Here is a 230686-nt window from a genome sequence, read left to right on the forward strand (position 1 = left end):
AGAGCTCTCTGGGCAGAATTTGCCAGAAACGGAAAAATATCTGATACTTCTGAAAGGCCGGAAATTCTTGAACTCCGGAAAGTGTACTGATTTATATGTATTTAATTCATTGATTTATGATGAATTTTTATTCATAATTGTGATTTTTAATGTATATTTAATAACTAAACCATAAAAAATAATAATTATGAAAACAAGCAAAGATTTCAAAGTAAGAAAACTGAACCGTAAGGAATTAAAGAGTTTAAAAGCCGGAGATATCAACAGAGGCAGAGTGTGCTGTACTTCCAACGAAGACGGAGAATGCTGTGAATGGGCTAAAGATGTTTGGTACTGTCAATATATCTATTGCTAAAATATACCCTTGTCAAGGTTTGGAGCCTTGACAAGGGTTTCTGGTAAATTAGTATCACTCAGGAATCCAAACACTCACATTTCCCGCCGGAACAGGAAAATCTCCCCATCCGTTCTCATCAATGGTTACTTTTTCTTTAAACCGTTTCAGGAGGTCTTTGAATTTTTTTCCGACATAAAGCTTCCCGACTTCCATCGGTTTATTATACGCATCTTTATTGCTCAGAACTACCGCACAGCCTTTATGTGCATCATCTCCGGTACGGACCCATCCAAGACAGTTGGCGTCTTCAAAGTAATCATGCTGCTCACCGTATGCATGATCTTTTCTTGCTTTTAATAATTCTTCGATACCGTCTACTTTCGGCATAAATATCTCCTGGTCATGACCACCCGAGTCTTTATCGATATAATGGGCACCATACAAATCAGGATAAAATACACATGGATAACCGTCTTTTCTTAATAATATCAAAGCATAGGCAAGAGGTTTAAACCATGAGTCTACAGGGGCTTCAAGGTCCTGCAGAGGCTGGGTATCATGATTGGCTACCAAGCTTACAGAATGCATGGGATCTGCCTGAGTAAGAGTTCCGTCAAAAATTTTTCTCAGGTCATAAGAGCTTCCTTCTTTCGAAGCATTATGGAAATTATTCTGAAGTGAACTGTCAAAAAGACTCATGCAGCCTTCGGTCACTTCAATATATTTCTGGAGCAGATGTAGATAGCCGGGAGCCCAGTATTCTCCGACAGCGAAAATATTTTTTCCGGAATTGGAGCGGAGCAAAGTAAGCCACTCTTTATAGAAATCGAAAGAAATATGCTTTAATGCATCCAGTCTTACCCCGTCAAAATCTGTCTGGTCAAAATACCATTTTGCCCAATTGTTGAGTTCTTCCCGTACAAAAGGATTCCGGTGTTCGATGTCATTATACATCAGATAATCGTAATTTCCTTTTTCATCATGTATCATTTCCTCCCAGTCATCTCCGTATTCAGACTGTATTTTATAAATATGGGATTCCATACCTTCAGCATAATCTACACCACTGAAACAGGTGAAATTCCATTCAAAATCAGAATATTTTTTTCTTCTCCCCGGAAAGGTAAACTTGGTATAAGACTCAATTTCGATAACATCAGAAATCACTTTTTCTCTGTTTTCTTCATCTACTTTTACCACTTTGAATTTTTCCAGTTCGTCACCGCCTGCCTTATGCCCAAGAACAATGTCTACGATGACTTGTATGTTATTCTTTTTTAAGGCTTTAATAGCTTTGGTGTAATCGTTTTTGGTTCCGTATTTTGTAGGAATACTTCCTTTTTGGTCGAATTCTCCAAGATCATACAGGTCATAGGCATCATATCCGATAGAGTATCCTCCATTTGTGCCTTTATATGCTGGGGGAAGCCATACTGATGTAATTCCCAGTTTTGCTAAATATCCGGCCTGTGTTTCGGCTTCTTTCCACAACTTTCCGTCTCCTTCAGAATACCAGTGGAAAAACTGAATCATGGTTGGGTTCATAAATTTGCTGATTTGATTGATACAAGTTAGCAAAAAAATATGACCTGCCTCTATTCGAATTCTTCAAACGGGATTTTTAGTTGAACGGAAACCTGCTTTTTTTCTTCTGTATTGAGGTGGGAGAGGGAGAGTCCTAATAAGCGTACAGCCTTATCAAAAGGACGAAGTTCCCATAGTCTTTTCCCGGTATTAAAATACTGTTCCGGAGATGAAAAATAGTCTTCCTTTGTGATACTTCTTGTGAAAAGAGAGAAGTCTTTGTACTTTATTTTTAAGGTTAAAGTCCTTCCAAGAATATTATTTTTCTGTAATCTCTGATGGAGTTCCTGCCCGAGACTTTCCAGTTTTTCATTGATTTGCTGTTCATCCAGCAGGTCTTCAAAAAATGTTCTTTCCACAGCCACACTTTTCTGAATCCTGTGAGGTTTTACTTCGGAAGTATGAATTCCCCGTACTACATTATAATAATGTTTCCCTGATTTTCCGAAAATTTTCACCAGCTCTTCCAGCGATCTTTTTTTTAAATCTTTTCCTTTATAAATCCCTAAACTAAACATTTTGTTGGCGGTAACCTTTCCAACCCCGTAAAATTTTTCCACAGGCAACTCCTCCAGAAAATGCTCCATTTTATCCGGGTGGATTGTTTTCTGCCCATTGGGTTTATTGATATCAGAAGCTACTTTAGCCAGAAACTTATTGACCGAAATTCCTGCAGAAGCTGTGAGTCCGGTCTGTTCAAAAATTTTCTGACGGATTTCTTTGGCGATGAGGTTGGCAGACTCCATTCCCTTTTTATTTTCGGTGACATCCAGATAAGCCTCATCCAGTGACAGGGGTTCTACAAGATCGGTATATTCATAGAAAATTTCCCGGATCTTTTTGGAGATTTCTTTATATCTGGCAAAACGGGGAGGAACAAAGATAAGCTGTGGGCATTTTTCTTTGGCTGTCTTACTGGGCATGGCAGAACGGACACCATATTTTCTTGCTTCATAGCTTGCGGCAGCGACAACACCACGATGCTGTCCTCCTACGGCTATAGGCTTGCCTTTCAATGTAGGATTATCATGCTGCTCTACAGAAGCATAGAATGCATCCATATCCACATGAATAATTTTACGAAGAGGCAAAGAAAAATCCATATACAAAGATATGGATTCCTTTATTGACGGTAAATTTTTTATAGTGTTGAAGTTTGAAGCCGGGAGAGAGACGTTAATGAGCATGAAAATTAATTAAAAAAGCATAGATTATTTCCAGGGCATAAACTACTTCCATCTCCCGTCTTTCTGCTTCCAGCTTTTACGGTTTCAGTCTCATGGTAAGAAGGTGAGGTTTAAAACCTGATTTTTCATAAGCTTTTACAGCAGATTCATTCTGAGCATACACATCCAGCCTTACTTCATTCATTCCTCTGGATTTTGACCAGGAAATAAGTTCATCGGTAATCACTTTATTGATTCCTTTTCCTCGGTATTCCGGCTTTACATACATAAAACCTAAATAGGCATATTCTTTAAACTGATAGTAGTCTTTCTCCGCTTTTTTAATCAGAGCATATCCTGATGCAATGATCTCATTATTTTCTTCGGCAACAATTACTGTTGCGTCCTGAGACTGTATCAGATGTTTTAAATCATAATAATGGATTTCTCCTTCAATCAATGTACTGTTAAAAGGCCTTTCAGCAGTAACAATTCCCTGTTCGAATTCTAAAAGAATTTTTAAATCCTGTTCTGTAGCTTCTCTTGTGATCATGGTGTATATATAAATAAAATTTAAAACCCATTGAAAGTTGATCATTTTCAATGAGTTTTTATGTTTTTGAAGTTAATGATAACTATTTTAAAAGCTTGTCGATGGTTTGTTGAAGTTCAGGATCTTCAGGTGATATGGCATAATATTTTGCAATAGAAGATTTCTGATCAATGACCATATATCTTGGGATCCAGTTAAGATCCACATCATTATTAAAATCATTTTTCCATCCTGAAGCGAACCAGTAATTTTCTTTGTGTTTCATATCAAACTTTTCAAGGCTTTTTTCAAATCCTTCTTTTGAACGGTCCAATGACAGAAAAACAAAATCAATATTCTTATTACGCTCTTCCAGTTCTTTAGCTTTTGGGAGCGCATTTAAACAATCTCTGCACCATCCTGCCCAGAAATCAATGACTAAAACTTTCCCTTTATGCTGATCAAGAATCTGCTGAATAGTCACGCTTTTTCCCTCTTCATCTTCCAGTTTCTGCTGTAAGGCTTTTTTTGAAAATCCTGTTTTAAGAACAGCAGGGACTTTTTGAGAATAGCTTATCCCAAAAATCCCAATCATAAAAATTAATATCAACTTTTTCATCTCGTACAATTTCATTTGTACAAATCTAAACAATGAATGGCAATCTGAGATTGATTTCTTTGAAATTAGGAAAAATTTATAATATTGATGGACTCTATGAGGGAGGATGGGAGTATTGGCAGATTTTTACTGATAGTTTTTAATCAAACCTTTGACAACGGTAATTACATTCGGCATTGCTTTGTCAGCAGCATTCAACACCTCTTCGTGGGAAACGGCAAAGGCAATATCCGGTCCGCCAAGGTCTGTGATCACCGAAATGCAGAATACATCCATTCCCATATGCCTGGCCACAATAACTTCAGGAACAGTGCTCATTCCTACCATATCCCCGCCAATGGCTTTGATCATTCCATATTCGGCAGGAGTTTCAAAGGTTGGGCCCTGGAGAGCAACGTAAACCCCCTGATGGACTTTGATATGATGATCTATTGCAGCCTGTTCTGCTGTGGCAATCATTTTTTTGTTATACGGTTCGCTCATATCCACAAAACGTGGTCCTAGCTCATCGGTATTTTTTCCACGAAGCGGATGTTCGGGCATCATATTGATGTGGTCTTTCAGAATCACGATATCGGCGACACCGTACGCAGGGTTTACACCGCCACAGGCATTGGAAAGAATAAGATTTTGGATTCCCAGTAAATGAAAAACTCTTACAGGGAAGGTCACAGTGTCCATTGAATGCCCTTCATAATAATGGAAACGGCCACTCATCATCAGAACTTTTTTTCCTTCCAGTTTTCCGTAAACCAGCTTTCCGGTATGCCCTGCTACTGTAGTTTGCGGAAAATGAGGGATGTCTTTGTACTCTAAAACATGGATCGGCTCTATTTCATGCTGTAATTTTCCCAGCCCGGATCCTAAAACAACCGCAAAATCAGGCGTTTCCTGAATAATATTTTTAATAAAATCTGCAGTTTCTTTAATTTTTTCTAACATAATCCAAGATGATTTGATTGAATTCTTCTTTCTTATCAATGAGTACATTGATAGGCCAGTAGTAAACAATTTCTCTAAGATAGTCAAAAGTTTTCAGACGTACATAATCTTTCTCGGTGGTTAATATCAGCTTGTATTCCCCTAATTTTTTATATTCCGCAAGGATTTTTTTAATATCATCATCCGTGAAATTGTGATGATCTCTGAATTTTAGATGTTTTACCCTTTTTGAGAATTTTGCCAGATGCTCCAGAAGCGGTTTTGGGTTGGCAATTCCGGTGATCAGTAAAATATCATAATAATTCAGGTTGTTGTCAGGAAGTACTTTATCTTTTCCATATACATTTTCGTCATAACCGATGGATGAAAAGAAGACTTTCTGCCCGTATGAAGGTCTTATTCGTGAGATATAATACCTTTTTGTTTCCTCGGTAAGCTCATCGGGACACTTGCTGACCATAATAATGTCTGCCCGTTTATAGCCGGATCTCGATTCTCTCAGGTCGCCTGCGGGAAGCAGATAATCTTTGAAGAACGGATCATTGAAATCAGTCATCAGAATATTGAAACCTGCTTTGATGGCTCTGTGCTGCATGGCATCATCCAACACCAGAACTTCCAGATCCATATCGCTGATCACTTTTTTGGCACCGGGAACGCGATCTTCTGAAACAGCGATAACAAAACGGTTTTTAAAGCGCTCAAAAAGCTGCATCGCTTCATCACCTACCATTTTGTAGTTGCTGTCATAATTGGTTACTTCATAGCCTTTTGTCAGCCTTCCATAGCCTCGTGAAAGCACACCGGTTCTGTAATGCTTGGATAAAAACTGGGCAAGATACATCACCATGGGTGACTTTCCACTTCCGCCCACAGAAAGATTCCCGACATTGATTATCGGTGTCTTGAATTTTGTCGACTTAAAAATTCCCAGATCATACATTGTGTTTCGGATACCCGTTACCAAATGATAACCAAGGGAAAAAGGATAAAGGTACCATCTTTTCATACGTTTGCAAAAATAGGAATTTTCATAAGCATTTGGTGCAATATTCTCAAAGACTTTTCAACAAATATTTCGTTAAATTAAAGTATTTTTGTGGAGTTATTAGAATACATTGAGATACTTTATTGAATTTTCTTACAACGGAAAGAACTATTTCGGCTATCAGATACAGCCGGATGCTATTTCTGTACAGGAAGAACTGGAAAAGGCGCTGTCCACCATTTTGCGCGAAGAAATTAAAACTACAGGGGCAGGGAGAACAGATACAGGAGTTCATGCCAAAAAAATATTTGCCCATTTTGATACGGAAAAAGAATTGGATGATCAGCTTCCGCGAAGGCTGAACAGTTTTCTGCCTCCTGATATTTCCATTAAAAGAATTTTTCCTGTACAAGATGATTTCCATGCCCGTTTTGATGCAACGTACAGAACCTATGAATACTATATCTCATTGGAAAAAAATCCATTCACGCAGGAATCTGCCTGGCAGCACTGGAAAAGACCTCTGGATGTGGTCGCCATGAATGAAGCATGCAAGATTCTTTTCGAATATGAGGATTTTACCAGTTTTGCAAAATTAAAAACCGACAACAAAACCAATATCTGCAAAATCTACAAAGCAGAATGGGAGCAAAACGGAACAGAACTGAAATTTACCGTTTCAGCCAACCGTTTTCTAAGAAATATGGTTCGTGCTATTGTCGGAACTATGGTAGAAATAGGAACGGGTAAACTGAAACCGGAAGATCTCCGTAAGGTGATTGAAGACAAAAACCGGAACGCTGCAGGAACTTCAGCTCCGGGGCACGGATTGTATCTGGTGGATGTAGGCTACGATTTTAAATAAAAACTAAAACAAAATAATAATCATATTATCAATTTTTATTCTTATCTGTGCCTATAGATATTACACACAGTTAGTCGAAAGGTCTGGATAAACAAAATGGTATTACCATGTTCTGGCAATTGGTATTTATCCGGGAACTCAGATCGTTTTAGGTCTTTGCTATGGTGTTTATTTAAGCTTAACAGATCCTGAATCTTTAGATAATGTAAATTACACAGGGTTTTTCCGGAGTGAATATTTTAGGCTCGTTCATCTCTATTGCATCAGTTTGGGGAATTGATAGGCTCCTTGAAAACAAATTCATAAAAGAAAGACCGGCAAAAACCATCGAAATTGAAGTGATAGGGAAGACCTTTGATCAATAAGATTTCTCTTTTTAGTATCGGAAATTAAGATTATTTTTAGATAATATAAGGGTACTAAAAAAATAACCATGACAGAAATTGATAAACTAGCCTTTGCCTTACATCATTTTGCCGGACTTTCAGAAGAAGATTTCAGACTGTCTGAAAATTTCTGGCTGCCAAAAGAATATAGAAAAGGAGATTTTTATAATCTTCAGGGAAATGTATGTTCCTATTTAGGATTTATTGTCGATGGAGTTTTTCGTTCTTATGTCATCAATGGAGATACGGGTGAAGAAAAGAATGTTTTTCTTTATTCTGCCAATGGATTTGTAGTTCCTTTTAAAAGTTTTCTCAATCAGATCCCATGTGATTATTTTACTCAGGCCCTTACGGATGCTTGTATTATTTTTATCCGGCACGCAGATCTTATTTCTCTCTACCAGCAGTCGCATCAATGGGAAAAATTTGGGAGACTTTTGGCGCAGGCAGCATTTAACGTGACCATGACAAGGGTAGAAGGGTTTTTATTAAAGTCTCCGGAAGAACGTTATCTGGATCTGATGAAAGAGCATCCTGATATTTTCAGTAATGTTCCGCTGTATCATATTTCTTCTTATCTGGGAATTCAGGGACCTTCTCTGAGCAGGATAAGAAAAAGAATTTCAGGTAAATAGTACGATTTTAACCTGGGTTAAAGTTTTCGTCATTTTATCTGCAGAAATTTGTTTCATCAATTTAACAAAACAAAAAGTGAAAATTATGAAAACAAAAACGATCGTATTCATTCATGGGTTATTTGTGAATAATACAAGCTGGAAAGAATGGAAAACTTATTTTGAAGCTCAGGGATATACCGTACATACTCCCTCAAATCCAGGACATGAAGGGGATCCTGTACACTTGAAAAATAACATTCCCGGCGAATTAAGACATGTCGGCTTTGACGATACTGTGGACAATCTTGTGAAACTGATTGACAGTCTTCCTGAAAAGCCTATTGTTATCGGACATTCTTTTGGAGGACTTATGGTCCAAAAGCTGATCGATATGGGGAAGGCAGCAGCTGGCATAAGTATTGACGGTGCTCCTCCGAAAAATATTATGGCGCCTTTTTCTACCGTTAAAATCGTTTGGCCAGTGGTGAATTTCTTCAAAGGAAACAGTCCATATATGGGAACAAAAGAATGGTATCACAAGGCCTTTTTCAATAATTATTCAAAAGAAGAAAGTGACAGGCTTTACACGACGGTAGCAGTTCCTGAAAGCAGAAAATTGGCAAAAGATCCTTTGTTTAAAGCTTCTGCAAAATTAGATTTAAAGAAACCCCATCAACCGCTGCTGTTCATAGCGGGATCTAATGATCATATTTTTCCGGCAGCATTTTCAAAGAAAATAGCGGGGGCTTATAAAGATACTGGCAGCATTGTGGATTTTAAAGAGTTTGCAGGCAGGAGTCATTTTATATGTGGAGAAAAAAACTGGGAAGAGGTAGCAGAATATGTTTTGAGCTGGATACAAAAGAATGCTTAATATATTCATTCTGTAAATGGTAGATATCTTAAATTTTCTATGACGATTTGCAAAAGTTGTAAAGGCAGTCCGGTTATAAAGTCTTATTTTTGCATAGAATTTTATTTTAATTCTTTCTTTCGATTCGTACAATGAAAAAACAAGATACCTGGGGAATTATAAAAAGGCTGTTCTTTATCGGAATGAAATTTCGTTCTTGGTTCATCCTTACCCTTATCATTTCCATATTCCTTTCGATTGTTTCCACTTACAGGCCTTATCTTACCATGCAGGTGGTGGATAATGATATTACAAAACTTCATGATAAGGCTTTAATGATGAAGCATATCTATATCCTTGTTGGATTGGTGTTTGCTGAAACGATTTTGAACTTTTTCCTGGTTTATTTTTCCAATTTTATCTCGCAGAATGTGATCAGAGATATCAGAGAGCGTTTATATGCGAAACTGATTTATTTCAAGACTGCATTTTTTGATAAAACCCCAATTGGGCAGCTGGTGACCCGTGCGGTAGGCGATGTGGAAACAATTGCTACTGTTTATACAGATGGATTCCTGATGGTGTTTGGAGATATCCTGAGAATTCTGTTTGTATTGGTCATGATGTTCAATACCAATGTTCACCTGAGTTATATTACACTGGCCATTTTACCTTTGATGGTAGTCATTACAAGATTCTTCCAGAAAAGACTGAAAAAAGCTTTTGGAGATGAGAGAAACTGGACTGCCAATCAGAATTCTTTTGTTCAGGAAAGGCTTGCCGGGATGCCGATTATCCAGGTATTCAACAGACAGGAAGCTGAATTTAAGAAATTTGATGATATCAATATTACCCTTAAGGGAGCATTGCTGAGAACTGTATTTATTTTCTCTCTTTTCTTCCCGGTAGTGGAACTGATTTCTTCATTATTTATAGGATTTATTCTTTTCTATGGGGGATATATTACCATCAGCGCCGGGGTAGTGATTGCATTTATCCAGTATATTTCCATGCTGATCCGTCCTTTGAGACAGATTGCAGACCGTTTCAATAATATCCAGCGAGGAATTGTAGGAGCAGAAAGAGTGCTGGGGTTAATGGATGAAGAAAACGCAATGCCAAATACCGGAACGGTGAAGAAAGATCACTTTGCCGGAAAAATTGAATTCCAGAAAGTACACTTTGCATATGATGAAAAGCAGGAAGTACTTAAGGGAATTGATTTTAAAGTAAACCCGGGAGAAACCGTAGCAATTGTGGGTGCAACAGGTGCCGGAAAATCTACCATTATCAGTCTGATCACCAGATTGTATGATATCAATTCAGGAAATATCCTGATCGATGATGTGGATTTAAAAGATTATGAATTGTATAATCTGAGAAGCCATATCGGCGTAGTGCTGCAGGATGTGTTCCTTTTCCACGGAAGTATCTTTGAAAATCTTGCTTTTGGTGATGACAGGATAACATTGGATAAAATTAAAGCCGGAGCCAGAGAAATTGAAGTGGATCAGTTTATTGAACAGCTTCCTGGGGGATATGATTATGTAGTGAGCGAGAGAGGTTCATCCATTTCTTTGGGGCAGAGGCAGCTGCTGTCTTTCCTGAGAGCTTATTTATCAGATCCGAAAATTTTGATCCTGGATGAAGCAACTTCTTCCATTGATCATGAGAGTGAAAAGCTGATTCAGAGAGCAACAGAAAAAATTACTAAAAACAGGACATCCATTATTATTGCCCACAGACTTTCAACCATTGAAAAGGCGGATAAGATCATTGTGATGGAGCATGGTAAAATTGTGGAAGAAGGCAAGCATCTTGAGCTTCTGGATAAGAACGGTTATTATGCTACTCTTTACAAAGCCCAGCTTCGTCATGAAGTGGAAATGGAGGAAGAAAAAGAATCGTAATCCATCAGAAATTATAATAAACAAAAAAGAGAGTCATTATGATTCTCTTTTTTCGGTCTAACCTTTTGCGACTTGTAAATTTATACAGTTTTTTATTTAAAATATCAGCTTTGATCTATCAATGCTTTTTAAAACTGCAGAATACAAAATTCTGAACTGTTTCAAAAGGAGTAATATGATCTTCTGTAATACACTTTATTTTTGTAAAACCAGCTTTGAATTTTTCAGCTAATGACTCTTCATCATACTGTTGAATATCCAGTCCGCTGCATTTGGTGGGACCGTTTTTAGAAAAAGTTCCGATAATCATAAAGTTATTTACATTCTTTTCTGCAATATCAATATATTTTGAAACCTGTTCCGGTTTTGTAAGAAAATGAAAGGCAGCTCTGTCATGCCAGATGTCATAGGTCTCTGCAGGTTCGAAAGCTGTAATATCTGTTGCAATCCATTTTACTTTGTTAGCAGCATCTCCCAATCTTTCCTTTGCTTTTTCCAATGCTTTGGCAGAAATATCCAGTACTGTAATGTTTTTGTAGCCTTCTTCAAGAAGAAAATCAACAAGGTTGCTGTCGCCGCCTCCGATATCGATAATGCTGGCATCTTTCCCCAGTCCCGAAGATGTAATAAAATCAAGTGATGTCTGAGGTTTTTTCTGTGTCCAGCTTACCTGATCCGGATTTTTGGTTTCATATACGTTTTCCCAGTGGCTTTTGTTGTCGGAAGATATCATGATTCTTTTAATTGATTATTGATCTCTTCAAATTTATTAATTAATTCGTCAATTTTTCCCTGCTGTTTTTTGATGGTTCGCGGTCTCAGATAAAACCAGTTGAAAGCAATCCAGGCTGAGGTTACGGTATAGGTCAGAATTCCGGCGCCAAGAGTCATTCTTGATGTGTATTCATACATATAAAAGCATATTCCGAGAAACAGCATGATAAAATATATGTTGAGGATGGTGGTCTGCATAAACTTCTGCTTATTTTTTACCACATACAAACTTTGGAGATATTCGTTATTTGATTGAGTCTGATCAATTTTGTAGAATACCATAAACATTTTGTTGTAGGCAAGCAGGAAAATAACCATTCCCAAGACTACAAGTACAATTCCGATTTTTGTTGTGATCATTTCAGGCTGGTAACGGTACCAGATGAAAAGAATCAATAAGGAAGTAGCAATTAATCCAATGTTAGCAAAGACCAGTCTGCGCAGGTTCTGATTTCTGAATTTTTTCAGTTTTCCGAGAAGCTCTTCCATATTGGGTTTGTTGGAAGTCTGCTGCTTCCATATATTTTTGAAATCGATATTAGTATCCATTTTCTTTAAACTTTTGTGTTAATTTTTCTTTTATTCTGTGAATCTTTACCCGGATATTGGATTCTGAAAGTCCTACGATATGGGCTATTTCAGCCTGTTTTACCTCTTCCAGTTCCAGTGAAATGATGATCCTGTCCGTTTCCGGCAACTCAGAAATATACTGGTAGAGCATCTGTATCTGAGGCTCTATGGATTCCTGCTTTTTCTCTTCCAGATTTACCGGTAAATCTGCTTTGGCAAATTTCTTTTCCTTTTCAATCTGTCGCAGGCAATTATTGGAAGCAATTCTAAAGATCCATGTTCCTACGCTGGATTCATTCCTGAATTTAGGAAGCTGCTGCCATACAATGATAAAGGTTTCCTGTGCAAGATCCTGTGCAAGTTCGGTGTCATTCACATATCCCATGCATAAACGGAATATCCTTTGCCAGTAGAGTTCGTATATCTCTTCAAAAACCATTATTTCGAAGATAAAAAGTTAGTAAGCTGGTTAAGATACCAATCCTTGTCATCATACATGATGAAATGCAATCCTTTTGAAGCATATTGCATATTGGCATTTTTTAGATCCTTGTACTGGCTTTCAATAGTCGGTTTAAGATTAACAAAAAAGGACTCCAGAAGAATAAGAGAAGGGCATTGAATGTTTTTTATTTTCTCTCTGAGATCGGTATTGTAAAAATCACAGTACATTTTTGCAAATGTCTTCCGATCAGATTTCATGCTCCATCCGATTACGGTTTCCTGCATAGAAGTATCCGCCAGTAGGCGTGGCATTGCCTGAGTCTGCATTTTTCGGAACTGTTCATCATTCATAGCTGTTAATTGGGTAATAGTAGAGGTGCAGTCATTATTTTCTTTTGAACTGAAATTGGGATCATACATTGCTGCCAGACAGGGAAGAGTATCTACAATAACGATTTTACCTGCAAGTTCCGGATAGTCGGCTGCAATAGCCAACGCAAGGCCACCTCCCATACTGTGCCCGATAAGAATCGGTTTATCAATTTTATTATTTATGATATAAGCTGCGATTCCTTTTTCCCAGTCTTTAAAACTGGCCTCTGTCTGTGGTTTTGTTCCGGCAAAGCCGGCCATTGTCAAAGTATAACAAGTGAAGTTTTTTTCAAATTTTGCAGCTGTCTCATTCCAAACCTCTCCTGAAGAGGCAAACCCTGGAATAAAAATTAGAGACTGATTTCCTTTTCCGGTTTTCTTTACTTCAAAAGGATAAGATGTTTGCTGTCCAAATATATTGCACACCGCCAAAAAAAATAAGAGGATGATAGGAAGGAACGTGAATTTTTTCATGATTTCTAAAGTTTTAAGGTTTATTTGTCTTTTAGAGACAAACCTTCAGAAAATGTTACACTAAAATTTATTTTTTATGAAAAAAAATATTTTTTCTCCTCCAAAACCTTGTGTTCAGGACAAAATCACATGAAATTTATTGTATAAAAATGAAGGCTGTTAATCTAATATTCTTCCATAGAATCTACTGATATTAAAGTAGAACCCTGGGATTTTATATTTGCCTTTTTCAAACTCCTGATAATCACATTTTCCTTCCAGGCTTTGTGATTGAGTTTCCATTTGAAACCTGTTCAGCAGCACGTATTCATCAGTCACAGAAATAACATGAAAGCCCGTCTCACATGTAAGCCCATCACCGGATGTAAGAATAGCGCTTAATAATCCATGAAAGTTTCCTGCAATCTTTTTCGCAGTGTTATCATCATTGTTGAGATGATACAAATAGGCCAGATAATTCATGGCACGAAGGTCCAGCGGATTTTCATCCAGTACATCACGGAAAAGCTGAATTCCCTTGGAAAGATCCTTTTGTGAAATACCTTCCCCACGATAATATTTGGCTGCTTCTTCAGCTTTCTTCCCCGTTTTATAAGGCTGATATTCTTTTTGAAAGGTATACCCGAAGTACAGATGCCGGTATTGATTGCCCGTAAGAAGCGTATCACTCTGTTTTAATCTTTTTAAAAGTTTAGGGTAATAGAATTCTGAATTTTTATCTTCAATATTTTTTTGAATGGCCGCATAATCCGGAGCCTTAAATTCCATTTTCTGAGCATGCAGGAAAGTAATCAATAGTAAAAAAAATAAAGAGAAAAAAGCTTTGGTATTCATAGGTTGTATGGCATTTTTACGATTTTTCACAAGGTTAAAAATACGGAATATGTATCAATCGTATAATATTAAGTCACTATTTATAAAAAAAACAATAAAATATTGTCAAAGTGTTATTTTGTATCGATAAAATTACTAACTTTATTCAGAATTTGAGAGGTTACCCCTGATATTCAAAGGGGTAAAAGGAATTTTTAACTAAAAAACCAAAAATATTAATGAGCAGTAGTATCCAAGATGAATTTAAAGTCTTCAAAGACGAATTAAGAAAGTTGAATATCGAAGTACAGAAAGTTGTAAAAGTAGGAAACGGCAGTATGGATTTTCATGAGGTTTTCTACAAATCGCCGAGGTATCAGGAGGTAAAAAGTATATACGTTCAGCGCCATAATCTGGACAGTATGATTGAAAAATTTAAACAGGCCTATCATTAAAATAGAAGTGCGCCGCAGAGAATCTGCGGCGTAAATTTTTTATAAAATCTAAAAATTCAGTCTCTATCCAATGTAGACTTCTTTTTAGTATCTTTCATTCCTATATAAACAACCAGAGAGAAAAGAATACATCCGGTAATGTACCAGTAAAAGTATTCTTCAGAACCAATCTTTTTGAACCAGAGCGCAATATATTCTGCTGTCCCTCCAAATACGGCAACCGTAATGGCATAAGGTAAGCCGACACCAAGCGCCCTGATCTCAGAAGGAAAAAGCTCGGCTTTTACCACGGCGTTGATAGAAGTATATCCGCTAACAATAATCAATGCAGTCATAATCAGGGAAAATGCTCCCCACATTGAAGTAGTATTGCTGAGTGCTGTAAGAAGCGGAACAGTACATAAAGTTCCCAGAATACCAAAACCCAAAAGAAGAGGTCTTCTTCCAATTTTATCAGATAATGCTCCGAATACCGGCTGAAGGCAGGCAAATATAAAGAGGGAAATAAATGAGATCAATGTAGATTCTTCCTTGGTAAGATGTACGGTATTGACCAGAAATTTCTGCATATAGGTTGTATAGGTATAAAATGCAAGTGTTCCTCCTAATGTAAGACCTATTACAGTAAGAAGGGCTTTGGGATGTTTCAGGAGTTCTTTTACGGTCCCTTTTTTCTTTTCGCTCACTTCTTTTTTATTTTCGAAGGCTTCCGTTTCATGAAGATTAGCCCGAAGGTATAATGCAATAATGGAAAGCAGAGCCCCAATAGCAAAAGGAATTCGCCAGCCCCAATCTTCCAGCTGTGTTTCTGTAAGTACTAATTTTTGTAAAATAAGCTGTATCCCTAATGCGATAAGCTGTCCGCCGATCAGGGTGACATATTGAAAACTCGAGTAAAATCCTCTTCTGTCCTGTGTTGCCATTTCACTGAGATAGGTAGCCGAAACCCCGTATTCTCCACCTACACTCAGGCCCTGAAGCAATCTGGCCAGTAAAAGTATTAAAGGAGCCAAAATACCTATCGATTTATAGGTAGGGGTGAGAGCAATCAGCAAAGACCCAAAGGACATTAGCAATACAGAAAAAGTCATTGCTTTTTTTCTTCCAATCTTATCAGCAATACTTCCGAACAGCCATCCACCGATAGGACGCATAAGAAAACCTACAGCAAATATCCCTGCAGTATTCATCAGTTGTGCATTAAGATCAGAATCCGGGAAAAAAGAATGTGAAAAATAGATGGCAAAGGCTGCATACGCATACCAGTCATACCATTCGACAAGATTTCCGATAGATCCGCCTATGATAGCCTTGATTCTTTGGCCGGTGGTAACAGAGGTTGATTTCATAGATAGTATAAATTCCAGAAAGTTCTTATAATGGGATCCAAGATACAAATTTCAGAAAAAAATAACCGTACTGATAAAGAACGGTTTAGATGTTAGTGTTGAATATGTTAAAACCTATATCCTATCGAAAGTCCGCTTCTGAACCCCGCCCAGGGGCCGTCTACTTTTATTCTCGCTCCGTTGGCATTGGTTTCTACAGTATATTTTACAAATGGAATATCGAGGTTTTCGATCTCCTTTTTTAATTGAGCCTGCATATCGGGAGTCAGTACATAATCTGAAGTCATTGTAAAATCCCCTTTTCCGCTTCCATAATGGGCGCCGGCAATCCAGAAGTCAAGCACAAGGTTCTGGCTTCTTGTTAAAAAGAACTGTACGCCTACCATCAGACCACCACTGTTTCCTTTGGTGTCTCCAAAACCTTTAAGAGGTATCTGATAGGTGATTCCATTAGGGCCATTATAGTCATAATAAAAATCGAAAGTATTGGAAGTAACGCTTGAATAACGGTAATAAGGTGCAAAATAGAATCCTTTACCGTAACCTTTTCCTACATAAAATCTGGGTTCTATAGTAAAGTTCGTGGCTTTTACCCTGAGGTTCTGGAACCTTTTTTCGTCCTCGTCTTTCAGAAAGGAATTGATGAAAGGTACTTTTCCTTCAGGCATTGTTCCAAAACCTACATTCACTGAAAACCATTGGTTGATAGCCCGCTCATAAGACAGATTGATGTTTCTGAATGCATAGGCTGTAACATTGGTCTTGATGATATTCATTTTCTCTGCCGGGCTGTTTTGAATTTCCTGAGCTCCTAATGCGGAAAAAAAAGAGCATGGAATTAATATGAATAACTTTTTCATGACGCTATATTTTGTGATGTTAAAAAGTAATCAGCAAAAAACGGGCTGAATTTATCATAATAATTGGAATTTAAATGAAAATTTATGAAAAATTTTAAATATGTTGTATCTGTAAATGTAATAAACATCATGGATGTGTTGTCCTAATGGTATAATTCATCTTCAGAAATGAAAAAAACTATATATACCATTTTCTTTCTTTGCGGAGCTTTTATATTTTCTCAGGAGAAGAAAAATGATACGGCTGGTGTAGTGGCTAAAGAGATTCAGGAAGTTATTTTAAAATCACAACTTAAAAAGCAGTTTGCTGATAAAGCAGTTTATACTTTTGATAAGGAGGCTCTGGAAAGAGCACGCTATGCAAAAGACCTGCTTCGCACCCTTCCGGAACTGCAGCTTGATCCGGTATCCAATACCATTACCAGCACAAAAGGAGGAACTACATTATTTCTTATCAACGGAATTGAGGCTACAGACATGCAGATCCGGAGTGTTGCTCCCAATGAGGTTCTGAAGGTGGAATATTATGATATTCCGCCGGCAAGATGGGCAACAAGAGCTGATACTGTCGTTAATATTCTGACAAAATCTGCAGAAACAGGATATGTTTTCGGGGCTGATGTTTCTGCTGCTTTGAATACGGGATTTGTGAATGGTTCTGCCTATGCCAGTTATACAAAAGGTAAAAATAATTTTGGTTTGGAGTATTCACTGAATCTGAGAGATTATAATGACAGAAGAGTAAACAGTGTTTATGATTATCAGCTCAATGAAAAACATTACCGTTCTGACGAAAACAGAACCGATCATTTCGGATATACTTTTCAGAATATTGCTTTGCGTTTCACCAGACTTGTTCCTGATGAATATGCATTTCAGGCCAAATTCAATATGGATATTTTCAGCAGGTTTTCAAAAGGAACAGGGCAGAGTGTCTTTACGGAAGATAACCTGAAAGAAGAACATGCTATGTTTAAAAATAATGGTTCAGATTATGTGATTCCTAAACTGGATCTTTATTATTCTAAAAAAATCAGTGAAAAAGATGAACTGAGTATCAATGCTGTTGGATCTCACTATACTACCCATACTTCGGAAACAGCGAGGGAATGGGTAACAGGGTCGGGATTTTCAGTATATGATAATGATATGGTTCTGGTGGCAAAGCAAACCAGCCTGGTGGGGGAGCTTGCCCATACTCATGATTTCAAGGCAGGAAAACTTTCATCGGGATATCGCATCTCACGGTCTTCTATTTCGAATGACCTGAATAATCTTGCCGGATATTCCCGATACAGTGTCACTTATCTGGAACAGTATTTTTACACTGAATTTGCAGGAAAGACAGATAAATTCAGCTACCGTATTGGAGCCGGGCTTACCAATATTCACAACAAAAGTGCAGAGAATACTTTTGATGAATGGACTTTTACTCCAAAAGTTATCCTGGCGTATCAGCTTAAAAACAGTCAGAATCTTCGTTTTACAACAAGTTATAACCCGGTAAGTCCCTGGAGCAATGCTTTGAGCAGTAATGTAGTGCAGCTGGCTCCAAATATTGTTCAGAGAGGAAATCCTTTTTTAGAATCTCAGCAGGTTTTTTCAAATAACCTTACGTATTCCTTTAATAATAAATATTTTGACTTTAACGCAGGTTTGTTTTACCGGTATACCAACAGGGTGATCAACCAGTATTACGTTCAGGATGAGATACTGGGAGGCTATGCGCTGACGTATGAAAATGGAAAAAACGGACAACGGTACGGAGTACAGCTTACAGGATCTTACAAACCATTCGGAAATAATCTGCTTGTCGTAAAAGCTGTGATCACGCCTACTTCTGAAACGGTACGGACAAGTACCGGTGCTTTGATTAAAAATGATTATTTGGGAAATTATTTTTCACTTTCTTCAGAGTATCAATCTTTTTCTGTTCAATATCAGTTTAATATTCCGGTATACAGCCTTAGCGGCGCTTTTCTGAATACCAATGAAAATCAGAATAATGTTTTTGTAAGCTATAAGCTTAAAAACTGGACATTTTCCACAGGAATGTACTGGATAGGAATGCCTTCGGAATATAAAACAAAAAGTTTACCTGAAAGTCTGGTAGATTATAAAGTTCATACTCAGATTATGAATAATAAATCCATGTTTGTATTGGGGCTGAGCTATGATTTCTCAAAAGGGAAAAAGACAGAAATCCAGCGAAAGCTTAATAATGAAACGGCTCCAGCCGCTACTTTTTAGATGCCAATTTGAATGTTAATAAGAAATCCCCGCTCATTTGTAGGAGCGGGGATTTCGTTTTTTATTTTTTGATGAATTTTGTATTCTTTGTATCTGTATTATTTTTTCCACTGATCTCAATAAAATAAGACGCTGGCGGAAGATCAGAGATCTGTACGTTTCCGGATTTTATATCTGAAGTTTTAACCAGTTTTCCATCCAGACTGTAAATATTTGCTTTGGAATAGTTATCCGTATTTCCTTTGAAACCTATAAAGTCCTGTGCAGGATTAGGATAAACTATCAGGTTTTCTTTTTTTACCGCATTGCTGGTTGCCAGAAATGTTTCGTTTAAGGCTAATGCGGTGGCTACTGTCTGGTTGATGCTCAACAATGGAATACTGATATTTCCACTTGTAGAGTTTAGCAGTGCATATCTGTGAGAAGCATCATAATAAGAATAGGCTGTATTGGTGACTGTTCCGATAGGGTTGGAGTAAGTCACATCAAAAGACGGATACAGATTGAAGTTTTGCGTGTACTTTACTCTAAGAACGTTGCTGTACGTTTGATTCCCTATAATCAGGGTTCCATAGGCATCAGCAATGGCATTCATTGTTCCGCTGAACAAGCCGTTAGCAGAAGAGGAAGAGAAAGTTCCTTTGGCTGTATCACTCTGCGCCGGTCCGTAAGTCAGCGGGTAGCTAATATAAGTACCATTATCCACACTAAAGTTTAAAGTAGCCTGTGTATTTACAATTCCTGTGATTTCAAGCTTAGTAGAGGATGCTTTATAATAAATGGTTGTGGCTCCGTCTATCATTTTAATCGTGGAACCTGGAAAAGTCGCTATTTCAGTAGAAGTAGGAACTGAATAGGTTGTTTGTGACGAAGTTCCCATGGTAAGGGCTCCGTTTGAAAATGTAACATTAGCTCCTGTTGCAGAGTTGTTAACGGTTCCGGTTACATGATTGTAATTCACAACATTCCCGGCAATAGGGTCATTGGCCGCTTTTGTAAGCGTGATCTGCGCAGAAAACATGGCAGACGCTCCTAATAAAAGGAGTAAAGATTTTTTCATAGTCAGAAATTTTTGTTAAAAATAATTAAAAAATAGTATTCAAATGTTAAATTATATCGTTTTTAATTAAATTTTTGAAAAAACCGCCTGTTGATCATATCAACAGGCGGCTCTGTGCGTTAAAAATGTGTAAGTCTAATTGCTCATTACCATTTTACGATATGCATAAATATCTTCTATAGTGACGACGCTCATTCCTTTTTTGATAGCAAAGTCTACAATTTCAGGAAGCCTTGCCATAGAGCCGTCTTCATTGGTCAGCTCACAAAGTACAGCATCATCACCCAGATTGGCCATTTTTACAAGATCTACACTGCCCTCGGTATGCCCACGTCTTTCAAAAACGCCTCCTTTTCTGGCGATCAGAGGAAAAACGTGACCGGGGCTTGCAATATGCTCTGCCTGAGCATCTGCTGCCACTGCTGTTCTGATTGTTGTGACGCGGTCTTTGGCTGAAACGCCTGATTCTACACCTTCCCTGGCTTCAATGGAAATGGTGAATGCTGTTTGATTTTTTGAACTGTTGTTGTCCACCATCGGACGGAGGTTGAGGTGTCGGCTTTTTTCTTCGGAAATGCATAAGCAGACGATACCGCTGCATTCGCGGATCAGAAGTGCCATGTCCTGTTCTGTAATGGTGGAAGCGGGAAAGATGATATCGCCTTCGTTTTCACGGTTTTCATCATCTACTAATAGAATGCCTTTTCCCTGTTGTAATGTCTGAAGTGCTTTTTCTACACGTTCTCTGGAGGTTTCTCCGAATTGTTCTAATAATTTTTCCATGTTATTTTACTTTTAAAAGTTAAAATAGTCTTCGGTACATGGAAATGAAATACGGCACAACAAGAGTCCATAAGGAATCTTATTGGCCATCTCATTTTCTTCTCCCATCCAGACTTTAACTGTCGGTTCCGGAATTTCACCAGATCAGTCCTTTCAGAAGAAAGGAGTCGCGGACTGTAACCGCCGGTAGGGAATTGCACCCTGCCCCGAAGAAAACTTATCCTAAGTTTTGCTGTATGTTGTAATTTAAATTTTTATTTCATTGAATAGTATTTAACGCACAGACTGCTAATTTCGGGAAGTTTTTTGAATTGGAGAAAAGAATTGTTTAATTTTTGTCCGTTAAAAAGGATAGCTGAAATTCTTATATTGTCTGTCAAAGGAGTGTAGATCATGGTCATCGTTTTTTCTATTGAAGGTTCCTGTAGATAGATTAATCTCTCCCAGTCCGAAATAATACTTTTCGCTTTCATAAAGCCTTATATGATAATGTTTCACAATATCCATCATCCTGTCAGACTGATAAGACCTTGTTATCTTTTTTTTGTTTGACCAGAAGAAAGAATGATCTGAGTTTATTCCTCCTGTCTTTATCTGAGCATGTTCAAAATCAAGCTGGCTTAATATTTCTTCAAATTCACGAATAAAGTTTTGTAATTCCCTTGTATCGTCGATAAGCCATCTTTCTGTTCTTCCAAAAGAAATAAGAATATTGTCATAATAATAAGCTGGTTCCTGGGTGGCCTGAGAGAAAATTTCCGGATGAAAATAAAAATATTTCTAATCCCGCATTTTATTGTTAATGAAGTTTAGAAAACCGGTATAGTCCTCATCCAGCATGATAGCTCCGTAAAAATAATTCCATTCGTACATTGAAATTTAATTTTTTAATTTTTTCTTTTAATTTTTTCCATCTTCTTTCCCTTTGCCAGCTCATCGATCAATTTATCCAGATACCGTATATTTCTCATGAGTTCATCTTTAATTTCTTCCACACGATATCCACAAATAAGGCCTTTAATTAATGAAACATTAGGATGTATCTGTGGGGCCTGATCAAAAAAAGTGATAAAATCGTTTCTTCTATCAATTTGTTCCTGCAGTCCTTTTTCATCGTAGCCTGTAAGCCAGCAGATAATTTCATTAACTTCTGATTTTGTACGTCCTTTTTTTTCTGCTTTTTGAACGTAATGCGGATAGACGCTGGCAAAAGCAGTTGTGAAAATTTTGGTGTTCTTCATGGGCATTGAGGTCATGAGGGTTTACGATCTTAACTTTTGAACAACGGAAGTAATTATTCGTATTCTTTTAAATAGTTTACTGTTTTTTTCTCCACAAAATCATACCATGAAGAGCTTATTTTAATCATTTTAGGGATATTTTCATGAGCAAAAATATAGACATTCCGATTTTCAGGATTATAAAACAGCTGGTCTCCATCTCCATACAGCCAGAATTCTCCGATGAGCAGATATGGCTGGTCCTCTATCATTTCATAACTTAATTCTTCAAAATTTATTTCTAAACCTTCAAATTTTAATGTTGAAATATTTTGATAGAAGATGGACAGCTCCTCAGGAAATTGTAGAGAGAGTTCTTTTTCTTTGTTGTGTATTGCCTCAATTTTCACCCCATTTTTAATGCAATCAGTATCACTGTAAGATTTTGTCAGCTGCTTCAAAAACTTAGGGTAAATGGTTTTTAGATGCCCAAACTTATTTTCAACTGTTTTTCGAAGGTGCTCTTCTTTTTGTTTTTCCTGTTTACAGAAGTCGCTGAATTCTTTTTCCCATCCCTTTTTATAACGGTCAGACCATTGGGGATCTGCTTTTTGAGAGATAAGCCAGTCGTAAGCGCCCAGCTGTCCAATATATAAATTACGGACTCCGCTAAAGCTGTCTTTAGGCTTTATACTGAGAAAAGTTCTTCTGCCACATATTTTTTCAATGTCTTCTGTATAGACTTTGAACCATTCCATCCATTCCTCAGCGTTGAGTTTTCCTTCCGAGAGATCAGAGAATATATGGATAATTTCCTGTCTTGATATCATACTTTTTAAACCAGTTTTTTCAGTTCATTTTCTAAAATTTTATTGAATTCTTCAGGTTTTTCCAGCATAGGATAATGCCCAACGCCTTTAATGGTTACATAATCATAGCTTTTCAAATATTTCCGGTTGTTTTCCAAATGGGTAGGGGAAGCATCAGAGTTGATCGCTATGACAGGCACTTGAATCTGTTTCGCCAATAAGTTGAAATCTGTTTTATATAAAGGACGGAGTGCATTGATTGCCAGTTCAGGTTCATTTTGAAGAAATTCACGCTGTATCCTTTCTTTTACAGCAGGTGGTGTTCCTTCTGCAAACAAAAATTGCGGCAGAAGGTTTTCCACAGTGTATTTGAAATTTTTTCTGTACTGGGAAAGTACTTCTTCAGTTTGTTCTTGAGTAAATGATTCGTCCAGGTTTTTCAATGTATCTATCAGAAGTAAAGCTTTTACTTTTGGAATTTTTAAAGAAGCTTCCAAAACATAAGCTCCTGACATTGAATGTCCCACAAGAACTATTTCCTGAGGATCAACCGCTTCAGCGACTGCTTTAATGTCATCAGCATATCCGGCGCTTGTCCATTCCTGTCTGGAAGAATCTGATTTTCCATGTCCGGCAAGATCCATCAAAACAATATGATATTGGTTTTTGAAATATTCTTTCTGCTCTTCCCACCATTCGGTATTGCCTAGCCATCCATGGATGAAGATAAGAGTAGGAGTTCCATTTCCGGATTCTTTATAATAAATTTTTTGACCGTCTGACGAGAGTGCATATTTTTCCATTTCAACAGAAGTAAATTGGTGTGTTATATTTTAAGCCCAATTTACAAAAAGACTGTTAAACATCTAATGATCTGAGTTGAAAAACAAGATTGTCTCAAAAAACAAAAAATCTGACTTTTGATGTTGGCTGCATCGAATCTTCGATTTCTGATGTTGAAAGTACTTTTAAGACGCTCTCGCTAAATTTATTTTTTATCTTTTGACCTCAGATTTACGATAATAATAGCATAAGGTGTTCCCAGGAGATCTTTTATTTCACATTTAAAGAAAATAAGGTCTTTTAAAAACCGTTGATGAGAAATCTCAATCCGGTATTCTATTCCTGTAGGCATGGCCTTGGTAGCAAAACCTTCCAGGTTGTCTATTTCATATGGGCCGGTGTTTCCCATGAAATTGAAAATCTCTCTTAATGTACAGTTCATAATAAAAACAGAAGGTACAATAGGATAATTTTCAAAATGACCTTTGCACTGATTAGGCGTAAAAGGACTGAGTAAAACAGTAAACTGATGTTCATTTTCTATTACAATAAGTCCCTCCGGAAGATTTTCATCATAGTTTTCTATTGGCGTATTATTGTAATAATCTTTATAAAAAAGTTTAAATATATCTTTGGCGATAATATGATAATCAAGCTCGAAAGAGTAGAGTGCTTCTCCTGAATGATTATCTCTCATCAGAAGTGATGATTTGCCTTTTCTTTTGGATTCTAAAAAACTCTCACAGGTGATAGAGGCAGAATCAGATTTTTTATAAGAAAGCTGTCTTATTCTTACTTTTTCACCCATAAAATAAATCGGGTCTTTGGAGGTGGTATTTAAAAGTCTGTATAAATTACAGCTTCCTAATGATGATAATATTTTTATCAGTTTTGAAAAGTTTTCATTGCTGAAATTATAATTTGAAATTTGGGTCTCTATTCTGTTTCCATTGAAAACAGTGTTTTCAGGAATGGAAATATAAGGGTGGGTTTCTCCAAGATATGGAATGATGTTTTCTTTGATGTCGGTTGTTGTCATTTGAATGAGGGATTATTGGGTTAAATCTATTTTTCATTTGTGGATAACTTTTCATCGTTTTGCTCACTGTGTTTATGTATAATATGTTTAAATAATGTGTTTATTTTTATTGTTAAATCAGCACAGATCATTGTTAATCACTATCAATCCTATATTATTTTTCTGTAAGTAATCTTTTAAATTATTGAATATAATGATGTTGTGTTATTTATTTCTTTAGTTGGTGATTTGTTTTTTACTGCAATTTATAAAAAATATTCATAATCAATTATGAATATTTGTTTACCATATTGTAAATTTTATATGGATAAGATCCCCGTCGGAATTAAAAAATGGATTAAGTTATCCACAGTATTTTATCCACATATTTTTCTATCGTGAAATGTTCTATGGAAAACTATTTTCTTATTAAATAAATGGATTATAGATGATTATGGCTTTTGGTTTAGTGTCTTAAAAAACTTATCCATAGTTTATCCACAGCGAAGAATGAGGTGAGGAAAAGTTATCCACAATTTGTTATATTGTTATTTCATGAAAAAAGATGATTACAAAATCTTATTTTTCTGATAGAAGTTTTTCCAGTATTATTTTCCCATCAGCATTATCTGGATTTAATTGAAGTGACTTTTTATAATTTTTGATAGCCGATTTTTTATCTCCTTTTTTAAGGTATGCTTCCCCTAGGCTGTCATAAGCATTCCATGAATCTGGATGATTTTTTACATTTTGTTGAAATAAGTCAACTGCAATATTGATATTTCCTGCACGAAGTTGTTTGTATGCACGATTATTAACGAAATCTTCTGTTGGAAGAATTGTATATCCAAATTCTTTTGAAAGAGCATCAAAACGTAGCTGGATTTCTTTTGGAGTCATTAATACTGTACTATAATTATCAAAAAACCAATTCTTATAAATAAATTTTAAACCGTCAAAAATGCTTTTATATGTTACTGAGAAATGATTTTCTTCTTTATAGTACTTAAAATCCCAATCAAAAGTTGTGGAAGAAAATTGTTTAAGTTGTTCTGTAATCAGATTAACCTTTTGGAGATCTTCATCTCCGATGGTGACAAACATTTTGCCTTTTAGATTTTTTTGTTGCAAGATTCTATTAAAATCAGCCATTATCAGAATATTTTCATCATGAATGGCTGGACTTATCAGAATCGTAGATTGGAATAAATCTGGTAGCGTATTTTTGGCATACAAAGCAAATTCACCCGCCAGCGAATGGCCCATCAAAATTCTATAAGGTTGAGTTTTAAAACGTAAATTTATTTGGGGAATCACTTCCTGATCAAGAAATTTCAAAAACCTTCCAGCACCATCAGTGACTGATATACTGGAAGGGTCTTCTTTTCCATTGACTGCATTATGACGGATATTTAAATCTTTTCCTCTGTTGACATTGACTATGGCTACAACGATTATTTTAGGAATTCTGTTCCGATCATAATCTGATAGATAGTCAGCCATTTGAGACACATATTTAAAATGAGCATCACCATCCAGTAAATATAGGACAGGATAAGTTTGTGAAGAGGAATATCCCTCTGGTAAATGAACCCATATACTTCTCGGTTGATTAAGGATTTTTGATTCGATCAGAAAGGCTGTATCTTGAAAAGCTGGAATTTTTTCAAGCTGGGAAAATGCGAAAAAGAAGCATAGAGAAAAAAATAAAAGAAAAGTTTTTTTCCACATAAGAGGATAAGTTATTAAAATTATAGATATTGTATCGTTCTTTCTGATATATTGCTTTCTCAAAATGTTTTTCCTATTTATGATCTTTATAAATGTTCCAGAAGTTAAAATCGGTCATGGGAGCATCTGTTATCCCGATATTTCTTCCCATCGTTACAATCTGTCCTCTGTGGTAAGTTCCATGAAGAATAGCATGCTGGATATACTCATATTTGGAAAAGTCACACTGGAACCATTGAGATTCTATTTTTACATTTTTAGACAGATCATCTTCGGATAGACTTTCCACGTAATCGACCAGTTTTTGGGAGTTGTTTTTGATGGCATTGAAAATATCTTCTTTGGTATGTACTGCAGCCGTTTTTTCAAAATCAAATTCATTGTTTTCAGCAATGTGGCTCCACCAGTATTCCTGGGTCTGCCAGATATGATGCAACGTTTTTAAAATTGTAGGGAAGCTGGAAATAGTTTCCTGATTCAGCTGTTCATCGGACTTTGTGGACAACCAGTCAATGTATTTGTTGACTACCCAATTGTTGTACTGGGCACTTTTACTGACTAATGTTTTTAAGCTCATATTATTGATATTTAGTTGGTTTGAATGAGATGCTATAATCCAAAATGCCGGTCTTTATCGGTATTTTCAGGATGAATGAGTGCTTTGTTACTGTATGTTGCCGTTTCAAAATCACTGATGTTGACAGAAAGAAAAGAAATATCGGCAAGGAGTTCAGAAAGCCGGATGCAGATCTGTCTGGAAAGGTTAGCTTTTTGTTCTTTAGAGCGCCCTTCCATAATATACCCGAATACGTGCAGAAAACTTCTCTTATCGGTGCCCAGCCTGTAATACTGATACGGCTGAAGCCTTACTTTAATATCATTGGGGGCAAAAAGACCTGTTTCATCAGCCGCTTTATAAACGGTATCCATTAATTCGTCAGGGGATCTCTGCTGAAGAATATCCTGTGAACAATCTATAATAAAATGAGGCATCGATTATATTTTGTGGTTTGATTTTGTGTGAGATAAAAATAATAAAAATATCGATGGATATTCCAAATAAAAAACCGTTCTGAAAACAAAACGGTTTGAAAATGTGTATTTTTCGCTGTTAAATGCCGGTTTATAGATCCAATTTTTTGATGCTGTATTGCGGCTTTACGATATTGGACATATCCAGAACAATATCATAACTTCCATCTTCAGCGATAAGGAAATCATAGGCATCCAGAGCCATACTTTTACCATCATTATTAAGTCCCCAGTTATAGCTCCAGTCATTATTATATCTGAATTTAAAACGACCTTTACTCAGTTTATAATTTTTCAGGAAATAAATATCCGGATTTTTGGGATCTGCCTGTAACGGGATATCTTTTCCGTCCCAGCCATTAGGGGTGGCGTCACCAACGATACCCCATGAAGAAATATTGGTGGTTCTTTTAACTGTTTTCTCGGTTCCGTCCCGGAAACGAATGACGGCAGTATCCAATTTTTCATTCTGATCCGGTTTATATGTAAAGGAAAATTTTTCATCCAGTTGAAATGTTGTATTGCTTACAGGCAGCAAAGAGCATCTTGAATAGCCGTCTTCTCTGAAAATGATCTGCCCGTCAACAACAGATACATAGTAATTTGTGTTCCCGGAAGAATAGGTTCCCTCCATTTTTTTTAATGCCGTAAGGTTTACTTTTGCGGGAGTAGGAATGCTGTAAGGCTTATTATATAATATTTTTTCAATCTTAGGGATGATGAGATCTGTGTGTGACAATGCTGAATTGGATATCACGATGAGACAGATGTCATCTTCTAGAACCCTGTAATATCTGCTTCTGTAACCTGGTCCGCCACCATCGTGTCCTACTGTTTTTTTATCAAAAACAGATGAAACCTGAAACCCCAGCCCATACTGATCATTAAGATAAGGGGTAAAAGCTTTTTCTATGGTCTCTTTTTTCAGGATAGTGTAGTTTTTGAGCGCCTCATTGAATTTAAAAAGATCTTCCACCGTAGAATACATAGCTCCGGCACCAAAAGGATGGTCGGTTTTGAACCGTAATGCCTCATTTGATCTGTTATCAGACAGAAATTCATAACCAAATGCTTTGTTTTGATCTGTTACGTTATTGAAATTGAAACCTGTATGGTTCATATTCAGAGGTTTCAGGATATTATTTTCTATAACCTGATCATAATTCAGACCGGTAACTTTTTTAATAATATAACTCAGAATATAGTATCCGGAATTGGAGTAATCCCATTTTTTACCCGGCGAAAAATTGAAAGGCTTAGCAGAAATATATTGTATAAATGTTTTTTCATCAACAGTGTTTTCTGAACCTGTTTCATTCGGGATACCTGAAGTGTGGGAAAGCAGATTTGCGAGTGTGATACTGTCTCCTTTGGGAAAATCAGGATAATACTTTGAGAGTCTGTCATTCAAAGATAATTTTCCCTGTTCTTCCAGCTGAAGAAGAATGGTGGCAGTGAACATTTTTGTAGTGGAGAAAATCCGGTAGAGGCTGTTATTGGTATTTTTCTCTTTTTTAGGAGCATTTCTGTAGCCATAGCTTTTTTCGAAAATGATTTTACCTTTTTCAGCAACCAGGACAGAACCGCTGAACAGACCAGCCTTGTCGTAAGTCATGAATAATTGTTCCAATTTTTTTGCTTTCTGTGAGAAAAGAGGAGTTGCCGCAAGTAATAAAAAGAGGCAGGTTATAATGGGTTTCATTTAATTTTTTTAAATAAGACACTTTTAAGTGTGATAATATTACATGTGTTTCAAAAAATATTGTATTGATGGAAGGTTGGTGATGATTTATTTAATTTGAATTAATGTCTTAATACCTTGAATCATAATCATAGATGCTTTTCCTGTTTCGATAAAATATTTTACAATTTTTCCATGTTCCAGAATGATTTTTCCAAAAGTGAGTTTCTCCTCTCCGTACCCCTTAAAGTTTCCATACAATCCATTTTCGGCATGTATAATTAGACCGGATTCTAAAATTCCGTTTTCGGATGTGATCAGTTTCTGAGTTGTTAAAATGCTGTAATTTTCAGAGTTAATAATAGTAGAGCAGATCAACAATTCTTCTTCATTTAATTGGATTGGGATGTCAGAATATTCATCGAAAAAAGAGGAGTTGTTTTCATAAAACTTTGTCCATTGAAAAGCATCGTAGGGTTTAATAGTAGCTCTTTTTATTTTTGAGATACAGATACGGTGTTTTGATTGATCTTTTTTTTTCATTTAATCCGAATTTTTATTTCATCTGCTATTTCACATGCTTTGGCTTCGGTGATCCAATCTACAATTCTAGTTTCAACGCCTTTCTGTATAAGAACAACAGAATAGGTTGAGCCACTCAGAGAAATGTGATAACGGACTCCAAATTTATATTTGTCTACTTGAAAATCTTTCACCTGAACCCGATCAATTTCTTCTTTCAGATAAGTTTTTTGTTTTGTAAACAGCTTGTTTTTATATTGGACTGTTATTTTTTCAGGGTCAATAGTGAGTATTGTTTTTCCAAAGGTATTCCATAACCAGATATACAGAAATACTATAAAAAATGCTGCAAAGGGAGTGGCAAATGAAATATAGTTTAAAATGAAAAAGAAACCTTCCGCCCGGATGCTTACAACAGGAATAATAACCAGAATTAGACAGGAAAGTACGAGTAAACCTATACCTAATATAATGGTCAATATCCAATTAGTTTTATTTTTTATTTTAATGATAACTGGCATAATCGGATCTCTTTATGGAAGGTTTCTTTCATATAATTTTGTCTTAAAAAGTCCGAAATTGTTCATCCTAACCATTGATGAATCCAGTTCCCAGCTGGGAAGATTAGTAGAAAGCTGATCGGCTAACTTTATAATTCCTGGGGTTGCTTCATAATCGAATTCATAGGCTTTTTCATCGGTAATAATTTCCAGTCCGGATTGTCTGTCATTAAATGGTGAGGGAATACTGAATGAATATACTGATACAATTTGATCCCACATTATGAACTCTGTACTATGATTTTGTTGAATGTAAAACCCATCAGTTGTGTATTGGAAAATGCCGTCATATTCATGTTGTTTATCCATTTGCTTTTCAAATGAGTCATAGTCTTTTTCTTCGGGAGAATAGAGCTTAGCTGTTGAAAATGCAAGAACAATAAGACAAATAAAAATAATGGCAAACGTAATTTTTTTATCGTCAAAAACAGGGTAGTTGTAAAAGGTCAGCACCAATACAATACAGGTAAATGCAATAATCTTTTTCATGCTTATATTTTTTCAAAGTATTTACCTTTGAACTGATAACGGATTTTTTTATCTGTAATTTTATAGTTATCAAGAATCAGCGGAATACTGATGACTTTCTTTTTAGGGTCGTATTGAATATCCAGGTTTTCCAGTTTTTTGGTACTGATTGAATTATTTGTATTAGAGGATGCTGAAAAATCCAATTCATAACTGAGCTCATTCTGGATTCCGGAAGTGGTTTTTATAAGTTTAGCATTACTGTTAAGTTTACCGTTTTCAATGGAAAAAACTTTTATTCTATAATAATACAATGCTGAACTGTATACAGAAATGTTTTGAGCAAGATAATATTTTTTATGCTGCGATATGATATCATTAATCTGGTAATAATTGGACTCTGCATCTTTTTCCATATCACTTTTTAAAATTTCACTCTGTACTTTTTGTCCGGATTCGTACTGAAAAACACTTCTGTAGAAACGCATCGTTCCTCCGGTTAGGGTATTCCATGAATAAATCCTGAATTTTCCGTCTTCTGAGGAACTTACAGATAACCCATTTTTTGTAAGTAATTTGAAATCATAATTCAAAGTCTGAGGATAGGATGATGTATAATGATGTAATAGTTTTTCAAATTTTTTATTGGCAGCGTAAAGAGAGTCATACGTGAGAAAATTTTTGCGGCTTGTATCATACCAGTATTGAATCCTCCGGAAAGAACGGTCCAGCTTTTTTTCAATTGTGGAAATGCTTTGACCGAATACCATACCAGAAGTTATTATAAAGAAAAAGATTCCTGATCGTTTTTTCATGGTAAAAAGAGGCTTAGTTTTATTTTTTACTTCTCAGTTGAAACACATTCCCTTCAGGATCAGTTCCGTCGCACAGCCAGAATGGATAATTGTCAAACGTTTTGATCTCCCTCATCTGAACATTTTTTGAAATCAGTTGATTTCTGGCGGACTCAATATCGGTATCAATGTCAAAAACGATCTTGGTATTGTTGTCAAAGAGATGTCCTGCTTCTATGTTCCCCAGGTACTGATCTCCGATTTTATGCAATCCAATCTGAGCACCTCCTGCATCAAGCAATACCCAGATCGGGTCTTGTTCGATTACTTTCAGATTAAAGCTTTCCACATAGAAATTTCTAAGCAGCTGGACGTTTTGTACATACAGAATGATAGCAGTAAGTCTGGCTTTCATGATCTTATCAATTTTAGTCTAGACTTCATAAATCAGCTGTACTACACCTGATCTGAAGACATTAGTTTTAACCAGTTTTAAATTTAATCTTTCTTTCAGATCTTCAAAAAGTGGTTTTCCCTGTCCCAAAGCAACGGGATGAACAGATATTCTGTAAGTATCAATAAGATTTTCCTGAATGAATGTTTTAATAAGACTTGCGCCACCATAGAGCCAGATGTCTTTCCCGCCCTGATTTTTTATTTCTGAAACTTTTTCAGCAATATCAGAATTGATAAAAACTGCATTTTCGTTTTCTCTGCTCTGACGGGAAAACACAAATTTATTTTTTGAATGCACTGCTTTCCAAAGTTTTTGTTCTTCTGCTCCTGCATTTTCTTCCGGCTGATAATTTCCCCATGCATCATAGCTTACTCTCCCGTAAAAAATGGTATCTATCCCTGAAAGAAATCCATCAAAATCCATATCATCATCCATAATGCACCAATTGATTTCTCCATTGGGTCCTTCAATGAATCCGTCTAAGGTCGTGGCAAGGTCTAATATTACTTTTTTCATTTTAATAATAAGTGATTAGTTAGATACTGAATATTCTGAAATGACATGAAAGATAGGGATATTTTATTTTTTTCATGACGGAGCTGGCAGGTATTTTTATTCTGATGGTTCTGTCACTCCTATCATAACCCCAAAATTACCATCTTTCTGAATCCAGTTTTTCTTTGGTAAATAAGTTCTTGAAACATATCCGTCGAGATAGAGAGCCTCCTTACAACCTAGGTTTTTGAAGTATTCTGCCAGATGATAAAAACTGATTTCTTTCTTAGACATTGCAAAAACGAGTTTTCCATTTTCCAGAATGCCTACGCCATTCCGGATATTGAGATTTTTAGAATTTTTTTGAAAGATCGGATTGATTTTCCTGTTTATTATCAGCATGGGACCCGATTGTGTAGCAAACCTGATGTTTTTATTATGTTGGTATTGTCTAGTTTCTATAATACAGGCGCTATTGTTTTGGGTTAAATACAATACCCCATTGGGTTCCAAATAGAAATTGCCGGTACCTTGTAAGGTGTCTAAAGGTTTTAAGATTTTAAAATCTTCGATATAAAGGCCTTTAGGAGAGTTATCCGGTTCAAACATTCCACCGTTCATAGCAAATACTAATTTCTTATGCTGGGTTTCAACATTATTTCTCAGCACATCTATACTTTTCATGATTTCTCCCTTATTATTTTTCCAGTACAGCTGTATATCTTGCTTTTCAGGATCTATCCGGAAGGTCACAAAACGATCGTCTTCCTTTATGTTTTCTTTACAGCCAAAGCAGAAGAGAAACAGGAGTGAGATAAAATAAAAGGTATTATGCTTTTTGATGTTGGAAAATGAAATACTGTTTTTAATCATGGCCTGTTTTTCAGAACAAATATATTGCTTTCTCCTTATCTATTTGAATGTTGTTTTTTTTGTTTTATAATGCTTGTTAAAGCAATCAACAACATGATGACCACAAAAACAGAAATATAAATAATGGTTCTGTACTTATTATTTAGCTGATGGAGTGTTGCAATTTCAAGTTTCTGTTCATTGATTTTTCTGTCTGATGGATTAAAATCCTCAACAATCAGATTGGTATAGGCTGAAGAGCCAGAGTTTTCAGATAATTTTTTATATTGAGTACTTAAAGATTCCAGTTCTTTCAATTCTTTGGAGGAAAGCTGGTCCAGCCTTTTTTGAATAAAGCATTGGTCTGAGTAAAGGAATCCGGTGTCTTTTTCATCAAAGGCAAAAATTAAATACTTCCCTTTCTGTGTAAAGAGAACGTCGCAGGAGTGCAGGGGAGATCCGAAGAGAGTTGCATTCTGCTGATAATATCCTGCATCGTTGTTTGATTTGTATATCTTGCTGATGCTGATCTTGCTGAGAACATTTTGTACAGTTTTGAACCCTGAAGGAACTTCTGTCACATCATATACTTCTCCAATAAAAACAAGATCAGCATTTTTAAACGACGATTGTAAAGACAGTTCACCATTGCATTTGCAGGCTGCTATTTTTACAGAAAATAATAAAAGAGAAAGTAAGAAAACCCTGAATTTCATGAGATAATATATTTTTTAACAAAAAGAATAAATTAATCTTTACTCTCGAAATATTTATCATCGATGCTTCCATCAAATTCATTCGAAAGAATATTTCCCAATCTGTATCTGAATTTTGTTTTAAAATTACCACTTAATCGAGGCTCAAACACTGTTGCTATTTCTTTTGGTTTTAAAACGAAAAACTTAATACCTGTTCCACATGTGTATTTTCTGAAACCGTATATTTTTTTCCATTGGTGATTTTGATCCAATCCTTCAAGTTCTAATATCACATTATTACCAAAACCGATTAAGCGTTCTTTTTCCTCCATATTGAAAATGGTAACGGGAAATCCATCGTAGTACCTTATAATGATTGGGATTTCTTTTGACAGCTTTAAATCAGCATTTAAACTGTCTATTTTGGCAACATACTCTGCATATGATATTTTTGTACTATCAATATCAGTTTTAAATAATGGCGTTTTTTGAGATGTATCTACAAAAATACGGACATCTTTATATTGTCGCTTTTTAAATTCATCATTGAGAGTGTCAAAATTTTCAGATCTATAGTTATGATCCAATAATTTATTGTATCGATCATTTTCAACATACTCAAGTGAAATATTTTTAACAATTGGACCAATGTATTGTACTTCTTTAAGATAGAAAAAATAGACGTCATTTGTTTTTATAGTATTGATGCTGTTTATATCTTTTTTGTAAGTGTATTTGGGATATATTATTTCCTGAGACCATACCATGCAGGAAAAAAGAAAGAAGCAAATAATGATATAATTTTTCATCAGTTAAGAGTTTTTTGTAAGTAGTAAAAACCGTTCTTACAACGGACCGGGTTTAAATATATTATAAACATGAGTAGAATTAAAGCCTCTCAATTAATTTTTTTTGCAGGCTCAATTGCTGCGTTTTTTTGTAAAGCGTAGTGTCTGAATTGCTTTTAAAAGTTCTGTCTGGCTTTCTTTCTTCAGATTTGTTCCATATAAATTGAATCGGATTTTCCCTAAAGATCCAGTCTTTAAGCTATCGATATAAATACCTGTTATCCCTTTGCCAGCCTGTTTGGGCTCCAGAATTTTTGCCTTATACCCATCAATTTTTTTATAGGTTACTTTACTTTGGATAAAATCCTCCTGAGTCTCATTTGCATTGATGATAATAAATTCTGTAGTATCAATATCCGGATTTACTTTTAATAGCTCGTTCATGTCTTTTCTTGTGATAATAGGAGCCGAAAGCTGTTCCAGTGAATTGGAATAAGGTCCGTAGTCATAATAAATAGAGTCATGATTTTTTGTAACAATAATTCCGGCATTGCTGTCATAAGCATCCAGTCTCAATTGATGCCAGTCTTTTGGAGCCTGAAATGTAAAACTGTGAAAATCCATTGATTTTGTTGTTTGAGAACTCTCGGTACAGTTCAGTAGTATACAAGAAACGAAAATGAATAAGAATCTGTTTTTCATGGGTGTTTTTTTATTTAAACTGAACGTAGCTTTCTGATAAAAAATAATATTCATAAAAATTACAGTTCAGTTGTAAGAGAGCTGCAGGTTCTAAAAAAATTATTCATAATTTGATCATCATGTAAAATCTATGACTTTTTTAAAATAAAGGTTCACCGTTCAAATCCGTGGTCAGCACTTCACTCATATAATCAAAAAAGGGACGCATGGCAAGCAGGGTAAGAAGTACCTCTTTCTGAAAAGTATCTGATAAAACTTCTCTATCAGTAAATTTCCGCATCACCAGGAATTGCTTTTTCCTGATCAGGTCTATGGCCGGGTGATTTTTATCAAAACCGCGTGGTGCTGTTTTTACAGAATCACCTTTTAGTTCTCCAAAATATTTTATGAAAGTTTTACCGGAGGTGATTTTTTCAATTTCTGTACTGCTGATTTCGAATTCTTTGCGGATACGAAGTAAATCTTTGGCATCAGGTCCCCAAAAACCACCTCCTACAAAACTGTTGCCCGGTTCCAGCTGAATGTAATATCCGCCTCTCAGCATGGGCTTTGAACGGGAATATCCAGCGCCAAAATTGGTTTTATAGGGTGTTTTGTTTTTGGAAAAACGTACGTCATTATAAATCCTGAAAATATGAATTCCTTTGAGCTGATCATACTCCTGAAGTTCATTATAAATCTTAGTAAATAAAACTTTATTTTCTTTTACAATGGCATCGTATTCAGATTTATGTCTGGCAAACCATTCACGATTGTTGTTTTCTTTTAGCTGGGTGAGAAATTCAAATGCTTTTTTCATATCTTTTATTAAGTGAGGATTATGTTTTTATCCATTGCAATTCAATGTATTTTGTACAGTCATTTTTCATCTCATCATACCCATCGAGTAAAATGGCTGAACCTCCTTTTTTTACTATTTCTTTAACTATTTTATAAGTTTCTTTTGCTCCACTCAAGTCTTGCCCTACTAAATCAAAAATAATATTATTTGTTTTTGAAAGAGTTGCATATAAAGTTAATAAACGCCTTGGATTACCTGGAAGGGTATTGACTTTTATTTTTTTATTGATCCATTCTGTCTCATAAATTTTTGTGGCATAAGGACTTTCAGGATCTGCGTTCTTTCTTAAATATTCTCCTACAGTTACAGGAAAAAAAATGTCTCTGAACTTTGATTCTCTGAAATGCTCTGCAAAAGTCATGTTATTGTGGATGATAACATTTTCATGGCTTGTCTTACCACAGAATATATCTTTGAGAAACATTTCCGTTTCGTAGAAATGATATCCGTTGTAGAGATGCAATACTATAATTTCTCCAGAGTTTAGAGTGAACGGTGGAATATAAAAAGTATCAGTTTTTATTCCTTTATTTTCGATGATTATTTGTGTATTTCTTGTCCAGCCAAGCTGGTTAAATATGAGTTTTTCATATTCTTTGTTCCCATTTATGGCTTTTATAAGATCTTCAGTGTTGTCCGGAATATTACTTGCGTGTTTTAGCTTATTTTTATAACGTAGCTTATAGTGATATAGTTCTACTAAATTAGATGTGTTATTAGCTTTTTCTAAAATTGTATGATGTAATTGGTCTGCTTCACCATTTTCTTGTGGATGCAGCCAATATATCAAATTCGAAATTCCTATACGTTCTATGATGTCTCCTTTGTTGAATTGATCAACAAGATAATCGGCAACAGCTTTAGTGCCAAACGTTCTCAGACAAGGTCTCAGAAATATTCTGTTGAAACTGGGATCTTTATGATTTATGGCTGTTTTGAGTAAAGATTTAAATAGGTCTTTGCTAAAATTGTCATATAAATACAGTAAACTGGCTACAAAATACTTGTCTGATATTTCAGAATTATTTTGGAGAATATTTATTAATTCGGCTGTTTGTTGTTCTGATAAATTTTGATTATTTGTTTTGAATTCAGATAGTGCTTTATTCTCCTGCTCATAATCATGAGCCAATAGGTTACCTATGGTTTTATACTTTTCTAGAGTGGCTTTAATTTCCATATGTAATAATTGGACTGTATAAAGTACTTAATTTGTTGGCTTAAATAGAAAATCTTATTTCATAGAAGAAAAAACTCTTTTAGCAGTACTAAACTTAAATTCATTTTAACCATCATATTTTATAGTTTATGATATTATTAAATATTATTTTTATTATCTTCTAATCTTTCTTTCAATCCTTTAGAGATCAGGTTATTTTCTATCAGATAATTACTCATCATTTTAAGAAAATATCTGCATTCTTTTAAATAATCTTTGTCAGGTAGAGGATTACCCTTATTTTTGAGATAAGTGTTTGCTTGGTTGACGAGTACTCCAGCACTTTCGAATTCTTTGCTGATGAACAGGGTTCCAATTAAGGATATGTATGAAACAAATTCGTATTCACCTTGATTTTCTCTTAGATATTGAGAAGGCATCTTTCTGTTCATCTCCTGAAAATAGGAGGTAATTTCAATGTCTTTCAGATATTTTTCCTTTTCTATCACAAAGCAGTCGTCCACTATTTCGCCATCAAAATCTATTTCAAGATCATAATACCCGATGGGTTCTAGGTTTTTAAGATATATTTCGTTTTCCACATACAGGCCTATTCTTGCCCGGATAACAGGCTCGCTGTATCGCTGTTCAATCAGGCATTGATATCCATCAAAAAGAAAGGTGATTTCCCCAGGCTCAAAGCCCCCTATAAGCTCTTCAGGATCTTCTGAAAGTATTTTATGAAGAGTATCAAATGCAATCCTTTTTAGATCAAATGTTTTAACTCTTTCGATGAGTAATGTTTTAAGTTCCTGAGCAGCCATATTATGGTTATTAGCTTTCAAAGCTACACATAAATATTATAATAAATTGATGATATGATGATATCAGATTCAAAAAATTAAACCGCTCGGAAAGCAGGGCGGTTAGAATGGAATCTATTTTTCAGACATTATTTTATCTTTCTCCTTTTGGAACTCATCTTCAGACAGTACGCCTGAATCTTTAAGTTCTTTAATTTTTTTCAGCCTGTCATATTTCGTTTCCTGATTAAGACGTTGGGATTTATCTTTGGGCAGAAATTCATCAGGAACAATAAGCTCACCTGATCTGATTGCATTTTCAATGTCAATTTCATAGTTCATGAGACCACTTCCAATTTTAGCATAGTAGACAAAACCATTTTTCTTGCTGCCTCTCGGCATAATTTTTTTTACTTTGAATATCAGTCCGGAGTTACTTCTTCTGAAAGAATTGGCTTGATTAGCTAATCCCTGATATCCCGTCGTTGAATAATAGTTGAATAATGAAGAAGCATTGGTTCTGATGAATTTAAAATCTCCGTCATTCATAGAACCTGTCCCTATTTTTAGATCTAAATTTTCATATATTTTAAAACCAGTTGACGTTGTGAGGGTATCATTTTGAAATTTTGGTGCATTCTGAGTGTAGTACACTCCGAAAATTAGGAGTGTAAATAATACGGCTGATTTTTTCATTGTTTTATTTTAATAATCAAAATTGAAAGCCAAAAATAAAACGGATGAAAGGGATTGCCTTACGGGAATCCTTATCTATAAGAGGAAATACATCAATATAAAATATCGGAGTCAGAAATGATAAGAAGGATCGCTTCAGTAAAAGTCTCTGCAATTAACTCATAGTTTTCATTAAAATTTTTGAATACTCCTTTTTTTCCTTTTACAAAACCCATATGATGTGAATTGATCAGATAATCCGCAAATACAATGAAACTTTTATTATTTTCATTATGATATTCTTTCAGAATTCTTTCTAGTGGCCAGATAGAATACATATTTTGTGTCCAGTCCCAATCTGCAAATCCATCCAGTCTTAAATAAAATTGTTTACAATCATCCGGAAACTGAAACCCGAGAATTTCTTCAGCTTCTTTAATGGACTCAGGTGTTGCAGGTGGACTAAGTTTTATGTTTTCACTGGTCCATTTCTCTTTAATTTTATCGATCCGCAAATGTATCATCAAAGTTATTAATGAAATTATAGTACAATTTTAATCTGCTGCAAAACCCCTTTCTCATCTTTAAAACTAAAAATATAAGTTCCTCTTTGTACTTTTGATAAATCTATATTTCTGTTATAATAGGCAAAGCCCCTGCTGATTACCTCTCCATCTGTAGAATAAACGGTAAATTCGAATTGATTACTGTTATTTTTATTGCTGATGATAAAACCGTCTCTGGATGCATTGGTATAGACTCTTGTTTTAGTCTCACGGTCTTCCCCAGCTGTATTTGAAGAGAGTGCATTCTCAGAAATATCAGCTGCCTGTAAGCTTTTAATAGCTGATTTGGTTACAGAAGTTGTACTTCCGCCGATGATGTATAATTTATCATTGTATACTTCCGCAGCAGCGTGCCTTCTGGGAATCATATTGGATGTTAGCTGATGGAATTTATTGGTTGTAGTATCGAAATAGGCCAGAAAAGTCTGATTATTATAACCTCCTGCAATAAAAATCTTATTACCGGATACGGCTAATGAATGTCCTGATATGCCAGCTGGCATTGTAATCTGATCGGTCCAGCGATTGGTGTTGAGATCGAAAATATTGATCAGGCGGGATGAAGTACCGTTAAAGCCACCAATGACATACAGCTTATCATTTACAATCTTGCCCTTTGCTTCTCTGGCAGTAGGCATATCCGGTAATGGATGCCATGTATTGGAAGAAATATCATAATATTGGAACCTGTTGGAAAAGGAAGTAGTGGCAGCGCCGTTAAGTCCGCTGCCGCCAAACACATATATTTTTCCGTTATGGATGGCAGAACCTGCATTTCCTGTATAGGAATGGTTCACAGCTCCCTTCGTTACTTTCTGGGTTGCAAGATCTACAATTTCAAGATGGCTGTTTCCCCAACCGTTAAAAATATAGATTTTATTATCATACGTCTCCGAATTAGCAAATTTTTTAGGACTGATAGTAACATTGAGAAGACTCCATTTGTTGTCTGTAATATTGTATTTTTCAATATAATTGGCCATACCTCCGCTTTCCTGATAGCCGTTGCTCACATAGATATTATCATCCACGATAACACTGGTTATAGCCCCTCTGCCTACAGACATATTCGCCAGATTTTTAAATTGAAGCGTTTGTGCATGGGTTAGCAATGAACCAAAAAATGAAAAGAGTAATAATTTTGCTTTCATATGCTGAAATTTAGTTTTTGGTTTTGAAATTAATATAAATTTGATTGTTAGAGTTATAATCCTTCGTAAAAGAATATTTTTAATAATGTTAGGTTATCCATATATTAATTCTTTGGACAATTTCCCAGGCTCCATTATTTTTCTGAAGTATATAACCCGTTCCATCCCCATAAATTCCTGCATAATAATTTACTTCAATATAAGCAGTTTGTCTGTCATGAGAGAAAAAGACCTTTGAGAATTCTAAATATTCATAAATAGCATATTTTTCTTGGTCATGTTTAATTTCAGATAATTTTAAATTTCGATATTTTTTCTTTATGGTTTTACTTATTTCGGTAGCCTTGTTTTCGTTGTATTGTGATACAAAATCTTTATGGTCTTCTTTAAACAGGAATTTTTTTGCAGTAGAATCACGTTTTCCCTCTGCTCCTATGGGTAAAAAATATTTTTCAAAATCATTTTCATCCATAAAATTGAAATTTGTTTCAACTTTTATTAAAGTGCTGGAAATTTTATTCCGGGTTGGATCTGTTTTTTTTGCTTTAAAATGATTGGAATCAATAATCTTTTCAATAATCAGATCGTTATCTGAGTATTTATTTCCCACTTTTTCAACGGAACAGTTTAATATTATTATACAGGAAAATAATAACAGGAAAGGTTTCATATATTTTTTGTATTAATTTATCTGCGGTCTTTTATATGTATATGGAGTCTTCCTGTTTAGCATTATTTATTGTAATGGTAAAAATGCGGAGACTTGGTAGAGCTGAAGAAAAATAGTAAACTTTAACTGTTAAATATTTTTTTATTTCTTAAATTCTTCAAGTAACATTTCAATTTCCTTTAAAATTTCTGTTGGGTCAATTTTCTGATCCCTATTCATTGAAATAATTGATCACAAACTTTAACAAGTCTGCCTAAAAGGGTGTTGTCATTAGGCGACCAGGTTTCACCGTTCTTTATTTGCCCGGTTGTGTCAGTTGTTGCAAAATAAAAAATTGTTCCGTCAAATCCCCTTTTTTCTTTTTCCGGTTTTTTCGTTTGCTGGGTAATAATTTGAAATAATTTTCCGATTTTAGAATAAAGTATATTGTCAATTTCTGTTGTATTACTGATCAGTTTTACTTTATTACGTCTTTTTGCATACCAGAAGTTTTCTGAAAAATGATTGGATATAATGTAATGTCTGTTATTTACTGTTTCAATTGAAAAAGCATATTCATCAGAAAATGAAGGTATTGAAGTGTAGCGTGCATAAGGCTTCTTTGAAAAGCCCTGATGAAGTTTCGGAAACAGATTATCATAGTATTCCTTTAAAACCCCTTTATATTGTTTAACATCTTCTGTAGGATCTAAGTATTCTTTTTGTCCAAAACATAATGATGTCGTCAATATAAATGTTAATCGTAAAATAGTCTTTTTCATGGCTGTCTTTAGTCTTTGTTTCTACTTTCCCCAAAATCAGTATGCCTTCATATAATTAACAACGGAAATATTAATTAAAGTTTTGTTTCAAAACCTTTTTGTAGGGCTTTTAATTCCGGTTCTGTTAAGTTTCTTTCATTAATTTCTTGCCAAAGTTGCTGCGCTTTGTTAAGATCTTTTATACCCATTTTTTTAACGGCTGCACCCCACATCAATATAGTAAAGTCTTTTTGGTTATAGATAACTCCCTCAAAGTTAATGAAAGCTCCATTGTTTTTTTCTACTGTATTTCTAAAGTCTAATTTTCCTCCTCTGGATTCTGTTTTAATATATTCTTCAATATTGGTATTTTCATTAGTATGGTTTCCAGTGATTTTTTCCTTTATAATATTTTTTTCTATTTTCTCACTATTAAATATTGGATTTCCATTTTTATCAAGCTGTGAGTACAATTTTGAGCTCGTAAGAATAATGAAGAATATAAATAGTAATAATTGTTTTTTCACCGATATTAAAATTTAGTTTTTGCACTAGTTGTCCGTTTCATCTTCAGGCCATTTTATATTTCCAAATTGCAATTAGACTGTGCCTTCACAATACTTGTTTTTAGATGGTTTCCAAACATTGAGTCAAGAGGTTTTGGAAGTGTATTTGTTTTGTTTCAAGACACAAAGTCAGGAGACTTTGCGGAACGGAGACTATTTTTATTTATTTTTTCAGAATGTTTTTTATTGCAGCAGGTAGTCCATCTTTGTTTTTTACCTTCTCATAATATTTTTTAGATTTTTTCATCAGCTTTTCATCAGAATTTTTTATTCCGACCTCTTGCAGGCACAATGCGTAGGACCCATTAAATGTATCATCTTTCTTAAAGTTTGATTCTACTTTTTCAAAATACGGAATAGCCTCTTCATATTTTTCATTGAGAGTTAACAATACCGCTTTGAGGCATTGGGTATCTTTGTTGGGAATGTTATATTTACTTTCAGCAATATTTATATTGTCAAGACCATTTTTATAATCTTCTATAAATAAAGAAGTGAGCCCGATGCCATAATATCCTTCAGGACTTTCAGGAAAATATTCTGTCATTTCCTTGAATTTTCTTCTTGAAAAACTCATTCTCCCTACTTTCATAGCAAGAGAAGCAAGATTTTGCTTAAATTCTATTGATTTGTTTTGGGCAAGACTGTCTGCAGCATGGTAGAAAATTACAGCATCATTTTCCATATTACTTAATCTTAAAGTGTATCCCGCCCAGAAATAGGCATCACAAAAAGAGTTGTCAGTTTCTATTACTTCTGAAAAGATTTTGAAAGCGGCTCCGAGATATAAATTTTGCTGCACAGATTTTATTCCAAGAGGATATATTTTATTAAATCTTTCAGTGTCCGGTTTTTTGCAATAGGTTCTGTTTCCTAAAAAGTAATCTGTTTGATTTTGCTGTGCTGAAATATTGATCAGACATAACATAGCAGATAAAAGCAATAGAATTTGTTTCATGGGTTAAGTTTTATACTGACGAAAAGTATGGGCTATACAGAAGTTCAGGCTGAATTTTATTTAGTTTTTAATAGGCATTGCCAATATTTTTCCTGGACTAAACTAAGAAAAAAATGTGAAAAAGGGGAGAAAGAATATTTAAAATGGAATTGTATTTTACTGTCTCAAAGTTGAGAGGTTTTGAGGAGCTGTGATTTAGTTTTCTATGAATAATTTAAATTTGACAATTTCGGTTGGCGATTCCACAAGGATCCAGTAAAAATTATCTTCTTTGTTTATGATCTGGTACATATACCGATCTCCTTTTTTGCTGAAATTCTTTCTTCCGTTATTATTGCTTTCAATAAACTCTAACTCAAATCTATTTTTATCAATCCACTTGTAAAATAATTTTGAATATGATCCATCAGCAAAACTTTCTTTCCAAAAACTTTTGTCTGTTTGTACAGTTGTTTTTTCACCTCCATACTCAAAGTAGTGGAAAGTGGTATTTTTTTTGAAAAGATTGATTTCATTTTCAGATACTGTAATGGCTGGGTGTTCATTCAGTCTTACCCAATCATCAGTCTTGGGTGGATCGTTTTTCTGTAAATAATCCCTGAAGGACTGACATCTATTTTGTAATCTGAAATATATCTGATCAAATTTATCCTGACGTTCTGAATCCGTAAACTGAGCCAGATATGGGAGAATAAATTTCTGGTTGATACTTTCTATTTTTAATGAATCATTAAGCGATTCATTGTCTTTAAGATCTAAACACATTTTATCGATAAGTTGGTCGGTTGTATCTGAAAGATTTTGGGTGTATAAAAATGCTGAGCAGAATAAAGCGGTTATTGACATTGCGTTTCTCATGAGAATGGTTTTAGTTTTTGTTACCAAATCTACAAATTACCATAATGTTTTTGAATAAAGCTGTGGATTTTTATGTAACTATAAAATCAAAATCACCCCTGTGAGGGTAGTTTTATTTTTACAAATCCTGAGAGTTGCATAGGCCGGAGAGGATAAGATTTTTATATCTGGCACTAAAATTTTTCATCAGCGCCTTTTTTTGTTGAATTGTATTCAACCAATGTTGCAAATGCTTTCTGCAATCTTTCAACCAGGGCCAGGTCTGAACCAAAGTTGAAAGGTGATCATCTGTATTTATTATAATTGGGACCGCTTATTGAAATATAGTCATAATAATTTGCTTCGCCTTCACGGTCATAATCACAGTGGGCAAAAAGTTGTTTATTCCCCGAAACATAAAAATCATAAAAATCAGTTTTCATTCAATAAAGTATTTTAATTACAATAAATTGCCAGCCGTATCTGATTGAATCCACCTTTTCCTCTGAAACGTAATAAATAGGCACTCAAATTTTTACTTTGCCATTTAATATCATCCCTTGCCATTTCTTCTTTAGACTTTTCTAAATCTTCATATACTTCAAGGTAGGGTTTTCCAAGATTTTCAGTTATATATTTTTTTATTTCGTGGAATTTTTCGTTAAACATTTCATTCGAAGTTTCAATTTTTTCATTTTCATTCCATTCATAAGACGTGAATTTGATTTGCCCATCTTTGGTGAAAAAATAATCTACTTTAAGAATGAAGTTGTTTTCGTTTCGTTGATATGATCCCCAATTCCCCAAAAATAGCCGAGGGAGATATCTTTTGATTTTTTATCTATTTCTTCTTTTTTAATTTCAGAGAACTTTTTAAAGGAAAAATCAATTTCATCCCGGACAGGAACATTACTATATTTATTTCCTGAACAACTGTAAAATATTAATATAATAAAGAGAAAAAGAATTCTTGATTTCATTAGAATATATTATCGTGATGTATAGCTGGCAAAAAGAATTGGTGAAGTGTTGAATTTTATTTCTTGTAATCCCCTGCAACAATAGATTTTTCCATGGAGCTTATAATCTCAGAAACGGGAATGGTAAATATCCCGGCATCTCCTTTATCGAATTCTCTTTTCCAGTAAGAATATCCGTCCATTTCAAGGGAATCTGGTTTTTTGCCGGTTTCACTTTTCAGAGTGGTGACACTTTTGTCCAAAGCTTCTTCTGATATAGGAATATGGCTGAAATATTCTGCAAAACCCGTAGGACTGGCAGGGTTTTTAATTTTCAAACTACTGATGGAAATATGAATCACTTTTCCGGTTTCAGGGTATTCCTCAATCTTTAATATGGTAAGGGTAGAACTTTTTTCGGTAGGACGGGTTTTGTAGTTCCATTGCTGGCCAACACTGTATTGGTCTTTTTTTGCACAACTGAAGGACAGCAAGAATAATATTGCTATGAAAGTATAGAGTTTCATGAGGGGTGGTTATTAGTTTTGTTTTTATTTCAAATAACTTTGTTCAAGAAGTTCCACTGATTCTGCTTCAGTTAATGGTGTCTTCTTATCGGTATTATTTGTTAAATTGAATGAGATCAGATTGTTGTTTCTCACGGCATACAGCAAATAGGAAGTACGGTCCTTATTATCATTTTGGGGCATATTTTTTATGATAATTTTCCAGATAATATAATTTTTTTCTTCGTTTCGCTTTACTTCGGAAACTTCGGCTTTCACTCCGGTTGAAGAGGCCCAGTAATCATATTCCCATTTATAAAATGCATTCAGCAATTCTTTTTCGGTTAAACCTTCTTTATAAAATTCAAATTTTTCAGGTTTTCTTACTGAAATCAATAAACTTATTTTTTCGTCTTTATTGCTTAAGCGAAACTGTCCAGATTGTTTCAGTTGATCTTTATATTCCCATTTTCCGGGAACTTCAAATAATTCTCCATTGATTTGGAAAGGAGTCTTCTTTTGTGCAAAAGAAGAGGTTGAAACCAGAAAAAGAATAAAGATGGAAAAAAGTTTAATGTTTAATTTCATTTTGATAACAGTATATTGAGAGTTTAGTAAGGTCCAAATTTACATATTGTACCAATATCAATTATATACTATGATGATAATGTTGTTTGAGCCCGGAATTTTCATTTTATTTATTCTTTCTTCTTTCCAGAAGAAGATACGCTGCATCCAGCATTTTGATCAGATGAATATACGGGTTTATCATATTCCTTTCCGGGAGATTGCTGTATACGCCAAGTGAGAAATAGGCCATCCCGGATATAAAATAATCAAACTCCTGTATGCTGTATTCTTTGAATGCTTTTTTGAAGACCAGCAGAGGGTTTTGGTATTCTTTCTCAGAAAGCAGGCCAAGAACTAATGGGGAGACTTCTTCCAATGGAGTATTGATTAACACTTTCTTTTCCTTCATCGCTATGAAATAACCTGCACGGATGAATGACCGCATCGCCTGATAAAAATGAAGAATGACGGACGGATCTTCTTGTATCCGGCTGTTTCGTTTGAGAGCATAATTCATAATGTTGTTTAGCTGTTCTTTGGATGCTGTAAGGTCATTGATCTGAAAATAGGTTTCCATCAGCTGTAAGCCGTAGTATTTTTTGTGGCCTTTCCCAAGCCGGGACTGAAAGTCTGTTCTGTTTTTTTTCATGAGTTTGTATTTTTTTAGTGATTTTTAAATGATTAATTGGTGTACAATTTTTTGAACCATTAAGAATTTTTAAGGGATTAAGAATCATTAAGATCATAGCTGAAGCTTTGTATTCAGCGGGCTGCTTCATCCATCTTTGATGGATCTTAACTTACCTTATTCTCTTCACTTTTCTTAATGGTTTTAATTTTTTGTTTTATTGTGTGACTTTACTGGCCATAAAGGAAGAAGTTCTGAACTTTCTGCCCATAAAAGCCAATGAATATGATAGAATTTGTGTTTTTCTAAAAGCCTGGAAGCCGCAATGGATTGTACACCCCATTGTACTGTATCATGATACTTTATGTGGTAAAGAAGGCTTAGAAAAAGATGATTGTAGATAAGCAGAACAGCATGAAAATAAAACGGCATGAGACTCTACAATATCCGACTTGAGGTACTGGTATACCTGTACACAGATAAGAGAGCTCACGCCTAGGTCGTGAGCCTTTTACTTATCCTCTCGTGTACTTTTAAATTACCAGTTTTCAAGTCGAGATTCTAAGCAATAGCTTCTATATTTCTTTGAAGTATCGCAAAGCTACACTTATTGTAGCTAATTGTACAAATATAATATAATTTTTGAATTGTGGGTTAATTCAACTACATTTTTTTATTGTAAACTTTCCAAATTGCTTTGATAATGGTATTTAGAATGGATAAAATTGAATTTCGAATAGCTTTTGGAAAAAGGGTTGAAAAATTTAGAAAGAAGATGGGATTAAGCTATCGGGAGTTAGCTCAAAAATGTGACGTAGACCATAGTAATATCAGTAAAATTGAAAAAGGGGAAGTTGATTTAAGGATTTCAACAATACAGGAACTAGCTAAAGGTTTAGAGGTTCATCCTCAAGAATTGTTTGATTTTAAAATAGAATAAAAACCAATCTCCGAAGTCTGAAGGCTTCGGAGCTTAGTTTATTGGGTCAAAGTCGGAAAACTTTGAGCAGCGGAGATTTAGAATTTATTTGTTAAATCTCATTTTGTGAACATTTAACAAATAATTTAGTGTATTTTTATACTTTGTATTATAGGTTATTTTTGGTTTGTGATAGTGTTTTTTACTTGAAATTATTAATTTATTAGCAATCAATTCTTTTTTCGATATTAGAATTTTAGTCTCGGAATTTCTTAGAGCAAAAAAAGTATATGTTAATTCAATAAATCGCATATCACTTAATTTATTAAATTCAAAATTTTGAGCAGCTATTTGATAAAATGAACTATCATCAAATGTTATAATGAACCCTATTTTTCCGAATTTAAAACTCGCTGTTTTAAAAAATGAGTGTGAGTGATAATCATAATTTTCAGTTTCAAAACTTGTTATAAACAAAGACCAAGGTTTTCTATTTTTTAATTCAGTTTCATAGAAAATAGAATGAAGTAAAATAAATAGGGGTAATAATTCTTTAACTTGATCAAATGAAAGTATTTTTTCACCTACTTTTTTAATGTCTTTTTCAAGTGACATTTCTTTCAAAATAGTACCAAGCATTATTTTCAATGTCCATTGGGCAATTATTAATTCTTCTGCTAGCGATAAATTTTTAAAAGAATTATCTAAAATTGAAATGAAAGCTTCCTCAATTTGGCTCAGTATAGAATTATTACAATTCTTACACGCTGGGATTGTAAGTTGCTTATATCTTAAATTTGTATGGTTTCCAAGTTTGATTCCATCATCATTGTGATTAAATTTTTTAAATAACCATTTAGGTATTACATGTTCCTTTGAAGAATTGGATTTGTCTAAAGTACAAAAACATAAAAAACATTTGCTTTTGAGGTTTTGTAAATTATTTAAAATATTGTCAGATAAATTCATAGATAATATTAAAACTTATAGGTAATTTGCTTTCAGAAGTTTATGAAATTGTGGATTATTTATTTTAAATATTTTCTAATATAGATTCCAGCTCTAGAAATACTATATTTTATTTGTGCTTTTTCATAAGTGATTAATCTATTTTTATTACTTTCATTTAATGGATTTTTATATTCCTGATTGATTAATCCAGTATTTAAATAATTTTCAATGTTGGAATTGATATAACTTTCAATAAAAGGTTCTTTAATAAAAAAATTTAAATCAATAATATTAGTTTTATTAATACAATCTACACATCTAATAAAATCTACATAATCAAGTTCCTGTTCTAAAAACCATTTGAACAAAATTCCAATATATTCAGCTTTTTCACAATCATCAGTTTCATTAATAATATATAATAGTTTTTCACCTACTTTAGTTTTATAGTTTTCATTTTCATCTATTTTATTAATTTCTTTTTCTCTATCTTCTGGCTTTGTATCTTCAAGCTGTTTTAAGAATGTTAATAATTTCTTTGTATAAAGTCTTTCTTGAATTGTATTGCCGATATTAATTACCTTAGATACTAATCCCAAAATTGGAATATCTTTTATTATACCACTTTCTAAGAATGAGTCTAAAAAAACTTCATTAATATCAGTCACTAAACCTTTAAGATTCTCGTCTTTAATAATTTTGCTAATTTCAGTTTTCATTTATGGTCTATAGTTAATTAAAAGTTTAAAGGAGTAAATTACCTTTATTTACTCTATGATTTTATATCATTAAATATATTGATAAATTAATAACATTTCTTTACGCAAAACCATAAAGACAAAAAAACGCTCCACAAAAATAGAACGGTTTATATATTAAATTTCTCTTAGCAACATGCTGCTATTACATCATTCCTAGCATTCCACCATCCATTCGCATAGCTGGTTCAGCGCTCTTTACTTCAGTGATTACGCACTCAGTTGTTAAAAGCATTCCAGATACAGAAGCTGAGTTTTCATGGGCAACTCTTGTTACTTTAGTTGGGTCAATGATACCTGCTTCAAGCATGTGAACGTACTCGTCAGTTTTAGCATTGTATCCGAAGTCATCTAATATCTTATAGTTTAGCACCTTTATCGAGTGTGATAATTTTTATTAAAAAAATTAATCTCGTTCCATTATCCGGTACCAATTTTTTTCTAATTTCCAATTATATACAGGTTTTACTTTTATTAGTTCTTCATATTGCTTTTGTGTCTCATTATCATTTGTGAATATAAAATAGGTTTGTGGTGATTCGAAAAAGCCACGAGAAATCCAAAATTTGATAGTTTTTGTGCCTTCTGTTTTATTTTGATAAATCCAAATATCATTTCCGCCATTTGAAATAATGGGGAAGTCAAATGAAAGTTTACAAATGCCATTATTCATTTTTGTATTTGGTTTCAATTTTTCTGTTAAAACATCTTTTACTATTTGATTGCGCTTATTGTAAGAAATACTCCAGTCAATTTTTTCAATAATGGAGTTGGGGATTTTGTTGAAATTGTAAAACGTTAGAACAAATAAACTCAATGTTACTGAAAGATTTATTATTCTGTTTGCCTTTATGTTTTTCTTTTCTTTAATTAATTTTATGACTTGTCTTACTGCTAAAATTAGCAATGTTACACAGACTATAAGCCAGGAAAATGGTTGAACAAAATAAGGGAGATAAAAGTAGTCAGCAAAAACAAAAACTAACCAGGTTATTATCAAAACTACTATTTTTTTTGTCATTCAATTCTTTATTAAATTTTGTATATCATTAGTTTATCGGATTGCCGATAACATTCAAATTTACGTATTACGCCTATATATAATGTGTGCAATTACAAATAAAATTTCAAGTAGAAAGTCCATTGGATTTTCTGTATAAAAAAACCGCCCTACAAAAGTAGAACGGTTTAGTATATTAAATTTGTCTCAGCGACACGCTGTTACATCATTCCTGGCATTCCACCACCCATTGGCATAGCTGGTTCAGCGCTCTTCACTTCAGTGATTACACATTCTGTTGTAAGAAGCATTCCAGATACAGAAGCTGCATTTTCAAGGGCAACTCTTGTTACTTTAGTTGGGTCAATGATTCCTGCTTCAAGCATGTGAACATACTCGTCAGTTTTCGCATTGTATCCGAAGTCTCCGTTTCCTTCTGCTACTTTAGCAACGATTACAGAACCTTCACCTCCTGCGTTGGCAACGATTTGTCTTAATGGCTCCTCGATCGCTCTTTTCACGATTTTGATCCCTGTAGTTTCGTCAGCGTTAGATCCTGAAAGATTGTCAAGTGCAGAGATGGCTCTTACTAAAGCAACACCACCACCGGCAACGATACCTTCTTCTACAGCAGCTCTTGTAGCGTGTAGGGCATCATCTACTCTGTCTTTTTTCTCTTTCATTTCTACTTCAGAAGCAGCACCTACGTAAAGTACAGCAACACCACCAGCTAATTTAGCTAATCTTTCCTGAAGTTTCTCTCTGTCGTAGTCAGACGTTGTAGTTTCCATCTGAGCTTTGATCTGAGCTACTCTTCCTTTGATTTTCGCTTCGTCACCACCACCGTTTACAACTGTAGTGTTGTCTTTGTCGATCGTTACTTTCTCAGCGGTTCCAAGCATATCTAAAGAGATGTTTTCCATTGTGAAACCTTGCTCTTCAGAGATTACCTGTCCACCTGTAAGGATCGCGATATCTTCCAGCATTGCTTTTCTTCTGTCTCCGAATCCTGGAGCTTTTACAGCAGCAATTTTAAGAGAACCTCTTAGTTTGTTTACTACCAAAGTAGCTAAAGCTTCTCCTTCAACTTCTTCAGAGATAATCAATAAAGACTTACCACCTTGTGCAATTGGCTCAAGAACCGGTAACAATTCTTTCATTGAAGAGATTTTCTTCTCTACTAAAAGGATATATGGGTTTTCTAGTTCAGCTAACATTTTCTCAGGGTTCGTCACGAAGTAAGGTGACTGGTATCCTCTGTCGAACTGCATCCCTTCTACAACGTCTACTGTTGTATCAGTACCTTTAGCTTCTTCTACAGTGATTACTCCTTCTTTACCTACTTTTCCGAACGCTTCAGCGATTAGAGAACCGATGGTATCGTCGTTGTTAGCAGAGATAGAAGCAACCTGCTTGATTTTTTCTGAAGAATCTCCAACCTCCTGAGATTGAGATTTAAGGTTTTCAACAACAGCAGTTACCGCTTTGTCGATTCCTCTTTTAAGATCCATTGGGTTAGCACCTGCAGCTACGTTCTTAAGACCTTCTCTTACGATAGCCTGTGCCAATACAGTAGCGGTAGTCGTACCGTCTCCTGCGATATCGTTAGTTTTGGAAGCTACTTCTTTTACCATCTGAGCTCCCATGTTTTCTACTTTATCTTCAAGTTCGATTTCTTTTGCTACAGAAACACCATCCTTAGTTACGTGTGGAGCACCGAAAGATTTTTCGATCACTACGTTTCTTCCTTTAGGACCTAAAGTTACTTTTACTGCATTAGCCAATGCATCTACCCCTCTCTTTAGAGCGTCTCTTGATTCAATATCGAATTTTATTTCTTTTGCCATAATTTTTTATTGTATTAATGTACTTTGTACAATGTATTAATGATTTTGTATTCTGAAAATATCATTTTACATGAATACATTTTACTTTTTACAAATTAACCGATGATTCCCAATAAGTCAGCTTCTCTTACGATTAAGTAATCTTTCCCTTCTAACTTCAATTCAGAACCTGAATATTTACCATAAAGAACTTTGTCACCTACCTGAACTGTTGTAGGCTCGTCTTTTTTACCAGGACCTACTGCTACTACAGTACCTTCTTGCGGCTTTTCCTTTGCAGTATCCGGAATAATAATACCTGAAGCTGTTTTAGTTTCTGCTGCGATTGGCTCTACCAGAACTCTGTCTGCCAATGGTTTAAAGTTTACTGACATAATATATTTAATTTTTTAATTATTTCTGTCTTCTAATTCTCTAAATGTATGCCATGAGACGCTGATGGATGAAATGGCAGATTTTTATTTCCGAATGTGAAAAATTGGCAGAAAAATTATTTTTTGCGGGCTGGAAATCCGAAAAGATAACTGGTCATCACAGGGAGAAGGAACAAAAGGACAGTAACGGTTGAAACCAATATCTCCATAGTATGGCTGCCTAAAAATTGAGCGAATGCCGTGGAAGGGTAGAAGTGCTCATATAGAGATAAGCTTAGTTTAATTCCTAAAACAGCAATCACAATAAAAGCGGCAGTTTCCAGGAAAGGAAATACCTGCATCAAACGGACAAACCACTGCGCAATAAATCTCATTGCTAAAATTCCTATAAAAACTCCTAATGTAATCAGAAGTAAGTTGTCTGAAAAAGCGACTGCCGCAAAAACGTTATCTATGGAAAAAGCAAGATCCATCACTTCTACAATGGCAACCGTAGCCCAGAATGGCCCCAACAGTCCAATTGAATTTTTATACAGCCAGCTGGATTCTTTGTTGGGGCTTTCTTCCGGACTTTCTTCATCACTTGTGTTTTTTATTTTTTTGATAAACCAGTCAATGGAGATGTAGAGCAGGTAAATTCCTCCCAGGGGTTTCAGCCACCATACGGAAATCAGTACTGAAGCAAAGATCAGGGCCAGGCCGCGGAATACATAGGCGCCCAGAATCCCATATTTTAAGGCTTTTTTTCTTTGCTGTTCGGGAAGATCCATTACGATGGTAGCCAGTACTGCAGCATTGTCTACGGACAGAAGGCTTTCAATAAGAATAAGGTTGGCAACGATGGCCATAGATTTCGCAGGGTTTTGAAGAATATCATTAAGAAGATGTGAAAAATCGGAAAGTATCATTTTTTAAGAAGTGGTATTTTGATTAAGTTTTGAAATAATGGCGGCAGAAATAGTAATGCCAATGAAATTGGTAACAGATCTGGCTTCATTCATAAAACGGTCTATGCTGTACAGCAGGGCAAGGTCTGTAACAGGAATTTTTCCGAATCTGCTCAGGGTAAACATAAGGGCGAGGAAACCGGACCCCGGAACACCGGAGGCTGTCTTCGATGCAATGGAAATAATGATGAACAGCCAGCAATAGTCCTGCACAGTAAGGGAAATATTATAAAACTGAACAAGGAAAATGCATGAAATAGAAAGGTAAATACAGGCTCCGGCCAGGTTGAAATTATACCCGAGAGGAATGACAAAACGGAGAATTTTGCGGTCATATCCCTGAGATTCCATTTTATCAAAAATCATCGGAAAGGCTGTCTTGGAGGAAGAGGTGGCTACTACCAGGATGATTTCTTCTTTAATACTGATCAGAAAATCCCAGAGATTAATTTTGAAATAAGCCGTCACCAATCCCAATATTCCGAAAATAAAAAAAAGACAGGCAAGATAAACGGTGGCAACAATCTTACTTAAAGGCAGTAAAGTATTAATTCCGTAAACGGATATTGCATAGGCGATATTACAGAAAATGATTACCGGAAGAAAGATATAAACATATTTGATTAATTTAAAAAACAGATTTTTCCCCTCATCCAGAAAGTGAAGGATTTTATCTTTTCCTTGATACATGCCGATGGCAATTCCTGCAGAAATTGATATCAACAGGAAGATCAGATAATTGCTGATCCGTAAAGGATTCGTTACTCTCGTTAAAAGGCTTTCGGGCAGGCTTTTATTAATGGCAGCCAGATTAATTCCCGTGTTGGCCCCAGGTTTTAAAAGAAGACCGAAAGCAATTCCTAATACAATACTGACAGAGGTGATGATCAAAAAATAAAGAACCATTTGACCCACAATCCGGAACGCATTTTTAATACTGAAGATGTAGCTTATCCCATAAGTGACAGCAATGAAGATAACGGGAACAATCAAGACCTCAAGAAGTACAAAGAAATAATGACTTACACTTTGCAGCTGCCTGCCGGTTTCCGGAAAATAATAGCCGGTTAATGCTCCACAGATAATGGCTGTGAATACATATAAAGTAAGGTTCCTCAGATAGGAATCTGTAAAGGTTTTTTGTTTGAATAGAGGCTTCACCGTATATCTTTTTACAGGATAAGAATACAAAAAATTATAGAAATAATCTTATATAATACCAAGAATCAGTGCTCCTAACAGCATCACAATAGAGGAGCCGATGGCCCATTTTAAAGTGAATTTCAAATGATCCGAGAATTCAACTCCGGCCAGTGATACCAGCAGATATGTTGAAGGAACCAAAGGACTCAATAAATGAGAGGCCTGCCCCACAAGGCTTGCTCGTCCCAGAACATCAGGTGAAATGCCCAGCTGATGGCCGGTAGCGGTAATGACCGGTAATATCCCGAAATAGTAAGCATCATTTGTCAGGAAAAAAGTTAAAGGTACGCTGAATATAGCAGTAATTACATTCAGGTAGCCACCCCAGTTTTTAGGGATAATATCAATGATACTGTTTCCCATTGCATTCATAATGCCGGTACCGTTTAATATTCCTGTGAAAATTCCCGCTCCGAAGATCATTCCTGCTACAGATAAAGCATTTCCTGCATGTTTTGAAATGATTTTCTGCTGGTCTTTCAGTTTAGGATAATTAATTACTGAAGCAATACAGAAAGCAATCATAAAAGCAATTCCTAAAGGAATGATATCGAGAATCATGACACAAAGCAGAATAATAGTCAGGATCAGATTGATAACAATCAGTTTGGGACGTCTTAATGCCGGATCGTTCTCCCCTGCAATGTCCTGTCCGCTGTATTGGGTATATCTTCCGTGTTTACTTATTCTTTTTTTCTCCTTTACCCCCAGAATATAGGCAACAATAATTACCCAGACAATTCCGATCAGCATTACCGGGATCATAGGAACAAAAATTTCTGTATGACCTAGTTTCAGAGAGCTCATAACTCTTGCAGTGGGGCCTCCCCATGGCAGGATATTCATAATACCGCCTGCCAGCATAATAATGCAGGTAAGCACAAGAGGATTCATTCCCTGTTTTTTATACAGAGGTAGCAAGGCTGCTACTACGATAATATAGGTAGAGGAACCGTCCCCGTCCAAAGAGACCAGAGTGGTAAGAATAGCCGTTCCGATGGTAGTTTTTACCGGATTATCACCTACAGCTTTCAATATGGCATTTACTAAAGGTTCAAAAAGTCCGGTATCAATCATCAGGCTGAAATACAGAATGGCAAAAATCAGCATGACTCCTGTAAGGGCTATTTCTTTTACTCCCTCTTTCATCATTTTTCCTAAATCCGGACCGAATCCGGCTATTACGGCTATAAGCACGGGGATAAGAACAAGAGCGGTAAGGGGAGTCATCTTTTTGTTCATGATCAGGATCATGAAGATGAAAATCATTAAAAAACCAAGAAATGTAAGCATAGTGTGTTGTAAATGTTAATGAGATTATTGATTCTTTTTTCTCCAGTCAAATGTGTTTCTGAAACCTATAAATCCGTAATTGCTTGTTTTTTTGGTTTCCAGCTGATTGATGAAGGCAAATTCCAAAGCAGAGTTTTTCCCTGTTTTTATTCCAAGACCTGCTGTAATACGATTGCTGTCGAAAGGTTCCAGTTTATCCACATTCATTCTGATTTCATTTTTCAGAATACCATAGAGTTTTTCTTTCTCTCCTTTTTTATTGAAAGGAATTCTGACGGAAATGAGGTAACGGATTCTTACTTCGAATTCATCCGGATTACTGATAAAACGCTCTTCCACTCTAAGCCTGTTGGATATTGATGTTCTGCCAATATAATAATCAGCAGTTACCTGTTGAAAAGGTCTTTTTTCATATCTTATTTTTTTAGAATCGTCAGCATTATAAGATTCAAGGATCAGAAACATAGCTCCTGCAGCAGGCTTTATATTTTCAGCCACTTCATAATCTACATAGGCATTCACCAGAAAAAGTCTTGTGTCATAGGCAAGGTCAAAGGAACGGTATTGGGTAAGCGCAGTAAGGGTGCTTTTATCAGTGATCTTGGCCGACATCAGATACTGAAACCACATATTGTAATTATCTTTACTCTGGCTGTAAAGTCCGTTGAATAAACATAATGATAAAATAAGGGTTAATTTTATATTAATTTTCATATAATATTGGGTTAATATTGTACTTTTTCAAATATATTTATTAGAAGGAGCGGCTCTGGAATTTTTCAACCAATGACAGTTTTTATCAACAAACTGCATTTTGAGTTAAAAAGATATTATATTTGATGCGCTTCAAAATAGGGTGGTTTTTATGTTTTTAATCATTAATTTTATTGTTATTTTACTGATAATCAGGATTTTGTTTAATGATAAGATTCTAAGAAGCCTTATGGAGTATCGTTGGAAGCTTTTGTTGAGGTTTCAGCATATTTTTTTCTTTTTTATCTTCATTTTGATTACTTATTTTACCGAAAATTACTTCCTGGACTCCATCGAATTGATGGTAAGTATCATTTTGAATACTTTTTTTAACATCGGAATTTACTATCTGGTCTATTATTATCTGGTTCCCCATTTTTACCTTTCAAATAAATATCCGGAGTTTATACTCTACGCTCTGATTTGTTTTTTAACCTCCAGTCTTTTCAGGATTCTGTGGGAGCCTGCCGTTTTTAAGGTAGATTTCAGCAGAGAAGAGTATTATGTGGGATTTCTCTATAATGTTTATATTTCGCAGGGTATTGTGATTCTTGTTGCCTCATTTCTGGGAATTACCAAAGACAAATTTTTAATAGAACAGAATGTGATTGACCTTGGAGAAGAGAAAGAGCAGCTTTATCTTGATCTCATCAGGTCTAAGCTGAATCCGCATTTTTTACTGAATACACTTAATAATATGTATGCCAACAGTTTTACCCATTCAGAGAAAACACCGGATTCTATTCTGCAGCTCAGTAAACTTTTACAGTATATTATTTATGATAGCGGAAAGGAGAGGATAAGCATTTCCCAGGAATTTTCCTCGCTAAAAGCACTTGCTGCTCTATACCAGCTTAAATACAGCAACCGGCTTGATATTGTTTTTGATATTCAGGATCAGGATGAATTTGATATTGTGGAAATTCCGCCTTCCATATTGCTTACCTTATTTGAAAATGCTTTAAAGCATTCTGCAATAGGGGAAGAAGAAAACAGCTTTATAAAATTGTTGTGTATCATTGAAGATTCAGAACTGTTTTTTGAGATCATCAATTCTGTGGCAGAAAGCAGGACCGGGCTTGTAGATACAGGTTATCAGGGATTAGGAAATGAAGCGGTTATCCATATATTGGATAAGTTTTATTCAGACCGGTATGAGTTACATTCCGGGGCGGAAGAAAATAACCGCTATAAGATTACTTTAAAAATTAATATGAATGGCTAATTTGACTATCGTTAATGTAGACGATGAATATCCTGCATTGCAGCTTGTAAAACAATATTGTGACCAGCTTGAAGAAGTAGAGCTGCTGGTTTCATTTCAGAATCCGGAGGAAGCTTTGTCTTTTCTTAAGGAAAATAAAGTGGACCTTGTTGTTTTTGATATCAATATGCCAAGAATGAACGGGGTAGAACTTTTGCAGAAACTTCCTGAGAGGCCACTGTGCATTTTTCTCACCCTGGAATCAAAATATGCGGTGAAGGCATTTGAACTGGATGTGGTGCATTATCTGGTAAAACCGGTAGATTTTGAAACCTTTAGGAAAGCTGTTAACAAAGCAAAAGATTTTCTTCAGTTTAAAAACTCCGCAAATAATGCCCGTCAGGAAGACTATATCATGTTCAAATCCAATTATGTGATGAACAAGGTTTTCCTGAAGGATATCCTTTGGATACAGGGTTTTGGGGAGTATATAGTGCTGATGACGCCGTTAAAGAAATATATGATCCTTGACAGGATGTCAAATTTTGAGGAAAAGTTTCAGAATTTTGGATTTATCAGAATTCATAAATCTTATATTGTATTGTCTGACCGGATCAATTCTTACGACTCAAATAATGTATACCTGAAGAACGGAGAACAGCTTCCCTTGGGAAGAACTTATAAAAAGAATTTAAAAGAACATTTAAGCTGAAAATAAAAAGCCGGAAACTTCCGGCTTTTTCAAAATTGTTATCATGTGATTGAACTATGGACAATATTGTCCCGGTCCGATCCACAGGATGCATTGTCCTTTGTAGTTGTATTCACAGCAAACACGTCCTGCTGCTCCGCCATTGATTGATTTCTGAGCGTCTCTGCTTAATAATTTAGCATTTTTCATAGTTAGAATATTTTGATTTGTACATTCCTGAGCATTTAAAGTCAATCAGGATTTTGACATTTGGTGTAAAAGAAGTGAATCAAAGATACTGTTTTTCCTAATTATGTGATATATTTTAATTGAAATTTTTCCTAATAAAATTTTGATTATCAGCCTATAAATAAGATGTGTGGTAAAAAATAGATAAAGCCGGAAATTTCCGGCTTTATTCAAAATTGTTATCAGATCATCGGACTAAGGACAGTTTTGTCCCGGCCCGATCCATAAAGTACATTTTCCGTTGTCGTCGCGTTCACAGCATACAAGTCTTGCTGCAATTCCGCCATTGACAGTTTTTTGAGCATCTCTGCTTAATAATTTGGCATTTTTCATAAGTTAATATTTTGACGTGTACGTTCCTGAAGATTTAAAGTCAATCAGGTTTTTGACATTTGGTGTTATGGTGATTCAAATATAAAAATTTTTAAGTCAGACTGTTATGTTTTATATCCGGAATACAGCCGTTTGTATTGGCCGTAATTTACTGAACCCTTTCCAGTGACATTTTTCTCCCTGCCATATCCATGTCCTGTCTGATGATCTGTCTTGTTGCAGCATCAATATAATAGGTAGTTGTCGTGGTTTGGCTACTGATATCATCATTGGTTTTTACAACCCAAACCGGCTTCCCTTTATATTCTGCTTTTTGAGTATCCAGAATGTAGGCTTTCATCATTCCCTTTTTTTCAGATTTGGGATTGTAATCAAAAATAGAAATCTCAGCAGTATAGTTTTCCTTTAAAGCCAGGAAGCGTATCAGCATAGGATAGCTGCTGCTGTCAAAATAATTATTGGCAGGAATATCTATGATATCTTTTTTCTGGGACTTTTTATCAAGATAGTATCCGCTGACTTTATCTTTCCCGGATGTAAGTGCCATATCTCTCATCATATTGTAGGATGAATGATATAATGGGCTGAAATTCGAGATTTTGACAAGAGTAGAATCCGCCCATTTGGCATCCGGTACCTGCTTCAGCTTCACGGTTGTTCGGATAAGAAGATCGGTTTTGTTCAGTTTTTTGAGCTCTGTAACAATACTTCCGATTTCTGTTTTTGTACCGGCTGTTTCAGTATACCATACGGCTTCAGAAGTTTCATCTTTGATTAATTTTGAATCAATGTCTGCGTTTTTAGGAGTAAGCAGGGTTTGCGAAAAAAAACGAGCACTACTTAATAGCAAAAGGAAAAGAAATGTTCTCATGATCTTTTTACTAATAAGTAGTGCTGTACAGGTTAAAAGTTACAACCTTTTGATTTTTAGCTTTTTCCTGCTGCCTGCATCGGGTTGACTTTTCCTGTGGAGCCTCCTCTCACCGGTCCGCCATCCTGCTTTTGTTTGAAGAGCTGGAATTTTGAAGTTTCAGTACCGGATCCTGTACTGCTCCAGAAATTATTGGTTGTATCAATATCAGCCGTTTCTCTCATAGGGTCAAGCTGGATTGATTTAAGTTTTTTATCGAAGTAGTAGGTTTTGGAAACTTTTTGTTCATTCAGTCTCCAGATCTGCGCTGCAGATTTATCATATAACTTAGTGCCGTCTTCAAAAGTGAATTCAAGAATGATAGGCATTACCAGTCCGCCTTTGTTTACAAAATCAATCTGATACGCGGTAATATTTTTGAATTTCTCTTTGTCCTTAGCATCTAAAGGAAGGCCGGCTTCTGTTTTAATAGTGTATTCCTTGTTGTTATCTACCTTTTCCTGGCCTCTGTCATATCTGTAGTAAAAATCCTGAGCGTCTTTATCTCCGTCTACATAGAATTTGATATTCTTGTCTTCTCTGTTTCTGATTTTTGAAAGATCTTCAAAACTGTTGACCAATGGTTTGTCAACCTGATATTTTACTTCAGCAGCAGCTTTTGGATTGGTTTCAAGATCAGGAACAGCTACTGTTACTTTATCAATAGCAATATCTACAGGATCTGTACCATAGAACCAGCCTCTCCAGAACCAGTCAAGATCTTCGCCACTGGCATCTTCCATTGTGCGGAATAAATCTGCAGGTTCAGGATGTTTGAATGCCCATCTTTTGGCATAGGTTTTAAATGCTTTGTCGAAAAGTTCTCTTCCCATGATTGTTTCACGAAGGATATTCAATCCGGTTGCAGGCTTGGAATATGCGTTTGGCCCATACTGAACAATGTTTTCAGAGTTGCTCATGATAGGTTCCAGCTGGTCTTTCGGTAGTTTCATATAATCTACGATGGTCCATGCCGGGCCTCTTTTGGATGGGAATTTATTATCCCATTTTTCTTCTGTTAGATATTCTGTAAAGGTATTCAGACCTTCATCCATCCATGCCCATTGTCTTTCGTCAGAATTGATGATCATTGGGAAGAAGTTGTGACCCACTTCGTGGATGATTACCCCGATCATTCCGTTTTTGGTTCCTTCCGAATAAGTTCCGTCTTTTTCAGTTCTTCCGAAATTGAAGCATATCATCGGATATTCCATTCCGTTGGCAGCCTCCACAGATTGTGCTACCGGATATGGATAAGGGATGGTAAATTCTGAATACGTCTTGATTGTATGGGCAACCGCTTTTGTGGAAAACTTTCTGTAAAGACCGTAAGATTCTTTTGGATAGAAACTCATGGCCATCACCTTATTATTGTTTTCAGGAATTGTGACACGCATTCCGTCCCATACAAATTTTCTGGAAGATGTCCACGCAAAATCACGAACATCTTTTGCTTCAAAAACCCATGTTTTTCTCTGTTTTGAATGATTTTTTTCTGCTTTTTTAGCTTCATCCAATGTTACGATTTCAATAGGCTCAGAGGCATTTTCAGCTTTTCTGTATCTTGAGAGCTGATCAGATGTCAATACCTGATCATAATTTTTACATTCCCCTGTTCCCCCTACAATATGATCGGCAGGGACATTCATTGAAACTTTAAAGTCTCCGAAAACAAGCGCAAATTCTCCTCTTCCTGTAAACTGATGATTCTGCCAGCCCTGGAAGTCACTGTATACACACATTCTTGGGTACCATTGTGTCATCGTATACAGATCATTGCCGTCTTCAGGGAAATTTTCATAACCACCACGGCCCCCCATTTTCATTCTGTTGGAAATATTATAGTTCCAGTCTACTTTGAAGACGAATTTTTCCCCTTTTTTCAAAACTTTAGGAAGATCAATACGCATCATGGTTTTATTGACGGTATATTTTAGCGGAGTGCCCGAAGCATCCGTTACTTTTTCAAGAATGACTCCGTAGCCATTATCCTTTACAGGAAGTTCTGTGGCTTTAAGTTGCTGATCAGTTGTTGAAGGGCGAAGAACGGATGATGTATCATATCCGGCATTTCTGATGCTTGAGTGTTCGTTTTCATCAAGCTGCAGCCAGATATAATCGAGGTCATCCGGCGAATTGTTATAATAAGTTACTGTTTCTGAACCTTTCAGATTCCTTTTATCCTCATCCAGATAAGCAGTGATGTTGTAGTCAGCTCTGTTCTGCCAGTATCCATGACCGGGAGCTCCTGAAGCTGTTCTGTAAATGTTGGGTGTTGGCAGGATAGTTCCCAGCTGCTCAAACTTGTTACCGTGATTGCTGCCCGGATTATTCTGAATATTTTGTGCGGTGAAACCTGTATATGCAAATACAGAAAGTGAAAGTATGGCAACTTTTAGTTTCATAACCGAAAATGATTTATTAATGATCAAAGATAATAATAAGCTGTTTAAATATTGAAAATATTTAACTTTTAAAACGGAATTCTTTCCAAAGTCATTTTTAAGGATAAAGCGAATACTCCGGAAGATACAAACAGGATCCAGTCTTTCTTATTTACCTTAAAAAGATTAAGCAGAATAAAAAGAGTGACTAAAATTGCAAAAACAATTACAATTTGTCCGAGTTCCAGACCAATATTGAATCCAAGCAATGGCAGGGCAATGCTCTGGCTTTTTGAGATCATTACTCTTGCTGTATTGGCAAATCCCATTCCGTGAACCAGGCCGAAGATGAGTGCAAGATAATAATTGGCCCGCATCAATGTCTGCTTCTTGTTTTTCATGATAATATTATCCAGAGAAGTCAGAACAATGGTCAGTGGAATTAAGAATTCAACCCAGTCAGAAGGAACCCTGAAAACATCAAGAATACTTAAAGCTAATGTAATAGAATGTCCTATTGTAAATGCGGTGACAAGAATCAGGATTTTTTTCCAGTCACTGTACGAATAAACGGCGATGAGTGCCAGAACAAACAGTTGATGATCAAGAGCGTCCAGAGAGATAATATGTTCCCATCCAAGGTTTAAATAAAAAAGAAAATCCTGCATTTTGATTAAAATATTTTATATTTTGAATATTTTGTTAAAATATTATATTATTTATGTTGATTTGGTTTTTTAGGTGTGTTTTTTATTGATACTATACTTTGTTTCTGTTCTAAATAAAAATTGTATAATTGTATTGTAAAAAATGTAATATGGATATTAAAAAATTATTTTCTACAAAAGTAAACATTTCGCATGGAGGAACGAAGCTTCTGAGAAATGCCGCTGCCGCCTTTTTGGGATTATATTCTTATGCTTTTAATGCACAGGTTCAGAAACTGGATTCCCGGTTTGAGCTTTTATTAAAAAATAAAGAGAATATAGCTAACGGAAGAACTGTCAGGGAATTGGAACGTCCTGATATGAAACTTGACCGGCATTTAGTGGTGACATCAAAGGGAGCCCAGACCATGTATTCATGTATAATTTATACGAAAGAGCCGAAAAAGCTTAAAGCTGACGGTTTACTTGTTCAAAGCAGTTTGCCGGATTTTTCCACAGCTCTGGTCACAATTGAGGATATTGAAAGATTAATGAAACTGCCATATGTTACCTCTGTTATGGGACCCGCATTTGATGAGCTGCATAATGATGTAAGCAGAGCTCAGTCCGGAGCAAGTCTGTTGCAGGATGGAACCTTTAATAATACCGCTTATAATGGTACCGGTGTTTTGATAGGAATTTATGACAGCGGAATAGACTGGAAGCATCCTGATTTCAGAAAAGCTGATGATCAGACAAAAAGCAGAATTGTTTCGATCTGGGATCAGACCTTAACGGCACAGGGAGGGGAGACGTCGCCTGCCGGATTTTCAACAGGTGTAGAGTATACCAGAGCACAGATTGAAGATGAACTGGATGGAACACCAACAGGATTTGTACGTGAAAATGATATCAACGGACATGGAACCCATGTTTCCGGTACTGCTGCAGGAAATGGGTCTGCTTATACAGATAAAAGACATAAAGGATTTTCATCTGATGCAGATATTGTCTTTGTAAAAGGAGGTAACGGATCTTTTCCCACAACAAATACGATCAATGCTTTAACTTATTTTAAAAATGTAGCTACGGCACTTAATAAGCCTATTGTCGTTAATATGAGTATTGGCGGACAGGCAAGTGCACATGACGGAACTTCTTCACACGAAGTGGCTGTTAATAATTTTACCACTTCAGGGCCGGGAAGAGTAGTGGTTATTTCTGCAGGAAATGACTATGGAGCTAATCTGCACAGAAAAGTTGATATAGCAGCCGGAGCTTCACAGACCTATGCTTTTACTGTTGCCAGCAATACTTCTGCAGCAACCGTATTTTCGTTTATTATGTATGCCAATGATAATACGCCTGTCACTGCAAAGCTGACAACTCCTGACGGGCAGCAGTATACCCAGAATATAAGTACGACTACACCTCACAGCATTTTGGGAGGAGGCATTACCGCAACAATGTATAACTATTGGGGGAATGATAACAACAAAAGATATGTTCAGCTGGTTATCACCAGAACTTCCGGATCAGCCAATGTTCAGGGAAACTATACGCTGGAAATTACAAACAACGGGGCGCAGCAGATCACTACTCATGGCTGGCTGTACAGCCAGGGAGTCGCTACAACTTTACAAAATGGCGATAATGAATATATTGTAGGATCTCCGGGGAACGCTTCCAATGCCATTACAGTTGCGTCATATATGGGAAGAGCAAGCTGGTATAGTGGAGCAAGTGGCTATTATACCCTCACTCCACAGGAATCTATATCGTCATTCAGTGCACAGGGGCCCAGGGTAGATGGTTTTCAAAAGCCGGATATCGCAGGTTCCGGTCAGAATGTGATTTCATCGCGATCAGGTGATTCTTCTCCCGGAACTACGGATATTATTGCAGGTACCAGCTATTATGTAAAAAACCAGGGTACGAGTATGTCTTCACCGGGCGTTGCTGGTGCTGTAGGGTTGTTGCTTCAGGCCAATCCGGCGTTGACGGCAGCACAGGTGAAAGCACGTCTTACGGCTAACGCAAGAATGGATGGAGCTACAGGAACTGTTCCAAATTTGAGATGGGGATATGGTAAATTAGATATTTATAAAGCCGTTACCGATGAGTTAGGGTGTGTGAAATCCAATTTCGAAACGGTGGGATATGATGAACCTTATATCATAGCGAATACGGAAGCCAATTATTATTTTGATAATATAGCTCTTGCTGTAAGATATACCCCAACTCTGACAGGGAAACTGGGAGGGTTTTCATTCTTAACAGGAACTTCACTCCCTTCTGATATTCCGGTAGATATTCAGATCAGGAAAGTGGATGCCAATGGGAATCCGGGAGATATTATAGCCACTAAAACAATTACTTCATGGCTTAACAGTACGCAGAGGTTTACCTGGAACTACGTGAGTCTTTCTGATTTAAACGTACAAACGGTGACAGGAAAAGATTTTTATATTGTTGTCAATGGCCTGGGAGGAAGAATTGCAATGAAAGCTGAAAATGCAGTGGTAAATAACAGATCCAAAACATCTACAGATGGCAGCACATGGACTCCCAGAACATTTGACCTTAAAATGAGAGCTGTAGTATATGAAAATGTGGCTGAAGTAAAGAACCTGGCAACTTCCAACCAAACTAAGACCAGTGCAGCAGTTAATGGCTATAACTATTTTACCAGCAGCTGCCAGCTGATCTCAAGGGTTGAAAAACAAACCGGCAGTACGGTGACAGGAAATGTGACCTCAAAAGTATGGGTAGATAACGCGCAGCCTAATTATGTGTCAAGAAGATATGAAATAAATCCTGAAACAAACGCCGCCACCGCTACCGGAAAAGTGACTTTATACTTTAAGCAGAGCGATTTTGATGCCTATAATCTGACCAATGGAGTGAAGCTTCCTACTTCACCTAACGATGTTGCGAACAAAGCAAATCTGATTATTGAAAAATATACAGGAACAAGTACTACAGGTACCGTAGCTTCTTTTGGTGGGCCTGCTTCAAGTATTACTCCTGATATTGCAGATATTATCTGGAATGACACCTATCAGTATTGGGAAGTATCATTCCAGACGACAGGTTTTGGTGGATATTTTGTTAAAACAGGAACCACATTGGGAACTGCAGATACTAAGGTGAACTCAGAAGTAAATATTACTCCGAACCCTGCGAAGGATTTTGTGAATGTAATGCTGGGCAGACATTCCAAAGGATCAGTAACCATTTATGATGCTTCAGGAAAGCTGACTAAGACGGTACAGATTACTGCCAATTCAGGCAAAATTGATGTTTCAGAATTGGTAAGGGGAATCTATCTGTTTACCGTTACGCTGGATGATAACACAAAAATTACGAAAAAAGTAATTAAAGAATAATTCTTTATCAATCAAATCCGATAAAAAGCAGCAGTTTCTATAACTGTTGCTTTTTTTATATTTGCTGTAAAATAAAATAATTCATGCCAGGTAAGTTTTTTTGGAGTTTTCTTTTATTCGCAACAGTCGTTTTTCAGAGCTTTTCGGTTGGTAAAGCTTTTCACCCATATCATGTAGGATCTGTCGAAATTAATTATAACTCAAAGTCCAGAACATTTGAAGTGACTGGAAGATTCTTTTTGGACGACATGGAGAATGGTCTTGGGAAAAAATATGGCGGAGCTTTTCATTTCAATGATGTGAAATATAAGGCAAGATTAAATGAAGCTCTGCAAAAGTACTGTTCAGAATATTTCAAATTAAAAGCTGACAATAAATTTTTAAAGGTCAATTATATCGGGTATGAAGAAGACCAGGAATCTGTAAATATTTTTATGGAATCTGAACCGGTGGCCACTCCTAAAAAAGTGGAGACAGCAGTAAGTTTTCTGTATAACCTTTTTGATGACCAGATCAATATAGTCCATATTATTGTCAGCGGAGAAAGAAAAAGTGAAAAACTATCATATCCCAACCGTTATCTCTATAAACAGTTTTAATTTTCCAGCTGAAGCATTGCGTTGATTCCTTTTGTATGGGCAAGCAGATCAGGAAAAAAATCATGATAACACTCTTGAAGAAAATCTTTGTTTTTTAAAAAAGCTTCAAAGACAGGGATGTCCTTATCCAGATATTTAGCTTTATTCAGTACATTCTGAATGCTGAATTTGATGCCCCAGTCTTCGCGGTAGTTGTAGAGCCAGTCGTCCTGTTCCATTTTGACCAGCATCCTTTTAAAGTTTTCAGGAAGCCATTGCTGATGGGCATTCAAAACACTGTAAACATAAAGGGAATGGGTTTTCCATTCAGCCAGAGAATTCAGGGAGAGGTCTCTGGCTACAAAATGATCCATAGAAACATCTACGAATGCACCTGCATACAGTCTTACCAAAGGAGCAAAAACTTTTTTGGCTTCATGGATTGCCGGGTGGGAATCGGTAAATGTATCAATCGCCCTGTGAAGGGTAATTCCGTCCTGTATATCTTTCGGAAAAGAAAAACGGTCCCTGTTTCTGATGAAGTCTTCCAGAAACTGACCAACAATTTGACCATCAGTGAAAGAGAGAAAGGAATGTGCCAGATAATTCATAACTTAAAGGTATGAATTAAATGTGAATGTCTGATACTGGAGAATAGTGAATCCGCTTAGCTTGTGAATTTTTTTATTCTCATTCAGATGGACTATTGACCTGTGAAGCAAAATTGACCATTCACCTTAGAAAAGCCTCTCGTGAAAATCTTCAATCTTACTCACTTCTTCAATCTTAATTCCAAATTTTCTTTTTGGAATTTTATTGAGATTGGAAACAAATATCTTTTCATAGCCTAGCTTTTCAGCTTCAGTAATTCTTTGTTCAATCTGTGCTACAGGACGTATTTCACCACTTAATCCGATTTCTCCGGCAAAGCAGTAATGTTCAGAAATGGCAATGTCTTCGTTAGAGGAAAGAACAGAAGCAATGACTGCCAGATCCAGTGCAGGATCATCTGTCTTTATTCCCCCGGTAATATTCAGGAAAACGTCTTTTGCTCCCAATTGGAACCCGGCTCTTTTTTCAAGTACGGCCAAAAGCATATTCAGCCTTTTGGAGTCAAAGCCTGTGGAGCTTCTCTGAGGAGTTCCGTAAACGGCTGTGCTTACCAGGGCCTGGATTTCAAGGAGCATCGGCCTGTTTCCTTCGAGAGTTACAGCAACAGAATTTCCTGAAAGTTCCTCAAACTTTTTGGTGATCAGAATTTCGGAAGGATTCTTAATCTCTTTTAATCCCTGCGAAATCATTTCATAAATTCCAATTTCGGAAGTGGAGCCGAAACGGTTTTTATTAGCTCTCAGCAACCTGAAAAGGTGATTCCGGTCTCCGTCAAAATTCAGAACCACATCCACCATATGTTCCAGAACCTTTGGTCCTGCAATTTGTCCGTCTTTGGTGATGTGACCTACAAGGAAAACCGGAGTATTGTTTTCTTTGGCATATTTGATGATCTCATTGGAACATTCCCGGATTTGGGATACGGTTCCCGGAGAACTTTCTATCAGTTGAGACTGCAGTGTCTGAATGGAATCGATGATCATAAAGTCTGGTTCCAGTTTTTTGGCTTCATGAAGAATTTTCTCCAGTGAAGTTTCAGTGAAAAGGAAACAGTTCGGATTTTGGATATCCGTAAGCCTGTCCGCTCTCATTTTAATCTGAGAAGCACTTTCTTCCCCGGAAACATAGAAAATCTTTTTCTTCATCTTCAAAGCGAGTTGCAGCAATAGGGTAGACTTTCCGATTCCCGGTTCACCACCTATCAAAGTCACGGAGCCTAAAACGATTCCACCTCCCAGCACACGGTTCAGCTCTTCAGAAGGTGTTTTTATTCTTGGTTCCTCACTTGTTTCCACTTCAACAATATTAATCACATGCTGTTTGGATTTTGAGAAAGGAGGGGTTTTATGAGAAGTCTTTTCCACCACTTCTTCCACTAATGTATTCCATTGCCCGCAGTTTTTACACTGTCCCATCCATTGGGAGTATTGCGTTCCGCAGTTTTGACAGAAATATGCTGTTTTCAGTTTTGCCATACCGCGAAGTTATAAAAAAAGCCTTTTTCTTACAGAATCTGATTGGATTTTAATATTAAAAACTAATGCATCCACCATAGAAATAACTTTCATATCTTCGTTTTATTCAATTAAAATATTAATGTAAAATATCATTACAATGAAAAAAGTATTTTTATCTTTCGTATTTACGTTTTTAAGTATTGTTGCATTTGCCCAGGGTACGTGGGATGTTGACCCGATGCATTCTTCCGTTAATTTTAATATTAAACATATGGGAATTAGCTTTGTACAGGGAAGGTTTGATAAATTTGAAGGGAAAATAGCCAGCAGTGGAGCTAATCTGGATAATGCCGATTTAAGTTTTGCCATAAGTGTTTCTACCATTAATACAGGGGTGAACATGAGAGACAGACACCTTATCAGTGAAGATTTCTTTGATGTGGCTAAATATCCTGTTATTGAGTTTAAAAGCTCTTCCGTGACTAAAGATAAAAATAACAATTATATCGTCAAAGGAAAGCTTACAATGAAAGGGGTAGAGAAAGAGATCAGTGCTCCGGTTACATTCGGCGGTATTATAAAGAATAAAGACGGAAAAGAAGTAATGGGAATTCAGACCAAGTTTACAGTGAACCGTTTGGATTATGGAATTAAATATGATCCTTCAGGAGCTGGTATTGCGAAGGATGTTGAAGTAATGGCTTACTTTGAACTGGTAAAACAATAATATTTCCAGTGATAAAAATTAATCGGGTTTTCCATTCTGATGGGAAACCTTTTTTATTACAAAAGCTAAATTTTAATCAGATTTTATAATTGTTTGAACGGTATTTTCGTATTTTAAAAACTTAAATAATTGCTTTGTATTTCTTTTTCCCCTAACTTTGCACAAACCTAATCTAATGAGTAAAAAGAATACAAAGTACATCTTTGTGACAGGAGGTGTAACTTCATCTTTGGGAAAGGGAATCGTTTCTGCTTCTCTGGGACTTCTACTAAAATCACGCGGCTTTAATGTAACGATCCAAAAATTAGATCCTTATATCAATATCGACCCGGGAACTTTGAATCCTTATGAGCACGGAGAGTGTTATGTAACTGAAGATGGTGCGGAGACAGATCTGGATTTAGGCCACTATGAGCGTTACCTTGATGCTCCTACATCCCAAAACAACAACGTTACTACAGGAAAAATTTACCAGACTGTAATTGAAAAAGAAAGAAAAGGAGATTTTCTTGGAAAAACAGTTCAGGTAATTCCTCATATTACTAACGAAATCAAACGTAGAATTAAAATCCTTTCAAAACAGAACTACGATATCATTATTACTGAGATCGGGGGAACTGTAGGAGATATTGAATCTTTACCCTACATTGAAACTGTACGTCAGCTGAAATGGGAATTGGGAGAGCGCAATTCTATGGTGATTCACCTGACTTTACTGCCTTATCTGGCTTCAAGTGGAGAATTGAAAACAAAACCATCGCAGCATTCCGTTCGTCAATTGATGGAAAGCGGAATTATGGCAGATGTTTTAGTGTGCAGAACAGAACATAAGATTCCTAAAGATCAGAGAGCAAAACTGGCTCAGTTCTGTAATGTTCCTTTAGATAATGTTATCGAATGCAAAGACCTTGAAACGATCTATGAAGTTCCAATGTATCTTCAGAAACAGAATTTCGATGATGTAGTATTGAAAGAACTGGATCTGAAAAGTGATAAAGATGCTGATCTTAAAGACTGGAAAAGTTTCCTTAAAAAATTCCAAAACCCTAAGAAAACTGTTGAGATTGCCTTGGTTGGAAAATATATTTCCCTTCAGGATTCATATATTTCAATTGCTGAAGCGTTCAAACATGCAGGAGCTGACCTTGAAACGGAAGTTAAGGTAAGATGGGTATACAGTGGAGACATTACTGAAGAGAATATCAAAGATACTCTGAAAGGAGTGAATGGTATCCTTGTCGCTCCAGGTTTCGGAGACAGAGGAATTGAAGGAAAAGTGCTTACGGCAAGATATGCAAGAGAAAACAAAATTCCAATGCTGGGAATCTGTTTAGGAATGCAGATCATGACGATTGAATTTGCAAGAAATGTTTTAGGACATACAAAAGCCAATTCTATGGAGTTTGATACAGCAACTCCGGATCCTGTAATTTCTTTGATGGAAGAACAGAAAAATGTAGTTGATAAAGGTGGAACAATGCGTCTTGGAGCATGGAAATGTGCTTTGAAAAACGGTTCCAAATTATATGATATTTACGGAAGCAAGAATATTTCTGAAAGACACCGTCACCGCTATGAATTCAACAGTGATTATCTTCAGGAGTTTGAAAAAAATGGTTTCCTTGCTACAGGGACCAATCCTGAAACAGGTTTGGTAGAAGCCCTTGAACTTCCTGATCATCCTTTCTATGTGGGAGTTCAGTATCACCCGGAATATAAGAGTACGGTAGCGACGCCGCATCCTTTGTTCAGAGCTTTCATCAAGGCTTGCGAAAAAAAATAAGGTAAAAATTTTATCATCAACGTCTATACATAAACTCAGGCTGATTATTCTCAGCTTGAGTTTATTATATAGTAACAACGTAAAGCATAGAGTTTTGATAAAAAAACAGTATTTTTGTCAGCTCAAATTACGTATACCAGTACGTATATTTTAAATGTAAAATTTTAATATAAAATAAAATGCAACAAAACAACGGAATCGATAAGAAGCAGATGATTAGTTTCGCGGTTTTATGCCTTGTTCTCTTTGGTTTTATGTTCTACTTCCAGAACAAACAGACAAAAGAAGCCGAGCTGAAAGCTCAGGAGCAGAAAACGGAACAGGCAAAAAATGCCGTAAAACAAACTCAGGCCACCAATATCAATCCAAATGTAACTCCTGGCGCAATTCAGACGGCAAGCCTTGGAAATAACGAATTGAAGCTTGAATTTTCAAGCTTAGGAGGACAGGTTTCTAAAGTAGAGCTTTTAAAATATAAAGCTTATAATCACAAAACAGACAAAGCAGATCAGCCACTTTATCTGATCACTAAAAATAATTCAAACTACGGTTTTCAGTTTAAAGATAAAACAGGGAAGGTCGTTAATACTAAAGACTTAGTTTTCTCCCCTGCTGTTAACGGGAATGCTGTAACTCTAACTGCAGATTATAATGGTGCTGTTATTCAGTTTATTTATACCCTGCTTCCTAAATATACTCTTGACTTCAAAGTAAGAACTCAGGGGCTTTCTAAAATTACTTCGGATAATAAGGCAGATTTTATCTGGGATTATAATGTGAGAAACTTAGAAAAAGGTAGAGCCCAGGAGCAGTCTCATTCAGAATTTTCTTATGCTTTCAACAATTATAAAGACTATGATTATGATGGAAGAACGACAATGGAGGAGGAAAAAGAAACCCTTAACTGGCTTGGTGTAAAGCAGCAGTTCTTCTCTTCGGTAATCGAAGCTAGAAACGGATTCACTCAGAGTAAAGGAAACCAGGAAAATGTTGAAGAAGGAGAATATCTGAAGAAATTCAACTATGAAGGTTTTGTTCAGATGACCGGAAGCGAACTGAATCAGGATTTCACTTGGTATTTTATGCCACTGGATTTGCCATTGCTTAAATCTTATGATAAGAACTTTGATGAGATTCTTCCATTAGGCTGGTCATTCATTGGAGCTATGAACCGTTATTTCTTCATGTGGCTGTACAGTATTATTGCTGCCTGGGGATTATCAGCCGGTTGGGTAATTTTTGTAATGACCATCATTGTAAAACTGATTCTTTCGCCAATTATGTACAAGCAGCATAAACTGAGTGCGATGATGAAAGTGATCCGTCCTGAAATTGATGAGGTAAATGCTAAGTTCAAGGATGCGGATCCGATGAAGAAGCAGCAGGCTACAATGGAAGTGTACAGAAAGGCCGGAGTGAATCAGATGGCGGGATGTTTACCTGCGTTGGTTCAGATTCCGATCTTCTATGCATTATTCCGTTTCTTCCCGAACTTTATTGACCTTAGAGGCCAGGGATTCTGGTTTGCCAAGGATTTAACGGCTTATGATGACTTGATCAAGCTTCCGTTTAAAGTTCCTTTCCTTGGAGATCACCTGAGTATTTTTGCATTGGCTTGTACAGTCGTTATTTTGATCTATACCGTAATGACTTCAGGAAACATGCAGCAGCCTCAGCAGGAAGGAATGCCAAATATGAAGGTGTTAATGTATATCTTCCCGATTACATTCCTGTTCTTCCTTAACACATCGGCATCAGGTCTTTCATGGTATTATTTTGTATCGAATGCGATCAATATCCTGATCATTCTTGTTATTAAATACTGGATTCTTGATGAAAAGAAAATTCATGCTCAGATTCAGTCGAACAAGGAAAAGCCTAAAGCAGAAGGTAAATTTCAGAAGAGAATGAGAGAAATGATGGAGAAGGCTCAGGAGCAGCAGAAAGCTCAGGAACAACAGAGAAGTAAGAAAAAATAACTTCTGGTTATATGATAAAAGAGCAGCAATTATTCAATTGCTGCTCTTTTTTTTACCTGTAATCTGTATAAATTTTTTCAGGATGGGTTGTTTTATTTAGAAAGGTTTTAAATTTCCTGTAGAATTGTATGAATTTAATAATTGAAAAAATAATTATTTTCAGTCATATTTCAGTCTGAAAGATTGTCTGTGGTGTATTGTTGGGCCATGCTTTATAAGGGCTTCCTGGTGTTTTTTCGTAGCATAGCCAAAATTGGTGTCCCAGCCGTATTCAGGGTGCTCTTCATGAAGCTGGATCATGAGTGTATCTCTGTAATTTTTGGCAAGAATAGAGGCTGCCGCAATAGATAAAACTTTAGAATCTCCTTTAATAATACACTGATGGGGAATATAATTATAGGGGTGGAATTTGTTCCCATCTACCAGAATAAGCTCCGGAGTTATGGTCAGCCTATCCAAAGCACGATGCATCGCGTGAATGCTGGCATTAAGGATATTATGTTCATCAATAAAGGAGGGAGGAAGCTCTGCGATGGCGTAGTTTTTCACATTATCTTTGATGTAGCTATCCAGCTCCATGCGGGTTTTGAAGGTTAATTTTTTTGAATCGTTAACCAGATTTTGCTGAAAATCATCGTCTAAAATTACCGCTGCAGCTACCACCGGACCACTTAAACATCCTCTTCCTACTTCGTCACATCCGGCTTCGATGTAAAGGTTTGACCAGTTTTTTATTAGCTCCATGTTTGTTTAAATACTGATGACAAAATTAAACAAACAAAAATATTAATCCAATGTTTGTCCTGGTGATTTTATAAAGTGAAGTATTATTAAGATTGTTTTATGTTTGGTTTTGAATATTTTAGATTAGCAATTTCTGTTAAAAAGAAACTTTTTTTTGATAATATTGCTATTGAGTGAGATTGTTTATATTTTTCTTTTCTTTTTTTATGATTGAATAATGTAGTGCGGATTGATGATATGTTGGTGTTGTGTTGTTTTTTTTGAATTTATCTTATTCTTTTATCATTTGTTACGGTGTTTATGATTGTATTGTTGTTTATTTAATGTGATAAATGTTAATTTTTGTTATTGTTATTGTTTTCTAAATAATGTAGTTTAAATATTTGTTAGTATTTGTTAAATAAGGTGTTTTTAACAAATATTAGTATTTCATCTGTTGTGTTTTTTTAGTAATAATTGAAATCGTTGTCTTTTTTAAGAAAAAATTTTGTGATTTTAAGAAAGTTTTACAAATTTGTAGCCTGTAAAAAATAATTGAATTCAATATGAAGAAATTAACTGCAAGTGTATTTGCGGTGGTACTATCATCATCATTTGTGATGGTATCAGCTCAAAACACTAAAGATACTCTAAAGACTAAAAATATAGAGGAGATCGTTGTTACGGGTGCCTTAGGTATTAAGAAAAAAGCTGATGCTGTTACAAATGCACAGCAAATAGTAAATACCAAGGAACTTAATCAAGCTGCAGCTCCTGGTGCTGTTCAAGCATTAACAGGAAAAGTGTCTGGATTACAAATTACTAACACGAACAGTGCTGTAGATCCAAGTTTTAAAATCATTTTGAGAGGGTCAAAGTCTATTACCGGTAACAATCAGGCTTTAGTTGTTATTGATAATGTGATTTCAGACGCGACAGTTTTAAACTCATTACCTCCTGAAATTATTCAGAATGTAAACGTTATAAAAGGTCTGCAGGGAGCTGCTTTATATGGATCGCAAGGGGTAAATGGAGCAATTATTGTTACAACTAAGAGAGGAACAAAATCTGAAAAAATTCAAGTTAATTTGACTTCCGCTGTTGAAGTGACTCAAGGGTTTAAGTATCCGCTTATTCAAAAAAAATATGGAAAAGGGGTTCAGGATGACAGTTATAGTGATGTTGACTATAGTGGTACTAACTATGTGCCTTGGGAAAATATGTCTTGGGGACCAGCATATGACTATCCTGGATTTGGAGGGACGTTAGTTCCAAGTGGTTTACCACAATCTAACGGATCATTTATTTATGAAAGATTTTCTCCGGTAAAAGATCACTTCTCAAAATTCTTTACCAATGGTGTTAGCTTCCAAAATGGTGTAAGTATTAATGCGGGTGGTTCTGATGGCTATGCGTTTATGTCTATCAATAGGCTTGATAATACATTTGTTGTCGATGGGGATAAAATGAGACAAAATAACTTCTTATTCAAAGGAGGGAAAAAGCTTGGGAAGCTAAGAATTGATGGACAGTTCAATTATATAGGCAGGTTAGTCAATAAAACTGATTCTGATTTGTATGATAATATCTTACAGATGCCATCTACTAATGATATCAGAAACTATAGAAATTCTGGAATCGGAGGATATCTTACAGCTTATTCTACGAATCCTTACTGGATTGCCCAGCATGCAAGATATAATACCAACAGAGATTATTTAAATGGAATATTGTCATTACAGTATGAATTTAATAAGCATATTAACATTAGTTATACTGGAAACTTAAACCTTACTAAAACTCAACAGGATAACTGGAATGATGGTTCTACAGGGACAATTCGCTATACTAATACGGGGGTTCCTTTCTTAGATACTCATACTTTAAATGATTTTGGATCTCCAGATGTTACAGCTTACTATTTCAATAGAATTTATAATGATAGAAAATATTACGGAGATTTAATGTTGAATTTTGATTATGATTTAACATCAGATATAAATTTGAAATTTAACTTAGGAAATAATATTCAGGACAGTTATTCTACAGCTAGAACGGTTGGAGGAACTGGATTATTTATTCCAGGATGGTATAATTATAATAACGTATCCAACCCCTCTCAATACGGGAATACTGATGCTCAGGCTGATGGCGGATATATGGATAATTATACTGTTAGAAACAGAGTGTTTGCAGGATTTGCAAATTTAGATTTATCATACAAAGATTATTTATTCTTAAATGGAACATTCAGATATGAAAAGAATTCTGTTTATACTGTAAATAGTAGGGATCCTCTTACAAATGGTAGATTGACTGATAATAAGCCATATTCTTATTATTCAGTTGGGGTGTCCTTTATTCCTACTAAAGCTTTTAATTTTGGAGGAGATGTATTAAATTATATGAAAATTGCTCCGAGTTTCACAAAAGTAGGAAATTCATCAGGTATTAATCCATATAACGTTAATGCTACCGGTATAATCCCTACAGGATATCCTTTCGGACCAATGCCATCTTATATTATGTCTACTTCAATTACGAATCCTAGTATAAGACCAGAATTTGTAAATACTTTTGATTTAAATATTGCTTTAGGATTCTTAAAAGATAGAATTACATTAGAAGGATCTGTTTATCAATCTACTACGCAGGATTTGATCAGTAGTATTACCCCTTCAAATACTTCTGGATTATCTTCTTACAGAGATAATATTGGTAAATCTAGAATGAAAGGTTTTGAAGTTGATTTAGGAGTGACTCCAATTAAAACAAAAGATATTACTTGGAACTTACATGCTGGTTATGCTATGTCTAGAACAAAGTTATTAGAATTAAGCAGTGGAGCAGAGAGAGTTCCTATTTTAACCTACACGACTCCTTCGGTTGGCTTAGCAGCGGTAGTAGGAGAGAATTTCTATTCAATTGTTGGAACAACTTATCAAAGAGATCCAAATGGTAATATTATTGTAAATGCTAACGGAGTACCATTAGTAAATTCTGCAACAAAAGTATTAGGGAGTTTAAATCCTGATTATACAATGACGTTTAATACTTCTTTCAGGTATAAGGCGTTTACATTATCTGCTGTAGCTGATTATCGTAAGGGAGGTAAGTTTGTATCATTTTCAAAAAGATTGTTAGCATTTACAGGAGCGCTTGAAGAAACAGCGAGTCAGGATAGAACTCAGGGATATATTGTGCCTGGTTCAGTGCAGCTTGTTAATGGTTCGTACGTTCCGAATTCAACGCCTGCTTACGGTGCTGATTATAATGGGGCAACAACATATTGGTCAGGTTCAATTTACAGAAACGTTGGGGAGAATCTTGTTGTAGATGCAACCGCATTTAAAGTAAGAGAAATTGCAATATCGTATGATGTGCCAAAATCTGTTTTAAATTCTACTTTTATCAACAGTCTTAGTTTGAGTTTGTATGCAAGAAATCCTATTATTATTTATTCGAAAGATAATAGAAATTTTGCAGATCCGGAAACGGCAAGCAGTAATGATAATGCTGCAGGGATTGCATTAACAACACAATATCCTACGACAAGAACTTTTGGTTTTAAAATTAACGCAACTTTTTAATTAAGAAAATGAAAAATAAATTATATATAATTGCATTGGCAGGTTTGTTACTTGGAACAACTTCATGTAATGATTACTTAGATATCAATGAAAACCCAGATAGAATCTCTGTAAATGATCTAACTCCTAATTTTGTTTTTCCAGGTGCTGTTACAAACAGTTATTATGTACAGGCAAGAAGATTAAATCTTTTTTCAGGAGTTATGATGAACAGTATGGCTGGAAACTCTTATTCCTACGGAACTCCATTTGTGGATGAATATTCTCCAAACATAACAAGTGCTTTTTATGCTGATATTTGGGATCAGTTGTTCAGAAACGTTTCCAACTTTCAGTTTGTTTTAGATTATAGTGATCCAACTGGTGAATATACTCAGTATAAAGCAATGTCTAAAATTATGAAGGCTTATTATGTTCAGATATTGACTGATTTATGGGGAGATATGCCATATTCTGAAGCTTTCAAAAGAGAATTGAATCTGACTCCTAAATATGATAAAGGAGAGGATATTTATAAAGCTTCTATTGCAGATATTGAAAGTGCAATTCAAATGATAGATTCAAATAAAGGAAGTAATCCAGGAACTGCAGATGTTGTTTTTAAAGGATCTATGAGTAGCTGGAAAGCATTTGCAAACACATTAAAGCTTAGGTATCTTATTAGAATGTCTAATGTTACAGGTGACTTAGCAACTTATAGAGATCAAAAACTCGCAAGTTTGCAAGGAGCAGTATTTAATGCTACTGATGTTACTGTTAATCCTGGATATTCTCAAGCTTCTGATGCTCAACAGAATCCTTGGGTGAATTATTTTGTGATTACCAGTTCAAGAGTTCAGCCACAAAACTGGAACTTGGTTGTTCCTTCAGAACATATTGCAATTGCTTTAAATGGTAATGCTGTTCATAGAAATGGACAAGCTACAGTTCCTGACACAAGAAGTGTGTATCAGAAGTTTAGTGGAATAGTTGATGGAAGAAGAGCTAGAATGTTTACATTAGAGAAGACTACTGATAATGTTGGTGTGGAAACTAGTAATGTAGAAGGGGTAAGGCAAGGAGCTACTCCTGGACAGCCTGGAGCACCATCGCCTAGAAAGGTTTCAAGAGCTGGAGATGGTTTAATTGTAGGGTCTTTGCCAATTTTAGCAGCGCCAGATGATGAAGAGGCAAGAAAAACAGAGTTAATGCAAAAAGGATCAGCAAGAGCTGGTGTTTTAATGTCAAAAGCTGAAACAGAGTTTTTATTAGCTGAAGCAGCTCTACGTTATCCTGGTCAGTTTTCTGGTGCACAATCTCATTTTGAAGCTGGTATTACTGCTTCTTATAATTATTTAGGCTCCAATGCTGATGTCGTTATTAGTACAAATCCAACAGTAACTAAGAAAGCTGCTCAAATTTATATAGATCTTGTCAATACAAGGGCAAAACTAGGATGGACTGGAACTGATGCTAATAAGCTTGAAGCAATTATGACACAAAAATGGATTGCTTTAACAGGAATCAACCCTGAACAATCTTATTTTGATTATACCAGAACATCCTATCCAGAGACCCCGTTGCCGACAATTTCTCTTAAAACTGTTAAGCCTAACAGATTGCTATATCCAAACTCTGAATATCAATCTAACGCTAATAATGTTCCAAGTATGGCAGCTGATGATGTTTTTGCTAAAAATAAATTTACTCCATTCTGGGCTAGAAATTAATTTTATAATTACAAATTTCAATATATTTTACCGCCTTCGGGCGGTTTTTTTATTTAAAAAGATTAAATATTTCTACAGTTATAGATATATGCTCAGCATAATACCTATTCAGGATTTTTCGAATTTTCATCCTTTTTGCTTTTAATTATTTGAAAATCAGTTTGTTTTGAAGTTGGTTTGTATTTAAAATATAGATTGTATCAATTTGACTGATTGTTATTATTTCTTAAAAAAAATAAGTTTAAAATGATTTTGTTTTTGTTAAATATTTTTATTTTAACTTATTTTAATAGTTTATTTGTTGTTTTTGTTTATAAATATTGAATAAGTTGTAATTTTTTCACATTTTACTTTGTGGTATTGATAAAGTTTTACAAATTTGTAAAGTCACAAAAATTAATTTGATATGAAGAAACTAACAACCAGTCTTATTGTTTTGGTATTGTCTTCATCTGTTGCTATTGCAAATGCTCAGCAGAAAAAAAGCGATACTGTTACACAGACAAAAGAGATTGAAGGTGTGGTGGTAACTGCACTTGGAATAAAAAGAGAGAAAAGATCTCTCGGATATGCAACCCAAGAAGTAAAAGGGGAAGATGTGAATAAGAACCCTACTACTAACTTCTTAAATAACCTATCTGGTAAAGTTGCAGGTTTGGAGATTAAACAGAGTACAAACTTTGGAGGATCTATCAATGTGGTTACAAGAGGTTTTAAATCGCTATTGGGAGATAATCAGGCCCTCTTTGTTGTAGATGGGGTGCCTATTATGAACAAAAATATCAATACAGCTAGCCAGGCAACAGGTGGTGGTGGTTATGACTATGGAAGTTCAGTGTCAGATATTAACCCTAATGATATTGAAACTTTGAATGTTCTTAAAGGAGCCGCAGCAACAGCACTTTATGGTTCTAGGGCTCAAAATGGGGCAATCATTATTACAACGAAAAGAGGAAAGAGAAATAAAGAAGGTATTGGAATGGAGTTTTCTACTTCTATCACAATGTCTACAATAGATAAGTCTACATTCCCTACCTATCAGACTCAATATGGACAGGGATATACTGGAAACAGTTTTAGCAGTACATTATATCAGGGAAGTCCAAGAGTAGCTTTCGGAAACGATGCTTCATATGGATCTCCTTACGATGGATCAATGGTCTGGCAATATGGTGCATTTATTCCGGGATCACCTACCCAAGGACAGAGAACTCCATGGCAGATGGCAAAAAATGGTCCCATTAAGTTTTTCAACACAGGAACTAATTTCGTAAATAGCTTAGCGTTTAGCGGTGCCGATGACAAATCAAGCTATCGTTTAAGTTATACAAATACAGATGCAACAGATATTATGCCCAACAGTTCGCTGGTAAAAAATAACTTCAGTGGGAATGCATCATATAAGCTGACAGATAAATTGACTGCTAATCTTTATGCAAACTATATTACGCAGAAAACGATTGGCCGTAATACAACTGGTTATAATGATAATATCATGACTAATTTCAGGCAGTGGTGGCCTACAAATGTTGATATAAAAGATCAGGAATATTTATACCGTGCTTTCCAAAAAAATTACACATGGAATATGCGAGGTATTTCTGATTTAACTCCGGCATTTTGGGATAATCCTTATTTCCAGAGATACGAAAATTATCAAAATGACTCCAGAGATAGATTCGCAGGAAATTTTAGCCTAAGTTATGATGTCACGAAGGATATTAATCTATTGGTGAGAATGGGAAGAGATGGATATACCATGATTACTGAAGACCGAAAAGCAGTAGGGTCATATGCCGGAAATAGTTTTGGTTTAAATGGTGCGGTTAATCAGCCCTCAGGTTATGCAACAAGTCTTTATAAATTTTCTGAAACCAATTATGATTTTATAGGAACTTATAAAAAGAATATTACGGATGACTTTAATGTTAATGCATTGTTAGGAGGTAATATTAACGTACAGAAAACATATTCTAATCAGCAGTCAACCTCAGGAGGATTATATATTCCAGGTATTTATACTATTGCAAACTCGGCATCTGCGCCAGTTCGTCCGTTGATTTCTGACTTGACAAAGTACGTGTATGGAGTATTTGCCCAAGTTTCATTGGGGTATAAAAACACTTACTTTTTGGAAGGGACCTACAGAAGGGATCAATCTACAGCACTTCCTGATAATGATGCTGTATACTGGTATCCATCTTTATCTGCAAGTGTGGTGTTTTCAAACTTAGTGAAAGCGAATTGGCTAAGTTTCGGGAAAATTCGGGCTGCTTATGCAAAAGTAGGTTCTGATACTGCTGCTGATCAGCTGTTGAACAGATACTTTGCACAGCCATCCTACGGAGATATCCCTATATATGCTTATAATACCACTTTAAGAAATTTTGAACTTAAATCTCAGGGGCTTAAAAATTTTGAAGTTGGTATTGAAGCAAAAATGTTTAAAAACCGTTTTGGGTTTGATGTAGCTTGGTTCCAAAACAAAGCATATGATCAGATATTACCATTGCCAGTATCTTTTGCCAATGGAGCACTGGCGAAAACCCAAAATGCTGGTGAATTAACCACAAAAGGATTTGAGGTATCCATTAATGCAACCCCAATTAAATCAACTGATTTTTCCTGGGATCTTAGCTTAAACTGGTCTAATCCTTGGACAAAAGTAACAGCATTAGCACCAGGTATTGAAAATATTACAATAGGAAGACTGCAAGGAGGTGTTAGTATTAATGCCCCTCTGAATGGTGATTATGGATCAATCTGGACTTCTGATTATGTTTATGATTCAAATGGAAATCCTATCGTGGGAGCCAACGGAGCCTACTTGGTGACTGATACTCCTACTTATAATCAGGGAAGTTTCCAGGCTAAATGGACTGCAGGATTAAGCAACACAATCTCCTATAAAAATCTGTCATTAAGCTTTTTAATTGATTGGAAAAAAGGAGGTAAGGTATATTCTTTAGATCAATATTATGGATATGGAACAGGTATATATCCTGATTCTGTAGGATTCAATGATTTAGGTAATCCTATTAGAAATACACTAGCCAATGGTGGTGGTGTTATCCTGCCAGGAGTAATGGAAGATCCTAATAACCCTGGACATTTTATTACAAATACGATCAGGTTGGATAAATCTCAGTCCAGTCAGGTTTTGGGAACAGACCTTCCGGGAGCGGCTTATGTTTATGATGCAAGCTTTGTGAAATTAAGAGAAGTGGCTATTACTTACAGGTTTGATAAACATGTGTTTAATTCTAAATTTATACAGGGAATGTCTGTAAGTTTAGTAGGGAACAATCTCTGGATTATTCATAAGAATTTGCCATATTCTGATCCTGAGGCAGGCTTGTCTTCAGGGAATATTCAAGGATATCAATCAGGACCTATGCCGGCTACAAGAAATATCTCCTTTAATGTAAAAGTTAATTTCTAAAGAATATGAAAAAATATATATTAACACCAATATTAGCTCTGTTGTTTGTAGGTTGTACAACGGGTGATGATGTGAATCTAGATCAGCATGCCAACTATAATACAACCCAAGAGTCTTTGCTTACCTATGCGCAAAAAGAGCTCAGTGATTATATGAATACACCTAATGTTAATGAAAATAACTTTAGGCTTACAATGCAATACTGGCAAGAAACGATTTATGTAAATGAAAGTAATTATGATTTTACGAACAGAAACGTGTCAAATAATGTTTGGACGGATAACTATGTAAATGTATTAAAGAATTTAGATCAGGCAGAAAAAATAATCAATGCCTATGTTCCGGCACCTTCAGAACAGTCTGTCTGGCCAGGAAAGAAAAAAAATCAACTGGCTATCGTGGATATAATGAAAATCTTTACTTACCAGATTTTGGTAGATACCTATGGAGATATTCCTTATACCCAGGCATTAAATATTGACCTTTATCCGCTTCCTAAATATGATAAAGCAGCTGATATATACTCTTCATTGATTTCAAAATTAAATACGGATATAAGTAATTTGTCCAATAGTGGTGGAACTTTTGGTAATGGAGATATATTTTACAACGGAGATATTTCAAAATGGAAAAAGTTTGGTAATTCCCTGCTGTTAAAATTAGGAATTGCTCTGGCGGATGTTAATCCAACTTTAGCCCAGTCTACTGTAAACCAGGCAATTTCTGGAGGGGTTATGACATCATCTAATGATAATTGTCAGTTTGCTTATTTGGATGCTTCTCCCAATCAAAATCCGATATTTCAGGAGACAGAATCAAGAGATGATTTTATTGCAGGAAAAACATTGGTAGATTATATGAATGCTACTATGGATAGTAGAATTGCTGAATATTATACCGATGTTGATGGCGTTTATCTCGGACAGGTAATAGGGGCTCCTGGAGAATTTTCAGAATTTTCAAATGCTGGTGATTTTGCTTATACAGCTACGACACCTGGGCTTATTATGACCTATACCGAAGTTGCATTTTACCTTACTGAAGCTGCAGCAAGATGGGGGATAGGAGGAGCGCCGGCTACTCTATATAATACAGCTGTTACATCTTCTTTTACAGATTGGGGATTAGCATCTGATGCTGCTGCCTATATTGCATCACATCCTTATAATGCAGCTAATTGGAAAAAATCAATTGGTGAACAGGCTTGGGTAGCAATGTATAATCAATCAGTGACTTCATGGAACTTCTATAGAAGATTAGATTATCCACAACTTGTAGCTCCTGCTACGGCAATTCCAAATGCAGGAGGGAAAGTTCCTGTGAGACTTCAGTATCCAGCTGCAGAAGCAACAACAAATGGAACGAATTATGCTGCTGCAAGTGCTGCCATTGGAGGAGATAAACTGACTACAAAAATTTTCTGGGATGTAAATTAATATTAATGATTTATTTAACATAACTAAACCGCCTTCAGGCGGTTTTTTATTTAATAATATCGTTTGTTTAATAATTAAATGGTATAATGTGGTTAACTAAATTAAATTATTTTTCTTAATTTTTTTAAATAGTAGTATTTTTTTTATGTATGTGGTTTTTTTAACTTATTTTTTTTGTTAATTATTATGTTTTATTGCTTGTTGGTGATAAATTTTTATTTTTTTTAACATTTTTGTTTGAATTATTGAATATAATCGACAAATTTGTGCGGATATAAAAATAATTGATATGAAGAAACTAACAGCAAGTCTTCTTGTTTTGGTATTGACTTCCCCTGTGGTAATGGTAAGTGCTCAGGAGAAGAAAGATACCATTAAAGCAAAAGAAATTGAAGGAGTAGTAGTAACTGCACTGGGCATTAAAAGAGAAAAAAAATCTTTGGGGTATGCATCACAGGAAATTAAAGGCAGTGCACTTACAGACGGAACAACAAATACCGGGAATATTGCAGCGCAATTATCAGGTAAGGTTGCCGGTCTTAATGTTACTACAAATAACAATTTTGGAGGATCTTCCAACCTCTTAATTAGAGGAATTAAGACATTGGGAGGAGGTAATCCTTTAATTGTTATTGATGGATCACCTGTTAATAATGCCAGTACCCGGGAAAATTCAATTGACTATGGGAATGCTCTTTCTGATATTAATCAGGAAGATATTGAATCCATTAATGTATTAAAAGGAGCAGCAGCCTCTGCCCTTTACGGTGAAAGAGGATTAAATGGAGTAATTGTTATTACCACTAAAAATGGAAAAGGAAAGGATGACGGTTCATGGGGGGTAACGTTCTCCTCTGCAATACAAGTGGGATTCATTGATAAATCTACTTTCCCTGAATACCAGACAAAATATGGAGCCGGTTATTCTCAAAAATTCGGTACACAGGCTTCCGATGGCTTGAATAATGCAAATTTTGGAGCAGATGCTTCTTGGGGCCCGAAATTTGACCCTAATTTATTGGTGTATCAGTGGGATTCATTCAATCCCCTGTCCCCAAATTATCAAAAAGCTACTCCTTGGGTAGCCGCTAAAAATGGGCCGATTAAATTTTTTGAAAATCCAGCCTCATATATTAATAGTGTTACATTAGAAAAAGGACAAAAAGGGAAAAACATTAGCTTTAATTATGAGAATATGATGTCTGATGGGTTAATACCTAACTCACATCTTAATAAAAATAATTTCTCTTTAAAGATTAATTATGATTTAACCCCTAAATTGCATTCTTCCTTTTATTCTACAATGACTTTACAGGAAACTAAAGGTAGAAGTATTACAGGGTATTCAAACAATATAGCTACCGGTTTCAGACAATGGTGGCAAACCAATGTGGATATTAAGGATCTGCAAAACTTATATTTTGCAAATGTAGATCCGCACATAGCCAATGCATCCAATAACTATGGTAATGTCACATGGAACAGAAAGTCTGCTGCAAACGGAGCTCCTGCGTATTGGAACAACCCATATTTCCAGGCCTATCAGAATTATTCTTCAGACAAGAGATACAGAAGTTTTACCTATGGTCAGTTAACATATGATGTGATTGATAACATTTCTGTTACCGGAAAAGTTTCTTATGATAGATCAAATCTTATGGCGGAAACGAGATTGGCTGTTGGATCTTTACCTCAGGCTTTTGGACAGTCAAATAACTCTATTGGTTCCGGATATGGAAGACGTGATATACTACAGACCGAGACCAATTATGACTTAATGGTGAATTATAAATTTGATATCACAGATAATATTAACCTTTCCGGAGTTGTAGGAGGAAATATACGTCGAAATTATTATAATTCAATCTATGCTTCTACAGAGGGAGGATTGATAGTACCTGGAATTTATGCTTTATCCAATTCTAAAAAAGCACCTTTGGCACCAGATGAAAATCAGTTTACAACCCAAACAAACTCAGGGTATGTTACCGCTTCATTTGATTTCTTTAAAAAATTCTATATAGATGGAACCTGGAGAGTAGACCAAAGTTCAACATTACCTGCAGGAAATAATGTGTATAACTATCCTTCTGTAACTGGTTCAGTTATTATGTCCGAAATCTTAAATACTAAGAGCTGGATGAATTTCTGGAAGCTGAGAGCAAATTATGCAGAGGTTGGAGGAACAGCAGATCCTTACCAACTGGCTAATAATTACAGATCTTCGGGGATTTTATCTGGTGTAGGAATATATAATTCAATTTTAAATCAACCAAATCCTAACTTAAAACCTCAGAGATCTAAGGAATTTGAAATAGGAACTGAAGCTCATTTCTTAAAAGACAGAATAACTGTCGATTTTGCCTATTATAAAACCAAAACAATCGATCAGATCATTTCTCTTCCTATTTCTTCAGGAGCTGGATTTACAGCTAAAATAATTAATGCAGGTAGAATTGATAATACCGGTTATGAAGTACAGCTGGGATTGGTACCTGTAAAATTAAAAGATTTCACATGGAATATTGATGTAAACTGGTCAAAAAATAAAAATGAAGTAGTGAGCCTGTACCCGGGAATCACCAACCTTTTATTAAACAGTTTTCAGGGTGGAGTCTCTTTAAATGCAAGAGTAGGAGAGTCTTGGGGAACACTGGTAGGTGCTGATTACACTTATTTAAATGGAGAAAAAGTAATTGATCCGAAGACAGGAAAATATTTGCAAAATCCTAATCAGGTGATAGGTAATACTACTCCAGACTGGATTGGAGGAATTAGAAATAGCTTCAGCTATAAAGGCTTCTCTTTAAGTTTCTTGATTGATATGCGTAAAGGAGGTGATATATTCTCAACAGATATGTATTATGGATTGTCATCTGGTCTGTATAAAGAAACTGCTGAAGGTGACTTTAGAGACAAACCTATTGTTGTACCTGGTGTTCTTCCTGATGGAACTCCAAATACTATTGCAATATCACAGGTTGATAACAGTGGCTCTACCGGATACAAAACCCAGCCTGCACGCGAATTTGTTTATGATGGATCTTTTATTAAGCTAAGAGAGGCAAGTATTGGCTACATGCTTCCAAAGTCTCTGTTGGCAGGTACGAAGATTTATGATGCTAAGATTTCAATTGTAGGTAGAAATCTATGGATTATTCATAAAAATTTACCTTACGCTGATCCGGAAGCTATGGTGGGTGGAGGACTTAACTCTTACGGATGGTCCATTGGTTCAATGCCTACGACAAGAGATCTGGGTATTAATGTTACATTTAAATTCTAAATTACTTTAAAAATGAAAAATATTATAAAAATAAGTTTGGTGTCTGCATGTATTGGGTTGGCTTTAAGTTCATGCCAAAGTGATTTAACTTCTCTTAATGATGATCCTAAACATCCGTCAGTCCTTCCATCTGATAACTTATTAGCTACGGCCTTATATCAGTCATCTTATTATATGGATAACCCTAGTGTAAATTTTAATAATTACAGATTCTTTACACAACAATGGGCGGAAACTCAGTACCCGGACGAAACTCAATATAATTTGGTAACCCGTAATCAGCCTCGTAATCATTTTAACAGAATGTATGTTTACAGTATTAACAACTTGAAACAAGCAAAAGTGAATCTGATGAATGAAGTAGAGACGGATGATATACGTACCAATAAGTTGGCAACCTTAGAAATTGAAGAAATCTTTATTTGGGAAAATATTGTGGATACTTATGGGGATGTTCCTTATTCTGAAGCTTTCAAACCGGATGAGATTTTAACCCCTAAATACGATGATGCTAAGACAATTTATCTTGACTTGATCAAAAGAATCGATGCTGTTACTGCTACTATAAAGCCTGCAGCTACGGGTTACAGTGATTTGGTTTACGGAGGTAATATGACTAAATGGAAGAAATTGGCTAACTCCATTAAATTAAGATTAGGGATGAATTTAGCAGATGTAGATCCTGCACTGTCAAAAACTACCGTTGAATCTGCAATTGCCAGTGGTGTTATTTCTTCTGATGATGATGCTTATAAATTTAAATATGATGGCGGAACTTTTTCGAATCCGGTATTTGATAATTTAGTGGCTTCAAATAGAAATGATTTTTTACCTAGTGAATTAACAATTAATACGATGAGCGCTCTTTCCGATCCAAGAATGGATGTATGGTTTACAAAGATTACAGGAGGAGTATATAAAGGAGGCGTTTTTGGAGAATTAAATGATCCATATACCAACTTCTCTCAATTAAGCGCCTATTTCAGGAGTGCTACTGCAGCATCTAATCTGCTTAGTTATGCGGAAGTGGCCTTCTTAAAAGCTGAGGCTGCTGCAAGAGGATATTCTGCAGGAGGTACTGCAGTAGAGCTTTATGCAGCTGCTGTGAAGGAGTCTATGAGAGAGAATGGAATAAGCAGTACCATTGCAGATGCGTATGTGGTTGCACACCCTTATAATCCGGCAAACTGGAAACAGTCTATAGGTGTACAGGCTTGGATTGCCATGTTTAATAAAGGTTTTGCCAGCTGGAACTTTACAAGACGTTTGGATTACCCTATTCTTGTGAATCCTCCAAAATCTAACTTATCTTCAGTGCCTTACAGAATGCCTTATTCTGATCAGGAATATGTATTGAACGGAGCAAACGTTAAAGCTGCAGGAGATAAAATAGGTGGTGATAAAGCAACAACCAAGCTTTTCTGGGATAAGAATTAACACATATTTTAATAAACATTCATATTATACCGCCTTCGGGCGGTTTTTTTATTTCCGTATATTTGTACTTCAAAATTTTGAAATAAAATGCAGGCTATTACAGGTGGCCTTTGAAAAAATAAGTATGAACCCATGAATATTAAAGATATTATAGAGCAAAAACTTTCGGAAGTCATTTTAAATGTATATCAGTTAAAAGACATTAAGCTGGAAGTTCAGGAAAATAAAACGGAATTTGAGGGCGATTTTACCATCGTTACTTTTCCATTGGTAAAGCAGCTGAAAAAGAATCCTGAAAGCATCGGGGTTGAATTAGGAGAGGCTTTGACAGAGCAGACGGAGCTTTTCGAAAGCTTTAATGTGGTAAAAGGTTTCCTTAATGTTAAGGTGAAAAATCAATTGTTTGTGGATAATTTCAGATCCGTAAGTGAAAATTTCTCTACAATAGAAAAGAAAAACGCTACGGTAATGGTAGAATATTCTTCACCGAATACTAACAAGCCATTACACTTGGGGCATATCAGAAATAATTTATTAGGATTCTCTGTTGCTCAGATTTTAAAAGAGGCTGGATATGATGTAATCAAAACTCAGATTATTAATGATAGAGGAATTCATATCTGTAAATCCATGCTGGCATGGGAGAAATTTGGGAACGGAGAAACGCCTGAAACGACTAATACCAAAGGCGATAAATTTGTTGGAAACTATTATGTAGAATTTGACAAAAACTATAAAAAAGAAATTGCAGAGCTTGTAGAGCAGGGCGTAGGAGAGGAGCAGGCTAAAAAAGAGGCTCCGGTAATGAAAGAAGCTCAGAAAATGCTTTTGGACTGGGAAAATGAAGATGAGAAAGTAAGAGCGCTTTGGGCAGAAATGAATTCATGGGTTTATAAAGGATTCAATGAAACGTATAAAAGATTAGGCGTTGACTTTGATCAGGTTCAGTATGAAAGCAATACTTATATTTTAGGGAAAGATCTTATTCAGGAAGGGCTGGATAAAGGGGTTTTGTATCAGAAAGAAGATGGTTCTGTGTGGTGTGACCTTACCGATGAAGGTCTTGATCAGAAGTTACTGCTTCGTTCAGATGGTACTTCTGTTTACATGACTCAGGATCTTGGAACAGCTGTAGAGCGCTTTAAAGATAACAATATTCAAAAGTTGATTTATACTGTTGGAAATGAACAGGATTATCACTTCCAGGTTTTATTTAAAATTATGAAAAAGCTTGGATATTCATGGGCTGATCAGTTATTCCACCTTTCTTATGGTATGGTTGAACTTCCGGAAGGAAAAATGAAATCCCGTGAAGGAACCGTTGTAGATGCAGACGACCTGATGGCAGAAATGCATGAAACAGCAAAATTAAAAGCTATAGAACAAGGAAAACTTGAAGGTCTCTCAGAAGAAGTAAAAGTAGCTTCTTATGAAATCATTGGAATGGGAGCACTCAAATATTTCATGCTGAAAGTGGATCCTAAGAAAAAGATGTTGTTCAATCCGGCAGAAAGTATTGAATTTAATGGAAATACAGGACCGTTTATTCAATATACCTACGCTCGTACGCAGTCTTTGCTGGCAAAAGCAGATTACCAGTATAAAGAAATCTCGGATGTAACTTTAAACCAGTATGAAAAAGAACTGATCATGCTTTTGGCTAGCTACAAAACAATTGTTGAAAGAGCAGCAGAAGCATTGAGCCCGGCCCTGGTTGCCAATTATGTTTATGATCTGGCTAAATCTTATAATTCGTTCTACCAAAGTAATATTATTCTGAAACTGGAAGATGAAAATTTAAAGCAATTCCGTTTAAACCTTTCAGATCTTACAGCAAAAACAGTTAAAAAATCATTAGCTCTCCTCGGTATCGGAACCGTAAACAGAATGTAAAAATAGAAATCCTCCTGAAATTTCAGGAGGAATTTTTATATCAATTAATGGGTTCTCATGCTAAGCAATTCGAATCGAGCATCTCAAAATCCCGCATTTTATGTCTTATCATCGGGCTCACTATGCATCTGCCTCAAACTATCTGCATACAACTTAGCCGGAGTCCATCGCGCATGTTTGGAAAGCGTGACTTTATATCCCTTTTTATAAGTGTAAACCTTGGTGAATTCAGCACCGAAAAATATCAGCATACAGGAATAGTTGATCCACATCATGATCAGGATAACTGTTCCGGCTGCACCAAAGGCTGAGGTAGGTTTTACCTGGTTAAAATAAAGGCTTAATAAGAATTTTCCGAGGGTAAATAAAACGGTTGTCAGAAATGCGCCTTTCCATACAGGTTTCCAGCTAATCAAAACATCGGGTAACACTTTAAACATCAGAGCAAATAATAGCATCACCAGACCAAAACCCACCGCAAAATTGACAAGCTCTACCAGCATATAGGTTTCAAAACCAAAATATTGAGTAATGATTGTATTGAACAGACTGATCAGAGAAGACAAAATCATAGTGATCATCAAAAGAAATCCCAGGATAAGAATCATGCCTAAAGAATTCGCTCTGTCCAGTAGGAATTTAACCAGTGCTTTTTTGGGAGCAGCTTCTACTTCCCAAAGTGTATTCAATGAATGCTGAAGCTGAAAGAAAAGTGTTGTAGAACCAAAAACCAATGAGCCTACTCCTACCGCTTTCATAAAAATATTTTTTTTGTCAATCAGGGCCCCAGCCAGCATTCCTTCAATACTTTTTGCTACATCCGGTCCCATAATACCGCTGATCTGGGTACTGATCTGTCCGCGGATGGCTTCTTCGCCGAAGAAATTTCCAAGCACCCATATAATAATGATCAATAACCCGGGAATAGAAAAGATAGCATAATAGGCAAGACTCGCTGAATCTTTTGATGCAGAAGAGCTGTTCCATTCTGTAAATGTGTCTTTCAGAACCTCCCAGAAAAATTTGATGGTTTTGATCATACTAAAAAGGATATCCGATGGCAATATTTAAAACAAGATTATCTTTTCTCCAGCTTGGATCTCCGAAGTTAATTTTATCGAAGGCCCATCTGTCTCCTTTCTGATAATAAGGAACTCTCAGTGGCATTGCAAGATCCAGCCTTAAGATCAGGATAGAAAAATCCAGTCTCAGACCTACTCCGGCTCCCACCGCAATTTCATTTAAAAAATCTTTTGAAAACTTTGCTCCCGGTCTTGTGGAATCGTCATGAAGTAGCCAGATATTTCCGGCATCCACAAAAACGGCTGCATTTAAAAACTTATAAAGATTGGCACGGTATTCCGCATTTAACTCCAGTTTAACATCTCCGGACTGATCAAAATAAGAACCTTCCGGTATGGTTCTCGGATCAAAACTTCCCGGTCCCAATGTTCTTGCACGGAAAGCTCTGATACTGTTACTCCCTCCTGAGAAAAATTGCTTGGAGAAAGGTATAAACTCGGAATTTCCGTATGGATAAGCGATTCCTCCAATGAATCTCGTTGCTAATGAAGACTTTTCAGTGAACTTATGATAGAACCTGAAATCATTTTCAATTTTTACATACTGGCTGAAAGGAATCCCAAATAGTTTCTTTTCCTTATCTTTTTTTACATCGGCACCCGTAACCAATCCTGTGATATTTCCTGCCAGATCAAGGGTCCCCTTATAATAAATGGTATTGGTCTTAGGATACATGGTATTGGTGTAGGTGTAAGAATAGGTTGGACCGAAAATAAGCTGTTTTGCAACAACTCGCTGCATAGCAGGATTGTTGGCAGACTTAATCTGGTATTCTTCTGTAACATTTGCCGGAGAAACCAAAGTAATATCAATCACTTTAAGATCATGTTCTTTCCTCGCATTTTCTTTCCATAAATATCCGAATGAACCAGTGAAATTATTAAGCGTGTAATACTGTGTTCTGTTTTGGAATTCATATCCCAATGTGATATTGGTTCTGGGAACAAACTCACTGGAAGAATGAAAACGGAATGGTGCCACAATTCTCGGAATTGAAAGCTGTACATTCGTTCCTGCACGGAAAATATTATTGGCATTCTGAGCGCCTCCCATCTGGAAATCAAAAGCCCCGTAGATCGCAGCTTTAAATTGTTCTGCTCCCCGGAAAAAATTTCGGTGAGTCCAGTTGAGATTCAGTTCACTTCCTGCATAATTCGCTGAGTTTGTTCTTCCCAGTGCTTCCAGACGAAGGGATTGGATTTGTCTCGGGGTTAATAAATAATAGGCATCAAATTTATGGCTTAAAGAATCAGATACGATAAACTCATTCTTTACAAACTTGAAAACACCCAGACTGATCAGCCTGTTCAGGGTAAGGTTATGATTGGAGCGGTTATACAGATCTCCCTGTTTGAAATATAATGCCCTGTCAAAAATCTTTGGTTGGAATTTATGCTGTGGATCAATTACATAAATATCATCGAAAGCATATTTCGAAAGAGAGTCTTTATTCATAGGGATGCTGTACTTACCGTCTTTTACATCCTGAATGTTGTAGTTGGGAAATACAATCACCTTATCAATACTGAATTGCTGAGTTGCTAAATCCGGAGTATTGTCTTTCAGTTTTACGTTAAGTTCAACCTTATGATTTTTGCTTACCGTACTGTCTGCCTGTACAATAATATTATCCGGATGAAAATAATAAAAGCCTCTTTCCTTTAATCTGTTATCAATTCTTTCTCTTTCTGCTTTAATGACATCAAGGTCAAAAGGTCTGCCGTTTTTGAGAAGGGTTTTATCGGCAAAACTCTGAATTTCATGATTGACCAACGTAGAATCTTTCTGAAACTTCACTCCATCAATAAGGTATCGTGAACCTGGTCTCACGGTGTATATAACCTGGGCTTTTTTATTCTTTGAAACCGTATCATAAGTAGCTTTAGCATTAAAATACCCTTTGTTTTCAGAATAATTTTCAATAATATCTTTATTGAATTCTCTGTCTACATCACCTAATAAAACTGGTTTTTCACCCACTTTATATTTCAGCCAGTAATTAAAGCCTTTGTCTTTTTTGGGCTCTTTGGCTATGTTATAGAAATACAGCTTTGGGCGCATTCCTAAAAATGTGGAATTGGGTTTAGGAGTGAGATTCGCTTCCAATGCAGCCTGCAATTCTTTTTTTTCCTTTTTCGAAATCGTATCGTTTTCAATCTTTACTTCAGCTCCTGTGTAGAGCATCTGGCCTTCTTTCAAAAACCTGGTATTGCTGCACGAAATCACCGTTGATGCCATTCCGGAAACCAACAGATACTTACAATATATATGGAACTTATTACTCATTATTTAAATTCTACCACTTGGTTATTTTGATTCTTTTTCGGTTTTTTCTCTTTGGATTTCTGGAAAATCTCCCGGAATTTGTCATAATCCAACGTAATAATGAATCCGACTCCGGTTTCTATGATCTGCCCCTGAAGAGCTACCTGATATTCATCCTTACGATAAGCACGCAGCATATATCTACCGTCTTTGGAAAGACTGTAATCTACAGAAACATTCCCTGCAATATTGGTCATGTTTTCATTCTGACGGGCCTGGCCTTCCAGTCCGAAGTTGCTTCCCACCGTTACTTTCAGTCGGTCATTCAGTAATTTTTTACTGATATCCACATTCAGATCGGTTCTCGTATTTTTCTCCCCGCTGGAATAATCTTCTGAAGAATCAAGACCAAAATTAAGATCGACTCCTTTAATCAGACCTGCCGCGAGGTTATTCAATTGCTGAGAAAGGATTTTACTCACACTCTGTCTTGCCATGGTCTCCGCAGACATTCCTGCTCCGCTTTCAAATGGATTCTCTCCGATGAAACGGTTCAGAAGCAATAAGGCAAAAACCTGCTTATTCAGTTCTGATTCCTGGGTTCTGACCTGAGCGAGTTTCTGGTCAATAATATCTTTTACATTGGTGGACACGGCGTTATTTTTTTCATCCGTGGTAATATCGAAAGTGAGCTGAGGTTTCAATAGTTCACCTTTCATTTTCAATAACGCATTGAAAGGAACCCTTTGTTTAAACTGATTGATTGTGGAGGCACTTTCACCACTGATCTGCTGTTCTACAAGGTCAATAGGCGGAGCTTCTGTTTTGTACACGGCTGTAATATCCATCTGAGCCATTGTAGGTTCACCGGTCCAGGTAATAGTACTTCCTTTCTGGATGTCAAATTTACGTTTCAGGAAGCTTACAGAGAGATCGTAGCTTCCCTTGTCTACTTCATACACTCCTACCAGTGTGGTTTTCCCTGACGGATCTATTCCTCCGGTTAATTCTGCCTCGCCCTGAAGCTGTACAAAATCACCATTGGCTTTATCAATAATTAATGAAAGTTTTGCTTCTTTGCTGACCTCAATATTAACACTTACATCCATTCCTTTGATACGGCTCTGTGCATTAAGTGAGTCTGCTTTAATTGTTTTATTCAAAACTACCTGATCCTGGTCTACAAACTCTACAATGCCGTCTCTTTCCTGTAAAGAGGGGCTGGATTGTGGAAGAACAAAAGTGAAGTCCGTATTGTCAGCTACGCTTAACCTTCCGTCAACTTTTGGAAGATCAAGATTTCCACGGATATGAAGACCTGCATCAATGGCAAGAATACCATACATAATTGCATCGTTGGATTTCTCAGAATTAACTACTTTAAAATCTTTTGCATTTACATTAAGGTTAAAAGCAAAATCCCTATAGGTTTGAGTAAGAACCTGCCCGTCCACCACAAGGGCGTTACCGTCTTTATCTTTTACTTTAAATTTATCAAACTCAATTCCGCGGCTGGTAAAATCTATTTCATCGCTCAGATGTCTGAAATCACTTCCTGTTTTGGCAATTTCCAGTCCGGCATCATTGAATTTTACTTTTCCTAAAATATTCGGTTGATCACTGGTCCCTGTAATCTTTAAGTTTCCTGAAAGATAGCCTTCCGTATTGGTAATCGCGTTCATGGAGAATCCCTGAATACTCTTCATCTGAAGCTGGTTGATCGCCATATTCAGATCGAAAGTACTGGATGAGGTATTGTAATCTCCCAGGATTTTTACATCATTGTTATTTCCGGAAAGAGCGATATCGGCATTTAAAACATTCGGTGAAGCATTGTTCACTTTTACCGCAAGATTTCCGACAGGGCTTCCATAGACAATTAAATCTGAAATATTCAAATCAGAAGTGAAGGTCATTTTTTTAGTCACATCCCGAAGCTGAGCGGTTCCGTTAATGGTTCCTCTTGCCAGAACCGTATCTTTTTTGATAAGTTCTGTAATGGTTTCAATCTTAAAATCTTTCAACGAAATATTTAAAGGACTGCTGGGATTGTTGTTTTCAGACTGAACAGCAATTTCACTGCTCCCGTTAGATAAAATAAAGTTATCCGCCAGAATTCCTTTGCTGCTGATCTGGATTTTATTGTTTTCGGCAACATTCCAGTCAGTGTAATTCAGTTTTAAGCCATTGGGATTAAGTGATATTTCGGTAATGTCATTAAGGGATTTTGCACTTCCTGCAATCAGGAACCGCGTGGCATCCTTTTCATCTTTTGTTGTGACATTGTATCGGATTGTGTTATCCGCAACATCGCCGTCAATGTTGATTTTGTTTAAAGAAAAGCTTGAGCTTTTTAAAGCAGCAACATTCAGGCTGTACTGCAGCGCCTGATTTTCATTAGTGACTTTCAAAGCTCCTTTTTCAATAGAATTTTCACCGTATAATAATCGCGGAATCTGTCCGTCTATTTCAATTTTCTGAGAGTCAGCATCATAGTTTCCTGCTAAATTTATGGTTTCAAAATCTTTCAGATCGGGTACAAACTTCCTGATCAGATCATCATTTTTGATTTTGGCCGTAAAGGTAAAATGCTGTCCCGGATCAATCTTCTGACTTTTATCCGGTTTCTGGAATTGATAATACTGATTCACAGTTTGCGTTAAAGCCCAAAAAATCTGAGTGAGCTTATATTTTCCTTTCAGTTCCACATCAGCAATTTGGGAATTGAAAATAATCTGTGTAGAATCCTGAGTAGATGATGCTTTCAGATTGACTTCCTGTACGGGATACACTTCCTTGGTATCTGAAAAAGCGAAATCTTTAAGGTTGAGATATCCGTTCAGATTATTCGGATCTAAACTGGTGAAATCACCATCAATTTTTCCGGCAATGATCATTGGTTTTTCATAGAAACCAAGCTTGTTGACATCCAGTTTGATGACTTCTCCATTCACTTTTACCGTTGGATTTTTTTCGTCATAAACTCCGGAAGCAGTCAGCTGTAAGCTGGCGTTCGGATCTTTTGAGTCCAAAAGAATATGATATGCTCCTTTATTGATCTTTCCGGTAAGGTTCATATTCTGATAGCGGTATCCCTTGTAGACGGCAGAAGCTACACGCCCCTTTAAATCTGCATTGGCATTTTTAAAATCAAAACTTTCTCCTTTCGCTGCAATCTGCGCAGTGACAGGACCAATATCTTTATTCTGAATGATTTTTCCAACCTGTATCCCCTGAAGGTTAGCTTTTATGTCATACAGTTCGTGATTTTTTCTACGCATGTCTACCTGTGCGATGACAGCCGCATTCCCAAGAGTAGAGTAGAGGTTCAGATCGGTATTCACTACTTTTGTTGTCCCTTTTGCATTTCCTTTGATGCTGAAATGGGAAGGAAGGGAGATATTGGAAGGAATTGTATTTTTAGGGACAAGATTGAATATCGTTTTGGCACTGGAAGACAATTCACCGATTCTCAGATCATAATATAACTGGTTCGGATTCATCGCATTCCTGATTTTTCCGGAGGCCATTACCCTCAGCTGATCCAATCCGGAAACTTTAAGATCCTGAATCAAAAGATCATTGACGCTCCCTTTTACATTGGCATTTATGTTTAAAATGGCATTTGGATATTTGTTGAATGGTACCGTATTTCTTAAAGTCGGAGCCAGATTCAGAATATCTGAGAATCCGATTTTTGAATCTTTGATATTGGCCGAAATTTTTACAGCACCTAAGTTTGAACTCAGCTGATCAATGGAGTTATAGTTTAAAATAACCTCATCACGCAATAGGGTTTTCGGGGTTTGAAGATAAAGATCTTTTAGATAAGCCTCTTTTTCAGCATACACAAAATCCGTATTGAATTTCTGGATATCCAAACCCCTGCCTTCCTGGATTTCCGCAGTATTTACTGTTCCTGCGAAAGTATTATTCTCCATTTTGAAACTTCTCACCTCAACATTCATTTTTGAAAAATTAAGATGATTGAAGTCCATACCCTGCTTGGTAGGAGCAATTGCAGTGTTATTATAGGTCGCTTTTACATCATTCAGAACAAGTTTTCCTAAAAGAAGTTTTATTGCTTTATCCTGATCGGAGACTTTTGAAACCTCCGGCTCTTTTGTTTTTTTCGGATTGGCATTCTGAGCCGGAAGAAAAAGGTTGGCATTAATATCTGCACCCGAAAGGAATACATTGGCAATATTGTACGTATTGTTTTCAAGATCAAGCTTATTGACCTTTGTGCTCAGTTCTTTGAAGATAACTTTTGCAAATGTTTTGGTATTTTCATCACCGTAATCAATATCGAAATGGGTAAGCTTAATGCCTCTCAATCCAATACTCATCGGCTTTTTTTCATTGAGGGAATCTACTTTTTTCTCTACCTTTTTGGCAACTTCTTCTACAAGGTCCTGCTTTAGCTTTAATTTTAATCCGTCAAGATTAATATCATTGACAGCATAGTTGTTTTTGCTAAGATCAAAAGTTTTAACTCTCGTATCGAACGATTTAAAATAGAGCTGAATATCATTCTTCGACTGCTGGTCGTTGAAGGTAACACCAATGTCTTTTAAATTGATTTTATCAAGAGAAATAATAAAAGGTTTGGAAGGACTTTCTTCTTTGTCGTTTGTGGCAAAGGCATCGATGATATAATCAAAATTAAATTTGCCGTCCGGTTTCCGTACAACATGGGCACGGGCTCCTTCCATATTGACTGAAGTGATATCTGCCGTAGAATTGAGAAGTTTCAGCATATGTAAACCTACATCCAGTTTTTTTACCGCCAGAAGAGTATCTACGTCCTGGCCTTTGAGATAAAGGTTTTCCATGACAAGACTGTTGGGAAATCCGATGTAAACTCTTTCAAGGCTTACAGGAGTTTTGATTTTTTTCTCAAGGTAAACAATCAGTTTGTCTTTAATGAAGTTCTGAACGGCAGGAAGCCTTAAGCTTAGTATCAACAGGGTAAGAAGAACCAATATTGAAATAAAGGTTATTGCAATACGCCTTAAGAGTTTTGTGGTGTTGATTTTCAGTTTCAAATGCGATGTGGTTTCTAACAAAGATAATAATACTATTTTATTTGGTCTTTGTTGTGGTACCCTTTTGCATATGCAAAAATCCTGCCTTGACCGTCTTTTTATGGAATTTTCTAGTTTGTAGTTGTCAAGTGAATAGTTGAGTAAGACGAATCAAGGCAAGAATTGGTATTGTAAAAAACGCCCCCTTTTTATCATTTTTTTAATGTTGAAAAGGTTAGTTAGCAAAAATGAAAATTCAAATGTTAGTGTAGTAAAGGGGGCGTGGCATGGTTTATATGATAGATAATAAGTTTTTAGTCGTTTCCATTTTCCCATTTCACTTCTTCTCCCTGAGGTGCTGCTCCGCCTTGTGCAGCTGTTATAGGAGCGGTTTCCTGGTTGATATGGTAAATATAGGCTGCAATTTTTTCAGCATCTCTTCCGGTAATGGTTCCTTCCTTGATGAAAGGTCTCATGGTAGGATTGTTGGGAGAACCGTTTTCGAGCATCCAGAATACATTTTTAAACAAGCTTTTTTCTTTAATATTAATCCAGTGGGTGTCGGTAAGGTTGGGGCCTATGCCTCCTTTTCCTCCATCTCCGTGGCAGGTAACACAGTTTGTTTTGAAGAGCTCCTGTCCTTCTGCAATATTATCAGCACTGTATTTGGCAGATTCCAGATTGATCTGTGGAGCGCTTTTCTCGTATTCTTCGATGGAAGCTAACATGGTTTTTGCCTCTTTGGTATATTCTACATCCGGGTGGGCATAATCTGTGAAAGAGAAGGCTACCAGATATACGGCACAGAAGATACACCCGAACCAGAACAGACCGATCCACCATTTTGGAAGAGAATTGTCAAGCTCTGTGATTCCGTCAAAACCATGGTCGATAAGGATATCTTTTTCTTCTGTAGCGGTTTGTTTTTTGAAGGCAGAATTCCATAATTTCTGATAATAAGGAATCTTTTTTTCTTCCAGGTATTGTTTTTTCTCCTCTTCTGATAATCTGCTGAAACTTTCATTTTCCACCAGATCTCCAATTGAGTTCATAATCAGCAGAAGAATAATGGCAATCAATATCAGCGCCCAGAAAAAAGGAGAAGAAAAATATCCTGAATCTCCGGCGAACATTTCAAAGGCCATGATCGTTAAACCTATCGTTGTTGCGATATATATTGAAATGGGGGTTCTCGTTTTCATTGCATTACAATTTTAATGTTACTCTACGCTTGCGGTTTGTACCTGGGTTGTTTTAATATCGGTACCTAATCTCTGCAGGTATGCAATCATTGCTACGATTTCTCTCTGCTCAAGCGGTATATAGGCTGATCCTTTTGCTGTTTTTTCCCTGGTCATCTGATCTTTTACGTCGGTAGCTTCAGCATAAATACGCTGTACAATTGCTTTTGACTGATTATCTGCCCATTGGTTGGCAGAATCGATCTGTGCTTTTGTATAAGGAACATCGAAAGCATTTTTCATCAGTTTCATTTTATCCACCATTTGTGTTTTATCAAGTTTATTGGTAATTAACCATGGGAAACGTGGCATAATAGAGCCGGCAGATGTAATTCTTGGGTTATACATATGTTTGAAATGCCATGAATCAGGGTTTCTTCCACCTTCTCTGTGAAGATCCGGTCCTGTTCTTTTGGATCCCCATAAGAATGGTCTGTCGTATATAAACTCTCCTGCTTTTGAATATTGTCCGTTTTTCCCTTCAAACCTTACCACTTCATCACGGAATGGTCTGATCATCTGAGAGTGGCATGCATTGCATCCTTCACGGATATATAAGTCTCTACCTTCCAGTTCCAGAGGAGTATAAGGTTTCACGGCTGTAATGGTCGGAACACTTTGCTTTAGGGATAGCGTTGGAACAATTTCCACCAATCCACCAATGGCTACTGTGATGAAGGCTAATACAGAAAGGAGAGTAGGGGTTCTTTCCAGCCAAAGGTGTACGCCTTCACCTTCTTTTCTTGCACTTCCAATATTGGCCAGTGCCGGAGCTTCTGCCGGAACTTCTCTCTGGAATGAACCTGCTTTAATCGTTTTAATAACATTCACCACCATCAGAATGGCTCCTGAAATATAGAATAGTCCTCCTAAGAATCTCATTTTATAGTAAGGAATGACAGCGGTTACGGTATCCAGCCAGTTTTTCCATAACAGAGTTCCGTCCGGATTAAACTGCTTCCACATCAATCCCTGTGTGAACCCGGAAATATACATAGGTACAGCGTAGAAAATAATTCCTAATGTCCCCAGCCAGAAATGCCAGTTGGCTAATTTTTTTGACCATAGCGGTGTTCTCCACATGATCGGGATCAGGTAATAAACAATTCCGAATGCCATAAAACCATTCCATCCGAGTGCACCAATATGCACGTGTCCGATTACCCAGTCGGTGTAGTGGCCAATTTTATTTAATGATTTTGTTGCTAATAAAGGTCCTTCGAAAGTAGCCATTCCATAACAGGTAACAGCAACTACAAAGAATTTAAGAATAGGATTTTCTCTTACTTTGTCCCATGCTCCTCTTAGAGTAAGAAGACCATTCAGCATTCCTCCCCATGATGGTGCAATAAGCATAATGGAGAATCCGGTTCCTACAGCTTGAGCCCATGCCGGCAAAGCTGTATACTGAAGGTGGTGAGGCCCGGCCCAAAGGTATACAAAGATCAGCGACCAGAAGTGAATAATGGATAATTTGTATGAGAATACTGGTCGCTGAGCTGCTTTTGGCATAAAATAATACATCAGACCTAATACAGGAGTAGTTAATACGAATGCTACCGCATTATGTCCGTACCACCATTGTACTAATGCATCTTTTACGCCGGCATATACAGAATACGATTTCCAGCTTGTGAAAGATAACGGAACTTCGAGGTTATTGAAGATATGAAGCATCGCTACAGCGATCCAGGTTGCCATATAGAACCATATTGCTACATATAAATGTCTCACTCTTCTTTTAGCAATAGTTCCGAACATGTTGATTCCGAAAATGATCCATGAGAATGCAATTAAGATGTCAATAGGCCATTCATGTTCGGCATATTCTTTAGAAGTATTGATTCCCATAAGGAATGTAATCACTACACTTACAATCATCAGCTGCCATGACCAGAAGTGAATCCAGGAAAGGGTATCACTGTACATCCTGGTTTTAAGAAGTCTCTGCATACTGTAGTAAGCACCACAGAAAAAGGAGTTACATACGAAGGCAAAAATTACGGCACTCGTATGAAGCATTCTGATTCTTCCGAATCCCATAGCTCCCTGTGTATTGATCAGTCCCTGAATATTACCCGAAGCCAGGCTTTTAATAGTCGTATCATCCGTACCGAATAAAAATTCAGGCAATTCAGGATAAAAAAGCATCAATGCAGCTGTAAGCCCCAGCAGAAATCCTACAAGTCCGAATGCGATAGTCGCATAGAGGAATGCTCTGACAATGGTATTGTCATAATTAAATTTTTGCGTCTCCATAAATTCCAATAGTGTTTACCGAAGTGATATTTTCTCTGAAAAAGGTTTATTTTTTTATCCCTTTTTATAGGTTAAAAGTAAATATCATGTAACGTGTATAATGTTTTGCCAAAGGTATTTATTAACTTTGTTGAAGGCTAATAGATAATCTTCTAAAATATACCGAAAACTACTAAAACAGAAACGATGAAAGTATGTGGACAAAATATCAGAAAAATACGTAGGAGTAAAGATCTTACGCAGGAGTATATGGCCTTTGAAATGGGAATTTCCCAAAAGGCTTATTCCGATATTGAAAATTCCAAAGTGAAGATCAATCTGGAAATACTGACTAAAATATCTGATATTTTAGACATCAAACCGTCAGATATCTGTAGTATTTCGCATAAATGCGGGACTGATGGGTTTGAAGATAAATATCAAAGTCTTTTGGAGTACATGAAAGAGAATAATATATCAATTCCAAAAGAATTTTTGTAATAATTCCTGTTCTATTAAATTTATTATCATAAACAATGATCTCCCCGGACAGAGGGAGATCATATTTTTTTGCGAACAAAAAAGACTGTGTTTCTAGTATGCCTGATGATCATGGCGTTGATGAGGGAACAAATATTGGTTTTTCAAATGTATTATAATCGATGCATTAACAATAAATAATTATGTAGAAAAAAATTCACATAATTGTGGATAAATGTTTACAATAGATTTAATTTTCTATGATATATTTGTCTTAAAATGTAATGCTGTCCCACTGAATGAAGTTTATCTCCTTTATTTCACTTTTATTTTTTCTATGTATCAGCGGGCAAAGTTATACTACCCAATGGTATAATATGGACAATGGACTGCCTCAAAACAGTATCAAAGACATTGTAAAGGATAAATATGGTTTTATCTGGCTGTCTATGGAAGGCAGGATCCTGAGATATGACGGAAGTAACTTCGTACAGTATAATAATTTTAAACTTAAGAATTTAAGCTTTGGAGATTTCTATGGAAATATAAAAAAAGACAGTATTTCCGTTTTTAATATTTCTGAGAAGAAAGTTCTGCTGATTTCCCGAAGACATCCGGAAATTATAGTGGCCAATAATACGTTTGAGTACGGAGGAGCTTTCAAAGGTAAGATCTATAAAAGAATTGTAAGAAATACCATTACTGCAAGATATATTTCTTATTATATCAATTCATACTATGTTCAGCTGGATGAAGGATCATACTATTTTGAAGATGACAATATTATTTACGTTGATAAAAAAAGCAGGAAAAGGACTCTCGTTGCTGCCGGGTTTTCTTGTGACCGTTTAAAAAGAATGTTTGCTTATGGTGAGTATATATTCATCAGTGATCCGGTCAGAAAGAAAATAATCCGATTGTACAGAGGAACATTATCGGAGATAGAAGCTCCTTCTCTCTATACAGATCCTGAAACCAGAATGTACTGGCAGCAAATCTCCGGACAGGTATTTATAATTCGCCAGGGTAAAATATACAGGAGCGAATTCTCAGGAGGTCAGTTAAAACTCTCTTTTCTATTAGAGTATAAGGATATTGATAAAGATCTTTCCGGTGCTATGTTTTATGATGAGACTGTCCGAAAGCTCTATATCGGGAGTTCTATTAATGGACTGAAGATTCTGAGTTTATCGGATTTTTCGGTTTCCAGGAAAAATTTGCCCTACCAGGATGAGGTTTGCTATGCTGCAGTTGCCTATGGAGACAGCTCTGTTTTGACACAGGAGGGAATAAAGTATTCCCGTAATACTTCAGAGAGAGTGTTTGGGGCGCCTCAGTCTTATGATAAGAGGTATATATTTGAAGATAATACAGGAAATCTTGTGTACAGGGAAAATAATTCTATTCATGTAAGATATAAAAATACCGGATTTACAAAATACGATTCTATTTCCTTTAAAGGTAAAGAGATTGATGGAGTTTACAAAAACGGAGGTCTTTATAGTGCATCCATCGTCGATAGGAATCAGTTTTACCTGTATCTGTTTTATCATGATAATTTTAAGCGAATTGAAAAGATTATTCCCTGTGGAGATAATATAGATGTTGTTTTCAGGTATAATAAAGATCTTCTGTATCTGGGAAGCGGCGGAGGAATTTATGTATATTCTTTTTCCCGGAACAAAGTGATAAAGCAGATTGGAAAGGGTCTTCCTGTAAAACAGATGGCCAGAACAAAGGATGGAAATATTTGGTTTACCACTTACAACAGTGGAATTTACTTAATAAAAGATCAGAAAGCAGTCAGAGTTCCCCCTGATAAAAATAATTTTCTGGCGAATGCACATTACCTGCTGGAAGATCAGCATTCCAATATATGGATCTCTTCTGACAACGGATTGTTTAGGATTCATAAAAATGATCTCCTGCAGTATATGACAACACCGCAGGGCGCTATCACTTATTACCGGTATACTAAAAAACATGGCCTTTTAAATAATGAATTCAACGGAAGTGAAAACCCTTGTGCCCATCAACTGAAGGACGGCCAATTTGTATTTCCGTCCATGGAAGGATTTGTGTTCTTTAATCCCGAAAATATCAGAACTTATTATCCGGGCAGGAAAGATATTTATTTGGAAAGAGCAAGGGTAAAAGGGAAAATGACTCAGCTGAAAGATAAGCTCTTTCTGGAATGCGGATACAAAAATGCTGAGCTTTATATAGATATTCCCTACTATTCCGATCTGGAAAATATCTATTTGCAGGCTAAACTTGATAATGAAGATAGTTCGTGGGTCAATATCAGGAGTGATAAAACATTCCGGTTTTCGGGTATAGAACCGGGGAATTACAATCTTATTGTTCGTTTTTTGTCTTCTGAAACCGGGAAATTCGTTTATAAAACCCTTCCGGTAGAAGTTGAGGCTTATTTTTATCAGACGGTGTTCTTTAAAATTCTGATCGTTGGTATTATCATTTTCATCATTCTGGTAATCGTACAGGTAAGGACCAATTTTTTAAGGTTGAAAAATAAAGTGCTGAAAAACACCCTGGATCATAAAGACAAAGAACTGCTGGAAACGAATAATAAACTTAAAAATGAATCCGACTATCAAAAAAAACTGGTAGAAAGCATCAGTCATGATATTACAACACCTGTAAAGTTTATAGCACTCCTTTCACAGGAACTTAATGAGTCTGAAGATCCGAAAACACAGAAAAAATATTTCGACAGTATTTATAAAACCTCAGAGCAGCTCTATAAATTTACATTAAGCCTTAAAGAGTATACGGAATTGTATAAACAGGAAAATACAGAAAGCGAAGAATATTCCATCTATGATCTTATTGAAACTAAAAGATTGTTGTTTGAAGAAATAGCAGCTCAGAAAAATACATTTATATCTAATTTTTGTGATCATCAACTGAAGACCAGGCTCAATAGAAATATTCTCCTTGCAGTTTTTCATAATATTATTGATAATGCAGTGAAAAATACTTCAGACGGAGAAATTATTATCACATCAGCCTCTGCAGAATCCTATATGGAAGTCAGTATTGCGGATACCGGTACCGGAATGTCTAGTGAACAGATGACCTATTATTCCGGACTGTTCAGGAAAAAAGAGAATGAACATATGATTTTTAAAAATTACGGGTTAGGCCTTCATATGGTTGCACAGTTGGTAAGGAAGATAAATTCCGAAATGACTTTTCATAAAAATACTCCACAAGGAACCCTCATTAAAATCCTTATTAAAATATGACAAAAAAAATACTTATTGCCGATGACCATCATGTGGTGCGGATCGGAACTGCTATGATCCTAGAGAAAAACTTTAATCATTTCGAAGTAGATTTTGCCGAAACGTATGACGAGGTAAAACAGAAAATTGAATCTGAAAAATATGATCTGATTATTCTTGATATTGAACTTCCCGGAAGTATTCTGAAATCAATGGTCAAAGAAATTAAAGCCATTTCTCCGGAAACTTTTATTCTGATATTTACTTCCTATAAAGAGAATATTGCACTGCAATATATTGAAGAAGGGGCCAACGGCTTTCTTAATAAACAAAGTGACCCTGAAAATTTTGTCAAAGCTGTTGAAGCAATCTTTAGAGATGGCTATTATTACACTACCGGGATTATAAACGAAATTTTGAAAGGGAACCAAAAGAAAAAGGCAATTGAAAATTTATCAGAAAGAGAACTGCAGGTTTTTAATCTTTTGGCCAAAGGAAACGGTAATCTTGAAATCGCAAATGCCCTTAATATCGAAGAATCTACCGTGGGAACCTACAAAAGAAGAGTCTATCAGAAATTAAAAATTTCCAATCTTGTTGAACTGCTGGAAATCTATAGTGAAATTCATTAAAACAAGCTTCCTGAAGTCATAATATCACTACCGTTTTGTGGAAAAATCCGTACAGAATCTGTTCTTCAAATATTCATTTTTAGCCGTAGGTTAGTGTCTCAATAATTTTTAAAAACAATTTCAATGAAAAAGATTTATGTTATGGTTTTAGGGTTTTTTGTGAACTTTGCCGTTGCACAGGTTGGGGTGAATACTCCAAATCCCCAGGGAATGTTTCATTTGGATGGGAAAAAAAATAATGAAGCATCAGGTCCCGTGAGTCCTGCCAACCAGGCCGATGATGTAGTAATGACTGCTGATGGTCATATAGGTATTGGGAATAACAATCCGGCTGCAAGCTTGGATATCAAGACAGCAGGGACGTTGGCTGCGCCGGTATCAGGAATAAAAATTGCAGATGGAGCACAAAATGAAAATTATGTTCTGACTTCTGATGTGAATGGCAACGGTCTATGGAAACCCGTGAGGCTTACCGTTGTAAGAGGGACCAATGGTCCGGGAGTAGATATTCCTTTTATATTTACTAATGGATTCAGTTATACAGGTTCTTATATCGATTTGCCTCCCGGGAAATGGCTGGTCACTGTTCAGCAACTTATTATTCCTGCAGGAGCTGTATTAATCAGTGATCAGTGGATGTGGCTGAGAACGAGCTTTTCAGATCAGGCCGGTATTGTACCGGGAGATGTAGCTGATATTTCTGGTGATATTTCCCAGGCTCCGGTCCTTGTGAGCGGACTCATTCAGGGACCAACAGCTCCAACACTTACACGATTTTCTATTATTCAGGGAAGTCTGGTGATCAACAATTCATCAGGTGCTGTAAAAAGATACAAATACATAGCAGGAAATAATGTAATCGGAGGTGCACAGACAACGGCTACTTACTTCCAGGGATTTGGAGGAAACTTTTCCGAAAATATCATTTATGCAGTGCCTACAAACTAAATGACAATTATAAGGATTAAGGCTTTATAAAGAAAGATCAATGATTTTATATTAGTGTTCAGATAAACCTTAGCAAATTGCTGAGGTTTTTTCTGGTCTGTTCCATTACCTATTGCCAATTTCCCCGATGGAATATGAATTCCTCTGAAAAGTTTTTATATATTTAGCGACCGAATAATTCATTCAATGAACAACGAAAATAATACAGGACAAAACGAGAATTTAGTTAGAGGATTAACAAATCGACACATACAATTAATTGCCCTTGGAGGTGCCATAGGAACAGGGTTATTCCTGGGAATCGGACCAGCTGCAGTACTGGCTGGACCATCCGTAATTTTAGGCTATGCTTTAGCAGGTATTATCGCCTTTTTTATTATGCGGCAGCTGGGTGAAATGGTAGTTCAGGAACCCGTTTCTGGAAGTTTCAGCTATTTTGCGTATAAATATTGGGGAAATTTCCCCGGATTTGCTTCCGGATGGAACTACTGGATTCTCTATATTCTTGTAAGTATGGCAGAGCTCACGGCAATCGGACATTATATTCACTTCTGGTGGCCGGAAATACCGCTCTGGGTTTCCAGTTTATTTTTCTTTGTGGTAATCAATGCGCTTAATCTTGCTTCTGTAAAGGTATACGGAGAAACAGAATTCTGGTTTTCCATTATTAAAGTAGTGGCTATTATTGCGATGATTATTTTCGGAATATACCTTTTAATAAGCGGTACAGGAGGAGAAAAAGCAAGCATTACCAATCTGTGGAATGACGGAGGATTTTTCCCAAAAGGATTATTTAATAAAACAGAAAGCGGATATTCAGGACTATTTGCAGCAATGGCCATGATCATGTTCTCTTTCGGAGGACTGGAGCTGATTGGTATTACGGCTGCAGAAGCAAAGAATCCGGAAAAAACAATTCCGCAGGCAACCAATCAGGTAATCTACAGAATCCTTATTTTCTACGTAGGTGCTTTGGTGATCCTGTTTTCATTAAGCCCATGGAGAGATATTACAGAAGGATCCAGCCCGTTTGTCATGGTATTTCAAAATCTGAACGGACTTGAATTCAGCCTTTTTGGTAAAGTGATTCAGTTCAATACACTGATTGCCAATGTACTCAACCTGATCGTTCTGACAGCTGCTTTGTCAGTGTATAACAGCAGTGTTTACAGCAACAGCAGAATGCTTTTCGGATTGGCTCAGCAAGGGAATGCTCCGAAATTTTTAAAAAAGCTGAATAAAAATGCAGTTCCGATCAACGCAATCATTGTTTCTTCTTGCTTTGCAGGGATCTGTATCATCATCAATAAACTGGTTCCGGAAAAAGCTTTTGAATATTTAATGGCTTTGGTGGTATCTACATTGATCATCAACTGGCTGATGATATGCTACACTCATTTAAAGTTTAAAAAAACAATAAGCAAAGAAGGAGTTCATTCAAAATTTCCATCTATTTTTTATCCGATCTCTAACTATATCTGCATTGCATTTCTGGTTTTGATTTTAGGGTTAATGAGTATTACAGGAATGGAAATACAGGTGATTCTGATTCCGATATGGATTGGTTTTTTGTTCGCGATGTATAAATTATACAAACCGAGTTAAGTATTTAAAACAAACTTACATATGTTTTAAAAAGGTGAAAATCATTTGATTTTCACCTTTTTTTGATTCCTTTCTTATCTCAAGAAGAATTTCTGTCTGTAAAAACAATTCAGGGATATCTCATATGTTTTCGGTTATTTTTCGTACATTAGTAAGAGGTTATATTTCAAATTCAGGTGAGAATTATAATCTGTTTGAAATTCCTGCGGATAAGCCGAAAACCGTTTCAAAAAGTAGGCAGAACCAAAAAAGACACCTATGGCCAATTTATTTCAAACCCTTACCAACACCGTAAAACATTGGTATATCCCATTAATCTTCGGAATACTGTTTCTGATCTGTGGTTTTTACGTATTCAGTGTACCGCTCGCAACGTATGTTACCCTTTCTGTTCTTTTCAGTGTTTCATTCTTATTTTCAGGGATTACTGAAGTATTCTTTTCCTTACAAAACAGCAAATCCTTACAGGGGTGGGGCTGGTTTCTTGTAAGCGGATTATTAACAACCGCAATAGGAGTTTATCTTATCGCAAATCCGCAGATTTCAATGACGGTGCTCCCTTTTGTGATCGGATTTACTTTACTGTTCCGTTCCTTTCAGTTACTGGGTTTTGCTTTTGACCTGAAAAGCATGAGAATTATGAGCTGGGGAAATGTAGCCCTTGCCAGTGCAGGGGGTATTATATTTTCCCTATTACTGATATTCAATCCGGTTTTTACGGGAATTTCACTAGTGACACTTACCGGCGTTTCTTTTATTTTTATGGGAATCGCTTCCATTATGCTGGCTCTTGATTTAAGAAAAGTCAAAAAGATTCCTGGAAAAGTAAGTCAGGAATTAAGAGACAGGATCAGATCTATACAGGAAGAAATTGATGATCTTAAAAAATAATGTGCTATTGAATATAAATAACAAAGACCTTACTAAGAGGTCTTTTTTTTGCAAAATAAAAATATGTCAAAGCTCCAGAATCCATTTCTGAAGTTCAGTATTTGAGGGGAGTTTGAGTTTTTTCTTAAGTCTGTATCTTTTTGTTTCGATTCCCCGCAAACTGATGTTTTCATACTGGCAGATTTCTTTATTGGTGAGGTTTAATCTGATATAGGCACTGAATTTTATATCATGCTCTGTAAGTTCTGGTGTATGTGTAATTAATTTTTCATAGAATTCAGGATAGACTTCTTTAAAACGTGTCAGAAATAAAGGACTTCTGTTCTCCATCAATTGGATGATCTCTTCAAAAGAGTCGTTTACTTTTAATTTAAGAACATCCGTTTCCATGATCTTTTTCTCAATAATTTTATCTTTTTTGAGTTCCTTTTTGATATAGATTTTTCGTATGAAATAGAATAATATTAAAAATACAGCTATAATAGCCAGAGCTATCACATAAAATGTTTTTCTTTCTTTTTCTTTTTCCTCATGTTTTAACTCAATGAGCTTATTGACAGCAAGATTTATAGCTTCTTTTTCGTTTTTATTGATATTATCATTAAGAACAGTATATTTTCTTAGATATTCATTGGATTTGTCAATTTCATTCAAAGACTTATATACACTTGAAAGCGTATCATATATCGTCAGTAAGGAAGTTGGAGTATTTTCCGTTTTTTGAAAGATATCAAGTGACTGCAGATAATATTCTAATGCTTTTTTTTTATCTCCTTTCACATTATAGAGATCTCCATAGCTGAACAATGCAGTTGCTTTTTCAACATCAGATGCATCATCCGAAAGGTCCATGGCTTTATTCATATAATATTCAGCAGAATCTAAATGAGTTTTTTTCGCAATAAACTGATCTGCTGTTCGTGTATAGGAAGTTATATCAGGCTTTACACCCATTATTTTCTTCTTTATAGCCAGCAAAGAGTCAAGGTTTTTATCTTTAGGCAGGTTCTGCTGTTTCCATGAATAGTTGTAATCCTGAGCAAATTCTCTCTGCTTAAGATCAGAAATTTTCTTTATATAAGTTTTTGCCTGGTCAAAGGCTGCATTAGATTGTTCATAAAGTCCCAGACGTGTATAGGTTCTTCCGTATTCATTATATAAATTGGCATTTAGAAAAGGATCATTACTACGGAGCAGCTCTTTTTTAGCCTTGTCAAGATATTCCAGACTTTCCTTGTTTCTGCCAAGTCCGTTTAATAAACTTGCTATATTGGTATATGCCATAATAATCCCTTTAGTATCATTATTTTCTTCATATTGTTTAATAGCATTAATATTAAATTGTAAAGCTCCTTTTGCGTCTAATTTCTTCCTGTATTCTAATGTTGTTTTTATAGGTTCAGGTTGAAAAGAAAAATCCTGAGCGTTATAAAATATGGAGATAAAAAAGAAAATCAGATAAAGTGTTTTAATTCTAAAATTGGGGAACATATTTTTTAAAATTATTAAGACAAAAATAACTTTTTTATGAATATGTTTAAAAAAATTAAGCGATTACCAATACTTTTTAATTGAGCAATATCATAAATGTATACTTCAAAAATACTTCATGAAAAATATAAAGTATTGTTTTTTAATTCATTGTATTGTGAAGTATGTTTGGTGTAATGATACGGGGATATAATATTGATACATTTACTACGAAATATTTTTTTCATTCTACAGTGTTTGTGTTTATGGGCAGGGGTATTCTTAATCCCTGCCTTTTCAATGGATAGAATCATTGAAGCCTTAGAATACTTATAATTTCCTTCTATATCCTCTGGATTGTGTCCACCAAAAATTAATAATTCACTTTTTTTGCTTACTTCAAAGTTACTTCATTTAATATTTAACTAACTGATATTTAATGTTTTATTAATTGAAGTGTCTTTGATGTAGAATTTTTTTTATTTGCAGACAGTAAGTTTGCATCATCTAATTCGAACGTTGAAAAATTTCAGGGCCGGCCATATTTTTCAGTACGATTCTAAATACACAAGAAAAAAAAAATTAAACATCAAACCTATTTTAAAACGTAAACAAATGAAAAAAATAATCATTTCATCAGGAGTGCTTTTCTCCCATTTAGTTTTCTCTCAGGTGGGTATAAATACTCCAAATCCTCAAGGTTCTTTTCATGTAGACGGAGCAAAAGATAACGTTTCAACAGGAGTGCCAACTATAGCTCAACAGTCTAATGATTTTACAGTGCTCAGTAACGGAAATGTCGGAGTAGGAACAGTAATCCCTACTAATAAGCTTGATATCCGCTCTACAACCAATGGTGCCCTGAAAATTGTTGATGGAACGCAGGGAAATGCCAAAGTTCTGACATCCGATGCGAATGGTGTGGCAACATGGAAAGACCTTCCTGTATCTGCAAATACGAATATTTATAATTCAAACGGAACACTTACAGGAAGCCGTACAGTAGCTCAGGGAACCAACTCTTTAGCCTTTACAAGTACTGCTACTGCAGGGACCAATCACTTTTCAGTGGATGGGAGTACATTTTCAGTAGATGCAGTTACCAATAGAGTGGGTATAGGGACAACAACTCCCAGGAATATGCTGGATTTAGGAACTGGTAACGGAAAGAAACTGGCATTATGGAACAGCACTGCAGGAGATGATTTTTACGGACTAGGAAATGCAGCCAATGTTTTACAATTATTTGCAGGTGCTCCTGAAGCAGGAGATCCATTAATGACTTTAAATAAAAATGGTAGAGTAGGAATTGGTACGACAGCTCCCACAAATGTACTGGATGTTCGTTCTGCAACCAGCGGTGCATTAAAAATTGTAGATGGAACACAGGGAGCCAATAAAATATTAACCTCAGATGCCAACGGTGTGGCAACATGGCAGAGAGCTGCGTCTAATGTTGCAGTAGGAACATTGGGCGGAGGATATGATGTTCCCTTTTCTCAATTTTCTGATTATAGATATACAGGCTCTTCCATTGCTTTACCTCCGGGAAGATGGATGGTTACCATTTCATTATTATTAATACCTCAGGGAACAATTACAGCAAGTGACTGGATGTTTGTAAGAAGTACTTTTTCAGAAGCAAATCTTACAACCATTGGACAAACCGGCACTCAGTCAGCAGATGTCATAAGGCCTACTTTAATGAGTTTTCAATTGGAAGGACCATTTAATGGTGGACAAAAATATAGTGTTGCTACGGGTACAGTACAAATTAATAATACATCCGGGACAACCAAAACATATAGATATATTGTAGGAAATACTCAGGCTAGTGGTACTGTGACGGGGGCCGGATTAGGTAAAGTGGGAGGAGTATGGTCTGAAAATGCGATTTATGCAGTTGCAGTTAATTAATAAAAGAAGAAGTATATCAGATTCAAGATATTTTACTTTTTATTGATCAGAAGGCATACAGTGCAATTATGCCATAGACTACTTTTTTTCAAAAACAGCTTGAAAAAAAGTAGTTTTTATTTGTCGTACTGTTTTTCCTGAGCAGAATAGACAAAAAGAATGTGACCCTATAAAAAAACAGAATATCAGATGAAAAAAAATATAGGATTATCAGATACAATACTTTGTATTAGCACCATCGCAATGCTTATATTTTTAGTTCCCCTGGTAGCGTCAATATTTTTTAATGCCAGTGAATCTTTGCTTTGTATTTCAATTTTTTTAATTCTTATTGAAATAGAATTTCTTTTTCTTGGCTTCATCCCGATTTGGAAACTGATAATTCTATTAATGAGAAATACCACGGATGGGCAGATTAGGTCCTCTTATTTTTTAGTAGCTCTTCCTTTTTTTCTCATAGGAGAGGGTGTGACAATATGGTCTGCATCAAATTTTTGCCAGGAAATAGCTACAGTTTTCTATGATTACAGTATTGGGATATTTACACATTATCATCAAGGAGAAGTCCCGGGTTGGACCACCTATAAGATGACCACTGATCGTGCAGAATTTACAGCCGAGATGATTTTGAGGTGCTTTTTCGCAGGATTATGGGGATTTTTGTTGGAATTTGGAATATTGATGATAGCAGTAGCATTCACTTTTATTATAAGAACAGATTTCCGAAAAATTTGAAAGCAGCATAAATTATAAAATCTTGAGTAGAACAGATAATGGCTGCAATATAGATTATTGAAAAACCAGAACTATGTTGTGAATATTAATTGTATTATATGTTATTTATGATAATTTAATATTACAATCACTTTAAAGGTGTAAATTTGATTAGTATATAAGTTTATTTGAATTAAAAATTTAAAGGCTTATTAAGCAAATACTCAAATTACACCATTTAAATCTTAAAAAATGAAAAAAAACTTAATCACTTTGACAATGGTATTCTTTTCTATCATTGTTTTATCACAGGTAGGGATAAGTACCCCTAATCCTCAAGGTACGTTTCATGTTGATGGAGCCAAAGATAATCCGGCAACAGGTCTTCCAACAGATGCTCAGCAAGCCAATGATCTCACAGTAACCTCCGCCGGAAGAGTAGGTATTGGCAATATCGCACCATCATCGAATCTTCACATAACCAATAGAGGAACAGCTACCGGGATTGGTGGTGGTGAAGCTACCAATACAGGATTACTGATAGAAAATCCTATAGCCAATAGTTCCATATTATCGATCTTGAGAACTACAGGCACTACAGGAATAAAACAGGCGGTAATGGGAATAAACCCCAATTTTAATGGAAATAACGGGGTATTTATTATTTCCCGGGCCCCTGGTGGAAGTGATCTGGCAATAGATTTAACCTTAGGTAATATAGGTGTTGCTACCAATACTCCAACCAATACTTTAGACGTTGCAGGAAGTACCAGAATAAGAACCATGGATGTGGCGGCCGGTGCTACCCTTATAACACCAGTATATTCAGATACAAATGGTGTTCTGAATAAAGCTGTTACTAATGTATACGGAACAGTTATTAACAATACCGTGAATGTAACAGCAGGAGCTACAGCTGCTTTGATTACGGGAATTCCAAATGCAGGAGTATATAAAGCGGCAGTTTCTGTTGGGAATGCCTGCGGAAGAACTACAATTGCCGAATATTATGTAACCAGCAATGCTTTTAATAATGCTTTTTCTATTAAAGGTATAGATGGTCTTCTCAATACAGATACTACTTCTAAAGGTCCTGTGTTTACAGAGGTAAACAGATTTACGACTTCAGTGGTGTGGTCTGGTGTACCCAATTGTGCAGGTGGAACGGGTTCAGCATTGAGTTATACGCTAACAATGCCTTCAGCAGATATAATCAATGTTACCAATAACGGAGATGTATCTTTAGATTACAGAATAATTCTTACAAGACTTTTTTAGTTTGAAAAAATTAATATAAAATAGGCTGCTTCATCATTGAGGCAGTCTTTTTCAAAAGTAAAAGATATGATAAAATTGATGAACAGACTATACGAAAATACTTGGCTATAAAAAATGCTGAGATGTAAATCCTGATTTTCAATATTAGCATCTGGCCTTAAAAAATATAGGCAATTCAAATTCTGGTAAAAAAACAAAAACCACCCTTAAAAAGGATGGTTTGTAGACCCACAGGGATTCGAACCCCAGATGACTGAACCAAAATCAGTAGTGTTACCGCTACACCATGGGTCTCTGTTTGTTTTAGTGGTGCAAATTTACAGCTTTTTTCTTTACTTACAAGAACTTTTTGATTTTTTTTTTAAATTTACTGTAGAATTTATTTACAGAAAACATGCTGATAGACTTCAAGAATCTCAATATTAATAAATTATCATTCCATACGGAATTTGAAAAAAAAGTGAAAACTTTTTTAGAAGAATGGTTTTCAGAAAAAACAGAGGTAAGTGTCCAGACTTCAGGCTCAACGGGAGTTCCCAAAATTTTTGATATTGAGAAACAGAAAATGATTAACTCAGCAGTGATGACCTGTAATTTTTTGGGGTTAAAAGAAGGAGATGTCGGATTGCTTTGTCTTCCTGTAGAATATATCTCAGGAAAAATGATGATCGTCCGTTCAATAGAAAGAAAATTAAAGCTAAGAATTGTTGACCCCTCTTTAAAACCAATGGAACATCTGAAAGAAGAAATAGATTTTTGTGCTATGACCCCGCTTCAGGTAGAAAATTCCCTGGATCAGCTTCATCTGATTAAAAATCTGATTATCGGAGGTGCAGCTGTTTCAGAAAGCCTGAAAAACAAAATTCTGCACATGAATCTTAGCAATTCCAACCGCATTTTTGAAACCTATGGAATGTCTGAAACCCTTTCCCATATTGGATTAAAACAACTGATGCCAAATCAGGAAGATTATTTCACAGTTTTTGAAAATGTAACCATTTCTTTGGACGATAGGGGATGTCTTAAAATTTTTGCCCCTAATGTAAATGCTGAAGAACTGCAGACCAATGATTTAGTCGATATTAAGAATGAAAAGCAATTTAAATTTCTAGGAAGAATTGATAATGTGATCAATTCAGGTGGAGCAAAAATTTTCCCTGAGGCTCTGGAGGCCCTGGTAAAAAAAGTTCTCCCGAACGAAGCGGTATTTATGGGGCTGCCGGATGAGAGTTTGGGTCAGAAATTGATATTGATTATTGAAGGAAAGGAATCTGATGAGATTAAAAGAAAAATTTCAGAAATCCCGTTTGAGAAAAATTTCCACAGACCAAAAGAAATTATTTTCATCAATGAAATCCCACGAACACCTAATGGGAAAATAAACAGGCTGGAACTGTATAAATGTATAAATCCCTAACGTAGGCTATTGGCCATATATCCAAATACTAAAAAAATGAAAGACTTTTCAAAAGAACTCAGTTTCAAAACGTCCCGCAGCAGTGGAGCAGGAGGACAGAATGTCAATAAAGTGGAAACTGCTGTAACTGTACTTTGGAAAGTGGATTCTTCAGATTTTTTTAATGAAGATGAAAAAATATTGATTCAGAATAAACTGAAAAACAGAATGAATGCAGATGGCTTTTTATTCCTGACAGTTTCTGAAAGCAGAACCCAGCTGATGAATAAAAATAAAGCCATTGAAAAAATAACTGAAATCGTAAACAAAGCCCTCATTATTCCTAAAAAGAGAACCGCTACCAAGCCCTCAAAAGCCCAGAAACAAAAAAGGCTGGATAGTAAGAAAAAACTTTCTGATAAAAAGGAAAACAGACGATTCAGGTTTTAAGGTGTTTTTTCCGCGGAAAACCCTATTTTTGCCGGAAACTTTAAAACCATGATAAAAAAACTAATTCTATTGGGAACTATTTCGAGTTCTTTATTTTCTTTTGCACAGGAAAAAATAACCATCATACCAGCCGTAGGATATGCATGGAGAGTCGCTAAAACAGCACCTGAGCTTTCCATTGCAGAAAAAAATTACGTTAAAGGATTGAAAAACGGTATTCATTTTGAAATTGCTGCTTATTATAATGTAAAAAATATCGGAATTGGTGCTAAATTTTCCAATTACAATGCTTCCAGCAGTGGGGTATTGAGTGGATACAATATGAATGGACAGATGGTTACAGCTTCTGTAAGTACCAAAGACAATATTACATTCTTTGGCCCTTCCGTTATGTTCTCCAACTACACCCAATCTACGAAGCATAAAATTGTTGCTGATGTATCTCTAGGAGTGATTACCTATACTACAAAAACAGAAGCCGTAAAAGGGACGGGCTCCAACCTTGGCCTGGAACTGGGGGCAGCATATCAATATGCAGTTTCAAAAAACTTTATGATAGGTCCTAAGTTGGGAATTACTGCAGGAACTTTGAACAAGATAAAAGTGAACGGGCAGACAGTTGATCTTGGAAAGGATCAGAAAGAAGGACTGACAAGAGTTTCTTTGAGCGCAGCTGCTACATTCCGTTTTTAAATGCTATCTTTACGGGAATTATAAACATCTCATTAATAATGGCGGCAACAATTTCTTTATCAGCAGAAAGCAGACAGTCAGGATTGTTGCTGTCATTACTTTATCTTCACACAGGTTCTTTTCTGAAAAGTTCCAAGGACTTTATCAATTAAGCCCTGTCAGGATCCAAGACAGGGAATTATTCCGGATTTTTATGTATAGTTTTTGCGGTTTTCTATAGAAGGGGGCTGTAATATGCCTGGATTCTACATTGGATCATCAAGGGATAACTGCATTTAAATTTTTTAAATTAAAGGAAATGTCCAATCATATTATTGTAACCACAGGAATTTATGATGCCATAAAAGATACACTCAGAAGAAAAAAAGTGAGCATCGAAGAAGAAAAAAGATTGACCGAAGAACTTAGAAAGGCAAAACAGGTGCTGAGAAGAGATCTTCCTCCAGACATTGTAACAGTGGGCAGAAAAGTAACATTAAAAGACCATACCCTGGATTTTGAACATGAATACATTTTCGTAGCCTCCACCAAAGAAAAGCTTAAAAAAAACAAACTTTCCATCCTGTCGGATATTGCACTTGCGGTAGTAGGATATAAAGTAGGAGATGTTATCAACTGGCCTTTCAGAGATGGAGAAAGAAAAATAGAAATCCTGAAAGTGGAAGCCTGGGAAGGATAATCCTTGCTGAATAATATTAAGTTGAATGATAGTGAAAGCGTAGCTTATTTAAGCTGCGCTTTTTTATAGAGTTAATGTCGGAAAACGCAAAGACGCAAGCTTTTTATATACTATGTGCTTAAGGCGCAAAGATTTTATCTCTGATATGAAGCTATATACTTACCCTTGATGAACATCTTTGATTTTCTTGCGCCTGAGATACCCGCAATGTTTGGGAGCTCTTTACATGTTTGAGTTTCCCGATAGAACAGCTTTAGTATTTAACAAATGATAAAAAAAGACTCCTGTATCATACTTTCTTCAAGTGCGTTGACGGCATTCCGTTTTTAAGTTTTATCTTTGCAAAAATTAAAAAAATGAGCAAACCAATTTCTGAATTTATAGAGAAATATTACCTGCACTTCAATGCAGCTGCATTGGTGGATGCATCTAAAGGGTATGTTGCCCATCTTAAAGATGGCGGGAAAATGATGATCACTTTAGCTGGAGCAATGTCTACTGCTGAATTGGGTAAAATTCTTGCAGAAATGATCCGTCAGGGAAAAGTGGATTTTATTTCTTGTACAGGGGCTAACCTTGAAGAAGATTTAATGAACCTTGTAGCTCACTCTCACTATGAAAGAGTTCCTCATTACAGAGATCTGACTGCTCAGGATGAGTGGGATCTTTTGGAAAGAGGTCTGAATAGAGTTACAGATACATGTATTCCTGAAGAAGAAGCATTCAGAAGATTACAGAAACATATTGTGGAGATCTGGAAAGATGCAGAAGCTAAAGGAGAAAGGTATTTCCCACACGAATTCATGTACAAAATGATCCTTTCAGGAGTACTGGAACAGTATTATGAAATCCCAAGAGAAAATTCATGGATGATCGCTGCTGCAGAAGCAAACTTACCAATCGTGGTTCCGGGATGGGAAGATTCTACAATGGGTAACATCTTCGCTTCTTACTGTATCAAAGGAGAGCTTAAACCTACTACAATGAAATCAGGTATTGAATATATGACTTACCTTGCTGACTGGTATACAAAAAACTCAGGCGGAAAAGGAGTTGGATTCTTCCAGATTGGTGGAGGTATTGCCGGAGATTTCCCCATCTGTGTAGTACCCATGTTGTATCAGGATATGGAAATGCATGATATTCCTTTCTGGTCTTATTTCTGCCAGATCTCTGACTCTACAACATCATACGGTTCTTATTCAGGAGCTGTTCCAAATGAGAAAATCACTTGGGGTAAACTGGATATTACGACACCTAAATTTATCGTTGAAAGTGATGCAACGATCTGTGCACCATTGATGTTCTCTTATATCTTAGAAAACGCTTAAGAATATACATCTCAATAGAGATTACCCTATCAGCGCTTCAATTATCTGGAGCGCTTTTTTATTTTAGGATTTGGAAGCAGATTGGTTTTGAAAAAATAAAACTGTTTAAACCATTGAGAGAAATGGAGGCTGTAAGAATAATTAAGTTTCATCTTTGATGAAAATAAGATATGCAGCTAAATAAAAATAACTTAGCGATGCCCCTTAATACTCTTTAAAGCTTAAATAATCTTAACGGGTTAAAAAATGGTCCAATTTTATTGGAGATAAGATCCTTGCGTTCTTCAAAAACATAAAAACATTTATGAAAATCTGCCTGATCTCTGGGTCATAAAAATCAATCCAAAGAATTCACCAGCACAAAATATCTATATGCGAGAATTCCCTTCTCAATCTTAGTCAGATGATTGGGGTCTTTATTACTCAGTTTCGGAAGAACTTGTTTATTGATGGCATTCAGCAGCCTGAAAAATGATTTTTTCATATCTTTATCTTTTAATGAAACATCATTGAGCATAACACAGTTCAAAAATGATGCAAAAAAGAGAGTAAACAGATCATATGGATGAAATTTTCAAACAACAGGTATATGAAATAGCAAGGCTTATCCCCAAAGGAAGAGTGTCTACGTATGGTGCCATAGCAAAAGCTGTCGGCTATCCTAACCATTCCAGACATGTAGGGAAAGCAATGGGAGGATGTCCTGAAGATGTTCCTGCCCACCGCGTGATTTCAAGTTCAGGAGTATTATCTGTGCCGGAATTTCAGCCTAAGCTGGAAGCAGAAGGTATCACTGTGGAAAATCTTAGAATAAAAAATTTCAAAAAGCTGTTCTGGGATCCGCTGACAGAATTATGATTTGGGTGAAAATTTAATAACGAAGATTTTTTTAAGCAAAGTTTTCCTGTGCATCCGGTATATTTTTTAAGGGAGTAAAGCTGGAATCAATTTAATTCTTTCTAAGCGAACATATAATCACAAAGCTTCGTCAACGACAGGTTCGTAGTCCTTGACCTCTTAAAATACACCAATTGAATCCTTAAATGTTTTGCATCTGAAAAACACTCTGATCTGATTATAATAAAAAATGCCACCCTATAAACTAATAGGAGTGACATTAATATCTTTTTACAGTTTGTTTCAAACTGTATTATTTTTCTCTTTTTGGAAGACCTTTCAATTCCTCTTTAAGTCTTTCATTCTCTTCTCTCAATAGAGTAATATAGTTTTGTAGATTTTCTATGATGGCTCCCGGAATATTATCGTAATTATTCTGCGTGGTAATTACTCCTGCAGAATAGGATCTGTCATTAAATACAGGATGATCATTATTGATAACTATTGTAGCTTCCTCATCTTCGTAAATCTCTTCCAATGGGACATCCAGAAAATGAGCAATTTTGTCCCATTCATCTTTTACAATTCTTACATCACCGCTTTCTTTTCTGCTGTAATTAGATACATCTGTTGCGATAAAGTCAGCTACCTGCTGTTGAGTATAGCCTTTCTGTTTTCTGACGAGACGTAATTTTTCTTTTTGCATGACCTACATTTTATACAAAAATGGCAAAAAAGCATAATCTATACAACAGAAAACAGAAAAAATATGCTCATAATACTTAACAATTAAATAGATAAGCAGGAAAACATCATAATATTAATGTTTCTTGTAGTATTGTTGAATATTTTCAATGTTATAGGCTTGCCTAAAAGTTGACCACCAAAATCTATAAAAGCTTTACAATTAAACACTTTAGTGAACATAAGCAAGTTCAAAATAATTTAGTGTAAAAGTGCATATTAATAGAAAATTTTTTAATTCTCAAACGTTTAAATATTTTTCTTACCCATATGATATTACAGGGTAAAACCTTAAATGGACAACATCTTTTATGACTTTTGTGTTAAAAAAAATAAAAAAGACTGCTTCAAAATGAAACAGTCTTTCGTGTATTATTTTTCAAGTTGCTTATAGCTTTTCTGTATAAAATCTGTAAGATCTTTTCCTTTCAGTAAGTTTTGGGAAAGCTTGGCAAGATCCAGAGCATATTTGATCAAATTCTCTTTCTCTTCAGCATTCTCAGTTTTTAAGATCTGATTAGAGAGTTCACTGTTCGAGTTTACCACAAGATTGTACATCTCAGGGAAACCTCCCATTCCGAACATGCCACCTCCGCCTGTAGCCTGCATTTCCTTCATTCTTCTCATGAATTCGGGCTGGGTAATGGTAAACGGAGCATCATTGCTGTCAAGATCTTCAAGCTGCACTGTAAACTTAGAATCCTGAATAGCTTCTTCTACATTCTTTTTCAAAGCCTCTTTTTCCGTTTCATTTAGTTTTGAAATTACCGGTTCGTCTTTTTTGATCAGATTGTTTACATGATCTGCATCTACTCTCGCAAATGAGATGTTTTCCTTTGAAGTTTCCAGTTTCTGAATAACATGTGAAATAATCGGTGAATCCAATAAAAGAACTTCATATCCTTTATCCTTCGCTGACTGGATATAGCTGTGTTGTTCATCGGCATTGGTAGCATACAATACAATCAGTTTGCCATCCTTGTCAGTTTGCATGGGTTTGATTTTTTCAACCAATTCATCCCAAAGGAAGTACTTACCGTCTGTTGTAGGATATAAGGTGAATTTATCTGCTTTTTCAGCAAATTTCTCTTCTGTCACAATTCCGTACTCGATGACTACTTTAATATCATTCCATTTTTTCTCGTAATCTTCACGGTTTTCATTGATTAAAGAAGCCATTTTGTCGGCCACTTTTTTTGTGATATAAGAAGAAATTTTCTTCACAGCACCATCCGCCTGAAGATAAGAACGGGAAACGTTTAATGGAATATCCGGAGAATCAATGACTCCTCTCAGAAGCATCAGGAAGTCAGGAACAATTCCTTTTACTTCATCTGTTACGAATACCTGATTCTGATACAGTTGAATTTTATCCTTATCAATATTCAAATTGTTGCTCAGTTTGGGAAAGAACAGAATTCCTGTAAGATTGAAAGGATAATCAACATTCAGGTGGATGTTGAATAATGGTTCCTCAAACTGCATTGGATACAGCTCATGATAGAACTTCATGTAATCTTCATTGGTCAGTTCACTTGGAGCAATTGTCCATGCCGGTACCGGATTGTTGATGATATTATCTACTTCCTCTGTTTCAGCTACAGCATCCTCTGGAGCTCCTTCAGGTAAAGGAAGTGTATGTGTTTTAGTCCCGAATTTAATTGGAACAGGCATGAATTTGTTATACTTTAATAAAAGCTCACGGATTTTTCCTTCTTCTAAAAATTCTACAGAATCCTCAGCGATGTGAAGGATGATTTCCGTACCTCTGTCAGTTTTATCAGCAGTTTCTTCAAGGGTAAACTCAGGGCTTCCGTCACAGATCCAACGTACTGCCGGTTCATCTTTATAGGATTTTGTAAGAATTTCCACCTTTTCTGCCACCATGAATGCAGAGTAAAAACCAAGACCAAAATGTCCGATAATTCCGGCATCTTTCGCAGAATCTTTATATTTTTCCAAAAACTCTTCAGCTCCGGAGAAGGCAACCTGGTTGATATATTTTTCAACTTCTTCACCTGTCATTCCAATACCCTGATCAATGATATGTAAAGTTTTCTGGTCTTTATCAATCTTAACTTCAAGTTTTGGGTTCCCGTATTCCACTTTTGCTTCTCCGATGCTTGTTAAATGTTTTAATTTTAAAGTGGCATCAGTTGCATTGGAGATTAATTCTCTTAAGAATATTTCGTGGTCACTGTAAAGAAATTTTTTAATAAGCGGGAAAATATTTTCCACAGATACATTAATATTTCCTTTAGTCATCATATTTAGATTTTTAATTTTAAGATTCTTTCTCAAAAAAAATACCATGAAGAAGAATGTGACAGAATGGCATTTTTAAGTCTGAAACACACTCATCATGTAATTTGTCGGAGAAATATCTTATTTTTATTTCTTAAAATATTTTAAAAATGAAGTTGAAATGTACAGTGTTTATGCTGCTCATGATAACCTGTTGGGTTTATGGGCAGAAAAAGCCTTTGGACCATTCTGTTTACGACAGTTGGCAAAATTTAGGTACAAGAAAAATCTCAAATGATGGAAAATGGGTTGCCTATTCTGTAGATGCTCAGGAAGGAAATTCAACCCTTTCTTTATATTCTGTTAAAAATAAAGCCTCGAAGAAATTTGACAGAGCCACAAAACTGGATTTTACAAATGATTCCAGGTTTGCTGTTTTTCAGATCCGTCCGCAATATAAAGACATAAAGGCGGTAAAAGATAAAAAGCTTAAAAAAAATAAGTTAACGAAAGACAGTCTTGCCATTGTAGATTTTTTAAATGATAAAACAGAGAAGATTCCTAATGTAAAATCATTTAAAATTCCTGAAAAAGCAGGTTCTTATGTTGCTTATCTGCTGGAAAATCTAAAGGATAAATCCTCGGATGATGCTTCTGAAAAAGAAGATAGTGATGAAAGTAAGGATGAAGATAAAAATGTAAAACCATTGCAGCTGGTAGTAAGAAATCTTTTAGATGGGAAAATTACAGAATATGATAACGTAATCCGTTATGAGTTCAGTAAGAACGGGAAACAGCTGGTTTTTGTAACTAAAAAGCCAGACGAGAAAAAAGATAAAAAAGAAGGGAAAGACCCAGCAGATGAAAAGGCTGCTGACAAAAAAGATACAGACAAATCAAAGCCAAAGAAATATGCATTTCAAACGGTACAGGTAGTAGACCTGCAAACAGGGACTGTCAATAAGATTTCAGAGATGGAAGGTGATTTTTCACAATTGGCTTTTGATGAAGAAGGAAATCAATTGGCTTATGTAGGAACTCCTTCTGCACAGAATGATCTGGTGAAACTATATCAGCTGTATTACTTTAATTTTAAAGGAAATAAAAAAGAAATTATAACCAATGAAAATGCACAGATGAAGAAAAATTGGGTAATTTCTGAAAACAGACTGCCTTTGTTCAGTAAAAACGGGAAACAGCTGTATTTTGGGGTTGCTCCAAAGCCTGTCGCCAAAGATACTGCTATGATTGCAAACGATCATGCAGTGGTAGACATCTGGAATTATAAGGATGATTATCTGCAGACAGTACAGTTAAAGGAATTGAAAAATGATCTGAAAAAATCTTATGCTGCTGTAATGCAGACCGAAAAACCGGACATCTTCAGTAATATTGATGGGGAAGACCTGGATACTTTAAGATGGGTCAACGAGGGAAATGCTGAATTTACATTGGGGATTACCAGTATCAACAACCGAATTCCTTCACAATGGGAAGGTGCTACAAAGAAAACCTATTTCCTGATCGATAATAAAACGGGAGACAGAACCGAAATTATTAAAAATCTTAATGGAGCTGCTGCAGTATCTCCGCTTGGCCAATTTGTAGTGATTTTTGACAGGGAAAAAGGGCAGTGGCTGAGTTATAATGTAAAAACAAAACAAATGCTCCCGCTGAGTACAGGCTTACCTGTTTCCTTTGTGGATGAAGAATTTGATATGCCGGATTTTCCAAATTCTTATGGCATCGCATCATGGACAGATAAAGATGAATCTGTTATTATAAGAGACCGCTACGATCTATGGGAATTTTTTCTGAATGGTTCAAAAAAGCCAAGGAATGTCACGAATGGATTCGGACGCAAACATAAAATAACATTTGATACATACGATCTGGATAAGGATATTAAAAGTCTGAACCGAAAATCTTCTATCTATTTATCAGCATTTGATAATACATCTAAGGCCAATGGGATCTTCAAAACAACCATTCAGTCAGGTTCTGATCCTGTGAAAATTCAGATGGAAAATGTCTGGGGATACCGAAGTCTTCAAAAAGCAAAAAATGCAGAAGAATATATTTTAGTAAAAGAATCATACACAGATTCCCCCAATATTTTTGTGACATCTGATTTCTCAGAGCAGCAGAAGCTGAGCAATACCAATCCACAGCAAAGCCAATATAACTGGGGTACGGATGAGCTGGTACACTGGACAACACCAAAAGGGAATACTTCTACAGGAATTCTGTACAAACCGGAAGGTTTCGATCCAAATAAAAGATATCCGATGATTGTCTATTTCTATGAAAAGCTTTCGGACAATCTGAACCGTTATGTAGCACCGGCGCCAACCCCTTCAAGATTAAATATTTCTTATTTTGTGAGTAACGGATACCTGGTTTTCACTCCTGATATTTCTTATACAGATGGTTTCCCGGGAGAATCTGCAATGGAATACATTAATTCCGGAGTGGAAAAGCTCAAGCAAAATTCCTGGGTAGATGGTACTAAAATAGGAATTCAGGGGCAAAGCTGGGGAGGTTATCAGGTTGCCTATCTTATTGCTCATACCAATATGTATGCGGCTGCATGGAGTGGAGCTCCTGTTGTCAACATGACTTCCGCATATGGAGGAATCCGATGGACTTCAGGAATGAACAGACAGTTTCAGTACGAAAAATCACAGAGCAGACTAGGAAAGAATCTATGGGAAGCTCCGGATCTTTATATTAAAAACTCACCGCTTTTTACCATTAATCAGGTGAAAACTCCGGTAGTTATCATGAGTAATGATAAAGATGGAGCAGTGCCATGGTATCAGGGAATCGAAATGTTCACCGCATTACGCCGTCTCGGAAAGCCAGTATGGCTTCTGAATTATAATGGGGATGATCACAACTTGATGAAACGCCAGAACAGAAAAGATATTCAAATCCGCGAACAGCAGTTTTTTGATTATTACCTGAAGGGGGCTAAAGCTCCGGTCTGGATGACAAAAGGTATTCCGGCCACCCAAAAAGGAAAAGATTGGGGATTTGAGCTGACAGATGATAAACCTAATTAATAAAAACCCCGGGCGGAGCCAAAGGCTCCGCCCGGGGTTTTTATTAGAAAATACATCACAAAAGATAAACTGACACAATGGCATTTTTTTTATGATGAGCCTGTTGAGCACTTTTATTATATTTACCGCCAATTATAAATAACAGTATGGGAATCTTTGATTTTTTTAAGAAAAAAAATAACAGTCAGGAAAATGTAAGTACTCCGGTTCAGGAAATGGAAATGCCAGAGGAAAAAGTAGTAGAGGAAGTGGTGGAAGAAGTTGTGGAAACAATACCGGAAATTTCTTCACAGCCGGTAGAGGAGCTGAAAGTAAATGAAGAATATAAAAAAATCAGGATTTATAATGATTATATTGTGTATTCTATAGCGCTTCAGCTGAGAGGAGAATATACGCCTATTTCAGCTTTTGAAAAAGAAAACGGAGAAGTAGAAGGTTTTGCGTATATGGTGACAGAAGATGCTTATGCACTTTCTCCACAGCAGGTAATTTCCCAAATGGAAGAAAAGTTTGAAAGTGAGCTTCAGGAAGGTAAGATCCGATCTTATATGATCCTGTATCATTCTCAGTTTGATCATAACGGCAATCATAATCCGGCTATTCAGGAAGGGGAATTTAAAGGAATTTCACTTGCTTATCATTTCGCAGGTTCTGAGAAAGCCAAAACAGGACTGCCTTATATTTTCGAAAATCAAAATATTACTTATAAAGGTTTTGCAGAGTTTTCTCATGAAGAAAATAATGAGATCATGAATCATCAATTGGTAGATGGTAAAGATTATTTCCCGAATACAGAAGGAATTGCAGCTCCTGAAATGACTAATGAAGCAGGAATTATCATTAGAAAATCCAATGTTCATAATCTTGTAAACACATGGAGCGGTATTTTTGGACATCAGAATTTTCAGACTAAAGATTACGGTCAGTATCTTAGCACAGTTTTAATGCAGTCTACGGTTTCTAATCCGAATGGAGAACGTAAAAACAAAACTGAATTTGAAGATGTCAGATTTAAAACCATTGTTACCGATGAACTGAGTACAATCATTCCGGAAGTGAAAACTGATTATTCTTTGGATTTTGAAACAAGATCAATCAGAGAATGGGAAAATGCACTGAACTTACAGGCAATCGTAGCAGGTCCGGCAAGAGATACTTTTGGAGTTTGGTTTTTCGCTACCGATTATGCTGAGAACAGAAATATCTACATGACACAGCCGCATCAGAAGATAAATATCAGCGGAATTATTTTTATTCTGGATCTTCATACCAGTACTGATTTACCTGACGGTACTAAAATGAGTGAAGATTTCACAACCTATGCTCCAAGCCAGGATCTTCCTAATTATGCTTGTTTTGATTTTATTGGTCAGGTTATAGACTTTAAGGAAACAGAATTGCTTGAAGACGGAAGTATTAAAGGGTATATCCTGAAACTGAAGTTGATTACAAATGAAGAAGATGAGGATTTCTTCACTATTGATGCTTTTGTAAATAAAGAAAACATGAGATTTGAAACTCCAGCAAAAGGGATGAAAGTGACCGGAGCACTTCAGCTGCAGGGTAAAATTGCTGAATAATTTAAAAATATAAAATATCAAAGAGGTTGTTCTGTGGAATGACCTCTTTTTATTTTCTTATCCTTCATTTATTTAAACATAAAGAATAAGACTCAAAAGCTGATTATAAGAGAGCATCGCTGATGCAGCTTTGTGGTAAATGATGCGTTTGCTTAGTAAGAAGCAATGAAATTGATTCCGTACTTTGCTCTCTTAAAAATATTACAGCATACAGATGAAACCTTTACGTTAAAAAAATCTTTATTTTAAAACAGAAAAAGGCAATCCGAAGACTGCCTTTTCTATATTTTTCTGAAAAATTATTTGTTTTTCATTTCTTCCTTGATCTTACCTTCCAATTCTTCAGCAAGATCCGGGTTATCTCTTAAAACATCTTTTACAGCATCACGTCCCTGACCCAATTTAGTCTCTTCGTAGCTGAACCATGATCCGCTTTTCTTCACAATTCCCATATCTACAGCAGTATCAAGAATTTCTCCTACTTTAGAAACTCCTTCGCCATACATGATATCGAATTCTGCCTGCTTGAAAGGAGGTGCTACTTTGTTTTTCACAATCTTCACTTTCACACGGCTACCGATAGCTTCATCACCTTGTTTGATTGGTGCACTGGCTTTTCTGATATCAATTCTTACAGAAGCATAGAACTTAAGAGCGTTACCTCCGGTAGTGGTTTCAGGGTTTCCGAACATCACACCGATCTTTTCTCTCAACTGGTTGATGAAGATTACAGTACATTTTGTTCTTGAAATAGTAGCGGTAAGCTTTCTTAGTGCCTGAGACATTAATCTTGCGTGAAGACCCATTTTAGAATCTCCCATTTCACCTTCAATCTCTGCTTTTGGGGTAAGAGCAGCAACAGAGTCAATCACAACGATATCAATAGCTCCTGAACGGATCAGGTTATCGGCAATTTCCAAAGCCTGCTCACCATTGTCCGGCTGAGAAATGATCAGGTTTTCAAGATCGATTCCTAATTTCGCAGCGTAAGTTCTGTCGAAAGCATGCTCTGCATCAATGAAAGCAGCAATACCACCCGCTTTTTGAGCTTCAGCAATAGCGTGAAGGGTCAACGTTGTTTTACCTGAAGATTCAGGACCATATATTTCAATGATTCTTCCTTTTGGATATCCGCCTATTCCTAAGGCAATATCCAATCCTAAAGAACCGGAAGGGATTACTTCTATTGTATTGTCTATAGATTCATCACCTAAAGTCATTACTGTTCCCTTTCCATATGTTTTATCTAGCTTGTCAAGCACTAAAGCGAGTGCTTTTTTCTTATCATCAATGTTACTCATCTCTATTAAAATAATTTCTCAAAAATACATAATTTAAATATTAAAAGCTAATATATTTTATTTCCTAAAGTTGTTTTTAGAGTTAAAAAATGATAAAATTTTATGGCTGATCTTCTTCATAACGAAGCACATGCGGAATGTGGTATCTAAAGTGTTTTTACTAAATAAAAGAAGCTGTTTTTATTGGAAATCGCAAAGGCGCTATTTATGTAGAATACTTTTGTTTTTAAGGCGCAAAAATTTTATCTCCGATAAAATTGAATGCTGCATATCTTGACCTCTCACAGATTATGCAAATTACAATGGTGCTAATGAAAATCTTCATAACTACTTCATCTGCGAAAATTTCATCTAAAATTATATACTTTCCCTTGCTGAAAATCTTCGATTTTCTTGCGCCTTAAAAAGTACCACAATGTCTAAAAATCTTTGCGCCTTTGCGATTTCCAACAATTACTTTTAATGAAAATTTGAATTCTTAGTGATGTTCAGATAATCTTCCAGTACTTTCATCTGATCTTTATTCCCTCTTTGTATTCTTGCAGTACGACTGACCATTTTGTCATATATTGCGTTGAAAAGTATTTTCGATTTTGGAAACAGAGTTTTGTAAGGAACATCAGGAATCTGTAATCTTTTACATACTTCATCATCCAGCAGAAACCAGGTACAGCAGATGTGCAGATATCTTAAGTTCTTTCTTTGAAATTCAAACTTTAAGATAGGGTTTTCCAGTGATTCATCCAGTAAAGAATGGGCAAGAAGCACAGAATCTTTATCAGAAGACGGCTGAACAGAGGTCCATAAATAAAAATATTCCGTTGCCTGTTTTTTATTGTTGGGAAGAAGCTGCTCTGGAATTCCCAACAGGTACCCTACATATTTCCAGAGATGAAAAATTCCCTGTTCCTCCTCAGCAGAAAAACAATTTCCCAGCTTTTTAAGACTATGAAGAAATACCAGACTGAATCCAATGTACGTTGCCATCATATCCCAGGAATTGATAGGCTCTCCCCAATTATCAGTATCCCAGTCTTTATAGTGTTTTTTAATGGAAAGCCTGGCGTAAGAATGGATCAGACGGGTTTTTATCGCAAATTCATATCCTTTTGCGTGAACGTTCAGGGAATTGTACCGGGTAGCGTTTACCCAGAAATCCAATGTTTCAGAAAGGCGTTTCACTGCACCTTTTTTCAATGCTTCTGTAACAACAAGTGGTTTGTTGAGGTAGGCATAATCATAGCCGCCGATCAGACAATAATCCCTTAAGGAGATCAAGGAGTCAAGATTGCTTCTCATACATAGTTCTGCTCCGCTTTTGAGTAACTGATGATCCAGCCAATCAGGAACTTTTTGAGTTTGGCTGAACAATTTTTTTACACTTTCAGGAACGTCATCAGTTTCCGAAACCCCATTTCTGATATAATGTTCAATTTCCCTGGAGGCCTCGTGGAATTTTTTAGTGAAATAAACATCTTTTACCACCTCATCTCCGATCTCATCCGTATGATGAAAATAGGGAGCAAATTTTTCAAAGTGCTCAAAACTCACTTCTGCTCCGGAAAATTCAATAAGCTGTTTTCCATTGCCCTTTTCCCAAAAATCCCTGAAATGAGGTGCGTCTTTAAACCGGGGTTGTGTCATGTTCATTCCTTTACCTATAAAAGTACAAGTTTTATGCTGAAATGTTTTGGTGAGATTTATCATTTAAATATACCGAGATGCTCTATTCATTTTACACGCTTAAAATACTACAAACGGGTAATTTTCTCTTTTTTTTAAAAATATAAACTTTGTTATTACAAATAGCCATGAGAGTTCAATTAATAATAAGGGCTTTCAATTTTTTAAAAATATAATTTAATTCTAAAAACAATTAGCTATGAAAACACTTTTATTACTATTGATTTGTATTACTATGAATGGGCAAGTAATTATGTATGAACATTCCAATTATGAGGGAGCATCAAAAACTTATAATGGGGGTGGCAAAGTGAATTTGCTTGAAGATAAAAATCCAAGTTCTTTTTGGTGTGGATTTGGTTTTGGGTGTTGTGATTTATGTAATGATATGATTTCTTCTATAAAAGTTCCGGCTGGTTTCAAAGTCACGATATTTGAACATAAGGATTTTGGAGGAAGATCAAGAGTTTTATATACAGATACACCATATCTTGGAAATGATTGGAATGATATAATTACAAGTTTTATTATTGAAAGAACAGGGCCAGAGTTGGATAAGCCCATTCAATGCAACGGAAATGGGAATTTAATTTTTAATAATCAGACTTCAGAGTATCTCTGGATTTATTATTGGTATCTGGAAGATACTCCAAATGTATCCGATGTTTGTCAAATAAGAAAGTTTTTTGATCGTATTCCTCCTAGAGAAAAAAAAGAAATGAATACACAGAAAAATAAAAATATAGTATATCAAATTTATACATCAGACTTATGCTTACTTAATCATATTAAAGCAAATGGAACTTTAAATACCTGTACTCTGAATTCATACATACTTGATATTTTTTAATATTCGAGTAATAAATATTTTTTTATAACAAAAAACCTTCCCATCGGGAAGGTTTTATATTGCTTATCGCTCATTATTTATTATAAAGAAGCCGCATGTACAAGCATATCTACTAACTTGTTAGAGTAACCCATTTCGTTGTCATACCATGAAACAAGTTTTACGAAGTTAGGAGAAAGCATGATACCAGCATCTTTGTCGAAGATAGAAGTTCTCTTATCTCCTACGAAGTCCTGAGATACTACTGCCTCTTCAGTATATCCTAGGATACCTTTCAATTCACCTTCAGAAGCAGCTTTGATTACTGAACAGATTTCTTCATAAGAAGCAGCTTTTTCAATTCTCACTGTTAAATCTACTACAGAAACGTCAACAGTTGGTACTCTGAAAGACATACCTGTTAATTTTCCGTTTAGTGAAGGGATTACTTTTCCTACTGCTTTAGCAGCACCTGTAGAAGAAGGGATGATGTTGTTCAGAGCAGCTCTACCACCTCTCCAGTCTTTCATTGAAGGACCGTCAACCGTTTTCTGAGTAGCTGTTGTAGCGTGTACAGTGGTCATTAAACCTTCTACGATTCCGAAGTTATCGTGGATTACTTTAGCTAAAGGAGCTAAACAGTTTGTAGTACAAGAAGCATTTGATAAGATTTTGATATCATCAGTAAGTTCCTTGTGGTTTACCCCCATTACGAACATTGGAGTATCATCTTTAGAAGGAGCAGAAAGGATTACTTTCTTAGCACCTGCAGTAATGTGTTTTGCAGCGCTTTCTTTATCTAAGAATAAACCAGTAGATTCTACTACGTAGTCTGCACCGATTTCGTTCCACTTTAGGTTGCTTGGGTCTTTTTCTGCAGTTACTCTGATTCTTTTTCCGTTTACTACAAGATCATTTCCTTCTACAGAAACTTCACCTGGGAAAATACCGTGTACAGAGTCATATTTTAACATGTAAGCCATGTATTCTGCATTGATTAGGTCATTGATTCCTACAACTTCAATGTTGTCTCTTTCAGTCATTGCTCTGAAAACAAGACGTCCAATTCTACCAAAACCGTTGATACCTACTTTGATTGTTGACATAATAGTTTGTTTTATTAGATTATAAAAATAATTAAATTGCTAAAATTTTTGAAATCAGTAAAAGGTCTTTATTGATTTCATTATGTTTTTTAATGGCTTCTTCAATCGGTGTATACGTCAGATCATTAGAACGCATCCCTGCCATTACATTGGTTTGTCCTTCCATTAGCCCTGTTACAGCTCCATACCCCAGACGGCTTGCCAGAACTCTGTCTGCACAGCTTGGAGAACCTCCTCTCTGCATATGTCCCAGAATCGCTACACGAATGTCATAATCAGGGAATGTCTGTTTTGTTTTTTCGGCAAGTTCATATACGTTGGCTAATTTTTCACCTTCCGCTACTACAACAATGCTTGATGCTTTTCCTGTTTTTTCAGCATCTCTGAATTTCGCGAAAAGCTCATCAATACTGTCTTTTTTCTCAGGAATTAAAATATCCAGAGCTCCTGTTGCCAATCCGCTGTTTAGAGCAATAAACCCTGCATCACGACCCATTACTTCCACAAAGAAAACCCTGTTGTGGGAAGTGGCTGTATCACGGATTTTGTCAATGGCATCCATTGCGGTATTCAAAGCGGTGTCGTATCCGATGGTGTTATCAGTTCCGAAAATATCGTTGTCGATTGTTCCCGGAATACCGATTACCCTGATTCCGAATTCTTCATTAAAGATTTTCGCACCAGTGAAAGTTCCGTCTCCACCAATACAAACCAATCCGTCTATTCCAAGCTTTATGCAATTGTCATAAGCTTTCTGACGGCCTTCTTTAGTTCTGAACTCAGCAGATCTGGCAGACTTTAGAATCGTTCCACCCTGGTTGATTATATTTTTTACGGAACGGGCTCCCATTTTCAGGAAATCATTGTTGATAAGGCCGTTGTAACCTTCTCTCACCCCGTAGCATTCGATATTATAGTAATTAGCGGTTCTTACTACCGCTCTTAATGCCGCATTCATACCCGGAGAGTCGCCTCCTGAAGTAAGAACTGCAATTTTTTTTACAACACTCTCTTTCATCAAGAAAAAAATTTCGAACACAAATTTACAAAAACAAGTTCAGATTATCGTAGTAACTTTCCAATAGTTTTGAATATAAATTATTAAAAGCTTCTGAAGTTTGTAGGTTTAAAAAAATATCTTGCAGTTTTTGTTTCAGGAGCATGGATGTCAAGATCATACCAGGGCGTAAAATACGGGTTAAAAGGATTTGAAATCACATGTACAGACTGTGCCGGTGTGAATCCTTCACTTAATAAGTACAATCTTTTCCCTTTCTGATCCTGGCAGACCCCCGAAATGAAAACAATGTGCCCCGGACTTCCCGGCGCAATCAGAATATCACCTGTTTTCAGGTCAGAATTTTTTGTTACCGGTTTTGTTTCTTTATGTAATGAAATCGTTCCTGCATAATTAAAAATCAGATCCAGATAATTTCTGAAACTTTGATAAGAATCATCGAAGGCTGCTGTTTTTCGGAAGCTGACCGAATTTCCATTCACAAAAGCTCTTGTTCCATTTTTATAATCATTCCAGCTGAGAAGATCTCCGCTTGTAAAATGAAATTTAATTTCGTTAAATTTTTTCGCCTTATAAAGATATTCAGCCCTCATTCGGATGGCGGCATCAGCACATTGCTGCAAATCTTTATTTCCTGTATCAATATCAAAAACGGCTTCATGAAGATGCTGGGTAGAAATGGGTGTTCCGTCATATTTTACAATCTGGCTGCCGTAAGGTTTTAACTTAAAATTTTCGATAAAATACCCAAAAGATCCCGGTTTTTCCTCAAGCCATTTATAACCTTCCGGAGGAGAAAATCTTTCCCGGATGGTATTTTTATCTTTATTGATTTTTAAAGCATTTTCTGCAATTAAATGTTCGTTCTTATCTGGTTCAGCCAACAGACGGTCTGAAGATTTTTCTTTAATACAGCCTGTGAGAATTAAAAATGCTGTGATTCCGGTGATAACTTTTTTCATGTGTATTAGTTCACACAAATATCATTTTTTTTAGCTTATCTGCCAATATAATCTGAAAATCTGCTAGTTTAATGACTCTTCGTTCTCAGGAATTAATAATTTCCCCCAATCATTCAGCTGCCAGAGAATTTTCACAAGCTGTTCACCAAGTTCTGTCAAAGTATATTCAACCCTTGGAGGAAGCTCATTGAAAGAGTGTTTTGTTAAAATACCATCTTCTACCATTTCACTCAGCTGCTGATTAAGAACTCTTCGGTCCACTTTAGCGATACCCCGCAAAAATTCACTGGGACGTTTCTTCCCTTCATTAATTTGCCAGACGATAGGAATTTTCCATTTACCACTGATGGTATTGACAGCTACTTCCAACGGACAAATTTTATTTTCTTCAGCTCTCTCCTTTGTTTCCATAAAATTGACTTTTTTATCCCTATGGGTGAAAAATATGCGGTATTGTTTTTGTGCCCCCACTTTCGGACTTTTGTAAAGATAATCATTAAAATAGTATGGCAGAAAAACGAAAAGGAGCCCGCTCCATCAAAGATATTCCATCAGATATTCTGGAAAAGCTGAACAGAGGAGAAATTGAAACTGCCAATCTTACAGAATGGCTGGCAGTAGATCAAAGGCTGCTGCTGGAAAACTTACTATTGCAGAATAATCGCAAAGAATACCTGATACCGATTTTAGAGAATGTAGACCAGCTGAAAAAACAAACGGTGAATACCCTTAATGAAACCATTGGTGTTGGGCTTCTCCATCTGGCCATAAAAAATAAAGATGATGAATTTCTTCATAAATTGGCGGTATATCCTGCAGATCTGGTTCGATGCTGGTCTGCTTATACCATTGGAAGAGATAATAAACTGACCCTTAAAGAAAAATTAAACAGGATTCAGTCATTCGCTTCTGATGCTCATTTTGGAGTGAGAGAAATCTGTTGGATGACCGTACGGCCGGATATTGCTGAAAATCTTGTTGAAAGCATATCTGTTTTATCAGAATGGACAAAACATGAAAATGAAAATGTAAGGCGCTTTGCCAGTGAGTCTACAAGACCCAGAGGAGTTTGGTGTGAACATATCGATGCTTTAAAACAAAATCCTGGGTTAGGACTTGAAATTTTGGAACCCTTACGATCCGACTCCTCCAGATATGTACAGGACAGTGTCGGCAACTGGCTGAATGATGCCAGTAAGTCACAACCGGAATTTACCGTGGAAATCTGTGATGAATGGCTTAGGGAAAGCCCAACAAAAGAAACCCGATATATCGTTAAAAAAGCCTTGCGAACCATTAAAAAGTAAGAGTTATCCACAAAACACGAATTTTGATGTAATTTTTTATCACCTATATTACAGATTTTCATGTTTTTAAATGGTTTTCAAAACCCCCTTTGTTCTCGGGTATTTAACACAATTTCCTGATAAAAATCAGGTAGAAAAAATTCTTATGTTAACGGAATGTTAACTGTAAAAAGTTATCCACAATATGAGTTTTTGATTAATGGGGATTCTATCTGTCAATAAATTAATAGGTTAAATAATGTGCTTGTAAAAAACACTTGAAATGTTGTCTTTTTTGGCCAAAATAAAAAGTTATCCACAATATGGAATTTTAGTTACCATTTTTCAGTCAGGTATTTCCAATATCTTTTCGGGACGTGCTGAATATGGAGTTTCATATTTTTTCGTTCAACAATATTGGTTTTGGTAAAATACCGTTGCCAGAGTACCTGATAGCTTTTTTCTTCGTCATGGAATTTTTGCTGATAATGATTTAAATCAATTTTTTCATCAGGGTAGAAAAACTCAGAATCGTTGAGGTCATATAGAAGGCCGTAGTTTCTCCGAAGGTCATAGATCATCCATTTCTGGTCCTGGTAGCGGTTATGAAAATGTTTTCTTATCAAAGGAAGCACATTAAAGTCAGGATCTATTTTGGAGAAAAAAACACCATCCTGCATTTTTTCAAAGCGGACAAATGCAGTCATCCTATGTCTTTCCCTGTCTACCGATTTGCAGATTTTTGAAATTTTTAAAACATCAGAATCTGCAAAATTTTCAAGAATATTTTGTCCGGGATACTTGATGGACTGTTTTACAGCTGATAAAATTAAATTTTCCAGCTCGGGATCTTCAGATAAAAAAACTTTCAAAAGTTTGTAAACTCCCTGTTTCCCAATATTCTGCTCCAATTTGTTGAGAACCCGTTCAGACTTTTCTGTCTGAGTAATAACTTCATGAATTTCTGCAAAAATATTTTCCTGATGAAACCTTTCCCTGCTTGTGATTTCCACATCTTTATAACGATATTCGAAAACTTCAAATACCGCAGTAAAAAGACCGTCAAAACTTCCATCGTAGAGTAGGGTTGTCATGTGTTGAATTTAAAATTTGTTTGTGCTTGTCATTCTGAATAATATGAAATGAAAAATCTGGTTAATTGAAGAGGTTCCCTCCTCATCAGAAGGACAGGTGCAGTATAATCATGTTAGTGATCATTTGTGAAAAAATTCTTGTAGTTTGTGTTTAAAATAATGTCAGTTGCTGTGAAAACTGGTTGTGAAACTTGGAAGAGCTTCCGCCAATCAGCAGCTTTCTGAAGTTTTTGTCCGTTAAGTATTTCAGGTAAGCATTTCCCGCAGTAAAATCAATAAAATATTTTGCACGATTGACGGCTGCTCCCAGTTTTTTCAAATGGTCCATCGTTAAAATCTGAAAGCGTCTGGCACTTATAATTTTCTGAGCTGTTTTTACGCCAATTCCGGGAATTCTTAAAATCGTGCGATATTCCGCAGTTTGAAGATTCACCGGGAACTGATCTAAGTTTCGCAATGCCCAGCTTAATTTCGGGTCCATTTCCAGATCGAGAAAAGGAACATTCGGATCTAAAATTTCTTCTGCTTTAAAACCGTAGAATCTCATCAACCAATCTGATTGATAGAGTCTGTTTTCTCTCAACATAGGAACTTCGGTTGCCAAAGAAGGTAGTCTTTTATCTTCTAATACAGGAACATATCCGGAATAGTAAACCCTTTTCAGATTGAAATTTTTATAAAAATGATCGGCAACATTGATGATCTGCAGGTCGTTTTCATTGGTAGCTCCTACAATCATTTGTGTAGACTGTCCTGCAGGGGCAAACTTCGGAACTTTCTTAAGGATTTTCTTTTCATCTTTATATTGAATGATACCTTTTTGAATATACCGCATCGGGCTGATCATATCCTGTCTGTTCTTTTCAGGCGCCAATAATTTTAATCCGCTTTCTGTAGGGATTTCAATATTGACAGATAACCGGTCTGCATACAACGCTGCTTCCTGCATCAGATCATCACTGGCTCCCGGAATAGATTTCAGATGAATATACCCATTAAAATTCTCTTCCAGACGCAGTTTTTTGGCCACTCTTACAAGACGCTCCATCGTTGTATCTGCATTCTTAAAAATTCCTGAGCTCAGAAATAAACCTTCAATATAATTCCTGCGGTAAAAATTGATGGTAAGATCTACCACTTCTTCTACGGTAAAAGCAGCTCTTTTGATATCATTCGAACTTCTGGAAACACAGTAAGCACAATCGTAGATGCAATGGTTGGTCAACAGAATTTTAAGCAGGGAGACACATCTTCCGTCTTCCGTATAGGTATGGCAAATCCCGCTTGCGGAACTGTCGCCCAAAGCCCCTTTTTTATTCTTCCTCGTACCTCCGCTCGATGAACAGGAAACGTCATATTTCGCTGCATCGGCAAGGATTTCGAGCTTTTCTTTAAGGCGGTCAAAATTCATTCTTTTGGTGGTTTGATATTACTTGTATCAATATAATTTTAAATATTGTTCAAATTTAGTTCCAAAATTGATAAATGTCAACCTTTTTTCATAGAAGTTATCAACAAAAAAGAGCCTCAAAATCATTATATTTACGGCTCATTAAAGTTTATATTATGAATCATAAACCAATCGAAGGTTTTTCCAAGCTTCCAAAGCAGGGGAAAATTGACTGGCTCGTAAACGAATATCTTGAAGGAAACCAGGAATATCAAAATATATTACAACAATACTGGAACGATGATGCAGATCTTCAGAAGCTTCACGAAGAATTTTCTGAAAATACCATCTCCAATTTCTATATGCCATACGGAATCGCTCCGAATTTTTTAATTGATGGAAAACTGCTGGCACTTCCAATGGCTGTTGAGGAAAGTTCAGTAGTTGCCGCCGCTTCTAAGGCAGCCAAATTCTGGATTGATAAAGGAGGTTTTAAAACAACGATTATCAATACTGAAAAGCTGGGGCATACCCATTTTATTTTTAATGTAGAACCTCATAAACTGTTACATTTCTTTAATTTTAGCCTAAAGAAAAAACTATTCGAGGCAACAGAAGATATCACTTCCAATATGAGAAAACGAGGTGGAGGTATTTTAAATATCAGCCTGGTGGATAAAACAGCAGAAATGCCCAACTATTACCAGCTGAAAGCAAGCTTTGATACGGTAGATTCAATGGGGGCCAACTTTATCAACTCATGTCTTGAGCAGTTTGGAAAAACATTGAGACAGGAAGTAGCCACAAGTGAAGATTTTACTCAGGAAGAAAAGAATTCACTACAGATCGTGATGAATATTCTTTCCAATTTCACGCCTGACTGTATCGTGAGAGCTGAGGTATCATGTAAAATGGAAGATCTGAAGGATGACAGCGGAATTTCTCCTGAAGAGTTTGCTTCCAAATTCAAGCAGGCGGTCACTATCGCGGAAATTGAACCTTACCGTGCCACGACTCACAATAAAGGAATCATGAACGGAGTAGATGCAGTGGTGATCGCTACAGGAAATGATTTCAGAGCAACGGAAGCCTGTGCACATACCTATGCTGCAAAAGACGGACAATACAGATCCCTGACTCACTGTACAACGGATAACGGAGTATTCAGATTCTGGATAGATTTACCAATTTCTGTTGGAGTAGTAGGAGGACTTACAAATCTTCACCCACTGGTAAAGTTCTCACTGGCACTTCTTGGGAAACCTTCCGCACAAGAGCTGATGAGCATCCTGGCAGTTTCAGGACTTGCACAGAACTTCGGTGCATTACGTTCTCTGGTAACCACAGGAATCCAGAAAGGACATATGAAAATGCATTTATTGAATATTCTGAACCAACTGGGGGCTACTGAAGAAGAAAAGCAACACTTTGTGACGTATTTTAAAGACAAGACGGTAAGCCATCATGAAGTGATCAATGAGTTTAACAGAATGAGAGGAAACTAATGTTACAGATCATTTTGCCCATTGTATTCCTTCTCTTTGGTTTTTTTCTGAAGAAAACAAATAACGAAGGTTTCAGGAGTTCCAAGAGATTTGCCAACATGTTTATCATCCTGGGAATTTCTACACTGGTCGCCAAGTTTATTTTAATGTATATAAAGTCAAAATAGTGAAAAAGAGCATTGTATTTTTCTTATTGGTTTCCGGTTTAAGTTTTTCGCAGCAGAAAAGTTTAAAGATCAATGATCTGCAGCCAAAATCTGAAAATTATGTGTTTCCTGTGATAAGCTATCCGGGAAATCCAATAGCAACCAATAAGATCAATACATTTCTTCAGGTCAGTGAGCTGGAATATGTTCCGGATTCCGGTGGGAATCCTTTTAAATTAGCTTCTACAGCTACCAATTCTTACTCCAACTACCTTTATTTCTATGATTGGGAGAAATTGGAAACTCCTGAAAATATCTTAACGATAGGTATTCATGGTGAAGCTTCGGGAGCTTATCCGGAAGAATTTGCGGACTGGAAGAACTTTGATCTGAGAACAGGAAACTTTATTAATGCTGCAGATTTATTTCAACCTGGTTCAGTAAAAATTGTAGATGGGATCATTCAGAAACGAGTAAAAAAAAGAATTTCTGAATTTCTTGTCAAACTGAAAGCTGAAAAAAATCCTGAAGAAGAAACTGAAGATCAGATTGCGCTTTACGAAGATTGCTTTACAGAGCATACTTTGGGAAGTGTCAAATACTTCTTTGGAAAAGATAAACTGACTTTTGTAGCCGGAAGATGTTCCAATCATGCCATGAGAGCACTGGATGAACTCGGCAGCCATGAGATAGAATTCACTTACAGAGAATTGGAAAAATACTGGAGTTCTTATGCAAAAAATTTAATTTCTGGTTCTGAAAAAACAGAGATAACCAGTCTTAATAATAAACTGTATCGCGGTAAGATTGACGGAAAGTATTCCATCACCGTTTTGATCGATCAGGTATATGATGACGGCTCTTTTTCTGCAAAATACTGGTATGATAAAATTAAAAAGCTGATTGAGTGGAATGGGAAGATAAAAGGCAATCATATTTCTATCATAGAAAACGATTATTACAGTGAAGAAACCAGCCAATGGATTTTCAAAGCTTTAGTGGAGGCTGATTTGCAAGGAAAGAAAATCATTGGAACCTGGCAGGATTATAAAACAAAAAAATATTTAACCTTAGAATTAGAAGAGTTATAAAATGAAAACAATCACATTAGTTTTTGGAGCAGTCTACGGAATGGTGTCTGTAATCCTGGGCGCATTCGGAGCACATGCTTTAAAGAAAATATTGGCTGTGGAAAGACTGGAAAGTTTTGAAACAGGAGTAAGATATCAGATGTATGCCGCTTTTTTCCTGCTGATCATCGGGTATATTTTAAAATTTGAGACTTCAGCTGAAAAATGGACGTCCATCTTGATGATTGCAGGAACATTTTTATTCTCCGTGAGTATCTATTTCCTGAGTATGCAGGATTATCTGGGAATGAATCTTAAATTCTTAGGACCTATTACTCCTCTTGGAGGTCTGATGATGATCTTAAGCTGGGGAATGCTTATTTTTTATTTTGCTAAAAACAGAATTTAGCGAATGAAAATTAATAGAAGAAGACGGTTAATACGAACTTTCAATCTGTTAGATCAACCTATCAGATTCAATCCGTTTGTATTCAGCCGTACTTTTTTTATGTGGGCTGTTACAGGCCTGGTAGGCGGTATCATTGCCGGCGGATATTGGATCGTATTGGAACATTTTACAGAATTTTTAGCGGAATTTCAAGGTTGGGAAGTCATTCCAACCATGGCAGTCTGTGGGTTGCTTGCAGGTCTGGTGATTCACTTTATAGGCGATCCTGGAGAAATTCATCTGATTGTTAATAATATCAGATTTAATAAAGGAAAGCTGGATCCGAAAAATAATCCATCCATGATTCTTTCTTCGCTTTTTTGTGTAGCATCAGGTGGAAGTTTAGGTCCTGAAGCGCCATTGGTACAGGTCACCGGATCTACAGGAACCTGGCTGGGGAAAATTTTCAGGCTGAAAGGTGAGGAGCTGAGGTCATTAAGTATTGCCGGGATGGCTTCCGGTTTTACGGCCTTGTTTGGTGCACCGCTTGGAGGAAGTCTTTTCTCGCTGGAAATTCTGCATCACAAATATGCGGTAGAATATTATAAAGCTATTATTCCTGCATTAGTAGCAAGCTGTTTCAGTTACTTAATGTTTGCTTTGATTATCCATTTGGGAATTGGGGCAACATGGGATTTGAAAGCATATCATTATACAGGTGTGTATGATTTTCTCTATGCCACGCTGTTCGGAATGGTGGGAACTTTGTTCGGATGGATCTTCATTTTTATAGTTAAATTTTTCAAAAAGATTTTTGAATACAGGCAGTTTCCGATTTACGTTAAAACATGTGCCGGAGGAATTATTTTAGGAATCATTGCCTATAATTTTCCCATTACAAGGTATTTCGGACACAATGAGATCAATCAGTTAATCGGAGGTAATTTCGGACTGAATTTTTTAATCCTGATTCTCATTTTTAAAATACTGGCTATTGCCATTACGGTAACTTCAGGATGGAGAGGAGGATTTATCATTCCCTTGTTTTTTGTAGGAGTCACATTGGGATTAATTATCCACAATTTATTTCCGGGTGTTGATACCACACTGGCTATTGTGAGTTGTATGGCCGCCATCAATGCTTGTGTAACAAGAACGCCGATGAGTACTACAATTATACTGGGAACACTTACCGGATTTACTTATTTCGTACCGATATTGTTTGCCAGTCTTACCGGATATTTCCTGGCTCCGAAAATTCCGTTTATCGGATCTCAATCTGAGAAATTGGCGGAAGAATAAGAGAAAATAGGAAGATATGTTAAAAATCAAGTCGGTCAGACTTTAAATTTTAAGTCAATAAACTTGAACTTCCATGTCTTTTTAGTAAATTTGTCAACCTTTAAATTTTTAAATAAAATAATAAAAATAATATGAATCTTCACGAGTATCAATCAAAAGAGATTTTATCAAAGTACGGAGTAGCTATCCAACGTGGTTTTGTTGCAAACAACGTAGAAGAAGCTGTAGCTGCTGCAGAAAAACTAACTGCTGAAACTGGCGCTCAAGGGTGGGTAGTAAAGGCTCAGATCCACGCAGGTGGTCGTGGTAAAGGTGGTGGTGTAAAGTTCTCTCCAAACATGGATAAACTTAAAGAAAACGCTCAGAATATCATCGGAATGCAGTTGGTAACTCCACAAACTTCTGCTGAGGGTAAAAAAGTAAATTCTGTTTTGGTTGCAGAGGATGTATATTATCCAGGAGAATCAGAAACTAAAGAATTTTATGTTTCTATTCTTTTAGACAGAGCTGAAGGTAAAAATACAGTTGTATATTCTACTGAAGGGGGGATGGATATTGAGCACGTTGCTGAAGTAACTCCTCATTTGATCCACAAAGAAATCATTGATCCTGCTTTAGGACTTCAAGGTTTCCAGGCTAGAAAGATTGCTTTTAACTTAGGTCTTGAAGGGAATGCTTTCAAAGAATTTACAAAATTCATTACCTCTTTATACAATGCTTACACAGGTATTGATGCTTCTCTTTTCGAAATCAACCCTGTATTGAAAACTTCTGATAACAAGATTATCGCTGTTGATGCTAAAGTAACTTTAGATGACAACTCATTATTCCGTCACAAAGACTTAGCTGAATTAAGAGATACAAGAGAAGAAGATCCGATGGATGTAGAAGCGGGTGAAGCGGGTCTTAACTTCGTAAAACTTGACGGTAACGTTGCCTGTATGGTAAACGGAGCTGGTCTTGCAATGGCTACTATGGATATCATCAAATTATCAGGTGGTAACCCTGCCAACTTCCTTGACGTGGGAGGTACTGCAGATGCTCAGAGAGTACAGACTGCTTTCGGAATCATCTTAAGAGATCCGAACGTAAAAGCTATTTTGATCAATATCTTTGGTGGTATCGTAAGATGTGACAGAGTTGCTCAAGGGGTTGTGGACGCTTACAAAGCTATGGGAAGCCTTCCGGTTCCATTGATCGTAAGATTACAGGGAACTAACGCTGTAGAAGCTAAAAAATTAATTGACGAGTCTGGTCTTCCGGTACACTCTGCAATTACTTTGGAAGAAGCTGCAAACAAAGTAAAAGAAGTTTTAGCGTAAGCTGAAATTTTCAGATAAAATAGAAGAAACCGTTTCATTTTTGAAACGGTTTTTTTATTGGTAAATGAAAGGACAGAGCTTTGTAATAAATTCAGAAGAAATGTGTATTTTAAACCTAACAGGTTTTAAAAACCTGTTAGGTTTTTCTTAGCAATCACTATAAAAACACCCAGGTTTTGAAATGGTCTTTATATTGTATATGATTACTTATCCTGATGGCTTTCCGGCAAGTTAGCCTCACCACTCGTAATACTGATGCTTGTAGGGGTTACCAATTGGATTTTATCCGTATCAAAACGTTCTTTAATACCTAGATAAGCTTTACTTCTCACCTGTGCAAGATTAGCCCCTACTTTTATCCAGAATTTCACCTGAAGATTAAAGGCTCCTTGTTTAAGGTCTGTGAAAATCACCTCTACAGTATCTAACTTATCCACATTATCAAGGCTTTTTACCACATCAAGAATCCCCTTTTGCGCCTTGGTAATATCCTCATCGGCAGGAATTTCAAAATTTAAAATAATCCTCCGCTGCGGAGAAGCTGTAATATTGTAGAATGGAGCATTGAAAACAACCTGGTTGGGAATATAAGCTTTCTTTCCGTCGTCGGTAAGTATTTTCGTGGTTAGAAAACCAATTTCCTGTACTGTGCCTGAGTGGTTACCGATCGTAATATAATCTCCTACTTTAAATGCTTTGTCAATTCCAATCAGCATTCCTGAAAAAATACTTGAGACAAGATCTTTCAGGGCAACTCCGGCAATTACCCCTGCAACTCCCAAGCTTCCGATGAACTTCCAGAGAAAACCACTGAATCCCATAATTTCAAGGGAAATAAAGGTTCCCATCAGCATGATCAGGAATCTGAATATACTGATTAAAGTCACTAAAGAACTTTCTTTCTGGCTTTTCGGGAAAAATTTGTGAAATAAATTTACTGCTCCTCTGCTTAAATACTTGCTGGTAATAAGGAAAAATGTGAATACAATAATTCCAACGATCAGCTTCGGGGTAAGTTCGGCAAAGGTCATATACCAATTTTCCAAGACTTTATAAACAACATCTATATACCTCAGTCCCGTTTTCTCCATGAATAAAAATTTTAATTAAAGATATAAATTTTAAGCAAAAAATTTGCCAGTTCCAAAAAGTCTACTAAATTTGTAGACTATAAAATAGAGAACATTATGTCAATTAAATTAGGAGATACAGCACCCAACTTTCAGGCAGAATCATCTGTAGGCGATATCAATTTTTATAATTATCTGGGGGACTCCTGGGGAATTCTGTTTTCGCATCCTGCAGATTATACGCCGGTATGCACTACAGAACTAGGATATACAGCAAAACTGCAGTCAGAATTTGATGCAAGAGATACCAAGGTGATTGCCTTGAGTGTGGATGGAGTGGAAGACCATCAGAACTGGGTGAAAGATATTAATGAGACCCAGAATACCACTGTACAGTTTCCTATTATTGCAGACAAAGACAGAAAAGTTTCTGAGTTGTATGATTTTATTCATCCTAATGCTTCGGCAACGGCTACTGTACGTTCTTTACTGATCATTGATCCGGCTAAAAAAGTAAGACTGATTATTACCTATCCGGCCTCTACAGGAAGGAATTTTGAAGAGATCCTTAGAGTGCTGGATTCTTTACAATTGGTAGATAACTATCGTGTAGCAACTCCTGTTAATTGGGAAAATGGAGAGGATGTTATTATTCCTCCGGCCATTTCTACAGAGGAAGCACGGAAAATATTTCCAAAGGGTGTAACGGAAATAAAGCCTTATTTGCGATACACTCCACAACCTAATACATGATTTATTTGATTTTTTATAGTTTAGTTTTAATTTGTACGAAAAGCGCCCCAGAAATAAAATTTCCGGGGCGCTTTCATTTTTTTATAAGTATTATTACTTAACGTCGTTGATGATTTGCTTTGCTTTAGACGTTGGAAGATAAATCTGGAAACCTAAACCAAACGTAATTTTGTTAGTATATCCACCGCTTCCGAAACCTGCGTTTGCATCATATTTTACTAAACCTTCCAATCCGATGTTTGGAGTGATGAAGTAAGAATACCCAGGTCCGAATCCGAAGTTAAGACCGTTAGAAGAAGAACCTCCTTTTGAAATAGATGTTCCACCAATACCAACGTTACCTTCGAAGAACCATCTTCCGTGGTGAAGCAAATTGTTTACTCCTTGCTCTCCCGGATTAAGATAATAACGTCCTAAAGCACCTACGTTATACGTGAAAGTAGTTGGTGCATCTTTAGCGCCTTTAAAACCTAAATCCACATATCCTCCCAATGCAATATTATCCTCAATAAAATAAGCTCCTTTCGGTTGAATATTAAAATCATAACCTCCTCCTTTGTTTAAACCGAAGTTGGCTCCTGCAAGGTTACCCCCTACCATCCAATTACCTTTCTGAATCTGAGCGTTTGCAGTTGCTGTTAAACCTGCTACGGCTAATATCCCTGTTAAAATAAGTCTTTTCATAATTTATTATTTTAATAATTAAATGTTTATTATTCACGAATTATAGAAAAAACAATAAATGTGCCATACTCTTAATTTTACGTAATTTTTCTAAATAAACGTTAACATTGTCAGTGAGATATATTTTATCTTTTTAACATATTAATTGAAGATATCATAATGATAAATACAATGGAATGGGCTTTTTAAAATCGAAATAGTAAAAATAGATGGCAGATCATTAATTTGATAAGAATTCCGGTTTTACCATATTAAATAAATAAAAGGATTAAAGAGATGATGAGTCCGGCAATGGTAAACTTTATCCCACGTTTGAATGCTTTTGTCTTAGGATTAAACATCCAGAAACTTGAAATGACAAAAAAGAAAAGTGAAACCCCAAAGAATACGCTTAAAGGCGATATGGCATCTTTAGACTGTGATTTGTGAAGAGAAACCATTTTATCTAACACAAAGGGAAGTTCCTTTTTGGTGTACTTAGCCTTTCCGGTAGCACTGTCATAAGTTCCCTGCTTAAAATAAAGAACGCTTCCTTCTGTTTTCTCCACCTCAAGTCCTTTCATTTTCAGCTCTTTTTTCAGCTCTTTCTCTGAAAGATTGGGGGCGATGTTTTTCTCGTATTTCTTTTCGCTTTTCAGGAAGTCAGTGTCTCTGTATACCAGAAGAATTCCACTTAACGAGTATACCGCCATAATTCCCGCAAGGAAATAACCCAGATAGCGGTGTGTAACCCTCATGAAACTTCTTGTGTCTTTAATTTTATCCATATCTTATTGTTCTGTTTTTATTTTAAATTTCAAAAGTGGAAACTGCAAAAATGCAATCTCCACTTTTAATAAAGAATAATTTATTTTAATTCTATAGCTTATACGTCAATGTAAAATAATAGTTTCTCGGAGTAATCGGATTTACTGAATAATTCTCATGAACATTGTAGTTGACAACATCAAACAGGTTTCCGACTTTACCCTGGATAGAGAATTTTTTCCAACCATACCCAACACTTATATCAACAGTTGTGAATCCGTTAATATCAATCATTCTTGTTTGCTGAGCCTGTCCTTTTACATCATTCCAACCAGCTTGTCTTTTTCCTGTATAGAATGCAGTCGCACCTACCTTCAGACCCTTTGCAAAATCTGTAAAGGTATAGAATACGGAAGCATTTGCTGTAAGGGCAGGAGTTCTTACCAATCTTTGATCTTCAACAAATCCGTTATCCGGAGTTTTTGTATATACAGTATTATTATAAGAAATACCTCCTATCAGAGAAAGATATTTTGTAGGATTTCCTGTGATATCCAATTCCACACCTCTACTTCTTATATTACCGGCATATACTTTATATAAGGCAAGCTTATTATCTGCAAGATATGGAGAAGTGTAGGCGTCTCTGTTGTTTATTTGATACGCTGTTAAGTTAACAGCGATTGCGTTGTTCCATAAGTTCTTCTTAATACCAACCTCATACTGGTCAATTGTTGACGCTTTTAAAGATTGATTGTTTTGATCAAAACCTGAATTAGGTGAGAATGAATTGGTATATGTTGCAAAAACTGATAAGTTATCATTAGGGTTATAAATTAGTCCTACTTTTGGTGATATAGCGTGTGCTTGTAAGCCGCTGTTTACTGTAGGTGTCTCTGTTCCTTTCAGGAAATCCTTTACTTCTGTGTCTTCATTTTTTACATATGACCATCTTACTCCTGCCAATACTTTAAATTCTTTGGTAACACTGATTAAATCCTGTGCATAAAGGCCAAATCTTTTTGTAGCTATTCTATTTCTTGACGCTCTGTAGGTTTCTGGCATGGTTCCGTCAGTGGACCAGGTGGATGGGTCATTTAAATATAATGTTCCATAGTTGACACTTGTAGGATTGGTAAAATTGTAAGTGTAAGTGTCTGCCAGGCCATAGTCTCCGTCTGTTCCAAATAAAACTTTATGAATGATATTTCCGGTCTTAAATTCTCCATTTAAGTTAACCTGTAAGGAAGTGTAATTTTGTTCAGTATAATTTCTTCCTAAAGTTCTCCCCCATGAAGGATTAAAGTTTCCTTTTCCAGATTCATATTGCCATTGAACTCTTTCTGTTGAAAAATAATCTTTTGTATAATTCTGATAGGAAGCAACTGCATTTAGACTCCACTTACTGTTCAATTGATGATTTAAAATAACGTCTGTAGTAGCTTGTTGGTTGGTCTGATATTGCCAGTTGGCACCCAAAAAACTTCTGCGGTCAACTTCAGTAGCTAATCTGGATACTCCTGTAGTTTTATCAGTTACACTCCCAATTCCAAAATCTGGAGTGAAATTATGATGTAAATAGTCTCCTTCTACAATTAACTGCGTGTTTTCACTCAAATTAAAAACAAACGACGGATTGAAGTAGTGTTTCTTAGACTCTACCATGTCTCTGAAACTCTCTGCATATTCGTAGGTACCATTCACTCTGAATGCTACTTTTTTGCTTAATGGACCATAAATATCAAACATAGGCTTGTAAGAATTCCAGCTACCGCCACTCAATCCAACTGAACCACCAAATTCGAATCTTGGTTTTTTTGTGATAAGATTCACGATACCACCAGGTCCCACGTTACCATATAACATAGCATTGGCTCCTTTTAAAACTTCAACCCTCTCTAGTCCGCTTACTTCAGGGAAGACACCACTGTTTACTCTTGCCCCGTTCTTAAAAATATTATCATTTCCAAAAATAAAACCTCTTCCGCCAAAGCTATCCTGAGATCCTCCTCTTGCAGATGTTAAATAAATACCATTTACATTTTTGATAACATCACTTAGCTGTTTTGCCTGCTGCTGCTCAATGATTTCGTGAGTAACAATGGCAATGGGCTGAGGGTTCTCCATTACCGTCAGATTGGATTTTGTTGATAACGTCCTTGCCTGATTAGGATTTCCTGTTTTGTGGAGATTAATATCCTCGATCGTTTGAGTTCTTATCGTATCTGCCTCAATGTCCTTAAGCTGTGCACTTAAAGAAGTTACAGTCAGTAGAAGCCCTAGAGAAAGTAATTGTCTTTTCATTTTATTTTTATGTAGAACAGTTTTAAATAAGGCGCAAATGTAAGTATTTGTTTAGAATAGATAAAAATAATTTTCTGATTTTTATCATGTTTTTGGAGAATCAAAGATGGATTATTTCTATCCCTCCTTTATACCGGGGAAAAGAGAATTTTTTATGAATATATTTGTTAAAAATTAAAATATGCAATTGGTAAAAGCAGGGCTGTGTGCCTTTGGAATGAGTGGAAAAGTTTTTCATGCTCCCTTTTTAAAAGAGCATCCGGGATTTTTTATTTCTGCTGTCGTAGAGAGGAGTAAGGAAGAATCGAAGGAAAAGTACCCGGAAGCAACAATTTACCGTTCTGTCGAAGAGATGCTTCAGCATGCAGATGTAGAACTGGTGATCATCAATACTCCCGTTCAGACCCATTATGAGTATGCCAAAAAAGCATTGGAGGCTGGGAAAAACATTATTGTGGAAAAACCCTTTACAGTAAATGTTTCTGAAGCAGAAGAGCTCGTACGGCTGGCTGAAGAAAAGGGACTGTTTATAAGTGTATATCAAAACAGAAGATTTGACCGTGATTTTTTACAGGTTCAAAAAATTCTGAATGAAGGCCAATTAGGAAATATAAAAGAGGTTGAGATTCGTTTTGACAGGTTCCGTACCACTCCCAGCGGAAAGCAGCATAAAGAAAGCCCGGATCAGACAGGTTCAGGATCGCTTCATGATCTGGGAGCACATCTTATCGATCAGGCAGTGCAGTACTTTGGATATCCTGAAAAACTTTTTGCAGATGTATTTTCTATGAAAGGAGCTGAGTTTGCCAATGATTATTTTGAGATCCTTTTATTCTACAAAAGCGACCTTAGAATAAGACTGAAATCTTCTGTTTTCAGCAAAGAAGGTCATTATGCTTATACCATTCATGGAGACAGGGGAACTTTTCTTCAGGAAAGAACCGATAACCAGGAAAATGAACTGGTAGCAGGTGCTGTTCCCACATATGGAAAAGAATGGACACAGCCTTTGAAAGAGGCGGATGGCATCTTAAACTTCCTGAATGACCGTTCTGAAACAGAAAGAAAACTGACTTCAAGTGAAGCCGGGAATTATATGGATTATTACCAGAAGATCTATGAACACATTGTGTTTGGATATGCCTTACCATCTCCGGGAAAAGAAGTTATTCAGAATATGAAAATCATTGATGCTTCCCTGGAAAGCGCAAAAGAAGAAAGAGTAATCAAATTATAAATGATGAGTTATGAATTATGAATGAATTCAAAATTTCAGGTTCAAGGTTTAAAGTTTCAGGTTGATCGTAGTTGTGATTAGAAATTTTCAACTCATTTACACTCAAACCCTAAAACACTCAAACGCTCCGACTCATTCATAATTCATAATTTTTAACTCATAATTATTAAAGTAGCTCCTGTAGCTCCAGCCATCTCATTTCCTGATTCTCCAGTTTTTCTGAAACTGTTTCCAGCTCTGAAGAAAGCTTGGCTATCTTTTCATAATCGGCTTCGTTGTTGAGCTGATCCAGAATTTTGGATCGCTGTTCTTCCAGTTCAGGCATTTCTTTTTCAATCGTTTCCAGCTCTCTCTGCTCTTTGAACGTTAATTTTCGCTTAGTAGTGGAAGATACAGTACTTTCTACTGTGGAAATTGTTTCTTTAATCGGCTCAGGTTTTACTGTTGCGTTTTTTTCTAATGCTTCCTCTCGGCTTCTCGCTTCTCTGTATTCTGAGAAATTTCCTACAAAATCCCTGATCTTTCCATTTCCTTCAAAAGCAAGAACATGATCTACAATTCTGTCCATGAAATATCTGTCGTGAGAAACGATGATCAAAGATCCCTGAAACTGCTGAAGGAAGTTTTCGAGAACCGTTAACGTTGGAAGGTCAAGATCATTCGTTGGCTCATCAAAAATCAGGAAGTTAGGATTCTGATACAAAATATACATCAGGTGAAGCCTTCTCTTTTCGCCTCCTGAAAGTTTAGAAATTGGAGAATATTGAGTCTGATCGTCAAATAAAAACAATCTTAAAAACTGTGAGGCAGATAAGCTTTTTCCATTGGCTAAAGGATAAAACTCTGCAATTTCCTTAATGAAATCAATGACACGTTCGTCCTCTTTATAGGTAAGGCCTTTTTGTGAGAAATAACCGAAAGAAATAGTTTCTCCTGTTTCAATTTCTCCTTTATCCGCTTTTTCATAGCCTTGAATAATATTAAGCAGGGTAGATTTACCGGCACCGTTTTTTCCAACAATTCCAACTTTTTCCCCACGTTGAAACTGATAGCTGAAATCTTTTAAAAGAACTTTAGGACCAAAACTCTTATCAATATGTTTGAGTTCAAGAATTTTATTTCCCAGACGTTTCATTTCAAAATCCAGTTCCAGTCCATCTTTTCTGGTGTCAGTTTTAGCCACCTTTTCAGTTTCGTAGAACGCATCAATCCTGCTTTTTGATTTTGTGGTTCTGGCTTTTGGCTGTCTTCTCATCCATTCCAGTTCCTTTCTGTAAAGATTATTGGCCTTATCAATAGTAGCATTTAGATTCTCCTCACGGATCATCTTGTTTTCAAGATAAGTGGCATACGAACCGTTGTGAACGTAAAGATTCTGATCTTCCATCTCCCAGATAATGTCACAAACACTGTCCAGGAAATACCGGTCGTGGGTTACGAGCAATAAGGTGATTTTTGCTTTATTCAGATAATTTTCAAGCCATTCTACCATATCCACATCCAGGTGGTTGGTAGGTTCATCCATGATCAGAAGCGTATGCCTGTGCTCAGCTCTTGTTTCTGTTAAAAGTTTGGCCAAAGCAACCCGTTTGATCTGTCCTCCGGAAAGCGTACCCATTTTGGCATCCAGATCAGTAATTTTCAGCTGGGAAAGGATCTGTTTCATTTCATTTTCCAGATCCCAGGCCTTGTGAACCTCCATATCAGCCAAAGCTTTCTCGATAAAATCATTATCCGTAGAATGCAGGGATTGGTGATAGTTTTTAAGCGCAAGGATAGGCTCAGAATCAAGAGTCATCATAAACTCTTCAATGCTGAGATCAGGATCATAGTCGATTTCCTGGTCAAATAATACCACCTGGATATCTTTGTTGATGATCGCAGTTCCGCTGTCTGCAATTTCTTTACCCATTAATATTTTCAGAAGGGTAGATTTTCCACTTCCGTTTTTGGCAACAATAGCTATTTTATCTCCTTCATTGATGTGAAAAGAAATGTTTTTAAACAAAACCTTGATGCCATAAGATTTGGTAAGATTTTCTACAGAAACGTAATTCATTGGGAATTAAGGGTTGGGTTTTAATTTTGAAATGAACCGCAAAAATACAAAAATGTAATCTAAATTTTCTGTAAACTCTTTTATAAATCAATATTTATAATTTTTTAATAAACTGTATTCATTACCTGAAAAAACTATTCTGTAAATTTGATGGGATACAGTAGTTTATAATAAAGTTGTTTATATTTTACAAAACCACAGAAAAGTTCATATAAGATGAACATCAAAGATTTTCAGAAAACTTAGATGTACCTATTATGCATAAAGCTTGATTCTAAAAAACTTAAGTGTTTAAAACTTTTGTGCCTTTTGTAGTTAAAAATAATGAATATAAAAGTTTAAACAGTTTCAATATTAAAATCAGAATGAAGTAATGAAAAAAGTAATTGTTGACATGGATGGGGTAATGGCGGATGTATATCATCAGCTGGCACAATTTGAAAAAAGAGATACAGGAAGAGAAATTGAAATCAGTAATTTGGTGGGCAGGCCTGAAATAGAAGCCTTTCCAAATGGGAAAAAACACGTTAATGAAGTGGGCTTTTTCAGAACATTACCTGTAATGAAAGGAAGTCGTGAAGCAATGGAATATCTGAATAACAAATATGATCTTTATATTGTATCAGCCGGAATGGAGTTTCCCAACAGTTTAAGAGAAAAGTACGACTGGTTGGCAGAGCATTTTCCATTCATCACCTGGGAACAGATTGTTCTTTGCGGAAGCAAAAAAGTAGTCTCCGGAGATGTGATGATTGACGATTATCCTAAAAACTTAGATCATTTTTCAGGGCAGAGATTAATCTTTACCCAACCCCATAATGAACTGATCGAAAATGAAACTTACCAAAGAGTTCACTCCTGGGAAGATATTATGAATATTCTTTAATAATGAGAATTTAAATATTTTTAGAATTATGATAGAAATATGGAGATATTTAAAACAATTTTAACTAATGCAAGGATAAATTTAATAAAGAATTATGACATTAGGAAATGGGAAATAAATAAGTTTGCGTCAAACTTTTAACATGAAAATATTTCATACTCTATTTTTTCTTATTTCTGCTGTTACTCTTAAAGCACAGGTTATTTCCGGGACGGTCATCGCTAAAAACGAAAATCAACCGATTCCTTATGTAAAAATCGGGATAGAGAAAAACTCAACGGGGACCATCTCTGATGAAAAAGGAAACTTTTCGATAGACCTTTCTCAGGTGGATCCACAACAGATAATAAAAATAGAGGTGCCTGGCTATTACCTTTATCAGGAAACAGTTCAGCGTTTTAAACAAAATCATCAGCAAAAAATATTTTTAACAGAGAAAACTAAAAATATTAAAGAGATTACGATTAAGTCTAAAAAGCTGATAGATAAAAACTGGGGAGTCAATACCAAAACAAAAAGTGTTATCTATTCGGTTAATCCGGAATTGGATAAAAAAAATTTTCTTGGAGAAACAGCTTTAGAATTCAATGCTAAGAAAAGATCAAAAATCAAAAATATCAATCTGAATATTGCCAGCTATGTTTCTGCTCAGCCCGTTTTGATGAGATACAGTATTTACAGTGAAAAAAATGGTTTTCCGGATAAGAACATTTTGGAAGAGGAAATTACCGTGGCATTAACTGAAGATATGATTAAAGACGGAACATATACACTGGATGTTAACGACCGTAACATATGGATACAGGGAAAGTTTTTTGTCGGTATACAGTTTTTAAAAGATTTTGAAGGCAGAATTAAAATAAGTGCAGCTTTGTTCAGAACAGGATTTATAAGAGAGTTTTATGGTGACTGGAAGAAAATGACCATTGCTGCACCAGCCATTAATATTGATGTGAAAATGGATAAGAATGCAAGTAATAATCAGAATAAAAATGAATTTTCAGATGCTGAAGATTTTTTAATTCCGGATGTATCCAAGTATGCTGAAGAATCAGAACATACTGACTACGGCAGGAATATATCCACCGGAAATACTTTCAAACTGAAAGATGCTGAACTTTATTATGAAGTGTATGGAGAAGGGGAACCACTGGTCTTACTTCATGGGAATTCAGGAAGTATAAAAGATTTTTACCAGCAGATTCCAGCTCTTTCCAAACAATATAAGGTAATTGCTTTAGATACCAGAGGACAGGGAAAAAGTCTGGATACTTCTAAAAGAGACTATACTTATCAACTGTTTGCCGATGATGTAAAAGCACTGGCAGATCATCTGAAAATGAATAAAATCAATATCGCCGGCTGGAGCGATGGCGGGAATACCGGACTTGAATTTGCTTTGAAATATCCGGACAGCCTGGATAAGCTTATTATAATCGGTGCAAATGCTTTTCCTGAAGGGGTAGAAAAGAAAATTACTGATAATTTCATCAATCAAATGGACCAGCTGAAGCAGCTGAATGTTCCGGAATCATTCAATGAACGCAGGCTTCTGAAAATTATGCTTACAGAGCCCAGAATCAGCCAAAAAGAGCTGAATAAAATAAAAAGTGCTGTACTGGTTATTGCCGGAGACCGTGATGTTATCAAAAAGGAACATACTGAGTTTATGGCAAAACAGATTCCTTTTGCAGAACTGAAAATCTATAAAGATGCAAGTCATATGATCCCTTTTGAGAAGGCGGATCAGCTTAATACAGATATCCTGGGGTTTTTAGAAAAGACCAATTGATAAAGGCGGCAAGCTGATTAATCCAGTGTCAGTCTTTTTAGTGACCAGGAGCTGCCATTGTAAATATCAAGGTCTACCTTTGCATTGATACCATGTACAATCCCGTTTTCTGTAAACTGCCAGAAATCCCATTTGTCATCGGGAGAAGGAGAAGCAACATCATTGTAATTGGCCAGCCATAAAGGATAATCTTCAAACTCTCCTTTCAGAAAGTCTTTATAATAATGATAATAGGTATAGATAATAGGTTTTTCGTCATAGGCATCTTCTACAATTTTACACCATACCTTCAGGTCTTCAACCAGTTTTTTGTTGGTCTTACGTTTGGGGATTTTTTCAATATCAAGAATTGGAGGGAGATCTCCGCTTTCAAGTTTTACATTCTCTAAAAAATTGTTTGCCTGGATAACAGGATCCTCATCTGCTCTGTAAAAATGGTAAGCTCCGCGGATCAGGTCATGCTTTTTGGCAATTTCCCAGAACTCATCAAAATGTTTGTCGGCACTTCTGTTTCCCATCGTTGCACGCATCACAACGAACTCTAACGGAATGGTTTTATTTCCAATGCTGAGGCTGTCCCATTTGATATCTTCTCTGTTCTGGTAATGGGAAACATCAAAGCCAAAAGTTTTATCAAGGTTGCCGGCTAATATTCTCTGTATTCTGGCCGCCTCTTTTTCACTGTTATGAAGCTTTTTATGTCTGAATTTATTAAAGTACAGTGCATAATAATAGCTGACCGTCTGTTTTAAATAAAATCCGGTCCCTATTAATGCTATGACCAATATACCCAATATGATCCATCTTCGGAAAAAATACTTCTTCCGGCGGGATTTATGGACTTGTTTGGCAGTTTTTTTGGTGTACTTTCTTGGTGACATAAAGTTTTGCAAAACTAACTTTTTTCACTGCTAAATGCTAAAATAAAATCAGTAAATTTGTGTATTATGGAAACACGCGAAAAAATCATCATTATTGGAGGAGGATTTGCGGGGCTGCAACTTGCAAAAACATTGAATAACAAGAACAAAAAAGTCATTGTTCTGGATCGGATGAACCATCATATGTTTCAGCCGCTTTTTTATCAGGTAGCCTCAGGAAGGATAGAACCGTCCAATATTTCTTTCCCCTTCAGGAAGATTTTTCAGCAGTCCAGAAACACACAGTTCCGTATGACAGAGGTGAAAGAGATAGACCCTGCCAACCACAAGGTGATTACCGACGAAGCAGAGTTTACGTATGATAAACTCATTATTGCAACCGGTTGTAAAACTAATTTTTTCGGTAACAAAGAGCTGGAAGGCAAAGCTTTCGGAATGAAAAATACCCAGGAAGCAATCAGTATCAGAAATCATGTACTGATGACCTTTGAAAAGCTGATTATTGAAAAAAGCCGAAGCGATGACGGAAACTGGAATATCGTTATCGTAGGCAGCGGTCCTACAGGAGTAGAGCTGGCGGGGGCTTTTGCTGAAATGAAAAAAGAAATCCTCCCAAGAGATTATCCTTATATGAATTTTGATCATCTGAAAATTATTCTGGTAAGCTCTACAGAAAAACCACTTGCTGTGATGAGTGGTGAAGCTCAGGATAAATCTGAAAAATATCTAAAAGATCTTGGGGTCACTTTTATGAGCGGAGAGGTAGTGACAGATTATGATGGTGATAAAGTACATCTCAGAAGCGGGAAAGAGATCCCTTCTAATAATGTCATATGGGCGGCCGGAGTTACAGGAAATGTCGTAGGCGGCTTTCCCGAAGAAAAATTAGTGCGAAACAGATATATTGTAGATCGGTATAATAAAATAAAAGGGTACGATAATATTTATGCTATCGGGGATATTGCCTACATGGAAACACCGAAATATCCGCAGGGACATCCTCAGGTGGCCAACGTAGCGATTAATCAGGCAAAAAATCTAGGGAAGAATCTGTTAAAGAAAAGTCAGGGTGAGTGGAAAGAATATGAATATGATGACAAAGGGTCATTGGCAACTATTGGAAAGCACAGAGCTGTTGTCGACCTGCCGTTTATTAAATTCCAGGGATTTTTTGCCTGGTATTTCTGGATGTTTCTCCATTTAATGCTAATTTTGAGCGTTAGAAATAAACTGGCCATATTCTTCAACTGGATGTGGAGCTATATCAATAAAGATTCTTCTTTAAGATTAATTATTATACCTACTAAGAAAAACGGAACATTACAATGAGAATTGACATAATAAGCGTGCTTCCTGAATTGATGGAGAGTCCTTTCAAAACGTCTATTTTGAAAAGAGCGATGGATAAAGGACTTGCAGAAGTACATTTTCATCATCTGAGAGATTGGGCAACCAATAAGCACAGACAGATTGATGATGAACCCTACGGAGGGGGAGCGGGAATGGTAATGATGGTTGAGCCGTTGGATAAATGTATTTCAGAGCTTAAATCTCAAAGAAATTATGACGAGGTGATCTACCTGACACCGGATGGCGTTACCTTAAATCAGAAAATTGCCAATTCACTTTCTATCAAGGAAAATCTGATCTTCCTTTGCGGGCATTATAAAGGAATAGACCAAAGAGTAAGAGACCTTCATATTACAAAAGAAATTTCAATCGGAGATTACGTGCTTACAGGCGGGGAACTTGCAGCCTGCGTGCTTGCTGACTCCGTTATCAGATTACTCCCCGGAGTTTTAAATGACGAGCAGAGTGCACTGACAGACAGCTTTCAGGATGATCTTCTTGCACCACCCATTTATACAAGACCTGAAAGCTATAAAGGGCTGGAGGTTCCAAAAATACTATTGAGTGGAAATTTTGGTAAAATTGAAGAATGGCGTCATGATGAAGCGCTAAGAATCACAAAAGAAAAACGTCCCGATTTATTATAAGAAAGAGTTACTGAAACTTATTTAATTCCACGGATTTACCCAATTCCATTTGTTATTGATAAATGGAATAATATTTGTTATATGTTTGTTAAGTGTGAAAAATATTAATATTTCTAATTTTAAATTGAAAATTTATTTCTATTATTCGTGATTTTATATATTGTCTCAATTTTGATTAATATATTAAAACTCTCAAATAGTTGAAAAATTAATTTTATATAGCTGATTTCATTAGTATTTTTTACTATATTTGAATGGTTTTTTATTGGGAATTGATTTGTTGTTTTTGTGGCAAATCAATAAAATTTGAAAAATAATAATAATTTTACATCTTAAGAAAAAGAGCATAATAAATTAAAAGTATAGAAATTAGTGTAGATGGAGCTGTTCTCTTTTTATAATGTTGAAAATTTATTTTTACCCGACCCTAAGCCTGTCCATAAATTAGATCCTACCCGGTCAGGATTAAGAAATTGGGATGAAAAGAGATATAGAAATAAACTTTTTAAAATCTCTCATGTATTTCAGCTTATGAAGGAGGATAATGGTGTAATGCCATTTATCATAGGATTATCTGAAGTTTCCGGAAGGAAAGTTTTGGAGGATCTTGTAGAAATGGAACCTTTTGATTCGCAATATGGAATTGTACATTATAATTCTATGGACGAAAGAAAGGTGGATGTAGCCATGTTATATGATAAAAACAAAGTAGAGGTGATAGATTCAGAAACCATTACTTTCTTTTTTGAAATAGTAAATAAAAACACAGAAAATTACGACACAACAAGAGACGTACTTTTTTCAAAAATAAAATATAAAGGAGAAATTATTAATGTCTTTATCGCCCATCTTCCCTCTAAGCGCGAAAAAGATGTCAATAAGCCTAAAAGAGCTTTTATTTTGAATGAGATCCGGGAACGGATTATGAAAATAGTGGATGCAGATAAAGAGCATGTTATATTGTGTGGTGATTTTAATGAAAACCCGGATGATGAAAATTTAGTACAGATTCTCTATGACAATTACCATGAGAAGGTTTTGATGAATCCTTTTCAACAATTGTTTTCTACAAGAAATTATTCTACTTTTCATTATAAATCTGGATTGCTGTATGATCAGATCATGATGTCAAGATCTTTACTTGATAATAAAACGCTGGCTTTTCAGGATGCTCATATATTCAATTCTGAAAAAATCCGCAGCAGAACCAGACATTTTGAAGGACGGCCTTTCCGGACTTATGCCGGTACCCGGTATTTAGGAGGATACAGCGATCACTTTCCGGTTTTTGTAAAATTTAAAAATTTACAGTAAAAAACATAAATAATAAAAAAGTAGAAAATGAAAAATTCGAGCAACACAAGCTATCATTTAGATTCTATTGACAAGGAAATTATTTACATGCTGATGGATAATGCTAAAACTTCATTAGCCCACATTTCAAAAAATGTCGGAATTTCCACCACTGCAGTACATCAAAGAATCAAAAAACTCGAACATGCAGGAGTTATTGAAAATTCAATATCATTCCTTAATCCTAAAAAAATTGGATATAAGGTGATTTCCTACATCGGCGTATTTCTGGATCAGCCAAGTCATTATCCTGAAGTGGTAAAGTCTTTGCATGACATCAACGAAGTAGTGGAGGCCCACTATACTACAGGAAATTATACTATTTTCCTGAAAGTTCTTTGTAAAGATAATGATCACCTGATGCAGATCCTTAACAAACTTCAAAAACTGAAGGGTGTGACAAGAACAGAAACTTTTATATCTTTAGAACAAGGTATTTACAGACAATTGAAAGTATAAACGATATGAACATAGCCCAATATTTGGATTCCACTTACCTGAAAACTCCGGAACAGTCAGGTATTTCTCATGAAAAAACGCTTCAGAAGGATAAAGAACTTGCTCAGGAAGCTATAGATAATGGTATTTTTGCCGTAATGATTCGTCCGGATTATGTGTCTGAAATCAAGAAATATATTCAGGAAAGAAATTCAAATGTTGCAGTAGGGACGGTAATAGGTTTTCATGAAGGTACCTATTCTGTCGATGAAAAACTGGCAGAAGCATCAAAAGCTATTGAAGACGGTGCTGATGAATTGGATTTCGTTATTAATTATACTGCCTATCTGCAGGGAAATACAGAGCTGGTAAAAGAAGAATTTGTAAAATGTACAAGATTATCTCTTGATCATCATAAAGTTGCAAAATGGATTATTGAAATTGCTGCATTAAGTGATGAGCAAATTGCAGATCTTACTAAAAATATTGCTGTATGGGCGGAAGAGAATTTTTCTGATCATGACCTGGCAAACATTTTTGTTAAATCATCTACAGGATTCTATAAAACTGCTGAAGGGAAACCCAACGGGGCAACTTTTGAAGGAATAAGAATTATGCTTGATAATGCCGGGAAGCTTCCGGTAAAAGCTGCAGGTGGCGTAAGAACTCCTGAGGATGCTGGAAAAATGATTAATATGGGAGTAAAAAGAATCGGAACCTCTTCAGCATTGGCATTAATTAAGAATGAATCTTCGACAGAAGGATATTAATTAAATCAAAATTCAGAATAATAAAAAACCATCAGCAACACTGATGGTTTTATTTTTTATAGCTGTGCCTGATATTCTTCGTAGAATTGTTGGGTTTCTTTGATCAAACTATCCATTTCTTCCATTGTGAAAACTTCCAGGAATTTTTTTCTGAATTCCTTGAAATGAGGAATTCCCCGGAAATAGTTGCTGTAATGCTGTCTCATTTCAACAAGTCCTAATCTTTCTCCTTTCCATTCTGTGCTCCATTCCGCATGCTGACGAACAGCAAGCAGTCGGTCTGAAATTGTAGGTTCAGGTAAATGCTCTCCCGTTTTAAAGAAATGCTTGATTTCATTAAATATCCAAGGATATCCAATAGCGGCACGTCCAATCATGATACCGTCACATGCATACTTTTGTTTATATTCTAATGCTTTTTCAGCAGAGTCTATATCACCATTTCCAAAAATCGGGATTTCAATATTGGGATTTTGCTTGATTCTTGAAATATGTTCCCAGTCAGCTTCACCTTTATACATTTGAGCTCGGGTTCTGGCGTGGATTGTAAGTGCTTTGATACCGGTTTCCTGAAGGCGTTCTGCCACTTCATCAATATTAATGCTGGTACTGTCCCATCCTAAGCGGGTCTTTACTGTTACAGGTAGATGAGTAGAGCTTACCACAGCCTTTGTAAGGCGAACCATCAGGTCGATATCTTTCAAAACACCTGCTCCTGCTCCTTTGCAGACAACTTTTTTTACAGGACATCCGAAATTAATATCTACCAGATCAGGATTAACTGTTTCAACAATTCTTGCAGACATAGCCATCGCTTCCTCATCTCCACCAAAAATCTGTATTCCAACCGGCCTTTCATAATCAAAAATATCAAGCTTTTTACGGCTCTTGATAGCGTCACGAATCAACCCTTCGGAGGAAATAAATTCCGAATACATTAAATCTGCGCCGTGCATTTTACACAAACGTCTGAACGGAGGATCGCTTACGTCTTCCATTGGAGCCAGCAAAAGTGGAAATTCCGGCAGTTCTATGTTGCCTATTTTTATCATGGTGCAAATTTACGAAATTCTGAAAAAACAATATTTTATAAATTCAGATGTGGTACTATGTTTTGCTTGTGTTGTGTTATTTAAGGGATTTTATGATACGTTGTTTAGTTTTTGTTTAATATATTTAACTGATTGTCAGTATTTATTGAATTTTATTGATAATTATTTTTTATATTTAGTATAATAAAAATTAATGTCATGAGGAAAATTCTATTTTATTTGATGGCAATTTTAGTTTCATCAAATTTTTATTCACAAATCAATATTTCTGCTACAGCAGGAACAGCTACAGGAACCTATACTACGTTAAAAGGAGCATTTGATGCGATTAACGCAGGAACACATCAGGGAGCCATTACAATCAGTGTTACGGCCAGTACGACAGAAACGGCAACGGCCAGTCTCAATGCCAGTGGGGGAACAGCAAGTTATACTTCCGTAGTCCTAAAGCCTGCGACTGGAGTTACTGCCACTATTTCCGGAGATATTGCCAGTGCACCTTTAGTGAGAATACAGGGGAGTAATATTACCCTGGACGGAAGCAATGCAGCTTCAGGAACTACAAGAGATCTTACCCTTACCAACACTTCTGTTACAGCACCGCAGGTACTTACATTTATAGCAGCTTCAGCTGCTGCTGCCAATACGAATATTACGGTTAAAAACCTGAATATAGTTAATGGTATCAATACCTCTTCTGCTTTTATAATGTATGATGGTGCAACAACTCCTACAGGTGGCTTCTTTAATAATGTGACCATCCAGAATAATTCTGTGAAGAAAGCTTACATAGGAATTTATTTACTTGCTGCAACAGCTGCAGGTAACGGAGGGAATACCCTGGTGACAGGAAACGATCTGAGCACATCAGGAACAGATGCCATCCGTCTCTGTGGAATTTATGCACAGGGAACAGATGGGGTGACAGTAAGTAATAATACGATTGGTAATTTTGAAACAACAAATGCTGAGATCAAAAGAGGGATCTGGTTTGCAACTGCAACCGTTAATTCTTCAATTACTTCCAATACAATTACCAACCTTGGATATACCGGAACTTCTACCGGAGGAGCTTCCGGGATAACAGTAACCTCTGGTAATACAGGAGCCTCTGCAGTCGCCAATATTAATGTAAGCGGAAATACAATTTCCAATTTTACTTCCAGTGGAACGGGGACTCTGTTTGCCGGAATTTATGCGGCAGGTACTTTGACAACCGGTATAACCATCAATAATAATAAAATTAACGGAATTAAAAATACCAATACATCAGGATATGGAGCTCAGGGTATCTATCTTGCAACAACAAGCCTTACTTCCAATACACTGGTTGCCAATAATGTCGTGAGTGGTGTGGCAGGTTATGGATATGCAACAACCGGAGGAGTAAATGACAATGGGAACGGTATTATTATTACTGCAGGAGGCGGATATAAGCTTTATTATAATACTGTTGTGATGAATGTCAGCCAGACAGTTGCAGGGAGACCGTCTGCTTTGAATATTACAAGTGGAGTAACCGGTGCAGGAGGTATCGATGTGAGAAATAATCTTTTTGTCAATACCCAAACTCAGGCGGGAGACAGGTATGCTATTTATGCCGGAGCTGCCAGCAGTGTTTTCTCTACTATCAATTATAACAACTTCTATTCTTCCGGTACGAATCTTGGCTATATTGGCGGCGCCGCAAAAGCAACACTTACCGATATTCAGGCTGGATTCGGAGGAAATGTAAATTCATTGAACGTTTTACCTGTATTTGTATCAGCAACTGATTTCCATTTATCTGCTACAGGAAATGCAGCTCTTGATAACAAGGGAACTCCGGTAGCTGAAGTAACATTGGATGCTGATGGCAACACAAGAAATGCTGTCACACCTGATCTTGGAAGTTTTGAGTTTACAGCAACGGTATTAGCCGCCAATGAAGCTGCGAAAAAGAATACGGTAAGCATATATCCGAATCCGGTTGTGGATTACCTTTATATTAACAATGACAGCAGAATCAAAGATGTTGAACTGTATAATGCTTCAGGGCAGAGAATTCTTAGTGAGATCATCAATGCAGAAAAAGGATCTGTGGATATGAGACGTGCTCCTGCAGGAGTTTATATTGTAAAAGTGAATGGAGAAAAAGGATCCCAATCACTGAAAGTTATTAAAAAATAACATTCAGATTATATAAAAAAAGGCCCCAATGCAGAGCATTGGGGCCTTTTTTTATCATATAGCATATCAGAAACTGGCTTTTACCTGCATACTTCCGATATGAATGGTACGGTCACCGGAATTTCTTCCTTCGTAGTTAAGATTGAGCTGGATAAATGAATTAATAGCCTGTTGAATAAATACACTCCATACCTGGTTTTTTCCAGGCTTCAGGCCATCCAGCATCTGGTTTCCGACAATGCTGAAATTATTTCCTGTAAAATTGTTGCTGATGAACGAGAAGTTTCCACGGATAGAAGTCTTTCTGCGTTCCCATTGGATGGTACCGGTAACATCAAAAGCTTTAAGAAGCTCTTCACCGTCCAATCTTTGCTTCTGGCGGAATGCCGAAGATAGTTCAGCCTGAATGGCATCTGTAAATTTATATGTTGCTTTAGGCTTGGTTTCAAAATTATTGAGACGATAGTCTCTTGTTGCAAATAACTGTGAAGAATTTTTGATATCATGAACAGAGTTTTCCCAGTCGACTCTGAATTCTTTATTGAACCAATATCCTATATTCAGGAAGTGAGAAGTCTGCTCCCGCTCTTCATTGCTGAAATTGGCATTGATGAGGTTGTCATTGGTAATGAATCTGTAGTTCCCGTTCCATCCTGATTTATCTGTTGGATTAAACTGTACGGAAGCAAGGATATTCTGATTTTTAAGAATTTGATCACTGTTTTTTTCAAAAGGATTCAACACAAGAACCTTATCCTTTTTATAGAATGAGTTCTGAGAATTTAATGAAATATTGAAATTCCAACGCTTTAAAAATCCGTTTTCAGAGTTGAAAATAATTGCAGGGTTTACAAATAAGGCAAGCTGTAATTTATTCTTGTTAGATGGCAGATACCTTACAGAATTGGTATATACACGGATATATTGGGCAAGATCTGAATATTCGGCAATCTCAAATTCGTCCAGCTGCTGAACACCATCTCCGTTATAATCCGTCCATTTGTATACCCCCTGTCCATCTGTTACTTTAATGTACTGAAATTCCCTTTGTGCTTCCTGTCCGTTTCCAAGCTCATAGAAAGCCTGAAGACGCATCCCGTTTCTGAAAAGCTGCTGATTGTATAGGATATTCCCAACCACGAAGTCATTATTTCGGGTTACTTCACCTTCTGCTCCGGAATAAAAGAATTTTCTATAATGAATTAATGCATTTAAAGTAGTTCTTTCTGTTTTGATGATCTGACTTTCGGCCATGAATCCCAGAATATGGTTCATATTCTGAAGTCTGTTGTCACGCACCGAGTCATTATCTCTCATATATACTTTTGCCAATAGCTTTGTTCTCGTACTGTCACCAATTTTCTTTTGGAGAAAGATCTCTTTCCAGCTGAAACTTGTAACATCCATCAGCTGAGTATCGTTGTATTTCTTCTCGTTGTGTTCCATGCTTCCCCCAATTGCCCAGCTTCCTTTTTTACCTGTAAATTCAGTTGAAACTCCACCACGGATAAACTTCGTATCCTGAAGAGTAGCGTTGGTACTCAGGTAAGATAAATTACCTTTGGTAAAAAATTTTCCAGTGATCCATCCGAAGTCCAGGTCATTTTTGATCCCTTTGTAAGAATCCTGTTCATTCAGATAATTGATGCGGTAATTTAAAGTGGACTTATTATTCCATTTATTCAGAAAGCTGAAGATAAACCTGTTTTGAGTTTTCTTATTAAATTCCTGTGCAAGGTTGAAATCTCTGGAGAATTCCACATCATTGATACGGTCCAGAATATGAAATTGTCTGTCTATATATTGGTATTCAAAACTTGGAGTTCCTTTCCATGTATTTTTTGTAAAACTTTTATTTCCAAAAATACGCCATGCATAGCCTATGTTCTGATCAGAATCCTTTGATGAAAATAAATTGACATCATAATTACTCAGGGAAATATCAGCTCCTATTTTTCCTTCATTCAGCAAATACTCAGAGTTTAGAGAGTATACCTGAGATTTCTGAGGGGAAGGCAGTTTTCTTACCGCTCTGTAATCTCCTGCATTAGGACCTACATATTGGAAAACACGTCCGTTATTGGTAGTTTGTGCAATTTTGTAATCCCCCAGATTGGCTCCGAAATAAGTAAAGGAAACCTGGTAGAGTGTTAAGCTTGAATCCGTGGAATATTCATAGAAATTTCCGGCAGAATTTAATTTGTATAAAATTTTGTTGACATCATATTCGGTTACTACACCTGAAGGGGCATACATAAGATCGGGATTGTTTCCCGCCTCTGCAAGAATCTGCTCATCTTCCTTGGAAAGATTTAAAGAAAGAGGAGCATTCTTATTATCATTTTCCATGAACCAGTTAAATCCTATCTTAAACTTTTCTCTCTGATGCTCCAGCTTTCCGGTAAAGAGGTATCGTGAATAATTCCTGTTGGCGTAGTTATAAGAAATCGTGATGAAGTTCTGCTGGAAAATAGGACGGAAGCTGGTGAAGGTAACCTCACCGGTATTGTAATTGATAACATAGTCCTGGTTTTCTCCACGTTTCATTAAGATCCCATCAATAAAAACCTGTTCAGAACCGGAAATAAGTGTGATAAACTGCTCGCCGTTCTTCCCTGTCAGACGATAAGGTCCCTGGTTACCTTCAACCCCCTGAAAACGTATTCTGTGAAATTCACTTCGGGCAACACCGGCAGAAATATCTACAAATGTTTTGTTTTCCTTTCCGAATTCCGTCTGAAACTGAAGCCCCATACTCCGTCTCTGGTATTTGGCGAAATAATTTTTGGCTTCTATAAGATCAAGGTGTCCGGCCCGGAGGATAGACTTTTCCTTAATATTGAGCTGCATGTAGATTTTGTCGAACTCCTCTAAAGTTTGAGTATAACCATCAGCCTGAATCGGAAGATTATGATCTGAAATACTGGCTAAAATGGTAACATCCTTTGATAGCCGTCCTGAAATCTGAAGATCCATGGAACTTTGCACAGACTGCCCCTGGTTATTACCAAATGTAATCCCACGGATGATAGAACCTTTTGAATTAAGCTCTCCTAAAAATCTTTTTTTATCATTTTTTGCCAGTACAGCTTCATCGATAACGACTTTGTTGTGGGTTTTTATGAAATCCAGGGTGTCTTTTGCGAAAATATCCTGTTCAAGCCTTGCGGCAAGAATACTGTCTCTTTTAATACTGTCTTCAGGAATGTTGGGATTTTTCCATGAAAATACCTGAGCATTTCCTGAAAATATGCCAAAGAAGAATAATACGAATAGAATGATAAAATTCCGCAAGTCCTGAAAAATAATTCGTAAAAATAATTAAAAAATGTTAATACTAAGAGGTTTAACATTATTAACGGGAATTTCTGTGGTTTCAGATGGATGTAATGCTTTATTTATTGGAAATAATTCTAATGAATTTATCCTCTCTTTAGTTTATATAAACGGGTACAGATGTTCAGGGCTTCAACTATAAAGTATGTTAGAAACTCAAGAATGTGAAAATAAATTGTCATGGCAGATATGGCTTTTAAGAAGCGCAAATGTTTCTTTAAAAGTTTCTGATTGTAAAGAAGGGGGCTTGTAATATACCCAAAATTATAATTGTAAAACTGTTTCAGAGAAAATTACCGAAAAACAGAATGGCTAATTAACTAATTGTTAAATATATATCACTACTCAGTTTGAATAGCGTTTTTTTTGTAGTTTTACGGAGTATTAAAAAAAATTATTTTATGAAAAAGATCTTTACTATTTTAGGATTGGTGTCAGCAACGGCATTAATGAATGCCCAGATTGTGATTAATGAGATTTATGGAGCTGGTGGTGGAAGTAATTCTGCTATTCTATATAAGTACGACTTTGTAGAATTAAAGAATATTGGATCAACAACTGTTACTTTAACAGGAGCCTATTTACAATATGCATCATCTGGAGGGACTTTCAATGGAGGTAATAGTAATCATGCATTGCCAAGCATTACTTTGGCTCCAGGACAAACCTATCTTCTTCAGGAAGGAAGTGCCGGTACAGCAGGAGGCGATTTGCCTACTCCTGATGCTATTGGAACGATCAATTTGTCAGGATCTGCCGGTAAACTTGCTTTAACTTCTGATAATACTGCACCTACTTCTGCTACGAGTGCTAATGTCATTGACTTTTTAGGATACGGTACAGGTGCTAGTTATTTTGAAGGAACCGGACCTGCGCCTGCACCATCAAATACAACTTCAATTGCAAGACTTGCAGGAGATACTAATAATAACTCTGTAGATTTCACAGCAGGAACACCTACTCCTCAGAATTCAAGTAATGCAACTTTATCTGTCATTGACGCTAAAAACGCAAAAGCAACCAATTTTGTAAAGAATTCTTTCGTTAAAAATAATGAGATCGTTTTCGGATCTGATGTAAAAGACGTAAAAGTTTTCAATATGTTTGGACAGCTTGTAAAAGAAACTTCTGTAAAACAGAACGGAACTGTAAGCGTTGCTGAACTGGCAAAAGGGAACTATATCGTGACAGGTACGGTGAATAACCAGCCGGTTTCTCAAAAGGTTCTTAAAGACTAATCTTTTTGGATGAAAATATAAACAGCCTCTTCATTGAAGGGGCTGTTTTTTTATGGGTTATTTCCTCATTCTTAGATTTTTATATTGCTTTATTTCTTAATTTACTGGTATTATTTTTGATATTTTTATTTCAGTCCATTCCTAAAATAATTACGATGAAAAAAATCTTTACTCTTGTTGGTCTTACCGTATTATTATCCTTTTCTAAGGCCCAGATCGTGATCAATGAGATCTATGGCGGTAATGCTAACTCCGGGGCTGTATTGAAGAATAATTATATTGTCCTTAAAAATACCGGATCCACTTTGGTTTCTTTAACAGGGGCAAGCATACAGTATGCTCCGGCTATTGGTCCTTTTACGGAATATCATACATTGCCGGATCTGACACTGGGACCTGAAGAAACCTATCTTATTCAGGAATCGGTGATTGAAGGAGGAGTTGAAAGTCTGCCTGCACCAGACTTTATTGCAACTACTGTAACGAATTTTGACGGAACTCCCAACAAATCTTCAGGGTTAAAAATCTCAAATGTATCCGGGAAAATCGCTTTAGCAGGAAATATTGTACAGGTTACAGGACCCTCAGCATCCAATGTGCTGGATTTTGTAGGATATGGATCAAATGCAGATCAGTTTAAAGGCGACGGACCAGCTCCTTCTCCGACTGCAACCACTGCTATCAAAAGAACCTTGGTAGGCAGTAATGATAATATGACAGATTTTTCTCTTGAAGGAAGTGTAAAATCCAATTTTGTGCAAAATCCTTTTATTAAGGATAGTAAAGTTATCTTTGGTACTGAAGTGAAAGATGTGAAAGTATATGATACATTCAGGCAGGTAGTGAAAAAATCACCCACAAAATTAGCTTCAAGTCTTGATATTGCAGAGCTTCCAAAAGGAACATATATTGTCACAGGAACCATTAACAATATTCCCATCTCACAGAAAATTATAAAAGATTAGTTTTAATAAAAAGAACAGCAAATATTTATAAGCTGTTCTTTTATTTTAGACGAAGTGTGGTCTTTTGGAAATTTAATCCACAAAGTTTTCCACAATATTTTTTATTATTGAGGTTGTTAAACTTACATTCATTATTTTTTGTAAAGTTTAAATACCTTTATTAATAAAATTTAATACCAGCCTCTTCTTGCTGCATTAATAATGGAGCCGAGATTAAGAATCAATGTATATCTGATACGCTTTCCATAATCCTTGAATGAAGGCTCAAATCCTAAAGAAGACTGTATCGGGAAATAGATTTCCAGAAAATCAGGAATGATTCTTACCTTAACCCCGGTATCCCATATGAATTTGGCAGGAAGATTTTTATTTTTGTAAACCCCGGCATCAGCATACACATGGAATATTTTCCATACACTTGAATCTACGTTGGCAGAAGTGATCCATTGGTTAACACTTCCTGGCAGAAAAGATTTGAATCCGCCGTCTGCCAGTATAAACTGTTGTGAAAGAATTCCGCTGCTGGCGCTTTCCCCCAAAAGGGTATAAGAAAATGAATAGTTGGAAACCCTGGAAATTCCATAGTTGAAAAGGTTGGTCCGGGTATTGTTTCTTAAGAAATATCCTGCAAATAAACGTACGCTGAGCTTTTGTTTGGGAGCAAATTCCCATCTGTAGAATCCTTCAGCAGTTATTTTATTGAAATCTTCCATTCCCTGGGTGCTCAGACTGAAGCTTTTTTCATGGATCATCTGGCTGTCGCTATAGCCATATCCGATGCTCCAGAGATTATATTTGCTGTAGTCATTAGTCGCGATCATCTGAGGACTCAGATCTCTCTCAAAATAATTATAGGAAATCCCGATTCCTCTGCTTACTGTACTTCTCGGATTCTTCCTGAAATTAATAGTGGAAGATAGGGAGGTTTTTCTGTATGCAAGATCATAATCATAGTGAAAATAAGAGCCGGAAGCGCCAAAAGTTAAACTTCTGATAATACTTTCAGCCGGAAGAAAAGAGTAGGAGACTGCAGCAGATCCTGTCAGCTTCCCTGTTCCGGTACTGTAGGTAGGAGTCACTGAATACAGGAATTTCTGGTCAAAGAAAGACTGATTTTTTAGATTCACTCCCAAAAGGAATTTATCGTAGGTATTGTTGAAACGTACTCTTGGGCTGATGTAAATTTCATTGTATTCAGGGTTGGGAATATCTTTTATTAATTTAAGTTTAATTTTTTTTGCATTTGAAAACAGTCCCTTTGCATACAGAAAATTGTCCCGGTAATTGGATTCAGGGAAAATATATCCGTTATTTAAAGTGACTTTATAAATATTTTCTGATGCAGGAAGAGATAAGCTGGTAACATGTTCATTTTCCTGAGTGTCTACCCAGTAATCTTTCTTTTCCCCCTCTCTGGTTTCTGTTTGCAGTTTTACAGGAATGGAAATATCCGTATTTTTTACAATTCTTATTTGCAGAGAATCGTTTTCTTTTCTGATGTTTTTCAATTTAAAATCAACTCTGTTTTTTTGTTTGAAAAAACCAGAAAGATAAGCTGCTGATTTATTTTTTTCAGAAAGGGCTGTCAGAAACTCTTCAGGATTGATTTGTTTTCCGGAGTTCTGAGAAATATAATTTTTTACAATTTCATTGAAGCGGTCATATCCCATTTTATCAGCTGAATAGTTGAAAAGACTTCCGGTTTCAAAGCTGCTGATGGCCATATCATTGAAGTTACTCAAAACAGGGAAGTGCTCATCTATTTTCTGATCAAGATTCTGCAGCATGATATACTGATAGGACAGTCCATAACGATCAAGAAGTTTTACTTTGGAAGCATGGAATAATTTTAAAGGTTTGACTCCGAATATTCTGGTTTCAGGAAGAGTCCCCAAAAGTTTTGTGTCAGCGTAGAACTTTTTGAGATACTGAATTTCCAGATAAGATTTTAAACCGTTTTTAAACCAATGATCTTTTTCTTTATCTGCAATTACGCTTTCGTCAAGAACTTTCTTGGCAATAATTCCAAAATAATCCAGGTCGGTATTTTCTGTATCAGTAAATAAACGGAATCTGAATTTCCAGAAAGTAATATCATTATTTCCAAAAAAATCTTCTTTGGCTCTGAATTTATCTGAAATAAAAATACTTTTTGGAAGTAATCCGATGCGTTCTTTAAGAAATTTTAATTGTAAAGGAAGGTAAAATTCCAGGTTTTGTTTTTCCTCCGGTTTAAGATTATATCCAAACTTGATGTCGATTTCCTCTCCGTCAACATTGGTTTTTATAGAAGGAAAGCTGGTTGTTGAAACCAAAAATTCAGGATCCGAATCAAGATATCCTTTAAATGAATTCATTTGGATTTGCGGAAGATTACCTTCGACAAAACTATTAACAGGAATATCAAAGTTTACAGTCCAGAAAGTATTGAAACTTACAGGTTCTTCAATATCGTGGTAGTTTCTTCTGGAAATATTGTCCGGATCAAAGTGATCCGGAACAATAAAGAAATATTTTAATATGGTATTCTGAGCGGAGGTTCCGTATCCCGTAAAAGCTCTATCAGGAAGCTGCATCCGATATTGTAACCGCAGCTTAACACTTTCTCCGGGCTTCAATACATTCTTAAGAGGAATGAAAAGATTCTCATCTGAGAGTGTATTGATAGAAACAGCCTCATTTTCAGAATTTTTAATATTCAGTTCGAGGAGTTTTCCCAGCTGATCACTTTTTGCAAAATGTAAATCAGTATTTCTGTCTTCCAGTTTTCTGTAGACTAAAGAGGTCCCCCGTTTATTATAGGCAGAAACCCAGTTCAGGAGTTTTATGGTTTGCAGGTCTTTTCCGGAATGATTGTGATAAACAATTTCCTGGCTGACATCAAGGTTCTTTTTGTCAGGAGACAGTTTAGCTTCAATGTATATACTGTCTGTCTGTGCAGAAACCTGTACAGCTCCCCATAACAAAATAAGACAAATGCTGATCTTTTTCAAATATTCGTGATAAAGTCCAAATATAACTTATTTTGTATATACTTTATAGCATTTTAACCCTGAATTGCTTTTTTTTCCAAAGAATTAATATACGCATTCCATCCCTCAGTCTTATAAGTGATCGCAGATGCTTCAGGATCATTGGATTTGTAAATTCCTCTTCCTACAATAATAAAATCGGTGTGCAATGTTTTGAATACGTGTTCCGGCGTGTTGTACTGCTGTCCTTTACCATCTCCCGAATCTGCAAGGTTTACACCGGGAGTGAATAATAAAAGTTCTTCAGGAAGCTTATTTTGAGAAACACCACCTATTACATTAGGATGAGATAATGCTACTTTCAAAGCTTCTTCACGATAGCTTGCTGTTGTTAATGTTCCTTTGGAAGACATACCAACAATAGCTACCACTCCTACATTATTGAAGCAGTCTAGTGATTCAAAGCCTCCGATCACCTGGGAAGTTACGAAATCTGCCCAGTTGGTAATTTTGAAAACCCCGCTTGTAAACTGAAGTTCCTGTGTATTTCCAATGTCAGCAAATTTTCGGTCTTCCATCAGCAAAAACTGATGTTTTGCGGCAATTGCTTTTAAAGGGATGATTGTTTTTTCATATTCGAAATCAGAAATAATATCGATATGGGTTTTTAAAGCAATAATATGTGGCCCCACTTTTTCTGCCAATTCCAATAACTCCTGAGTCGTAGTGACATCTGCAGAAGCGATAAGGTTTGATTTTTTTGCTAAAGCTGTTTCCAGTAATTTTTTTGATACTGAATGTTGTGCTGCCTGAAGTTTCTGCTCATAAGAAGATCTGGTTTCTTCTTCAAACTGAATATGATTTCCCTGAAGGAAGTCCTGGATTCTTTTTACTTCTTCATCTGACAATTCACCGGTTTCCTGAAGAATGCCACATACTTCCGAAATATTAAAAAGAGTGTGTACTCTATATCCTTTGCTTTCCAGTAACTGTTTTCCTCCCTGCTCTCTGTCCAGTACCACAACGATATCTGAAACTTTAAGGTCTTCCTGTTCTATTTCAGGTATCGTTTCCAACAATGATTTTCCTGAAGTGATCACATCCTCTACCAAAAGACAGTTTTGTCCTTTCTGGTAAATGCCTTCAATAAGTTTTTTGGTACCGTAGCTTTTCGCTTCTTTTCTTTTAATAATTAATGGAATATAGCTTTCCAGAGACATTGCAGTCGCCATAGGAAGAGCGGCATAAGGAACTCCACAGATTAAATCAAAATTATCTAACGGAAGCATTTCCAATAAATAATTAGCAAGATTTTTTAAAATTTTAGGATCTGAAGCCAAAGGTCTCAGGTCTACATAAAAAGGACTTTCAATACCGCTTTTCAGGGTAAACCTTCCGAATTTGATGATGCCTAGTTTGTAGCACTCTAAGAAGAATTCTTTTTTACTTTCCATTATTTTTTATTAGATGTTGCAAATTTAAGGAATTGAAATAAGGCTTAAAAATTTATCGGTCATTTGTAAATAAAAAACCATCCCGGATGTACCGGGATGGTGTGGAAAATATAATAAACTATTATTTTACGATTTCAGCATCAATAACTTGAGTACCTCTGTATTTTTGTTCAGCTTCCCAGAGTAAAAATTTGTCAACCTCTTTGATAAGTTTAGGAATCGTCAGTGAAAGTACTGCCAGATCGTCCATCACTCCAAGCACCGGTATGGCAAATTCAGGAAGCAGATCAATGGGGGAGATGACATATAAAATACCCAGTAAAGGAAGAATAATGTCTATGGATTTCATTGGATAGATCCCTTTTCTCCACATTTTGACCATTCTGAAAATATCTGGAATCTTTTTTACAAACCCCTTGTGATTGATGGCTTCCTTTGCAAGATTTAATTTTGAATATTTCATTTTGTGTTTGGATTTAATAAATTTTTCAACGGTATAAATTTCACAAATCCTGTACCAACAAATTATAAAATTTAGTTAAAATATTATTTGATAATATTGTCAATGAACTGATGTACAGTCTCTGTGTTCCAGTCTTTTGTAGCATCTTCTTTAATGAGGATTCTTCCGTGCTTGTCCAAAAGGAAAGTGGTAGGGAATACTTTTGGAAGAATCTTCTCAGAAATTGGACTTTGGGCAATATATACAGGAACGGTATAGTTGTTTTCTTTCAAAAATTTCCTTACATCCTCTTCTTTGTCATTCATAGCGATCAATACAAAATCTACATGATCTTTTCTGGAGTCATACAGCTTCTGGATAGAGGGCCATTCTTTTCTGCATGGCGGGCACCATGTTCCCCAGAAGTTAAGGAAAATACCTTTGTCTTTAAAGTTTTTAAGGTTGGTGCTGGGCGCATTGATTCCCTTAAGCTCTATATCGTAATCTTCATCAGTGATGTGGACCGCATTTTCAATGGTGGCAACCGGAAAGAAAGTGTCCTTCAGAAAATTTCTTACTCCCGGTATCAACGCAATACCTGCGATAATGACGATCAATACAAGATAAATGACGTTTTTTTTCATGTTTCTTTTTTATAGAAGATCTAAAATTTCCTGAACTGCGTCTTTACCTCTGTTTTTGGCATAATATATCTGCAGGTCATTATAGAAAGTGTCTTTGGGGTACGCTTCAGGATCCGCTTTATATTTCATTAAAAGCTCATATCCATATTTTGGGCGCGGTCCCCATGAATTTTTTACATTCAGATCTTTATCGAGGATCAGCACTTTAGGAATAGATTCTGTACCATTGGTCAGGAACTGATTGATTAAGCTTTTATCACTGTCTCTAAGGAAAACCCTTACTTCATTGTGGCCTTCAAAAAATCTGAAAACAGCAGGAACTGTTGCACTGGCATCTCCGCACCATGCCTCGGAAATAATTAAAATCTTTCCGTCAAATTTTTTGGCAGCAAGTTCTTTCAGCTGATCTTCATCCGGAACATATTTTTTTACCGTTCTGTCCATTCTCTGAAGACCCAGTTCATAATATTGTTTATAATCAGCTTCCTGTTGATTGGAAGGATTTTCTAATCTTTCTTTTGCAATCTGAAGATATTCTTCAAATGAAATTCCTTTATCCCAGTAATTTTTCATTACCAAAAATATTTATGTTAAAAATTATTGATATTTCTTGTTTTGTTGATCAGAAACAGATCTGCCAGTACAAAAGCAGCAAGGCTTTCTACCACAGGAACCGCCCTTGGAACTACACATGGATCGTGACGTCCTTTTCCTTCTACCACCACAGGATTTCCATCTTTATCAATACTGTCCTGAGGTCTCAAAATAGTTGCCACAGGTTTGAAAGCCACACGGAAATAAATATCCATTCCGTTGGAAATTCCACCCTGAATACCACCTGAAAGGTTCGATTTAGTAGTGAAATCTGTATTGAAAGCATCATTGTGCTCTTTTCCTGTCATTTTAGCTCCGCAGAAACCGCTTCCATATTCAAAGCCCTTGCAGGCATTGATATTCAGCATTGCCTTGGCCAGTTCAGCCTGAAGTTTTGAGAATATAGGTTCCCCAATTCCTACAGGAACATTTTTGATGACACATGTAATAGTTCCTCCAATGGTATTTCCTTCTTTTTTGATCTCTTTGATTTTCGCAATCATTTTTTCTGCTGTCTCAGCATCTGGGCAGCGAACATCATTGTTTTCCGTTTGAGAAAAATCTAAAGCCTGATAAGGTTTCTCACAGAAAATATCACCTACAGAAGAAACGTATGCGTTGATCTCAATGTCAGGTAAAAGCTGCTTGGCAAGAGCTCCTGCCACTACCCAGTTCATGGTTTCTCTGGCAGAAGATTTTCCACCACCACGATGATCTCTGAAACCAAATTTCTGATCATAAGTAAAATCAGCATGACTTGGACGATACGCTCCAGCTATATGGTCATAATCTTTTGATTTCTGATTTTCGTTTTCAATGATAAAACCAATTGGGGTACCTGTTGTTTTTCCATCAAAGATTCCTGAAAGAAACTTTACAGTGTCGCTTTCTTTTCTTTGTGTAACGATTGCTGACTGGCCCGGTTTTCTTCGGTTCAGTTCGTACTGAACTTTATCGAGATCTACCTTTAAACCTGCCGGAAAATTATTGATGATACCGCCATAAGCCACTCCGTGACTTTCTCCAAATGTTGTAAGACTAAGAAGATTACCTAATGTGTTGAACATGATACAAAAATACCTATTTTTCTTCAGATAATAAAGTTTCCGGATTTGTTCTATTTATCAGTGCTTTTGATATTATTGATAACATTTTGAGCTTCTTTTTTTTCTTCTGCGGTCATTTTTTTCCAGATAATTCCTTTTTTTATATCATTTTTATCAGAAAGTTGTGGAAAAATGCCTGCTTTTACATCATCAAAAATATAAAAAGGAGTGACAGCTGGAATAGGAGTATCAAAACTGTAGGGATAATTATATGAAACATTAAATTTAAAATTCCCGACTTTAAATGTATTGAACTGGTGGTAGTGGTAAGTGGATGGCCTGTAAAGCTGCTCTTTTTCAAATCCTGTCATAAAACTTCCCATACGGAAGCTTGGAATGGATCTTTGAATGATTTCTGGAAAAGATAAAATTGAAATAAAAAATAGGCTGAGCACCGAAAAAACAACAATGGATTTCTTTTGATTGAAATATTCATGAAACAGAACAAAGAATATTACAAAAAAAACGTCGAGAAAAAATCTGTATTGGGCTGAAAAAATAAGTACCAATATGCTCTTTGTCCATAATGCAATACAAATGAAGGTGATGAGTTTTCTTTTTTTTACTCCGGCAAATATTGTGAAAATAACCAGGCTCAGAATAAAAAGAATATTAATTTTTGATTTAATTCCATCAAGAGATAACCAGTTTAAAATATAACCTGCTGTTGAAAACTTTTGAATTTCTTCATAAGAGTATTGCATGTCATATGTTTTCATTACAGCAAATTGTGATGATATTTTTAAAACTTCAGGATTGGGTTTCCAGGGCAGTCCCAGATCACCTATTGCAACAGGAAAGACCGGATACCCGAATGTCCAGATATTTTTAATGAAGAATACAAAGAGAATTAAAAATCCTGAAAGCAAATGTTTAAGGCCAGATTTTAAAATAAAAACAGTGTGTAATAGAACGAGGATTGGCAGCCATATCATGGTAGGCTTTACGGCAAAAACAAATACAGCAAAGACAAAAAGGAGAGAGGTGTTTTTATTTCCGGATATCAGTTCATCCAAAATAATCAATGAAAAAATAATAACGGGAAGATCAGGGCTTGGAGATTGTGAAAACAACAGCAATACCGGAAGAAAACAAAGATGTATCCATCTCTTTCTTTCAACAGTATAAAGGATATAGATAATCAGCAATACTGTATTGATCCTTAAAAACGGATCTGAAAAGTTTGAAAACCCAGCCTGGAAAATATGCCAGACAGACATTTGTCCTAATGTAAGATCTATATTTGAGATTCCTTTTACCAGACCATATTCTGTAAGCCATTTAATGGTAGGAACATAATATCCGAAATGATCTAATATATAAGGATAAAACGAACCTGTGAACAGGATAATCAATACAGTGAAGCTGATGAGTAATGTATCTTTTTTTGAAAAGTGATAAAGCTTTTGATAGAGCTTATTTTTTAAAAAAAAGAATAATCCTAGAAGTATAGAAACTGTTTCTGCATAAATATCTAAAGGCATAAAAAAAGAAAAAACAGTCCATATTAAGCTTATTCCAACGATCCCGGACAGAATTTTCCCGGAGATTCCCTGAAATAAAAATCCCGATAGATTTTCCATAATTTCTCCCCATCCGATTAAGACAGGGATGATGAAAAGTGAAGAAAACAGAATCAGTAACATAAAAAAAGATTGCTTAAAAATAAGCAATCTTTATTTTATATTGTACGGTTAAATTATTTATTAACGAGGCTGTACTCTTCCATCTTTTCTGTCCTGTGATCTACCAATAGTATATCCTGTAGCACCTCCTACAACACCACCGATTACAGCACCCAATCCTCTGTTTTTCTTAGCAACTAGGGCTCCTACAGCGGCTCCGCCTACAGTACCAATGACAGTTCCCTTGGCAGCCTTACTCCATCCTTTTTTCTGAGTAGTTCCCTGTGAAGTACCACTTCCGTTATTGGCATAGCTTCCGTTACTGCTTCCTCCAGAGGAATTTGAGCTCCTGTCTCTGTATATTGTTCTTGTTTCTCTAATAACTCTTGGTTTTGAATTACTTTCAGCTGCAGCTCTTGCTTTTTTGCTTTCTGATATACTGTCTGCTTTTTTCTGAGCTTCGTATACCATTTTTTCTTTTTCAATAGCCAGTTTCTGCTTTTCTATTTCAAGCTGTCTGGCCTGAAATTCAAGTTTTTGCTCTTCCAGTAACTTTTCGGCTGTTCTGTCATCTTTCTTGCAGGCTGTCATCAAAAATACAGATAAAAAACCTGCTAATATTATCTTTTTCATAATTCAAATTTTATAAACTAAACCAAAGTAACTTTGATTTTAGTTTATTTTCAATTATGAAGCCAAATTTTAGTTAATAAATGTTAAAGTTGAAAATGGAAAAGTGAAATAATTTTGGATTCTATTGAATTTTGTACTGTAGATAAGGAATTTTGAATGATTTAATATATATTTTTATAGTAATAATTTTTTGTTCCCATCAAGTTAAATTTTCCATCAGAATTCATTAGCATTTCAGATCCTTCAATGTTTTTTAAGTATTTGTAAGTTTTATTTCACTCAAAATTTTTATTGAATTCATATAAGTTGACTATTTTTGAACACCAAATTACTTTTTAACATGAAAAAAACAATTTTTACAGTATCAGCGTTTATTGGATTGCTGACTGTTACCACATCGTTTTCCTCCACGGAAATAAAAAAAAATAACAATAACTGCTCAGAAGTTTCTGACAGAATGCCGGAAACTCAGACTTATAAAATCCGTTATGGGCTTCTTTCAAAAAGCGGAACAAAAATTCTTTCGGGAAATTATGATGTCGGCAGTTTTCTTGCTGAAAATATGGCTACCGGAGAAGTATATGATACGTATTATGGAGGTGGTTTTCAGTCTGTTCCACAGTATTATGACGGTCTTCCTGCCGGAACCTATACGTTTTCTGCGATGCAGGGACAGGGAGGCTGGGTAGGTTATGGAACGGTAGTTGCTACTGTTTCAGATGCTCAGGTAGATTCAGATGGGTATATTACCGTGTATATTCCTATTATTTGGGAGGAATAACCTTGCGGGCAAAGAAATATTTAACTAAATTTACCCATTCCAGAAATGAAGATTTTTTTATTATTAAATAATTTTTTTGGATTTTATTTTATTTAATCAATTTTTTATATTGAATAAAAACTAATAGAACGCCGGGATAGTTTAAATTATTTATATTTTGTAATCTTCAGGATAGTTTGATTCTTATAGAAGTATTCATTCTCTTATTCCATATTATTATATCTTATTTTTCGATCCGAGAAATATTATAATAGGGTTGTATTGAATGATTCTGCAATATTCTGTTTGGATTTTTCTAAATAGATTTTTTTCATCATTTGTGTTTTTTAGGCCTCCGTCAGGAGGCCGTTTCTTTTTCATGAGCTGCGTTTGCTGCTTTTTATTCAGCATTTATAATAAATTGAGAATAACTTTTCGTGCTATTTTATCGATGAACCAAAGAAATACTTATTGAAAAGAAACAATAATTTTATGACTGTACTCATAAAATTAAAAAAAAGACTGATATAACTTTGACGTTAGAATTAATAGATAAAATAATTTTTATCTCTGATATAAAATTTTTTTTCATCATTTGTGTTTTTTGAGGCCTCCATTTTTGGGGGCTTTTTGATATGTTGAGCTGATGTGTCATACATCAAAAAGAATTCTGCCGTCAAAAGGAGTATCCCAGATGATCAAAATTTTATCATTTGATTTTCGTAAAGGAGTCTGAATGATTTCATAGCTTCCCTTTTCAGTCAGTTTTTCTACGATAAGATTAGATCCTACACCTATTTCGCTTATCGTGTATTCCAGCTGATATTCTTTCTCACCGGACTTTTTAAAGTCTTTTTTACTGAAAATTCTTTGCGCCATGATGATTAAATTTTAAGTTATTTGATTTAAATAAAGAATAAATTATGCCAATTTGTTTTTTTGTGATATTTTTGGAGCAGACAATAAAGCATATAAAATTTTTATTGACTGAATATCAATTTTATTTTATTAAAATGTAAATTATTTTATTTTTAATAATTTTGCCCAGATGTTAGATTTATTTGAATTAATTATAAACAATTATAATTGGCTTTTTAAAGCTTCAATTAAATCGGTTTAAAATGCTGAATTGATCAATGTCGTGTCATAATTTTTTTTTTCAATTATTGGCATTCTTGGCACGATTTTTCAATATAGAAATGTAACTCATGTTTAATTTGAGTTTTCATGGTTATTAGTTTTTATCCTCGGAATTTCCGGGGATTTTTTTTTGACCTTATATGACGGTGCTCATAAATAGCATGTTTATACATCCTTATCTTTGGATGAGATAATTTTCTATCTACCATTACTTTTTGCATTATTTATTTAGCTCTTCCAATTACAGAAGAGCTTGTTTTTTTATACATGACAAATAATATAAAGATTAGGGAGGTGACTTATTAAATAAAAAATCACTCAGAAAAGGGAATGGCAGAGTGAAAAAGTGATTTAATAACCGAGCGTTATGATCCATTTTTTATCCAATAAGAATCTGAGGAAGATTATAATGCCGTCAGTACACTTCTTGTTTAAAATTAATTCAATAGAGAGTTATTCTCTTTCTGTTTCTTTGATCCATCTTTTAACAGTGTTTTTTATTAGCTTGTAAAAGCCATAAATGCTAGAGAAGATGATTAACAGTAATACAATTGCTGAAATTATAATATGTGTTGAGGATATTGCTAAAAACATGGTTATTATTATAGAATATGATTTTTCTACAAATATAAAGATATCTATGTAGATCAGTGGATTGCTGTTGCGTTTTCATATGAATGTATAATAAGTTATTGGAAATGTTTCCTGTTTATGAAGTAAAAAGTATTACACGAAGAAGTAGTGCTAAGATTAAGTAAGCTACCAAGACACGAAAAATAGGAGATCAGTCTCAAAAGCTGGGGCTTGGCTTCGTTAGCAAAAACAAAAAACCTCTAAGTTAACTTAGAGGTTTTTTTGAGGTACCTAGCGGATTCGAACCGCTGTAGATGGTGTTGCAGACCACTGCCTAGCCGCTCGGCCAAAGTACCATTTTTACCATTTTTGAGGTGTGCAAATATAGTAAAAATTCTTTATGAACAAAAGTTTTTAAGCAATTTCTTTCGTTCCCAGAGCCTCAATTTCGCTTTTTGCTTGAATTTCAGCCTGATAATTTTTGATGTTAATTACCCGTGTTTCGCTCCATTTATCATGCCAGCCGTTTTCACCCAAAAAAGAAAGTATATCAAAAGGAACCAATCTGGAAATATTCCTGATAAAATAATCATTGAAAGTAGGTTGAGTACCATCTATACAAACGACTTTACTTCCTGTAATATACTTGCCGATAGTCCTTCCTTTGGTAAAGTATTCCATCAGAAGTGCATAAGTGAAATATACTATAGAGGTAATCAGTATATCCCAAAATCTATTTACTTGTGACAGTTTCATAGTGATATTGAGAAAAAGATCACTTCCTGTTACATTAAATATTAGGGCTGAAATTGCTCCAAAAGCAATAAAAATAAGCAGGATAATGATTCTGTCAATGATAAGATTAGCCAATCTTGTCAACTTCTGAGCTCGGTTTCGATCTACAGTTATTAAATATTTTCTCATGATCGGTTATTAGTTTTGTTTTTTTGAAATTTTAAAATCCGTTAACAAGTAATTTTAATGAAGCGTTTGTGTCAATAACGGCTGTGATTCCTGTATTGCTGAGCAGGATTTTGCTGGGCTTAAGATTGAAAACCTTTCCATTCATTTTTAATCCTTTATAATATTCTTTGTTAAAGGCTTCTTCAATACTTTTTCTTGAAGTTTCTTCCAGTTCCTGAGTTGGAATGCCATATTCTTCTTCAATCATTTTTACAATTTTCCCCTGGAATAAAAGAGATGCCGTTTTCTGTAAAATATTGGTTGTTTTCAGTTTAAACTTAGTTTCTGATAAAACAATTTTTCTTTTCGTTTCATCATACACCGGAATTCCTGAAATAATGGAAGTCCCTTTTATATAACCTTCAGTCTGTGCTTCAATGACCACTCTGTTATCCACACCATAGACTCTGATATCTGTTACTTTCACTTTAGAGTCGCGCACATCAAATTCTTTGTTTAAAAAGGTTTTTCTTGCCATGTTGCTTGCCTCTGTAAAAGGAATATTGGCGGTGGTCTGTAAAATAAATCTGTCTGCAACGGTAGGCGTTGTGTTGAAATTGGCAACGCTGGTTACCGGTGAAGAGGCTGCAGGCTTATTTCCTGTAAACGTTTCGGAAAAAATGTCAACACCAAGCGTGGCATTGATCTGATTTCCGTAAAATTTCAAAGGGGTAATATTGACCCCCACCGGACTTACTTTCAGCCACGTATTGTATTCTTCGGAAATATTGAAGGGCTGCAGAAAAGTATTCCACGCCATTAGGGCATACTGCTGGAAGTTCAGTTGTGTAGCCATCTGCTGATCTATTGTTTTGCAGAATTTTTCCTGTTGCTCCTTGAGGCTTTTTTCAACGATAGAAGTAATCGGGATCTGTATTCTTCCATAATCCAGCACAGGTTTGGTTACCCATCTGAAACCATTAGGCTGGGTATTGGTAATAATAGTCCAGTTGTTTTTAAAAGTAACCGTTGTATTGAATGACATGACGGTTTCAAAAGTGGTATTCTGATAGGTGTAGACCCCCAATGTTCCGATTCCTTTTTCTGCCCATATTTTTAATGGAACTTCAATCAACAGATTCTGGTTTGTTCCACCTACAAGACGGATAGGTCTTGTTTTCCATACTTTTACTTTAAACTGATCATTGTTATTGTCTGTATAGGAATCATCCTGGTAAATGAGATCTTTCACAGAAGCATTGATCATATTGCTTAATTCCGAAAGAGGAATGGTCACAGGCATTGTGATACTGGACTTTATCTTTGGGAAATTATAAGCTGCCAACTGATTATCAGCACCGGTCTGGCCAAAAGCGCTGATTCCGGCTACTAAAAATAATATTTTAACGAATTTCAATTTGTATGTTTTTTAATCAACGAAAATAGGAATTTTAATTTTCCGGTTTAAAGCTTTTTTCCAACTCAATGCTGGCCCCTTTCATTTCTCCCTGCATTGGAGGAGCTGTTTTAGTAATTTTTAATTTGATATAATCGACCTGTGGAAAACTGTTGTGGATCTTTGCGATAATTCTTCCACCCACATGTTCCAGCAATTTAGATTTTATTTTCATTTCGCTGTGAAGGATATCGTTGATGTCTGCATAGCTTATGGTGTCATGCAAATCATCAGATTCAGCAGCTTTCCACAGGTCGGTATGAAGTTCTGTGTTCAGAATATAATACGTTCCGATAATGTTTTCTTCAGGAAGCACACCATGGTATGCATATATTCTTACATCTTCAAGATATATTTTGCTCATTGTTTCAGATTTTATGAAGCAAAAATCGTCTTAATTCTTCAAAATCTGAATGTATTTCTACAGTTTTTTTCTCCTTTTTCATAAGCTCATTCAGTGAGTCCGGAATTTCAATCTGTGTATGGATTGATTTTTCCACTGCATCCGGGAATTTTACCGGGTGAGCAGTACCCAGAATAAATCCTTTTTGCTCTGGATTTTCCTGCAGATATTTTTCCGTTGCAGCAAAAGCAACGGCGCTGTGGGGTTCCAGAATATATCCATATTTCTCATAAACTTCTCTAATGGTACTCATGGTTTGATCATCAGCAATGGAATAAGCAGATATTTTATTTTTTAAAGTTTCAAATTGGTATCCGAAAAGTTCCAGAATTCTCACAAAATTACTTGGATCTCCCACATCCATAGCATTGGATAGAGTAGCAACTGCTTTTTGTGGCTGGTAATTTTGGGTTTTAAAATAATCTGGAATTACATGATTGGCATTACAGGCCGCAACAAAATGACTGGCAGGTAATCCTCTGAAGTAGGCCAGCAGCCCGGCGCAGATATTTCCGAAATTTCCACTTGGAACACCGATTACGGGTTTTTCATTATGATGTTGAATCCACTGTTTCAATGCTATTAAATAATATATCTGTTGAGGAAGCCATCTTGCGACATTGATTGAATTGGCAGACGTCAAAAATAAGTGACTGTTAATTGTTGGGTCGGAAAAAGCCTGCTTAACAAGGTTCTGGCAATCATCAAAACTGCCATTTACTTCCAGTGCAGAAATATTTTCTCCCAATGCTGTCAGCTGTTTCTCCTGAACCGGGCTTACCCTGTTTTTCGGATAAAGAATGACCACATTGATTTGTGGGATTTTATAAAATCCGTGAGCAACAGCTCCTCCTGTATCTCCGGAAGTAGCTACAAGAACAGTGACCTTTTTCTGCTCATCCTTTAGAAAATAAGACAGACAGCGGCTCATAAATCTGGCGCCAATATCTTTAAAGGCAAGGGTAGGACCATGAAACAGCTCCAATATGGAGATCTGGGCATTGATTTTTACTAATGGAATCTCAAAACTGACCGTTTCTGTCACAATTTCTTTGAGTATTTCTGATGGAATCTCATCTCCAACAAAGCCTTTCATGCATTTGAATGCAATTTCTTCATTGGAATATTGGTGGAGATTTTGAATAAATTCTTCATGAAATTGAGGAATGCTTTCGGGAAAAAACAATCCTTTTTCCTTTCCCTGTCCTTTTATTGTTGCTTCTCTGAAATTTATTTTTTCCAGATGATCTTTCAAGTTATAATATTTCATTTCTGCTTTATTTTTCTTCTTTTTCTTCAATGATTTGAATTCCTGCGGGATTTATTTTTGAGACATAAACAAAACTTTCTATTTCAATTTTGTCATAGGCTGATTTCATCATCTGAGCAATTTTCTCTGCTGTTTCTTTTTGCTCTGACAGCATAAAAATAGAAGGTCCGGAACCCGAAATTCCTCCTCCCAAAGCTCCCAGCTGTAAACTCATCTCTTTGATGTCGTCAAATTTCGGGATCAGAATACTGCGGATAGGTTCTATGATGACATCATTGAGACTTCTTCCAATCAATGGGATGTCGTTTTTCTGAATTCCAGCGACCAACCCGGCTATATTTCCCCATTGTTCGACAGCACTTTTTAAACTGATATTTTTCTTTAAAATCTGTCTGGCATCTGAAGTTTTGACTTCCACCTGCGGATGTACAGCGGTTACAAACAGATCAGGGCTGCTTAAGGGAATAATATCAATAGGATTTGTAGATTTTACCAGGGTAATTCCTCCATAGATACAGGGAGCAATATTATCTGCATGTCTTACACCTGAAGCGAGTTCTTCCCCAAACATAGCAAAATGAACCATTTCTTCTTTTGACAGTTTGTTCCCTAGTAACAGATTGGCTCCAAAGGCGGCTCCAGCGGCACTTGCCGCACTGGAGCCGAGCCCGCTTCCAGGTTTTATATGCTTATGGATAATGACTTCAAAACCATTTTTCAGATTGAAATACTCCTGGATTTTTAACAGGACAACTCCTGCAACATTTCCGGAAGGCACCTCAGGGAGTCCGAATGAATCAGTGTGTTTTATGATAATATCCGGAGTATCCAGCCATCGGAATTGCATTTCGTCATAAGGCTCATGTACCGCCATTCCCAGAATATCGAATCCGCAGACCAGATTGGCAACAGTAGCGGGGACTTTTAATTTTATTTTCTTCATATCAATATTTTATATAGAACGGATAATATCTGCAAAAACGCCACTTGCCGTTACATCAGCTCCTGCACCGGCACCTTTTACGACCAAAGGCTGCTCGGAATATCTTAGGGTCTTGAAAATGACAATATTGTCTTTGCCATAAAGATGAAACAGGTCACTGTCGGGAGCAATATGCTGCAGTCCTACTTTGGCTTTTCCATCTTCAAACACAGCCACATATTTTAGTATTTTACCTTTGCTTTTAGCTTGATTCAGTAAATTCTTAAAATGATCTTCATAGGCAGTAAGCTTTTCGTAAAAATTTTCGACACTTCCCTGCATACATTCTTCCGGCAGAAAGCTCTTATTTTCGATTTCTTCAAACTGAAGCGGATACCCTGCCTCTCTTGCCAGAATTAAAATTTTTCTTGCCACATCGGTTCCGGACAGATCGAGTCTTGGGTCCGGTTCTGTATAGCCTTCCTTTTGGGCTTGTCGTACTACTTCAGAAAATGTTTTGCTGCCATCGTATTCATTAAAGACAAAATTTAATGTACCACTTAATACAGCCTTAAGGGATTGTATTTTATCTCCGCTTTTGATAAGGTCGTTGATGGTCCCTATGACAGGAAGCCCGGCCCCTACATTGGTTTCAAAATAAAAATTGCAGCTGTGATTTCTTGCCGTATTTTTTAGGGTTTTGTATTGTTTATAATCTGAGGAAGCAGCAATTTTATTACAGGCGACAATATTCACACTTCTTTTTAACAAACTTTCATAAATTTCCGGAACATCAGGACTTGCGGTTACATCAACGAAAACAGAGTTTCTAAGGTTTCTGCGGATGATTTCATCAGCAAATTCTCTGGAAGAAGCCTCCCCGCTTTGCTGATTCCAGGCAATGTAGTTTTCCTTCGGTATTCCCTGATCCGAAAATAGCATATGACGGCTGTTGGAAATTCCTGCAATTCTCAAATTGATTAAGAAATTTTCTTTTAAATAGTCGTTTTGGTCATAAATCTGCTGAATCAATTTTGAACCCACATTACCTGTTCCGCAGATGTAGAGATGGATCTGTTTAATCTCAGATTCAAAGAATTCTTCATGAAGTACATTTACTGCCTTTTTGCTGTCTTTTTCTGAAATGACAATGCTGATATTTCTTTCCGAAGAACCCTGTGCAATCGCCCTTATATTGACTCCGTTATTTCCAAGGCAACCGAACATTTTTGCACTTACTCCACTTCTGCTTTTCATGCTTTCTCCTACCAGCGCTACAATAGAAAGTCCGGTTTCAATTTTTACCGGATATACTCTTTTCAAATTGATATCATCAGCAAAAGAAAGATTGATAGCGTGTTCAGCACGTAGTGCCTCTTTTTTTTCAATGGCTATTGTAATAGAATGTTCCGAAGAACCCTGGGTAATAAGGATGACATTTATCTTTTCATGACTTAAACATTGGAATAATTTTGCTGAAACTCCTGGTATGCCAACCATCCCGCTTCCTTCCAGTGTGAGCAGAGCAATACTGTTCATATTGGAAATCCCTACGGCAATCTGCTTTTTATTTTCTGAAGATTTCAACTGATGAGAAATTAAAGTTCCCACTGCATCAGGTTCAAAAGTGTTTTTGATGATCAGGTCTATATTTTTCACCATGACAGGCTGGATGGAAGGCGGATAAAGTACTTTTGCCCCGAAATGAGACAGCTCCATAGCCTCATGATAAGATATTTCCGAAATGGGTTTGGCATTAGAAGCAAGGCGTGGATCGGCAGTCATCATTCCACTTACATCGGTCCAGATCTGAAGTTGTTCAGCAGGAATTGAAGCTGCCATAATAGAAGCAGTGTAATCGGAACCGCCTCTTCCTAATGTTGTTGCATTATTTTTTTTGTCACGGGCTATAAAACCGGGTCCTACGATGATACGGTTCTGGTTTTCAGTCAGAAATCTTATAATATTATCTTGTGTGCAGTTAAAGTCTACTTTTGCATGGGTAAAATTACTGTCTGTTATGATCAGATCTGCAGAGTTCATCCACATGCAGTCCAGTCCTTCATGCTGTAATCTTGCGGCAATGATTTTTGAAGACAGGAATTCTCCATAAGACGCAATCTTATCTTTGATTCTGTCTGTAAGTTCACCGAGAACAGCAATTCCGTTGCAGAGCTCTTCAATATCATTGAAATGTTTTTTTACAAAGCTAAGCCATGAACTTTGTTCTGCGATAGGGAAAAGTTCTTTGACTAAAGTAATATGTTTTTCTTCAAGATCCTGAACAATCTGAATATAGTTTTCATCTTTTACAGAAGCACATTCTGCTGCTTTTATCAATTGATCGGTAACACCATGCAATGCTGATACAATGACTACAACTTTGTTTTGTAAAGATTCCTGCTTTATGATTTTTTCCACCAGTAAGATATTTTGAGAATGGGCGACTGATGTTCCGCCAAATTTTAAAACTTTCATCAATTATTTATTTAAGGTTGGGTAAAAAGAAGTGTTTACTCTTTAAAAAAAGAGTACGGGTACCGGAAATAATATGTGAAAATTTACCCCGTTATGGGGTAGTTGTTGTAGTTGTGAATGTAGAAACAGAAGATATGCCTGAAATAAGTGATTTCAGGGCAGAAATATCAGATATGTTTCTTAATATATTCATTGTAATGGAACAAATGTACAAATTATTTTGAAACAGCCAAGTTTTATTACGATAAATTACGATAAAATTTATTTCCTTTTTTAGAGATATATTTGTTGTAATGAGTTAAAAATCTTATATTTAGGATTCTAACCAAAAACAATTAAACATGAAAAAGTTAAAAAAAATGAACCGGAAGAATCTGAAATCAATCAGTGGAGGAGATATAAATGACTGTTTTGAATACTGTCCTCCGGGGCCATATGGACCGGGTGAGCCAAGATCATGTGCTGATTATCATGCTTTGCCACAATGCTGTAAAGGTAGAGTACTGGTGAGTTTTGAATGCTCTGATCCGTATTGATTTAAAAAAAATTAATAATGAGTTTAAATAACTTTGATAACTTTAAAATTAAATGCTATGAAAACAATTAAAAAATTATCACGCGAACAAAAGAAAAACATCACAGGAGGATTTACCGATATTCAGATTGAAGCTTGTGGTGGTGAGCAGTTTGTATGTTTCCGTAAAGGCGGATGGGGATGCTGGCTGAAGCCGGCAGGAACCTGTTATGCACCGATGCTGTAACAGCATTGTTAATGAGGTTATTAGTGAAAAAATAACAAAACCAGAAATTTATTAAAACTACTATGAAAAATCTAAAAAAATTAAACCGGAAAGAACTTGAAAAATTATACGGAGCAGCTGGCCCGTCAAGATGTGCCGGATGTCCACAGAATGCTACATTTGGTGATGGTCCGGGATACCAGTATTCCTGTGCTGCTTATCAGGGACTTCCCGATTACTGTAAGATGTGTGTTTTGGTAAGCATAGAATGTGTAGATGGAGGAGTGTCCTAAACGGATATTTGTATTAATATGATAATAAGAAAGCACTGTGAAAAACAGTGCTTTATTTTTTAACAATTGTCTGGAATGTAAAGTCCTCTTGGTACGCAGATCAATTCTCCATTGCATCCTCTTCCGCAAGTTTCATGTATTTCGCAGTTTAAACTGCATGTGTCACTGCCTCCGTTTACATTTTTAAGACTTCTTCTGTCTAATTTTTTTAAATTTTTCATATTTATTATCAGTTTGGATTCTAAATATAATAAATATTCAATAAAAAAAATTATTTTATGCTTTTAGAAAGATCAAGCATAGCTTCAATAGGTTTCAATGCTTTTAATCTTAATTCCTCGTCGATAAGAATTTCAGGAAGCTCATACTTCATACATAAATACAGTTTTTCCATTGTGTTACGCTTCATGTAGAAACATTCTGAGCAGTTACAGCTTTCATCAAAAACCAGTGCAGGAATCAGTTCCTTATGAGGGGCACGTTTTCTCATTTCATGAAGAATTCCTTCTTCTGTTGCGATAATGAATTTCTGACAGTCGTCTTTTTCCACATAATTCAACAGGGCAGAAGTGGAACCGATGAAGTGAGCCAGCTTTAAAACAGCTTCTTCACTTTCAGGGTGTGCAATCAGTTTTGCATCCGGATTGTCTGCCAATTGCTGGGCAATTCTTTCCATAGAAAATGCTTCGTGTACTACGCAGCTTCCATCCCAAAGGATCATATCACGTCCTGTTTTTTTAGATAAATATCTTCCCAGGTTCTTGTCCGGTGCAAAGATGATTGGTCTGTCTTTCGGAAGGGCTTCGATAACTGTTTCCGCATTGGAGCTTGTTACGATAATATCACTTTCTGCTTTGGTTTCCGCATTACAGTTGATGTAAGTGGCAATCAATGCGTTTGGGTGCTGCTCACGCATCTTTCTCAGTCCTTCTCCGGAACAGCCGTCTGCCAGAGAGCATCCTGCCATTGTATCAGGAAGAACTACTTTTTTAGTTGGGTTTAGAATTTTAGCGGCTTCTGCCATGAAATGTACTCCACAGAATACGATCATATCGGCATTGGTTTCTTTTGCCTGTCTTGCCAGCTGTAAAGAATCTCCAAGGAAATCAGCAATATCCTGAATTTCTCCCGGCTGGTAATAATGGGCAAGAATAACAGCGTTTTTTTCCTCTTTAAGTTGAAGAATAGCTTTCACCAATTCTTCCCCCTGAGGAATAGCAATATCTTTTATATCCAGAAATCCTCTTACAGGAATAGCAGATTTAGCTTTTTCTAATGTTTCGGTACTCATATCAACCTCAATTTTTTCTCTTATAGAAGTGAGAGATCAGAAACTAGAGGTTAGTATGAAATGAGGATAATTTTCCTGACCCTAAAAAACTAACTTCTAATTTCTAATTTCTAATTTCTTTCTATAAAACTTTTTATTAAACTTTCTATTTCTTTTTTAGCTGTATCAAGATCTTCATTGATAACGATCTTGTCAAACTCGCCTGCATAGGTCATTTCTTCTTCAGCCTTTGCTACACGGGTTTTTATAGTTTCTGCATCATCTGTATTTCTGGAGATCAATCTTCGTTCCAATTCTGTAATGGAAGGTGGTTCAATAAAAATAGAAAGGGCTTTTTCACCGAAGTATTTTTTTAATGAAATACCTCCTTTTACATCTACATCAAAAATAACAACCTTTCCCAGATTCCAGATTTTTTCTACTTCAGATTTTAAAGTACCGTAATATTTGTCAGTATATACTTCCTCATATTCTACAAAAGCGTTTTCAGAAATCTTCTGCCTGAATTCATCCGGGGTCAGAAAATGATAATCCACTGCATGTACTTCACTTCCTCTTGGTTGTCTTGTGGTACATGAAATGGAAAATTCCAGTTCTGGAAATGTTTCCAGTGAATGCTTTACCAATGTAGTTTTTCCGCTTCCTGATGGTGCTGAAAATATAATTACTTTATCCATTTTTTTTGGTTTCGGGTTTCGGGATTGTGAGTCTCAGGTTGATTCCGTAGTATTTGCATCCGGAATTATTACCCACATCTCGAACCTCGCAACTTATAATACGTTTAACGTTTGCTCTTTAATTTTTTCAAGGTCATCTTTCATCATCACTACCAGTTTCTGGATTTCTGCGTGATTGGCTTTAGAACCTAGTGTATTGATTTCTCTTCCGATTTCCTGAGAAATGAAACCCAGTTTTTTTCCATTGAAAGACTCATTGTCCATTACTTCTTTATAATATTTCAAGTGCTGTGCAAGTCTTACCTTTTCTTCAGAAATATCAAGTTTTTCAGTGAAATAAGCCATTTCCTGATAGAAACGCGTTTCGTCAACGTTTTCAAACTCTTTCAAAGATTTCTGATAACGTTCTTTTACGCTTACAATTCTTTCTTCCTCAAAAGGAATCACTTCTCCAAGATACTTGTCGATATTCTGAATATTCCTGTTTAATTCTTCATGTAAAATACCACCTTCCGTTTTCCTGAATTCTTCAAATCTGTCAACGGCATTATTGACAATTTTTGCCAAGGCCTCCCATTCACCTTCTGTAAGCTCATCAGGTCTTGAGGTAATGGCATCAGGAAGTCTTACTGCCATTTTCAGGTATTCAAAATCAGGACCGTCAGAAGCTATGTTTTTAAGTTCGTTGATATAGGAGTCAATCAGGTTTTTATTAATTTTTACATCATTGGACTCTTCAAGGTTCTCAATATTAACGTAGCAGTCTACTTTTCCACGGATAATTCTATCATTAAGAATTTTTCTGATTTCAAATTCTTTTTCTTTATAACGTAAAGGAATTTTAATATTTAAATCAAAGCTCTTGCTGTTCAGAGATTTAATGTCTATAGTAATTTTTTTTCCTTCAAAAACATCTTCGGCTCTACCGAATCCGGTCATTGATAAAATCATAGTTTTTTATTGTTCTACAAAGATAAACATTTAAGTGTATACTATAATACCATGAAATTTTAACGTAGAGTATTTAATTATTTTGTTTTTAAATTTATTTTGAACCATTAAAATCTTAATGGTTCAAATAAACAGCAGCTTTATTTGTATTTAAATAAAAAATCAAATGAGCGCATTTTCGTAAATTAGCGCTGTGAAAAAGAAAAATTTGATTTCTGTAGTAGGCCCCACCGGAATTGGTAAAACGAGGTTGGCAATTGATTTAGCCCAACATTTCAATACCGAGATTATTTCCTGTGATTCCCGTCAGTTTTTTAAAGAAATGAAAATAGGAACAGCAGCTCCTTCAGAAGAGGAACTGGCGCAGGCACCTCATCATTTTATAGGAAATCTTTCTGTGGAAGAATATTACTCTATTGGACAGTATGAAGAAGATGCTCTCCAAAAGCTTAATGAACTTTTTGCGACCCATGACACTGTCATCCTTGTCGGTGGAAGCATGATGTATGAAAAAGCGGTGATAGAAGGTCTGAATGATCTTCCGGAAGCTAATACTGAAAACCAGGAAAAACTTCAGGCTATGATGGAGCAGGAGGGAACTGAAAAACTTCAGGAAATTTTACAGGAGCTCGATCCCGAATATTTCAGTGTGGTGGATATTCACAACCATCGCAGGCTTCTGCGTGCCATAGACGTAATCTGGCAAACCAATACAAAATATTCTGAATTGATTGCAGTGTCACAGGATTCCAGAGATTTTAATGTATTCAGAATCGGAATTGAAGCTCCAAGGGAAGAACTTTATGACAGAATTAACCGCAGAGTGGATATTATGATGGAAAACGGATTACTGGATGAGGTGAAAGGTCTTGAGAAATTCAAAGAATTGACGGCTTTGAATACGGTAGGTTATGCTGAACTGTTCAAATATTTTGACGGGGAGTGGGATCTCGATTTTGCGGTTTCAGAAATTAAAAAGAACAGCCGCAGATATGCGAAACGTCAGCTGACGTGGTACAGGAAAGCAGATGATATCCATTATTTACAGCTGGGGTATTCTCAGGAAGACTTTGAGACTCTGCTGAAATGGATTGGTGAGCAATTTCAGGAATAAATTAAGCGCACTGTTTGTCATTCTGACGAAGGAAGAATCTCATCAATTATTTTTAAAGATTCTTCATTTCACTTTGTTCCATTCAGAATGACAGTACGGATGATCATTAATTAAGGCATTTTTATATTGAAAAATGCGGTCCTGAAAAGAACCGCATCTTAAAAACAAATATAATTTAATTTACTACTTCCAACCGCCGCCCAGCGCTCTGTATAGATCTACAATGCTGCTTAATCTCTGTCTCTTAATGGAAGCCAGGTTCAACTCTGCCTGTAGGGAATTTCCCTGTGCTGTAATCACTTCCAGGTAATTGGCTGAACCTCCTTTATAAAGAAGCTGTGCACTTTTAATTCCATCTTTCAGTGTAGTGGCCTGCTCTGTAGCTTTCTGTTCCTGAACTTTTAAATTCTCATTGGAAACCAAAGCGTCAGCAACTTCACCCACCGCATTCAATACAGATTGACGGAACGCAAGAACATTTTTCTCTCTTTGAATTTTAGCTACTTCCAGATCTGTTTTTAATTGCCTTTTCTGAAAAATAGGCTGGGTAATTCCTCCTAAAACCGATCCGAATAATGAAGCCGGAATCTGAAACCAGTTATCAAATTTGAAGGAGTTTACTCCTCCGTTAGCGGTAATCTTTAATGCTGGATACATATTGGCCTGAGCAATTCCCACCATCGCATTGGACTGTAACAAAACCAATTCCTGCTGGCGGACATCCGGTCTTCTGCTTACCATGGCTGCAGGAAGTCCGGCAGTGATATTCTGAGGTAAAGATGTGTCAGACATTTCAATCGTTCTGTTCACTTTATTAGGCAGTTCTCCAACCAGAATACTTAATGCATTTTCCTGGATGGCAATATTCTGTTCCAATTGGGCAATCAGAAGTTCTGTTGCCTGTTTCTGTGCTGCGGCCTGCTGAACTCCTAAAGACGTATTATCACCACTTTCCCACATTTTTTGTGTCATCAGTAAGGTGTTGCTAGTCAGTTCCAGATTGGATTTTGCAATGGCTAATTGTCTGTCAAGCATCAGGAGGTTATAGTATCCCTGGGCAATCGCTGCCACTACCTGAGTTTGTACAGCTTTTGAACCTTCATAAGTCTGAAGGTACTGCATTCTTGAAACTTCCTGCTGGTTTTTGATTTTTCCCCAGATATCTGCTTCCCATGAAAGGTTGAAGGCTGCGTTATAGTCTTCAACATGGCTTGAACCTAAAAATAAATTTAAGCTTTGCCCGTTCATGCTGTTTTTGGAAGGCCTTGAAATCTGTCCGCTTACTCCGAAACCTACATCCGGATATTGCATATATTTTGCCTGTTTCAGTTTTTCCTGTGAAGCAGCAACCTGCTTCAATGCAATCTGAAGGTCATAATTATTTTTGATTCCTTTTTCAATCAATCCCTGTAAAATAGGATCGCTGAAGAACTGCTTCCACTCCAGATTCGCGATGCTGGCAGTGTCGGCAGTTGCAGTATACTGAAACTTTTCCGGAAGTGGCAGTTCAGGCTCCGTGTATGCCAGTTTGGACACACATGATACAGAGCCTATAGCCAGCGCAAAAGTTAGAATAATATTTTTTACTCGTTTCATAGTTTTTAAACATTTAATTGAATACAAAAACTTAGAGAGGTTTCTGTGGATGCAAAATTGTCTTTAGTTAGGAGAAAATAGTTAGCTTTTGTAAACCATTAAGAACAGGCAGGTGAATAGTTAATCCTTTGTCTTAAAATTTTCTCTAAGTTTTTGTTATTCATTTTTATTAATGAGCTGAAGCTAAAAGTTCTTCCTCCATTTGTTTTTTCTTCAGTCTTTTCTGTTTTCTGCTTGGCATTTTTTCATGCAGATACTGGAAGATCACATACATTACCGGAATAATAAAAATCCCGAATATTACTCCTGTAAGCATTCCTCCTACAGTACTGTATCCAATAGAGTGGTTACCTTTTGAAGAGGCACCTTGTGTCCATACCAATGGAAGCATCCCCACAATGAAGGCAAAAGAGGTCATTAAGATTGGTCTTAAACGTAATCTTGATGCCTGAAGTGCAGACTCAATCAAAGTTTTTCCTGCTTTTCTTCTCTGTACGGCAAACTCTACAATAAGGATGGCATTTTTCGCCAATAGCCCTACCAACATGATCAATCCTACCTGAACGTAAATGTTGTTATCGATTCCGGCTAACCCTGTGAAGGCAAATACTCCGAAAATCCCTGTTGGAATCGTAAGAATAATAGCAAAAGGAAGGATATAACTTTCATACTGAGCTGCCAGCAGGAAATACACAAACAGAATACTTAAGAAGAAAATAAATGCAGTCTGTCCGCTTGTTTTGATCTCCTCACGGGTAATCCCTGTCCATTCATATCCATATCCTCTAGGAAGTGATTGCTGAGCCACTTCTTCTACCGCTTTGATGGCATCTCCGGTACTGTATCCAGGTTTTGGTGTTCCGTTGATTGTTACTGCGTTGAAAAGGTTATTTCTTGTTACTGTTTCAGGTCCGAAAGATCTTTTTAACGTTACTAATGTTTTTGCAGGAACCATTTCACCTGATTTATTTTTAACATAAATTCCTTCCAGAGAGTTAACATCAGTACGGTAAGGAATATCTGCCTGTGCCATTACTCTGTAGTATTTTCCGAATCTGTTGAAATCCGATACAAAGCTACTTCCGAAATAAATCTGCATGGTCTGCATCAATTCCGTTACGGAAACTCCCAGCTGGTTGGCTTTATCCGTATCTACATCAATAGTATACTGTGGGTTTCCTGCTGCATAAGTAGTGAAGGCGAAAGCAATTTCAGGACGTTTCATCAATTCACCAATGAATTGCTGAGTGGTTGTTCCTAATTGTTCAAAAGAGCCGTTCGTTTTATCCTGAAGCATGAATTCAAATCCGGAAACGTTACCGAAACCTTGTACAGTCGGGAAGTTGAAGAAGAAAGCATTGGCATCTTTCACCTGGCTTACCTTTCCTGTTAAAGTTCCTGCAATTAGATCAGGATCCTTCATTTCGCCACGTTTGTCATAATCTTTAAGCTTAATAAAACCTGCAGAATATGGAGAGGCATTGGCATTACTGATAAAGTTCATTCCGTCTGCTACCCAAAGGTGATTGGTTGCTTTCTCACTGTTGATGATTTTATCAATTTGTGCAGTCGCTCTGTGTGTTCTTTCCAATGAACTTCCCGGAGGCGTATTCACTGCATACAATACAAACCCCTGGTCTTCAGTAGGAATAAATCCTGACGGTGCTTTTTTGATCAGGAAGACACTTGCTGCTGTAATAAGAACAAGACCTCCTATAGCCACCCATTTATTTTTAATTAAAAACTTAAGGCTGTAGATATATTTTCTGGTCATGCTGTTGAAGCTTGCATTAAATGCATTGAAGAATCTTGCTCCAAAACCTGTTTTATGACCATGTTCCCCATGTTCTCCCTGAGGATCATTCAGGAACATTGCACATAATGCCGGACTTAATGTCAATGCGTTTACTGCTGAAATTAAAATCGCAATAGCTAATGTGAAAGCGAACTGTCTGTAGAAAACTCCCGCAGGTCCCTGCATGAAACCAACCGGAATAAACACGGCACACATGACCAGTGTAATGGAAATAATCGCTCCTGAAATTTCGCTCATTGAGTTCATAGTGGCATGTTCTACCGGCATTCCCGTCTGTTCCATTTTAGAATGGACGGCTTCCACCACCACAATCGCATCATCCACTACAATACCAATGGCCAGAACCAGTGCAAACAGCGTTAGCATGTTGATACTGAAGCCAAATAACTGCAGGAAGAAGAACGTTCCGATGATCGCAACCGGTACCGCAATGGCAGGAATTAACGTAGATCTGAAATCCTGAAGGAAGATGTATACCACGATAAATACCAGAATGAAGGCAATTACTAATGTCTCGACCACCTGATGAATAGAAGCATCCAAAAAGTCTTTGGAGTTATACATGATGATGGGTTTTACTCCTTTTGGTAGAGTAGTTTCCATTACTTTCACCTGCTTTTCAATTTCCGTAAGGATTTCGTTGGCATTAGAACCTGCTGTCTGTAGGATAGCAAATCCGGCAACCGGTTTTCCGTCTACTCTGTTGGTAGCAGTGTAGGTGTAAGAACCAAATTCTACTCGTGCTACATCTTTTAATCTTAGGAAAGAACCATCACTGTTTGCTTTGATAGCGATGTTTTCATAGTCTTCATTTTTGTTCAGTTTTCCTTTATATTTAAGAATGTATTCGTAAGTTTCCTTACTTCCCTGTCCAAGACGGCCCGGAGCCGCTTCAAGGTTGTGATCTTTAATGGCTCCCAAAACTTCCTGAGGCGAAAGATTGTTAGCTGCCAGTCTGTCCGGTTTCAGCCAGATTCTCATGGAATAATCCCTTGTCCCGAATACCTGAGCCTGTGCTACCCCCGGAATACGCTGTATCTGCGGAATAACATTAATCTTCAGATAGTTTTGAAGGAATAATTCATCATATTGTTTAGCATCTTCACTGGTCAACCCCATGAACATGATCATACTGTTCTGTACTTTCTGTGTGGAAATCCCGGCCTGTACCACTTCCTGTGGCAGCTGGCTCATTGCCTTCGATACACGGTTCTGTACGTTTACTGCGGCATTATCTGCATCAGCACCTTGTTTGAAGAAAACGCTCAGGGTCATGGTTCCGTCGTTACTGGAGTTGGAGGTCATATAAGTCATGTTCTCAACTCCGTTTACTGCTTCCTCAATAGGTGTGGCAACCGAACGGGCTACAACCTCAGCATTAGCTCCAGGGTAGAATGCCGTTACCTGAACGCTCGGTGGAGCGATGTCCGGGAAGAGGGCAATCGGTAAATTAAAGAGAGACAAAGCTCCCAATAATAAGAGTATTATGGAGATGACCGTTGAAAGGACCGGTCTTTCTATAAATTGTTTTAACATAAGAAGTTTATTTTTTTAAGCCTTCTGTATTCGGAAAGGATTATAATGGTTTTGCTTTTAATAAGCTGTCAGAAGAAATATTTTTCGGCTTGATAGAAGCACCGTCTTTTAAGTTTCCAATTCCTGTGTAAACTATTTTTTCTCCAGGAGCAAGCCCTTCAGAAATAAAATAATAGCTATCCGTTTTTCCTGATATTTTGATCGGTCTTCCGGTTACTTTCTGGTCTTTACCCATTACATAGACATAAGTTTTATCCTGGATTTCGAAAGTAGATTCCTGCGGAATTACGACAGCATTGGAAATCAATTGAGGCATACGCACTCTTCCTGTATTTCCGGTTCTTAAAGTTCCGTTGGCATTAGGAAATACAGCACGAACACTGATGGCTCCTGTAGTTTTGTCAAACTGTCCGTCTACAATGCTGAGTTTTCCTTTTTCAGGATAAGTGCTGTTATCAGCGATCACCAGTTCCACCATTGGCATATTTTTCAGCTTTTCTTCCAAAGTGGCTCCCGGATATTTATTCTGGAAAGCAATAAAGTCAAGTTCACTTAAAGAGAAATAGGCATATATTTCACTGATGTCAGATAGTAGTGTCAATGGATTGGCATCTGTTCTGGAGATCAGACTTCCTTTTTTATAAGGGATTCTTCCGATATAACCACTTACAGGAGCTGTAATGGTTGTAAAACCTACATTAATTCTGGCGTTCCCTACAGAGGCTCTGGCTTGTGCAGCGGCAGCAACGGCAGCTTCATAATTGGCTTTTGCAGTTTTAAGCTGTACATCAGAAACCACTTTTGCAGCAACCAGCGGCTGGAGTCTATCTACTTCCACTTTTGCTTTCTGTATATTGGCATTTGCTGCCTGCAGATTAGCCTGTGCCATATTCATCTGTTCACCATAGCTTCGGGAATCTATTTTAAATAATGGCTGTCCGGCTCTTACGTATGAGCCTTCTTCTACATAAATTCTATCAAGGTAACCATCTACCTGAGATCTGATTTCTACGTTGTTTTTTCCTTCCAGAGCGGTTGGGAATTCCTGATATGTAGTAGCTGGCGATGTAATAACGGTATAAACCGGAAGTTCTGGAGCTGGAGGTGCGGCATTGGATCCTTCTGCGGCTTTCGTGCAGCTCTGTAAAAGAATTATACTTGCAATAAGTACAATAAACCTTGTTTTTCCAGGTATTTTCATTTTGGTTTAATTTTTTAATGAAGTGTTAGAGGTAAGTAAAGTGTTTTAAATAAATGCTGTATTTTTTCCTAACGGTGTTAATAATTCGTTCAAAAAAAATTACAGAACTTTTAATGTGCAATTAGGTCAATAATTTCCATAGTTGATTTTTTTTTTAATGTTGCTTTATATATAAGATGAGGTGTATGTATGTTAATTTTTCTAACAGCGTTAATTTGTAAGCAAAAAATGATTAATTTTAACAGCTAAATGTTATGAATTGCTTCATAATAATTTTATTTTTTATATTAGGAATAACAGAATAGCTTAGATTAATCCGATGTTAAATTTCCTAACAGTGTTAATTTTTAATTCAAAAAAAATTTACAAAGACTTAATAAAAGCTGAAACAGTTTCGTCCAAAGTCGTTTTATTCATCGTTGAAGGAATATCAGCAGTACGCATCATCATTATAGAGATCATTCCGTGAACGGCAGAAAACAGAGCGTGAGACATATGGCATGCATTGTCCGGGTTGGATCCGTTTTTCTTAATAATCTCATAGGTACACTCATAAATAAGTTCCTGGAATGACGAAAACTCCTTTTTCATCTGCCCTTTTCCGCAGCATTGCATCCCAAGACCAAACATAAGCTGGTAATATTCCTTATTTTTAAAGGCAAAGTTCCAGTATGCATCCACAATGGCAACAAGCTGCTCTTCCGGAGTATCGTGCTTCTGCTGAGCTTTTAATAATTCTATGTGTAACTTATGAAAGCCATCTAAAGAAATTTCGAATAGAATAGCTTCTTTATTTTCAAAGTAATCATATACAACAGGGGCACTATACTCAATAGCATCAGCTATCTTACGCATAGAAAGTGAACCCCAGCCTTCTGTTTTTGCCAAAGTGAAGGCAGCCTGCAAAATATTTGCACGGATGGATTCTTTTTCTCTTTGACGACGTTCATGTAGGCCCATATATTTTTTACTAACAGCGTTAGCAAAACTACAAACTTTTTATTATAACTTCCAAGGGATATTGTGAGTTTTATGGGTTCACCTACTTTTTAAAGAAAATTAATTAAAGGCTGGAAGCTGGAAAAATGGGAGCTGGAGGTTAATTAAATTAAAAAAATACCATTAATAGAATTTAACTATAACTATTTTTGAGGGCTAAAACGTTCCTTCCTCTAGCTTCCAGCTTCCTTGCCTTACAAAAATAAAATGTCTGTTTTCAGAACCCAGCACAATTAATAAAAGAAATAATTATCTTTGCCTGTAAAGAAAAAAGGATATGAATACTCCATCAAATATGCTGGCATTAGGAACGAAAGCACCGTTTTTTGAACTTCCTAACCCGTCAAAAACAAATGAACTTCAGTCTTTGGAAGAGCTGAAAGGAGAAAAAGGAACATTGGTGATTTTTATGTGTAACCACTGTCCGTTTGTTCTTCATGTGATCGATAAGATCAATGAATTATATGAAGATTATAATGAACGAGGAATTGAATTCATTGCGATCAATTCGAATGATATTGAAAAATATCCGGCAGACTCTCCGGAAAAAATGATTGAGTTCCAGATTGAAAGAAGGTTCGATTTCCCTTATTTATTCGATGAAAGCCAGGCGGTAGCTAAAGCTTATGATGCTGCCTGTACACCGGATTTTTATTTTTTTGATGATAAGCTGGATTTGATTTACAGAGGCCAGATGGATGATTCAAGACCGGGAAATAATAAAGATGTAACCGGAGAAGATCTGATTATCGCTTTTGAAAATCTTTTAGCCGGAGAGCCACAGGAAGAAATTCAGAGACCAAGTATGGGATGTAACATTAAATGGAAATAATTACTGGTTGCTGGTTTATTTAGCTACTGGTTTTTACTCATTATAATACAGGCTGCTCTTTTTGGAGTGGCTTTTTTGTTTCTTGTTGATTAATAAGTTGGGTTTTTCTCTCACGGATTCAGTTGATAATGCAGAGCTAAACTTCTCCATCCAGTTTGTCACTCCGCAGGAGTCTCGACAAAGCTTGTATTCTTTTATTGTAATCTTATGCAAGAATTCTATAAGTAAATCTGGATTCCTAAGGAATGAACAAACAAAGCGTTTAGAATAGCCACACGAATTGTTGACAAGAACCAAACAAATTATTAAAAACTTACTTTGGCTTTGACCTCTTTTTCAACCTTCAAATCCACATTCACCTTATTGTGAGAAAAATTTTTGATAAACTCTGAAGGAGTTTTACCAGTGTATTTTTTAAACATCCTGTTAAAATAGGTCACATTATTAAAACCGCATTGATAGCTGCATTCTGAAATAGACCTGTCCTGTGCCATCAGCAAGCAGGCCTTATTGATTCTATATCTGTTGACAAATTCTGTGAAAGTAATCTGAGTCGCTTTTTTGAAGAAATTACAGAAAGCAGGCAACGTGAGATTAGCGAGTTTTGCTACTTCCTCAATATCAATTTCCTTATCGTAATGATGCTCCACAAATGTGAAGATATTCTCAAGACGGGTTTTATTTTTAGAGATAATGGTATAAGGCATGATTTCTTTGTTCAGTATATCATAATCTTCACACTTTGACAGTTCAAAAAGAATTTCCAGAAGCAGTAAATATCGTTTATAACCTTCCGATTCAAGCATGAGCCTCAGTTTGGGAAGCATCAGTTTTTTTACTCTATGATGAAAATGGATTCCGTATTTTGAAAGTTCCAACAGGTTTTTGATGGATCTGGCTTCTACTTCCTGCTGGGGAAACTGAAGGATCTCTTCCTTAAACTGAAGCACAATTTCTTCATGTGGATCAATAGAATTCAGTCCAAATCCGGAGTGGGGAATATTAGATCCGATCAATACAAGATCACCATTCGTGTAGTTACTTTTATGATAGCCGACATGGCGGGTTCCATTCCCCGAAATGACACATACCAGTTCAATTTCTGGATGGTAATGATATTCCCATTTGAATTCTGAGATAGGAGAGTTGTTATGAATAGTGCGAAATGAGCTCTTTTCATTGGGAATCACTCTTTCAAAAGTAACTTTCATTTAATTAATCATATTTATTTATTAAAAATACGAATTATATTAATATAGTTCAAATATTCATTTACTGTGTTAAATTATCGTTAACACAAATGCTTCTATCTTAGCCAGCAAGAAATAACCTGAATGAAAAATATTAACATCAAGGCCGTTTTATTTTTAAATTATTTTGTCTTCGCGATTCTCCTGAATTCTGTGGGAACAGTCATCCTGCAGGTACAGCAGAATTTTGGGATTTCAAAATCTTCGGCCAGTGTTTTGGAAGGTTTTAAAGATCTTCCGATCGCCATATGTTCATTTGTTCTCGCTTCATTTCTGCCCAGAATAGGAATAAAGAAATCCATGCTGACTGCTTTGTTGCTGGTAAGTTGTATGTGTTTTGTGATGCCGTTTACCAATGCTTTTTGGGTTTTTAAAATATTGTTTGCTACGGTAGGAGTCTCTTTTGCGCTAATCAAAATATCAGTATTTACTTCTATTGGACTGGTGACAGAAACAGATAAGGAGCATTCCAGTTTTATGGGATTTCTGGAAGGGTTTTTCATGATTGGAGTATTGGCTGGAAATGTTCTGTTCAGTTTGTATATTGATGATCACAATCCACAATCTACAGAATGGCTGAATGTGTATTGGGTTCTTGGAGGACTTTCAAGCATGTCTTTTTTATTTCTTTTCTTTTCGAAACTGAATGAGAAAGAAGCTAAAAATGAGAAAACAGATCTACTGGGAGATCTAAAGAACAGCGCAAGTTTGTTCAGTTACAAAAAAGTGTTATGCTTTTTATTAAGTGCTTTCCTTTTTGTGCTGGTAGAACAAAGCTTTCAGACCTGGACTCCCACTTTTTATAAAGAAATTTTAAAAGTACCGACATCCATGAGTATCCAGGCGGGAGCGGTTTTGGCAGGTGCTTTTGCCTTAGGAAGATTCCTGTCGGGATTTTTTTCAAAGAAATTCAGCTGGATCTATGTGGTTTCTTTTTGTGTGATAGGTTTTGCAATTAGCTTACTGTTGGTTTTACCATTGACTCACAATATCCATATTGATACTCAAACAAACTGGCTGAATGCTCCTTTGGTGGTGTATTTATTTCCTTTGATGGGAGGCTTGCTGGCACCTATTTATCCGAGTATTAACTCTGTGATCCTGGCATCAATCCCGAAATATTTGCACAGTGCAATGTCAGGATTAATTGTGGTGTTCTCGGCCATCGGAGGAACTATAGGTTCTATCATTACCGGTTTTGTGTTTCAGGAATTCAGTGGGCAGCAGGCATTTTATCTGTCTTTGATTCCACTTTCATTACTGATCACTTCAGCAGTTTTCATGAATAAATTAAAAATTAACCCTAAAAAATAACAATGAGTAATCAGCTTTATATAAACGAAATTCAAAGTCTTTTTGATGATGTACAGCGATCTGAAATTTTTGAAGATCAGAAAATGATGACGGATGCAGTTCCTCTGTTTCCGATTGTGAAGATCAATGAAGAGTATGAAAAGATGAAAGACTCTCCTGATTTTGATCTGAAAGATTTTGTGATGGCCCACTTTGATTTTTTAGGAGCCAGAGTTTCTGTTCAGAGGGAAGATCATCTTCCGATTAAGGAACACATTGAAAAGCTGTGGGATGAATTGACCCGTACAGCCTATGAAGAAAAAGGAACCCTTTTAAAACTGCCAAAACCTTATATTGTTCCGGGTGGCCGTTTTAATGAGTTTTTCTATTGGGACAGTTATTTTATTATGCTTGGATTAAAAGCTTCCGGAAGAGTGGAAATGATGGAAAATATTATTGAGAACTGTTCTTACCTTATTCAGAACGTAGGATTTGTTCCCAATGCGAGCAGAACTCATTTCCTGAGCAGATCGCAGCCTCCTTATTTTTCATTAATGCTGGATCTCCTTTTTGAAACCAATCATGACAAAGGAATCTATTCGCAGTACTATGCAACTTTGGAGAAAGAATATGCATTCTGGATGGATGGTGAAGAATGGCTGGAGAACAATTCAAGCGTAAAAAGAGTAGTCAGAACTGCAGAAGGTGATATTCTTAACCGGTATTATGATGCAGAGAATGCGCCACGTCCTGAAAGCTACCTGATCGATATTGAAGATCATGAAAAAACTACAGGAGATGAATTTTACAGAAATATAAGAAGTGCCTGTGAGTCAGGCTGGGATTTTTCCAGCAGATGGTTTGCAGACGGAGAACATATACAGACGATAGAAACGCTGAATCTTGCACAGGTTGATCTGAACTGCCTTTTATGGCATCTGGAAATGACATTGGCAAAATCTTCATCGCTTCAGGGTCTGACAGAAAAAGAAAATTATTTTACTGAAAGAGCAGCAAGCCGAAGACAGATGATCAATAAATATTTCTGGGATGGAAATACTAACAATTATAAAGATTATCACACTAAAAAAAACACAAAAACACCGTCTGAACATATTGCTGCTCTTTACCCCTTATTCCTTGGGATTGCAGACCAGGAACAGGCAGAAGCTGTTGCTAAAACTATTACAGAAAAGTTCTTATATCAGGGAGGACTTGTGACAACCACTAAAAACTCAGGCCAGCAGTGGGACCTTCCCAATGCATGGGCTCCCTATCAGTGGTTGGGCTTCAAAGCAATGAAAAATTATGGCTTTGATGAACTGGCTGAGAAGATAAAAAACAACTGGTGTTCCAATGTAGAAAGGGTTTACAAAAACACCGGAAAACTGATGGAAAAATACAATGCATTAGACACAGAAACAATAGCAGGCGGCGGGGAATACCCCAATCAGGATGGATTCGGCTGGACGAATGGCGTGTATTTACAATTACAACAAAACTGAAACTAACTATAAAAGATAAGGCTATGAAAAAAAAATCAATATTTTTAATCGCCGCAACAGCTACGTTATATTTTAATAATGCTTATGCCCAGGAAACACCGCAGGATTCTGCAAAAGTTTCTTCCATCGATCAGATTGTTATCACAGGAAACTCAAATCCAAAGAAAAAAATAGAGTCCAGTACAGCAATTTCGACATTCAGTGCCAAAGAGATTCAGAAGCAGAACCCGATCAGTGCGGCTGCTTTATTGCAGAGAGTCCCGGGATTTGCCGTGGAAACTTCGGGAGGCGAAGTAGGAAATAACCTTTTTGCAAGAGGGATTCCTTCGGCAGGAGCCTATGAATTTGTACAGGTGCAGGAAGATGGTCTTCCGGTTTTTGAAGACGGAGCCCTTCAGTTTGCCAATGCAGATAATTTTTTCAGGGTAGATAATTCGGTAAGCCGTCTGGAAGCTTTGAGAGGAGGCTCAGGTTCTATTTATGCCAATAATTCTCCCGGTGGCCTGATCAACTTTATTACAAAAGAAGGTTCCAATGATTTTAAAGGAACTGCAAAACTGGAAACCAGTACCTACGGATTAATGCGTACAGATGTCAATCTGGGAGGAGCATTGGTTCAGGATAAATTGTTTTTCAATGTAGGAGGTTTTTACAGAACAGATGACGGGATCAGAAAAACAGGTTTCAAAGCCAATAATGGAGGGCAGATCAGAATGAATCTGAAATACGTCTTTGATAAAGGCTACGTAAAAGTATATTACAAAAAACTGGATGACAGGAATACATTCTATTTACCGATCCCTTTGGTACAGGATGGAAATAAACTGAAAGGATTCCAGGATTTTGATCCTAATTATGGAACTTACAGTTACAGAGGAATCAGTCAGCTGAACATTCCGCAGGCTGGCGGAGGTTTTTTCAGCAGAGATCTGGAAAATGGAATTCATCCGAAGGTAGATGTATTGGGAGCTGAGTTTAAATACGATCTTGGACACAATTTCAGTGTTTTAAATAAAACCAGGTATACCAACATCAATATGAACTATACGGGGATTTTCCCGGCAGGAGCTCCGTACACAGCAGCAGATTTTGCTAAAAAAAGTGGGATTTCAGGAAGTAATTATCAATATTCATTAGTAAGCGGCGGTGGGACTGTTAATCCTCAATTTGTACAGGAGCTGGGATTCTGGGCTATTGATAAACAGATGAATAATTTTGTGAATGATTTGCAGTTCAATTATAAATTTAATAAAGGAAATGTAACCGCAGGTTTTTATAAATCAAACTGGAAATCTCATCAGTACTGGAACTGGAGTAATATTTTAACAACAGCTACAGACAGACCTCAGTTATTAAATCTTGTAGATACTTCTCTGTCTCCGGCTGATACCGGATACTCAAAAACCTATAACGGAGTGACAAGCATGTCTTTTCTGATCAGGGATTCACAAATTCAGGGTAGCCTTAATGATGTGTATATGAATCTGGATTATAATATTACTGATGCATGGAGCTTCAACGGAGGAATCCGTTACAGCCGTGATTATTATAAAGGATATGGAGTCAATACCACAACAGCCAATCTTAATAATTCAGGATTAACGGTTGATGGTACCCATGGCTTTGCCACTACGACAGCTGATGATAAAATGTCTGTATTAGGCAATAAATATACCTATTGGTATTATGACATCAACAAAGTTTCTTTTACGTTGGCAACAAACTATAAAATCAATCGTGAGAATGCAGTATATGCCCGTTTTTCCAATGGATTCAGATCTCCGAATGAAGAAGCATATTACAATAATATGGCAGATCTGAGCCAGATCAAGCCTGTATTGACGAATCAGCTGGAAATAGGATATAAATATTATTCCAGAACGTTTGATGTTGCAGTGATTCCATTTTATTCAACTCTTAAGAATCTTTCATTTACAGATGTTTTCTCTGATGGAACTTCCGAGAATAAATTTGCCAATACGACCAACCTTGGGGCGGAAATTGAAGGATATACAAGATTATTCAATAATATCCTGGAAGTTACTTTTAACGGAACCATTCAGAACCCGAAATATAAAGACTTCAGAGGAAGAAATGCAGATGGCTCTACGTTTGATTATGACGGGAATGTGGTAAGACGAATGCCGAAGTTTTATTTCAATATCTCTCCGGCTGTCAACATTACAAAAGAATGGAGAGCTTATGTAAGTATGAACTATTATGGCAAACGTTTCCAGAATGAAGGGAATACTGAAGATAATATTCTTCCGTCATTTACTGAATTTGGGGCAGGTATGTCTTATCAGCTGGGAAAAATACGCTTTGCTGTGGACGGAACCAATATATTTAATACAATAGGAATCACAGAGGGAGACCCAAGATCATCATCTGTTGTAGGAAATATCAGAATGGCCAGACCTATTATGGGAGCTGCTGCCAGAGCTTCAATTACATTGGACTTCTAAATTCTGTTTCTTTATAAAATAAACCGTCAGAAATTTTCTGACGGTTTTGTGTTTTTATGTTCTCTTATATTTAGTGTCAGACCCAAGTTGGATTCCATACATTTACAGAACTTACAATCCCTCTGACTCTCAATCTCTCTTACTTAAAAAATGGATTGTACTGTTTTTCAAACCCAATTGAAGTAGGATTCCCATGTCCTGAAAAAACCTGTGTGTCATCATGTAAAATGAAAAGTTTGGATTTGATTCCCTCAATCAGCTGATCATAATTGCCCTTATATAAATCTGTTCTTCCGATGCTGCCTTCAAAAAGTACATCACCTGAAATCATGAATTTCTGGTTTTCATTGTGATAAACAACACTTCCCGGAGAATGTCCTGGAACATGATAAATTTTAAACTTTTCACCATCCAGATCAAGCTCGTCACCTTCCTTTACATATTCGATATCTACTTTTACAGGATCTATCTGCATCCCGAATCTCACACCACTCGCCTGAAGCATATCCAGTACTTCCTGATCTTCCTGATGCATATAAACCGGTACTTTGAAGATATCAAAAGCCCATTGAAGCCCAATTACATGATCAATGTGAGCATGTGTCAAAAGGATTTTCTGAATCTTCAGCCCTTTTTCTGTAATAAAATTATGAATAACCTGAGTCTCCTGGGCATTCATATTTCCCGGATCAATTAACCAGGCATGTTTATTTTCGTTATAGATAATGTAAGTATTTTCGCTGGCAAAGTTGAATACGAAACCTTGAATCTGAAGCATATCTGAATATTTTTTATCCAAAAATACGATATTATTAAGAAAATGGCTATTTTTCGTTATCTTCGTCATAATGAAAACTTTGCGAATACTCTTACTTTCTTTGAGCGGACTGGTTTTTGGACAAAATATCCAAAGTGTTCAGCTGTTCAATCCTCAGACCAATGACGAAACCCCGGTAATTAGGATAGGTGAACAGTTGGTGCTGGGCTTTGATGATCTTACCAACGGCAGTCAGATCTATAGATACACATTCAAACATTATGACAGAAACTGGAATGAAGATAATCTGTTTTTTACAGAATTTGCTACCGGAAGTATGAATGCTCTTCTGGATCAGTTTCAGTATTCTTTCAATACATTACAGGCGTATACCCACTATAAACTGGTTTTTCCGAATGATAAAATTCAGCTTAAGGTTTCAGGAAATTATGAGCTGATTGTTTATAAAGATTCTGCAGACCAGCCACTTTTCAAAAAAAGATTTTATCTGGTAGAAGATGTGACATCTGTTGGTTTAAATATTTCGAGATTTGCGGATGCAAAAAATCCCAGTCTTAATCAGAGGGTGGAAGTGAATGTTTCTCCAAAAGGAGGAGATATTTCTTCCAATGTCAATTCAATCACCCTGAATGTGATGCAGAACAATAATCCGAATATGGTGCTTTCCAACCTTAAGCCTAGCAGTGTTTTAGGAAATCAGGTGCTTTTTCAGCAGATGAATCTTACTTTTCCTGGAGATAATGAGTTTTATTATTTTGATAATAAAAATATGAATATGGCAGCGGATATGGTACGTGCTACTGAGATAAAAGATGATGTCAACCAGACATATCTGCATCCTGTATGGGCGTTTCCTTTAAATTATCAATATCAGCCGGATGTCAATGGAGCATGGTATTACAGAAGAAATGATTTGGGAAGAGAGAGAGATGCGGAAAGAGAGGCTGATTATTCCTGGGTACATTTCTATCTGGATTCAGATCCTGTGGATAAAGAGATTTATGTTTTGGGTGGGTTTAATAATTTTAAACCAGGTAAAGAAAACCAGATGCAATACGATCCGGCTACAAAGCAATATGTAGCTAAAATATTTCTGAAACAAGGGTTCTATAATTATCTTTTGGCTACAAAAGAGGGAAACGGTCCTCTTAATTTTGGTGAGATCAACGGAAACTTCTGGCAGACAGAAAACCTGTATCAGGCATTCCTGTATTATGCGCCTTTCGGAAGGAACTATGATGGCCTGATGGGATATGGGGAATTCAGAACCCCAATTGCGAATAAACGCTAATAATCAGTAATTATTAATTGCCACATAAAATTTTATATATAAAAAGAACTGTCTTTTGAGGCAGTTCTTTTTTTTTACATACTAAAAGAATATTTTCCCAACCAAATTGACCCTATTTCTTCAATTATAATGCACAACATAGTGAAAAAAAATAATTCACAAAATTTTGATTTTAATTAAATATTTTAACATAAAATTCGCATTGCTGAAAAATTATATTTAAATAATTTTCTTTGTTTTAAAATCATCATTGTGTTTTCTTTATTGATTTATAATATCAATTGAATTTTTATCATATTTTATATCGTTTTATTGTGAAAAGTTTATAAATTCGTCAGCACAATCAACCAATATTAATATGAAAACGAAATTTATCTTAGTGGCAAGCGTTGCTGCCTGCTCTTTTGTCTTTGGACAAAACACACCATCAAAATTAGTTCCGGGTAAAAGCGGATTACATGCAGAGTTTATGAGATTCGAAAAAAATGAACCTGCATTCCAGGGTAGCCCTGTTTTATTTGACGAAGCATCACAAAGACTTACTCAAGGCCAGGGACGTAAGCTGGGATTAGAAAAAGATGCATTAGGATTCGAAACCCATAGATTTCAGCAGACCATCAATGATATTCCTGTAGAATATGGAATGATGGCTGTACAGACAAAAGACGGCAAAATTGTAGGGCAAACCGGTAAATGGGTTCTGCAGGCTCCAAAACAAATGAGCAGAAAGGCCAATATTTCTGAAAATGCAGCTTTGCAGAGTGCTTTATCTTTTGTAGGTGCACAGGTATACAAGTGGCAAAATAAAGAAGAGGAGGATTTCCTAAAAAAAGAATCTGCCGATCCCCATGCAAGTTTTGAACCCAAAGGTGAATTAGTATATTATTCCGACCCTGACGATGATAGACTGAATGATTTAAGGCTGGCGTATAAATTTGATATTTATGCTGAAAAGCCTTTAAGCAGACAATATGTGTTTGTAGATGCTAAAAATGGACAGGTGTTAGGGGTAGATGCTATTATCCACGAAGTAAACAGTCCGGGAACGGCTGTTACAGCATACAGCGGAACCCGTAATATAACAGCAGATTCCTATAATGGAAGCTACCGTCTAAGAGAAACAGGAAGAAATGGAGGAACAGCTGTGGAAACTTATAATCTTAAAAAAGGAACCAGCTATGCTTCTGCTGTAGATTTTACAGATACAGATAATAACTGGAATAATGTCAATACCAATAAAGATCAATATGCTACTGATGCTCATTGGGGAGCTGAAATGACAGTAGATTATTTTTATACAAAATATGGACGTAAGAGTATTGATAATAATAATTTCGCTATTAAATCTTATGTTCATTATTCTACCAATTACTTTAATGCATTTTGGGATGGTTCCAGAATGACTTATGGAGATGGCAGCTCTACAACAAACGGAGGAAAACCTTTAACAGCAATAGATGTTTGCGGTCATGAAATCACACACGGTCTAACTTCTAAAACGGCTAATCTTGCTTATCAGAGAGAATCCGGAGCTTTAAATGAAGGGTTCTCAGATATCTTCGGAAATACGATTGAGCGTTGGGCAAGACCTACACAGGCAAGCTGGACTCTTGGAGAAGATTTCAACTATGTGATCAGAAATATGGCTAACCCAAATGATTACAGCCAGCCTGATACTTATATGGGAACCTATTGGAAAACCACTACCACCTCAGGATGTTCTACTCCAAGCCAGTCTAATGATTATTGTGGGGTACATACCAACTCAGGAGTACTTAATTTCTGGTATTATTTGTTAGTAACCGGAGGGTCTGGTACAAATGATAAAGGATTTGCTTATAATGTTTCCGGAATCGGACTGGATAAAGCAGGGGCTATCGCTTACAGAACATTAACGACTTATCTGACCTCTTCATCCAATTATGCCAATGCAAGAACCTACTCTCTTCAGGCAGCCGCAGATCTGTATGGTGCCGGCAGTAATGAAGTAACTCAGGTTACCAATGCATGGAATGCAGTAGGTGTAGGAGGGGGAACATCAGCTGCAGGAAAAGTGGCAGCTGCAGATACTCCGCTTTATACTATAAGCCCAAATCCTGCAACCGACAGATTCACCGTAAACTTTGAAGGTAAAGCCGGAAAAGGAATTGTAGAACTGGTAAGCCTGACAGGTAAAAAAGAGATATCTGAAAAAGTTGAAATTACTGATGGAGTAAATAAACTTAATATTCAGCTTCCTTCCAATATTCTTCCGGGAGTATACATTGTTATGGTAAACGGACAGAAAGCAGGAAACCTTATTAAAAAGTAGCACCAAATTTTTTAATATATTCACAAAAGGCCACAAGTTAATCTTGTGGCCTTTTGTATATTTTGAGTAAAGTAAATTACACCAGATAAAAATCATTCAGTTTTTCTTCACAAAGAATTTTTACCACTTCAATCCAACGGTCTTCATCATTAAGACATGGAATGTAGTGAAAATTTTCTCCACCTCCATGGAGGAACTGTTCTTTTCCTTCCACAGAAATTTCTTCAAGCGTCTCCAGGCAGTCAGAAACGAAAGCAGGGCAGACAATGGCCAGGTTTTTCACTCCTTTTTTGCCAATACCTTCAAGCGTTTCATCAGTATAAGGTTCAATCCATTTGTCTTTTCCTAATCTTGACTGGAAAGAAACAATGGTTTTTTCCTTAGGTAAATTCAGTTTATCAATGACAAGCTGTGTCGTTTTATAACATTGATGCCGATAGCAGAACTGATGACTCGGATTATCTTCTCTGGAACAGCAGTCATTAAGATTACAGGTTTTGGTAGGATCTGTCTTATAAATATGTCTTTCCGGAACTCCATGATACGAAAACTGCAGGGCATCGAAATTTTCAGGAAGCTTCTCCTTAATACTCTCTGCAAGACAGTTGATATAAATATCTCTGTTATAGAAAGGCTGAATATAATTGATCTTCACCTGTGGAAACTTCTTTTTTCTGACTTCTTCTGCCTTTTCAATCACCGTTTCCGTTGTGCTCATCGCATATTGAGGATATAGAGGAAAAAGAACAATTTCCGTAATTCCCTGATCTACCAGTTTCTGAATGCCGGTTTCAATACTAGGTTCTGCATATCTCATTCCTATTTCCACCGGAACATCTACTACTTTCTGAAGCTTTTTCTGAATCTGTTCTGTGATAACAATCAGTGGAGAGCCTTTATCTGTCCAAACAGTTTTATAGGCTTCGGCAGATTTTGCAGGTCTGGTTTTCAGGATAATTCCCTGTACAAGAAGAGCACGGAAAATCCAGCGATAATCTATCACTCTTTCATCCATCAAAAATTCGTCAAGATATTCCTTTACGTCGTTTACAGAGGTAGATCTCGGCGATCCGAGATTGACCAGTAAAATTCCTTTCTTATTCAATATTCTAATTTTTAATTATGAAACAGATATTGTAAAATCTGTCACTAATTTTGCTATTTTAGCAAAGGTATCACTTTCCAGTAAGCCATTGCTGTCAAATTTTCCTTTTATCCCTTTTATTAATACCTGATGTTGGTCATCTGCTACAGCACCCAGAGTCTTTAAAATGAATAATAACTCATCATGTCCCTTTTCTCCACTGGCAGAAGCCGTGATTACAGCTACCGGTTTCTCAGAAAAAACCGTAGTGGAAACACACCATTCCAAAAGATTTTTTAATCTGCTTGGAATACTGAAAATATATTCCGGCGTAGAAAATATAATCCCTGCTGCATTGTTAATATCCTCTCTGATCTTAAGTACTTCTTCAGGAGTATTATGATCCGTTAACGCAGTATTAAAATGCGGAAGAACAGAAAGATCATCATACATCTGGAAATCTGCATCATCCATTTTTTCCAGTACCTGCTGCATCAGTTGCTGATTGCTGGAATTTTCAGAAGCACTTCCAATAATGACTATAATTTTCTTTCCGGGAGGCATAGCCACTGTTTTATCCGTTTACAGCTTCTACTTTTTCTACTAAATCCGGAACGAATTGCTTTAAAATATTTTCGATACCGTTTTTCAGGGTAGCTGTAGAACTTGGGCAGCCGGAACATGCTCCCTGCAGAAGCATTTTTGCCGTTTTATTTTCCTGATCATATTCCATCAGAGAAATCTTTCCTCCATCGTTTTCTACGGCAGGAGCTACATATTCATTCAAAATATCTGAAATTTTCTGCTCATCTTCAGTATAATCTCTGTTGATGATCTTTTCAACAGGATTTTCATGTTTCTGAGGTTCAATTTTTGAAATTTCACCTCCGTTTTGAAGATACTCAGCAATAAGAGCACGAACAGTCATCATCACCTGGTGCCACTCAACAGAGTTGTCTCTTGTAACTGCTACAAAGTTGTCAGAAATGAAAACTTCCGTTGCAAAATCAAATTCTTTAAAAATAGCCTGAGCCAAAGGAACTTCTTCAGCCGCTTCTTTCGATTTTACTTCCACAAAACCATCCATCAGCAGCTTGTTTGATACAAACTTCATGACATTGGGATTTGGAGTCATTTCAGCATAAATCTGATACATTTCTTTTTTCTTCTGAAGATAAATTCTCGGGTTAGCCAATAACTCATCCTCAATTACGTTTTTCAGACTTTCAGCAACATGTTCCCATTCTATGGTATCCTGTTTTGCCACAGCTACAAAATTAGCCGTAATGAAAACTCTTTCTACAAACGGATAATTGAAAAGTTCCTGTGCCAGTGGAATTTCTGATATATCTGAATTTCTGTCCAGTTCCAAAGACCCTGGGATGAGATTGTAATCAGCTACAAATTTCATCACTTTCGGGTTTTCGGTTGGTTCTATAAGTACGGTACGCATTTTTTCGTTAAATTTGAGATACAAAAATACGCATTAGAAGTTAGAAGCTGAAAATTGAGAGTTAGATTTTTGCTATCGCTGTAATTTAGAAGTTAGATACCTGAAATTATATCGCACATATCACATTCTCAAATTGGCTCATTTCAAATTTTCAAATTAATATTATGGCACTTATAAAAAAACTTTTAGGAAAAGCACCACAGATCGGAGAGAATACTTTTTTAGCAGAAACGGCAACCATTATTGGTGATGTTACCATGGGAAAAGACTGCAGTGTCTGGTATAATGCAGTGATACGCGGAGATGTTAATTATATCAGAATGGGCGACAAAGTGAATGTTCAGGATAATGCAATGCTGCACTGTACTTATCAGAAATATCCTTTGAATATTGGTAACAATGTTTCTATCGGGCATAACGCAATTGTTCATGGATGCACCATTAAAGATAATGTATTGATTGGGATGGGAGCTATTGTGATGGATGATTGTCTGGTGGAAGAAAATTCTATTGTAGGAGCCGGTTCTGTAGTGACTCAGGGAACTCATATTAAATCAGGAGAAGTCTGGGGAGGAGTTCCTGCAAAAAAAATCAAAGATATCAATGCGCAGTTGCTGGAAGGAGAAGTAAACAGAATTGCGGATAACTATGTGAAATATTCTTCCTGGTACAAGGAGAATGTGAAAGATCATCAATTATAACCTGTAAAGTGAATAGTGAATAGTCAATTCGCTGCACTTATCAATTATTTTTGGTGTCAAAAATTCACTATTCACTTGCGAAGCAAAATTTACCATTGATCTATTTAAAATAAATATAAAAGCTCTGTTTCAAAACAGAGCTTTTTCGATTTGATATAGAACCTTTGCTTTATTGTTAATTATTATCCGGTGTAATAAGCCTGATCTTGCCATTGATACATTTGAGCGATGTAGGTGGCTCGATCATCATACAGTCAGACGTAATATTATATTTTTCATTAAAAGCCTTCACTTTATCAGTATATTCATTCACTCTTTGTAAAAAAGAAGCTTCTATTTTCTTGGGATAAGCAATGTATTGCTGAGGTCCGCCACAAGGTTTTGATCCCATTGGAGTAAAAGCCCATTCACTGGCATCCGTACATTTTTCCCCAGAAACTTCAGATTCTATAGAAGCTTTTAACTTATCGAGCTGTGCTTGTTCATATTTCTGGCTGTCTTCATCAGCAGGTCGGTTTGCAATATCAACAGGAAGATTGATGTTGGCATTATTTGAGGTATTACAGGAAACAAGAGTTAATGTAGTACATAATACTATTGCTGGGATATGAAAGAATATTTTTTTCACAATAAACATTTTTCTTTTTAAGAATTTTCAAAACTTATGCCAAGGTAAGAAAATCAAATTCATTTCCGTATTTTTGAAAACGATGAATAATCATTTTTTTGACTTAATAGAGTATACCAATAGAAGTGTTTTTCTGACCGGGAAAGCGGGAACAGGGAAGACAACGTTTCTTAATGATTTTGTAAGACGAACGAAGAAAAAGCATATTGTGGTAGCTCCTACGGGAATTGCTGCTATTAATGCCGGCGGAGTAACGATCCATTCTATGTTCGGATTACCATTGAGAACCTTTCTGCCGACAACAGAAAGGATAGATACCAGCTTGGCAAATAATATTGCTGACCTGATGCCTCATTTCAAATATCGTAAAGATAAACTTAAGCTTTTAAGAGAAGTTGAAATTATCATTATAGATGAGGTTTCGATGTTGAGAGCTGATGTACTGGATATGATGGATTTTTCTTTACGGTTTATCCGAAGAAATAACCAGAGGTTTGGTGGTGTGCAGATGCTGTTCATCGGCGATTTGTATCAGCTTCCTCCGGTAGTGAGGGATGAGCATATCCTCAAAATGTATTACAACTCTCCTTTCTTTTTCGACAGTCATGCCATTAAGGAAATCCCAATTGTTACCATTGAGCTGACAAAAGTATACAGACAGTCTGATCAGGAGTTTCTCGAAATCCTGAATGCTATCCGGGACGGTGATGTTGACAATATTGATTTTGAGCATCTGAATGAAAGATATGATCCTGACTTCGACATGGGGAAAGAATCTTACGTATATCTTTGTTCTCACAACAAAATGGCAGATGAAATCAACCAGGAGAAGTTAGCGGAAATCAAGTCAGATCCTCAGGTTTATGAAGCTAAACTTGTGGGTGACTTTAAAGAAAACCAGTTTCCGAATGAGCAGTTTTTAGAATTAAAAATTGGGGCTCAGATTATGTTTATCCGTAATGATGTTTCCGGTGAAAAGAAATATTTTAACGGAAAGTTGGGAGAGATCATAGGATTGGATGAAAATGAAATCCGGGTGGTACTGGATGAGAGTGAAAATGAAATTGTGGTAAAAAGAGAAACCTGGGAACAGAAGAAGTATTTTCTTGATACAGATAAAAATATTCAGGAAGAGGTCCTTGGAAGTTTTGAACAGTTTCCGATAAAGCTGGCCTGGGCTGTTACGATACATAAAAGTCAGGGATTAACGTTTGATAAGGTCATCATTGATGCCGGTAAAAGTTTTACTGCCGGTCAGGTTTATGTGGCTTTATCCCGTTGCAGAACACTGGAAGGAATTGTTTTAAAATCAAAAATTACTCCTGAAGTTATTTTTAAAGACAACAGGATTTTGCACTTCCATACGGATACTATTGCCAATGATCATGTTGAAGCCATTCTGAATCAGGAAAAATATGACTACAGCATCAGAAAAGTATTGCGTACGTTAGACTGCACATGGTTTTTAAAAGAAGTGGAAGAGTGGAATAACCTTTCGATTGTGACTAAGAATATTGACCATGTTAAAACCAAACAGCTTTATCTGCAGCTCAAACATGAAGCGGTCAATCTGGGGAAAATTTTTGAAAAACTGGAACGAATCATTTTCCAGAAAGTCAGTAATTTTATTGAACAAAAAGAAGAATGGGCCGAAATTGAAAGCAAATCAAAAGGGGCTGTTAATTTCTTTTTTACAGAGACCAGGAATAAGATTTTTGATCCCTTAAAAGAATTTTATGCTGAAATAAAAGGTGCAAAAGGCTTAAAACAATATAATGAAGAATTTAAAAGCTGGCTTGAAGACATTGAAGAGTATCTGAACAGTTTACGGGATATTTATCTTCTTGAAACGAAACTTTTAGATGAAAAGAATGATAAGGAAATCAATCTGAAAATCGCTAAAGTGCCCTCTCAGGTTTTAACCTTCCAGTTATTTGAACAGGGAAAAACGATCGGAGAAATTGCATTGGAGAGAGGTTTGGTGAAAGAAACCGTGATTGGCCATCTCGCTAAGTTTGCAGAACAGGGATTGCTTGATATTGCAAGGGTAATTACTTCAGATAAGATTAAGGCTTTTGAAGAAGAGTTCTACAAAAACCCGCACGAAACTCTTACAGAATGGAAGAACGCACTGCCAAGCCATTTTGAATTTAATGAAATCAGAATTTTGATCAATCATTATAATTATAAAAAAGAAAAGAACTCTTAAGGGTTCTTTTCTTTTTATGTGAAAATTTTTCAATATTAAAATTAAGGATACATCGCGTTGATGGTATTGATGTCTCCTGCCGTAAACCCGGTTCTGTTATAGGTAAAGCTTGAGTTATCAGCCCTTGTAATAGTGGGTAACCCGTTTTTAGAATAAGAGGTCGGCCAATACATCATTACTGAATTGATATTGAATGGTCCTATATCTGTTCCGGAATTATAGATATTAAAATTATAAGACTGCCCGCTTTGGATATTGTTCCATAGTATTTTTACATACTGGTCCCTGTCTTTACGGGTATGTTCATGATAAAGCCCCACTGTATGTCCCATTTCATGAATGACCGATCCTACAGAAATATATTGATCCAGAGAGACTGTCTGTTTTCCTCCCTGATATCCGATATGAGCCCAGCCATCTGATCCTGATGAACTTCCGAAAATAAATTCTACATAATTAGACTGATTGGTCCGGTAAATCCATTGAGTATTGGTTTTGGCATTGTATTCATTAATCGCAGTATTGATTTTATTTACGTTGATAGAGCCCATATTGCTGGCAATGGTATAGTAAATTTTGCCATTGGGCCACCTTGAATAACTGGCACCGCCTTTATTCAGTCCGCTGCCTTCTGACAATTGTTTCTCGGTAAGAACAATATCTCCCTGGAAAAAGTTCATTCCGTTTTTCCTTTCATAGGTAATTTCCTGGCCATTCAATTGTCCCCTTTTTACATTTTCAGCACTGGAAGCACTGGCTTGTACTTCGGATGTAATTTCTTCATTATTTTTACTGCAGGATACTAATGTTGCAGCGATAATAAGAGTCATCAGCACACTTTTTCCTGTCCATAATTTTGGATAGAACAGGGAATTGGATTTTTGGTTCATATTAAAGTTTTTAAAGATTTGGTATACGAATATACTTAATAATTCTCTTTTTAATGAATTATTTTTGTTGAAATATATCTTTTTTTGCTATTCGTTTTGATAGATAAAATCATAAAAAATAAAAAAGGTCTGAAAAATATTCAAAACCCTTTTTTATTTCTATTCGTTTAGCAAATCCTGATTGACTCTGTAACCGACAATTTTTATATCTCCATTCTTATTCTTTTCTAAAGTAAAAGATCTTCTGTTTTTATACTCTTTTTACATTTTACATAAAGAAATATTGACTTCAGGCATTGCTTCCCTTTACTACCATTATTTCCCATTTTGCAAGATTGTATTCTTCAACAGGACCAATCTCATTGACTGTATTCATAAGTTTTACAAGTTTTTCTTTATCAGTCACCTCAAAAAACTTCTCACCAAATAATTTATAAATATCATCAGGATCGGAGTTCCTGATAAAATTTTATTGGAATTTTTCACCATCAGTTTTGTCAGATTCTCTGTTATTTAATTTTAGTATCTAAGATTAATTTTCTCCGATTATTGTCGTAAAAAGTAGCATAATAACTTTCGTTTCTGAGCTCAGTTTCTGTATTTTCTATTGTATTAAACCTGCTTTTATCTGTTTTGGTGAATTCAACAATTTCAAAAAACTTTTCATCAATAGTTGTAAATCTTACCAGTTTCAGGTATTCATCAATTGAATTTTTATCAATCATAATTTTTCCACCCCCAAGCTGATGTCTGTCCTGTCCATTTTTCTTTACACTCGAAATCCAATACTCTTCTCCGGTTTCTATATCAAAATGATTAGCATAGATTCCTGGGTTTTTGAGCTTTTTGATGGCTTTGTTATTGAAATAAACTGTTTGTCCGGATTTTGAAAATTCTACAAAACCAATCCAAGCCGGCCCGTGATGCCCGAAGGATTTGTTTTCGATATACATTATTTTTGGTTTCATGCTTTTTTATACATGGACAATTTACTTAAAATTCTATAAATAAAATCAGATAAAATAAAATTGAATTCCAATAGTTTTTCCCTGAAGTGATCGATCGGTTTTATTAATTACAAAAAGTAACTAATGCAGTTTTTATGTTTTAAATTTGTTTGGTTTTTTGAGACCAAAGAAAAATGAACCTCTCACTATGAAAAATTTTGAAATTTCTGTTTTAGATCTTGCTCCGGTAAAGCAGGAGAAAAGCATTCACGATACATTTCAGGACAGCTTATCATTAGCAAAACATACTGAAAATTTAAATTATAAAAGATTCTGGCTGGCAGAGCATCACAATATGGAGAGTATTGCAAGCTCAGCAACCTCCGTTTTAATAGGTTTCATTGCCAATGGAACGAAAAGGATCAGAGTAGGCTCTGGTGGAATTATGCTTCCCAACCACAGTTCTCTGATCATTGCAGAACAATTCGGTACTTTAGAATCTCTTTTCCCGGGAAGAATCGATCTGGGATTGGGAAGAGCTCCGGGAACAGATGGTTTAACGGCACAAGCATTAGGAAGAAATCCGGCAATTATCAACGAGCAGTTTCCCAGACAGATTCTTGAGCTTCAAAGATATTTTTCCAAAGAAAATTCAGATGCAATGGTTCGTGCGATTCCCGGAGAAGGATTGGATATTCCTCTGTATATTCTGGGATCCAGTACAGACAGTGCATGGCTTGCTGCAGAACTTGGTCTGCCTTATGCATTCGCAGGACATTTCGCCCCTGAACAGATGGAAATGGCATTTAAAATATACAGAGAACATTTCGAGCCGTCAAAATATTTAGATACACCTTATATCATTGCCTGCGTAAACGGCGTGGCTGCGGAGACTTCGGAAGAAGCCCATAAAATTTCCACTACTTTATTCCAGGCCTTCATCAATATTGTAAGAAACGACAGAAAACCTTTCGCGCCTCCGGTAGATGATATGGATGAAATCTGGTCGCCCATGGAAAAATCTATGGTTTTACAGAAACTGAGATATACTTTTATTGGTGATCAGGCAGAAATTCAGGAAAAGCTTAAAAATTTCCAGGAAAGATTTCAGGTAGACGAGCTAATGATCAATTCCCATATTTATGACCATTACAAAAGATTAAGATCTTATGAGATTTTCAGAGAGGCAGCAGACTCTCTATCCAAAGCGTAATAAACCATCCATAATTAATTGGCAGATGCTTATTTTTATGAGTATCTTTGTACAAATAAAAAGTAAAAATGTCCGATATTAAATTAAATACTATTCCAGAGGCTATTGAAGACCTTAGAAATGGTAAAATAATCATAGTAGTAGATGATGAAGACAGAGAAAATGAAGGTGATTTTCTTTGCGCAGCAGAACTGACAACGCCGGAAATTATCAATTTTATGGCTCTTCACGGAAGAGGGCTGATCTGTATGCCGCTGCCTGAAAAAAGATGTGATGAGCTTGGGCTTGAAGTAATGGTAAGCAGAAGCAGCGATCCTAAGGAAACGGCTTTCACTGTATCTGTGGACCTTTTAGGAAACGGAACATCTACAGGAATTTCTGCAGGAGACAGAGCAAAAACAATTTTAGCGCTGATGGATGAAAAATCCAAACCTACAGATTTTATGAGACCCGGTCATATTTTCCCGCTTCGAGCAAGAAAAGGAGGAGTATTGAAAAGAGCAGGACATACGGAAGCAGCTATTGATCTTACCAGCCTGGCAGGTTTAAAAGAAGGAGGAGTAATCTGTGAGATTATGAACGAAGATGGTTCGATGTCACGTCTGCCTGAACTTCATGCTTTTGCTCAAAAGCATGACATGAAGATCGTTTCTATCGAAGACCTCATCCATTATCAGCTTAAAAAAGGTAATCTGGTTGAAAGAATTGAAGAAAGAAAAGTAAAAACACATTATGGAGATTTTGATTTCTATGCTTTCAGGGAAACATCCAATGAACAGATCCATTTCGCTTTAACAAAAGGAGCCTGGACTGTTGATGAGCCTGTTCTGGTAAGAGTACAGTCTTCAGATTCTTATTTCGATGTATTGACAAGATTGAACAATGGTGAGAAACCCTTACTGGAAAAAGTAACCAATATCGTAAATGAAGCTGGAAAAGGAGCAATTATTTTTATTAACAATGTTTCCAATTCTGAAAATACTTTGAGAAAACTTCAGCAGTTCCTGAACTATCAGGACGGGCAGGAGCAGCACCCTACGTTAGCTTATAATTACAGAGATTATGGAATCGGGACGCAAATCTTAAAGAATTTGGGGATCAATAAGTTTAAAGTAATCACTCAAAACACAAATATCAAACCTCAGGTTGGAGGATATGATGTAGAGGTTACTGAGATGGTACAGCTATAAAACTTTTACCTCACCAAAAATCATCTATTGCATTCTATCGATAAATATTATTTAAGCGATTAACTTTAGTATAATTTTACTATTTTAGTATTGATTTTTTACATCATAGAATTTAAAATTAAGTTTATTAAAGCTTTATAGAAATTAATATATTAAATTTACTGTATTACCATGAAAAAAATAATATTTTTATTGTTTGTATCTGCATATAGCGCTTCATTCGGACAACTTCAAAATACAGCAGCTCCAACTGATGTTTTTATGCATTACCGAGTAAATTCCAAGAATGGCAAACAATTATCTTACGATGATATTAAGGGTTCTCCATATAATATTAAAGAGTTCAGATCTGCCAAGATATCTGAAAATTATGAAACAATCATGGCTAGATATAATAGTTATACAGACGAAGTAGAATTTCAAAAGAATGATAAGATATATGTATTACCTAAAAATGATGTTTTTTCTAATATAATATTTACAAATACAAAAGATAAATTAGTTTACCTGACTGATAAAAGTGATTTATCCGGATATTTCTTTGAAATAGTTAGTGGAAAAAATACTCTTCTAAAAAAGATAAAAACAGTGTTTATAGATGTTATTCCAGCCGAAAGTTCTTATTCGGAAGATAAACCAGCCAAGTTTCAAACAGAATCTCCTATATATTATATTAAGACTGAAAATGGTATTATCAAAAATCCGGGTAGCAAAAATAATATTATAGATAATTTTCCTGGAAAAAAAGAAGCCTTGGATGTATTTTTTAAATCTAATAAAATAAAGTTTAATAAAGAAGAAGATTTAATAAAACTTGTTAATTTTTTAAATACCTAAAAATAAAAAATGGCCTGATTTAATCAGGCCATTTTTATTCCGTCAAAGTTTCGGAAACCATTCAGGAAATCTTTTACCATCATTCTTTTTTTTCCTTCCAACTGAAGTTCTATCGGATAGTAAATTCCATCCTCGGTATAGATTTTAAACTCATTCTTTGAAATATCCAGTGTTCCAGCTGACTTTCCGTGGTCAGCAAGTTCAAACTTTCCTCCGAATATCTTTAATCCCTTTTCTTCATTTTCTATCTTTAACGTAGTAAAAGCAGCAGGATAAGGAGACATTCCGAGGATAAACTGATGAATAGCCTTTGAAGACTGGTTCCAATTAATCCGGGTATCTTCTTTGAAAATTTTATAGGCATTTTTAGGATGTTCTACCTGTGGCTGAGGTTTTTCTTCAATAGCATTTTCAGCCAGGCCATCTAATGTTCTTACGACGAGTCCTGCACCCATTTCCATCAGTCTGTCATGAAGACTTCCTGCGTTTTCATCGGGTAAAATTTCCAATTCCTGCTGAAGAAGAATATTTCCTTCGTCAATTTTTTCATTGATAAAGAATGTTGTTGCTCCTGTTTTCTCTTCTCCATTGATGACCGCATAGTTAATAGGAGCAGCACCCCTGTAGTCAGGAAGCAATGAAGCATGAAGATTAAAAGTCCCCATTTTAGGCATTTCAAAAAGAACTTTGGGCATCATTCTGAATGCAACCACTACAAAAACATCAGCCTCCAGTTTTCTTAGTTCTTCTAAAAATTCCGGATTTCTTAATTTTTCCGGCTGGAAAACAGGAATATTATTTTCTTCTGCATAGATTTTTACCGGTGATTGGTGAATTTTTTGTCCGCGTCCGCTGGCTTTATCAGCAACGGTTACAACTCCTGCCACCTGATGGTGAGACTGATGGATCGCCTCCAAAGAAGTTTTTGCAAACTCAGGAGTTCCTAAAAAAACGACTTTCAATGATTTCATACGGCAAAGATAAGTTTTTGATCTGAGAGATGGAAGGTATTAGTGTTTGAGGGTAGGGGAGTTGTAGAGTATGAGAGTGGGAGAGTTTTAAAGATAGGATGGAATTATGACTACTTCATATTCTGCCCATTACTCATGATTCAGTGCATAGGTTCTGAAATTCAGCATTCTTATCTTTCCTGAATCTAAGAGGTAGATCAGATTTTCCAATATATTCTCCTTAGGATGATAGCTTAGCTGTATAGACAATTCTTCAATAGTAGCAGATTTTTTTGCTAATAAATTAATGATCTGCTGGGAAATGTTTTTCCCAAAAATAGACTGTTTATTTTTCTCACAGACTGAACACTGACCACAGTTTTTTGAATTTTTCTCACCGAAATAAGCAAGAATGAGCTTCATTTTACAGTAATCATTATTTTCTGCATAAAATTTCATTTCTTCCCATTTCTGGATTTTATTCCTCTGAATATGTTCAAATAATTTCCAGTAAGTACTGTTCACAGCTCTTTCATCACGGGGTCTTAGAAACTTTATGCTGGAAAGTGCCCCATCAATATAGTCAAGATAATTTTTCTGCTGCATTTCTTTCAGTCTTTCTTTGATTAAAGGAATGCTCACATTAATTTTGTTGCTTACCTGCTGTTCACTGAACATGACTTTATGGGTCGTAATTCCCGATATAGTACGGAAAAGAAGTTCTATAAAATGAGCATCCTTTTGTGGCAACTGATCAATCTCATCAGCTTTGATAAACAGCTCGATCGAAGACAGGCTTTTATTATCATTATAGTAGACAATCTCCTGGTTATGCAGAAAATTAAGTACATTGCTGATCTTCGCTTTCGAAAGCTTTGTAAAATTCTGTATACTGAGGCTATTCAATTGAAATGTTTTTTCAGGAAGTTCAAATTCGGCTACCTGAAAAATTGAGTAGAGATAACTTACAATCTTCAGAAATTCAGCCTTATTTGGAGTCTGGTTTTTTAAAACCTGATCGAAATTCAATAGTTCCTGTTTGTTCCAGAGCATGAAGGCAAAACTGTCTTTTCCATCTCTTCCTGCCCTTCCAATTTCCTGATAATAGTTTTCCAGGGATGCGGCAGGGGAGTAGTGAATAACAAAACGGACATTGTCTTTGTCAATACCCATTCCAAAGGCATTGGTAGAAATCAGCACATGATTGTCACTGTTGTTCCAGAGATTCTGTTTTGCATTTTTTTCTTTAGTGGTTAATCCTGCATGAAAATAATCCACATTTTTCAGCTGATTTTTTTTCAGGAATTCTGCCAGCAGTTCAGCTTCTTTTCTGGTTCTTACATAGACAATTCCTGAATCATTGCTGTATTTTAAAATATCAAAAACCCGCTGAAATTTATCAGATACTTCATCTGTAAAAATTTTAATATTCTCTCTTTTGAAACTTTTTTGAAAAACAAAAGGATTTTTTAATTCCAATTTATTTTTAATCTCTTCCAGTACTTTTGGCGTAGCAGTTGCAGTGAGAGCAAGACAAGGGATTTCAGGGTTATTATTTCTGAATCCTTTAATATTTTGATAGCTCGGTCTGAAATCCTGTCCCCATTCCGAAATACAGTGGGCTTCATCCACAGCTATGAAGGATAACTGAATTTCCTCCATATTTTGAATAAATTGTGTATTGGTAAGTCTTTCGGGAGATACATAGAGTAATTTTGTAAGTCCTTCCTTGCAGCGGTCATAAATTGTTTCAGCATCATATTCATCCAGTTCGGAAGAAAGATATTCTGCTTCTATACCCCTGGATTTAAGCTGGTTGACCTGATCTTTCATCAGTGCCAGCAAAGGTGAAACTACAAGACAGGTTCCTTCTTTTAATAAGGCTGGTAATTGATAACATAAGGATTTTCCTGCTCCGGTAGGTAACAGAACCAGAGTGTCTTTTTCGTTGATCACTGCATTGATAATTTCTTCCTGAGAATCCCTGAAGCCGGTATAACCCCAGAAATACTTAAGAGTATCATATTTTAGCTTTTGAAAATCCTGCGGAGAAATCATGATGTAAAAATAAGCAAAGAATTGAGACAAAAAAAGTCACGCCTGGCGTGACTTTCATATAATATATCAATAAGTTTATTATTTAGCTTCGAAATATACTCTTCTGTTGGCTCTGTTTTTCCATTCAGGACACTTCGTTGCCGGCTCACACTCAGGATATTTAAGGTCTTTTTCACCTTTTCCTATTGCCTGTAGTTTACCTGTCTGAACACCGTTTTTGATCAGATAATTTTTAACGTTGTTTGCTCTTCTTTCAGATAGTTTTTGGTTGTAAGCATCAGTACCTCTAGTATCAGTAGCTCCGATTACATTGTAAGAACCATTTGAAGAATTAATATAGTTTACTGCATTATTTAAGATTGGAGTATTTGAAGGTAAAATTCTGTCAGAATTTAAGTCGAACTCAATTCCTTCCAGTTTAGTTTCTGTCTCCACTACTGGTCCTGTTGTTGCTACAGGACAACCATTGTTTTCAACAGGTCCCGGAACTGTAACACACTTATCGTAAAGGTCAATTACACCATCCAAGTCGGTATCAAGAGCAACTCCGGCTCCGTCAACTCTTGCTCCTGCAGGAGTATCAAGCTGTCTGTCCCAATCATCACATACCCCGTCGTTATCAGCATCTCCTTTTTTACATACTTCGATATCCTGGTTTTTATTTGCCAATACATCAAGTTTGTAGTAGATTTCCTGAAGCGGATCATGCCACATCAAATGAGACTCGTGTTTTCCAAGCTTTAAAGAAACCCCTAAAGTAGCGTTGAAGAAGTTATCAGAAACCTGCTCAGAACGCTTGTTGATAGCGCTGTATGCATCACCGCCACCGTCAAATTCGTCATCACCGGTTACGACATACATTAATCTGCCTTCAATATCAATTCTTCTGTTCACTTTGAATTTCAGACCTGTACCTGCCTGGAAGAACATAGAACCTAACTGGAAAGGTTTAACCTCAGTCATTAATGTCTGTCTATTAGTACCATCTTTCTGATATGCTCTGTAAGCAATAGTACCTACACCTGCATATCCATGAAGTGCCCATCTGTAAGGAGAATGGTTATCAACTCTTCTTAATAGGTTGGAAAAGTTAATATCTCCTAAGATTGAAATGGCGTCATACTGGGTTCTGGCTCCTACAGCTGATGCGTCAGGTGCCGAATCTTTAGTATTGAACCATCCTTGTCTGGTTTCTCCTCTGTCATATTGCAGATTGATCCCGAAAGCATGGGTAATTGCTTTATCAATACTCACATACGCTGAATATCCAAAAAGGT

The 230686-nt window shown here is 36.1% G+C and carries 201 protein-coding genes, 2 tRNA genes and 1 riboswitch (2 of these 204 only partly in view); of the genes, 75 read left to right on the forward strand and 128 right to left on the reverse strand.

What is annotated here, in order from left to right; translation table 11 throughout:
- On the forward strand, positions 1-90 hold the final stretch of the coding sequence (locus CRS_RS09230; RefSeq protein ID WP_142723750.1) for a carboxylesterase family protein. It extends 1254 nt beyond the left edge of the window; 90 of the gene's 1344 nt are visible here — the last part of the coding sequence; its start codon lies off the left edge, out of view; it ends in the stop codon at positions 88-90.
- Positions 91-187: 97 nt separating this feature from the next.
- A complete protein-coding gene (locus CRS_RS24375) occupies positions 188-355 on the forward strand; it encodes a hypothetical protein (protein WP_172617027.1) in 168 nt (55 codons plus the stop codon).
- Positions 356-409: 54 nt separating this feature from the next.
- Here CRS_RS24375 and CRS_RS09235 read toward each other — a convergent pair whose 3' ends face one another.
- The 6 genes from CRS_RS09235 to lpxK form a co-directional block, all read right to left on the reverse strand.
- Positions 410-1882 carry an alpha-amylase gene (locus tag CRS_RS09235; protein WP_142723751.1) on the reverse strand — a complete coding sequence of 491 codons (1473 nt, stop codon included), beginning with the start codon at positions 1880-1882 and terminating at the stop codon, positions 410-412.
- 50 nt (positions 1883-1932) lie between these two features.
- Positions 1933-3024 carry a DNA polymerase IV gene (gene dinB / locus CRS_RS09240; protein ID WP_142723752.1) on the reverse strand — a complete coding sequence of 364 codons (1092 nt, stop codon included), beginning with the start codon at positions 3022-3024 and terminating at the stop codon, positions 1933-1935.
- Positions 3025-3184: 160 nt separating this feature from the next.
- The gene (locus tag CRS_RS09245; RefSeq protein WP_142723753.1) at positions 3185-3640 is read right to left on the reverse strand and encodes a GNAT family N-acetyltransferase; all 456 of its coding nucleotides are present in this window, start codon (positions 3638-3640) and stop codon (positions 3185-3187) included.
- Between the two features lie 82 nt (positions 3641-3722).
- Positions 3723-4238 (reverse strand): thioredoxin family protein, encoded by a 516-nt coding sequence (locus tag CRS_RS09250; protein WP_142723754.1) that lies wholly within the window; start codon positions 4236-4238, stop codon positions 3723-3725.
- A gap of 126 nt (positions 4239-4364) precedes the next feature.
- The gene (locus CRS_RS09255; protein WP_142723755.1) at positions 4365-5180 is read right to left on the reverse strand and encodes a purine-nucleoside phosphorylase; all 816 of its coding nucleotides are present in this window, start codon (positions 5178-5180) and stop codon (positions 4365-4367) included.
- Positions 5164-6189, reverse strand: a complete 1026-nt coding sequence (gene lpxK, locus CRS_RS09260; protein ID WP_142723756.1) for a tetraacyldisaccharide 4'-kinase — start codon at positions 6187-6189, stop codon at positions 5164-5166. The genes CRS_RS09255 and lpxK overlap by 17 nt, the downstream gene beginning before the upstream one ends.
- Before the next feature lie 109 nt (positions 6190-6298).
- Between lpxK and truA the strand changes: the two genes are divergently transcribed.
- From truA to CRS_RS09280, 4 genes are all read left to right on the forward strand, one after another.
- Entirely contained in the window at positions 6299-7033 is a 735-nt protein-coding gene (gene truA / locus CRS_RS09265) for a tRNA pseudouridine(38-40) synthase TruA (protein WP_142723757.1), read from the forward strand.
- A gap of 433 nt (positions 7034-7466) precedes the next feature.
- Complete coding sequence (locus tag CRS_RS09270; protein ID WP_142723758.1) at positions 7467-8054, forward strand: Crp/Fnr family transcriptional regulator; 588 nt, start codon at positions 7467-7469, stop codon at positions 8052-8054.
- Between the two features lie 85 nt (positions 8055-8139).
- Entirely contained in the window at positions 8140-8910 is a 771-nt protein-coding gene (locus tag CRS_RS09275) for a carboxylesterase (protein ID WP_142723759.1), read from the forward strand.
- Between the two features lie 131 nt (positions 8911-9041).
- The gene (locus CRS_RS09280; protein WP_142723760.1) at positions 9042-10799 is read left to right on the forward strand and encodes an ABC transporter ATP-binding protein; all 1758 of its coding nucleotides are present in this window, start codon (positions 9042-9044) and stop codon (positions 10797-10799) included.
- 118 nt (positions 10800-10917) lie between these two features.
- Here the strand turns inward: CRS_RS09280 and CRS_RS09285 are convergent, their stop codons facing one another.
- From CRS_RS09285 to CRS_RS09305, 5 genes are all read right to left on the reverse strand, one after another.
- On the reverse strand, positions 10918-11532 hold the full coding sequence (locus tag CRS_RS09285; RefSeq protein WP_142723761.1) for a class I SAM-dependent methyltransferase: 615 nt from the start codon (positions 11530-11532) through the stop codon (positions 10918-10920).
- Positions 11529-12122, reverse strand: coding sequence for a hypothetical protein (locus CRS_RS09290; RefSeq protein ID WP_142723762.1), 594 nt, complete (start codon positions 12120-12122; stop codon positions 11529-11531). Before CRS_RS09290 ends, CRS_RS09285 begins: the two co-directional genes overlap by 4 nt.
- Positions 12112-12582 (reverse strand): RNA polymerase sigma factor, encoded by a 471-nt coding sequence (locus CRS_RS09295; RefSeq protein WP_142723763.1) that lies wholly within the window; start codon positions 12580-12582, stop codon positions 12112-12114. The genes CRS_RS09290 and CRS_RS09295 overlap by 11 nt, the downstream gene beginning before the upstream one ends.
- Positions 12582-13433, reverse strand: a complete 852-nt coding sequence (locus tag CRS_RS09300; protein ID WP_142723764.1) for an alpha/beta fold hydrolase — start codon at positions 13431-13433, stop codon at positions 12582-12584. Before CRS_RS09300 ends, CRS_RS09295 begins: the two co-directional genes overlap by 1 nt.
- Positions 13434-13592: 159 nt before the next feature.
- On the reverse strand, positions 13593-14267 hold the full coding sequence (locus CRS_RS09305) for a DUF4919 domain-containing protein (RefSeq protein ID WP_142723765.1): 675 nt from the start codon (positions 14265-14267) through the stop codon (positions 13593-13595).
- 218 nt (positions 14268-14485) lie between these two features.
- On the opposite strand from CRS_RS09305, the gene CRS_RS09310 reads away from it, so the two are divergent.
- Positions 14486-14701 (forward strand): hypothetical protein, encoded by a 216-nt coding sequence (locus CRS_RS09310; protein WP_047435309.1) that lies wholly within the window; start codon positions 14486-14488, stop codon positions 14699-14701.
- A gap of 56 nt (positions 14702-14757) precedes the next feature.
- On the opposite strand, the gene CRS_RS09315 is transcribed toward CRS_RS09310, so the two are convergent.
- Together CRS_RS09315 and CRS_RS09320 are read right to left on the reverse strand one after the other, a co-directional pair.
- On the reverse strand, positions 14758-16050 hold the full coding sequence (locus CRS_RS09315; RefSeq protein ID WP_142723766.1) for an MFS transporter: 1293 nt from the start codon (positions 16048-16050) through the stop codon (positions 14758-14760).
- A gap of 107 nt (positions 16051-16157) precedes the next feature.
- Positions 16158-16910 carry a DUF3575 domain-containing protein gene (locus CRS_RS09320; protein WP_142723767.1) on the reverse strand — a complete coding sequence of 251 codons (753 nt, stop codon included), beginning with the start codon at positions 16908-16910 and terminating at the stop codon, positions 16158-16160.
- A 168-nt stretch (positions 16911-17078) separates the two neighbouring features.
- On the opposite strand from CRS_RS09320, the gene CRS_RS09325 reads away from it, so the two are divergent.
- Positions 17079-19160: a TonB-dependent receptor domain-containing protein gene (locus CRS_RS09325; protein WP_142723768.1), complete on the forward strand. Its 2082-nt coding sequence runs from the start codon at positions 17079-17081 to the stop codon at positions 19158-19160.
- Between the two features lie 61 nt (positions 19161-19221).
- Here the strand turns inward: CRS_RS09325 and CRS_RS09330 are convergent, their stop codons facing one another.
- From CRS_RS09330 to CRS_RS09505, 38 genes are all read right to left on the reverse strand, one after another.
- Positions 19222-20220, reverse strand: a complete 999-nt coding sequence (locus CRS_RS09330; RefSeq protein WP_142723769.1) for a T9SS type A sorting domain-containing protein — start codon at positions 20218-20220, stop codon at positions 19222-19224.
- A gap of 135 nt (positions 20221-20355) precedes the next feature.
- On the reverse strand, positions 20356-21003 hold the full coding sequence (ribB, locus tag CRS_RS09335) for a 3,4-dihydroxy-2-butanone-4-phosphate synthase (protein ID WP_142723770.1): 648 nt from the start codon (positions 21001-21003) through the stop codon (positions 20356-20358).
- A gap of 92 nt (positions 21004-21095) precedes the next feature.
- Positions 21096-21221, reverse strand: a riboswitch (FMN riboswitch).
- A gap of 36 nt (positions 21222-21257) precedes the next feature.
- Positions 21258-21476 carry a hypothetical protein gene (locus CRS_RS09340; RefSeq protein ID WP_142723771.1) on the reverse strand — a complete coding sequence of 73 codons (219 nt, stop codon included), beginning with the start codon at positions 21474-21476 and terminating at the stop codon, positions 21258-21260.
- Positions 21477-21890: 414 nt separating this feature from the next.
- Entirely contained in the window at positions 21891-22244 is a 354-nt protein-coding gene (locus tag CRS_RS09345) for a DUF2200 domain-containing protein (RefSeq protein ID WP_142723772.1), read from the reverse strand.
- 53 nt (positions 22245-22297) lie between these two features.
- A complete protein-coding gene (locus CRS_RS09350; protein ID WP_142723773.1) occupies positions 22298-23053 on the reverse strand; it encodes an SMI1/KNR4 family protein in 756 nt (251 codons plus the stop codon).
- A 5-nt stretch (positions 23054-23058) separates the two neighbouring features.
- A complete protein-coding gene (locus tag CRS_RS09355) occupies positions 23059-23835 on the reverse strand; it encodes an alpha/beta fold hydrolase (protein ID WP_142723774.1) in 777 nt (258 codons plus the stop codon).
- A gap of 185 nt (positions 23836-24020) precedes the next feature.
- The gene (locus tag CRS_RS09360) at positions 24021-24854 is read right to left on the reverse strand and encodes a hypothetical protein (protein WP_142723775.1); all 834 of its coding nucleotides are present in this window, start codon (positions 24852-24854) and stop codon (positions 24021-24023) included.
- A gap of 558 nt (positions 24855-25412) precedes the next feature.
- Positions 25413-26564: an alpha/beta hydrolase-fold protein gene (locus tag CRS_RS09365; RefSeq protein WP_228451217.1), complete on the reverse strand. Its 1152-nt coding sequence runs from the start codon at positions 26562-26564 to the stop codon at positions 25413-25415.
- 73 nt (positions 26565-26637) lie between these two features.
- Positions 26638-27141, reverse strand: a complete 504-nt coding sequence (locus tag CRS_RS09370) for a DinB family protein (RefSeq protein ID WP_142723776.1) — start codon at positions 27139-27141, stop codon at positions 26638-26640.
- Between the two features lie 32 nt (positions 27142-27173).
- Positions 27174-27557 carry a 5-carboxymethyl-2-hydroxymuconate Delta-isomerase gene (locus CRS_RS09375; RefSeq protein WP_142723777.1) on the reverse strand — a complete coding sequence of 128 codons (384 nt, stop codon included), beginning with the start codon at positions 27555-27557 and terminating at the stop codon, positions 27174-27176.
- 130 nt (positions 27558-27687) lie between these two features.
- The gene (locus CRS_RS09380) at positions 27688-29298 is read right to left on the reverse strand and encodes a serine hydrolase (RefSeq protein WP_142723778.1); all 1611 of its coding nucleotides are present in this window, start codon (positions 29296-29298) and stop codon (positions 27688-27690) included.
- A gap of 87 nt (positions 29299-29385) precedes the next feature.
- Complete coding sequence (locus CRS_RS09385) at positions 29386-29820, reverse strand: hypothetical protein (protein WP_142723779.1); 435 nt, start codon at positions 29818-29820, stop codon at positions 29386-29388.
- Complete coding sequence (locus CRS_RS09390) at positions 29817-30320, reverse strand: hypothetical protein (RefSeq protein ID WP_142723780.1); 504 nt, start codon at positions 30318-30320, stop codon at positions 29817-29819. The genes CRS_RS09385 and CRS_RS09390 overlap by 4 nt, the downstream gene beginning before the upstream one ends.
- Positions 30321-30332: 12 nt before the next feature.
- Positions 30333-30848, reverse strand: a complete 516-nt coding sequence (locus tag CRS_RS09395; protein WP_142723781.1) for a hypothetical protein — start codon at positions 30846-30848, stop codon at positions 30333-30335.
- Between the two features lie 2 nt (positions 30849-30850).
- Entirely contained in the window at positions 30851-31597 is a 747-nt protein-coding gene (locus CRS_RS09400; RefSeq protein WP_142723782.1) for a hypothetical protein, read from the reverse strand.
- Between the two features lie 64 nt (positions 31598-31661).
- Positions 31662-32036 carry a VOC family protein gene (locus CRS_RS09405; protein WP_142723783.1) on the reverse strand — a complete coding sequence of 125 codons (375 nt, stop codon included), beginning with the start codon at positions 32034-32036 and terminating at the stop codon, positions 31662-31664.
- Between the two features lie 18 nt (positions 32037-32054).
- Positions 32055-32594 carry a dihydrofolate reductase family protein gene (locus CRS_RS09410; RefSeq protein WP_142723784.1) on the reverse strand — a complete coding sequence of 180 codons (540 nt, stop codon included), beginning with the start codon at positions 32592-32594 and terminating at the stop codon, positions 32055-32057.
- Between the two features lie 96 nt (positions 32595-32690).
- Positions 32691-33446 carry a phosphodiester glycosidase family protein gene (locus CRS_RS09415; protein ID WP_142723785.1) on the reverse strand — a complete coding sequence of 252 codons (756 nt, stop codon included), beginning with the start codon at positions 33444-33446 and terminating at the stop codon, positions 32691-32693.
- Positions 33447-33481: 35 nt separating this feature from the next.
- Positions 33482-34141 (reverse strand): hypothetical protein, encoded by a 660-nt coding sequence (locus CRS_RS09420; protein WP_142723786.1) that lies wholly within the window; start codon positions 34139-34141, stop codon positions 33482-33484.
- Between the two features lie 32 nt (positions 34142-34173).
- On the reverse strand, positions 34174-34932 hold the full coding sequence (locus tag CRS_RS09425; RefSeq protein ID WP_142723787.1) for a hypothetical protein: 759 nt from the start codon (positions 34930-34932) through the stop codon (positions 34174-34176).
- A gap of 111 nt (positions 34933-35043) precedes the next feature.
- The gene (locus tag CRS_RS09430) at positions 35044-35535 is read right to left on the reverse strand and encodes a hypothetical protein (protein WP_142723788.1); all 492 of its coding nucleotides are present in this window, start codon (positions 35533-35535) and stop codon (positions 35044-35046) included.
- 217 nt (positions 35536-35752) lie between these two features.
- Positions 35753-36412, reverse strand: a complete 660-nt coding sequence (locus CRS_RS09435) for a DUF2461 domain-containing protein (RefSeq protein ID WP_142723789.1) — start codon at positions 36410-36412, stop codon at positions 35753-35755.
- Between the two features lie 19 nt (positions 36413-36431).
- Positions 36432-37634, reverse strand: coding sequence for a hypothetical protein (locus tag CRS_RS09440; protein ID WP_142723790.1), 1203 nt, complete (start codon positions 37632-37634; stop codon positions 36432-36434).
- 137 nt (positions 37635-37771) lie between these two features.
- The gene (locus tag CRS_RS09445; RefSeq protein ID WP_142723791.1) at positions 37772-38437 is read right to left on the reverse strand and encodes a hypothetical protein; all 666 of its coding nucleotides are present in this window, start codon (positions 38435-38437) and stop codon (positions 37772-37774) included.
- Positions 38438-38551: 114 nt separating this feature from the next.
- Positions 38552-39112 (reverse strand): SHOCT domain-containing protein, encoded by a 561-nt coding sequence (locus CRS_RS09450; RefSeq protein WP_142723792.1) that lies wholly within the window; start codon positions 39110-39112, stop codon positions 38552-38554.
- A 92-nt stretch (positions 39113-39204) separates the two neighbouring features.
- Positions 39205-39615 carry an SMI1/KNR4 family protein gene (locus CRS_RS09455; protein WP_142723793.1) on the reverse strand — a complete coding sequence of 137 codons (411 nt, stop codon included), beginning with the start codon at positions 39613-39615 and terminating at the stop codon, positions 39205-39207.
- Positions 39616-39632: 17 nt separating this feature from the next.
- Complete coding sequence (locus CRS_RS09460) at positions 39633-40808, reverse strand: T9SS C-terminal target domain-containing protein (RefSeq protein ID WP_142723794.1); 1176 nt, start codon at positions 40806-40808, stop codon at positions 39633-39635.
- An 88-nt stretch (positions 40809-40896) separates the two neighbouring features.
- The gene (locus CRS_RS09465; protein WP_142723795.1) at positions 40897-41280 is read right to left on the reverse strand and encodes a hypothetical protein; all 384 of its coding nucleotides are present in this window, start codon (positions 41278-41280) and stop codon (positions 40897-40899) included.
- 413 nt (positions 41281-41693) lie between these two features.
- Positions 41694-42239: a hypothetical protein gene (locus tag CRS_RS09470; protein WP_142723796.1), complete on the reverse strand. Its 546-nt coding sequence runs from the start codon at positions 42237-42239 to the stop codon at positions 41694-41696.
- Positions 42240-42313: 74 nt separating this feature from the next.
- Positions 42314-42745, reverse strand: coding sequence for a hypothetical protein (locus CRS_RS09475; RefSeq protein WP_142723797.1), 432 nt, complete (start codon positions 42743-42745; stop codon positions 42314-42316).
- A 202-nt stretch (positions 42746-42947) separates the two neighbouring features.
- Entirely contained in the window at positions 42948-43742 is a 795-nt protein-coding gene (locus CRS_RS09480; protein ID WP_142723798.1) for a M48 family metallopeptidase, read from the reverse strand.
- Between the two features lie 195 nt (positions 43743-43937).
- A complete protein-coding gene (locus CRS_RS09485; RefSeq protein WP_142723799.1) occupies positions 43938-44600 on the reverse strand; it encodes a hypothetical protein in 663 nt (220 codons plus the stop codon).
- Positions 44601-44884: 284 nt separating this feature from the next.
- On the reverse strand, positions 44885-45022 hold the full coding sequence (locus CRS_RS24380) for a hypothetical protein (protein ID WP_172617028.1): 138 nt from the start codon (positions 45020-45022) through the stop codon (positions 44885-44887).
- 13 nt (positions 45023-45035) lie between these two features.
- The gene (locus CRS_RS24665) at positions 45036-45248 is read right to left on the reverse strand and encodes a hypothetical protein (protein WP_228451219.1); all 213 of its coding nucleotides are present in this window, start codon (positions 45246-45248) and stop codon (positions 45036-45038) included.
- A gap of 83 nt (positions 45249-45331) precedes the next feature.
- Positions 45332-45559 (reverse strand): hypothetical protein, encoded by a 228-nt coding sequence (locus tag CRS_RS24670; protein WP_228451221.1) that lies wholly within the window; start codon positions 45557-45559, stop codon positions 45332-45334.
- Between the two features lie 56 nt (positions 45560-45615).
- A complete protein-coding gene (locus CRS_RS09495; protein ID WP_142723800.1) occupies positions 45616-46065 on the reverse strand; it encodes a hypothetical protein in 450 nt (149 codons plus the stop codon).
- Positions 46066-46089: 24 nt separating this feature from the next.
- Positions 46090-46632, reverse strand: coding sequence for a hypothetical protein (locus CRS_RS09500; RefSeq protein ID WP_142723801.1), 543 nt, complete (start codon positions 46630-46632; stop codon positions 46090-46092).
- A gap of 106 nt (positions 46633-46738) precedes the next feature.
- Positions 46739-47263, reverse strand: a complete 525-nt coding sequence (locus CRS_RS09505) for a hypothetical protein (RefSeq protein WP_142723802.1) — start codon at positions 47261-47263, stop codon at positions 46739-46741.
- 694 nt (positions 47264-47957) lie between these two features.
- Here CRS_RS09505 and CRS_RS09510 point away from each other — a divergent pair.
- Positions 47958-48182: a helix-turn-helix domain-containing protein gene (locus tag CRS_RS09510; protein ID WP_109622130.1), complete on the forward strand. Its 225-nt coding sequence runs from the start codon at positions 47958-47960 to the stop codon at positions 48180-48182.
- Between the two features lie 84 nt (positions 48183-48266).
- On the opposite strand, the gene CRS_RS09515 is transcribed toward CRS_RS09510, so the two are convergent.
- The 9 genes from CRS_RS09515 to CRS_RS09560 all read right to left on the reverse strand — a co-directional run bounded on the left by CRS_RS09515 (position 48267) and on the right by CRS_RS09560 (position 57248).
- Positions 48267-49130 (reverse strand): hypothetical protein, encoded by an 864-nt coding sequence (locus CRS_RS09515; RefSeq protein WP_142723804.1) that lies wholly within the window; start codon positions 49128-49130, stop codon positions 48267-48269.
- A gap of 59 nt (positions 49131-49189) precedes the next feature.
- The gene (locus CRS_RS09520) at positions 49190-49831 is read right to left on the reverse strand and encodes a hypothetical protein (RefSeq protein ID WP_142723805.1); all 642 of its coding nucleotides are present in this window, start codon (positions 49829-49831) and stop codon (positions 49190-49192) included.
- 445 nt (positions 49832-50276) lie between these two features.
- Positions 50277-50891, reverse strand: a complete 615-nt coding sequence (locus tag CRS_RS09530) for a hypothetical protein (RefSeq protein WP_142723806.1) — start codon at positions 50889-50891, stop codon at positions 50277-50279.
- Between the two features lie 200 nt (positions 50892-51091).
- Positions 51092-52717, reverse strand: coding sequence for a chaperonin GroEL (gene groL, locus CRS_RS09535; RefSeq protein ID WP_142723807.1), 1626 nt, complete (start codon positions 52715-52717; stop codon positions 51092-51094).
- 95 nt (positions 52718-52812) lie between these two features.
- Positions 52813-53091, reverse strand: a complete 279-nt coding sequence (gene groES, locus CRS_RS09540; protein ID WP_002976538.1) for a co-chaperone GroES — start codon at positions 53089-53091, stop codon at positions 52813-52815.
- A 116-nt stretch (positions 53092-53207) separates the two neighbouring features.
- The gene (locus CRS_RS09545; protein WP_142723808.1) at positions 53208-53999 is read right to left on the reverse strand and encodes a TerC family protein; all 792 of its coding nucleotides are present in this window, start codon (positions 53997-53999) and stop codon (positions 53208-53210) included.
- A gap of 3 nt (positions 54000-54002) precedes the next feature.
- A complete protein-coding gene (locus CRS_RS09550) occupies positions 54003-55199 on the reverse strand; it encodes a cation:dicarboxylate symporter family transporter (protein ID WP_142723809.1) in 1197 nt (398 codons plus the stop codon).
- A 48-nt stretch (positions 55200-55247) separates the two neighbouring features.
- Positions 55248-56534: a CitMHS family transporter gene (locus CRS_RS09555; protein ID WP_142723810.1), complete on the reverse strand. Its 1287-nt coding sequence runs from the start codon at positions 56532-56534 to the stop codon at positions 55248-55250.
- 24 nt (positions 56535-56558) lie between these two features.
- Positions 56559-57248 (reverse strand): DUF2490 domain-containing protein, encoded by a 690-nt coding sequence (locus CRS_RS09560; protein ID WP_142723811.1) that lies wholly within the window; start codon positions 57246-57248, stop codon positions 56559-56561.
- A gap of 355 nt (positions 57249-57603) precedes the next feature.
- Here CRS_RS09560 and CRS_RS09565 point away from each other — a divergent pair, with 355 nt between their 5' ends.
- A complete protein-coding gene (locus CRS_RS09565; protein ID WP_228451222.1) occupies positions 57604-58512 on the forward strand; it encodes a sensor histidine kinase in 909 nt (302 codons plus the stop codon).
- Positions 58505-59203, forward strand: coding sequence for a LytTR family DNA-binding domain-containing protein (locus CRS_RS09570; RefSeq protein ID WP_142723812.1), 699 nt, complete (start codon positions 58505-58507; stop codon positions 59201-59203). Before CRS_RS09565 ends, CRS_RS09570 begins: the two co-directional genes overlap by 8 nt.
- A gap of 54 nt (positions 59204-59257) precedes the next feature.
- On the opposite strand, the gene CRS_RS24735 is transcribed toward CRS_RS09570, so the two are convergent.
- The 5 genes from CRS_RS24735 to CRS_RS09585 form a co-directional block, all read right to left on the reverse strand.
- A complete protein-coding gene (locus CRS_RS24735) occupies positions 59258-59392 on the reverse strand; it encodes a hypothetical protein (protein ID WP_262497574.1) in 135 nt (44 codons plus the stop codon).
- Between the two features lie 234 nt (positions 59393-59626).
- Positions 59627-59764 carry a hypothetical protein gene (locus CRS_RS24385; RefSeq protein WP_172617029.1) on the reverse strand — a complete coding sequence of 46 codons (138 nt, stop codon included), beginning with the start codon at positions 59762-59764 and terminating at the stop codon, positions 59627-59629.
- 148 nt (positions 59765-59912) lie between these two features.
- Positions 59913-60635 (reverse strand): hypothetical protein, encoded by a 723-nt coding sequence (locus CRS_RS09575; RefSeq protein WP_142723813.1) that lies wholly within the window; start codon positions 60633-60635, stop codon positions 59913-59915.
- Between the two features lie 56 nt (positions 60636-60691).
- A complete protein-coding gene (locus CRS_RS09580; protein ID WP_142723814.1) occupies positions 60692-63079 on the reverse strand; it encodes a M1 family metallopeptidase in 2388 nt (795 codons plus the stop codon).
- 68 nt (positions 63080-63147) lie between these two features.
- Positions 63148-63726 (reverse strand): HupE/UreJ family protein, encoded by a 579-nt coding sequence (locus tag CRS_RS09585; protein ID WP_142723815.1) that lies wholly within the window; start codon positions 63724-63726, stop codon positions 63148-63150.
- Between the two features lie 149 nt (positions 63727-63875).
- Between CRS_RS09585 and CRS_RS09590 the strand changes: the two genes are divergently transcribed.
- Together CRS_RS09590 and CRS_RS09595 are read left to right on the forward strand one after the other, a co-directional pair.
- Complete coding sequence (locus tag CRS_RS09590; protein WP_142723816.1) at positions 63876-67094, forward strand: S8/S53 family peptidase; 3219 nt, start codon at positions 63876-63878, stop codon at positions 67092-67094.
- An 83-nt stretch (positions 67095-67177) separates the two neighbouring features.
- A complete protein-coding gene (locus tag CRS_RS09595; protein ID WP_142723817.1) occupies positions 67178-67693 on the forward strand; it encodes a DUF6702 family protein in 516 nt (171 codons plus the stop codon).
- Here CRS_RS09595 and CRS_RS09600 read toward each other — a convergent pair.
- On the reverse strand, positions 67690-68283 hold the full coding sequence (locus tag CRS_RS09600; RefSeq protein WP_142723818.1) for an ACP phosphodiesterase: 594 nt from the start codon (positions 68281-68283) through the stop codon (positions 67690-67692). The genes CRS_RS09595 and CRS_RS09600 overlap by 4 nt on opposite strands.
- A gap of 126 nt (positions 68284-68409) precedes the next feature.
- Positions 68410-69759, reverse strand: coding sequence for a DNA repair protein RadA (radA, locus tag CRS_RS09605; protein ID WP_142723819.1), 1350 nt, complete (start codon positions 69757-69759; stop codon positions 68410-68412).
- A 139-nt stretch (positions 69760-69898) separates the two neighbouring features.
- Between radA and CRS_RS09610 the strand changes: the two genes are divergently transcribed.
- The 3 genes from CRS_RS09610 to yidC all read left to right on the forward strand — a co-directional run bounded on the left by CRS_RS09610 (position 69899) and on the right by yidC (position 74230).
- Entirely contained in the window at positions 69899-70468 is a 570-nt protein-coding gene (locus CRS_RS09610; protein ID WP_142723820.1) for a YceI family protein, read from the forward strand.
- A gap of 175 nt (positions 70469-70643) precedes the next feature.
- Positions 70644-72251: a CTP synthase gene (locus CRS_RS09615; protein WP_142723821.1), complete on the forward strand. Its 1608-nt coding sequence runs from the start codon at positions 70644-70646 to the stop codon at positions 72249-72251.
- Between the two features lie 179 nt (positions 72252-72430).
- Positions 72431-74230 carry a membrane protein insertase YidC gene (gene yidC, locus CRS_RS09620; RefSeq protein ID WP_142723822.1) on the forward strand — a complete coding sequence of 600 codons (1800 nt, stop codon included), beginning with the start codon at positions 72431-72433 and terminating at the stop codon, positions 74228-74230.
- 159 nt (positions 74231-74389) lie between these two features.
- Here the strand turns inward: yidC and CRS_RS09625 are convergent, their stop codons facing one another.
- Positions 74390-74974, reverse strand: a complete 585-nt coding sequence (locus CRS_RS09625; RefSeq protein WP_142723823.1) for a ribonuclease HII — start codon at positions 74972-74974, stop codon at positions 74390-74392.
- Between the two features lie 545 nt (positions 74975-75519).
- Here CRS_RS09625 and CRS_RS09630 point away from each other — a divergent pair.
- The 7 genes from CRS_RS09630 (at position 75520) to argS (ending at position 91746) form a co-directional block, all read left to right on the forward strand.
- Complete coding sequence (locus CRS_RS09630) at positions 75520-78543, forward strand: SusC/RagA family TonB-linked outer membrane protein (RefSeq protein ID WP_142723824.1); 3024 nt, start codon at positions 75520-75522, stop codon at positions 78541-78543.
- Positions 78544-78551: 8 nt separating this feature from the next.
- Entirely contained in the window at positions 78552-80252 is a 1701-nt protein-coding gene (locus CRS_RS09635) for a SusD/RagB family nutrient-binding outer membrane lipoprotein (protein ID WP_142723825.1), read from the forward strand.
- A gap of 406 nt (positions 80253-80658) precedes the next feature.
- Complete coding sequence (locus tag CRS_RS09640; protein ID WP_142723826.1) at positions 80659-83694, forward strand: SusC/RagA family TonB-linked outer membrane protein; 3036 nt, start codon at positions 80659-80661, stop codon at positions 83692-83694.
- A 5-nt stretch (positions 83695-83699) separates the two neighbouring features.
- Entirely contained in the window at positions 83700-85130 is a 1431-nt protein-coding gene (locus tag CRS_RS09645) for a SusD/RagB family nutrient-binding outer membrane lipoprotein (protein ID WP_142723827.1), read from the forward strand.
- A gap of 289 nt (positions 85131-85419) precedes the next feature.
- Positions 85420-88416 (forward strand): SusC/RagA family TonB-linked outer membrane protein, encoded by a 2997-nt coding sequence (locus CRS_RS09650; RefSeq protein ID WP_142723828.1) that lies wholly within the window; start codon positions 85420-85422, stop codon positions 88414-88416.
- A gap of 12 nt (positions 88417-88428) precedes the next feature.
- Positions 88429-89853 carry a SusD/RagB family nutrient-binding outer membrane lipoprotein gene (locus CRS_RS09655; RefSeq protein ID WP_142723829.1) on the forward strand — a complete coding sequence of 475 codons (1425 nt, stop codon included), beginning with the start codon at positions 88429-88431 and terminating at the stop codon, positions 89851-89853.
- A 132-nt stretch (positions 89854-89985) separates the two neighbouring features.
- Positions 89986-91746: an arginine--tRNA ligase gene (gene argS / locus CRS_RS09660; RefSeq protein ID WP_142723830.1), complete on the forward strand. Its 1761-nt coding sequence runs from the start codon at positions 89986-89988 to the stop codon at positions 91744-91746.
- Between the two features lie 98 nt (positions 91747-91844).
- Here the strand turns inward: argS and CRS_RS09665 are convergent, their stop codons facing one another.
- The 5 genes from CRS_RS09665 to ccoN form a co-directional block, all read right to left on the reverse strand.
- A complete protein-coding gene (locus CRS_RS09665; RefSeq protein ID WP_142723831.1) occupies positions 91845-92786 on the reverse strand; it encodes a YihY/virulence factor BrkB family protein in 942 nt (313 codons plus the stop codon).
- A gap of 1 nt (position 92787) precedes the next feature.
- Complete coding sequence (locus CRS_RS09670; protein ID WP_142723832.1) at positions 92788-95115, reverse strand: BamA/TamA family outer membrane protein; 2328 nt, start codon at positions 95113-95115, stop codon at positions 92788-92790.
- Positions 95115-100142 (reverse strand): translocation/assembly module TamB domain-containing protein, encoded by a 5028-nt coding sequence (locus tag CRS_RS09675; protein WP_142723833.1) that lies wholly within the window; start codon positions 100140-100142, stop codon positions 95115-95117. Before CRS_RS09675 ends, CRS_RS09670 begins: the two co-directional genes overlap by 1 nt.
- 293 nt (positions 100143-100435) lie before the next feature.
- Positions 100436-101323: a cbb3-type cytochrome c oxidase N-terminal domain-containing protein gene (locus CRS_RS09680; protein ID WP_142723834.1), complete on the reverse strand. Its 888-nt coding sequence runs from the start codon at positions 101321-101323 to the stop codon at positions 100436-100438.
- 18 nt (positions 101324-101341) lie between these two features.
- The gene (ccoN, locus tag CRS_RS09685) at positions 101342-103621 is read right to left on the reverse strand and encodes a cytochrome-c oxidase, cbb3-type subunit I (protein ID WP_142723835.1); all 2280 of its coding nucleotides are present in this window, start codon (positions 103619-103621) and stop codon (positions 101342-101344) included.
- Between the two features lie 186 nt (positions 103622-103807).
- Between ccoN and CRS_RS09690 the strand changes: the two genes are divergently transcribed.
- From CRS_RS09690 to CRS_RS09715, 6 genes are all read left to right on the forward strand, one after another.
- Entirely contained in the window at positions 103808-104101 is a 294-nt protein-coding gene (locus CRS_RS09690; RefSeq protein ID WP_142723836.1) for a helix-turn-helix domain-containing protein, read from the forward strand.
- A 356-nt stretch (positions 104102-104457) separates the two neighbouring features.
- Positions 104458-107349, forward strand: coding sequence for a HAMP domain-containing sensor histidine kinase (locus tag CRS_RS09695; protein ID WP_142723837.1), 2892 nt, complete (start codon positions 104458-104460; stop codon positions 107347-107349).
- A complete protein-coding gene (locus CRS_RS09700) occupies positions 107346-107960 on the forward strand; it encodes a response regulator transcription factor (protein WP_142723838.1) in 615 nt (204 codons plus the stop codon). The genes CRS_RS09695 and CRS_RS09700 overlap by 4 nt, the downstream gene beginning before the upstream one ends.
- 123 nt (positions 107961-108083) lie before the next feature.
- Entirely contained in the window at positions 108084-108908 is an 825-nt protein-coding gene (locus CRS_RS09705; protein WP_142723839.1) for a hypothetical protein, read from the forward strand.
- A gap of 186 nt (positions 108909-109094) precedes the next feature.
- Positions 109095-110513 (forward strand): amino acid permease, encoded by a 1419-nt coding sequence (locus CRS_RS09710; RefSeq protein ID WP_142723840.1) that lies wholly within the window; start codon positions 109095-109097, stop codon positions 110511-110513.
- A 258-nt stretch (positions 110514-110771) separates the two neighbouring features.
- Positions 110772-111404 carry an HdeD family acid-resistance protein gene (locus tag CRS_RS09715; protein WP_142723841.1) on the forward strand — a complete coding sequence of 211 codons (633 nt, stop codon included), beginning with the start codon at positions 110772-110774 and terminating at the stop codon, positions 111402-111404.
- 66 nt (positions 111405-111470) lie between these two features.
- Here CRS_RS09715 and CRS_RS09720 read toward each other — a convergent pair whose 3' ends face one another.
- Positions 111471-112895 carry a tetratricopeptide repeat protein gene (locus CRS_RS09720; RefSeq protein WP_142723842.1) on the reverse strand — a complete coding sequence of 475 codons (1425 nt, stop codon included), beginning with the start codon at positions 112893-112895 and terminating at the stop codon, positions 111471-111473.
- Positions 112896-113489: 594 nt separating this feature from the next.
- Here CRS_RS09720 and CRS_RS09725 point away from each other — a divergent pair.
- The 3 genes from CRS_RS09725 (at position 113490) to CRS_RS09735 (ending at position 116783) form a co-directional block, all read left to right on the forward strand.
- Positions 113490-114791 (forward strand): hypothetical protein, encoded by a 1302-nt coding sequence (locus CRS_RS09725; RefSeq protein WP_142723843.1) that lies wholly within the window; start codon positions 113490-113492, stop codon positions 114789-114791.
- A 189-nt stretch (positions 114792-114980) separates the two neighbouring features.
- Positions 114981-115526 carry a hypothetical protein gene (locus tag CRS_RS09730; RefSeq protein WP_142723844.1) on the forward strand — a complete coding sequence of 182 codons (546 nt, stop codon included), beginning with the start codon at positions 114981-114983 and terminating at the stop codon, positions 115524-115526.
- A gap of 231 nt (positions 115527-115757) precedes the next feature.
- Positions 115758-116783, forward strand: coding sequence for a hypothetical protein (locus tag CRS_RS09735; protein WP_142723845.1), 1026 nt, complete (start codon positions 115758-115760; stop codon positions 116781-116783).
- Positions 116784-117006: 223 nt separating this feature from the next.
- On the opposite strand, the gene CRS_RS09740 is transcribed toward CRS_RS09735, so the two are convergent.
- Positions 117007-117077 (reverse strand) — tRNA-Gln (locus CRS_RS09740).
- Positions 117078-117177: 100 nt separating this feature from the next.
- Here CRS_RS09740 and CRS_RS09745 point away from each other — a divergent pair.
- The 5 genes from CRS_RS09745 to CRS_RS09765 all read left to right on the forward strand — a co-directional run bounded on the left by CRS_RS09745 (position 117178) and on the right by CRS_RS09765 (position 121332).
- Entirely contained in the window at positions 117178-118200 is a 1023-nt protein-coding gene (locus CRS_RS09745; protein WP_142723846.1) for an AMP-binding protein, read from the forward strand.
- A gap of 36 nt (positions 118201-118236) precedes the next feature.
- A complete protein-coding gene (gene arfB / locus CRS_RS09750; RefSeq protein WP_142723847.1) occupies positions 118237-118629 on the forward strand; it encodes an alternative ribosome rescue aminoacyl-tRNA hydrolase ArfB in 393 nt (130 codons plus the stop codon).
- A gap of 48 nt (positions 118630-118677) precedes the next feature.
- Entirely contained in the window at positions 118678-119322 is a 645-nt protein-coding gene (locus CRS_RS09755; protein WP_142723848.1) for a hypothetical protein, read from the forward strand.
- A gap of 298 nt (positions 119323-119620) precedes the next feature.
- Positions 119621-120001: a GreA/GreB family elongation factor gene (locus CRS_RS09760; protein WP_142723849.1), complete on the forward strand. Its 381-nt coding sequence runs from the start codon at positions 119621-119623 to the stop codon at positions 119999-120001.
- A gap of 356 nt (positions 120002-120357) precedes the next feature.
- Positions 120358-121332, forward strand: coding sequence for a deoxyhypusine synthase family protein (locus CRS_RS09765; RefSeq protein ID WP_142723850.1), 975 nt, complete (start codon positions 120358-120360; stop codon positions 121330-121332).
- 337 nt (positions 121333-121669) lie between these two features.
- On the opposite strand, the gene CRS_RS24390 is transcribed toward CRS_RS09765, so the two are convergent.
- A complete protein-coding gene (locus CRS_RS24390) occupies positions 121670-121816 on the reverse strand; it encodes a hypothetical protein (RefSeq protein ID WP_172617030.1) in 147 nt (48 codons plus the stop codon).
- Positions 121817-121893: 77 nt separating this feature from the next.
- Here CRS_RS24390 and CRS_RS09770 point away from each other — a divergent pair, with 77 nt between their 5' ends.
- Positions 121894-122190, forward strand: a complete 297-nt coding sequence (locus tag CRS_RS09770; protein ID WP_142723851.1) for an MGMT family protein — start codon at positions 121894-121896, stop codon at positions 122188-122190.
- Between the two features lie 292 nt (positions 122191-122482).
- On the opposite strand, the gene CRS_RS09775 is transcribed toward CRS_RS09770, so the two are convergent.
- Together CRS_RS09775 and htpG are read right to left on the reverse strand one after the other, a co-directional pair.
- A complete protein-coding gene (locus CRS_RS09775; protein WP_142723852.1) occupies positions 122483-122875 on the reverse strand; it encodes a helix-turn-helix transcriptional regulator in 393 nt (130 codons plus the stop codon).
- A 410-nt stretch (positions 122876-123285) separates the two neighbouring features.
- Positions 123286-125178: a molecular chaperone HtpG gene (gene htpG / locus CRS_RS09780; RefSeq protein WP_142723993.1), complete on the reverse strand. Its 1893-nt coding sequence runs from the start codon at positions 125176-125178 to the stop codon at positions 123286-123288.
- A 149-nt stretch (positions 125179-125327) separates the two neighbouring features.
- Here htpG and CRS_RS09785 point away from each other — a divergent pair, with 149 nt between their 5' ends.
- Together CRS_RS09785 and CRS_RS09790 are read left to right on the forward strand one after the other, a co-directional pair.
- Positions 125328-128222, forward strand: a complete 2895-nt coding sequence (locus CRS_RS09785) for a prolyl oligopeptidase family serine peptidase (RefSeq protein WP_142723853.1) — start codon at positions 125328-125330, stop codon at positions 128220-128222.
- A gap of 146 nt (positions 128223-128368) precedes the next feature.
- Positions 128369-129802: a hypothetical protein gene (locus tag CRS_RS09790; protein ID WP_142723854.1), complete on the forward strand. Its 1434-nt coding sequence runs from the start codon at positions 128369-128371 to the stop codon at positions 129800-129802.
- 299 nt (positions 129803-130101) lie between these two features.
- Here the strand turns inward: CRS_RS09790 and recA are convergent, their stop codons facing one another.
- The gene (gene recA / locus CRS_RS09795; RefSeq protein WP_034694853.1) at positions 130102-131103 is read right to left on the reverse strand and encodes a recombinase RecA; all 1002 of its coding nucleotides are present in this window, start codon (positions 131101-131103) and stop codon (positions 130102-130104) included.
- A 459-nt stretch (positions 131104-131562) separates the two neighbouring features.
- Positions 131563-132753 (reverse strand): oxygenase MpaB family protein, encoded by a 1191-nt coding sequence (locus CRS_RS09800; protein WP_228451224.1) that lies wholly within the window; start codon positions 132751-132753, stop codon positions 131563-131565.
- Positions 132754-132985: 232 nt separating this feature from the next.
- On the opposite strand from CRS_RS09800, the gene CRS_RS09805 reads away from it, so the two are divergent.
- Positions 132986-133636: a hypothetical protein gene (locus tag CRS_RS09805; RefSeq protein WP_142723856.1), complete on the forward strand. Its 651-nt coding sequence runs from the start codon at positions 132986-132988 to the stop codon at positions 133634-133636.
- Positions 133637-133716: 80 nt separating this feature from the next.
- On the opposite strand, the gene gap is transcribed toward CRS_RS09805, so the two are convergent.
- The 4 genes from gap to CRS_RS09825 all read right to left on the reverse strand — a co-directional run bounded on the left by gap (position 133717) and on the right by CRS_RS09825 (position 137112).
- A complete protein-coding gene (gene gap, locus CRS_RS09810; protein WP_034694859.1) occupies positions 133717-134721 on the reverse strand; it encodes a type I glyceraldehyde-3-phosphate dehydrogenase in 1005 nt (334 codons plus the stop codon).
- Positions 134722-134752: 31 nt separating this feature from the next.
- A complete protein-coding gene (pfkA, locus tag CRS_RS09815; protein ID WP_142723857.1) occupies positions 134753-135739 on the reverse strand; it encodes a 6-phosphofructokinase in 987 nt (328 codons plus the stop codon).
- A gap of 83 nt (positions 135740-135822) precedes the next feature.
- Positions 135823-136701 (reverse strand): DUF4846 domain-containing protein, encoded by an 879-nt coding sequence (locus tag CRS_RS09820; RefSeq protein ID WP_142723858.1) that lies wholly within the window; start codon positions 136699-136701, stop codon positions 135823-135825.
- A 63-nt stretch (positions 136702-136764) separates the two neighbouring features.
- Positions 136765-137112 carry a helix-turn-helix domain-containing protein gene (locus tag CRS_RS09825; protein ID WP_142723859.1) on the reverse strand — a complete coding sequence of 116 codons (348 nt, stop codon included), beginning with the start codon at positions 137110-137112 and terminating at the stop codon, positions 136765-136767.
- 95 nt (positions 137113-137207) lie between these two features.
- Here CRS_RS09825 and CRS_RS09830 point away from each other — a divergent pair, with 95 nt between their 5' ends.
- A complete protein-coding gene (locus CRS_RS09830; RefSeq protein WP_142723860.1) occupies positions 137208-138008 on the forward strand; it encodes a DNA alkylation repair protein in 801 nt (266 codons plus the stop codon).
- A gap of 314 nt (positions 138009-138322) precedes the next feature.
- Here the strand turns inward: CRS_RS09830 and CRS_RS09835 are convergent, their stop codons facing one another.
- Together CRS_RS09835 and CRS_RS09840 are read right to left on the reverse strand one after the other, a co-directional pair.
- Positions 138323-139081, reverse strand: coding sequence for a TIGR03915 family putative DNA repair protein (locus tag CRS_RS09835; protein WP_142723861.1), 759 nt, complete (start codon positions 139079-139081; stop codon positions 138323-138325).
- A gap of 151 nt (positions 139082-139232) precedes the next feature.
- Positions 139233-140492, reverse strand: a complete 1260-nt coding sequence (locus CRS_RS09840; protein WP_142723862.1) for a putative DNA modification/repair radical SAM protein — start codon at positions 140490-140492, stop codon at positions 139233-139235.
- A gap of 155 nt (positions 140493-140647) precedes the next feature.
- On the opposite strand from CRS_RS09840, the gene CRS_RS09845 reads away from it, so the two are divergent.
- From CRS_RS09845 to sucC, 5 genes are all read left to right on the forward strand, one after another.
- A complete protein-coding gene (locus tag CRS_RS09845) occupies positions 140648-141976 on the forward strand; it encodes a hydroxymethylglutaryl-CoA reductase, degradative (protein ID WP_142723863.1) in 1329 nt (442 codons plus the stop codon).
- A gap of 166 nt (positions 141977-142142) precedes the next feature.
- On the forward strand, positions 142143-143213 hold the full coding sequence (locus CRS_RS09850; protein WP_142723864.1) for a hypothetical protein: 1071 nt from the start codon (positions 142143-142145) through the stop codon (positions 143211-143213).
- A gap of 1 nt (position 143214) precedes the next feature.
- On the forward strand, positions 143215-143601 hold the full coding sequence (locus CRS_RS09855; protein ID WP_131435885.1) for a DUF423 domain-containing protein: 387 nt from the start codon (positions 143215-143217) through the stop codon (positions 143599-143601).
- Between the two features lie 3 nt (positions 143602-143604).
- Positions 143605-144882: a chloride channel protein gene (locus CRS_RS09860; RefSeq protein WP_142723865.1), complete on the forward strand. Its 1278-nt coding sequence runs from the start codon at positions 143605-143607 to the stop codon at positions 144880-144882.
- 131 nt (positions 144883-145013) lie between these two features.
- A complete protein-coding gene (sucC, locus tag CRS_RS09865) occupies positions 145014-146204 on the forward strand; it encodes an ADP-forming succinate--CoA ligase subunit beta (protein ID WP_142723866.1) in 1191 nt (396 codons plus the stop codon).
- 203 nt (positions 146205-146407) lie between these two features.
- On the opposite strand, the gene CRS_RS09870 is transcribed toward sucC, so the two are convergent.
- Entirely contained in the window at positions 146408-147295 is an 888-nt protein-coding gene (locus tag CRS_RS09870) for a mechanosensitive ion channel family protein (protein WP_142723867.1), read from the reverse strand.
- A gap of 96 nt (positions 147296-147391) precedes the next feature.
- Between CRS_RS09870 and CRS_RS09875 the strand changes: the two genes are divergently transcribed.
- Positions 147392-148027, forward strand: coding sequence for a peroxiredoxin (locus CRS_RS09875; RefSeq protein WP_142723868.1), 636 nt, complete (start codon positions 147392-147394; stop codon positions 148025-148027).
- Positions 148028-148120: 93 nt separating this feature from the next.
- Here CRS_RS09875 and CRS_RS09880 read toward each other — a convergent pair whose 3' ends face one another.
- The 3 genes from CRS_RS09880 to CRS_RS09890 form a co-directional block, all read right to left on the reverse strand.
- Positions 148121-148711 (reverse strand): outer membrane beta-barrel protein, encoded by a 591-nt coding sequence (locus CRS_RS09880; protein ID WP_002976637.1) that lies wholly within the window; start codon positions 148709-148711, stop codon positions 148121-148123.
- A 251-nt stretch (positions 148712-148962) separates the two neighbouring features.
- The gene (locus CRS_RS09885; protein WP_142723869.1) at positions 148963-149478 is read right to left on the reverse strand and encodes a hypothetical protein; all 516 of its coding nucleotides are present in this window, start codon (positions 149476-149478) and stop codon (positions 148963-148965) included.
- 91 nt (positions 149479-149569) lie between these two features.
- Positions 149570-151762: a TonB-dependent siderophore receptor gene (locus CRS_RS09890; RefSeq protein ID WP_142723870.1), complete on the reverse strand. Its 2193-nt coding sequence runs from the start codon at positions 151760-151762 to the stop codon at positions 149570-149572.
- A 181-nt stretch (positions 151763-151943) separates the two neighbouring features.
- Between CRS_RS09890 and CRS_RS09895 the strand changes: the two genes are divergently transcribed.
- Complete coding sequence (locus tag CRS_RS09895; protein WP_142723871.1) at positions 151944-152999, forward strand: Gfo/Idh/MocA family oxidoreductase; 1056 nt, start codon at positions 151944-151946, stop codon at positions 152997-152999.
- Between the two features lie 166 nt (positions 153000-153165).
- Here the strand turns inward: CRS_RS09895 and CRS_RS09900 are convergent, their stop codons facing one another.
- On the reverse strand, positions 153166-155058 hold the full coding sequence (locus CRS_RS09900; protein WP_142723872.1) for an ABC-F family ATP-binding cassette domain-containing protein: 1893 nt from the start codon (positions 155056-155058) through the stop codon (positions 153166-153168).
- 373 nt (positions 155059-155431) lie between these two features.
- Here CRS_RS09900 and CRS_RS09905 point away from each other — a divergent pair, with 373 nt between their 5' ends.
- Together CRS_RS09905 and CRS_RS09910 are read left to right on the forward strand one after the other, a co-directional pair.
- Positions 155432-155944, forward strand: a complete 513-nt coding sequence (locus CRS_RS09905; RefSeq protein WP_142723873.1) for a 5'(3')-deoxyribonucleotidase — start codon at positions 155432-155434, stop codon at positions 155942-155944.
- A gap of 142 nt (positions 155945-156086) precedes the next feature.
- A complete protein-coding gene (locus CRS_RS09910) occupies positions 156087-157736 on the forward strand; it encodes an alpha/beta fold hydrolase (RefSeq protein ID WP_142723874.1) in 1650 nt (549 codons plus the stop codon).
- A 17-nt stretch (positions 157737-157753) separates the two neighbouring features.
- On the opposite strand, the gene CRS_RS09915 is transcribed toward CRS_RS09910, so the two are convergent.
- Positions 157754-158617, reverse strand: a complete 864-nt coding sequence (locus tag CRS_RS09915) for a glycoside hydrolase family 25 protein (RefSeq protein ID WP_172617031.1) — start codon at positions 158615-158617, stop codon at positions 157754-157756.
- Positions 158618-158683: 66 nt separating this feature from the next.
- Between CRS_RS09915 and CRS_RS09920 the strand changes: the two genes are divergently transcribed.
- The 5 genes from CRS_RS09920 (at position 158684) to deoC (ending at position 163175) form a co-directional block, all read left to right on the forward strand.
- Positions 158684-159946, forward strand: a complete 1263-nt coding sequence (locus tag CRS_RS09920; protein WP_142723875.1) for an NAD(P)/FAD-dependent oxidoreductase — start codon at positions 158684-158686, stop codon at positions 159944-159946.
- Positions 159943-160614: a tRNA (guanosine(37)-N1)-methyltransferase TrmD gene (trmD, locus tag CRS_RS09925; RefSeq protein ID WP_142723876.1), complete on the forward strand. Its 672-nt coding sequence runs from the start codon at positions 159943-159945 to the stop codon at positions 160612-160614. Before CRS_RS09920 ends, trmD begins: the two co-directional genes overlap by 4 nt.
- Positions 160615-160992: 378 nt before the next feature.
- On the forward strand, positions 160993-161928 hold the full coding sequence (locus tag CRS_RS09930) for an endonuclease/exonuclease/phosphatase family protein (RefSeq protein WP_142723877.1): 936 nt from the start codon (positions 160993-160995) through the stop codon (positions 161926-161928).
- Between the two features lie 27 nt (positions 161929-161955).
- The gene (locus CRS_RS09935) at positions 161956-162426 is read left to right on the forward strand and encodes an Lrp/AsnC ligand binding domain-containing protein (RefSeq protein ID WP_047379047.1); all 471 of its coding nucleotides are present in this window, start codon (positions 161956-161958) and stop codon (positions 162424-162426) included.
- Between the two features lie 5 nt (positions 162427-162431).
- Positions 162432-163175, forward strand: coding sequence for a deoxyribose-phosphate aldolase (gene deoC / locus CRS_RS09940; protein ID WP_142723878.1), 744 nt, complete (start codon positions 162432-162434; stop codon positions 163173-163175).
- A gap of 56 nt (positions 163176-163231) precedes the next feature.
- Here deoC and dusB read toward each other — a convergent pair whose 3' ends face one another.
- Entirely contained in the window at positions 163232-164227 is a 996-nt protein-coding gene (dusB, locus tag CRS_RS09945; protein ID WP_142723879.1) for a tRNA dihydrouridine synthase DusB, read from the reverse strand.
- A 198-nt stretch (positions 164228-164425) separates the two neighbouring features.
- Here dusB and CRS_RS09950 point away from each other — a divergent pair, with 198 nt between their 5' ends.
- On the forward strand, positions 164426-166396 hold the full coding sequence (locus CRS_RS09950; RefSeq protein ID WP_142723880.1) for a T9SS type A sorting domain-containing protein: 1971 nt from the start codon (positions 164426-164428) through the stop codon (positions 166394-166396).
- Positions 166397-166462: 66 nt separating this feature from the next.
- Here CRS_RS09950 and CRS_RS09955 read toward each other — a convergent pair whose 3' ends face one another.
- Positions 166463-169690 carry a hypothetical protein gene (locus tag CRS_RS09955; protein ID WP_142723881.1) on the reverse strand — a complete coding sequence of 1076 codons (3228 nt, stop codon included), beginning with the start codon at positions 169688-169690 and terminating at the stop codon, positions 166463-166465.
- 443 nt (positions 169691-170133) lie between these two features.
- On the opposite strand from CRS_RS09955, the gene CRS_RS09960 reads away from it, so the two are divergent.
- Together CRS_RS09960 and CRS_RS09965 are read left to right on the forward strand one after the other, a co-directional pair.
- Positions 170134-170970 carry a T9SS type A sorting domain-containing protein gene (locus tag CRS_RS09960; protein WP_142723882.1) on the forward strand — a complete coding sequence of 279 codons (837 nt, stop codon included), beginning with the start codon at positions 170134-170136 and terminating at the stop codon, positions 170968-170970.
- 155 nt (positions 170971-171125) lie between these two features.
- Positions 171126-171935, forward strand: a complete 810-nt coding sequence (locus CRS_RS09965) for a lamin tail domain-containing protein (RefSeq protein WP_142723883.1) — start codon at positions 171126-171128, stop codon at positions 171933-171935.
- A 170-nt stretch (positions 171936-172105) separates the two neighbouring features.
- On the opposite strand, the gene CRS_RS09970 is transcribed toward CRS_RS09965, so the two are convergent.
- The 8 genes from CRS_RS09970 to CRS_RS10005 all read right to left on the reverse strand — a co-directional run bounded on the left by CRS_RS09970 (position 172106) and on the right by CRS_RS10005 (position 181405).
- Positions 172106-174928 (reverse strand): aminopeptidase, encoded by a 2823-nt coding sequence (locus CRS_RS09970; protein WP_228451225.1) that lies wholly within the window; start codon positions 174926-174928, stop codon positions 172106-172108.
- A 53-nt stretch (positions 174929-174981) separates the two neighbouring features.
- Positions 174982-176361: an orotidine-5'-phosphate decarboxylase gene (gene pyrF, locus CRS_RS09975; RefSeq protein ID WP_142723884.1), complete on the reverse strand. Its 1380-nt coding sequence runs from the start codon at positions 176359-176361 to the stop codon at positions 174982-174984.
- 121 nt (positions 176362-176482) lie between these two features.
- On the reverse strand, positions 176483-176824 hold the full coding sequence (locus tag CRS_RS09980) for a YkvA family protein (protein ID WP_142723885.1): 342 nt from the start codon (positions 176822-176824) through the stop codon (positions 176483-176485).
- Between the two features lie 83 nt (positions 176825-176907).
- A complete protein-coding gene (locus CRS_RS09985) occupies positions 176908-177447 on the reverse strand; it encodes a TlpA disulfide reductase family protein (protein WP_142723886.1) in 540 nt (179 codons plus the stop codon).
- Positions 177448-177456: 9 nt separating this feature from the next.
- On the reverse strand, positions 177457-178020 hold the full coding sequence (locus CRS_RS09990; RefSeq protein ID WP_142723887.1) for a thioredoxin family protein: 564 nt from the start codon (positions 178018-178020) through the stop codon (positions 177457-177459).
- Positions 178021-178037: 17 nt separating this feature from the next.
- Positions 178038-179108, reverse strand: a complete 1071-nt coding sequence (gene aroC, locus CRS_RS09995; protein ID WP_142723888.1) for a chorismate synthase — start codon at positions 179106-179108, stop codon at positions 178038-178040.
- Positions 179109-179158: 50 nt separating this feature from the next.
- Complete coding sequence (locus CRS_RS10000) at positions 179159-180793, reverse strand: hypothetical protein (RefSeq protein WP_172617032.1); 1635 nt, start codon at positions 180791-180793, stop codon at positions 179159-179161.
- A gap of 60 nt (positions 180794-180853) precedes the next feature.
- Positions 180854-181405, reverse strand: a complete 552-nt coding sequence (locus tag CRS_RS10005; protein ID WP_142723889.1) for a YMGG-like glycine zipper-containing protein — start codon at positions 181403-181405, stop codon at positions 180854-180856.
- A 340-nt stretch (positions 181406-181745) separates the two neighbouring features.
- Between CRS_RS10005 and CRS_RS10010 the strand changes: the two genes are divergently transcribed.
- Positions 181746-182186: a hypothetical protein gene (locus CRS_RS10010; protein ID WP_142723890.1), complete on the forward strand. Its 441-nt coding sequence runs from the start codon at positions 181746-181748 to the stop codon at positions 182184-182186.
- A 630-nt stretch (positions 182187-182816) separates the two neighbouring features.
- Here the strand turns inward: CRS_RS10010 and CRS_RS10015 are convergent.
- The 8 genes from CRS_RS10015 to thrA form a co-directional block, all read right to left on the reverse strand.
- A complete protein-coding gene (locus CRS_RS10015; RefSeq protein WP_142723891.1) occupies positions 182817-183044 on the reverse strand; it encodes a glutathione synthase in 228 nt (75 codons plus the stop codon).
- Positions 183045-184163: 1119 nt separating this feature from the next.
- Positions 184164-184234: transfer RNA gene (locus CRS_RS10020), tRNA-Cys, on the reverse strand.
- 58 nt (positions 184235-184292) lie between these two features.
- Positions 184293-184802, reverse strand: a complete 510-nt coding sequence (locus tag CRS_RS10025; RefSeq protein WP_142723892.1) for an RDD family protein — start codon at positions 184800-184802, stop codon at positions 184293-184295.
- A gap of 31 nt (positions 184803-184833) precedes the next feature.
- Positions 184834-186198, reverse strand: coding sequence for a DUF4403 family protein (locus CRS_RS10030; protein WP_142723893.1), 1365 nt, complete (start codon positions 186196-186198; stop codon positions 184834-184836).
- Between the two features lie 34 nt (positions 186199-186232).
- Entirely contained in the window at positions 186233-186601 is a 369-nt protein-coding gene (gene folB, locus CRS_RS10035) for a dihydroneopterin aldolase (protein WP_142723894.1), read from the reverse strand.
- Positions 186602-186605: 4 nt separating this feature from the next.
- On the reverse strand, positions 186606-187910 hold the full coding sequence (gene thrC, locus CRS_RS10040; RefSeq protein ID WP_142723895.1) for a threonine synthase: 1305 nt from the start codon (positions 187908-187910) through the stop codon (positions 186606-186608).
- A gap of 7 nt (positions 187911-187917) precedes the next feature.
- Complete coding sequence (locus CRS_RS10045) at positions 187918-188853, reverse strand: homoserine kinase (protein ID WP_142723896.1); 936 nt, start codon at positions 188851-188853, stop codon at positions 187918-187920.
- Positions 188854-188862: 9 nt separating this feature from the next.
- A complete protein-coding gene (gene thrA, locus CRS_RS10050) occupies positions 188863-191310 on the reverse strand; it encodes a bifunctional aspartate kinase/homoserine dehydrogenase I (RefSeq protein ID WP_142723897.1) in 2448 nt (815 codons plus the stop codon).
- A gap of 341 nt (positions 191311-191651) precedes the next feature.
- Here thrA and CRS_RS10055 point away from each other — a divergent pair, with 341 nt between their 5' ends.
- The 3 genes from CRS_RS10055 (at position 191652) to CRS_RS10060 (ending at position 192343) form a co-directional block, all read left to right on the forward strand.
- The gene (locus CRS_RS10055) at positions 191652-191846 is read left to right on the forward strand and encodes a hypothetical protein (protein ID WP_142723898.1); all 195 of its coding nucleotides are present in this window, start codon (positions 191652-191654) and stop codon (positions 191844-191846) included.
- Between the two features lie 57 nt (positions 191847-191903).
- A complete protein-coding gene (locus CRS_RS24395; protein ID WP_172617033.1) occupies positions 191904-192071 on the forward strand; it encodes a hypothetical protein in 168 nt (55 codons plus the stop codon).
- A gap of 62 nt (positions 192072-192133) precedes the next feature.
- Positions 192134-192343, forward strand: a complete 210-nt coding sequence (locus tag CRS_RS10060; RefSeq protein WP_142723899.1) for a hypothetical protein — start codon at positions 192134-192136, stop codon at positions 192341-192343.
- Between the two features lie 271 nt (positions 192344-192614).
- Here CRS_RS10060 and nadA read toward each other — a convergent pair whose 3' ends face one another.
- The 3 genes from nadA to CRS_RS10075 form a co-directional block, all read right to left on the reverse strand.
- Positions 192615-193634, reverse strand: a complete 1020-nt coding sequence (gene nadA / locus CRS_RS10065) for a quinolinate synthase NadA (RefSeq protein ID WP_142723900.1) — start codon at positions 193632-193634, stop codon at positions 192615-192617.
- A gap of 110 nt (positions 193635-193744) precedes the next feature.
- A complete protein-coding gene (gene gmk, locus CRS_RS10070; protein WP_142723901.1) occupies positions 193745-194311 on the reverse strand; it encodes a guanylate kinase in 567 nt (188 codons plus the stop codon).
- Positions 194312-194404: 93 nt separating this feature from the next.
- The gene (locus CRS_RS10075; RefSeq protein WP_002976716.1) at positions 194405-195262 is read right to left on the reverse strand and encodes a YicC family protein; all 858 of its coding nucleotides are present in this window, start codon (positions 195260-195262) and stop codon (positions 194405-194407) included.
- A gap of 193 nt (positions 195263-195455) precedes the next feature.
- Here CRS_RS10075 and miaA point away from each other — a divergent pair, with 193 nt between their 5' ends.
- A complete protein-coding gene (gene miaA / locus CRS_RS10080) occupies positions 195456-196376 on the forward strand; it encodes a tRNA (adenosine(37)-N6)-dimethylallyltransferase MiaA (protein ID WP_142723902.1) in 921 nt (306 codons plus the stop codon).
- 183 nt (positions 196377-196559) lie between these two features.
- Here the strand turns inward: miaA and CRS_RS10085 are convergent, their stop codons facing one another.
- The 4 genes from CRS_RS10085 to CRS_RS10100 all read right to left on the reverse strand — a co-directional run bounded on the left by CRS_RS10085 (position 196560) and on the right by CRS_RS10100 (position 203485).
- A complete protein-coding gene (locus CRS_RS10085) occupies positions 196560-197972 on the reverse strand; it encodes an efflux transporter outer membrane subunit (protein WP_142723903.1) in 1413 nt (470 codons plus the stop codon).
- A gap of 169 nt (positions 197973-198141) precedes the next feature.
- The gene (locus tag CRS_RS10090; RefSeq protein WP_142723904.1) at positions 198142-201324 is read right to left on the reverse strand and encodes an efflux RND transporter permease subunit; all 3183 of its coding nucleotides are present in this window, start codon (positions 201322-201324) and stop codon (positions 198142-198144) included.
- A gap of 40 nt (positions 201325-201364) precedes the next feature.
- Positions 201365-202525, reverse strand: a complete 1161-nt coding sequence (locus CRS_RS10095; RefSeq protein ID WP_142723905.1) for an efflux RND transporter periplasmic adaptor subunit — start codon at positions 202523-202525, stop codon at positions 201365-201367.
- Between the two features lie 363 nt (positions 202526-202888).
- The gene (locus tag CRS_RS10100) at positions 202889-203485 is read right to left on the reverse strand and encodes a TetR/AcrR family transcriptional regulator (RefSeq protein WP_034694942.1); all 597 of its coding nucleotides are present in this window, start codon (positions 203483-203485) and stop codon (positions 202889-202891) included.
- Positions 203486-203801: 316 nt separating this feature from the next.
- Here CRS_RS10100 and CRS_RS10105 point away from each other — a divergent pair, with 316 nt between their 5' ends.
- On the forward strand, positions 203802-204356 hold the full coding sequence (locus CRS_RS10105) for a thioredoxin family protein (RefSeq protein WP_142723906.1): 555 nt from the start codon (positions 203802-203804) through the stop codon (positions 204354-204356).
- A 305-nt stretch (positions 204357-204661) separates the two neighbouring features.
- On the opposite strand, the gene CRS_RS10110 is transcribed toward CRS_RS10105, so the two are convergent.
- Entirely contained in the window at positions 204662-205567 is a 906-nt protein-coding gene (locus CRS_RS10110; RefSeq protein ID WP_142723907.1) for an AraC family transcriptional regulator, read from the reverse strand.
- A 123-nt stretch (positions 205568-205690) separates the two neighbouring features.
- On the opposite strand from CRS_RS10110, the gene CRS_RS10115 reads away from it, so the two are divergent.
- Genes CRS_RS10115 through CRS_RS10125 form a run of 3 tightly spaced genes read left to right on the forward strand, consistent with a single transcriptional unit; the run spans position 205691 to position 210869 of the window.
- Positions 205691-206920 (forward strand): sugar MFS transporter, encoded by a 1230-nt coding sequence (locus CRS_RS10115; RefSeq protein ID WP_142723908.1) that lies wholly within the window; start codon positions 205691-205693, stop codon positions 206918-206920.
- Positions 206921-206922: 2 nt separating this feature from the next.
- Positions 206923-208404 carry a trehalase family glycosidase gene (locus CRS_RS10120; protein WP_142723909.1) on the forward strand — a complete coding sequence of 494 codons (1482 nt, stop codon included), beginning with the start codon at positions 206923-206925 and terminating at the stop codon, positions 208402-208404.
- A 23-nt stretch (positions 208405-208427) separates the two neighbouring features.
- Positions 208428-210869, forward strand: a complete 2442-nt coding sequence (locus CRS_RS10125) for a TonB-dependent receptor (RefSeq protein ID WP_142723910.1) — start codon at positions 208428-208430, stop codon at positions 210867-210869.
- 139 nt (positions 210870-211008) lie between these two features.
- Here the strand turns inward: CRS_RS10125 and CRS_RS10130 are convergent, their stop codons facing one another.
- Positions 211009-211647: an MBL fold metallo-hydrolase gene (locus CRS_RS10130; RefSeq protein WP_142723999.1), complete on the reverse strand. Its 639-nt coding sequence runs from the start codon at positions 211645-211647 to the stop codon at positions 211009-211011.
- Between the two features lie 70 nt (positions 211648-211717).
- Here CRS_RS10130 and CRS_RS10135 point away from each other — a divergent pair, with 70 nt between their 5' ends.
- Together CRS_RS10135 and CRS_RS10140 are read left to right on the forward strand one after the other, a co-directional pair.
- Entirely contained in the window at positions 211718-212938 is a 1221-nt protein-coding gene (locus CRS_RS10135) for a DUF5103 domain-containing protein (RefSeq protein ID WP_142723911.1), read from the forward strand.
- Positions 212939-213296: 358 nt separating this feature from the next.
- Complete coding sequence (locus tag CRS_RS10140; RefSeq protein WP_142723912.1) at positions 213297-215249, forward strand: M4 family metallopeptidase; 1953 nt, start codon at positions 213297-213299, stop codon at positions 215247-215249.
- Positions 215250-215325: 76 nt separating this feature from the next.
- On the opposite strand, the gene hemH is transcribed toward CRS_RS10140, so the two are convergent.
- The 3 genes from hemH to CRS_RS10155 are packed head-to-tail and all read right to left on the reverse strand — an operon-like array spanning position 215326 to position 217786.
- Complete coding sequence (gene hemH / locus CRS_RS10145; RefSeq protein ID WP_142723913.1) at positions 215326-216354, reverse strand: ferrochelatase; 1029 nt, start codon at positions 216352-216354, stop codon at positions 215326-215328.
- Between the two features lie 15 nt (positions 216355-216369).
- Positions 216370-216897 (reverse strand): NADPH-dependent FMN reductase, encoded by a 528-nt coding sequence (locus CRS_RS10150; protein WP_142723914.1) that lies wholly within the window; start codon positions 216895-216897, stop codon positions 216370-216372.
- Positions 216898-216907: 10 nt separating this feature from the next.
- Positions 216908-217786 carry a NifU family protein gene (locus CRS_RS10155; RefSeq protein WP_142723916.1) on the reverse strand — a complete coding sequence of 293 codons (879 nt, stop codon included), beginning with the start codon at positions 217784-217786 and terminating at the stop codon, positions 216908-216910.
- A 164-nt stretch (positions 217787-217950) separates the two neighbouring features.
- Here CRS_RS10155 and CRS_RS10160 point away from each other — a divergent pair, with 164 nt between their 5' ends.
- A complete protein-coding gene (locus CRS_RS10160; RefSeq protein ID WP_142723917.1) occupies positions 217951-218487 on the forward strand; it encodes a gamma carbonic anhydrase family protein in 537 nt (178 codons plus the stop codon).
- Positions 218488-218662: 175 nt separating this feature from the next.
- On the opposite strand, the gene CRS_RS10165 is transcribed toward CRS_RS10160, so the two are convergent.
- Complete coding sequence (locus tag CRS_RS10165; protein WP_142723919.1) at positions 218663-219115, reverse strand: hypothetical protein; 453 nt, start codon at positions 219113-219115, stop codon at positions 218663-218665.
- An 82-nt stretch (positions 219116-219197) separates the two neighbouring features.
- Here CRS_RS10165 and CRS_RS10170 point away from each other — a divergent pair, with 82 nt between their 5' ends.
- Positions 219198-221324 carry a helix-turn-helix domain-containing protein gene (locus CRS_RS10170; RefSeq protein ID WP_142723920.1) on the forward strand — a complete coding sequence of 709 codons (2127 nt, stop codon included), beginning with the start codon at positions 219198-219200 and terminating at the stop codon, positions 221322-221324.
- Between the two features lie 41 nt (positions 221325-221365).
- Here the strand turns inward: CRS_RS10170 and CRS_RS10175 are convergent, their stop codons facing one another.
- Both CRS_RS10175 and CRS_RS10180 read right to left on the reverse strand, forming a co-directional pair.
- Positions 221366-222214, reverse strand: a complete 849-nt coding sequence (locus CRS_RS10175; protein ID WP_142723921.1) for a M12 family metallopeptidase — start codon at positions 222212-222214, stop codon at positions 221366-221368.
- Positions 222215-222723: 509 nt separating this feature from the next.
- Entirely contained in the window at positions 222724-223182 is a 459-nt protein-coding gene (locus tag CRS_RS10180; RefSeq protein ID WP_185150435.1) for a hypothetical protein, read from the reverse strand.
- Between the two features lie 187 nt (positions 223183-223369).
- On the opposite strand from CRS_RS10180, the gene CRS_RS10185 reads away from it, so the two are divergent.
- The 3 genes from CRS_RS10185 (at position 223370) to CRS_RS10195 (ending at position 226401) form a co-directional block, all read left to right on the forward strand.
- Positions 223370-224374: an LLM class flavin-dependent oxidoreductase gene (locus CRS_RS10185; RefSeq protein WP_142723923.1), complete on the forward strand. Its 1005-nt coding sequence runs from the start codon at positions 223370-223372 to the stop codon at positions 224372-224374.
- 68 nt (positions 224375-224442) lie between these two features.
- On the forward strand, positions 224443-225564 hold the full coding sequence (gene ribB / locus CRS_RS10190) for a 3,4-dihydroxy-2-butanone-4-phosphate synthase (protein ID WP_142723925.1): 1122 nt from the start codon (positions 224443-224445) through the stop codon (positions 225562-225564).
- Positions 225565-225735: 171 nt separating this feature from the next.
- Complete coding sequence (locus CRS_RS10195) at positions 225736-226401, forward strand: phage shock protein B (protein WP_142723926.1); 666 nt, start codon at positions 225736-225738, stop codon at positions 226399-226401.
- A gap of 23 nt (positions 226402-226424) precedes the next feature.
- On the opposite strand, the gene fmt is transcribed toward CRS_RS10195, so the two are convergent.
- The 3 genes from fmt to CRS_RS10210 all read right to left on the reverse strand — a co-directional run.
- A complete protein-coding gene (fmt, locus tag CRS_RS10200; RefSeq protein ID WP_142723927.1) occupies positions 226425-227372 on the reverse strand; it encodes a methionyl-tRNA formyltransferase in 948 nt (315 codons plus the stop codon).
- A gap of 129 nt (positions 227373-227501) precedes the next feature.
- Complete coding sequence (locus CRS_RS10205; protein ID WP_142723928.1) at positions 227502-229409, reverse strand: ATP-dependent DNA helicase RecQ; 1908 nt, start codon at positions 229407-229409, stop codon at positions 227502-227504.
- 78 nt (positions 229410-229487) lie between these two features.
- Positions 229488-230686, reverse strand: partial view of an OmpA family protein gene (locus tag CRS_RS10210; RefSeq protein ID WP_142723930.1) — the 3' portion only. The gene runs 241 nt beyond the window's last position; the window shows 1199 of its 1440 coding nt (coding positions 242-1440); its start codon lies beyond the right edge, outside the window — the gene reads right to left on this strand; it ends in the stop codon at positions 229488-229490.

The sequence above is a fragment of the Chryseobacterium sp. ON_d1 genome (assembly GCF_006829085.1).
Classification (GTDB): Bacteria; Bacteroidota; Bacteroidia; order Flavobacteriales; family Weeksellaceae; genus Chryseobacterium.

Excerpts from the sequence above, each read along its gene's own strand:
- CRS_RS09430 (WP_142723788.1), bottom strand. The coding sequence starts at position 35,535 with ATGGATTTTCACAGTTTTACATTTCAGGCTCCAAAAGACTGGCATCAA.
- ribB (WP_142723925.1), top strand. The coding sequence starts at position 224,443 with ATGTCCGATATTAAATTAAATACTATTCCAGAGGCTATTGAAGACCTT.
- htpG (WP_142723993.1), bottom strand. The coding sequence starts at position 125,178 with ATGACTAAAGGAAATATTAATGTATCTGTGGAAAATATTTTCCCGCTT.
- arfB (WP_142723847.1), top strand. The coding sequence starts at position 118,237 with ATGAAAGACTTTTCAAAAGAACTCAGTTTCAAAACGTCCCGCAGCAGT.
- CRS_RS09420 (WP_142723786.1), bottom strand. The coding sequence starts at position 34,141 with ATGAAATTCAGGGTTTTCTTACTTTCTCTTTTATTATTTTCTGTAAAA.
- CRS_RS09665 (WP_142723831.1), bottom strand. The coding sequence starts at position 92,786 with ATGATCAAAACCATCAAATTTTTCTGGGAGGTTCTGAAAGACACATTT.
- trmD (WP_142723876.1), top strand. The coding sequence starts at position 159,943 with ATGAGAATTGACATAATAAGCGTGCTTCCTGAATTGATGGAGAGTCCT.
- CRS_RS10140 (WP_142723912.1), top strand. The coding sequence starts at position 213,297 with ATGAAAACGAAATTTATCTTAGTGGCAAGCGTTGCTGCCTGCTCTTTT.
- CRS_RS10160 (WP_142723917.1), top strand. The coding sequence starts at position 217,951 with ATGGCACTTATAAAAAAACTTTTAGGAAAAGCACCACAGATCGGAGAG.
- CRS_RS24395 (WP_172617033.1), top strand. The coding sequence starts at position 191,904 with ATGAAAACAATTAAAAAATTATCACGCGAACAAAAGAAAAACATCACA.
- CRS_RS09755 (WP_142723848.1), top strand. The coding sequence starts at position 118,678 with ATGATAAAAAAACTAATTCTATTGGGAACTATTTCGAGTTCTTTATTT.
- CRS_RS09760 (WP_142723849.1), top strand. The coding sequence starts at position 119,621 with ATGTCCAATCATATTATTGTAACCACAGGAATTTATGATGCCATAAAA.
- CRS_RS10120 (WP_142723909.1), top strand. The coding sequence starts at position 206,923 with ATGAGTAATCAGCTTTATATAAACGAAATTCAAAGTCTTTTTGATGAT.
- CRS_RS09250 (WP_142723754.1), bottom strand. The coding sequence starts at position 4,238 with ATGAAAAAGTTGATATTAATTTTTATGATTGGGATTTTTGGGATAAGC.
- CRS_RS09495 (WP_142723800.1), bottom strand. The coding sequence starts at position 46,065 with ATGAAACTCTATACTTTCATAGCAATATTATTCTTGCTGTCCTTCAGT.
- CRS_RS09670 (WP_142723832.1), bottom strand. The coding sequence starts at position 95,115 with ATGAGTAATAAGTTCCATATATATTGTAAGTATCTGTTGGTTTCCGGA.
- CRS_RS10100 (WP_034694942.1), bottom strand. The coding sequence starts at position 203,485 with ATGGGCCTACATGAACGTCGTCAAAGAGAAAAAGAATCCATCCGTGCA.
- yidC (WP_142723822.1), top strand. The coding sequence starts at position 72,431 with ATGCAACAAAACAACGGAATCGATAAGAAGCAGATGATTAGTTTCGCG.
- CRS_RS10105 (WP_142723906.1), top strand. The coding sequence starts at position 203,802 with ATGAATACTCCATCAAATATGCTGGCATTAGGAACGAAAGCACCGTTT.
- CRS_RS10125 (WP_142723910.1), top strand. The coding sequence starts at position 208,428 with ATGAAAAAAAAATCAATATTTTTAATCGCCGCAACAGCTACGTTATAT.
- CRS_RS09245 (WP_142723753.1), bottom strand. The coding sequence starts at position 3,640 with ATGATCACAAGAGAAGCTACAGAACAGGATTTAAAAATTCTTTTAGAA.
- CRS_RS09640 (WP_142723826.1), top strand. The coding sequence starts at position 80,659 with ATGAAGAAACTAACAACCAGTCTTATTGTTTTGGTATTGTCTTCATCT.
- gmk (WP_142723901.1), bottom strand. The coding sequence starts at position 194,311 with ATGGATAAAGTAATTATATTTTCAGCACCATCAGGAAGCGGAAAAACT.
- lpxK (WP_142723756.1), bottom strand. The coding sequence starts at position 6,189 with ATGAAAAGATGGTACCTTTATCCTTTTTCCCTTGGTTATCATTTGGTA.
- pfkA (WP_142723857.1), bottom strand. The coding sequence starts at position 135,739 with ATGAAAGAGAGTGTTGTAAAAAAAATTGCAGTTCTTACTTCAGGAGGC.
- CRS_RS09615 (WP_142723821.1), top strand. The coding sequence starts at position 70,644 with ATGAGTAAAAAGAATACAAAGTACATCTTTGTGACAGGAGGTGTAACT.
- CRS_RS10175 (WP_142723921.1), bottom strand. The coding sequence starts at position 222,214 with ATGAACCAAAAATCCAATTCCCTGTTCTATCCAAAATTATGGACAGGA.
- CRS_RS24380 (WP_172617028.1), bottom strand. The coding sequence starts at position 45,022 with ATGAAAACTGATTTTTATGATTTTTATGTTTCGGGGAATAAACAACTT.
- dusB (WP_142723879.1), bottom strand. The coding sequence starts at position 164,227 with ATGATAAAAATAGGCAACATAGAACTGCCGGAATTTCCACTTTTGCTG.
- CRS_RS09530 (WP_142723806.1), bottom strand. The coding sequence starts at position 50,891 with ATGACAAAAAAAATAGTAGTTTTGATAATAACCTGGTTAGTTTTTGTT.
- CRS_RS09735 (WP_142723845.1), top strand. The coding sequence starts at position 115,758 with ATGAAAAAAAACTTAATCACTTTGACAATGGTATTCTTTTCTATCATT.
- CRS_RS10090 (WP_142723904.1), bottom strand. The coding sequence starts at position 201,324 with ATGTTAAAACAATTTATAGAAAGACCGGTCCTTTCAACGGTCATCTCC.
- groES (WP_002976538.1), bottom strand. The coding sequence starts at position 53,091 with ATGTCAGTAAACTTTAAACCATTGGCAGACAGAGTTCTGGTAGAGCCA.
- CRS_RS24735 (WP_262497574.1), bottom strand. The coding sequence starts at position 59,392 with ATGAAAAATGCTAAATTATTAAGCAGAGACGCTCAGAAATCAATCAAT.
- CRS_RS24670 (WP_228451221.1), bottom strand. The coding sequence starts at position 45,559 with ATGAAATCAAGAATTCTTTTTCTCTTTATTATATTAATATTTTACAGT.
- CRS_RS09575 (WP_142723813.1), bottom strand. The coding sequence starts at position 60,635 with ATGAGAACATTTCTTTTCCTTTTGCTATTAAGTAGTGCTCGTTTTTTT.
- CRS_RS09820 (WP_142723858.1), bottom strand. The coding sequence starts at position 136,701 with ATGAAAAAAGTTATCACCGGAATCACAGCATTTTTAATTCTCACAGGC.
- CRS_RS09980 (WP_142723885.1), bottom strand. The coding sequence starts at position 176,824 with ATGAAATATTCAAAATTAAATCTTGCAAAGGAAGCCATCAATCACAAG.
- CRS_RS10015 (WP_142723891.1), bottom strand. The coding sequence starts at position 183,044 with ATGGCGCAAAGAATTTTCAGTAAAAAAGACTTTAAAAAGTCCGGTGAG.
- CRS_RS09990 (WP_142723887.1), bottom strand. The coding sequence starts at position 178,020 with ATGAAAAATTACTGGGATAAAGGAATTTCATTTGAAGAATATCTTCAG.
- CRS_RS09860 (WP_142723865.1), top strand. The coding sequence starts at position 143,605 with ATGAAAATTAATAGAAGAAGACGGTTAATACGAACTTTCAATCTGTTA.
- CRS_RS09890 (WP_142723870.1), bottom strand. The coding sequence starts at position 151,762 with ATGAAAAGACAATTACTTTCTCTAGGGCTTCTACTGACTGTAACTTCT.
- CRS_RS09785 (WP_142723853.1), top strand. The coding sequence starts at position 125,328 with ATGAAGTTGAAATGTACAGTGTTTATGCTGCTCATGATAACCTGTTGG.
- CRS_RS09300 (WP_142723764.1), bottom strand. The coding sequence starts at position 13,433 with ATGAAAAAATTCACGTTCCTTCCTATCATCCTCTTATTTTTTTTGGCG.
- CRS_RS09510 (WP_109622130.1), top strand. The coding sequence starts at position 47,958 with ATGGATAAAATTGAATTTCGAATAGCTTTTGGAAAAAGGGTTGAAAAA.
- CRS_RS09880 (WP_002976637.1), bottom strand. The coding sequence starts at position 148,711 with ATGAAAAGACTTATTTTAACAGGGATATTAGCCGTAGCAGGTTTAACA.
- ccoN (WP_142723835.1), bottom strand. The coding sequence starts at position 103,621 with ATGGAGACGCAAAAATTTAATTATGACAATACCATTGTCAGAGCATTC.
- CRS_RS09460 (WP_142723794.1), bottom strand. The coding sequence starts at position 40,808 with ATGAAAGCAAAATTATTACTCTTTTCATTTTTTGGTTCATTGCTAACC.
- CRS_RS09745 (WP_142723846.1), top strand. The coding sequence starts at position 117,178 with ATGCTGATAGACTTCAAGAATCTCAATATTAATAAATTATCATTCCAT.
- CRS_RS09705 (WP_142723839.1), top strand. The coding sequence starts at position 108,084 with ATGAAAAAGATTTATGTTATGGTTTTAGGGTTTTTTGTGAACTTTGCC.
- CRS_RS09285 (WP_142723761.1), bottom strand. The coding sequence starts at position 11,532 with ATGATATCTTCCGACAACAAAAGCCACTGGGAAAACGTATATGAAACC.
- CRS_RS09725 (WP_142723843.1), top strand. The coding sequence starts at position 113,490 with ATGAAAAAAATAATCATTTCATCAGGAGTGCTTTTCTCCCATTTAGTT.
- CRS_RS09600 (WP_142723818.1), bottom strand. The coding sequence starts at position 68,283 with ATGAATTATCTGGCACATTCCTTTCTCTCTTTCACTGATGGTCAAATT.
- CRS_RS09320 (WP_142723767.1), bottom strand. The coding sequence starts at position 16,910 with ATGAAAAAGTTATTCATATTAATTCCATGCTCTTTTTTTTCCGCATTA.
- CRS_RS10150 (WP_142723914.1), bottom strand. The coding sequence starts at position 216,897 with ATGCCTCCCGGAAAGAAAATTATAGTCATTATTGGAAGTGCTTCTGAA.
- CRS_RS09650 (WP_142723828.1), top strand. The coding sequence starts at position 85,420 with ATGAAGAAACTAACAGCAAGTCTTCTTGTTTTGGTATTGACTTCCCCT.
- CRS_RS09375 (WP_142723777.1), bottom strand. The coding sequence starts at position 27,557 with ATGCCTCATTTTATTATAGATTGTTCACAGGATATTCTTCAGCAGAGA.
- CRS_RS09855 (WP_131435885.1), top strand. The coding sequence starts at position 143,215 with ATGAAAACAATCACATTAGTTTTTGGAGCAGTCTACGGAATGGTGTCT.
- CRS_RS10115 (WP_142723908.1), top strand. The coding sequence starts at position 205,691 with ATGAAAAATATTAACATCAAGGCCGTTTTATTTTTAAATTATTTTGTC.
- recA (WP_034694853.1), bottom strand. The coding sequence starts at position 131,103 with ATGAGTAACATTGATGATAAGAAAAAAGCACTCGCTTTAGTGCTTGAC.
- thrA (WP_142723897.1), bottom strand. The coding sequence starts at position 191,310 with ATGAAAGTTTTAAAATTTGGCGGAACATCAGTCGCCCATTCTCAAAAT.
- CRS_RS09295 (WP_142723763.1), bottom strand. The coding sequence starts at position 12,582 with ATGGTTTTTGAAGAGATATACGAACTCTACTGGCAAAGGATATTCCGT.
- CRS_RS10075 (WP_002976716.1), bottom strand. The coding sequence starts at position 195,262 with ATGATTTTATCAATGACCGGATTCGGTAGAGCCGAAGATGTTTTTGAA.
- CRS_RS09930 (WP_142723877.1), top strand. The coding sequence starts at position 160,993 with ATGGAGCTGTTCTCTTTTTATAATGTTGAAAATTTATTTTTACCCGAC.
- CRS_RS09885 (WP_142723869.1), bottom strand. The coding sequence starts at position 149,478 with ATGGATAAAATTAAAGACACAAGAAGTTTCATGAGGGTTACACACCGC.
- CRS_RS09570 (WP_142723812.1), top strand. The coding sequence starts at position 58,505 with ATGGCTAATTTGACTATCGTTAATGTAGACGATGAATATCCTGCATTG.
- CRS_RS09385 (WP_142723779.1), bottom strand. The coding sequence starts at position 29,820 with ATGAAAAAAAAAGATCAATCAAAACACCGTATCTGTATCTCAAAAATA.
- CRS_RS09825 (WP_142723859.1), bottom strand. The coding sequence starts at position 137,112 with ATGGAAACAAAGGAGAGAGCTGAAGAAAATAAAATTTGTCCGTTGGAA.
- CRS_RS10010 (WP_142723890.1), top strand. The coding sequence starts at position 181,746 with ATGAAAAAAACAATTTTTACAGTATCAGCGTTTATTGGATTGCTGACT.
- nadA (WP_142723900.1), bottom strand. The coding sequence starts at position 193,634 with ATGAGTACCGAAACATTAGAAAAAGCTAAATCTGCTATTCCTGTAAGA.
- CRS_RS10170 (WP_142723920.1), top strand. The coding sequence starts at position 219,198 with ATGAATAATCATTTTTTTGACTTAATAGAGTATACCAATAGAAGTGTT.
- CRS_RS09545 (WP_142723808.1), bottom strand. The coding sequence starts at position 53,999 with ATGATACTTTCCGATTTTTCACATCTTCTTAATGATATTCTTCAAAAC.
- CRS_RS10045 (WP_142723896.1), bottom strand. The coding sequence starts at position 188,853 with ATGAAGAAAATAAAATTAAAAGTCCCCGCTACTGTTGCCAATCTGGTC.
- CRS_RS09960 (WP_142723882.1), top strand. The coding sequence starts at position 170,134 with ATGAAAAAGATCTTTACTATTTTAGGATTGGTGTCAGCAACGGCATTA.
- CRS_RS10180 (WP_185150435.1), bottom strand. The coding sequence starts at position 223,182 with ATGAAACCAAAAATAATGTATATCGAAAACAAATCCTTCGGGCATCAC.
- CRS_RS09910 (WP_142723874.1), top strand. The coding sequence starts at position 156,087 with ATGAAAATATTTCATACTCTATTTTTTCTTATTTCTGCTGTTACTCTT.
- folB (WP_142723894.1), bottom strand. The coding sequence starts at position 186,601 with ATGAGCAAAATATATCTTGAAGATGTAAGAATATATGCATACCATGGT.
- CRS_RS09730 (WP_142723844.1), top strand. The coding sequence starts at position 114,981 with ATGAAAAAAAATATAGGATTATCAGATACAATACTTTGTATTAGCACC.
- CRS_RS09715 (WP_142723841.1), top strand. The coding sequence starts at position 110,772 with ATGGCCAATTTATTTCAAACCCTTACCAACACCGTAAAACATTGGTAT.
- CRS_RS09590 (WP_142723816.1), top strand. The coding sequence starts at position 63,876 with ATGGATATTAAAAAATTATTTTCTACAAAAGTAAACATTTCGCATGGA.
- CRS_RS09625 (WP_142723823.1), bottom strand. The coding sequence starts at position 74,974 with ATGGAGCTAATAAAAAACTGGTCAAACCTTTACATCGAAGCCGGATGT.
- CRS_RS09340 (WP_142723771.1), bottom strand. The coding sequence starts at position 21,476 with ATGAAAGCGAAAAGTATTATTTCGGACTGGGAGAGATTAATCTATCTA.
- CRS_RS09700 (WP_142723838.1), top strand. The coding sequence starts at position 107,346 with ATGACAAAAAAAATACTTATTGCCGATGACCATCATGTGGTGCGGATC.
- CRS_RS10195 (WP_142723926.1), top strand. The coding sequence starts at position 225,736 with ATGAAAAAAATAATATTTTTATTGTTTGTATCTGCATATAGCGCTTCA.
- pyrF (WP_142723884.1), bottom strand. The coding sequence starts at position 176,361 with ATGGAAAGTAAAAAAGAATTCTTCTTAGAGTGCTACAAACTAGGCATC.
- CRS_RS09875 (WP_142723868.1), top strand. The coding sequence starts at position 147,392 with ATGTCAATTAAATTAGGAGATACAGCACCCAACTTTCAGGCAGAATCA.
- CRS_RS09915 (WP_172617031.1), bottom strand. The coding sequence starts at position 158,617 with ATGTCACCAAGAAAGTACACCAAAAAAACTGCCAAACAAGTCCATAAA.
- CRS_RS09560 (WP_142723811.1), bottom strand. The coding sequence starts at position 57,248 with ATGAAAATTAATATAAAATTAACCCTTATTTTATCATTATGTTTATTC.
- CRS_RS09630 (WP_142723824.1), top strand. The coding sequence starts at position 75,520 with ATGAAGAAATTAACTGCAAGTGTATTTGCGGTGGTACTATCATCATCA.
- CRS_RS09360 (WP_142723775.1), bottom strand. The coding sequence starts at position 24,854 with ATGACAACAACCGACATCAAAGAAAACATCATTCCATATCTTGGAGAA.
- CRS_RS09470 (WP_142723796.1), bottom strand. The coding sequence starts at position 42,239 with ATGAAAAAGACTATTTTACGATTAACATTTATATTGACGACATCATTA.
- CRS_RS09315 (WP_142723766.1), bottom strand. The coding sequence starts at position 16,050 with ATGAAATCAACCTCTGTTACCACCGGCCAAAGAATCAAGGCTATCATA.
- thrC (WP_142723895.1), bottom strand. The coding sequence starts at position 187,910 with ATGAAATATTATAACTTGAAAGATCATCTGGAAAAAATAAATTTCAGA.
- CRS_RS10095 (WP_142723905.1), bottom strand. The coding sequence starts at position 202,525 with ATGAAAATACCTGGAAAAACAAGGTTTATTGTACTTATTGCAAGTATA.
- CRS_RS10185 (WP_142723923.1), top strand. The coding sequence starts at position 223,370 with ATGAAAAATTTTGAAATTTCTGTTTTAGATCTTGCTCCGGTAAAGCAG.
- CRS_RS09255 (WP_142723755.1), bottom strand. The coding sequence starts at position 5,180 with ATGTTAGAAAAAATTAAAGAAACTGCAGATTTTATTAAAAATATTATT.
- CRS_RS09440 (WP_142723790.1), bottom strand. The coding sequence starts at position 37,634 with ATGGAAATTAAAGCCACTCTAGAAAAGTATAAAACCATAGGTAACCTA.
- fmt (WP_142723927.1), bottom strand. The coding sequence starts at position 227,372 with ATGAAATCATTGAAAGTCGTTTTTTTAGGAACTCCTGAGTTTGCAAAA.
- CRS_RS09895 (WP_142723871.1), top strand. The coding sequence starts at position 151,944 with ATGCAATTGGTAAAAGCAGGGCTGTGTGCCTTTGGAATGAGTGGAAAA.
- CRS_RS09800 (WP_228451224.1), bottom strand. The coding sequence starts at position 132,753 with ATGAACATGACACAACCCCGGTTTAAAGACGCACCTCATTTCAGGGAT.
- CRS_RS09270 (WP_142723758.1), top strand. The coding sequence starts at position 7,467 with ATGACAGAAATTGATAAACTAGCCTTTGCCTTACATCATTTTGCCGGA.
- CRS_RS09390 (WP_142723780.1), bottom strand. The coding sequence starts at position 30,320 with ATGCCAGTTATCATTAAAATAAAAAATAAAACTAATTGGATATTGACC.
- dinB (WP_142723752.1), bottom strand. The coding sequence starts at position 3,024 with ATGGATTTTTCTTTGCCTCTTCGTAAAATTATTCATGTGGATATGGAT.
- CRS_RS09965 (WP_142723883.1), top strand. The coding sequence starts at position 171,126 with ATGAAAAAAATCTTTACTCTTGTTGGTCTTACCGTATTATTATCCTTT.
- sucC (WP_142723866.1), top strand. The coding sequence starts at position 145,014 with ATGAATCTTCACGAGTATCAATCAAAAGAGATTTTATCAAAGTACGGA.
- aroC (WP_142723888.1), bottom strand. The coding sequence starts at position 179,108 with ATGTTCAACACATTAGGTAATCTTCTTAGTCTTACAACATTTGGAGAA.
- CRS_RS09790 (WP_142723854.1), top strand. The coding sequence starts at position 128,369 with ATGGGAATCTTTGATTTTTTTAAGAAAAAAAATAACAGTCAGGAAAAT.
- CRS_RS09425 (WP_142723787.1), bottom strand. The coding sequence starts at position 34,932 with ATGAAAAATTATATCATTATTTGCTTCTTTCTTTTTTCCTGCATGGTA.
- CRS_RS09500 (WP_142723801.1), bottom strand. The coding sequence starts at position 46,632 with ATGAAATTAAACATTAAACTTTTTTCCATCTTTATTCTTTTTCTGGTT.
- CRS_RS09905 (WP_142723873.1), top strand. The coding sequence starts at position 155,432 with ATGAAAAAAGTAATTGTTGACATGGATGGGGTAATGGCGGATGTATAT.
- CRS_RS09610 (WP_142723820.1), top strand. The coding sequence starts at position 69,899 with ATGAAAAAAGTATTTTTATCTTTCGTATTTACGTTTTTAAGTATTGTT.
- CRS_RS09310 (WP_047435309.1), top strand. The coding sequence starts at position 14,486 with ATGAGCAGTAGTATCCAAGATGAATTTAAAGTCTTCAAAGACGAATTA.
- CRS_RS10025 (WP_142723892.1), bottom strand. The coding sequence starts at position 184,802 with ATGAGAAAATATTTAATAACTGTAGATCGAAACCGAGCTCAGAAGTTG.
- CRS_RS10130 (WP_142723999.1), bottom strand. The coding sequence starts at position 211,647 with ATGCTTCAGATTCAAGGTTTCGTATTCAACTTTGCCAGCGAAAATACT.
- CRS_RS09830 (WP_142723860.1), top strand. The coding sequence starts at position 137,208 with ATGGCAGAAAAACGAAAAGGAGCCCGCTCCATCAAAGATATTCCATCA.
- CRS_RS09935 (WP_047379047.1), top strand. The coding sequence starts at position 161,956 with ATGAAAAATTCGAGCAACACAAGCTATCATTTAGATTCTATTGACAAG.
- CRS_RS09655 (WP_142723829.1), top strand. The coding sequence starts at position 88,429 with ATGAAAAATATTATAAAAATAAGTTTGGTGTCTGCATGTATTGGGTTG.
- CRS_RS09290 (WP_142723762.1), bottom strand. The coding sequence starts at position 12,122 with ATGGATACTAATATCGATTTCAAAAATATATGGAAGCAGCAGACTTCC.
- CRS_RS09835 (WP_142723861.1), bottom strand. The coding sequence starts at position 139,081 with ATGACAACCCTACTCTACGATGGAAGTTTTGACGGTCTTTTTACTGCG.
- CRS_RS10000 (WP_172617032.1), bottom strand. The coding sequence starts at position 180,793 with ATGTTACTGATTCTGTTTTCTTCACTTTTCATCATCCCTGTCTTAATC.
- CRS_RS09455 (WP_142723793.1), bottom strand. The coding sequence starts at position 39,615 with ATGATACATTTGCGGATCGATAAAATTAAAGAGAAATGGACCAGTGAA.
- CRS_RS09330 (WP_142723769.1), bottom strand. The coding sequence starts at position 20,220 with ATGAAAAAATCTTTACTCCTTTTATTAGGAGCGTCTGCCATGTTTTCT.
- CRS_RS09410 (WP_142723784.1), bottom strand. The coding sequence starts at position 32,594 with ATGAAAAAAGTAATATTAGACCTTGCCACGACCTTAGACGGATTCATT.
- ribB (WP_142723770.1), bottom strand. The coding sequence starts at position 21,003 with ATGGAAAAATTATTAGAACAATTCGGAGAAACCTCCAGAGAACGTGTA.
- CRS_RS09690 (WP_142723836.1), top strand. The coding sequence starts at position 103,808 with ATGAAAGTATGTGGACAAAATATCAGAAAAATACGTAGGAGTAAAGAT.
- CRS_RS09765 (WP_142723850.1), top strand. The coding sequence starts at position 120,358 with ATGAGCAAACCAATTTCTGAATTTATAGAGAAATATTACCTGCACTTC.
- CRS_RS09870 (WP_142723867.1), bottom strand. The coding sequence starts at position 147,295 with ATGGAGAAAACGGGACTGAGGTATATAGATGTTGTTTATAAAGTCTTG.
- CRS_RS09680 (WP_142723834.1), bottom strand. The coding sequence starts at position 101,323 with ATGAAAACGAGAACCCCCATTTCAATATATATCGCAACAACGATAGGT.
- CRS_RS09235 (WP_142723751.1), bottom strand. The coding sequence starts at position 1,882 with ATGAACCCAACCATGATTCAGTTTTTCCACTGGTATTCTGAAGGAGAC.
- CRS_RS09280 (WP_142723760.1), top strand. The coding sequence starts at position 9,042 with ATGAAAAAACAAGATACCTGGGGAATTATAAAAAGGCTGTTCTTTATC.
- CRS_RS09485 (WP_142723799.1), bottom strand. The coding sequence starts at position 44,600 with ATGAGAAACGCAATGTCAATAACCGCTTTATTCTGCTCAGCATTTTTA.
- CRS_RS09645 (WP_142723827.1), top strand. The coding sequence starts at position 83,700 with ATGAAAAAATATATATTAACACCAATATTAGCTCTGTTGTTTGTAGGT.
- CRS_RS09370 (WP_142723776.1), bottom strand. The coding sequence starts at position 27,141 with ATGAGCTTAAAAACATTAGTCAGTAAAAGTGCCCAGTACAACAATTGG.
- CRS_RS24375 (WP_172617027.1), top strand. The coding sequence starts at position 188 with ATGAAAACAAGCAAAGATTTCAAAGTAAGAAAACTGAACCGTAAGGAA.
- CRS_RS24385 (WP_172617029.1), bottom strand. The coding sequence starts at position 59,764 with ATGAAAAATGCCAAATTATTAAGCAGAGATGCTCAAAAAACTGTCAAT.
- CRS_RS09555 (WP_142723810.1), bottom strand. The coding sequence starts at position 56,534 with ATGCTTACATTTCTTGGTTTTTTAATGATTTTCATCTTCATGATCCTG.
- CRS_RS09920 (WP_142723875.1), top strand. The coding sequence starts at position 158,684 with ATGGAAACACGCGAAAAAATCATCATTATTGGAGGAGGATTTGCGGGG.
- CRS_RS09950 (WP_142723880.1), top strand. The coding sequence starts at position 164,426 with ATGAGGAAAATTCTATTTTATTTGATGGCAATTTTAGTTTCATCAAAT.
- CRS_RS09775 (WP_142723852.1), bottom strand. The coding sequence starts at position 122,875 with ATGCAAAAAGAAAAATTACGTCTCGTCAGAAAACAGAAAGGCTATACT.
- radA (WP_142723819.1), bottom strand. The coding sequence starts at position 69,759 with ATGGCAAAACTGAAAACAGCATATTTCTGTCAAAACTGCGGAACGCAA.
- CRS_RS09355 (WP_142723774.1), bottom strand. The coding sequence starts at position 23,835 with ATGGAAAAATATGCACTCTCGTCAGACGGTCAAAAAATTTATTATAAA.
- CRS_RS10060 (WP_142723899.1), top strand. The coding sequence starts at position 192,134 with ATGAAAAATCTAAAAAAATTAAACCGGAAAGAACTTGAAAAATTATAC.
- CRS_RS10055 (WP_142723898.1), top strand. The coding sequence starts at position 191,652 with ATGAAAAAGTTAAAAAAAATGAACCGGAAGAATCTGAAATCAATCAGT.
- CRS_RS09805 (WP_142723856.1), top strand. The coding sequence starts at position 132,986 with ATGAAAACACTTTTATTACTATTGATTTGTATTACTATGAATGGGCAA.
- CRS_RS09325 (WP_142723768.1), top strand. The coding sequence starts at position 17,079 with ATGAAAAAAACTATATATACCATTTTCTTTCTTTGCGGAGCTTTTATA.
- CRS_RS09450 (WP_142723792.1), bottom strand. The coding sequence starts at position 39,112 with ATGAAAAAATCAGCCGTATTATTTACACTCCTAATTTTCGGAGTGTAC.
- CRS_RS09380 (WP_142723778.1), bottom strand. The coding sequence starts at position 29,298 with ATGAAACCCATTATAACCTGCCTCTTTTTATTACTTGCGGCAACTCCT.
- CRS_RS09710 (WP_142723840.1), top strand. The coding sequence starts at position 109,095 with ATGAACAACGAAAATAATACAGGACAAAACGAGAATTTAGTTAGAGGA.
- CRS_RS09585 (WP_142723815.1), bottom strand. The coding sequence starts at position 63,726 with ATGCAGGATTTTCTTTTTTATTTAAACCTTGGATGGGAACATATTATC.
- CRS_RS10005 (WP_142723889.1), bottom strand. The coding sequence starts at position 181,405 with ATGAAAAAGATAATATTAGCAGGTTTTTTATCTGTATTTTTGATGACA.
- CRS_RS09345 (WP_142723772.1), bottom strand. The coding sequence starts at position 22,244 with ATGAAGAACACCAAAATTTTCACAACTGCTTTTGCCAGCGTCTATCCG.
- CRS_RS09520 (WP_142723805.1), bottom strand. The coding sequence starts at position 49,831 with ATGAAAACTGAAATTAGCAAAATTATTAAAGACGAGAATCTTAAAGGT.
- CRS_RS09350 (WP_142723773.1), bottom strand. The coding sequence starts at position 23,053 with ATGATATCAAGACAGGAAATTATCCATATATTCTCTGATCTCTCGGAA.
- CRS_RS09635 (WP_142723825.1), top strand. The coding sequence starts at position 78,552 with ATGAAAAATAAATTATATATAATTGCATTGGCAGGTTTGTTACTTGGA.
- CRS_RS09400 (WP_142723782.1), bottom strand. The coding sequence starts at position 31,597 with ATGGTATTCGGTCAAAGCATTTCCACAATTGAAAAAAAGCTGGACCGT.
- deoC (WP_142723878.1), top strand. The coding sequence starts at position 162,432 with ATGAACATAGCCCAATATTTGGATTCCACTTACCTGAAAACTCCGGAA.
- CRS_RS09580 (WP_142723814.1), bottom strand. The coding sequence starts at position 63,079 with ATGAAACTAAAAGTTGCCATACTTTCACTTTCTGTATTTGCATATACA.
- CRS_RS09365 (WP_228451217.1), bottom strand. The coding sequence starts at position 26,564 with ATGTGGAAAAAAACTTTTCTTTTATTTTTTTCTCTATGCTTCTTTTTC.
- CRS_RS09395 (WP_142723781.1), bottom strand. The coding sequence starts at position 30,848 with ATGAAAAAGATTATTGCATTTACCTGTATTGTATTGGTGCTGACCTTT.
- CRS_RS10205 (WP_142723928.1), bottom strand. The coding sequence starts at position 229,409 with ATGATTTCTCCGCAGGATTTTCAAAAGCTAAAATATGATACTCTTAAG.
- CRS_RS09900 (WP_142723872.1), bottom strand. The coding sequence starts at position 155,058 with ATGAATTACGTTTCTGTAGAAAATCTTACCAAATCTTATGGCATCAAG.
- CRS_RS10085 (WP_142723903.1), bottom strand. The coding sequence starts at position 197,972 with ATGAAACGAGTAAAAAATATTATTCTAACTTTTGCGCTGGCTATAGGC.
- CRS_RS09845 (WP_142723863.1), top strand. The coding sequence starts at position 140,648 with ATGAATCATAAACCAATCGAAGGTTTTTCCAAGCTTCCAAAGCAGGGG.
- CRS_RS09480 (WP_142723798.1), bottom strand. The coding sequence starts at position 43,742 with ATGAAACAAATTCTATTGCTTTTATCTGCTATGTTATGTCTGATCAAT.
- CRS_RS09515 (WP_142723804.1), bottom strand. The coding sequence starts at position 49,130 with ATGAATTTATCTGACAATATTTTAAATAATTTACAAAACCTCAAAAGC.
- CRS_RS09695 (WP_142723837.1), top strand. The coding sequence starts at position 104,458 with ATGGACAATGGACTGCCTCAAAACAGTATCAAAGACATTGTAAAGGAT.
- CRS_RS09435 (WP_142723789.1), bottom strand. The coding sequence starts at position 36,412 with ATGAAAAAAGCATTTGAATTTCTCACCCAGCTAAAAGAAAACAACAAT.
- CRS_RS09305 (WP_142723765.1), bottom strand. The coding sequence starts at position 14,267 with ATGAATACCAAAGCTTTTTTCTCTTTATTTTTTTTACTATTGATTACT.
- CRS_RS10110 (WP_142723907.1), bottom strand. The coding sequence starts at position 205,567 with ATGAAAGTTACTTTTGAAAGAGTGATTCCCAATGAAAAGAGCTCATTT.
- CRS_RS09275 (WP_142723759.1), top strand. The coding sequence starts at position 8,140 with ATGAAAACAAAAACGATCGTATTCATTCATGGGTTATTTGTGAATAAT.
- CRS_RS09415 (WP_142723785.1), bottom strand. The coding sequence starts at position 33,446 with ATGATTAAAAACAGTATTTCATTTTCCAACATCAAAAAGCATAATACC.
- CRS_RS24390 (WP_172617030.1), bottom strand. The coding sequence starts at position 121,816 with ATGAAAAAATCATTTTTCAGGCTGCTGAATGCCATCAATAAACAAGTT.
- CRS_RS09465 (WP_142723795.1), bottom strand. The coding sequence starts at position 41,280 with ATGGATGAAAATGATTTTGAAAAATATTTTTTACCCATAGGAGCAGAG.
- CRS_RS09445 (WP_142723791.1), bottom strand. The coding sequence starts at position 38,437 with ATGGCTGCTCAGGAACTTAAAACATTACTCATCGAAAGAGTTAAAACA.
- CRS_RS24665 (WP_228451219.1), bottom strand. The coding sequence starts at position 45,248 with ATGTTTAACGAAAAATTCCACGAAATAAAAAAATATATAACTGAAAAT.
- CRS_RS09770 (WP_142723851.1), top strand. The coding sequence starts at position 121,894 with ATGGATGAAATTTTCAAACAACAGGTATATGAAATAGCAAGGCTTATC.
- gap (WP_034694859.1), bottom strand. The coding sequence starts at position 134,721 with ATGTCAACAATCAAAGTAGGTATCAACGGTTTTGGTAGAATTGGACGT.
- CRS_RS10135 (WP_142723911.1), top strand. The coding sequence starts at position 211,718 with ATGAAAACTTTGCGAATACTCTTACTTTCTTTGAGCGGACTGGTTTTT.
- CRS_RS09405 (WP_142723783.1), bottom strand. The coding sequence starts at position 32,036 with ATGAAAGCCAGACTTACTGCTATCATTCTGTATGTACAAAACGTCCAG.
- CRS_RS09840 (WP_142723862.1), bottom strand. The coding sequence starts at position 140,492 with ATGAATTTTGACCGCCTTAAAGAAAAGCTCGAAATCCTTGCCGATGCA.
- CRS_RS09505 (WP_142723802.1), bottom strand. The coding sequence starts at position 47,263 with ATGAAAAAAAACAGAACAGACTTTCAGTCCCGGCTTGGGAAAGGCCAC.
- CRS_RS09985 (WP_142723886.1), bottom strand. The coding sequence starts at position 177,447 with ATGAAAAAAAACGTCATTTATCTTGTATTGATCGTCATTATCGCAGGT.
- groL (WP_142723807.1), bottom strand. The coding sequence starts at position 52,717 with ATGGCAAAAGAAATAAAATTCGATATTGAATCAAGAGACGCTCTAAAG.
- CRS_RS10155 (WP_142723916.1), bottom strand. The coding sequence starts at position 217,786 with ATGCGTACCGTACTTATAGAACCAACCGAAAACCCGAAAGTGATGAAA.
- argS (WP_142723830.1), top strand. The coding sequence starts at position 89,986 with ATGAATATTAAAGATATTATAGAGCAAAAACTTTCGGAAGTCATTTTA.
- CRS_RS09720 (WP_142723842.1), bottom strand. The coding sequence starts at position 112,895 with ATGTTCCCCAATTTTAGAATTAAAACACTTTATCTGATTTTCTTTTTT.
- CRS_RS09595 (WP_142723817.1), top strand. The coding sequence starts at position 67,178 with ATGCCAGGTAAGTTTTTTTGGAGTTTTCTTTTATTCGCAACAGTCGTT.